The sequence below is a fragment of the Nocardia sp. NPDC005825 genome (genome assembly GCF_040630175.1).
Lineage (GTDB): Bacteria > Actinomycetota > Actinomycetes > Mycobacteriales > Mycobacteriaceae > Nocardia.
Genome location: NZ_JBEXXC010000012.1, coordinates 1 through 225,390 on the forward strand (window position 1 = coordinate 1; position 225,390 = coordinate 225,390).

Consider the following 225,390-nt stretch of genomic DNA (forward strand, 5'->3'; position numbering starts at 1 on the left):
TGGTACTGCACTCGACAGGGTGTGGGAGAGTAGGACACCGCCGGAACATCATTCGCGAAGGCCCCCAGCATCTGCTGGGGGCCTTTGGCGTATCTCGATCAAATCGATACGTGCCCAAGAACTTCCAGCGCCGAATATCCACTATGCGCTACTTTTGGCCGAATCCAGTGACGTCCCGAGCCCTCACCGCAGCGGGCTGGACCCCTTCCCGTCGTATCGACATCACCGACTGGACCGACCAGCTGGAAGCCGAGGGCTTCCATGTCCCCCGCCACGCTGCGAACATCCTTCAAAGTTTCGGCAGACTGACGCTTCAACCCCCGGAGCTCCCCGGAGCCCTCTGGTCCGCGACCCCGCTGTTCTTCGACCCGGTCGACGTAGCCAACGGCATGTACGACCGCTACGCCGATTTCGAACGCGCCCTGGGCCACCGCATGACCCCCCTGGCCGCCAACACCGCCGGCACCACCTTCCTCCTGATGCTCGACGACGGCCGCATCGTCTCCGACGGCGTCCTCTCCCTCGACCTCGTAGCCCCGACTTTCCCGCAGGCCCTCGAGGTCATCATCCGCCGCCACATCACTCCCACCTCGATCCTCTCCTACCACCGCCCGCGCCCCCGCTTCACTTCCGAGTGGATGCACGCGGGCTAGCCACACCCCGAGTGCGCGAAGTTCGAATCTCACCCTCCGCCAAGCCCTTCCGTCACTACCTTCGTGCGGATGGTGGGGATACTGAAGATCGACGCGGCCGCGATGCGAGCGGCCGCGGATTGGCTGGACCGCGCGGCCCAGGACCTCGTGGACGACCTGACCGCACACATGCGGCTGGTCCGCTCATTCCTGGGCGGCGACTGGCAAGGTGACGCCGCGGCCTCACACGAGACCCCGTGGACCGATTGGGAATCCGGCGCCCACCGGATTCTCACCTCCTTCGCCACCGACGCTTCCCTCCTCCGCCGGGTAGCCGCGGAACACACCCACACCGACCACTACCGAGCGGAGGCGGTCACCCAAGCTGGCTCGGGTCTTGACCTGCCCGAGGTGGTCTAGTGGCGGACTATCGGGTCGACCTGGGTGGTCTGCAACAACTGATCGACGGCACAGCCAAACTGGAATCCTCGATCGAGGCCCGAATAGCCGCGATCGAAAAGTGCGTCGCCGACCTCCACATGGACTGGTCCGGCGAAGCCGCCACGGCCCACCGCGCCGCCCATGACGACCGGGTAGCCGCAGCCGCCCTCCTGCGCGAGGCCCTGCGCGCCCTCCGTGAGAAACTCTCCGCCGCCCACACGGCCTACGGAACGGTGGGATCCACCAACGCGTCCATGTGGCCATGAGCCCACCTCCCACGGTCCCGCTGATCGTCTGCCGCTCAGGCGAATACAGCTCCGCCGGAGAGGTTTTCGGGACCCTCAACTCCGACGCGATCGAAACCCACTCCGGCCTGCTCACCGTCCTCCGCGCGAACGTCGGCATGGCCGGCAGCGACACCATCGGCCAAGAATGGTCCGCCGCCTACGACCAAGCCGCGAACTCGGCCCTGCAAGCCTCCGCCCAACTGGCCGCCGCCGCGGCACAAGTCCGAGACCTGATCGTGGTCGGTGCCTACAACCACCAGGCAGGGGAGTCCGCGGCCGACCACAACGAGGTGGAACCCCCTCCACCACCCGCCCTGACCCCGCAGTCCTGTCTCCCCGACGAGGCTCCTTCCGCGGCCGGCGACGGCATCCCCGAACCCTTCGGCTGGTCGATCATCAAGGACGCCGTCGGCGCGATGTGGCCCAACGGCCACCAGTCCGAACTCCTTGCCGCCCAGTCCGCCTGGTCCACCACGGCCACGAACTTCCACACCCTGGCCGACACGATCCCGAAGGCCATCGACCTCCTCGCCAACCAGCAGTCCGAGGAAATCCCGGCAGCCATCGAGGCCGCCCGCTCCCGCCAATCAGACCTGACCGACCTCGCCGCTATCAGCACCGAGATCGGCACCGCCTGTGGCGACTACGCCCACCACCTCGACGAGGCCCACCACCAAATCCTCGAAGAACTGAAAGACCTGGGCCTCGAAACCGCCGCGGTAGAAGTCGGCTTGGCGTTGTTGGCTCCAGTCACCGCGGGCCTGTCCGAATACATCGGCAATACCGCCTGGGCCGCCCGCGTAGCCGTCAAAGCAGCCCGCATTGCGTCGATCATCGCCGGCTTGGCCACCAAGGCAAGGGAATCCGCGCGTGTCGTCGGCATCCTGGCCGACCGAGTCCGAGCCCTCGCGGCCAAGGTCGCGAAGTGGGTCCAGGAGGCCGCAGCGAGACTGGCAGTCTTCGGCCGCCGAACAGGTTCCGTCCCTAAACTCAAAACCACCCCGATGAACCCCCTCTACAAAGGCGAAAGCCTCCCCGGAAACCCAATCTGGCCAGGCCAATCCGTCCGTTACCTCACCCCCGAGGAACGCCACGACTTCCAACTCTTCATCCGAGACGGCAAGCTCTACGACGCCCGAGGCACCCTCTTCGACACCACCACCTCGACCACAGCATTCCACGACGGAAGAGCCATCTTCGTCATGGACGAGAACGGCGCCCTCTACGCCTCGAAGTACCACGCCCCCGGCGAATTCCACCACTCCAGCTTCTTGTCCGGCGCCCCCGTAGCCGGTGCAGGCGAAATCGAGGTGGTGAACGGCGAACTCCGCCTCCTCACCGACGCCAGCGGCCACTACCGCCCCGCCCAAAAGTTCTCGACTCAGGTGATCGACCAACTCCGCACCGAAGGCCTCCGCATCGACCCCGCCGCCATTTCCCTGCGAGCCTCCAAGTAGCCCGAGAGGACCCACCATGACCGAACCCTGGCGAGCCACCGTCACCGCAGTCCTCTACCGCACCCAATTCGCCCAGTCCCTGGACGTCCCTGAAGCCCACCACACCGCCGAATGGCTGGTGCGAAACACCCTGTGGGACCTCACCATCGAAGACCACTACCGCGACCTGACCCAAGCCCTCGACTCCGGCGCCGCCCTCGACACCGTCGTCCAATCCCCGTTCTCGGAAGCCGACAAACGAACCTTCCTCACCAACGTGATCACGGCCCTGGACACCATGCGCCCCTGGCCCGCCCGCCCATACCGAGAAATCCCCATCGACCGCTGGCAAGAGTTCGTCCACCTCCCCCCGATAGCAAGAATCGACCTCCCCTGGCCCGACCTCCAGCCCCTTCTTCAAAGGCCCTTCAAAAAGCCACCCGGCTACACCCGCGAACTTCTCCTCCTCCGCCTGAACTCAGGCACCGAAATCGCCTTCATCCACCCCGGCTGGCCAAGCCACCCTGGCACCGCTCTCGTAGCCCGTAACCCGACCCCCAAACCCGAATCCGTCGTCCAAGAGCTCCTGTCGGTCACCCCTCTCGACCCCGCCAAGGTGACCCTCCTGCCCTCGACCCCGCCCTCACCTTCTACGAACCAACCCCCCTCCACCCAGAGTTCATAGGCGAACACCTCCCGGCAACACCCGTTGGCCCGACACCCCACGTCAACTACTGACCCCCACCGACCGCGCCCCTAGCAACTGACCGTCACCAACGCCCTTCTCTGCACCAGCGACTGCACCCCCCTTCGTACATACCGCTTGCTGGCATTTCTGGGCATCGAGGAGCGTGCGTGTAGGGACGCGGCGAGCTGCCGTCGCCATGACCACGCCATTGACCGTGGATGCCGGGATATGTCGGGGCCCTCCGATACTGTGATCGTCGCGGCCCGCCGGGCACCGAAGTCACCTTCGTCGCTGCCCCCACCCGCACGCCGATTTCGCGTGCCCGAGTGGGGAATACAAGGTGACACTGGTCCGGGGGAGCGCCCGTAAACTGCTCAGCGATGCGCAGACCGATCAACTCGTGGAGCAGCTGGTCGAGCAGGCCGGCCACCAGTGGGGCCAGAAGGTCGCGGCGGGCGAGGTGAGGTCATGGCTGCGCAGCCTGCCGCAATTGCTCTCCGACCTGGTCGACGGCGGGCTCGGTGATGTCGAGGTGCTGCTCGAGCACCGACTGCCCCACAGTCCCAAGCGGGTCGACGTGGTGTTGTGCGGCGTGCATCCGCGGACCGGTGCGGCCAGCTATGTGCTCGTCGAGCTGAAGCAGTGGTCCAAAGCCGAACTCATTGCCGCGGACCTGGTTTCGGTGGCGGCGTACGCGAACCCGGTTCTGCATCCGGCCGAGCAGGTACGTGCCTACTGCCAGTACCTGGTCGACGCCACGCCCGCGCTCGCCGATCGGCCGGGCAGCGTCCACGGCATCGCCTATCTGCACAACGCGCGTGCCTCGGACATTCCCTCACTGCTGAAGTATCCGGTCAATGACTACGGGCAGATGTTCACCATGGACGATCGGGGAGCCCTGGTCGATCGCCTACGCGGGTTGCTGTCCGTCGATGCGGGCCGTGACCACGCGCGTGCAGCCGCTGACGACTTCCTCGGGTTCCACCACGCGCCCAGCAAGGCGCTGCTCACCCTCGCGGCCAAGGAGATCCAGGAACGCGAGCAATTCGTGCTGCTCGACGAGCAGCGGGTCGCCTACGAGATCGTGGTGCAGGCCGTCGGCAAAGCGCGCGCCGCGCGCACCCAGACCGTCGTCGTAGTGTTGGGTGGGCCCGGATCGGGCAAGAGCGTTATCGCGCTGAGCCTGCTCGGTGAACTCGCCCGCAAGGGACGCACCGTGCATCACGCGACCGGGTCCAAGGCGTTCACGCAGACCATGCGAAAGGTGGCCGGCCTCCGCGACAAGCGGGTGCAGGACCTGTTCAAGTACTTCAACAACTACGTCGGGGCGGGGCCGCGCGATCTGGATGTGATCATCTGCGATGAGGCGCACAGGATTCGCGAGACCAGCGTGAATCGGTGGACGTCGGCGGAGCGACGAGCGCAGGCCCGGCGTCAGATCGACGAGCTCATCGACGTCGCGTGGGTGCCGGTCTTCCTGCTCGACGAGAACCAGATCGTGCGGCCCGGCGAGATGGGCTCGCTCGCCGAGATCTCCGCCGCCGCGACGGCCGCCGGCTGCGATCTCGAGGTGGTGCGGCTCGACGGCCAATTCCGGTGTGGCGGATCGGAAGTCTTCGATACCTGGGTGGCGCGGCTGCTGGGGCTTGATCAACAGCCTCCGGTCGCCTGGAGTGCGCTGACCGCCGGGAGCGACGACGAATTCCGGGTCACGAGCGCGGACTCACCCTCGGCGTTGGAAGCCTGGTTGATGACCCAACGAGACCGCGAGCAGGGGACGGCGCGCATCGCGGCCGGATATTGCTGGCGCTGGAGCGATCCGGTGGATACGCCTACCGGGCGGCGACTTGTCGACGATGTGGAGATCGGCGATTGGAAGCGGCCATGGAACGCGAAGGACGGCAAACGAGTACCCGACGCGCCGATCTCGGACTTCTGGGCCTCCGATGACCGGGGCTTCGGTCAGGTCGGCTGTGTGTACACCGCGCAGGGGTTCGAATATGACTGGGCGGGAGTCGTCTTCGGACCCGACTTCGTGCGTCGTGGCGATCGATGGGAAGCACGTCAGCAGTTCTCCCACGACCCCGCGGTGAAGCGGGCCACGGCGCTGCATTTCATGGGGCTGATCCGCAATACCTACAAGGTCCTGCTGACGCGTGGCATGCAGGGCGTCTGCGTCCACTCCACCGATCCCGAGACCCAAGAGTTCTTGGAGCGAATGGCCAAGTGAAGCGGGCTGGTTCAGGGCTGGTGAAGTTCGGTGTACTTCACCGCCCGGCCCTTCACCACAGCCGCCGGGTAACGCTCCTCGTTTCTGCGCACATTCGCTTCGACCGCGGCGTCGAGGTCGACTCCGAGCACATCCGCCAGGCGCAACAGATAAATGAAAACATCCGCGATCTCCTCCTCCACCCGCGCGCGCTGGCCGGGGTCCTGACAGATGTCCGAGCTCTCCTGTTCGGTCAGCCATTGGAACAACTCCGAGAGCTCACCGACTTCCCCGGTCAACGCCATCACCAGGTTCTTGGGCGTATGGAATCGCTCCCATTCGCGGCGGGCGGCGAAATCGGCGACCAGCAGCTGGAGGCGTTGGATGGTCATGTCTTGTGTGTAGCAGGATCCCGTCCGCTGGGGCGAACGGGGCTACGTGAACCTTTCCCGCCGAGTTCGCTGACCTCGATCGGCCGCTCGGCCCGGCGGGAGAGCTGGCCTGGCGCTTCAGCTTGCTCGGTATGTCGATATCTGTTGCGACACGCCGCAATTCGGAAGACTCCGTGACAAAGGGGCGGGCGCGAGCTACATCTCGCAGCCACCGCTTGGTGTTGTCGAAGGTGTGGCCACCGACGATCAGGACGGCGGTCTCCTAGTCGTTTGCCATGCGAACAAGCGCTGGGCGCGCTCCGGGTCAGAGTCGCCGATGGGTGAGCGTGTTTCGGCTCATCCAGACCGGTTCACTACCGGATTCTGCACTCCCACACGTAATCCCGTGCACGGCTGCGGGCCACCATGATCTGGCGTGCCGCTAGTTCCGTGTCGTCGGGCAGGGCCGATTCGCGGACGATGTGCATGACGGCCGCGAAGTCCATGCCCTTGGAGCGGTGGACCGTCCCGACCTTGATGTGGGTGTCGTCAGTGGCATCGTAGTGTTCCAGCGAGATTGTTCGAAGGTCATTGCGGTCCAGTAGTTTACGGATGCGGCTTGCGTCGTTGCGGGTGGTGGCGATAACCGCGATGTCGCCCGGTGCGAAACCGCAGTCGCGGATTCGGGCCAGCAGGCGCTGTTCCGCGGCGTCGAGGGAGGAGACGGTCTCCGCGCTGGCCGATCCGCCCGGCAGCACCGTTTTGCTGTCGCGCAGGACGAATCCCGGCTCGCCGTCCAGGTCGTCAACGGTATTGAGTGCGTTCACCTCCCGAGCGAAGTTCAGCACCGCCTCGCGGTTGCGGTAGTTGATCTTGAGTTTGGCGCCACGGCCGACGATCGGAATGCCCGCGTCGCGTAGTCGCCATCCGCCCGGATACACCTGCTGCTGGCCGTCACCGACCAGCAGCAGCGGGGAGTCGGCGCTGCCGCCGGCGATCTGATGCGCGAGGCGCACCTCGACGTAGGTGAAGTCCTGTACTTCGTCGACCACGACCAGACCGTAGGGGTCATCGAGTGGGGCGACCCGCAACTCGTCCGTGGCGCGGGTGATGAGATCGTGGAAGTCGCTGTGGCCGCGTTCGGCAAGCGTTTCCTGGTAGGGCTTGAACAACTCGTTCCACACGATTTCTCGGCGCGGACCGTCCAGCTTGACGCCGTAGCGCTGCGCGCGGTCGACACGCTTGTAGGTCTGAAGGTCGGTGATGCCGCGGCCCTTGATGATCCGGTGGATCTCGTCCTTCCAATAGACGGGGCTCGGATGCAGGGGGGCCAGATGGTCTCGCGCCGGGCCGCGCCAGGCTCGACTGAACGCGTCCTCGATCAACCCTTCCTCCGGCTCGATGACGATGCCGCGTCCACGAAGAAATCCCTTCGCCCAGGCGTGCAGGCCGACGAACTGCGCGCGATCCCCCGCGTGGGGCGCGAGCTGCCGAAACCCCGACTCGTGATAGGTGGGCAAGGTCTTCACGAAGCTGGTGAACAGCATTCGGCCGGGATGATTCTTCGCGAACCGGGCCATGCGGTGGACGGCGACGATCGACTTCCCGGTTCCGGCGGGCCCACTGAACCGAGCCGGACCGCGAAAATTCTTGTGCACGAGCTCCAGCTGGTCCGGGTCCAGGAAGGTCATCCAGTCCTTGAACGGTCGTTGCAGCATCCGGGTGCGCTCGTCGCCGCGCAACTCCGCAGGCTCGAAAAGCCCGTCCTCGCCGGCCTTGCCGGGGGCCGGCGCGTCATCACTCGAGATCAGCTGGAATCGGCCGTCCCTGCCCGCCACGCTGAAAGCGATATCGCGAGCACGCTGACGCGTCAGTTGTGCTGCGCCACCGAAGAGATGACGTGGCAGCGTAGCGGGATCGAGTAGGCAGGGTTCGCCAGCTGACGACTGCCGGGCCGCCCGCTCGGTGAGGAACAGCAGCTCGATCATATGCGGCACATACCGATTCCGGTCCGCGGTGAGGTTCGCGAACACCTCCTCCGCGCGCGACTGGAGCTGCCGCAGGCTCGACCCCTCGGGAACGGCATCCGTGAAGACGAAGGCGAACGCGCCGGTCGGCCCAACGGCGAACGCCCCGACCCTGCCCGAGGGCGGAAACGGATCGGCCTCATCGATCAGCACATGCCAGCCGCTCCGCATGAGAGGCACCGAAAGCAGCAGGCGATGCGGTCCAGACAACGCCGGAAACGCGGCCAGTTGATCATTGATCCAGTACTGACGCTTCTCGAATCGCATGTCGGACATAGGTACCCCAGCTTCCGCATCGCTCGCCCGAACCGCCCCCGAGCGAATCCTCAGTATGGCTGCGGCCCCGCAGAGAAACCACTGTTCCCGTGGGGAGTGGCACGATCGGTCGGTGCGGAACTGGTGGTCCATAGACCGAAATAGTCTGTGTTACAGAATTATTGGGCGATGCGCTACCAGGACGACGGGCAAAGGGTGGAGTGGACCGCGTCCTCAACGGAAGGATCAAGGTCTGGAAACTGTTGCGTCACTGGTGGATACAGTCATATGCCTTTGTTTTCATCTGGCATGATGCTCGATCATGACTCGAACTACCGCCCTGACGATCAATGGCGCGTCGGTCCCGCTGGCCGATGATCAGATCTTCCTGGCGACCCGTGACCGTCAGCCGGAACGGATCCAGACCTACGCGGTCATGGTCAACGACACGCTCTGGCCGCCGATTCAGCTCATTACTCTCGCGACCGGGATTGCAAGTACTACGGGATCGGTGAACAACTACAACTCACATGCGGCTCTGAAGGCACTCAACGAGCTGGGCTTCGCCACTTTCGAGCGGGTCGAGTACACGGGCAGCGGGAACGTTGTCGTTCGGGAGAGCCGGAAGCGGGCTGGGCAGGCGGGGCTCGGGGTCTCAGCGGCGGGCTGACGGCCGACGAGACCCGGTTCTCGGAGTCAGCTCCGCGTGCGCCTGCGGACGTGGTCGATGCCCATCCGGGTCCTCAGTGCGGTCCCTCGGCGGGCCGTCGGCCATTGTTGTCGATGGCGGACCGTGGAGTTTAGGCCATGACCGAACGCCAGCTCGATGCGATCAAGGTGGAGGGGTTCACCTCGATTCGCTCGGCGACGATTCCGCTCGGTCGGCTCAATGTGCTGGTCGGGGCCAATGGCGCCGGGAAGAGCAACCTGGTCCACGCGTTCGAGATGCTGGGGCGGATCGTCGATGGTGAACTCGGGCTGTTCGTCGGTATGAACGGCGGGGCATCGGCGTTATCGCGCAGGCAGAGGGACACCGAGGGGATCAGGCCAGAGGTGCGCTCTGACCCCAATCGCTATGTGGCGGAATTGATTCCGGCGGCCAATGATGAACTCATCTTCGGGCAGGAATGGGTCTCGTATCAGGCCGATGGCTACGACCGGCCCTACGACAAGTCGCTCGGTCGAGGGCAGCGCGAATCACGGTTGCCGGAGTCGCAGGAATCCAATCGCATCGCTGCGCACGTCTCGCGGGTCCTCGAAGGCTGCCGGGTCTTCCACTTCCACGACACCAGTGCCACCGCACCGGTCAAACAGTTCGTCGACGTCGGCGACAACCTCGCGCTGCGCCGCGATGCCGGCAATCTGGCGGCGGTGTTGCTCGATCTCCAGGACAGCCATCCCGCCTCATATCGCCGGATCGTCGGCGGCATCTGTCAGGTCGCACCGTTCTTCCGGGATTTCGTGTTGCAGCCGGAGTCCGGTGGTCGGATTCGCCTGCGGTGGCGAGAGACCGATTCCGACGCCGTGTTCTCCGCCAACCAGATGTCGGACGGCACTCTCCGCTTCGTCTGCCTGACAACCTTGCTGCTGCACCCGCGCCTGCCGATGCTTGTGGTGCTCGACGAGCCGGAGCTGGGTCTGCACCCGTATGCCATTGTCGCGCTGGCCGGATTGCTGCGGCAGGCCTCGGTCCACAGTCAGGTCCTGATCGCCACCCAATCGGTCACCCTGATGAACCAGATGTCGCTCGAGGATCTCATCATCGTGGAGCGGCGTGGCGGCGAATCCGTGTTCACCCGTCCGGATCCGGAGGAGCTTGGGGACTGGCTACAGGACTATTCCCTCGGCGAGCTGTGGGAGAAGAACCTGATCGGCGGCCGGCCGACCGGCACGGGACGTGATGGCTGAACCACGTGGGCGACTGCACATCCTGGTCGAAGGCCAAACCGAGGAAACCGTCGTGCGGGACGTGCTGGCTCCCGATCTGGACGCCGCGGGCTGTGGGTCAGCATGTCCATCGTCAAGACCAAACGGCCCGCAGTGGGACCAGCCTTTTCGGGCGGGGTGAGTAGTTGGGCGAAACTCGCGGGTGAGATTCGGAAGCTGTTGAACAGCAGTGATCTTCGAGTCCTGACGACCATGTTGGACTACTACGGGTTGCTGGCCGACACACCCGGCATGGCGACCCGACCGGACGGCTCGCCCCACGAGCGTGTCGCCCACGTCGAGCGCTGCCTAGTCGATCATTTCGGTGATGAGCGGTTCCTACCCCACCTGATCCTGCATGAACTCGAGACAGGGGTGCTCGCCGCCGCAGACCAGCTCGCCGAACTGTACGGCGATCAGCGTCTGGCCGAGAAGCTGCGCCGCGGCATCGAGCTGGCAGGTGGCCCGGAATTGGTGAACGACGGTCCGGCGACGGCACCGTCGAAAAGACTGCTGAGTCACCTTCCTGGATACGTCAAGACCCTGGACGGCCCGCTGGCCATCGGGGAGCTGGGGGTCGCCCAGTTGCGTGGCGCATGTCCCCACGCTGATGCGTGGTTCGCGAGGCTGCTCGATCGGTGAAAAGGCGGTTTTCGGCCCGGAGACTTCCCGAACTCCAGCACCCATTCGACGGCAGACAGGCGGCCACGCCTGTATCTGCTCGGATTTCGTGTCCAGTGGCGCTGTGCCAGTATCGCGGGAAGTCTCGGAGGGGTTGCATGGATTGGCAAGGTCGGGTCGAGATCCAGCAGCTGCGGACTGTCCACGGCGGCGTCGAGCTCCGACGCGAACCTGCGTCGAGTTGGTCGAATTACCGCACCTCGCAATCACAACCTGTTAAGTACAGAGTGCTGTTAGGCAGTGCCATTCTGGTCCGCTCCTGCCCTTGCTGGATTTTCAACCATGTACCCGGATCGGCACTATTCGACTGATGCCCGTTTTCAACGGCCCTCCGTTGCCGCGGTAGCCGGCCGTCCGATCGTTTGCGGTAGCGTGCGTGCGGCCAGTAGCGTTGGCGAGAGGGACGATTCGGATAGCTGGTAGTTCAACCTGGAGGGGGAGGATGAACGAGGACGAGCGGCTCGCGGACCGTGCGGCATTGATCGATGCCGCGGTCGGTAAGGTGCGGGGACTCGCCCAGTCCAACGGTGGCTTGGTGGTCCTGGAAGTCGACGCTTACAAGATGATCACCGATCTTCGAATCGCGCCGCACGCCATGAGCAGCGACCCCGCACGGCTGGCGACGGTTATCGCAACCCTGCACCGGCAGGCGTGTGAGCATGCCGCGAACGCGGCTGAGCAGGCGTACCGCGAAGCAGTCGCGGGACCTGCGGTCTCGGCACCGGCGGCATCACCCGAGTGGGAGGATCCGGGTGAACTCGGTCCCACCCCCATTACCTTCTCGATGTGAAGGCTGAGCTGTCATGGTGGAAGCCGATCTGGCGCGCATGCGGCAGCTCGCGACAGATGTCCGACAACGCGCTGACACGATCGCGGGGAAGGCTCCGGTCGCGCAGGACAGTCGTGAGTCCGCTCGTGGTCTGAAGCAAGGTGTGACCGGTATGGAGGGCTCGCAGATCGCCATCTCCGTCGAGGAAACACTCAAGACCCTGGATACGGTGTTGAAGTATCACGTCGGTCGGTTGCGGGCTATCGCCGATCTGACGGACGCGGCAGCCAACACGTTCGAGGGTGTGGACAACACCAATGCGCGTGATATCGACAAGGCCCGACCGCGATGACGGACAAGACGGCTTTGACCGTGCCGATGGTGCTCGGCTGGAATTTGAAGCATTTGCGCGATGTTGTCGACACCTTGACGAAGGTTGGACCGGGAATCGAGGCCGAAGCGGTGTCGGCGGCGGGCCTCATCGCCAAGTCCGACGGATACTTCGTTGGTGCGGGCGGCGAAGCGGCGCGCGCTCGTGGGGCCACGGATAAGACCGACACCCTCGCGACCGTGGATGTCTATGCGGCACTTGCGAACAGGATTACCCCGATCTGCAATACCTTCCAGGTGGAGATCGCGAAGATCCAAGTGGCGGTCGCCAAGACCGCGGCCTCGAAATGGGACCTCTTCTACAAGGACGACGGTGAGGTGCTCTCCCGGAAGTCCAATTGGGAAACGGCGAAGAGCAACTGGTGGCACCCGGAGGGCGCCATCGCGGCGAAAGAGCTGGAACGGCGCATTCTGACCCAGATGTTCCGGGAGGCGCTGGACAACATCATGGTGGAGGACGCCAAGATCGCGGCCATCTCGGGAGTGTTGGAAAATCTCACGGAGTCGGTGAAACTCGGGATGGCGAATATCCCGACCGATCCGGAGCTGGCGCGCATCCTGCTCGAGAATCAGGTGAACCCGGATGAGATGGTGGTCTGGCCGAGTGGCACCGTTCTGGACATCATCCGGTCTGTCAACCCCGACTTCGTGCCCCAGGCGATGACGAAATCCGAGAGGGAAGCTCTGTCGAATTTGCTTGCGACGCACGGTGCTAAGGCGCTGATCGACTTCTACGACATCAAGTCGGAAGCGAACGATGCCGCGAAACAGAGCAAGTTCGGTGAAAGTCTCGGCCAGGGACAGACGCTCAACGACGGTCAGGGCGACGCGTTTCGTCATACCTACTGGAACGCTCTGCTCACCAGCCGGTTCGGCGAAGACTTCGCTAAGGAGTACACGACGGCGCACGAGCGAGTCGGAGGCCAGCAGGGTCCACGCGAAGCGATGGACTTGTACAACAACAGCATTGGCAGGCAGATCGGGGCGGACAACCCCCACGCATCGCCTGAGGAGTTGAGAGCCAAGGTGTCGCAGGCCATCGACGATGGGAAGCTGATCATCATCGGGCGATCGAACCCAGACGCCAGCCCGCAGATCACGTGGAGCAATCAGATCCCCGACCCGAAGATGCAGGGCCTGCCGACAGACGCGTACGTACCGCTGCCGGGGAAGAAGTGAGGACGATGCGCAAGATCCGATTCATATCGTGTGTCGCCGTGGTGGCAGCGATCCTCAGCGGCTGTTCTCTCACCGGAACTCATGCGGAGAGCAAGCCGACCTGCGATGGATTCGATCTGGCCCACAACGGCGAGGCCCTGGGGTCGGGTACGCGTCTGCGAAATGAGTTGGAGAATATCGCGACTCGCCCTGGGCCCGTTCGGTTCATCGACATCACTCGCGCCGCCGGATGGTCCGACGACTGGACCCGGATGGTCAATGTCCAGGCCGGCACCAAGGACGCCGAATTGAATTCGATCGCGCATACCACCGAGAGCTGCTGGAAAGGCCTGCCACCGGTGCCCGACGATGATCGGGCAGCGGTGAGCTACTTTCTCTTCATCAGGGATGAATCCGGAGCGAAGTCGCGGCCGGTGCAGGCTGTGCAGCAGTCTGCCGGATCCATCGGAAAGGTCTACTTCCATAACGACGAACCACTGACTGCCGAATCCGTGTTGATCGCGGGTGGCAAAGCGCTGGTCGCGCAACCGTAATCCTGGGGCCGACAAGGGGTGTGCCGGGCTCGCACACATGGTGACGCGCGAACCCGGCGACCATGTTCCGGTGGTGCTTGGGTCTTGGTGGCGAAGGGATCATCGGGGCGCGCATCCGTCCGGCGCAGCGGGCTCGTGGCATCGAGGCCGGATTGGCGTGCCGGTGTCGAACACGCGCACTTGATTTGGCCACGGCGCGACGCAATTTCGCGCGACTTGATCTCTTCGGGACCATGTGTGGTGGAGCCTTAGTTCAGTCGTTCTCGCTTACCGGCCTGTCACCCGTTCTTCGATCGCCGCCACCACGTCCGCGGGGTCGAGTTGTGTGAGCCGTTGTGCGACGAAGGTCAGGATGTCGCTGACTTTGGCGGCGCGTGCATCCGCGTTTCCGGAGAGTTCCGCTCGCTGCATCTCAGCGGGTAATACCTCGTCAATTGCGGTGTCCACTACGTCGCGGCCGCGCGGCTCGCGGATGTGAATGGAAAGGTGCAAAGAGCTCGATGTCGGCTGCGCGCGTGCGTGATGGGGTGCGTACGGGGGAAGGTACAGGCCGTCGCCGGGGCGGAGGGTCACTACCTGCTCCTGGCCGCACTCTGCCGGATCTACGGGGCCGTTCCTGCGCGATCGGGGGTCGGACGGAAGGTCGAAGACGGACCACCGCTTCTCGCCGTCGAGCTGTGCCACGAATACGTGCGCGTCGTCGCGATGGGTGAGTAGGCCTTGGCAGCCTGCCGGGCTGTAAAAGGCTGTTGCCTTCACCTCGGCGACCAGTAATTCGGTCAATGTTTTGCAGAGGTCACGGCAGGGTGGGTGCCACTCGTGCATATTGCACAGCATCAGTGTTCCACCCTGCGTGAAGACGTCACGAGTCTTGTCGGAATCGATGAATCCGTTGACCGATTGCCCTGCAACTGATCTCGGTGACGCCACGAGGCGAATGGGCACCTGCATGCCGTCCAGGAAGACCTTGAAGAACGGATGTTGAAGAAGGCTGCAGTCCACCCATGTCTCGACCTCGTCGACCGTGAGAGCACGTCGAAACTCTTCGGACACTGTGAATTGCGACGGCGCATTCCCCCACGACAGCGCTGCCGCCTGATCAGACCTAGCGAACAGTTGGCCAACGGGTGAACCTGTCGCCTCGAGGAGACGTAAATCCGTCACGGCACTCTCCCTTCATTGAAAACAGAGGGTAATCGGAGGTGCCGATGTCACCGCGTTCCTACCACGCGCGTCGATATATTTCGCGGCGCGCCTCGCGTTGAATACGGCGCGGGCGCGCATAGAATCGGGCAGTTTCGATGCCGTTTCCGTGCCGATTCTCGGGAGGATTCGTGGCCAAATCTCATGGTAAGCAACCGGAAATCCGTGAAAATCCTCTGGTCGCCGAACTGCTCGCCCGTGGCGTCGAGAACGCGAGGGTGCTGGAAGGATTCATCGGGCCTTCGAATGACGAGCGGTACGTTACGCTGTATCAGGATCTGCGCCGTCTCGGCGACTCGGTCGACATCTTGCGTGACGATATTCTCCACGCCATGGAGGTGCCGCGGTCCACCTTGGGCGCGAGTGTTCTGTGGATCAAGGACGATGCACAGATTTCCGTTCGCCGGACCGAGGCCGATACCGCACCCACCTCGGGACCCGGCAGCATGCACGAGGTGATGAAGGGCCGGCTTCGCATGCAGATGCGGACGAAACACGCGGCGGACTGCATGTCCGTGTGCATGGATTGCCTCTCGTGGTGTAGCTGCAGCATCTGCACGTCGCAGTGCAAGCCGCAATGAAGCTCGACGACGTCCGCACAGAGTTCGCGGCGATCGAGTTTCCCTTTGTCGGCGAGCAATCTCAGCCGGATCGGAATGCCGTGCTCGCGGCCCGTTCGACGATCCAGTCGGCAGTCGTAGACAACGAATTCCTCGCGGACTGCATTGCGCTGGAACTGAATTTGATCAGGGCGACCGAGTTCCCTCGCGGACTCACGCCATTCCTCACGATCCCCGATCTGGGCATCAGGTTCGAGTTCGGTTATTGGCCGCCGGGCGGTACACCTGGACCGCACGAACACACCACCTGGACCATCACGGCGGTATGCCATAACGAGCTCGAGGTTCACACTTTCGACCGCGCCGAATCGTACCGACGGCGCGAACTCGTACCGAAGAACCACTTCTCCGCAGAGGCCGGCAGGGTCGGCTACATCTACGAGCCGAGCATCCATGCTCCCATCAATACCTCCGCCGACTGGTCGGTTTCACTTCATGTCAGCAGCTCGAGGGTCAGTGAACCGACGGAGAATTGCGCCGAACTCGTGGCCGGACTCACGTCCCCCCGGCGGCGTCGCATGCCTCCATCGACGCATCCGTATGCCAGGGTGGTCGCAACGCGAGCACGAACCCAGCGGGTGCACGTGCTCGCCCGCGCGCTCGCCGGGATGAATGTCGCCGGCGTGCAGAGGCTTCTCGATGAATGCGCCGCACTCGGGTCTCACTCGACGCGGAAGCTCGCGGCGCGGACTCGTGGTCGCACAACGGCATTGGACGAACCCGGCGCGTATGTCCTGCGTCGTACTCACCCCGATTTGATGCTGAGCCGTCGGATCGTCGGCGACATGGTGGCATTGATGACCGAGACGACCGCGGGACCGGTCGAAGATCTCGCCATGGACATCGTGGCGGCTGACGCGATCGCCTACGCGGCCAAAGAACCGGTGTTCGACGCACGGGATCTTCCAGGCCGCATCACCGACGGGGAACGCATCCTGATCGCGGAGGCTCTCGAAGATTCCGGACTGTTCACAAGGGAGGCTTGATGACAATCGCGGATGCACTGCGGCAAGAAGCGAGCCCGCGCATGGCCGATGCGCTCGGCTACGAGGCGCCTTACCTCATCGAGAAGCTGATCAAGAACTGTGTTGTCGAGACCGCGGCGGAGGGCGAAGAGCTGTTCCGCGAGGTGAAGAGATATCTGCTGCTCTGCAATCTGGATCAGGACCGCGTCTGGAGCATGTACTCGCTGCGGGTCGACGAAACCTGGCACCAGTTCATCCTGTTCACCCGCCAGTACACCGAGTTCTGCCAGCGCTTTTTCGGGCGCTACGTCCCACACAGCCCGAGTAACGCCCCGGAGGTCGAATTCCCCCGGCCGACCGAGAAGACTTCGTTCGCGCAGTTCGCCACTCGGTATCAGGAGCTCTTCGCCGAACCGCTTCCCGACGTTTGGTTCGACGAGAACTCCGTGACCCTGGACCGGCGTCTGTTCAGCCGCTGGTCCGGACCGCTGACCGTGCGCGCCGCCGATGACATGGTTGAGCTGCTGGACTCGGGCGGCGAGTCGTTGTTCGCCGTCAGCGATTTGGCGCGGGATGCGCTCGAATTCATCGCGCGCACAGGCGCTTTCTACGTCCGCGAATTGCCGGGTGGCCTGCACGACGAAGAAAAGGTCGCACTCGCCTCGGCCCTCGTGGAGTGCAAGGTTCTGCGCGCAGCGTCGTAATCATCGCCCCCGACCACAGCGGTCGGGGGCGTGGAAACAGGAAAGGCAGTTCACAGGTTTCCGATCGTCCGGTGCCCGATGGCCGCGGTCAGTGCGTCCAGTTCGGCCAGGACATCGGTTGCGGCCCAGATGCGATTTCGCTTGCTCTCCGAGAGCAGCTCCAGGATGCCGGCGTCGGTCAGTCTGGCCAGCGCTCGGTAAGTGCTGGCTTCGGTGGTGCCGGTGATTCGTTGTGCGGTGTCAGCGTTGAAGATCGGGGTATCGAGCAGACCGGTCAGCAGGGTCTCGTCCGCAGAGTTCGCGCGGGGGCGGGCGAGGTCTCGCCAGCGCTGTGGCAGGTCGGAAAGGGCCATGGCGGAATCCTGCGCGGCCTCGCTGGCGTAGATGGCGCCGAACGCCAAGTACTCGACGAAGCCATCGACATTGCCGTCGCGAAAACGGTTGAGGTGCATGAAGTATCGGCCGGTATCGGCGAGCATCACCGATGCCAGAGGGACTGTCACGCGGCGGGTGAGTCCGCGGCGGCGCAGGATGGCGCTGATCAGAGCCCGCCCGATGCGGCCGTTGCCGTCGGTGAACGGGTGGATGGATTCGAACTGGGCATGTGCGATCGCGGCTGCGCGAGGATCGGCAGGTCATCCCTGTTGGCGAAGGCCAGCAGATCGGTGATCAGATCGGCGACCAGGTCGGGCGGGGGTGGGACGTGCATCGCGTTGATCGGCGTGTAATCGCCCCGCGACAGCCTGGCCGAAGGCTCGCCAGCCCGCATCGATGTGCTCGATCTTGGAGGACGCCACGGACTCGCTGCGCAGCAGGAAGTCGGCGAGCGCCGGACGGGGATGATAGTTGCGCGAAGGTGGCGGCGGTCCTTGATCGTGGAAGGGATGCTGTACCGGTTGCGGACCAGCCTGCCGTGGCGGGCCCTGCCCGAGCACTTCGGGCCCTGGCAGACGGTGTGGAAACGCCACCGCCGCTATGTCGCCGACCGTCATCCTCGGCAGTGCCGGGAGGGGCGACGGACGGGACTTGTGAGACGAACTCTCGTCGCGAAGAGCGGGCGCTCGAGCACAGGCTGCGACAGCTGGGTGCTGGTCGATGTACAGGCTCGCTTTCCCTGGTCAGTTCCTCATAGCGGCGCGTATGAAAATGACGAAGGGGCTTTCGAACAGACGTGGTTCGGAGCAAGCGGCGTCACAGGAGAAAGCGGGCCGATCGTCCCTTCTCTCGGCATTTGGGTCTTGCTGCTGAGACCTTCGAAGGTGATCGTGGATTGATGGCAAAAGTTTCGAATCTGACCGCACCGGAACGACGCCGGCTGGCCCAGAACACGCTGGACTCGCTGACGGACCGGGCGGGGCATACGTTGACGCAGGTACGGTGCGGTTGTGGTCACCGTGTGGCGGCGGTGTTCGATACACCGGCCGGCGCGGTGTATCAGTCGGCGACCGGGCCGCACGCGCATGGGTCGCGTGATTTCGTCGATGCTGCGCACAACCCCCACGGGCATGGCACCCGGTTCACGGACCTGCTTGCCGGTGATGGGTATGTCGATGACACGTTGCCCGCTTCCTGCGAGTGCGGGCCGCACACACTGTCGCGGTTCCGGCTCCAGGAAGCTGTCGCGAACCATGAGCACAAGATTCGGCTGCCCTGATCGGCCATCACAACGCCTGGTCGTCCAGCAAAACGGCGGCCGTCCACAGCGCTCCTCCCCGCGGCCCTCCATTCCGAGCTTGGAACCGGCGGTCGCTTCGGTATGACATCCGCTTGTCCCGCTCAGTTCGGGCTCAGGGCGGAGTTGAGCGTGTAGGTGCCGACGAGGTCGGCTTGCCCCAGGACGTGGCCGGTCATCGCTTGGCGTAGCTGTTTCCCGGTCACCGCCTGTCGCAGCGGCAGCCGTTCGACATCCAGGGCGCTGACGGTGAACACGTAGTGATGGATGCGCTGGTCGTTCCAGGGCGGGCAGGGGCCGTCGTAGCCGTAATGATCGTTTCCCGCACTGCTGAAGTCGTTGAGGCCGTACCGCGCGTCATGGGGCGCAGCCGGGCCGTGTGTGGACTGGAGGCTGCCTGCGGCGATCTGCCGCACGTCGGGTGGGATATCGAACAGTACCAAATGGTAGAAGTCGTTGCGCGGCAATTCCTCCGGCACCGTTCGCCCCTCGATGTTCACGTTCGAGCGGGTGCGGGGTACGTCGGGGTCGCAGCACACTACCGCGAAGGATCGTGTTCCCGGCGGCACCTCATCCCACGCCAGATGCGGGTTGCGATTGGCGCCTGCCCGGACATGGTGCCCGGTATCCGGTACGCCGTAGGCGAACGTGCCCGGAATGCGCGTATCAGCGTCGAATGAATCACTTCGGACCTTCATAACGATGCCTTCCGCTCATGCGGCCCGATAAGCCGCTGCTATTCAGGCGAATCGATTCGTGCGATACATAGATTCTGCGCTTTCGCCCCGACCCTGCCCAGAAGCGAAGGTCATCGGAGCGGTATCCCCGCCGCTAGAATGGCCATTACACCCCGTCGTCACAGACAGGCAGACCGCTCTCGGGCAGGTCTTGTTCTGGGGGCGAATCGATGACGCAGACGAGTAATCCATCGCAACAGAGTCCGGTCACCGTGGTGCTCGGCGGTGATGTGATGCTCGGTCGTGGCGTCGACCAGATCCTGCCGCATCCAGGTGATCCGCAGTTGCATGAATTCTGGGTCGAGGACGCCCGCCGGTACGTCGAGTTGGCCGAGAAGGCGAACGGGCCGATACCGCACCCGGTCGGTTTCGACTGGCCGTGGGGTGACGTCGGGCCGCTGCTCGACGAACTGGCGCCCGAGGTCCGGCTGATAAACCTCGAAACCACGATCACCCGCGACGGCGTATTCGCGCCCGCCAAGGGCATCCACTATCGGATGAACCCCGCCAATATCGCGACGCTGAAAGCGTTTCGGCCCGATGCGTGCGCGTTGGCCAACAATCACATCCTCGATTTCGGAAACCGCGGTCTGCTCGACACGCTTGACGCGCTCGACGCGGTGGGCATCCGCGCAGCCGGGGCGGGAACGAGCATCGACGCGGCTTGCAGCCCGGTGGTGGTGGAGCCGGCCTCCGGGCGGCGGGTGGTCATCGTGTCGGTCGCCAGCACCAGCAGCGGCGTCCCGCCGACGTGGGAAGCTCAGCACGATCGGCCGGGAGTGTGGCTGTTCGGTGATCCGGCGGGCCGTGTCGCCGACGATGTCGCGGCGCAGGTGGTCGCGCACAAGCATCCCGGCGATATTCTGATCGTGTCCGTGCATTGGGGCCCGAACTGGGGCTACGGGATCGGGCGAAGCGAAATCCAGTTCGCGCACCGGCTCATCGACGCCGGCGTCGATATCGTGCACGGGCATTCATCGCATCATCCTCGCCCTGTCGAGATCTACCATGGCCGACCGATTTTCTACGGTTGCGGTGATGTCATAGACGACTACGAGGGCATCTCCGGATATGGGTCCTACCGTCCCGAACTGCGGCTGCTCTGCCTGGTTTCGGTCGAGCCCGGCGGGCAGCCGACCGGAATCCGGATGTTGCCCATGCGGATTCGCCGCATACGGCTCGAACATGCATCCCGGGCCGATGCCGATTGGCTGGGTAAAACGCTCACTCGCATCAGCCGCCGGTTCCACACCCATATCGACCGTGGACCCGATGACCTGCTCGAGATCCGGTGGGGCTGATCCGCTGAGTTCGCCCGTAGACGTGCGATTTCTCGCCGGCGACTCGGCAGTCGTTCAGCTGTTCAACTCCCGCGGAATAGCCACCCGCTATTGCCGTGGCGATCGGGATAGAGCACTGTGAAAGACGTCGGTGGCGCTACCGGGCGCTGCCTTTGTGCAGAAAGGAGGTGGATCGTGTACGCACGGTCTACCACGCTTCAGGCGCAACTCTCCGCTCTGGAATCCGGGATCGCGCATGTGCGGGACGAGGTCATGCCGGGGATTGGGGAGATTCCCGGGTGTGTCGGGCTTTCGTTGCTGGTTGATCGGCATACGGGCCGGTGCATTGTGACGAGTTCGTGGGAAACCGAGGAGGCGATGAGGGCGAGCGCTGCGCCGGTGATGGCGATTCGCGATCGGGCGGCGGAGATATTCGGGGGGAGTCCGATGGTCGAGGAATGGGAGATCGCGGCCATGCATCGGGCGCATATGACGCCGGAGGGTGCGTGTGCGCGGGTCACCTGGGTGAAGACCGATCCCAGCAGGATCGACACTGCGATCGACGTGTATCGGGAGCACACGTTGCCCGGGATGGAGCAGCAGCTCGATGGATTTTGCAGTGCGAGCCTGATGGTGAACAGGTCATCGGGTCGTGCCGTCTCGTGCAGTGTGTACGACAGTGCCGAGGCGATGGAACGCAATCGGATGGCGTCGGCCGCGTTGCGGGTGGATGCTGCTCGGCAGGCGCGCGTCGAGGCTGTCGACGTTCGCGAATTCGAGCTGGCATTGGCGCATTTGCGGGTTCCCGAACTGGTGTAACCACGGGCTGGCGGAACGGCTTATCGGGGCACGGCCGCAGGGTGCGGCTGTGCCTCGGTCGGCTGGTGGCGAATTGGGCATTGATGCTTCGGTGATCGGGGTGGCCGCGGGGCAAGTTGCGTAGTGGAACACCGGTCGGTCGGAATTGTTTGGCTCCGTTGATGATTCGCGTGGGGTTCGCGAAAATCTGTCGGCGGGATGCTCTAACGTAGCGCGGTACCTGTTCGCCACGACCGTGGAGCGTTATGGCTGCCCCCTCCGACCTTCATTCCCTCGCGGTGCTCGGCGCGGCCGGGGAACGGATGGTCATCTGGCATGTGAATGTGGGCGCGGCGGTGGGGGAGTCGCGGCTATCGGGCGCTTGGGTACTGGATCGGTCGTGTACGGCGGAGATCGAGAGCCTCACGAGCGGGTATCCCGTCGCGATGGCGAAGGGCAGCGCCGCGGACGCCGCAAACGTGCGGATTGTCGATGTCGACGCGACCGTCGAAACCGTGCGTGCGGCAGTCGAATCCGCGGATGCGCGGTTCACCGAGCATCAGGACGCGGGGGGAAAGCTGACCCGGCCGCAGTGGCCGGTGATCGCGGCGGCCGGTGGCGTGCCGTTGACGCGGTATCAGGTCGATGTGGTGGACGACCACATCCGGCCGGTGCTCACTCTCGCGCGCGAGGTCGCGGAATTGGCCGATGCCTGGGCGGCATTCGAGTCGCTGCGGTTGGCTCGGCCGTTCCTGGTCGAGCTCGGCGGGCCCGAGGCGCGGTCGCTGCCGCTCGCGGTGCGGTGAGCATGGCGGGACTTTCGTTCGCCGCTATCGATGTCGAGACCGCCAACTCCGCACGGGGCAGTATCTGCGCGGTGGGAGTCACCGTCGTGCGCGACGGTCGCCGGGCCGAGGACGCGTCGTGGCTGTGCCGGCCGCCCGCGGGGCTCGACTTCTTCAACTGGCACAACATTCGCGTGCACGGGATCTCGGCGGCGATGGTCGCCGACAAACCGGAGTTCGCGCACCGGTGGCCCGAAGTGGTGAGCCTCATCGGCGACCTGCCCGTCATCGCCCACAATGCGGGGTTCGACAGCGGCGCTATCCGGGAAGCCTGCGCCCATAGTGGTATTCACCCGCCCGCCTGGACCTACAGCTGCAGCCTCGCCCTGGCCCGCCGCCACCTCGCTCTCGACAGTTATCGGCTGCCGCACGTCGCCGATGCGCTCGGCATCGACTTCACCAACCACCACGATGCGGCTGCCGATGCCGCCGCGGCCGCCGACATCGTGATCGCCCTGGCCAACCGGGCGGGCACCGACTCCCTCGCGGCCCTCGAACGCATGATCGTCGACCGGCCGCTGCGGACCGAACGGACACCTCGGCCACTGCGGACCGAGCCCGTCGCCGCCGACCGCGCGCCTCGCCGATCCTGGTTCGCCCGTGAGGAATTGGTGCTGCCGACAGTCACCGGCACCGACCCGACCCACCCGCTGTACGGCGAGACCATCGTCTTCACCGGTGATCTCGCGGCCATGACCCGCCAGCAGGCGTGGGACGCCATCGCCGCGTGCGGGGCGACTCCCGCTCGCAACGTCACCAGGCGTACGACCGGGCTCGTGATCGGTGACGGCTTCCTCGGAGCCGACGTGGCCGCTTTCACGACGAGCAAAGCGCGGCGGGTCGCCGAACTGCGGATACGCGGGCAGCGGATCGAGGTGATGGACGAGGCGGCGTTCGTCGCGAGCCTCGGCGCACGGTCCGGCCCGGCAGCGGCGGCAATCTCCGAATCCCCGGCGGCGTCCGAGCCGTTGACCGGTGGTGAACCGGCGTTGCAGGCGGTCGGTTCCGATGTCACCCGGCTATCGGCAGACGGATAAACTGCCACGGTGACCGACGAGAAACTGCTGCAGGGACCCATTCACGCCGTCCATGTCGAGCTGGGCGCCACCTTCGCTCCGTTCGGGGGGTGGGAGATGCCGGTTTCGTACGCGGGGACGGTCGGTGAGCACACCGCCGTGCGGACCACGGTCGGACTGTTCGATGTCAGTCATCTGGGCAAGGCGACGGTCAAGGGCGCGGGGGCGGCGGCCTTCGTGAACTCGGCGCTGACCAATGACCTGAACCGGATTCGGCCCGGCAAGGCGCAGTACACGCTGTGCTGCACGCCCGAGGGTGGCGTGATCGACGACCTCATCGCCTACTACGTGAGCGATGACGAGATCTTCCTGGTGCCCAATGCCGCCAACACCGCTGCCGTGGTGGCCGAGATGCAGAAGGTCGCGCCCGAGGGGATCACCATCACCGACGAGCACCGCGGGTACGCCGTGTTCGCGGTGCAGGGGCCGCGGTCGGCGGAGGTGCTGGCCAAGCTGGGGCTGCCCACCGACATGGAGTACATGGCCTACGAGGACGCCGAGTGGGACGGTCGCCCGATTCGGGTGTGCCGCACCGGGTACACCGGTGAGCACGGCTACGAGCTGCTGCCCAAGTGGGACGACGCCGAGGCCGTGTTCCGGGCGCTGACCAGCGAGGTGCAGGCGGCCGGTGGCCAGCCCGCCGGACTGGGCGCGCGTGACACGCTGCGCACCGAGATGGGTTACCCGCTGCACGGACATGAACTGTCCGTGGACATTTCGCCGCTGCAGGCGCGCACCGGCTGGGCGGTCGGCTGGAAGAAGCCGGAATTCTGGGGCAAGGAAGCCCTTGATGCCGAGAAGGCCGCCGGGCCGCGCCGAACCCTGCTGGGGCTCAGGGCGATCGACAAGGGCGTGCTGCGCCAGGGCCAGGCCGTGATGCGCGGTGACGAGAAGGTCGGCGAAACCACCTCCGGCACCTTCTCGCCCACCCTCAAGGTCGGCATCGCGCTCGCGCTGCTCGACACCGCCGCGGGCCTCGAGCCCGGCGACCAGGTCGAGGTCGACGTGCGCGGCCGTCGCCTGCGCTGCGAGGTCATCCGCCCCCCGTTCGTCGAAACCCGCACCGCCTGAGCAGGTTCACGATGTGCCGGTGACACGACCGGCCGTTCCCGCCGATTACGACGCCGTTGCGCGCGTCGTGGACGACTGGTGGGGGCGGCCGGTCGTCGCGTCGCGACACGGTTACCGTCGAATGGCGTGTGGCGCGCTGACTTTCACCCGCACCAGGTGCCGACGACCTCGTTGTCCTGTTTGCAGTCCGCGGGGGCCAGGCCGGCCGGGCGGAGCGTGGTGTACATCTGGCGGAGGGTGTCGTCGGTGACCGCGCCGTCGACGTTCTGGTCGGCGTAGATGACCATCACCACGGACTGGCCCTTGTTGCCGGGGACGGCGATGGTGTGGACGACCGAGACAGCAGGGTGGGAACAGTCGTTCGGGCCGGGGTTGGCGAGGGTGACGGTGATATGGGCGGCGGGTTTGCCCTGGACGGTGAGAGTTTCGGCGGGGGAGAGGGTGTAGGTGGAGTTGGGGCGGTCGTCGTTGGAGGCCACGACCTTGGCCCAGCTGCCGGCGACGTCCTTGGCGGCCGCCGCGGGGTCGGCCAGTTTGGAGCCGGTCACGCCCGCGAGGGCCTTGGTGTGATGGCCGTCGCAGGACTTGGGTTGCCATTCGGCCGCGCCGCTCATGACCACCCGGCCGCCGCCGCCCTCGTAGCCGACGATCGTGGTCGGGGTCGGGATGGTCCAGTCCCGGGGTGCGTCGTAGGCGGCGTTGCGGTTGATGGAGTAGGCGGTCTGCCAGCCGGGGGTCAGGGCGGCGATCTGCTGTTTCGGGGCGCTGGTTGTGGTGGTGGTCGTCGGCGCGGTGGTGTGGGTGGCGGTGTCCTGAGGGCCGTAGTTGTCCGCGGGGAGGGCCGTTCCGGGGATGGTGTGGGCGGGGACGAGTGCCGCGGCGACGAGGATGGCGACCAAGCCCAGCGCGCTTACGGCGATCAAGGCGATGACCAGGGGACGGTTCGAACGGGGCGGCTGCGCTGGCGGAGGCTCCGGATACACGTCGTCCACCCTAGCCAGCGGCCGGGCCGATAGCGGGAGGCCGAACGGTCCGCAAGGGTAGCCCGAACCGGCGTGTCGCGGGCGGCGAATTAGACTCCCGGTCATGACACTTGCCGCGCAGTTCACCCGTGTCCCGCATCCCGCGCCCGTTCCGGCGCAGCGGCGGCAGGAGATTCTCGCGGAGCCCGGGTTCGGGCGGTACTTCACCGATCACATGGTGTCGCTGGATTATGTGGACGGACAGTGGACCAATGGCAAGGTCGAGCCCTACGGGCCGATGGCCATGGACCCGGCCACCATGGTGTTCCACTACGGCCAGGCCATCTTCGAGGGTCTCAAGGCGTACCGGCAGGCCGACGGCTCCATCGCGACCTTCCGCGTCGACGCCAACGCCGCGCGTTTCCGCCGGTCGGCGGCCCGCATGGCGATGGCCGAGCTGCCCGAGGAGCTGTTCGTCGAATCGATCCGCCAGCTGCTCGAGGTGGACGGCGACTGGGTGCCCGCCGCGGGCGGCGAGGACGCGCTGTACCTGCGGCCGTTCATGTTCTCCACCGAGGTCGGCCTGGGCGTGAAGCCCGCCTCCGCCTACAAGTACCTGCTGCTCGGCGGCCCGGCCGGCGCGTACTTCCCGCGCGGGCTGAAGCCGGTCAAGGTGTGGCTGTCCACCGAGTTCGTGCGCGCCGCTCCCGGCGGCACCGGCGAGGCCAAGGTGGCGGGCAACTACGCCGCCTCGCTGCTCGCCCAGCAGCAGGCCTCGGAGAAGGGCTGCGACCAGGTGGTGTGGCTGGACGCGTGCGAGCACCGCTACGTCGAGGAGATGGGCACCAACAACCTGTTCTTCGTCTTCGGCAGCGGCTCCGACGCGCGGCTGGTGACCCCGGAACTGTCCGGCTCGCTGCTGCCCGGCATCACCCGCGACTCCCTGATCACCCTGGCCGCCGACTCCGGCTACAAGGTGGAGGAGCGCAAGATCTCCGTGGAGGAATGGCGCAAGGGCGTCGAATCCGGTGAGATCACCGAGGTTTTCGGCTGCGGCACCGCGGCCGTCGTGATCCCGGTCGGCTCGGTCCGCTCCGCCGAGGGCGAATTCACCATCGGCACCGGCGAACCCGGCGAGGTCACCATGGCCCTGCGCGACACCCTGACCGGTATCCAGCGCGGCACCTTCGCCGACAGCCACGGCTGGCTCCGCACCATGGCATAAGCCTCCCGAAAGCGAAAACGCCCGCCCCGAACCAGTTTCGGGGCGGGCGTTGCCGTTTGCCGGCGGGGTCAGCTGGGCATGAACATGTGCCACTGTTCGAGGGTCTGGGGGCGCATCACGTAGTTGTGGTCGCGGATATGGGACAGGGAGGCGCTGGGCTCCTCCGAGTACCAGTGGCCCGGGAAGACCGTCGGGTTGGACTTCAGGTCCGCGAGGTAGCGGAGGCTGCGGAACATGGCGTCGGAGTCGCCGCCGGGGAAGTCGGTGCGGCCGCAGCCGTCGACGAAGAGGGTGTCGCCGGCGATGAGGCGGTCCTCGAAGAGGAAGCACTGGCTGCCGGGAGTGTGGCCCGGGGTGTGCAGGAGTTCGATCTCGAAGCCGCCGACCGCGACCTTGTCGCCGTGCGCGTGGCCGGTGAGCTCGGAGGGGGCGATGCCGGTGACATTGGCCACCCACGGCAGTTCCTCGGCATTGACGTGGACGGCCACGTCGGTCTTCTCCAGCAGTTCCTTCACGCCGCGCAGGGTGAATCCCATCATCGAGCCGCCGACGTGGTCGGGGTGGTGGTGGGTGGCCAGAACCCCGGTGAGCCGCATGTCGTCCGCCTCGGCGATCTCCACCAGCTGGGCCGCCTCGTAGGCGGGGTCGACGACCACGCATTCGCCGGTATCGCGATCACCGATCAGGTAGGCGAAGTTGCGCATCTGGGTGGCGATCGGGTCGCCCACGGCCCAGTCGCGGCCGGAGAGCAACTGGCGGAAGTACAAACGGTCGTCGGAGGACATGCCTGACAGCGTAATTGCGGGTGGTGCGTCCGCCCGAACCCGGACCGGCAACGGGTCGGCGGCGATCCGGAAGACGTGGCCGGTCGCGCGAACAGGCCACACGCTGCTACCGGATCAGCGTGCGGCCATTGCGGTCGAGTTGGTACCCGCGCCCGATCGATCGTCGGCGCGGACGGCGGTCAGCGCAGGATCGGCTCGATCTCGTTCGCGGCCTCGGCGCCGTAGGCCTCGCGCAGGCGCTTCATGGCGACGTCGTGGTCCAGGGTCCAGTCCTGCGGCCCAACGGTTTCCAGCACGTGCACCGCCACCAGCGAACCCAGCTGGGCCGAGCGCTCCAGGGACAGGCCCGCGGAACGGCCGGTCAGGAAGCCCGCGCGGAAGCCGTCGCCGACGCCGGTCGGGTCTTCCTTGGCCATGTCGGGGACCACGTCCACGAACAGCTCGGAGCCGTCGCGGTCGACGATCTTGGCGCCCTTCGAGCCCAGCGTGGTGATGCGGATGCCCACACGCTCAGCGACGTCGGCCTCGGACAGGCCGGTCTTCTGGAGCAGGATGCCCCACTCGTACTCGTTGGTGAACAGGTAGTCGGCACCGTCGATCAGGCGCAGGATGGTCTCGCCGTCGAGGAAGGCCAGCTGCTGGGAGGGGTCGGCGGCGAAGGGGATTCCGGCGGCGCGGCACTGATCGGTGTGGGCCAGCATGGCTTCCGGATCGTCGGCGCCGATCAGCACCAGCTCCAGTTCGCGGCCGGCGGCCAGTTCGGTGATGTCGATCTCGCGGGCCTCGGCCATCGCGCCGGGGTAGAAGGACGCGATCTGCGCCATGGTCTCGTCGGTGGTGCAGACGAAGCGCGCGGTGTGCGCGGTCGCGGACACCCGCACCGCGGAGCAGTCGACGCCGTTGTCCTCCAGCCACTTCCGGTAGTCGCCCCAGTCCTGGCCGACCGCGCCCACCAGCAGCGGGGTGCGGCCCAGCACGCCCATGGCGTAGCTGATATTGCCCGCGACGCCGCCCTTGCGGATCACCAGATCATCGACGAGGAAGCTGAGCGAAACATGCTGCAGCTGATCCGCCAGCAGCACATCGGAGAACTTGCCCGGAAAGCGCATGAGGTGATCGGTCGCGATGGACGCGGACACGGCGATGGTCACGGGTGGATCCTTCGAGTGGGGGAGGCGGCCGACAGTGGTCCGCACCTACGAAAATAACCGGACACGCGACAGCGCGGAACATCCTGGGAGATGTTCCGCGCTGCGCGGTGCTAACTCGGGAGCTAGCTCAGTTGAAGCTGTCGCCGCAGGCGCAGGAGCCGGTGGCGTTCGGGTTGTCGATGGTGAAACCCTGCTTCTCGATGGTGTCGACGAAGTCGATCGAGGCGCCCTGGATGTAGGGAGCGCTCATGCGGTCGACCGCGAGCTTCACGCCGTTGAACTCCACGACCAGGTCGCCGTCGAGGGTGCGGTCGTCGAAGAAGAGCTGGTAGCGCAGGCCCGCGCAGCCACCGGGCTGAACCGCGATGCGAAGGGCGAGGTCGTCGCGGCCTTCCTGGTCCAGCAGCGCCTTCGCCTTGAGGGCGGCGGCCTCGGTCAGAGTCGCACCATGGGTGGTGGTCTCGTTCTCAACAGTCATGAACTCTCCTAAGGGACCCATTTGTGGTGGCGTGTGGGCCAGCCCGTGAGGGTATGGCTCGAAGCCTGTCAACACCCGTCGGCGGGCGACTATTCCCTATCCTACGCGGCGCTTATCCAGCGGAACGGTCAGGCTGCGTCGTCGCTGACAAATAGCTCCGGGGGTGTGCCGAGGTGACAACTGATTTCGGGTGGCGAGGGTAACTCGCCGGGGACGTCCAGAATCGGGTCGGCTCTCAACCGCAGGCCCGCACGCAGGTCGGCAAACGGCTCTCAGCTGGGCGCTGAAGTTTCGGGGAGGCGGGATTGTTAGCCTGGTCGGCGTGAAGTTCCTGCGCCGTGGCGAGTCCACCCCCACCTCCGACAGCTCCAGCACCGACGCCGGTGCCGCGGTGGCGGACACGACCGTCACCGCTGGCAAGGGCCGTCCGACCCCGACGCGCCGCGAGGCGCAGGGCCGCCGCCGCGGTCCGGTCGCGCCCGCGCCCAAGACCGCCAAGGAGGCCCGGGCCCGCCGCAAGGCGCTGCGCGGCACCAAGGAGGAACGCAAGGCGTCCTCGGCCGAGCGCCGCGCCGACGTCAACAACCGCCGCGCCCGCATGCTCGCCGGTGACGAGCAGTACCTGCTCCCGCGCGACAAGGGCCCGGTCAAGAAGTACGTGCGTGACATCGTCGACGCCCGCCGCAACCTGCTCGGCCTGTTCATGCCGCTGGCGCTGGTGCTGATCCTGAGCATGATCCTCTCGCCCGCGCTGCAGGCGATCGTGACGCTGGCCATGCTGGTGATGATGCTGTTCATGATCATCGAGGGCGTGGTGCTCGGTCGGATCGTGAGCAAGCGGGTCCGGGAGCGCTTCCCGGACAGCGCCGATTCCTCGTTCTCGCTGGGCTGGTACGCCTTCGTGCGCGCCTCGCAGGTGCGGCGCATGCGCGCGCCGAAGCCGCAGGTGAGCCCGGGCGACGCGATCTAGCGGTCAGCTGATCCGCCGGTAGGCCGAGATCGCCTGGAGCTCGAGCGCCATTCGGTCGCGGTCGCGATCGACCGCGGCGCTCGATCCCGCGAACTCCCAGCCGCGCTCGCGGTGGAAGGGGACGGCTCGGCCCGCCCCCGCGAACAGGGCGGCGATACGGGTGAACCGGGCGGTGACGCGTCGGAATCCGTCTCGGGTGCGAGTGCTGTCGGTCGCCGCGTGTCCGTGGCCGGAGATGATGGCGGTCATGCGCGTGCCTCTTCCTCGTCGATGGCTTCGGTGGTGTCTGCGGCCATGAGGCCGAAAGTCAGGGTGGCCAGGGCCGTGATGGCGGTTCCGGCGGTGGCGATTGCGGACAGTGCATCCATGGCAGTAAGTTTTCAGTAGGGAACTTTCTGCCAACAGTGGCTGCTCTGACATAGTTCGCAAATATCCGGCCAGATGGGATCGCGACATGCTCTCCAAGGTCGCCGTCGTACTCAACGACAACCTCGCCATGTTCGAATTCGGTGTGGTCTGTGAGGTTTTCGGGCTCGACCGGACCGCGCAGGGTCTGCCCCTCTTCGACTTCCGGGTCTGCGGGCTCGAACCCGGGAAACCGCTGAAGTCCAGCTCACCGGGAATCCACGTCACCCCCGACTACGGGCTCGAGGAACTGCGCGACGCGGATCTGGTTGCCATCCCGGCCTTTCCGATCCGCGACGGCAAGGCGAAGATCGACGCCCGGGTCATCGACGCCGTGCGCGACGCCGCCGCGGCCGGGGCCACCGTGCTGACCGTGTGCTCGGGCGCGTTCCTGGCGGGCGCGGCCGGACTCCTCGACGGGCGCAAATGCACCACCCACTGGAGTTACGTCGACCTGCTGGCCGAACAGTTCCCACTCGCCACCGTCGACCCGGACGTGCTGTTCGTCGACGAGGGCAATCTCATCACCAGCGCGGGCACCGCCGCGGGCATCGACGCCTGCCTGCACCTGGTGCGCCGCGAACTGGGCAGCAGCGTCGCCAATGCCATCGCCCGGCGCATGGTGGTGCCGCCGCAGCGCGACGGCGGACAGCGGCAGTTCATCGAGCGGCCGGTCGTGGCTTGCGAATCCGAGGGGCTCAGCGAGATTCTGCACTGGATGGGCGAGCATCTGGACCTGCCGCATTCGGTGGAATCGCTGGCGTCGCGCGGTTCCATGTCGACGCGCACCTTCGCGCGGCGCTTCGCCGCCGAGACCGGGACCACACCGGTGAAATGGCTGACCGGGCAGCGGGTGCTGCTGGCCAAACAGCTCCTGGAATACACCGACCTGGACCTCGAATCACTGTCCCACCGTTGCGGATTCGGGTCGGGGGCGCTGTTGCGGCACCACTTCCAGCGGTTGGTGGGGATCGCGCCCGTGGAGTATCGGCGGCGGTTCGGAGCCAGGATCTCCTGAGCGGGCTCGGGCCGTTACGATGCGCACTCATGCGGTGGGCAGTGATGATCGCGGCGGTGCCGCTGGCGGTGGCGGCTGTGTCGGCGACGGCGGGATGCACGGATCCGCGCACCGCGGTGGGGGAGTGCATCGTCGGCGGGTCGACGAGTAACCACGACAAGATGGTGGCCTGCTCCAAGCAGCACGACGGCAAGATCATCGCCAGCGTGGCGCACGGCTCGGACTGCCCGCAGGGGACCGATTGGTCGTACACGGCCAAGGACCTGAAGGTGCAGTGCGTGCACAACGAGAAGAACTACTGACTCCCGCGCACGGGATGGCCGTGCCTACTCGGCCGGAGCACCGGCACAGTTGATACCGTGCTGACGTGTCGCACACTGCTCAGACAACCGATCGGCCGCTGCGGACCCTGGTGCTCGGTGGCGCCCGGTCCGGCAAGTCGGCCTTCGCGGAACAGCTCGTCGCGTCGGAGGCGGTGCGGTACGTGGCCACCGCCGCGGTCGACCCCGCCGACGCCGACTTCGCCGAACGCATTGCGGCGCACCGGGCCCGGCGGCCCGCGAGCTGGACCATCGTGGAGGGCGACCCGATCGCCGCGCTGGGCGAGCCCGCCGCCGCCACCCTCGTCGACGACCTCGGCACCTGGCTGACCGGGCGCATCGACGCCCGCGCCGCCTGGGAATCGCCGCGCGGCACCGTCGGCCCGGACATCGACGCGCTCGTCACCGCTGTCTCCGGCTACGCGCAGCGGTTGATCATCGTCAGCCCCGAGGTGGGGCTCGGCGTCATTCCCGCCACCGCCTCCGGGCGGCTGTTCCGTGACGAGATCGGGACGCTGAACCAGCGCCTCGCCGAGGTGTGCGACGAGGTCTTCCTCGTGGTCGCGGGACAGCCGGTGCGGGTCAAGCCCGACCGCGCGGTCGTCTCCGCCGCGGCGCTGTCGAATGCGGCCGGTGTGGATTCATCGCTCACGGTGGTGACTTCGATCGATGCCTCCGATGGCGGAGCGGATCAGGTTGCGGTGGCGTCGGTTTCGGCGGCCGCCGTGGCGCAGGCCGTCGCTGACAGCGGATCGGGCCGACCGGACGGCTCGGGTATCGACCTCGAAAGTGGAACCGCCGGTGCCGAACTCGGCTCGGCGACCGCCGATGCCGCGGCTGCCGCCGCCGGGGCGGGCGTCGCGTCCACCGACGGCGAGACGGGTGCGGAGCCGCTGGCCGACGGCGCGCAGAGTGCCCCGGTGCTGACCAAGCCCGCCCGCATCTCGTTCGGTCCCGTGACCGGACCGGATCCGCTGGTGTGGGCCGCCGCCGAGGACCGGCAGGCGCAATTGACCAAGCCCGCAGGGGCATTGGGCCGACTGGAGAAGCTGGCCAACTGGGTCGCCGCGTGCCAGGGCGTATGCCCGCCCAAGCAGTTCGAGCGCGCCCGCGTCGTGGTGTTCGCCGGAGATCACGGTGTGGCGCAGCACGGTGTGTCGGCCTACCCGAGCGAGGTTACCGGGCAGATGGTCGCCAACTTCCTGCACGGCGGCGCGGCGGTGAACGTGCTGGCGCGCTTGGCCGATGCCAGCGTGCGCGTGGCCGACATCGCCGTCGACGGCGACACCGCGCCGGAGATCTCGCGGCACAAGGTGCGGCGCTCCAGCGGCTCCATCGACCGCGAGGACGCGCTCACCGAGGCCGAGGTGCAGGCGGCGCTCGCGGCCGGCGCGAGCATCGCCGACGAGGAAATCGATTCCGGCGCGGACCTTCTCATCGCCGGCGACATGGGCATCGGCAACACCACGCCCGCCACCGTGCTGATCGCGGCCATCACCGACACCGAGCCCGTGGTGGCGGTCGGCCGCGGCACCGGCGTCGACGACGCGGGCTGGATCCGCAAGACCGCCGCCATCCGCGACGCCATGTGGCGCGCCCGCCCCGTCCTCAAGGACCCGGTCGCCCTGCTGCGCACCGCTTCCGGCGCGGACCTGACCGCCATGGCGGGCTTCCTGGCCCGCGCCGCGGCCCGCCGCACCCCGGTCATCCTCGACGGCGTCGTGGTGACCGCCGCCGCCCTGGTCGCCGACCAGCTCGCCCCCGGCGCCCGCGCCTGGTGGATCGCGGGCCACCGCTCCAGCGAGCCGTCCCACACCATCGCCCTCAAGCGTCTCGACCTCGAGCCGCTCGTCGACATGAACATGCGCCTGGGCGAAGGCTCCGGCGCGGTCGCCGCTCTCCCGCTCCTGCGCGCCGCCGTCGCCACCCTCGGTGAGATGGCCACCTTCGCCGAAGCCGGAGTCAGCACCGCCGACGCCGACGCGGAAGCCGCTGAGGCCTGATCGGTGAGCGGGCTTCGGCTGGCGGTGTCCTGGCTGACGGTGCTGCCGGTTCGAGGGCCGGATGAAGTCGACCGGTCGGTCGCCGCGCGGGCGATAGCGTGGGCCCCGGTGGTCGGGGTGCTGCTCGGCGGCGGCGCGGCCGGATTGCTCTGGGGGCTGGGGGAACTCGGTGCTTCCGGGCTGCTGGCGGGTTTCGTCGTGGTGGCCGGGCTCGCGTCGATCACGCGGGGGATGCATGTCGACGGGCTGGCCGACACCATGGATGGGCTCGGGAGCTATGGGCCGCCGGAGCGGGCCCGCGAGATCATGAAGAGTGGCGGGGCCGGACCGTTCGGGGTGGCGGCATTGGTGTTCGCTGTTGCGATTCAGGCGGTTTCGCTGGGGGTGCTGGCCGAGCAGGGGCGGTGGGCGGCGGTTGTCGTGGCTGTTGCCGTCGGGCGGGTCGCGGTGGTGCTGGCGTGTCGGCGGGGGATCGAGGCGGCGCCGGGGGCCGGGTTCGGCGCGTTGGTGGCGGGGACGCAGGCGCCGGTGGTGGGGGTCGGGTGGGGTGTGATCGCCTGTGGGGCAGCGGTGTTCGCGACCGGGAATGTGTGGCAGGGGCCGGCGGCGGTGGTTTTGGGGCTGGTGGGGGCCATGGTGCTGGTGCGGCATTGCGTGCGGCGATTCGGGGGGTTGAACGGCGATGTGCTCGGCGCCGCACTGGAATTGAGTGTCACTGTGGCCGCGGCGGTGCTGTCGCTCGGTCGCTGAGACTGGGCCGTAAACGCGTCCTGGCCTTGGCGGGGTTGGGATTCGGACACTTGTATAACAGTTCGTGCTCTGTTCACGATCCGACCGACCCGTGGCCGCGAATACCTTCTGATCGCATCCACCCGGCCGGAAACGGAGTCGCGAAATGCTCGGAATTCTGTTGCAGCTGGGGGTATTGGCACTCTTCGCGGGCATCGCGGTGGGAATCTTCGTGCTGGGGGACCGGGTGCGCCCGCGGTCCTGGCGGCACGGCGACGATTCCGGCGCGGGCTCCATGACCTTGGACATGGTCAATATGTTCTTCGCCGCGATCGTGGCGTTCGTGGTGGTGATCCTGTGGCAGCAGTACGACACCTCGCACGCGCACACGGTGGCCGAGGGCAAGGCGCTGGTGAATGTCTACGAGAGCGCCAACGGCATGCCCGAACAGGACCGCAAGCAGATTCAGGCCCTGGTGACCGCCTACACCAAGCAGGTGATCGGCGACGAGTGGAAGGTGATGGACGAGCAGCGCCGCCTGAGCCCGGCCGCGCAGTCCACCCTGGACGATCTGCGCGAGGCCGTGGACGCCGCGCCCGCCACCGATCCGGACGCCAAGGCCACCCAGGACAAGGCGGCCACCGCGGTCGAGGCGATCACCGACGCCCGCTACGACCGCGGGCTGGATGCAGGGTACCGACTGCCCGGATTCCTTTACGTGGCCCTGTGGTTCGCGACCGGCATGCTGTTGTTCGGCACCGTGTTCTCCGGTGTCGTGGTCACCAAGCGCAGCATCCTGATGACCGGTCTGTTCGGTCTGGTGATCGGCGCGGTCATCGTGGCCGTCTATCAGCTCGATCGGCCCTTCTCCGGCGGCAATCACGTCGCCAAGGACGCCTACGAACTCGCGCTCGCGCGCTTCCAGCACATCGCCGCGGAAACGCCGTCCAGTGGCGGCAGTCCCCGCTGATCGTCGCGACCGCGTAACCCGCTCGGCTTCTCGGAGGCACCCGTGAACGGAAACCGCAGAACAGCACGAGGATTCGCGGCGGTGACCGCGGTGCCGGTGGCCGCGGCGCTGCTCGCCCTCCATCCCGATGTCGCCGCCGCCGACCCGGGGCTGCCGTCGATCGGGGAGATCATCAGCGGCAGCGCGGGCGGAGGACCCGATCCCGGTGACACCGCCGCGCCGATCGAGGCGCCCACAGGCAGCGCACTCGGATTGGGCACCGGCAGTAGCTATTCCGGCAATCAGGGCCAGCCGGGCGGCCGGGTCGTCACCGGCAACCCCGCGGGCCAGAGTCCGATGACCGCCTTGGATCTCGGCAGCAGCAGCCCGGATATCCCACGCGAAACGAATACGGGGGCATCGGATCTCGTGCCACCCGAACCGCCCGCGACCCCGATCGCCATCCCCAACACTCTCGGTGGTCTCCTCGGCCTCGACTCCGGCAGCGTTCTCACCGCCTGCGCGGGCAGCGCCGTGGTCGGCAGTGCCGCACTGGGTCTGGGCATCCTCACCGGCAGCGGCATGGGTTCGGGCCTGATCGGCCCCGGCTTCATCCCCGGCTCCAGCGGACTGGTCGGCCCGGGTTCGGCCGGGGCGGGCAGCGTGGTGGTCGGCAGCGCCGCCACCGGCAGCGCCCTGCTGACCTGCATGCTGTTGCTGCCCGTCCCGATGGCGCCGGAACCCGGTATCCCCCTGCTGATCCCGCCGGCCGCGCCCGCGGTGGTCCCCGCCGCCGCGCCCGTCGTGGCCCCGCTACCCGCGGCGGTCCCGCCCGCCCCGGCGCCGATCCCGCCGCCGCCTCGGCAGCCGGTCGAAGTCGCCGCGCCGGAACCGCCGCCACCGGCGGCCAGCTTGACCGCACTCCAGGTCATGACGGTCATGATCATCACCATCATCGCGGGTGCGCGCGCCCGCCTCGCCCGCGGCCACCACGCGCCCGCCGACTGACGACGGGCGCGCCCGGGTCAGGACAGCTTCTCCAGCTTCGGGACCTCCCACTTCCCGTTCAGCACGCTGTCCTTCGGCGCGTACAGCCGCAGCGTGAGGGAGAACCGCCCGGACTCCGGGATCGGCAGCCAGTGCCCGGTCGGCACCTCCGACCCGGGATCGGCGTTCTGCACCGCGATCGTGATGGTGCCGTCCTCAGCGGGGGAGAGCGGGACCAGATGCCCGACCGAGTAGATGCGCGCGGGGTTCTGCACCAGGTAGGACTCGCCGTCATAGGCGGTGAGTGACCAGAACGCCCCCACCGGCGGCTGCTGGTCCTGGGCGAAGGTGACCCGGAATCGGCTGTCGCCGTCCGCATTCGCGTCGATCGTCGGATACACCGCGTCCCGGGGCAGATTCGCGCCCAGGCCGAGCGCGGCGATCTGCGCGCGCAGCGGATAGTCGGTGCCGTACGCGCCGACCTCCAGATTGAAGAGCCACCCGTTCTGGTACTGCGACTTGGGATCCCGGTACTCGGTGAGCGCGCGGCGGCCGTCGGCGAGGCCCGCGTTGAGCACGTCCGCGGGCACCGTGGCCGCCCCGCCGGGCGTGATGCCGATGCTGGCGAAGCGCTTCATGGCGTCGACGTCGTCCTCGTGAGCCGGATTGACCGCCATGACCGTGCACATGCGCGCGAAGAACGTGGGCCCGTCCATGGCCCCCACCATCTGTGCGGGCGCGCCGCCACCCGCGGCCAAGGCACCAGGGCCGCCCTGCATCTCACCGGAGTTCCAGGCGCTGAGTGGGGCCAGCTTCAACTGGTGCTGGAGCGCCCGCACACGCTCGATGTCGCCCTCGCCCTTGTATTCGATGCGGCCGAGCAGCCAGGTGGTGCCGGTCGGCATGGCCAGCTGGGTCATGCCCTCGGGCACCGTTCCCTTCCAGCCGGGACCGGTGACGAGATAGGTGTAGGGCGGCTGCTGTGGCGCGTTCTTGACGCGCGGATTGGTGCTGGCGGGATCGTGCACCGTATTGGTCCAGGCGTCGAGGAACTGCATGAGCCAGTACCGGCCCTCGATCGCGGGCACCTGCAACACCATCGGTTCGGGCCGCAGATCCAGCCAGGCCTGCGAGTACAGGGTGTCGAGGTTGAGCCGCACCACCTGCCGCACCTCGGGGGTGGGCGGATTCTGGTGCACGAATTGGTTTGCCGGGCCCCCGGTTTCGCGGGTGACGTCCATCAGGACCAGCGGGTAGCCGAACACGTAGGCGTCGGCGGCGATGTCCTTGGCGTCGTTGGAGGCCGAGGTGGTGGTACCGGATCCATTGTCCGAGGTGCCGCAGGCGGTTAGTCCGAGGGCGGCCGCAGCGCCCATACCGAGCGTCCGGGCGCCCAGTTCGAGCATCCGGCGACGCGAGAGAGGTGCGAAGGGGTGGCTCATGGCCAGCACCGTACTGCGGCGACGCGGGCCCGGAGCGCCCTCACGGGCGTGGCGCTCCGGTGTGTCGCGTGCGGGTCAGAGGTTGACCGGGTAGGTCGGCTCCTGGATCTCGGGCTTGATCCGGTTCTCCACGAAGATGCCGTGCCAGATCATGAACACGATGAGCGTCCACAGGCGGCGGCTGTGGTCGACGGGACCGGTGCGGTGCGCCTCCAGCATGGCCAGGATGGCCTGCTTGTTCAGCAGGTGGTCGGTGCCCGACTCGGTGATCTGGGCGCGCGCCCAGTCGTAGAGCTCCGGGCCGCGCAGCCAGTGCCGCAGTGGCACCGGGAAGCCCAGCTTGGCCCGGTTGAGCACGTGCGGCGGCACGATGTCGGTGAGCGCCCGGCGCAGCGCGTACTTGGTGGTCTCCTTGGTGATCTTCTGGTCCACCGGGATCTTCTCGGCGACCTTGAACACCTCGGGGTCCAGGAACGGGACACGCAGTTCCAGCGAGTTGGCCATGGTCATCTTGTCGGCCTTGACCAGGATGTCGCCGCGCAGCCAGGTGAACAGGTCCAGGTGCTGCATGCGCGCCACCGGGTCCCAGTGGTAGCCCTGCATGGCGTAGATCGGGGCGGTGACGTCCTGATGCGTCCACTCGGGCCGAAACTCGCGCAGCACCGACCGCAGCTGGGCGTCGTTGAAGCTGCGGGCGTTGCCGTAGTAGCGCTCCTCCAGGGTGAGCGAGCCGCGGTGCAGCAGGCTCTTGCCGCGGGTGCCCTCCGGGATCCGGTCCGACACCTTGCCCGCCAGCTTGCGCAGCGGCTTGGGCAGGTAGTCGAAGGGCTTGAGCGACAGCGGTTCCCGGTAGATCGTGTAGCCGCCGAACAGCTCGTCGGAGCCCTCGCCCGAGAGCACCACCTTGACGTGCTTGCGGGCCTCCTTGGCCACGAAATACAGCGGCACCAGCGCCGGGTCCGCGACGGGTTCGTCGAGGTACCAGACGATTTCGGGAATCGAGGCCGCGTACTCCTCGGGGGAGACCATGCGGATGTAGTGCTTGGCGCCGATGGCCTCGGCGGTCTCGGCGGCCACATCGGCCTCCGAGTAGCCCTGCCGCTCGAACGCCGAGGTGAAGGTCAGCAGGTTCGGGTTGTGGCGGATGGCCAGCGCGGCGATGGCGGTGGAGTCGATGCCGCCGGACAGGAACGCGCCGACGGTGACGTCCGCGCGCATGTGCTTGGCGACGGAGTCCTCGAGCGCCTCGGCGATCTCCTTGTAGCGCTTGGCCTCCGAGCCGGCCGCGAACTTCTGCACCCGGAACTGCGGGTTGAAGTAGCGCGTCACCTGCGGGGTGCGGCCGGGCTCGATCCAGGCGTAGCAGCCCGACTCCAGGCGGCGGATGTCCTTGTGCAGGGTCTCGGCCTCGGGCACGTACTGCAGCACCGTGTAGTGCTCGAGCGCGCGCGGGTCCAGGGCGTCGGTCAGCTCCAGCTCGGCGAGCAGGCCCAGCAGGCTCTTCTTCTCGCTGGAGAAGGCCGTGCCGCCCGCGCCGGTGGCGATGAACAGCGGCTTGATGCCGAACGGGTCGCGGGCCAGGAACAGCTTGTTCAGCTCGGTGTCCCAGATCGCGAAGGCGAACATGCCGCGCAGCCGGCTCGCGGCCTTGGCGCCCCAGTAGTGGAAGGCGGCCACGATGGCCTCGCCGTCGCCCTCGGTGTGGAACATCGGCTGGTCGCCGAACTCGGCCTCGTGGGCTTCCTTCAGCTCGGCGCGCAGCTCCAGATAGTTGTAGATCTCGCCGTTGAAGGTCATGGCGTAGCGCTCGGGGTTCTCCGGGGGACCCCAGCGCAGCGGCTGGTGCGAGTGCTCGATATCGATGATCGACAGGCGGTTGAAGCCGAAGATCATGCGCTCGTCGTTCCAGGTGCCCCGCTCGTCCGGGCCGCGGTGGCGCTGGCAGTGCAGCGCCTCGTACACCTGTGCAGCGGTGGTCTCGACCGTCCGCCCGTCCGGAGTAGTAGCTGTGCTAGCTGTCAGAAATCCGAGCAGACCACACACTGCGCCGAGAACCTCTTTCCGGAGTCATAAGGATTGGGGCGTACCCGCACGGGCACGCTGCACGCGAAACCTACTGCCCGAGTATGCCTGACTCGGCCCGATCACGCTCAGACCCTATCCAACACATCGAAGTTCGCAGCCCGCCTCGGTCTGGACTGACGGAGCGGGGGAGCGAAGCGGAGGAGCGGAGGAGGGAAGACCGAGGTAACAGGGCTGCGAACAGCCGTAGCGGAGCGAAGGCAAATGGGGTGCAGCGTGTCGGACAGGACCCCGTCGCAACGGGGGCCCATTGTTGGTCTACGCTGCGTAGTACTTGGGAAACTCTCAGGGTCGGTTGTGCGTTCGCGTGTACCCTTCCCCGAGCTCCCGAACTGTGCTGATTATGTGTCGTCCGGCGGAAGGGAGCCCGGGCGGCGCGGTGTCGGAATGACGACCAGGAAGGCGTTGAGCGTGGCGCACAAGGCGAGCGAGGCGATAGGGGCACGACCCGCCCAGGGTCGGCGGGGCCGCATCCTTCGGCGGGCCGGGCTGGCGGTGTCCTTGGGGATGACCGCGATGCTCGTCTCCGGCTGCTCGATCGACAACGTTTGGCTTCGATTCGGCTGGCCCTCGGGCATCACGCCGCAGGCCACCAGGATGCGCGAGCTGTGGACCTGGTCCGTGCTCGCCGCGCTGGCGATGGGTGTGCTGGTCTGGGGTCTGACCTTCTGGACCATCGCGTTCCACCGCAAGAAGGCGAACTCCCCGGAGTTCCCGCGGCAGACCGGTTACAACGTGCCGCTGGAGCTGAGCTACACGGCGATCCCGTTCGTGATCATCGCCGTGCTGTTCTACTTCACCGTCGTCGTGCAGAACTACGTGCACGAGAAGGTCGAGAACCCGGACGTCGTGGTCGACGTGACGGCGTTCCAGTGGAACTGGAAGTTCGGCTACCAGAAGGTCGACCTGAAGGACGGCTCGCCGGTCTGGGACGGTGTCGACACCGAGCGCCAGGACATGAACGAGGACATCAAGGATCGCTACAAGGAAGCGACCAAGGATGGCCACCCGCAGCCGGGCCCGAACAACGGCCTGCCCGCGAACGACATCTCCTACCTGCACTACGACAAGGTCGAGACCGTTGGTACCTCCAACGAGATCCCCGTCCTGGTGCTGCCCTCGGGCAAGAACATCGAGTTCCAGCTGGCCGCGGCCGACGTCATCCACTCGTTCTGGGTGCCGGAGTTCCTGTTCAAGCGCGACGTGATGCCGAACCCGAAGCAGAACAACTCGGACAACGTCTTCCAGATCACCAAGATCGAGAAGGAAGGCGCGTTCGTCGGCCGTTGCGCCGAGATGTGCGGCACCTTCCACTCGATGATGAACTTCGAGATCCGGGTCGTCTCGCCGGACGACTTCAAGAAGTACATGGACGCGCGGATCAAGGACCACAAGACCAACGGCGAGGCGCTCTCCGCGATCGGTCAGTCGCCGGTGGCGACCTCCACCAAGCCGTTCAACACCGACCGCAAGGCGCGCGGCAACGAGCTCGCCGACGCCAAGTGAGGATGAACTGACATGAAGGTCGAAGCTCGCATCTTCGAACTGCTCACGGTCTTCTTCGTGATCGTGGCCGTGATCTACGGCTACTTCACCGGCCAGTCCCGCACCGGAGTCGAGTGGGCGGGCACCACCGCCATCGTGCTGACCGGCGGCCTGGCGCTGATCGTGGCCACCTACTTCCGCTTCGTCGCCCGTCGTCTGGACCTGCGTCCCGAGGACTACGAGGAGGCCGAGATCGTGGACGGCGCCGGCGACCTGGGCTTCTTCTCGCCCGGCTCGTTCTGGCCCATCCTGCTGGCCGCCGCGGGTTCCATCACCGCGCTGGGCCTGGCGTTCTTCCAGTTCTGGCTGATCGGCATCGGCGTCGTCTGCGTCCTGGGCGCGGTCGCCGGTCTGGTCTTCGAGTACCACCTGGGCCCGGAAAAGCACTGATCCGGAGCACAACTCGAAGCGCCCCATCCGAATCCGGATGGGGCGCTTCGCTGTTCGGGGGGAGCTGTTCGGAGGTGTTCAGATGCCGAGCGCGTGCTTGAGGCGGGTGGTGCGCGGCGCCATCGACGCCAGACCCAGCAGGGCGCGCGGGAACCGCGGTGGCAGCTGGGACGGGCGGGTGCGGATGGCGGTCTCGATCCAGCGGGCGGCCTCGGCCGGATCGATGGTCCCGTATTCGGCGTGCGCGCGAGCGCTGGCGGTGCCGGCGAAGATCGGATATTGGACCGTGGAGACGTGGATGCCGCGCGGGGAGAGCTCGGCGTCGGCGCACTGGCCGAAGGTGGTCCAGGCGGCCTGGGCGGAGGCGTAGGAGGCGAAGTTCGGGGCGGCTCCGGTCTCCGGGCTCCACGGGCCGACGTTCACCACGTGGCCGGAGCCGCCGGCGAGCATGGCGGGGAGCAGGCCCAGGGTCAGGCGCAGCGGGCCGAAGTAGTAGGCGGCCATCATGCGCTGGTAGTCGCGGAACCGGTCCAGCGATTGCAGGACCGGGCGGCGGCTGGGCCGGCCGGTGTTGTTGACCAGCACGTCGACGGTGTCGAATTCGGTGAGCAGCCATTCGACCAGCTGGTCGACATCGCCGAGGGCGGCGAGGTCGCAGCGGTACCAGTGGGCGCGGCCCCCGGATTCGATGATGGTGGCGCATTCCTCGACCAGCTGGGAGCCGTCACGGGCGACCAGGATGACCTCGGCGCCGTGAAAACCGAGTAGTCGGGCCGTTTCTCGGCCGATCTCGGAGGTGGCGTCGGTGATGACCACGCGTTTGCCCTCGAGCGGGCGCTCGCCCTCGGGATCACCGGCGGTACGGGGGCGGCGGGCAGCACGGAATTCGATCATGGGACAGGCAACCTTCATCTGAGGATTGAGCATGAACCATGCACCGATACCCCGCCGACAGTATCGATACCGCCGCGCCTCCCGGCTGCTAACCGATAGCTGGCAGTGCGGCGGAACACATTCTATTCGGTCGGGTCATAACGCCGGGCGCGTTCGGCGACACAGATCTCGTCGATTCCGGACACGATGTCCCGCAACAGTTCCGAGGGCAGCGCCGCCGGGCGCAGCCGGCAGGTGAAGGTGATGAAGCCGTGGTCCTCGTTATCGAGTTCGCGCAGGTAACGCGAGCGCACGCCGTAGGTCATGGCCGAGATCACGGTGAAGCAGCCGGTGCGCTCACGGTGCCCGGAGAACAGGTCGTGCAGGCCGTGGAACACCCGCGCGTAGTTGGACATGGGCGCGAAAAGCGAGATGCGGTAGGCCGGTCCGCGCTCCGAGGAGCTGATCACGGTGTCGGCCAGGTACTCCGCGTCGCGCAGGGTCAGCACCTTCGGAGCGAACATGAGCGCGCCGGCCGCGGCATTGCGGACCGGCATGCCGGCGCGGCCGCCCGCCGAGGCGGCGATGGCGCCCAGCGACTTCCGGGCGCGCGCGCCGACCTCACGCCGGGCGCGCAGCGACAGATTGGGGGTGGTGGGGTGCAGGCTCGACCACTGGCCGAAACGGACCGTGCCCAGCTGCACGGTGCCGGTGCCGACCGGGCGCGCGACCTTCAGCGGCGCGGTGTCGATCCAGCGGCCCACCTGCAGCATGGAGTCGCCCGGCGACTGGATCTCGCGGTAGGAGTGCTCCACCCAGGTGTCGAAGTCCAGGAAGCGGTGCGCGTCGGTGGTGAGCCAGGTGCGGTCCTTGTCCACGCCCGTCACCTCGAGGGTGAGCGCGGTGATGATGCCGGTGCGCCCGCCGCCGCCCAGGATCTTGCGGAAGCGTTCCGCGTGGTGGGTGCGCCCGCAGGTGCCGAAACGCCCGTCCTGATCGACGTATTCGAGTTCGACGACATTGTCGGAGAACATGCCGAAGCGATGCGACGCCGCCGACAGCCCGCCCACCGCCGCGAATCCGCCCGCCGTGATGTCGCGATGGTCGCCCACGATGGGCAGCCCGAGCCCGTGCGCGCCCAGGGTGCGATCGATGTCGGACAGCCGTGCCCCCGCCTGCACGCGCACAGTCCTGGCATCGGCGTCGACAACCTGCACGCGGTTCATCTTCCGCATGCTCAGGGTGGCGCCCTGCACGGGCAGTCCGAACTCCTCGTCCGGACGTTCCCCACCCCGGATGATCAGCGGTTTCGTCGAACGACGTGAATCCCGAACGGTCCGAACCACATCCGCGGTGTCGCGGGGCAGAAACTCGTCGGGGTGGGTGGAGACGGGCGTGCTCATGGCGCTACAGCTAACCACAACCGCGCGAATTGCGCTCGCGCGTAGAGTCCGGCCTATGAGTTTCCTGGGTGGGGTTTTCGGGTCGCCGCGAAATCGGTTCGGCAAGAAGATCTTGGAGCAGGTGCGGGGGTACGACGCGGTGGAGTTCGCGCAGTTCGACGCGGAGGCGTTCGAGATCGCGTGCCGGCTGACCAACGGGTACGCCGCGACGCTGCGGCTGGAGACGTTGTACCGCCGGTTCGCCGGGAAGATCAGCGCCGAGTTGTTCGAGGTCGTCGACAGCATGCTGCTGCCCTCCGACGCCCGGGAGAGCTGGGACGAGGTGTCACCGAAGCTGCGGCCGGTGGTGCGGCGGGCCGGATACGGGGCGGTGCGGGTCGCCGAGGCCGACGGCCAGGACATGGTGCTCACCCGGCCCGCGCTGCCGTATCTGTCCGAATTGGTGGTGATCGATCTGCCCAGCACCGTGCAATTCGTGACCCGGCAGGATCTTTCGCGCTGGGGCGTGGACGACGAGCAGGTGTACGCGGTCGCGCACGCCAATCTGACCGAGCTGGCCATGAGCACGCTGACCGCCTTCGATCCGGGGCAGGGGGTGCGGGTGCTGGACTTCGCCGACGACGACGGCGAGAACTACGTCGGTTCCCTACCCCTGGTGGCGGGCTGGCTGGCGGGGGTGCGGACCCGAACCGGCAGTACGCCACTGTTCTTCCTGCCCGGCCATCTGGGCATGCTGGTGGTGCTGGGGGCGACGCCGGAGGCGCTGCCGCAGCTGCTGACCCTGGCGGCCGAGCGGCACGAGGCCGCGCTGCGCCCGCTGTCGGCGGTGCCCTACACCGTCGACGGCAACGGCGACCTGATGCCGCTGCGAGTGGACGAGGACCATCCGGCCTACGCGGAGATCCGGCACGCGCAGGCGCAACTCGCGGTCGGCGCGTACCGGTCGCAGACCGAGAAGCTGCGCGCCGAGGACGATCGCGAGGGCGCGATCATGGAACTGCTGCACGTGCGCGCGCCCGACGGCAGCGAATACACCATGACCTCCTGGACCGACGGCGCCACGAATCTGCTGCCCGCCGCGGACTTCATCTGCTTCGTCACCGGCGAGGGTGACGTCTTCCGGGTGGCCTGGGACGACGTGTCCGGGCTGGTGCCACTGGAACTCGCCGGCGAGTACGACCCGCCGCGCTTCCGGGTCCACGACCATCCGCCCGCCGAGGTCATGACCCAACTGCGGGCGCTCGCTCGCTGATTCGGGCACAACGGTCCGGCCGGGCGGGATCGCGGCGGCGCGTCGCCGGTGTGGCGGGATTTCTTCACAACTGTGTCATCTGGGTCGGCTAGGGTCGCGGCGTGGACAGGGCGCAGCTGACAGCGGATATGGCGGCCGGAGCGAGACCGGAGTTCCTCTTCTTCTGGGGGCACACCCGCACCCCCGGGCACGAGGTCGGCAAGTGGGTGCTCAGCCAGTGGTGGCCCGTCGACTTCACCGTGGACGGCCAGACCTACTCCAGCGCCGAACATTTCATGATGGCCGAGAAGGCCCGTCTGTTCGGTGACGAGGACATGCGCACCCGCATCCTCGCCAGTGACACCCCCGCGGACGCGAAACGCCTGGGCCGCGCCATCTCCGGTTTCGACCAGGACACCTGGGAAGCCCACCGCTTCGACATCGTGTTGCGCGGCAGCATCGCCAAATTCGGCCAGCACGACGCGCTCCGGGACTTCCTGCTCGCTACCACCGAGAAGGTGCTGGTGGAAGCCGCACCGCGCGACACCATCTGGGGCATCGGGCTGGGCGCGGAGAATCCCGACGCCGCCGACCCGACGCTGTGGCGCGGCGAGAACCTCCTCGGCTTCGCGCTCATGGACGCCCGCGACGCGCTAGCTCCCGCCCGCCAGCTCTGACGCGGCGCCCACGCGCCGCTCGTAGAGCGCGATCACGGCCTCGACCTGCGGTGTGCGCGGGGCGTTCTCGGCCAGCCAGGCGATGCGGGTGCCGGTGAGCTCGAGCTCGGCGGCCGTGAGATCGGGTTTGGTGAGCGCGATCTCGCACAGTGCCCGGACCGTTCCGGCGGCCCGCTGGAGGGTCTCGTCGCTGGAGGCGGCGGGCTGAGGGTCGGGCGGCGGGGAGCTGCCGAAGTCGATGCGGGTCTGGTCGGATAGCGTCGGCACGGCGTCGGCCGGGACGGTTCCGAAGAGCTGCGCGCCGTCGCTGTAGCTGCCGTCGCGAGTTCGGAACGGCAGCAAGTTGCTCAGCCCGAGCATTGCCGAAAGCACCGTCAACGAAAACCCCACCGGCAGCGGCAGAGCTGCCTGCGCCCAGACCGCGGCGAAGATGCCCGCGGAGATCAGGTTCGCGAGCGGACCCGCGGCAACGGTCAGCCGCCGGCCGCGTGGGCTCGGTTGCACCGACCAGTGCACCCGTCCGCCCGGATAGAGACCCAGCCGCACCGTCACCGAACCGAATTCGAAGCGCAGACCACCGGCGCCGCGCCGCGTTCCGATGCACACGATCAGGGGATACGCGCCGAAAAGTCGTCCTACCGCCAAGTGTCCGAGTTCGTGAATCAGGACGGCCAGCATCAGCGCGCCGTAGTAGTACCAGGGGAACAGCGCCATCAGCGGATGGTCGCGCCAGTAGATCGCCGTGAACCCGGCCGATACGGCGGCCACCGCGGCTACCGCCGCACCCTCGGTCACCTGCTTGCCTCCCACACGCACGGCGGGATAGTAGCCGTGATCTCCGGACTCCGCTGATCTCGGTCCGGATGAGGGAGGATCGGGGCATGGAGACGGTGAGCGGTCGTGAGGTGTATTCGAATCGGTGGATCACGCTGCGGGAGGATGTGGTCCGGCAGGCCGATGGGGAGGAGTCGATCTACGCCTTCATCCGGAAGTCGGACTTCGCGATCGTGATTCCGTGGGACGGGGAGCGGTTCCATCTGGTGGAGCAGTTCCGGTATCCGTTGCAGCGGCGGTGCTGGGAGTTCCCGGGTGGGGCGGTGGCGGGGGAGAGCGATCTGGTCGAGGTGGCCCGGCAGGAGCTGCGGGAGGAGACCGGGTTGCGGGCGGGGACGTTGACGGTGCTGGGGAAGGTGGCTCCGGCTCCGGCCACCAGTACGCATTACGGGACGGTGGTGCTGGCGACCGAGCTGACCGAGGGGCCGCACGAGCGGGAGCCGTCGGAGATGGACATGGAGTCGGGGTGGTTCACCCGCGACGAGTTCGAGGACCTGATCCGGACGGGGGCGATCGTGGACGCGCAGACCGTTGCCGCGTATTCGCTTCTGCTGCTGCACGAGAAGACGAGCGGGCGTCCAGTCGTATAGACGGTTCATCACGTTCGAAAGCGGAAGATCCGCCGAAAGTGGATCCCGGTGGCCCTTGCGGCGTGACGCGGGCGGCGTTCAATGGTCGTCGCGGTCCACGCCGGGAAGGGCTGGGGGAATGGTCATGGATCGTCTTGGTGCACTCCGTGATACGAAGAAGTGATCCTATGTCGGTAAGAACTCCCACGGCCGTACTGGCGGCCGTGCTGGTGACGGCGCCACTGGTGACGGGTCTGGCCGCGGCCCAGGCCGCACCGCCGACCACTCCGGTGGCCGGCCCGGTCGCCGCCCGCCACGACGACCAGGGCTCGGACCGCGACGGCGGCGGCGATCAGGGCGACGCCTGGTTCATCCACCACTGCAAGCAACACCACGAATGGTGGCAGCCGCGCTGTATGCGTGATCGCAACGATATGTGGCACCGCGGCGACCCGCCGTCGACGGGCAGCTGGTAGCGCTCACCAGGCGAGCCGCGCGTACTCCTCGCTACCCCACACGTGGCCCCAGAAAGTGCCGGTCGGTCCGTCGGCGGGCAGGGTCGCCAGATACACGCTGGGTTCCGCGCCTTGTTCGGGGGTGCGGAAACCGCTGTGGCCGTTTAGATCCGTGGCGGTGTAGCCGGGGTTGGCGGCGTTCACCTTGATCGGGGTGTCCTTCAGTTCCTGCGCGTAGAGGACCGTCACCATGTTCACGGTGGTCTTGGACGCGGTATAGGGGATCGCGGAGGGCATCTTCGACAGCGGGCTGTCCGGATCCGTGCGCGCGGTGAGGGAGCCGACTTCGCTGGACACGTTGACGATTCGCGCGGCCTCCGCGCGCCGCAGCAGCGGCAGTAGCGCGTTGGTGACCGCGATCAGGCCGAAGACGTTGGTGTCGTACACCTGTCGCAGGGTGGCCAGGGTGCCCGAGGACGCCGTGCCGTCGCCTTCCAGGCCGCCGGTGATGGCCGCGTTGTTGACCAGCACGTCGAGCCTGCCGAACTCGGACTCGATGCGGGTGGCGGCGCGGGCGACGGAATCCTCGTCGGCGACGTCGATCTGAATGAAGTGGGCGTCCGCGCCCTCGGCCCGCAGCTTGTCCGCGGCGGCCTGTCCGAGTCCGGGATCGCGCGCGCCGATCAGGACGGTCATGCCGCGTGCGGCCAGCTGCCGGGCGGTCTCGTAGCCGATGCCCTTGTTGGCTCCGGTGATGAATGCTGTTCTGCTCATGTGAAAAGCTTCGCGCGGCAGCGGATTCCGCGGGAGGACCGGTTTGTACCACCCTGGACGGGAATACCGGCCCACACTGGAGTCATGGCTGACCGTAGCGAGCTCGCGGCCTTTCTCAAGGCCCGGCGCAACCGGCTCACACCCACCGACGTCGGACTGCCCCTGGGGCTGAACCGTCGCGCGCCCGGCCTGCGGCGTCAGGAGGTGGCGCAGCTGGCCGGGATCTCGGTGGACTACTACATCCGCATGGAGCAGGCGCGCGGGGCGAAACCCTCGCGGCAGGTGCTGGCGGCGATCGGCCGCGCGCTCATGCTGACCGTCGACGAACGCGAATACCTGTTCCGGATCGCGGGGGAGGCGCCGCCGGTGGTGGCGGGGCCGAACAAGACGGTGCCGCAGTCGGTCCGGACCATTCTCGACGCGCTCGCCACCCCGGCCTACGTGGTGGACGCCACCTACGAGGTGCTCGCCTGGAACCGGGCCGCGACCCCGTTCGTCGGCGATCTCGACACCGTGCCCGGCCACGAGCGCAATATGATCCGCTGGATGTTCCGGGAGGCCGTCGACCACCCGCAGTGGGCCGAGGCCGACACCCGCGACTTCGCCCGCGCCCTCATCGCCGACCTGCGCGCGGCCTACGCCCGCTACCCGGGGCATCCGGCACTCGCCGCACTGGTCACCGAATTGCTGGGCACCTCACCACGTTTCGCCGACATGTGGGGCGCGCACGACGTGGAGGTGCGCCGCACCCACCGCAAACGCATCCGTCATCCGGAACTGGGTCCGCTGGATTTCCAGTGCCAGGTGCTGCACATCTCCGACACCGATCAGCGGGTGATCGTCTACTGCGCGACCCCGCACAGCCGCACGGCGGGCGTCTTCCAGTCCCTGGCCGCTGCGACCGACCGCTGAAAAGTTGCCAACAATCGTTGGCCAACAACTGTTGACATAGGGCTGACCGGGTCGTACCGTCTAATTCAACAGACGTTGGCCAACAAGTGTTGGCAGAGATTCGGGAGTTGTCATGAACGCAGTGCCCGCCACCGCCCAGGTCGTCATCGTGGGTGCCGGTCCCGCCGGCATGACCGCCGGAATCGCGCTCGCCGACGCGGGCGTGGACGTGGTGCTGCTCGATCGGCTCGCCGAAGGGGCCAACACCTCGCGGGCGGTGGTGGTGCACGCTCGCACGTTGGAGGTGCTCGAGGAGTTCGGGGTCACCGAGCGGCTGCTGGAGCAGGGGCTCGTGGTGCCGAACTTCGTCATGCGAGACGGCGACCGGACGCTGGCCCGCGTCTCCTTCACGGGGCTGCCCACCGAACACCCCTACACCGTCATGCTCGGTCAGGAATCGACCGAGGCGATCCTGCTGGCGCGGCTGGAGAAGTCGGGCGCGCAGGTGGTCCGGCACGCCGAGGTCACCGGGCTCACCCAGGACGCGGACGGCGTCACCGTCGACTTCACCGATGCCGACGGCGTCGCGAATTCCGTTCGCGCGGACTGGGTCATCGGGGCGGACGGCATGCACAGCAAGGTGCGGGAAGCGGCCGGCATCGGCTTCACCGGCGCCACCTACCCCGAATCCTTCGTGCTCGCCGACGTCCGCATGACCTGGCCGGAGCCGCGTGACGAAGTCTGCCTGCAACTCTCGCCCGAGGGTGTCACCGTCATCGCCCCGCTGCCGGACGCGCGGCCCGACCGCTTCCGCATCGTCGCCACCGTCGCCGAAGCGCCTGAGCACCAGGACCTCGCCTACGTGCAGGGCCTGGTCGACGCCCGCCGCCCGGGCGCCCACGCGAAGGTCGAGGAGATCGTCTGGAGCTCACGCTTCCGCGTCCACCACCGCGTCGCCGACCACTACCGCGCGGGCCGCATCCTGCTGGCGGGCGACGCCGCCCACGTCCACAGCCCGGCGGGTGGTCAGGGCATGAACACCGGTATCCAGGACGCGGTCGTCCTCGGCCGCCTGCTGGCCGCCGTGGTCGCGGGCGCCCCCGCCTCGCTGCTCGACGACTACGAGACGACCCGCCGCCCGGTGGCTCTCGGCGTCGTCGCCTTCACCGACCGGGTCACCCGCATGGCCACCCTCCGCGCCCGCCCCGCCCGCATGATCCGCAACCTGGTGATCAGCACCCTCGCCCGCATCCCCGCCTTCCGTCACAAGCTGGCCTTCCAGCTCTCGGAACTCGCGAATCGCTGACGTTCGCAACCTGATTCGACGGCCCGCACCGACCCGGTGCGGGCCGTCTTGCGGCGGCGGCGCGGGTGTCAGCTGCGCAGCGAGGCCGTGACGGTGTCGGCGGCGGCGATGGTGGCGGCGGCCAGGTCGCCGAGGCCCGCGGCGGAGAGATTGGTGTCGGGGCAGGCGACGATGGAGGCGATGACGGGGCCGTCGGGGGAGAAGATGGGGGCGGCTACGGACACGACGGCGTTCTGGTCGCCGAGTTCGTCGGGCAGGTAGTCGATGGTGATCAGGTCGGCGATCATGGCGCTGAGGCGGTGACGCAGAGGGTCGGTGACGGGGGAATGGCGTAGGGCGCCCAGGGCTTCCAGCATCGGGGCGGAGTCGTCGGCCAGGCGTTCGACGGAATATCCGCGGGTGGCGATGGCGTCGAGGACGGCCGCGAGGCGGTCGCGGTGGGCCGGGTCGGCGGCGGCGAGCCAGGCGGCGCGCTCGGGTTCGGGCGCCCAGGCGACGAATTCGCGGCAGACGGGCGGGGCGAACGGCATGCGGCGGGCCGGGCGGATCCAGGGGGCGGAAGGGGTGCCCAGGACCTCGGTGATGACGATCGTGTCCGGGGCGGCGTCCGGTTTGGCGGCGGCGCGGGAGCCGCTCTGGAATTCGCGTTCGGCGAGGAAGACCGGCACGCCGGCGTCGGCGGCCAGGGTGTGCATCGCGCCGAGGGCGAGGCTGCGGACCGGGAAGGCGGTGTCGGCGCGGCGGGCCACGGCGAGCAGGCCCAGGCCGAGGCTGTAGTTGCCCTCGGGGTCGCGGACGGTCCAGGCGTCGGCGCACAGCTGGGTGAGCACGGCGTGCGCGGTGGCGCGTGACATGCCGGTGGCGCGGACGATGGCCGCCAGGGACAGGCGCTCGCCGGAATGCCGGGACAGCAGTTCGATCGCCTGCACGACGCGGTGGGTCGGGGGTGACACGCAGGGTTCGGTCACCGTCGCGGGGGTGGAAGCCACTGGAGCGGTGGTGGATTCAGGCAACTCGATTCCTGCAGGTGTCGGTCCCGCGGTGCGGGAGGGGCGCGCGGAAATCGTATCGGTCGGTGTATCGGTCATGTACAGCGGCGACCCCGGCCGGGCCGGTCCAGGCGGTGGCGCGGGCCGAGTCCGGTAGTGGCGTCGGCCGATTCCGGTGATGACGGTGCGCGCCAATTCGGGCGCGGGTATTGACCGTCGCCCGGTACCGACTTATCGTCGGTGTCACATTATCGAACAATAGCGTCGAATATTCGACACCGCAAGGGTTGGCAAGAACCCGACCGGTTCGACAGACGCGGCGAATGGGACGAGAGATGCGCACGGGATATGAGCTGTCGCACCTGAACGCCTTGGAGGCGGAATCGGTGCACATCATTCGGGAGGTGGCGGCCACCTTCGAGCGGCCGGTGCTGTTGTTCTCCGGTGGCAAGGACTCGGCGGTCATGCTGGAACTGGCGCGGCGGGCGTTCTGGCCCGCGCCGCTGCCGTTCGCCCTGCTGCACATCGACACCGGGCGCAATTTCGACGAGGTCATCGACTTCCGGGATCGCACGGCGGCGCGACTGGGCGCCCAGCTGCTGGTCGGCAAGGTGCAGGACGATATCGACGCGGGCCGGGTCACCGAGCGGCCGGGCGAGACCCGCAACCGGCTGCAGACCGCCACCCTGCTGCGCAGCATCCGCGAGCACCGCTTCGACGCGGTCTTCGGCGGGGCGCGGCGCGACGAGGAGAAGGCGCGCGCCAAGGAGCGGGTGTTCAGCTTCCGCGACGAGTACGGCGCGTGGGATCCGCGCGCGCAGCGGCCGGAGGTGTGGAACCTCTACAACGGGCGGCATCGGAAGGGCGAGCACATTCGCGTGTTCCCGCTGTCCAACTGGACCGAGCTCGACATCTGGGAGTACATCGACCAGGCCGAGGTGGAACTGCCGTCGCTGTACTACGCGCACCGCCGCACCGTGGTCGAGCGCGATGGAATGCTGCTGGCGGAGAACCGATTCCTGGAATTCGGCGCGGACGAGCGGCGATTCGAGGCGACCGTCCGGTTCCGCACCCTCGGTGACGCGGACTGCACGGGCTGCGTGGAATCGGGCGCCTCCAACCCGGTCGAGGTGATCGCCGAGACCGCGACCACCCGCCTCACCGAGCGCGGCGCCACCCGCGCCGACGACCGGATCTCCGAGTCCGGCATGGAAGATCGCAAGCGAGAGGGCTACTTCTGATGCGCCGCAACCTGTTACGGATCGCCACCGCCGGCAGTGTGGACGACGGCAAGTCGACCCTCATCGGGCGGCTGCTGTTCGACTCCAAGAGCCTGTTCAGCGATCAGCTCGACGCCATCGAGCGCGCCAGCCTCTCGCGCGGCGGCGACGGGCCCGACCTGTCCCTGGTCACCGACGGCCTGCGCGCCGAGCGCGAGCAGGGCATCACCATCGACGTCGCCTACCGCTACTTCACCACGCCGCGACGCAAGTTCATCATCGCCGACACCCCCGGGCACGTGCAGTACACCCGGAACATGGTGACCGGCGCGTCCACCGCGGACCTGGCGCTGATCCTGGTCGACGCGCGCAAGGGCGTCTCCGAGCAGACTCGCCGCCACGCCTTCCTGTCCTCGCTGCTGGGCGTCGGGCACCTGGTGTTGTGCGTGAACAAGATGGACCTGGTCGACTGGTCCGAGCAGCGATTCGAGGAGATCCGTTCGGAATTCGCGGATTTCGCCACCAAACTCGATGTCGGCGACCTCAGCTTCGTGCCGGTGTCGGCGCTGCACGGCGACAATGTGGTGGACGCCTCCGAGCACACCGCGAGCTGGTATCCGGGGCCGCCGCTGCTGCGGCACCTGGAGGAAGTGCACGTCGCCTCCGACCGCAACCTGATCGACAACCGGTTGCCGGTGCAGTACGTGATCCGGCCGCACGGGGAGAGCCAGCGCAGTTACGCGGGCACCGTCGCGGGCGGCATCTTCAAGCCGGGCGACCAGGTCGTGGTGCTGCCGTCGGGCCGCACCAGCCACGTCAACCAGATCTGGGGTCCCGGCGGCGGCAAGGTGGACGAGGCGTTCACCGGCATGGCGGTCTCGCTCACCCTCGACGACGAAATCGATATCGGCCGTGGCGATATGCTCGCCCGGCCCGGCAACCAGCCGCACACCGATCGGGAACTCGACGCCATGGTGTGCTGGTTCTCCGACGACACCGAACTGCGCGCGGGCACCTCGTACTCGATCCGGACCGCCACCCAGACCTCCAAGGTCGAGGTGACCGACCTGGACTACCGGCTCGACGTCAACACCCTGCACCGGCAGACCGACGCGGAAGCGCTGGGGCTCAACGACATCGGGCGGCTCACGCTGAAGAGCCGGCAGGCGCTGCTGTTCGACCCCTACCGCGAGAACCGGGCCACCGGCAGCTTCATCCTCATCGACGAATCCACCAACCAGACCGTGGCCGCGGGCATGATCACCGGACGCTCCACGGGCGCGCCGAAGGTCGGGCACAAGGCCTCGAACGTGGTGTGGCACAGCTCCGCCGTGGAGCGCGGGCAGCGGCTCAGCACCGGCGCGACCGTGTGGCTGACCGGACTCTCGGGCTCCGGGAAGTCCACCATCGCAGTGGAACTGGAGCGGCAGCTCATCGCTTCCGGGCAGCCCGCCTATCTGCTCGACGGCGACAATCTGCGGCACGGGCTGAACAAGAACCTCGGCTTCACCGATGAGGACCGCCGCGAGAACATCCGCCGCGTGTCCGAGGTGGCGGCGCTGTTCGCCGACGCGGGCGTGGTCGCCATCGTCTCGCTGATCAGTCCCTTCCGCGCCGAACGCCGCGAGGCGCGGAAACTGCACGACGCCAAGCAGCTTCCGTTCCGGGAGATCTTCGTCGACACGCCCCTGGAAGAGTGCGAGCTGCGGGACCCGAAGGGCCTGTACCAGAAGGCCCGCGCCGGGGAACTGCCCGAATTCACCGGTGTCAGCTCGCCGTACGAGCGGCCGGAATTCGCCGACCTCACCATCACCCCCTCGGACGGGACGCCGGCCGAGATCGCCCATCGAATTCGAGAGACACTAGGGATCGCTGACAGCTGATGACAGACAACGACAAGGCCGAACAGCCGCTCACGGAACCGTTCCTGGCGGCCGTCGCGGAGGCCGAGAAGCTCATCGCCGGTGCGGATTTCATCCGCGACCCGCACGACCTGGCCGAAGGATACGACTATTTGCAGGCCGGCATCGCCGCGGTGCTGCAATTGTCGCGGGCGCACGGCACCTCGCACCCGTACCTGGTCACCGCGACCGGGCCCTATACCAAGATGGGCCTGGATAATCCGGACACGCTGTACTACAGCGCCAATATCGAGCCGGGTGCGGAATACCTGCTCACCGGCGTGCGCGGCAGCACCGTCGACCTGAGTTTCCAGGTCCTCAAGGGTGATTACACCGCCTCCGATGTGCCCAACGGCGACGACGCGTTCGACGACCGGCGGCTGGAGATCAATCCGGACGGTAGCTACCAGCTGCGTTTCGGGCCGCCCAAGGAGAATCCGGAGCCGAACTACTTCGTGCTCGCCGAGGGCGCGTCCATGCTGGCCGTGCGCGAGGTGTACAGCGACTGGAACACGGAGCGCAAGGGCACCATTCGCATCGAGCGGGTCGACACCATCGGCACCGCGCCGGTCGAAGCGGGTGTGGAACAGCTGCGCAAGCGGTACCGGGCGGCCGGGCGCATGCTGCTGACCCGCGTGCACACCTGGTTCAACTTCCCGAAGTGGTTCTACCTGAACCTGCCGGTCAACACGTTGACCGAACCGCGGCTCACCCCGGGCGGGCTCAGCACCCAGTACTCCTCGGTCGGGCACTTCGAGCTCGAGGACGACCAGGCGCTCATCATCACCGTGCCGAAATCCGATGCGCCGTACCAGGGATTCCAGCTGGGCAGCCGCTGGTACATCTCCCTCGACTACGTCAACCACCAGACCTCGCTGAATCACCGGCAGGCGCAGGTGGATCCGGACGGGATGATCCGCATGGTCGTGTCGGCGCGGAATCCGGGCGTCGCCAACTGGATCGAGACCACCGGGCGCAAGCTCGGCATTCTCCAGTTCCGCTGGCAGCGGGTGTCGCGGACCATGACGCCCGAGGACGGGCCGACCATCGAACTGGTGCCGTTCGACAAAGTGGCGGAACGTCTGCCGCACCATGAACTGAATCGAATCGACGAGGCCGGATGGCGTGAGCGGATCGCCGCACGCCAGCGCGCCTTCGCGGAAAGGATGCTGGGATGAGCCGTCTGAAGACCGGACTGCTGGACGGCAAGGTCGTCGTGGTCAGCGGAATCGGACCCGGTCTGGGCCGTTCCATCGCGCTGGAGGCGGCGGCCGCCGGGGCCAAGGTCGTGCTGGCCGCGCGGACGGAGTCCAAGCTGAAGGAGGTCGCGGAGGAGATCGCGGCCGAGGGCGGCGCGGAAACCCTGTGCGTGCCCACCGATATCACCGATGAGGCGACCGTCGAGAACCTCGCCAAGCAGACCCTCGAGACGTTCGGCCGGGTGGACGCGCTGGTGAACAACGCGTTCAAGGTGCCGTCGATGAAGCCGCTGGCGCGCACCGACTTCGCGCAGATCCGCGAGAGCGTGGACCTGACCGTGCTCGGCAATCTGCGCATGACGCAGGCGTTCACGCCCGGGCTGGCCGAGACCAAGGGGTCGATCGTCATGGTCAACTCCATGGTTTTGCGGCACAGTGAGCCCCGCTACGGCAGCTACAAGATCGCCAAGGCGGCGCTGCTGGCCATGTCCCAGACCCTGGCGACCGAGCTGGGGGAGAAGGGCATTCGCGTCAACAGCGTGCTGCCCGGCTACATCTGGACCGACCAGCTGAAGTGGTATTTCGCGGAGATCGCCAAGAAGTACGGCATCACCGAGGAGCAGGTCTACCAGCAGACCGCGTCCAAGTCCGACCTGAAGCGGCTGCCGCTGCCCGACGAGATCGCGCAGACCATCGTCTACCTGATGTCGCCGTTCGCGAACGCAGTCACCGGGCAGACCATCGACGTCAACTGCGGCGAATACCACGTCTGAGCAAGGAGTTTCATCACCATGACCGGACGTACCAACGTCGGCACCGTCGAGGACCTGCACGCCTCGGCCACCAAGGTCTGCGGGCTCACCGACTTCGGGTCCGACGACCATCACGAGGCGCTGGGCGTGCTGCTGGATTCGTACCAGCGCGACGCCGGGCTCACCGAGATCGGCTCCAAGATGAGCCGCTACTTCCTGCGCGGCGCGCTCGTCGCCCGCGCGCTGAGCGAAGCCAGCTGGAAGGCGAACCCCGGGTATACCGAAACCAAGGTTACCCGGCCGATTTTCGTCACCGGCCTGCCCCGCACCGGCACCACCGCCCTGCACCGCCTGCTCGCCGCCGACCCGCAGCACCAGGCCCTGGAAATGTGGCTCGCCGACTTCCCGCAGCCGCGGCCGCCCCGCGACACCTGGGCCGACAACCCCGTCTACCAGGCCGTCGACAAGGGCTTCGCCCAGCACCGGATCGAGAATCCGGAATTCATGGGCGTGCACTACATGACCGCCGCCGAGGTGGAGGAGTGCTGGCAGCTGCTGCGCCAGACGGTGAAATCCATCTCCTACGAATCGCTGGCCTATCTGCCGACGTATTCGGAGTGGCTGCGCAAGCAGGACTGGACCGACGCCTACACCCGGCACAAGCAGAACCTGCAGCTGATCGGGATGGGTGACGAACGGCGCTGGGTTCTCAAGAACCCCAGCCATTTGTTCGCCCTGGACGCGCTGATGAAGGTGTACCCCGACGCGCTGATCATCCAGACCCACCGCGACCCGGTCACCATCGTCGGCTCCTCGTGCAGTCTGTCCGAGCAGGCGACCGCAGGCTGGTCCACCACCTTCGTGGGCGAGAAGATCGGTTCGTCCCAGCTGGAACTGTGGTCGCGCGGCCTGCGTGAGTTCAATGCCGCGCGCGCCCGCTACAACCCGGATCAGTTCCTGGACATCGAATTCGACGAACTGCGCGCGGACCCCTTCGCCACCGTCGAGAAGATCTACTCGAAGTTCGGGTTGGATTACACCGACTCGGCGCGCTCCTCCATGACCGCGCTCGACGAGGAGAGCAAGTCCGGCGACCGCAAACCGGTCCACAAGTACTCGCTCGCCGACTACGGCCTCACCGAAGACCAGGTCCGAGCCGAATTCGAGCTCTGACAGTGCACTAGCCGGTGGCCGGACGCATTCCCGCGTCCGGCCACCGCCCATTTCGCCCCCCGGGCCTCAACGCCGCACGCGCAGCGTCCGCTCGTAATCCTCGAACCGCGCCTTGGCGATCACCGAACGGTCCGGGGTGCGCAGCACGATTCCCTCCGGCTTCCCGCCGCCCGCCTCGTCGAGAGCGCTGCGGGTCCGTGGCAGACGCTCGGCCAGAAACTCCCGTGCCTTCTCCAGATCACGAGGCAATTCGCCGGCATCGACGGTGAACAGCCGCGGGGTGACGTCCACTCCGTCGCGAGCGGCGACAGCCAGCAGTTCGTCCTCTGCCAGGAACGACTGACTGCCCGCTTCCCGCCACGCGGACAGTTCCGCCACCGGCCGGGCGAGCAGCGTCTCGTAATCTTCGATCACGACCACGTCGAACAGCCGGAAGCCAACCGCCTGGTGTCCGGTGTACTGCTTACTGGCCGCGGTGACCTTCCCGCCGAACAGCTCGACATAGTGAACCCGAACGCAATCGGTGACCGGTGCCAGTCGATCAGCGAACTCCCGCAGCGCGGCCACGATGCCCTGCGCGGGGTTCCCGATCAGATCACCCTTGGCGTACAGCAACTCCTCCCGGCTCCCCAACAGCCAGGTCCCGTCCGGCAAACTCACGATGCGCGCATTGCTTCCATCGATCTTCTCGGTCCCGATGACCGGCCCACCGAACTCGGTGACCACCTCGGTAAGCCGCCCCCGCTCGCCGAGCTGATGGTAGGTCTGGATCGACGGATACTTGGTGAGACTGTTGACCGCCTCCAAATTCGCCGTGCGCACATCGAAATTCATCGCGCCAGTCTCTCCAGCCCGCCCCACCTCGTCCAGCGATTTTCGGCGCCGCTGTGCGAGGCGGGGTGTGCGTCTGGCCGAGCCCGGTTGGGCGGGCATTGCACGAGCTGATCCCGGTTGGCAGTATGGGCCCGGTATGCCACAACCATTCGACACCGTTAGGGACAGCCTTGACGGCCTGTCCGTGGGCGACGCACTCGGTGCCCAATTCTTCGTGCCCGGCAGCTCGGTTCCCGACCTGCTCGCCGGACGACCGCCCGCCGGACCCTGGCCTTGGACCGACGACACCGAAATGGCCTGCTCGGTGTATTCCGAGATCCGTTCGCGAGGCAGCATCGACCATGATGCCCTCGCGACTGCTTTCGCCGACCGCTGTGAGCCCTATCGGGGCTACGGCGCCGGCACAGTCGTTGTGCTGCACCAGATCCGAGACGGGCGACCCTGGGCCGACGCTGCCGGGGACGCATTCGACGGACGTGGTTCCTGGGGCAACGGCGCGGCGATGCGTGTGGCCCCGCTCGGTGCTCACTACGCCGGGAACCCGGACCGAGCCGCCGCTGAAGCCGCGCGGTCGGCCGAGGTCACGCACCGCCATCCCGAGGCGATCCTCGGCGCCATGGCTGTGGCCGTCGCGGCCAGCCACGTCGCGGCGACCCGCGAAACCGGCTGCACACCAACCGAACTGTTCGACGCGGTTGACCCGTATCTGATCGACGGACACACCGCCGCGGGTATCCGACGAGCCCGAGAACTACTGGGACGCAGCGTCGCCGAAGCCGCCTACGAACTCGGCAACGGTGCGCGAGTCAGCGCCCAGGACACCGTTCCGTTCACCCTCTGGGCCGCGGCCACCTACCTGCTCGACTACCCGGCCGCTATCACCGCCTGCATCGAAGCGGGCGGAGACGCGGACACCACGGCCGCCATCGTCGGCGGCATAGTGGCAGCGCACACCGGTATCGGGAACCGCGGCGGCCTCAGAGGAGTACCGCAAGAATGGCTTTCCGCCAGAGAGCCTCTTCCACGATGGGTGATCCGCTGAGTCGGTCAGCGGAATGTACGGAAACCTACGTACCCTGGGCGATTTCGGGGCCGGGGACTGATTGGCCATCCGCATGTGTGTGCAGTTCAGGGGCGGGTGGGAGCGGTTCAGGTCGGGTCCACTTGATGCGCGGTGGATGTGCTGCGCCCACGTCTTCGGTGAGTTGACGCCGGAGTTCGATTGCCAACGTTTGCAAGGTTTTTGCCTCCGTCGGCGACAAGGGCTCGGCGCTCACCGTGCACGGTGCCGTGAAGTCCTTGAAGGCGATCTCGGCGAGAGCATTGCGCAGGCGCATATACAGTTCCTGCGCGGCAGGCGTCAGGAACATTCCGCCGGCACCCTCGCCGAAGTACCAGTTCCGGAACGCGTCGTTGTATACGCGCAGGTCATCGCGGGTCGGAGTAGGAATGTGCGGCGGCCAGTACCGCGGGAAGTACCCGGTCAGCTGGAAAAGCGACTGATAGCGCTCGATCCGCCTGTTCTGGATTGCTTGATCGTAGGTGTGCTCCAAGGTCAGCCGCATGTTCAACCGGGTTGTCAGATACGTGATGAAACCTCCGATCAGAGACCCAAGGATGGCCCCTACGAGACCTACGACCACGGTCATCACGGATACCTCCGCTCACTGACGGAATGATGTCGCAGTAGCATCGTCGCCCCACACGGGTCGGCCCGTGACGATTTCCGCCATCCCCGGAGGCATCCACCCACAAGGGACTTGACTTGCTCTCCTTCTGGCTCCGCCACGGTTGTCGGCGAAGGTCACGTACGGCCATGCTTGCCGGATGCCGATTTCGACGACGAAGCGTTCGCGCAGGAGGGTGGGGGCATCGTCGCGGGTCATGGCTGATTCTCGGTGATCGTGAGGTTGGTCGGGTCCACGATGTCGGACCACCGAATCGGGGAGCGCATCCGGGTCCTATCTGCTGGGCGAGCCGGCTAGCCGGTATGCCATGGAGGTGAAGCCTGCCAGGCGGAAGTCACCGGCGGCGAACAGGCGGCTGCCGAGGTGGTTGGTGACGAAGGCGATCGACAGGCCGAGGTCGGGGAACGCGAGTCCGCCTGAGCCGCCGGTGCCGTAGTGGCCCAGCCCGGGGGTGGGCATCGTGTTCAGCGGGCGGTGGTAGCCGAGCCAATGGCTCGGCGACACATTCAGGATGTAGTCGCGGCCGGCGCCGCGCGGCATTCGCGCGATATGGGCGGTGGCTTCCGGTGTGAGGAACGGGGTTCCGTCGATGACGCCGTTGTTCGCCAGAGCGGCATACATTTTCGCGAGCGCGCGGGCGGTGAACACGCCGTTCCAGCCCGGCTGGACGACATCATGCACGGCCGGGTGATTCTGCCAGCGCAGCAGGCCTTCCGGGATGCTGTCCACCAGACCGTTCAGGTGCCTGCTGTGGCGGGCTCGCGCCGCGAAGGTCTCGAAGTCGAATCCGGCGACGCGGATCGTGGGGGACAGGGGTGCGATCCGGTGCCGGTGCTCGGGTGGGACCCGGAACCAGAAGTCCTCTGTACCCAGTGGTTTCGCGAGTTCGGTCCGTACGAGGTCGGGGAAAGCGACCCCCGTGACTCGCTGGGCGAGTTCGGTGACCAGCGGTCCGAACGTGACGGTGTGGTAGCCCTGCGACCGCAGGCGGCGGGGGTCCGGGCGGGCGGATGCGAGCGCGGCGGCCATGGTGTCGTGATCGAGGAATGCGTCGCCCGTGATCAGTCCGCGGACACGGTGCAGTCCGGCCCGGTGATTCAGCAGATCGCGGACGGTGATGAATTCCTTTCCCGCAGCGGCGAACTCGGGCCAGTATTCCGCCACCGGGCGGTCGTAGTCGAGCAGTCCCCGATCGGCGAGCCGGTGAATGACGGTCGCCGCGACGCCTTTGCCCGTCGAATACGACATCGCCATCGTGTCGCGCCGCCAGGGGCGGCCGGGTTCGGCGACGCCGGTCCAGATGTCGAGCACGGGCCTGCCGTGCTGGAAGACCGCCAGCGCTCCGCCTCCGGATCGGCGAGAACGGAAGGTTCGGAAGAATTTCTCGGCCAGCGGTACGAATCGAGACTCGATCACCATCGACGTCTCACGATCGGCGTGCACCTCAATCACGGCAACAACTCCCTTGTTCGTGTCCGTGAGGCAATGGTGCACTCATGCGCCGTATCTGACAAGCCTCCTGTCAGATACGGAGTGACGGCTCGACTACCATCGCACCGTGGCTGTGGGACGGACCTATGGTGGGATGAGCGCCGACGAGCGTCGCGCCGATCGCCGGGTGCGGCTCGTCCGGGCCGCCCGTGAGCTGCTCGAATCCGGGGAGACCGCGCAGGTGACGGTGACCGCCGTGTGCCGGCGATCCAAGTTGACCGAGCGGTATTTCTACGAGAGCTTCACCGACCGGGACGCACTGCTCGGCGGCGTGTACGACGACTTCGCCGACGAATACATCCGCGTGGTGACCGCGAGGATGGCATCCGCCGGCGACCTGACCGAGCGGATCCACGCATCGGTGACCGTCGCGCCGGAGCTGGCCGAGACCTACCCCGGCATGCGGCACGTCCTGGGCCGCGACGCCGACGAAAGCGAAGCCGCCCGCGCCCGCGCCCACATCGCCCGCAAGATCCTCGACCTGTATCTGGCCAACCGGGCAATCCTGTTCCGCGACATGGACATCGACCCGCTCGACGCGGAACTGGTCATCCGGATCATGGTCGGCGGCGGCCTGGACCTGGCCTTCGCCTACTGCCAGGGCAAATTCGACGTCTCCGCCATCGAACTCGCCACTCGCACAGCCAAACTCCTGGAACCGCTCACCAAATCCCTGAGCTCCGGCCGGCGTTGATTCGGGCCGGCCGCCTACGGAACGGGGACCATTTCCGGATGCAGCAGGGTGGTCGGGGCCTGCGCGAGATCGTTGTAGCGGCCGAGCGCCGTATCGAAGAAGGTACGCAGGTAGCCGCGCTGCAGATCGAGTGAGTCGTGCGGGTCGATGGTGCCGACCATCGCGGTGACGAAATCGGCGGGCAGGATGCCGGCGGAAGCCAGGACAGGGGCGAGCAGCTGGTTGTCGCAGAACGAGTGATGCTGCGAGCCGTCGAGCCGGAATTCCAGTTTCGGCCCGCGATCGGCGGCCCAGAACTGCTGCCAGCTGGGGTCCTGGGCGCGCCCGTGATCGGTACCGCCGATCAGGACGAACGGGCGGTCCAATCCGTCGGTGAGCACCGAACCCCACAGCGAGCCATCCAGATCCACCCCGGCGGCGACGCGCCGATCATCATGCATCACCTGCGCCGCGGTCGCGCCACCGAGCGAATGCCCGAACATCGCGATCCTCGACAGATCGAGTATCCCGGTGAGATTCGCGGGCAGTGGATGCCCGTCGGCATCCGGGTCGGCGCCGGAACCGAGGTCGGCCAGCCGGTCCAGAACGAATCGTGTGTCGGCGACCCGGACGTCCATCGCCTGTCCGATCCGCGACTTGATCCGGTCGGGGTCCGTGGTCTCGGGCAGCACGCTCTTCTCGAGCCGGCCGCCGGGGAATTCGACCGCCAGCGATTCATAGGTGTGGCTCATGGCGACCACGACGAATCCGTGACTGGCGAGATCCTCGGCCTGCGCGGTACTGGCTTCCCGGGGCATGCTCAGCCCGGGCGAGAACAACACGACCGGTCGCCGCCCACCGGCGCTGTCCGCGGCCGCGTCGACCCGACCATGGCTGGGCGCGAACGCCCACGTCCCCGCGACAGGCGGACCGACCTCGGCCAGGCTGTCCGCGTAGGCCCGGGCGACCTGCTCGGAGAACCAGGGCCGCAACGGCATTGCCGCTCGATCGGCGGCGGGATACCAGATGCTGACCATCAACTCGCGCGCACGATCCGGGACATACGGATCGTGACGAGACGGATCGACCAGATGCAGATCCACGACGCCGATCGCATCGGCGCCGGTCGGCTCGGGCAGGGTGACGACCACCGATTCCTGTTGTGACGGCACCGGTTCGGCTCCGGCAGCGACGTCAACTGCGGACCACACCAGCAGCCCGGTCAACACGCACCGAAATATCCTGCCCAACAATATAATTCCCTCCCTGGCCTTGGCGTACTCGCCTTCGCGCAGCTCAGCCTAGCCGGGTTCCCCGCGGAGATGACGGACCCGCCGGCACGTGCGCGCCACCCGAGAAATGGCGAGTGAGCTACTCGCCGGTCTAGGCGCTGCCGGAGTTGAGGAACCGATCCAAGGGGCCGCAGCCGCTGGGCTGGGCGGGCGAGACGGGGGTGGTTCCCGCGGGTGCGGCCAGCACGTCGACGGCGAACGTCTGGGTGGTGTGGCCGTCGTTGGCGGTGAGAACGTGGTGACCTGCCGTCGAGGGGACCCAGTTCATTTTCGCGGTGTTGGCGACGGAATCGACATTGGCGACCGGCCTCGCCAAGCTGCCGCCGATGCACTGGCCCTCGTCGTAGAACATCACCCACGGCTGCCCGGCGGTCTCCCGGGTCGTCGCGACCAGTCCGTAGGACGATCCGACGTAATAGGTTTGACCGGTGGGGTAGATCGCGAGCGTGTGAACGGCGGCGGATGCGGCGGGTGCGCTGGTAGTGACAGCGGCAACCGTTGCGGCCAGTCCTGTTATGCCCCAGCCGATTCGGCGTCCGAGGCGAGTCTGTGTGGTCATCGTTCTCCTGGCTCTGGCTCCCCGGGATCTGGGGTCGCCGAACGCTACCGTTCGAACCGGATGACTCGCGTTCATTTCAGTATCTGGGTCTGCCCCGACTTTCAGGGGCGTCGGCACATGGTATCGCCCGGTGTCGTCGCCGAATGTCGGTGGTACCGAGTACAACTCGACAAGCACGGATGAATTGTCGAACGAAGGACACGGGGTGGTGGGCGCTGCTTCCAGTGGTTTCGGGTGCAGTCGCTGTCGGCTGCTGGTGCTAGGTTTTTGGCCGTGAGCTTCGAGCCGGCCGGTGGTGTCGAGCAGCGCGAGTCCGATTCCCCTTATGTGGAGCGGGTCTATCGGGCTGGGTCGGGCGCGGGGGCGGTTGCTTCGCGGATGCGGTCGGTGGCCAATTCGAATTGGGAGCTCGTCGTCTGGCGTGATGGTGGGGAGACGCACGTTTCGGTTCGCGGGCCGGAGACCGGTCCCACGGTGCTCGAGCTGGGTGCGGGGGCGGGCGAGACGCTCGGGATCATCTTCCGGCATGGTGCTTTTCTGGCGCCGATGCCGATGTCGGCGCTGGTGGACACGGCGGTGTCGAGTCCGCACGCCACGGCGCGCTCGTTCGTGCTGCAGGGCGAGGAGTGGGAGATTCCGGCCTACGACAACGCCGACGTTTTTGTGGACCGTCTGGTCCGGGCCGGACTGCTGGTGCGTGATCCGCTGGTCACCGATGTGCTGCGCGGTGATGCGACCACGTTGGTCACTCCGCGGTCGGTGCAGCGGCGGGTGGCGGCGGCGACCGGGCTGACGCAGGGAGCGATCCGGCAGATCGAGCGGGCAAGGCAGGCCGTGCTACTGCTGCAGCAGGGGATGCCGGCGATCGAGGTCGCGCAGCGGGCGGGTTACCACGATCAGCCGCATCTTGCGCGTTCGCTGACCCGGTTCATCGGTCGCACCGCTTCCCAGCTGCGGAGCGTCGACGATGACGAGATGCTGTCGCTTCTGTACAAGACCGAGGTCGAGGTGCGTCCCTAGGTTCGTGGTGTCGCCGGGAACACCGGCACACCGAACAGCTTTGGAGGCACGAAATGGCACTCACGCAGATCTACGTCAACCTGCCGGTCACCGACCTGGAGGCGAGCACGAAGGTGTACACGGCGATGGGAGGCACGATCAACCCGGACTTCACCGGGGATACCTCCGCCCAGGTCGTCTTCGCCGACGCGGTCGTGGTGCAGCTGATGACGCGCGAGACGTTCGCGACCTTCACCAAGCGAGACATCGCCGATGGTCCGATCGAGGTGATCAACGCGCTGGCTGCCGGATCGCGTGAAGAAGTCGACCGTCTCGCCGACGCGGCGCTGGCCGCGGGGGCCACCGAACCGCGGGAGGTCCAGGACTTGGGCTGGCTGTACAACCGGGCGATCGATGACCCGGACGGCCACTGCTGGGAGCTCCTGGCCTACGACGCGGGTGCTCCGAGCGAGGACGCCACGACCCTCGAGGGCTGACATCGGTGATGCCCGGTCACGGGCCTCAATTGCCGCAAACCGGATTCTCTCGATCGCGTCATAGTCGCCCGAGGCTTGACAGGTGACGCATAGTGGGGAAATCTACTGAACGTGTTCAGTGAACATGTTCAGTCTCGGGTCGAGGCGCGGGACGCGACGCGGCGGAAGGTGTTGGCGGCGGCTGAAAGGCTGTTCCGTGCACAGGGTTTCGCCGCGACGACGGTTCGGCAGATTGCCGCGGACGCCGGGGTCAGTGCGGGGTCGGTAATGGCGGTCGGGGACAAGGATGCCTTGCTGGTCGCGGTGTTCGACGAATGGATCGGGGCGGTTCATCGGGCTCGTGGCGAGGGTGGTGAACTGCCCGATTCGCCCGGCGAGGCCGTCATGGCGTTGTTCGAACCGTTCATCGTGTACTTCGCGCAGGATCCCGGGCTGTCTCGCGAGTACAGCTCGATCATCGTCCGTGGCACGCACGAATCGGCGATCTTCGCCGAGCTCGCGCTGGCGTTGGTCGCCGAAATCGAGAACGTGCTCGCGGGAACCGGATTGGATCGGGCGGAAGCCGCGCGGCGGGCGCGGATCGTGTACTTCGCCTATCTGGGCATCGTGATGACCGCGGGAAACCAGGCCGCCGTCGGCGGGTCGCCACTCGAACAACTGCGTGAGGTCATCAGCTTCGCGCTGAGCGGGACCGCGGACGGAAATCACTGACCGCGTATCGAATACGCGGTCCGGGTCGAACAGGGGAGAAACCGATGAAAATCGTCGTAGTAGGCGCCGGATATGCGGGAACCATCGCAGCGAACCGGTTGGCCAGGAGGGTGCGGGACGCGGAGATCACCGTGGTCAATCCGCGCGCGGAGTTCGTCGAGCGAGTTCGGTTGCACGAACAGATAGCCGGAACCGGAAGTGCGGCGACGCCTTTGACGGCGATGCTGCGGGACGGAATCACCCTGTGTGTCGGCGCGGTCGACAAAATCGGTGACGGCGTCCTCACCATGGGTGATGGTGGCGAACTCGGGTTCGACTACGCGGTGCTGGCGGTCGGCAGCACCGCGGTGGCGCCGGCGGGCGCGGTCCCGGTGGGCACCTGGGAGGGGGCGCGGCAGGCACGAAACCAGCTGGGACAGTTGACCGAGGGCAGCACGGTGACGGTTGTCGGCGGTGGATTGACGGGGATCGAGACCGCGAGCGAGATCGCCGCGGCATACCCGGGCCTGCGGGTCCGCCTGGTGGGCGCGGCCATCGGCGCGAGCTTGTCCCCGGGTGCGCAGCAGCGCGTGCTCGACGCCCTCGAACGGCTGGGGGTGGACCTCGTACGCGATACCGTCGTCGACGTGGACGCCGGTGGCGGTTCGATCACTCTCGGATCGGGTGGGTTGCTGGCATCGGAGCTCACGCTGTGGGCGATTGTGTCGGGTGTGCCCGACCTGGCGGCACGCAGCGGCCTGCCGGTGACCCGCGACGGTCGTGCGGTGGTCGACGAGTTCCTGCGCAGCGCAGGTGATCCGAGGATCTTCGTCGTCGGCGATTGCGCGGCTGTGCCGAACGCCCGATTCGCCTGTGCGACCGCCACACCGCAGGGTGCGCACGCGGCCACGACGCTGGCGCGGTTGATCGAGGGCCGGGCGCCGAAGCGCTTCTCCATGGGCTACACCGGCCAAGCGCTCAGCCTTGGGCGTCGAGACGGGGTCGTGCAAGCCTCGCGCCGCGACGACACTCCGCGCCGACTCCATGTCTCCGGACGCCTGGCCGCGTTCAGCAAGGAATTGATCAATCGGTACGCGAAATACGGCTCGCGCACAGCCCATTACGCTTGGCTGCCGGGTGCTGCGACGCGGTGAGAACGCGGTGACCGGTGCTCAGAAATCCGGTGCGGCGCTGCCGGTGTGCGGTTCGCGCCAGGGGGCCAGCAGGAGTTCGCAGGCTCGGTGGACGTCGGAGACGGCTTGGGGGGTGGTGAGGCGGCCGGCGATGGTCCAGGTGAGGATGCCGTAGGTGCACTGTTCGAGGAGGCGGGCCAGCCGGCGGTCCTCGTCGGTCGGGGCGGTGATGCCGGCGGCGGACAGGATGCGTTCGGGCATGACGTGGTCGGTTTCGAGGGCGGCTGCCACGGCGGCGTTCTGGGTCGGGTCGGCGGCGCGGAGGGCGTGGCCTTCGGCGCGGACCGCGTTCATCGAGACGATCATGGCGCGGGCCAGGTGGGGGTGGCGGAGGAGCTCGTCGACGGCGGCGGCCAGGAATTCGGCGGCGCCCGTGATCGGGTCGCCGGGAACGGCTGGGGGGTGGGGTAGTTCGCGGACCGCGCCGTCGAGGACGCCCGCGAACAGGTGGTGCTTGGAGGGGTAGTAGCGGTAGAGGGTGCCGAGCGCGACGCCCGCGGAGTGGGCCACCTCCGACATCTGGACACGTTCGAGACCGTGTTCGGCGCCGAGGCGGGCCGCGGAGCGGAGGATGGCGCGCTGGCGCTCCAGCTGCCGGGCCGTCGAGACGCGGCCGGGGGCCCGGGAGTCCTGGATGCGCGGCATGAATCCACCTTCTGTCGGAAAACTAGAATTCACTCTAGTTTTTCGGCGCGGAAGTTTGTAGAACTGGAAGGGTACCGAGTTCGATCTCACAGGTGAGGAAACAGCTATGAGCGGTGTGGACCCGCAGCGTTACGGGCCGTGGGCGGTCATCACCGGGGGATCGGAGGGGGTGGGGCGGGCGTTCGCGCTCGACTTGGCGGCGTCCGGGATCGGGCTGCTGCTGGTGGCTCGGCGGGCCGAACCCCTCGAGGCCACGGCCGCGGACTGCCGGGAGCTCGGGGTCGAGGTGCGGACCCTCGCGACCGATCTGACCGACCCCGCCGCCGTGGCGCGGATCGTGGCCGCGGTCGCGGACGTGGAGGTCGGGCTGCTGGTGCTCAATGCCGGGGCCAATACCCACAGCGCGCCGTTCGTCGACGGGGACCTCACCGCGTTCCAGCAGGTCATCGATCTGAACATCACCGCACCGCTCGGGCTGATCCACCACTTCGGGGCGCGGATGAAAACCCGTGGGCGGGGCGGGATCCTGATGGTCGGGTCGCTCGCGGGATATCTGGGGTCGCAGCATCACACCGTGTACGGCGGGGTGAAGGCGTTCGGGCGGATCTTCGCCGAAAGCCTGTGGCTCGAACTCGGCGAGTACGGGGTCGACGTCCTGGAACTGGTGCTCGGCGTGACGCGGACACCCGCCATGGAACGGGTCGGCCTCAACTTCGACGTGCCCGGCATGACGGTGTCCGAACCCGATGACGTGGCGCGCGAAGGACTTTCGAACCTCGGGCACGGGCCGGTCCACATCATGTCCGGCAACGAGGCCGGGGCCGCGCAGCGCAACGACCCGAATCGGGCGACCGCCGTGCTGCGCGCCGATCGCGGAATGCGCCGGCTCATGGGACTGCCCGAGCGGGTGGCGCGATGACCGTGCGGCTCGGACTGTCCACACCCATCGTCGTGCAGGTGCCGGGGATCGCGTCACCGTGGGAGGCCACGGCCGGGGCGGAGGAACTCACCCGGATCGCCAGGGCCGCAGACGAACTCGGGTTCGACCACCTCACCTGCGCCGACCACGTCGGGGTGCCCGCCGCGGCGGCCGCCGTGCGCGGTGCGACCTACTGGGATCCCCTCGCGACGCTGTCCTACCTGGCCGCGCACACCAGCCGGATCCGGCTCGCCACCTCGGTGCTCGTGCTCGGCTACCACCATCCGCTGGCGCTGGCCAAGAGCTACGGGACCCTCGACCGGCTGAGCAACGGCCGCGTCGTGCTCGGCGTCGGAGTCGGTTCTCTCGCGGAGGAGTTCGCGCTGCTCGGCGCGGCCTGGGAGGACCGGGGCGCACTCGCCGACGCGGCCCTGGCCCGACTGAAACGGGCCTGGGGCCGCCGGGAAGCCGAGGACTTCGTCATCGAACCCCATGCGATCGACCACGCCGTGCCGATCTGGGTCGGCGGCCGCACCCGCCGGTCCCTGCGCCGGGCGGTGACACTCGGCAGCGGGTGGGTGCCGTTCGGGCTGAAGGCCGAGCAGATCGCCGACCTGCTCGCCACCGTCACCGTCCCCGAGGGCTTCGACATCGTGCTCTCACCCGGCGCCCCGCTGGATCCGCAAGGCGACGAAGCGGATTCGCTGCGCAGGCTCACGGCATTGCGCGACGCGGGCGCCACCCACCTGACCTGCACCGTGCGCGCCACCGACGCCGGACACTACTGCGAGCAACTCGCCGCTCTCCGCGAGCTCGTCGACCGCCATCTCCTGTAGCGGAAGGACACCCATGACCGACGAACGTCTCACCGCCCTCGAAGCCCGGCTGCTGCGCCTCGAGGACGAGCTCGCCATCACCCGGCTGATCGCCTCCTACGGCCCGCTCGTGGACGCCGGGGTCGCCGACGAGGTCGCCGAATTGTGGACCGAGGACGGCGAATACGACGTCGAGGGCTGGCACATGCGCAGCCGCGACGACGTGCGCGCCATGGTCGACTCGACCGCGCATCAATCACTGATCGCGGCCGGATCGGCGCATTTCCTGGGCCCGGCGGCGGTCACCCTGAACGGCGACACCGCCGAAGCCGTGTGCGAGTCCCTGCTGATCCGCCACCGCGACGGCGAGTTCTTCGTCTGGCGCGCCGGGGCCAACCATTTCCGGCTCGCCCGCACCCCGCGAGGCTGGCGGATCACCAGCCGCGTCACCCGTGTTCTGGACGGTTCCGACACGGCTCGTGGACTGCTCCGCGCGCCCTGGACCGGCGCGAATATCACTTCCGAATAGAAATGAGGGTCCCCTAACGACAGGGCCGCTTCATCCAGTTATGGTTAGCGTCACCTAACGCCGATCCTGGGCGTTTCGTTGGAAGGACTGACATGAACGGACGAGCGAGCGGTACCCCGGGCCGCAAGACCCTGCTGCGGGTGTCCGCGCTGGGTGCCGCGCTGGTCGTGGCGGCGGCGTGCAGCAGCACGAAGTCGGACTCCGACGACGTCAAGGCCCTCGACGGCAACCATTACGCCCAGGTCAACATCGCCTCCAACAAGGCCTCCGACAAGGCGCAGTTCACCGACCCCAACTTCATCAACGCCTGGGGCATCGCGGACCGGCCCAAGGGCGCGGGCGGCCACTTCTGGGTCGGCGCGGGCGGCTACTCCTTCCAGTTCGTCGGTGACGTCACCAAGTCCCCGGACGCCAAGTACCAGAAGATGTTCCAGGACCCGCTCAAGCTGGTCACCATCCCCGGCGCGGACTCCATCCCGGACGACGACGGCGACGAGGGCGAGGGCAAGACCACCGGCGTCGTCTTCAACCCCGCGCCCATCACCTCCGACATCTTCCTGGTGAAGGACCAGCCCGTCAGCTACGACGGCAAGGACGAGAAGCTCACCGGCTCCGCGCGATTCATCTTCGCCACCGACTCCGGCAAGATCTCCGGCTGGACCGAGCTGGGCGCGGGCGGCGCGATCGTGCGCCACGACGGCCCGGCCGTGCTCGAATACGACGGCACCGCCCAGGGCATGAACTTCAAGGGCATCGCCCTCGACCCGTCCGGCACCAAGCTGCTGGCCGCCGACTTCGGCAAGGACCCGCAGGTCCGCACCTTCGACAAGGACTGGAAGCTGGTGCCCACCACCGGTTTCGCCAACCCCTTCGCCACCGGTGACGCCGTCGACCCGGCCGATGCCACCAAGGGCAAGAAGATCAAGGTCGGCGACCCGGCCCCGTTCAATGTCGCCACCATCGGCGACCGCGTGTTCGTCACCTACGCCATCACCGGCTCCGAGGGCGGTGACCCGAACAAGCTCAAGGTCGGCGAAGAGGACTCCCTCGACAAGGACCAGGAGAAGAAGGAAGGCAACAAGGCCAAGAAGGGCCAGGTCGCCGAATTCGACAAGACCGGCAAGCTGGTTCGCACCATCGACGCCGACGGCCGCCTCAACGCGCCGTGGGCCGTCGTCGTCGCCCCGCAGGGCTTCGGACCGCTCTCCGGCAAGCTGCTGATCGGCAACTTCGCCGGCGCCGGCCACATCCTCGCCCTCGACGACCAGTCCGGCAAGTTCGTCGACTACCTGCGCGACGCCGACGGCAAGCCCGCCGAGATCGACGGCCTGTGGGGTCTGATGTTCGGCAACGGTGAGAGCCTCGGCGACGCCGACGCGCTGTACTTCACCGCCGGGCCGAACTCCGAGAAGGAAGGCCTCTTCGGCAGCCTGCGGCTGAAGTAAGCCCCGAAACCTACGGGCCCCGAGCTGAACTCAGCTCGGGGCCCGAGCTTTGTCCGGGTCTCAGTGCGCGCCGTGGCGGAGGCCGTAGATGGCGAGGCGGACCCGGTTGGGGGAGCCGGTCTTCGCCATCAGGTTGGTGACGTGGGTTTTGACAGTGGTGACACCCAGGACCAGGCGTGCGGCTATCTCGGCATTGGACAGGCCCTCGGTGAGCAGGGCCAGCACATCCGCCTCACGACGGGTCAGCGTGAACAGCTCGGGGGGCGTGCCGAGTTCGCCGTCGGCGCGCGCGGCCACCGCCGATTCGACCAAGCGGTGCAGGACCTCCGGGGAGAACGGGCGCTCGCCGATCGCGGCGCGGCGGATGCCGTCGAGCAGGTCGGCGGGAGCGGCGTCCTTGACCAGGAATCCGCAGACTCCGGCTTCCAGCGCCGGATACAGGTGATCGTCGTCGTCGAAGGTGGTCAGGGCCAGCACCCGGGCGGACGGGCGGGCGGCCAGAATGCGTTCGGTCGCGCGGATTCCGTCCAGGCCGGGCATGCGCAAGTCCATCAGGATGACGTCGGGTGTGGTGTCCGCGGCCAGCCGCACGGCGTCCGAACCGCCGGAGGCCTCGCCGATCACCTCCAGGTCGTCGGCGGTGTGGCACAGCATGCGCAGGCCCGCGCGGACCAATTGCTGATCATCGACGATGAGTACGCGGATCGTCATGCGGCCGCGCCGATGCGCCGGGGTAGGCGGGCGGTGATCCGCCAGCCGGAACCGTTCGGTCCGGCGTCGAACAGGCCGTCGAGCAGCTCGACGCGTTCGCGCAGCCCGATCAGGCCGACCCCGCCGGGCAGCCGGGACGGGGCCGGTCGTGGAGAGCCGTTGTCCCGCAAGGTGAAATCGAGGTCGCCGGTCCTGTCGACGGAGATGGTCAACCACACGCTGGTCTCCGGTCCGGCATGCTTGACGGCATTCGACAGCCCTTCCTGGGTCAGGCGCAGCACGGTCAGTGCGCGTAGCGCGTCCACCACCGTGATGTCCTCGGACACAGTCGCGGTCACGGCCAGGCCGCCACGGCGGGCGCGTTCGACGGTCGCGGTGAGCGCGGCGGGCAGGTCCGCCGGGGCCAGGAAGGATGCGCCGTCACTCGCCGGATCGCGCAGGATCGTCACCAATTTCCGCAGATCGGTGAGGGTTTGCTTGCCGGAGGCGTGGATGTCGTCGAGGACCTCGAGGAGTACGGGCGGCGCGTCGGGCACCGCGTGGCGGGCGACTCCGACCCGCAGCACGGTCGAGGAGACGTGATGGGCGATCAGGTCGTGGAGCTCGCGGGCGATGGCGGTCCGCTCGGTCTCCCGGGCTGCGGCGATCTCGCCCTCCCGGCGCTGCTCGAGCACGTCCGCCTCCCGGGCGGACTGTTCGGCGCGGGCCCACGCCGCGCGCAGCAGACCGCCGATGAACAGCGGCAACACGGCCATCGCCACCGCGCGATACAGCATCACCGCTGTTCCGCCGACCGGATGCAGCAGGTAAGCGGCCCCCAAGGCGACCGCGGCCAGCCACGAGCGCCAGCCGCCACGGCGAGCGGTCAGCTCCGAGAGGGCGAAAGCCGCCGCGACCTTCGCGACAATCGGTCCGGTATGGCCGAATTCGAAGCCGAGGACCAGCAGCCCGGTCGTCAGCAAGGAGGCCACCATCGGGCGACGCACCCCGAGAGCTGTCGCCAGCACCGCGAGCAGGCCTGTCGCCCAGTCGAAGACAGTCGGCTGATCCCCGAGCAGCAGCAGACAACCGGCTGCCGACACCGCCAGCACGGCGAGGCGGACCGGCAGCATGCGCTCGCCGAGCAGCGATTCGGCACTTCGGGTGACGCCGGAGGAACCAACCACGTTCCCATGATGGCCCACGCGCGGGGCGCGCCGATTCCTCCGCAGGGAGGAGATCGTTCTCCGACCCCGGGCCGTTCGGAGAGGCCCGAGGTCGGATCCCTCGCGCCGGTTCGGCGGCGAGGGTGAAAGGCATGAGCCTCAACGACAATCCGACAAACGACGCCACGAAGACGGGCACGTCCGATGATCCGGCGGCGCAGTCACCACGCGGTGCCAGCCGCCGTCGGGTCCTGGGCGCGGTGGCCGGGGGACTGGTGGCCGGCGCGGCCGCGGGGGTCGCGAGCGGAGTCGCGCTCGCGGCCGACGCGAATCCGCCACACCTGCGGCCCTCGGCGCGACGGTTCGAGAACAAGGTCGTCGTGATCACCGGAGCGACCTCCGGGATCGGCGCCGCCGCGGCCCGCCTGTTCGCCGCCGAGGGCGCGCGCGTCGCGTTCTGCGGACGCCGCGTCGACCGGGGCCGCGCCGTCGAGCGCGAGATCCGCTCGGCGGGAGGCGAAGCCACCTACATCCACGCCGACGTGCTGATCGAATCCGACGTCCGCGACTTCGTCGACGCCGCCGTGCAGCGCTACGGCGGACTCGATGTCGCGTTCAACAATGCGGGCATCACCATCCAGAAGCCCCTGCACGAGTACTCCGCCGACGAGTTCGACCGCGTCGTGAACACCAACCTGCGCGGCAGCTTCCTGGCCATGAAATACGAAATCCCGCACCTGATTCGGCGCGGCGGCGGAACGATCGTGGTCACCGCGTCGAGCAATGCGCTGGCCACCGATTCCGGCCGCGCCGCCTACACGGCGAGCAAACGAGGTCTCGTCGGCCTGGTCCAATCCGCGGCACTGGACTACGCGGGTAACGGGATTCGCGTCAACGCCCTGGTCCCGGGCACCACGGACACCGACCTCGTCCGCACTGCGAGCCCGATCGGCCACCTACCCGACGACGCGTACCGGGTCGCCATGAAGCAGTGGGCGGCATCGAATGTCCCCGGCCTGGGCAGGCTCGCCACGCCGGAGGAGATCGCGGCCTTCGCGCTGACCCTGGCCTCGCCCGAGTTCCCCTATCTCACGGGTGCGCAACTGGTGATCGACGGCGGAAAGACAGCGCACGCTTGATGCTGTCCTGCTCATACCCCCAGCGCGGTGAGCAGCACCAGGACGACGGTGACGACGGCCCACAAGCCGTGACCGCCGACCACCAGCACCGGGAAGTGCCGTTCGGCGGGTTCCCGGCCGGGGATCGACACCGGGGCCGGTTCCGCGGCGACGGTGCGCGATTCCCGGTAGATCGGGATCCAGCGCAGCAGCATCACGACTCCGAGCGCCGCCACCGGGACCAGGAACCCGAAAGCGACCCAGGCCAGGGCGTCGGAATCGGTGACGAGGTAGATGATCCACAACACCAGCCCGATCACGGCCAGCAGGAAGTGGCCGAAGATGACGGGCGGGGGCAGGTGACTGGTACGCGGTTCGCGCACACCGCCTTTGGCGATCCAGGTGCCGAGCAGAAAGAAGCCGCCCGCCGCGGTGAACAGCCAGGTGATCAATGCCGCGATGGCCATGACGAACTCCTGTCGAATGCGAAGGGATGGGGATTCAGCGGCGGAAACCCTCCGCCTGGGTGGTCTCGTCGGCGACCCGGACGCCGTAGCGGTAGGCGAGCTTCCCGCCGAGATAACCGGAAACAGACAATGTCGCCAGCGCGACGAGCGACAGCACCAGCGGGCCGATCGGCACCGGGCCGTCCGGGGTGCCCCGCCACCAGAAATCCAGCGCGAACGCCACGGTCACCGCCAGATTCAGGCTCAGGTGCGTCAATCCGATGCGGAAGGCCGGGGTTCCGGCCGGAATGGCCAGGAAGTCCAGGAAGCCGATGGTCGCCGCGGCCAGCGCGCCCAGCACGCCGATGGCGATCAGCCACCGCGCGCCGTACGCCAGCGCGTCCGCATCCCCCGCCACATGGGAGGCCAGGTCGAAGACCACACTCGCCACCCACGCCCCGATGGGCACGGTGACCAGAATCGGATGAAACGGATGGCCGTAGGGACCGGCCAGCAGCGCACTCACGGGATGTTTCGCCCGCTGTGGATCAGCGGTCATCACAACCTCCCAACCAGGTCGAGCAGGACTACCTGCCGCATACCCGTTCCCGCTCGGACATCACTCCCGCCGCTATCGTGGGTCGCGTGACCAGCGCTTCCGTGTCCGAGCCGACCCTGACCGCAGTCCTGGCCGACTTGGCGGCCCTGGAAGACCCCAAGGCCCGCGCCGTCAACGAGCGACACGGTGACGACCACGGCGTCAACCTCACGAAGCTGCGCGCTCTCGCCAAGCGCCTCGGCCCCCACGAGGAGCTGGCTCGCCAACTCTGGGAGTCCGACGACAGCGCCGCCAAACTCCTGGCGATCCTCATCTCGCGCCCCAAGCAGTACGACCGCACCGACCTCGACGCGATGCTCCGTGCGGCCCGCACCCCGAAGGTCCACGACTGGCTCGTCGGCAACCTCGTGAAGAAGAACCCGCACGCCGAGGAACTGCGCCTGGCCTGGATGCACGACCCCGACCCGGTCGTCGCGAGCGCCGGATGGGCCCTCACCGCCGAACGCGTCACCAAACGGCCCCGGGGCCTGGACCTCCCGGCCCTCCTCGACGTCATCGAAGCCGAGATGAGGACCGCCCCGGACCGTCTCCAATGGGCGATGAACACCTGCCTGGCCCAGATCGGCATCGCCCACCCGGACCTGCGCGCCCGCGCCGTCGACATCGGTGAACGCCTGGAGGTCCTGAAGGACTACCCGACCCCGCCCAACTGCACGTCGCCGTACGCCCCGACCTGGATCGCCGAAATGGTCCGCCGCCAACAGGAGTAGCCGAGTTCACCGACATCGCGGTGCCGGACAACAACATCCGCACGGATCATGCGCAAGGACTCGGACTAGCGCCGGGTGCCACGAGCGGGGTCAGTTCACGCCTTTGTTGACGAAGAAGAACGACGCGACCGCGCCGACGGCGATGACCGCGCCGTAGTGGCCGGGGGAGACGGCGTACGCGTAGGTGGACGCGGCGAGGATGGCACCGGCGGCCAGGAACAGCCATCGCTTCACTGTGGCTCCGCGCCCGGTCAGACGGCGAGTAGTCGCACGGTGGTACCGGCGGCCGGCGGGGTCACCATGGTGTCGAGGGCGCTGCCGTTGCCCGCGTACTTCGAGCGGTACGCCGCGTCGACCGCGGCGTTCGTCGCGGCATCGATTGTCGGCCGCAAGGTTACGTCCACTGCGGCCCCGCCCGCCTCGATGTGCAACCGGTCCGCCAAAGCGTGCCGATACCACACGGCGGCGGGTCCCAGAGCGGCACGGATATAGACGTCATCACCGACCCGCACGCCCCAGATCGGAATCGCGTTCCGGAGGGTGCCGTCCGGACGGTAGGTGCTGATGTGGAGCTCGTCCGCCCCGCCCAGCTCGTCGATCTGCTCCGTGGTCAATGCCATGGTGGTCTCCTCCGGCTGTCGTCGACCTGCATTGCATCCATCAAACACCCTGGTGAGAAGACTGCGCCGCATTTGGCTGGGTCCGCGATCCGCTAGTCCATGGCCTTGCCGACGAACCAGAGGGTGAGGACCGCGCCGATGGCGATGACGGCGCCGTAGTGGCCGGGGGAGAGGGCGTAGGTGTAGGTGGATGCGGCGAGGATGACCGCGGCGGTGATGAAGAGCAGACGCTTCACGGTGGACTCCACTGGGCGGGATTCCACCGTAGGAGGGGCGGGGGCGGGCGCACCAGGGCAGCGGCGGCGTGGTGGCGGTGAGGGGGCCGCGAGGGGAGGAAACAGGCAGGGGAGCGATGAGTTTCGGGCGGGGGCGCCGTCGTATCAGGTGAGCGCGCGACACATTCGACTACTGATCGGCAAGGAGCACACTGATGCGCAAGGTGACGGCGGGACTGTTCATTTCGCTCGACGGAATCGTGGCGGAGCCCCAGGACTGGCACTTCCCGTACTTCAATGACGAGATGGGGGAAGCGGTTTCGGCTCAGGTCGGCGGGGCGGACACCCTGGTGTTCGGGCGGGCCACCTATGAAGGGTTCGCGGGAGCATGGCCCGAGCGGGAGGCCGCGGGCGGCGAGGACGCCGGATTCGCGAAGGCGCTCGGCGATATGCGGAAAGTCGTGGTCTCGCACCAGGAGCTGGAATTCACGTGGCGGAACTCCGAGCAGCTGCGCGGTGACCTGGTCGAGGGCGTCGCGGCGCTCAAGGCCGAAGCGGGCGGGGACATCGCGATGAGCGGATCGCCGTCGGTGGTGGTGCAGCTGCTGGCCGCCGGACTCGTGGATGAGCTGCATCTGCTGGTGCATCCGGTGGCGCTGCGCAACGGCGGGGTGCGGCTGTTCGACGAGGGGAATTCGGTTCCGCTGCGGTTGATCTCGGCCACGCCGTTCAAGACCGGGGTGGTGCACATGGTGTACGGGCCCGCCGAGGAGCCCGCCCCCGCGGGGTACGCGGAGGCGGCGGGTCTCATCTCCTGATCACCCACCGACGCGAAAGCCGGTCCCGGGAACCGAACCCGGGACCGGCTTTTCGGCGTCGGGAAGCCTACTTGCCGTAGGAGCCACCGGCCGAGCCGCTGGCCACCAGGCACAGCGGGTTGTTGACCATCAGCATCTGCGCCGAACCCGACGACGAACCGGTGAGCCCGGAATCGAGGGCGGGCGTGTTCGGCGGGGTCGCGGCGGGATCGCCCGAACCGCCCAGCCGCATGGACCGGCCGTCGGAATTCGGATCCGCCGGGGCGCCCAGCAGATCCAGCACCGTCGGGGTGATGTCGGCCAGCGCGTAGCCGTTGTTCTGGGCGCCCGCGGTGAAGTCGGGGCCGCGCGCGATCACGAAACTCGCTGTCTCGTAGGCGCTCTGACCGCCGTGCCCGCCCTCGGGCTTGTGGCCGTGATCGGTGGTCACCAGGATCGTCCAGCGCTCGTCGGCGTGCGTGCGGGCCCGGTCGTCCACCGCCTTGGTGATATTGCCGACCAGCGTGTCCACCCGGCCGATGGCGTCGCGGTAGGCCTGCGGCCAGACCCCGCGCAGCGTGTGGCCGACGATATCGACCTGATCGAGGTGGGTGAAGGTGAAATCGGCGCCGTCGTCGGTGATCGAGGACACCACCTTCGACGCCGCGACCGAATCCGCCGTCGTCTCACAGACTCCCGCGCCCGTCGGGTCGACCTGCGTCACCGACACCTTGTCCGCCGCCGGACTTCCGGTCCGCGCGATCATGCCGATCTTGTCCCAGGTGCCCAGCGATGCCGTCGCCAGACTCGGCTTGTAGCGCTCCAACTGCGTGAACACCGTCGGGTACTGCGCGAACGGCGCGGGGTTGCAGGTGGCGTCGTTGTCCTTGATGCCGTGCTTGGTGTCCCATACGCCGGTCAGCGCCGTCGCCCAGGAGACGCAGGACATGGTGGTGTGCGGGGCGATCGAGGTCCGGGCCAGGGTGCCCTGCGCGGCGAGCAGACCCAGGTTCGGCGCGTTCGCCGCCTGCACCTCGCTCCACAGCGTGCCGTCGATGCCGATCACCACGACCTTGTTCACCACGGGAGCGGCCGTCGCCGGGGCGGCCGACGCCAGCGGGAGTGCGGCCAGCGCGACGGCGGCCACCCATGCACGAGTTCCAGACATGCGCGGCAGGTTAGCGGGGGTTCGGCACTTCCGCAGCAAATTCGGACAATTGACCAGAATCGTCCCACTGGGTGCGACCGCGAGCGACCTCAGCCCTGGCCCGAGCGGGCGTTCGCCGAGCGCGACTGCCTGCGCCGCGCCCGCTCCTTCTCGATGCCGTCGAAACGCAGCTGCAAGCCGTCCAGAAACGCCGACAGCGCCAATTCGAAACTCTCCGCGTCGATTTCATCGGCCTTGGCTCGCAGCAGGTGGGCCTGCTCCAAATGCGGGTAGCGGTCCCGGTAGACCTGCACGTCGTCGACGAAACCGCGCGAGAAGGACCCCATCGTCGCGCCCATGACCAGGTAGCGGGTGGCCGCGCCGATCATGGTCGCGTCGCGCGGCGGCCAGCCCGCGGACACCAGCCCGCCGTGGACGGCGTCCGCGGTGCGCAGGTTCTCGTCGCGGGTGCCGGGGCCCGCGGCCAGGTAGGCGACGAAATTGGGATGGCGGACCAGTGCGTCGCGGTAGGAATGCGCCCACTCGGTGATGCCGGTCCGCCAGCCCCGGTCGAAGGCCGAAGCGTCGACCCGGGACATGAGCATGCCGCCGATGTCGTCGAGGACGGCGTCCTTGGTGGGGTAGTGGGTGTAGAGGGATGCGGCCTGCACGCCCAGTTCGGCGGCCAGTTTCCGCATGGAGAGCTCGGCGAGGCCGTCGCGGTCGATCAGGGTCAGGGCCGCGTCGCGAATGCGTTCGCGGCTCAGCAGCGGCACTTTCGGTCTGGCCATGCGGCTCACCTCCCTGGGGTCGGGCCGGGTGCGCGCCGGCGGACGTCGAACTTATCACCCGTCCTTGATTAACCGAACACTGTTAGGATAGCGTCGAGTCATAAACCTAACACCGTTTGGTTAGGAGCTATCGCAACCATGGACTTCGAACTCGGCGAAGCGCAGCGCGAGCTGCGCGACCTGGCCCGCGCCTGGGTCGACAAAGAGGTCGTCCCGCACGCTGCCGCCTGGGACCGGGCCGAATCGGTGGACACCGCCATCGTCGGCAAACTCGGCGACATGGGCTTCCTCGGCATCGAGATCCCCGAGGAGTACGGCGGCTCCGGCGGCACCGCCCTGGACTACTGCCTGCTGCTCGAGGAACTCGGCCGCGGCGACAGCTCGGTGCGCGGCATCGTGTCGGTATCACTGGGCCTGGTCTCGAAGTCGATCAAGACCTACGGGACCGAGGCGCAGAAACGGGAATGGCTGCCGCGCCTGTGCGCCGGGCAGGCGCTGGGCTGCTTCGGCCTCACCGAACCTGGCACCGGCTCCGACGCGGGCAGCCTGATCACCAAAGCCGTTGCCGACGGCGATGATTGGCTGCTGTCCGGCACCAAGATCTTCATCACCAACGGCACCTGGGCCGATGTCGCCATCATCTTCGCGCGCACCGGCGGACCCGGCCCCAAGGGCGTGACCGCGTTCCTGGTGCCCACCGACGCACCCGGTTTCACCCGCACCGAGATCAAGGGCAAGCTCGGGCTGCGCGGCCAGGCCACCGCCGAACTGGTCCTCGACCAGGTCCGGGTGCCCGACGCCAACCGGCTCGGCGAGCTCGGCCAGGGCTTCAAGATCGCCATGGCCGCCCTCGACAAGGGCCGTATGGGCGTGGCCGCCGGTTGCGTGGGCGTCGCGCGCGGCTGCCTCGAGGAAGCGGTGAAGTACGCCGGGCAGCGCGAGCAGTTCGGCAAGCCGATCGCCGCGTATCAGCTGGTCCAGGAACTCATCTCGGACATCGCCGTCGATGTGGAGGCGGCACGGCTGCTCACCTGGCGGGTCGCGGACCTGGTGGAGAAGGGCAAGCCGTTCGGCACCGAGGCCTCGGTCGCCAAACTCTTCGCCAGCGAGGCCGCGGTGAAGGCCGCCAACAATGCCATCCAGGTGTTCGGCGGCTACGGCTACATCGACGAGTACCCGGTCGCGAAGTATCTGCGCGACGCGCGTGTCCTCACCCTCTACGAGGGCACCAGCCAGATCCAGAAACTGCTCATCGGCCGCGCCCTCACCGGCGTGAACGCCTTCAACTGACCGCTCACCCAGGGAGATAACCGAGATGTCGAAAGTCGCAGTCGTCACCGGCGCCGCCCGCGGAATCGGCGCGGGCACCGCGGCCCGCCTGGCCGCCGACGGATTCGCCGTCGCCGTCGTCGATCTCGACGAAGCCGCCGGTAAGGACGCCGTGGACGCCATCGCCGCCGCGGGCGGGACCGCGATCGCGGTGGGCTGCAACGTCACCGACGAAACCCAGGTCGCCGCCGCGTTCGAACGCATCGCCACGGAACTGGGCTCGGTGGACGTGCTGGTCAACAACGCCGGCGTGCTGCGCGACAACCTGCTGTTCAAAATGTCGGTCGACGACTGGGATCTGGTCATGTCCGTGCACCTCAAGGGCACGTTCCTGTGCACCCGCGAGGCGCAGAAGTACATGGTGAAGCAGCAGTCCGGCAAGATCGTGAACACCTCCAGCGTGTCCGCGCTCGGCGCCCGCGGGCAGGCCAACTACTCGGCCGCCAAGATGGGCATCCAGGGCCTGACCCGCACGCTCGCCATGGAATTGGGGCCGTTCGGCATCAATGTCAACGCTGTCGCGCCGGGGTTCATCGTCACCGAGATGACCGACGCGACCGCCGCGCGGGTCGGCGTCTCGCCCGAGGAGTTCCGCGCCGAGGCCGCCAAGATCACCCCGCTGCGTCGCGTCGGCGCACCCGCCGACATCGCCAACGTGGTGTCGTTCCTGGTCTCCGACGACGCCTCGTTCGTCACCGGCCAGACCATCTACGTCGACGGCGGCCGTCGCCTCTAACGCGAGAGAGATTTCCCATGCAGAGAACAGTTTTCGACAAAGACCACGACGCCTTCCGGGAGACCGTGCGCGCCTTCATCGAATCGGAGGTCGTGCCGGTCTACGAGGAGTGGTACGCCGCCGGGATCGCGCCCCGCGACTTCTATTACAAGCTGGGCGAACTCGGCGTCTTCGGCATCGAGGTGCCCGAGGAGTACGGCGGCGCGGGCATCGAATCGTTCAAATTCCAGGCCATTCTGATGGAGGAGTGCGCGCGGGCGGCGGTGTCGTTCGGCGGGTCCGGGGTGCACGTGGGCCTGTGCCTGCCCTACATCAAGAACCTGGCCACCGCGGAGCAGAAGCAGCGCTGGCTGCCCGGATTCGTCACCGGCGAGATCATGTTCGCCATCGCCATGACCGAACCCGGCACCGGCTCCGACCTCGCCGGAATGCGCACCACGGCAAAGCTTTCCGAGGACGGCACGCACTACGTGCTGAACGGGTCCAAGACCTTCATCACCGGTGGCGTGCTCGCCGACCGGGTGATCGTCTGCGCCCGCACCGCCGCGCCCGCCGAGAACGATCGCCGCCACGGCATCTCGCTGTTCGTGGTGGACACCAAGTCCGCCGGGTACAGCGTCGGCCGCAAGCTCGACAAACTGGGCCTGAAGGTCTCCGACACCGCCGAACTCAACTTCACCGACGTGCACGTGCCGGTCGAGGATCTGCTCGGCGAGGAGCACAAGGGCTTCTCCTACCTCGGCCAGAACCTCCCCCAGGAGCGGCTGTCCATCGCCGTCGGCGCGTACGCGCAGGCCAAGGCGGCCATCCGGTTCGCCAAGGACTACACCCAGCAGCGCAATGTCTTCGGGCAGCCGGTCGCCAGCTTCCAGAACACCAAGTTCGAGCTCGCCGCCTGCCAGGCCGAGGTGGACGCCGCCGAAGCCGTGGTCGACCGCGCGCTGGAAGCCCTCGACGAAGGCGCCCTGACCGCCGCCGACGCCGCGTCGGCCAAGCTGTTCTGCACCGAGGTCGCCCACCGGGTCATCGACCGCTGCCTGCAGTTGCACGGCGGCTACGGGTTCATCAACGAGTACCCGGTCGCCCGCCTCTACGCCGACAACCGGGTCAACCGGATCTACGGCGGCACCAGTGAAGTCATGAAGATGATCATCGCGAAGGACATGGGGCTGTAGATGAACGCGACCCTGTCGCTGGCCAGCATCCTCGCCGAACCGGCGTGGCGGCGGCCCGACCAGCTCGCCCTCATCGAGGGCGAACAGCGCATCACCTTCCGCGAACTGTGGCGGCAGGCGCGCGAACAGGCCGGGGCCCTCATCGAACTCGGGGTGCGGCCGGGGGACCGGGTCGCGCTCATGGGACCCAACACCGCCGACTTCCCGCGCGCGTACTTCGCCATCCTGGCGGCGGGCGCGACCGTGGTGCCGGTGCATCTGCTGCTCACCGCCGACGAGGCCGAATACGTGCTGCGCGACAGCGGGGCCACGGTGATGCTGTGCCATCCGATGGTCGAGGCCGTCGGCAAGGAGGCGGCGAGCCGGGCCGGAATCCCCTGCGTGAACCCGAAAGAACTGTCCGGGGAGGCGATCCCGGCGTTCGTGGCCCGCGGCCCGCTCGACACCGCTGTCGTGTTCTACACCAGCGGCACCACCGGCCGCCCCAAGGGCGCGGAACTCAGCCATCTCAATATGGTCATGTGCGCGACGGTCAACGCCTTCGACGCCAACGAGGTGAAACGGGAGGACATCGCGCTGGGCGCGCTGCCGCTGTTCCACGTGTTCGGGCAGACCGTGTCCATGAACTCGCACTGGCGGCTCGGCGCGACCCTGGTCCTGATGCCGAGATTCGATGCGGCACAGGCCATCGAGCTCATGGTCGCCGAGAACGTCAACACCTTCCACGGCGTGCCCACCATGTATCACGGACTGCTCGAGGCCGCGGCGACCGCGACCACGCTGCCGGAGCTGCGGCTGTGCATCAGCGGCGGCGCGGCCATGCCGCCGGTCATCATCGAAGAGTTCGAGAAGGTGTTCGGCGCGCACATCCTCGAGGGCTACGGGCTGTCCGAAACCTCGCCCACCGCAACGGTGAACCAGCCGCTGCTCGGCCCCGAGACCGGCACCGTCGGGCACCCGGTGTGGGGCGTCGACGTCGAGATCGCCGACGCCGATGCGCGTGACAGCATCGACCTGCAACCCGCCGGAACCATTGGCGAGGTCGTGATCCGCGGCCACAATGTGTTCGGCGGCTACACCGGACGACCCGACGCCACCGCGGAAGTCATGGTGGACGGCTGGTTCCGCACCGGCGACCTCGGCGTCAAGGACGAGCACGGTTACCTGCGGATCGTTGACCGGATCAAGGAGATGATCATCCGCGGCGGGTTCAACGTGTACCCGACCGAGGTCGAGGCCGCCCTGCTGCGGCATCCGAACATCTCCCAGATCGCGGTGATCGGGGTGCCGGACGAGAACTACGGCGAGGAGATCCTCGCGGTCGTCGTGCCGTCGGGACCGCTCACCGCCGAGGACGTCATCGAGTACGCGAAAGAGCATGTGGCCCGGTACAAGTACCCGCGCCGCGTCGAGTTCGTGACCGAGCTGCCGATGGGGCCGACCCACAAGATCCTCAAACGCGAATTGAAGCAGCGATACCTCTGAAGGGCAGGACCATGATCGACTTCGGCGACCTCGACGCACTGCGGGACGCCGCCGGAACCGAACTCGGTGTCAGCGACTGGATCACCGTCGACCAGCGCCGCATCGACACCTTCGCCGACGCCACCGACGACCACCAGTGGATCCACGTCGACGCCGCCCGCGCCGCCGCCGGACCCTACGGCCGCACCATCGCCCACGGGTTCCTCACCCTGTCGCTGGTGGTGCCGCTGACCGCGCGGATCATGACCGTCAGCGCGGCGAACATGGCGATCAACTATGGGCTCAACAAGGTTCGCTTCATCAATCCGGTGCTGGTGGACAGCCGCATTCGCGGACGGCTCACCCTCGACACCGTCACCGACATTCCCGGCGGTGTGCAGGCCGTGCGCACCATGACCGTCGAGATCGAGGGCGCGGACAAGCCCGCCTGCGTCGCCGAGAGCATCGCCCGCTACCTCGCCTGAGCCCCTCGCGCGCCGAAGGCCCGCCGATCGAATCGATCAGCGGGCCTTCGAGTTTGCGTGACCGGCCTACTTCGCGCCCGGCCCGAACGGCTGCGCCGACAGCGGCGCGGAATCCGGGGTCAGGGTGGCCACCACCGAGATTCCGGCAGCCCGGAAATTCGTCAGCGCCCGCGCGATGTGATCGGCGGAGGTGATCAGGATGGCGGCGTGCGCGCCGATGACGTCCATCAGATGCGCCGAGAAGGCGGCGTTCTGGACCGTCGAATTCGCCTTGGTCTCGGTGTGGATGCGATTGCGGTCGATGCCGCGCTCGACCAGCCAGTCGGCCATGGCATCGGCCTCGGTGACGCCGTTCTGCGGATTGCCGCCGGTCACGATGACCGGGGCTTGCGGCGACAGCAGCGCCGAGACGTAGCCGGCGGAGAGGCGGGCCATGAGCTCCGGGCGCATCTGGCCGTCGGGGAGCAGGCCGTAGCCGAGCACCACGATCGCGGTGTCCGGGGTGAACAGCGCGGGCAGATCCAGGCCCGGCAGATCCATGCCCGGAATATTGATGGACTTGACCGCGTCGAAGGTCGCCGGCAGGTCCTGGGAGAGACCGAAGACCGGATCGACCTGCGGCGGCTGGTCCGCCGAGTCGCCCGGTAGTAGCCGGGTCTCCGAGGCGGCCTGTTGCGGCGCCTCCCACTCGGCCGACGGCTGGGTCCCCGAGTCCGCGAGCGGCGGGGCGGGTGCATCGGCGGGCGGCGGGTTCACCGCCTCGGCGTGCGCCGGGGTCGACACGGCCGCCAGGGCGACGACCGTCGCTCCGGGCAGTAGCGCCTGTAAGGTTTTGGTGCGCATGGTGTTCGGTGTCTGCCGATGATGTCGGCCGGGCGGGGTGCGCCGCAGCTGCGGAACAACCCACTGCCATTGACCCGCGGACGAGGCGCGGCGGTGTCTGCCTGATTCGAGCATCGCAACCCCCTAGGTAGCCGGGATGTGACTACCGGTCGGTTCACAATCTACCGATTCATGATCGCGTGGGATCGCGCCGCGCGGAGGGGAATTGGTGAAATCTACATTCACATTTCGCGCCAGACCCCGATTTCCGGGGGTGACCGGGCTCACACGTGAGGCGATGTCACACCTGTGCGGGCCACGTCGTCAACCTCATGAAGCCAACGAACACCCCACCAGAAAAGAGAGAACGATGACCCGCTTCGCCCTGTACGAGAACGAGATCGCCGCCAAGTTCAGCAAGCGCATCGTCACCGCCGCCCGCGTGATCGACGACTCCAGCCTGCCCAAGGCCACCCAGGAACTGGTCAAGATCCGCGCCTCGCAGATCAACAACTGCGGCATGTGCCTGGACATGCACACCAAAGACGCCGCCCACGCCGGCGAGACCCCGGTCCGCCTGGCCATGATCGCGGCCTGGCGCGAATCCACCGTCTTCACCGACCCCGAGCGCGCCGCCCTGGCCCTCACCGAAGAGGGCACCCGCCTGGCCGACACCTCCTCCGCCATCTCCGACGACACCTGGGCCCAGGTCCGCAAGCACTACGACGACGACCAGATCGGCGCCCTGATCTCCCTCATCGCCACCATCAACGCCTGGAACCGCCTCAACGTCATCTCCGGGCAACTGGGCGGCGAATACACCCCCGGCCAGTGGTGACCGCCCACCCGCCGCGGAAATTCGATACCGATTTCCGCGGCGGGCGGTTACTGTCCTTGTCGCCACCGACGCCCTGGCGCGCAGGACGTGGGGTGGTCCAGCCGGTGTGATGGCAGAAGCAGCGGGTTCGAATCCCGCCACTGGCGCAAGAAGTTTCCGCTAGACCGTCAACAGATCCGCGATGGCGACTGCCTCGGGCAGGGTCCAAGTCGCAGCCTCCGCGGTGAGCAACTGTTCCCACGACGGTGCTCCGGCCTGTGCGCGGGCCGCGGCATCGGAGCGGACTTTCAGCGCGAGCATGCCGATCCGCAGGAGCACAGGGATATTGAGATGGCGAGCGGCAACCGCGGTTTCACCGGCGATGGTTGCCGCCGCGGTCTTCGACAAGCTGACCGCTCCGGCTACCGAGTGCGCGGCGAGCAGCATCTCCGTGCGTTTGGCCCCTCCGGAGGTCGTCAGGCGTGCGGTGCCCGTAGAACGGTAGGCCCCGAGGTGTGAGTGGGTTCGCACGACTATGTCGGTCGCGACCATCCCCAGCCCAGGTGTCAATATCCCGGAGCGAAGGTTCAACCCGTCGCCGGAATTCGTGCCTGCGTACGCGTCATTGGCGAACTTCCGCAAGTCGGGATTCGGCATATCGCAGAGAAGCGTCCATCCGGGCAGCGGAAGGTTCATCGGGGTGACAAAGTCGGCGACCCAGTGCTTCAGCAACAGCGCGACCGCGAGATGCGGCTCGGGCGCCCGCACAAACGGTAGACCGGAGCGAGTCGCCGTCACGCGTTCGACCATCCGTTGACCGTCATCCCACCACGTCCCTTCGAAGGTTCCGGTGCGGACTTGGTTGAGGGCGTTGAAGAACCGGCCGATGTCGTGGCCAGCGGACCGGACGCGATGGGCCGGACCGCCGAATCTAGGACCGGTGTAATCGATCGGAAGTCGGGCGGCCTCCCTCTCCCACCGGCGCAGCAGGTCGCTCTTCTTCAGTAAGGACAGGCCATCGAGAACCGAAGCGTCTACGTAGTTGTCGTAGAGGTTGCCGAACGCGCCGACGAGCCCCGCGATGCCGACCATCACCAGGTCGCCTCGTTCCCACGAAATCCGTTGGGCTGCCCGCCATCCATCGAGCTGTTCCAGCGCGATCGGGTCGAGGATGTCAGCCAGTTCGGGCTCTCCCCACCCCTCGACTGCGCGACGATCCCGATGACGGGCTGTGAGTTCGGAATAGGTGAGGCTCGTCGGAGCGCTCGCGAAACGCTCTCTCGCCGCGGGGTCGATGGGCTTGTCCGAAAGTGCTGATGCGGCGATCAATTCGATGTCGTCGAGGTCGCGTGTGAGTGCGTCCAAGTTGCCGATGTAGTCGTCATCGATCGGCGAGCTCCGGTCATCGGAGTTGTCGCCGGCAGTGCTCACGCGGCGTCCTCGAGGTCGTCCGCGAGGCTGGAGACGCCCTGGGCAAGGCTCTCGACGGTCTTCTTCTCGCTCTCGAGGTCTTCGAGTTCGGTAAGCAAGGCCTGGAGTTCATCACTCTCGGGCCCGGTGACCCGCTCCTTCAGCCGGTCGGCGACGCCCCGGAAGCGGGCGACGCGATCCTCGGCCGCAAGGCGCTGACTCCGCTCCGCGTTCAACTCCGCCTGCTTGGTCTCGAGCTGCGCACGAAGACGGTCGATCCGCTCGGCGAGGACGGTGACGGTCTTGCCAAGGTTCGTGACTCGCTCGCGGAGGCTGACAATGACTGCCTTCGCCGCCTCCTCGTTGCCATCGATATCGCGAAGGACAAGTTGGGTCACGACGTGGAGCCGGATGGCGTCGGCCGCGATGCGCGCTGCCGTGAACCCGGAGGCTTTGCCGGCGAGCGAGAATGCCCCGGCTCCCACCGCGCCGCTGACGCCCGTGATGATGGCGGCGCCACCGGCCATTCCGAGGCCACCGGCGGCAATGGAGCCGCCGCCGATTGCGGCCAGGCCCGCGGAAGTCGCCACCGCGCCCGAATAGCCGAGAACAAGCGCTCCGTACGCTCCTGCGATTGCTGGTGCGGCGAGGCCGCCGGTCAAGACCCCGAGCCCGAGCCCGGCCCCGGCCAGGAGCGCGTACTTGCTCCAGTTACTCGCCTTGGACAGCTTCTTGATCGCGTCCTTGTACGCGGTTTCCACAGCATGGAGGTCTTCAGGATGGAGCTGATTCGTCGATCCATGAGCGGCGACGAGAGCTTCGGCGCGTACTGCCTTCTCCCATTTGCCCTCCACCCACGGCTCGAAGCCGTACAGATCGATGAGCAGAAGCAGAGCTCGTGACCTCCGCGTCACGACCGAGAAGATCTCTGGCCCAGCGGATTCGAGTGCCTCGAGATTCGGCGACTCGCCTTCCAGCAGGATCCGGTCGACAACCTCGGTGACAGCGGGGGACCAATCGTCCGCGTTCCGCTGCGCGATGGCCGCAACGGCCCGTTCGCGGAAGGCATTGCGGATTTCGCGCTTGGCCGGCAGGTACTTGCCCTTCGATGCGGCGATGTCGCGCTGCATCATCCGGTATTGCCACACCGTGAGGACGAAGTCCTCATCGGGAGACAGCTCGAGCTTCTTCTGCACCTGCACCGCGTCCATGCGCTCGACATTAGCGATCGAGCCTGCCAGGAAGTAGCGGTTCCGAGCCACCAGTCGCGGCTCGAATCCCTCGGCCGGTGCACGAGGATTCGGGGAGCCCCTCAGTCTGTGAAGGCGGCGCGGTGGGCCTCGCACCATGCCACGAAGGTGCGCGGCGGGCGGCCCAGCAACTCGGTGACCGTGTCGGTGCGGGCGTCGGCGCGGTTTGCTCGGAGGAGGGCGAAGCCTTCGACGATGGCGGCGGCCAGGGCTGGGGGAGCGCCTCGGGGGTATCGGGCGGCGACTGCTTCCTCCGGGGTGGTGGTCTCGCGAATCTTGATGTCTCGGTGCAGGGTTCGGGCGAGGATCGCCACCTGCTCGGCGGCGGTCAGGGGTTCGGGGCCGGTGAGGTGGTAGGCCTGGTTGGTGTGGCCTGGCTCGGTCAGGCAGCGGGCCGCGACCTCGGCGATGTCGGCCGGGTCGATGGGGGTGAAACGGCCGGGGCCCGAGGGGTCGAGGATCGGGTCGCCGGAGCGGAGGTTGGGGATCCACTCCAGGGCGTTGGACATGTAGCCACCGGGGCGGAGGATCGTGGCGGGAATTCCGGTGTCGCGCACCAGGTTCTCGCGGTCGCGGTGCCAGGTGCCCATGGCGGGGAGGGGGTCGATCAGGACGTGGGCCGAGGAGATGAGGACTATTCGCTGGACTTCCGCTCGCTCGGCGGCGCGTAGCAGGGTGCGGGTGTGGTCGAGGCCGATGCCGGGGACCAGGAGGAACAGGGCGGTGACTCCGGACATGGCGCGGTCGACGCTCGTGGGGTCGTCGAGGTCACCGAGTGCGGCCTCGGCGCGGGCGGGGAGGCGGGCCGGATCACGCACCAGCGCGCGGAAATCGGTGTCGTGCGAGTCGAGGATTCGGGTGAGTTCGCGGCCGATGTTCCCGGTCGCTCCGGTCAGCAGTAGCATGAGATCTCCAGATCGTTAGCCGTCTATCGAAAAACATTAGACGGCTAACGATTGAGCGTCAATGACCGACCGCACCCGTATGGAGGCTCCGTGACCGAGTTCCTGGATCTGCACGGCCGCACCTCGAAAGTCCTGCGCGCCCTGGCCGATCGCGATATGCGCCGCCTCGGGCTGCACCTGGGGCAGAACCATGTGCTGGCCGCGCTGTGGGAACAGGACGGGCGCACCCCGGGGGAATTGGCGACCGCGCTGAACGTCACCACACCGACCGTGGTCAAGATGGCCACCCGTATGGCCGCCGCCGGACTGCTCACCCGCCGCCGCGACGACAAGGACAACCGCCTGGTCCGGCTCTGGCTCACCGACCACGGCCGCGAACTGCGCGAACCCGTCGAAGCCGACCGGAAGGCGCTGTCGGACAAGGTCACCGCCGACCTCACCGCCGACGAACGCGAACACCTGATGTCCGCGCTCGCCAAGATCCACCGCGCCGCCGCCGACCTGCTCGGCGAACCACTAGAGTTGGGCACATGATTACCGCGATCGTGTTGATCTCCGCCGAACCGGATCGGATTCCGGAGACCGCGCAGGAACTGGCCGACATCAAGGGGGTGACCGAGGTCTATTCGTGCGCGGGGGATGTGGACCTGATCGCCAAGGTCCGGGTCCGCGACCACGAGGAGATCGCCGACGTCGTCACCGGGCACATCAACAAGACGCCCGGCGTGCTGCGCACCGCCACCCACATCGCGTTCAAGTCCTACTCGCGCGCGGACGTGGAAGCCGGATTCTCGATCGGCGAATAGCCGCCCGGATCAGCGGGTCAGCACCGACGCGCCCAGCGCGCGGCCGCTCTGACCCGGTTCGATCACGTGCGTGACACCGCCCTTGCAGCCCGGCAGCAGATAGACGCTGGCCGGCAGTCCGGTCGCATTGGCGACGTGGAGCCGATGCGGCCAGTGGTGGACGGTCACGCAATCGGACGGGACGCCGTAGCTGCGCCCGTCCACCGACAGCGCGTCGGGATCGGTGGACTCGGCCCGGGCCGAGGGATGAGCGGCGCTCACCGAGACTCCGAGGCCCAGAAGCGCGACCACCAGGCCGGGTAGCACCACCGCATATCGCATAGCGGAACTGTAACGCCGCCGCGGGCGGCCCAACGACCCCGCGACGTCGCTGGCCCCGAACTCCCAGGACACTCTGAGCAATCCGCCCAGGGAAAGGCAGGAACCCATGTTCGTGAAAGTCTGCGGACTGACCACCGAAGAACAGATCGACTGGGCCGTCGACCTCGGCTACACCGCCATCGGCGTGGTCGGCACCGCCAAGAGCAAGCGGTACGTCGAACCCGCGCGGGCCCGCGAACTCGCCGCCTACGCGCGCGGCCGGATCGAATCGTTCGTGGTCGCCTTCGACAAGAGCGAAGTCGACGAGGTGATCGACGACTTCGACATCATCCAGCTCTACCACTGGACCGACCTGCCGAACCTGGCCTACTGCTCGGCCGAGCGGCCCGAACCCGGCCAGAGCTGCCGGTACTTCTTCTACGACGCCAGCCACGGCTCCGGCGTCTTCGCCGAATTCCCCGACTGGCTCGAGCAAGCGCCCGGTCAGGTGGTGCTGGCGGGCGGGCTGACCCCCGACAATGTCGCCGAGGTCATCGCCACCCACCGGCCCTTCGGCGTCGACGTGTCCAGCTCCCTCGAAACCGCGCCCGGCATCAAGAGTTTCGATGCCATGCGCCGGTTCATCGAGGCCACGAAAGCCGGCTAGTCCGCGCCCAGCTCGTTGGAGACGGTCACCCAGCGCTCCAGCAGTGCGGTGGCCGCACCCGAATCCACCGTCTCCGCCACCCGCTTCAGGGCCTCGGCCAGCTTGCCGTGCAGATCGGCGTGCACATCGTCGGCGGTCAGGTCGAACGCGACCAGCGCGGCCGCCGAGTTCAACAGCACCGCGTCCCGCACCGGACCCGGCTCCCCGGCGAACATCGCCCGCGCGATCGCCGCGTTCAGCGTCGCGTCGCCGCCCTTCAGCGCCGACGGATCCACCCGCTCGATGCCGAGAGTCGTTGGGTCGATGGTGGTTTCGTGCAGCTTGCCGCCCGCCACCACCCACACGTCGGAGGTATCGGCGGTGGTGATCTCGTCCAGGCCGTCATTGCCGCGCACCACCAGGGCCGAGGCCCCGCGCTCGGCGAACACGCCCGCGATCACCGGCACCAGCTCCCGGAACGCGCAGCCGATCAGGCCCGCGCCCGGCTGCGCCGGATTGGTCAGCGGGCCCAGGATATTGAAGACCGTCGGAATCCCGATCTCACCGCGCGCCTGCGAGGCGAACCGCAGCGAGGGATGGAACACCGGCGCGAAACAGAAACCGATCCCGGTCCGCCGCACACACTGCTCGACCGACTCCGGGCCCAGGGCGATCTTCACGCCCAGCGCCTCCAGCACATCCGCGCCGCCGCTCTTGGAGGAGGCCGCGCGATTGCCGTGCTTGATCACCGGAACCCCGGAGGCCGCCACCACGATCGAGGACATGGTCGAAATGTTCACGCTGCCCGAACGATCGCCGCCGGTGCCGACGATGTCCACCGCCGCGCCGTCGTGGCGCACCCGGCGCGCGTGCGAGAGCATGCCCCCGGCCAGACCGTTCAACTCCGACGGGGTCGGGCCCTTCATCTTCAGGGCCACACCGAAGGCCGCGATCTGCGCCGAGGTGGCGTTATCGGTGAAGATCTCGTTCATCGCCCACGCGGCCTCGTCCGAGGACAGGTCGTTGCCGTCGGTGAGGATGCCGAGAACTTCTCGCCAGCTGCGCGCGCTCATTGCCTTCTCTTCCCGTTGCCGGATGCCCGGACACCAGTGTGGTTCGGAGGCAAGCCTAGTGCCGCCAACCCGACTCCCGGGACTCTCCGGGTGCTTCGTCCCCGAACCCCCGACTATCGGGGCCGCTCGGCGGGTTGCAGGGCGTCCCAGCCCAGAGCGTCGCCGTCGTGACGCTGGGCCAGGCCCGCCATCCGGGAACGCTCCTGGGAGCAGTGCACGGCGTCGAGGATCTGCACGCGCTGCAGGACCAGCTTCGCGGGGTCCGCGGCGGAGACCGAGGCGGTTTCATAGCCGCCCTGCGCGGCAATGACTTGCACCGCATTCACCTGGGCGGCGGGCAGGCGCAAATGGTGCCTGAGCACCACCGGCTGATCCGCCGTCCAGTCCAAGGCCTTCCCGAGGGCCGCCGAGCACGCCTCCGCGTCATCGAAACTCGATGCCACCACCACCAGATCCGGGCGCGCCGGATCCAGTTGTGTCGCACCGCCGCGCCCTCGCCACCGCCGCCACCACGACTTCACGCCGACTCCCTCTCACGGGCCCCGAAATGGGCCTCAGCTTCCTCTTACCTGCGCAATCTAGGCTCTGCGGGGACACGCCGGGTACCCGGCGAGAGCCACGCTCGCCCTGGGCTTTCCGACACGTACGACAAAGTTTCGTACCCGCCTACGCCTGTCGTACTACGACAAGTCATACTTACCGGCGTGACGACCGCAGTAGGGACCCCAGGATCGGCCATTACCCAGCGTGTGCATTCGCTGAACCGGCCCAACATGGTCAGCGTCGGTACCATCATCTGGCTGTCGAGCGAGCTGATGTTCTTCGCCGGCCTGTTCGCCATGTACTTCGTTGCTCGTGCCCAGGCGCACGGCGTCTGGCCGCCGGAGCCGACCGAGCTGAACCTGAAGCTGGCCGTGCCGGTGACCACGGTGCTGGTGCTGTCCTCCTTCACCTGCCAGATGGGCGTTTTCGCCGCGGAGAAGGGCGACGTGTTCGGCCTGCGCCGCTGGTACCTGCTCACCTTCATCATGGGCGCGATCTTCGTGGGCGGCCAGGGCTACGAGTACACCAACCTCGTCAAAGAGGGCACCACGATCTCCAGCTCGGTGTACGGCTCGGTGTTCTACATCACCACCGGCTTCCACGGTCTGCACGTCATCGGCGGTCTCATCGCGTTCATCTTCCTGCTGGTGCGCACCAAGCTCAGCAAGTTCACCCCGGCGCAGGCCACCGCGGCGATCGTCGTGTCGTACTACTGGCACTTCGTCGACATCGTCTGGATCGGCCTCTTCGCGACGATCTACTTCGTCCGCTAACAAGCGGACACGCCGAGCACAGCCCGCCATCGGCAACCCAAACTTGTACAAGTCGGTTCCGTCTACTCCAAAGGGACACAGATGAGTTCATCTCCCCCGTCAGCGCCAGATCCCGAGGGGATCGGCCAGGCCACCAAGACCCGCAAGCAGCGCCGCATTCGCCGGAAGCTGGCCGGCGGGCTGGTCCTCCTGATGGGCCTCGTCGGAGCCGGCTTCGCGGCATCGGCCCTGACCCCGCAGGCTCAGGTGGCGACCGCGCACGAGGATCAGTCCGCGCTGATCCGCGAGGGCAAGCAGATCTACGACACCTCCTGCGTCACCTGCCACGGTGTCAACCTGCAGGGCGTCCCGGATCGCGGCCCCAGCCTGATCGGCGTCGGTGAGGCCGCGGTCTACTTCCAGGTCTCCTCCGGCCGCATGCCCGCCGCCCGCAACGAGGCGCAGATCGTGCGCAAGCCGGCGAAGTTCGACGCGCACCAGACCGACGCGATCAGCGCCTACGTCCAGGCCAACGGCGGCGGCCCGACCGTCGTGCGCGACGCCAACGGCGAGGTCGCCCAAGAATCCCTCATCGAGGGCCGCGACCTCGGCCGCGGTGGCGAGCTGTTCCGCCTGAACTGCGCCTCCTGCCACAACTTCACCGGCAAGGGCGGCGCGCTGTCCTCCGGCAAGTTCGCGCCCCCGCTGGAAGAAGCCAGCGAGCAGCAGATCTACCTGGCCATGCTGACCGGCCCGCAGAACATGCCCAAGTTCTCCGACCGGCAGCTGACGCCGGACGAGAAGAAGGACATCGTCGCGTACATCAAGGACCGCATGGAGACCAAGTCCGAGGGCGGCTACGGCCTCGGTGGCTTCGGTCCCGCGACCGAGGGCCTGGCGATCTGGGTCGTCGGCATCGTGGCCCTGGTCGGCTCCGCGATGTGGATCGGTTCCCGGTCATGAGTGAACAGGAGCGAAACAGCATGGGGGACAACCCCACCGAACCCACCGACGAGCAGCTCGACGCCATGTCGCGGGACGAGCTGGTCAAGCTCGGCACCGAGCTCGACGGCGTCGACGTCGCCTACCGCGCCCCCCGCTGGCCGGTCGAGGGCACCCGGGCCGAGAAGCGCGCCGAGCGTCGCGTGGCCCTGTGGTTCGGCATCTCCGCGCTCGCGGGTGCCGCTCTGATCGGCGTCTTCCTGTTCTGGCCCTGGGAGTACAAGGGCCGCAACCAGGACGGCAACGGGATGTACACCCTCACCACCCCGCTCTACGGCCTCACCCTCGGCATCGCCGTGCTGGCCGTCGGTGTGGCGATCGTGCTGATCCGCAAGCACTTCATCCCCGCCGAGATCTCCATCCAGGACCGCCACGACGGCCCGTCCTCGGAGGTCAACCGGCGCACCCTGGTCGCGCAGCTGCAGGACGCCGCCGAAACCTCCACCCTGGGCCGCCGCAAGCTCATCACCCGCACCGCGGGTCTGGGCGCGGGCCTGGTCGGTGTCGGCGCGCTGTTCCTGTTCGTCGGCGGCATGATCAAGAACCCGTGGGCCAAGCGCGACAAGGCTCCGCTGTGGGTCTCGGGCTGGACCCCGGACTACCCCGGCGAGACCGTCTACCTGCGCCGCGACACCGGCCGCCCCGAGGACATCGTCCTGGTCAAGCCGGAGGACCTCGACGGCGGCGCCATGGAAACCGTCTTCCCCTGGAAGGAATCCTGGCGCGGAGACGAGCACGCGACCCTGCAGTCGCTGCGCGGCATCCGCAACGCGGTCATGCTGATCCGTCTGCGCCCGCACGACGCCCAGACCGCGATCAAGCGCAAGGGCCAGGAGAGCTTCAACTACGGCGACTACTTCGCCTACTCGAAGATCTGCACTCACCTCGGCTGCCCCACCTCACTGTTCGAGCAGCAGACCAACCGGATCCTGTGCCCCTGCCACCAGTCGCAGTTCTCCGCGACCGAGTGGGGTAAGCCGGTCTTCGGTCCCGCCGCCCGCGCGTTGCCGCAGCTGCCGATCACCGTCAATGCCGATGGCTACCTGGTCGCCGCCGGCGACTTCATTGAGCCGCTCGGCCCGGCCTTCTGGGAGCGTCGTTCATGAGCCCTAGCAAAGCGGCCGTCCAGGCCAACGAAATGGACGAGCGCTACCACATGGCTGCGTTCGCCAAGCGATCGATCAACAAGGTCTTCCCGACCCACTGGTCGTTCCTGCTCGGTGAGATCGCGCTGTACGCGTTCATCATCCTGCTGCTGTCGGGTATCTACCTGACGCTGTACTTCGACCCGTCCATGAGCGAGACCGTCTACCAGGGCGCCTACCAGCCCCTGCGCGGTGTCACCATGTCGCGGGCCTACGAGACCGCGCTGAACATCTCCTTCGAGGTGCGCGGCGGTCTGTTCGTGCGCCAGGTGCACCACTGGGCGGCGCTGCTGTTCGCGGCGTCGATCATCATCCACCTGTTCCGCATCTTCTTCACCGGCGCGTTCCGCAAGCCGCGTGAGGCCAACTGGGTGATCGGCTCGCTGCTGCTCATCCTGGCCATGTTCGAGGGCTTCTTCGGCTACTCGATCCCCGACGACCTGCTGTCGGGCACCGGTCTGCGCGCCGCCTTCGGTGGTATCACCATGGGTGTGCCGGTCATCGGCACCTGGATGCACTGGCTGATCTTCGGCGGTGACTTCCCGGGCACCATCATCATCCCGCGTCTGTACATCGCGCACGTGCTGCTGCTGCCGGGCATCATCCTGGCGCTCATCGCCGCGCACGTCGCGCTGGTCTGGTACCAGAAGCACACCCAGTTCCCCGGACCGGGCCGCACCGAGAAGAACGTCGTCGGCGCTCGCATCATCCCGGTGTTCGCCGCCGACCAGGGCGCGTTCTTCGCGCTCACCCTCGGCATCGTCGCGATCATGGGTGGCGTCTTCCAGATCAACCCGATCTGGAACCTGGGTCCCTACAACCCGTCTCAGGTCTCCGCGGGTTCGCAGCCGGACTTCTACATGATGTGGACCGACGGCATGGCGCGTCTCATGCCGCCGTGGGAGCTGTACCTGGGTCGCTACACGATCCCGGCGCCGTTCTGGGTCGCCCTGATCATGGGTCTGGTGTTCACCGTGCTGATCGCCTACCCGTGGATCGAGAAGCGCCTCACCGGCGACACCGCTCGCCACAACCTGCTGCAGCGTCCGCGCGACGTGCCGGTCCGCACCGCCATCGGTGCCATGGCCATCGCGTTCTACATGGTGCTGACCCTGGCGTGTGTCAACGACATCCTGTCGCTGAAGTTCGACATCTCGCTGAACGCCACCACCTGGTTCTTCCGCATCGCGCTGCTGCTGGCCCCGCCGCTGGCGTACTTCGTGGCCTACCGCTTCTGCATCGGCCTGCAGCGGTCCGACCGCGCGGTGCTCGAGCACGGCATCGAGACCGGTGTCATCAAGCGGCTGCCGCACGGTGAGTACATCGAGGTCCACCAGCCCCTCGGCCCGGTCGACTCGCACGGCCACCCGATCCCGCTGGAGTACCAGGGCGCCCCGGTGCCCAAGAAGATGGCCAAGCTCGGTTCCGCCGGCAAGCCCGGCACCGGCTCGTTCATGCGCCCCGACCCCGCGTCGGAGCAGGCGGAGAACGTCGCCATCGCCCACGAGGAAGAGCACAAGATGCTCTCCGTGCTGGAAGCGGCCCAGAACGCCGCCTCCGGCAAGCAGACCGATCACTGATCGGATCGTCACCAGGGAAGGCCCCGAGTCGAATTCGACTCGGGGCCTTCCCCGTTCCTGGCTCGGCACCCGATGTCCACCGCCGCGTTCTCCTGCTCGATGGTCCGGTCGAGGCGACGATCCCGTTCGACGTTCTGGAGCAGGCCTAGCGGCCCGATCTGTCGAGCGCGGGTGGCTCGTCCGTCGTGACGATGCGCGCGGCGGCCTCGGCGCGGTCGACCCAGTCGAGCCAGGGGCCCGCGCCGAGGCGGGGTTCGCCGTAGCCGTCGGTGGTGCGGACGATGCGGGTGCCGGGCTGTTCGAGCCAGCGGACCAGCAGGCCCGCCTCCTCGGGGAGGGCACCGCGCAACGGGGGGAAGGCGGGGGTGTCGCCGGAGTCCGGGAGCGGTTGGGGGAGGACGGTTTCGGCGGCCGCCGCGAGGCGGTCGACGACGGCCATGGGGGAGATGCCGCGGACCGCCGTGCCCGCGGCGGCCAGGCGGGCGTGGCGGATGATCGCGAACTGCCAGCCACCGGCGCCGTCGGGGTGGGCGGCGATCAGCTCGGGGATGGCGGCCAGGGCGGTGAGGCGCTGGGTGCGGCGCAGGGCGCGGACCACCGCGACCGTGCGATCCCGGAGGCGGGCTGCGGCCTCGAAATGCTCTGCGGTGGACAAGGTTTCGAGCCTTGCTGCGATGGCGTGCAGCAGTGCGTCGTCCACGCCTGTGAACAGGGCGCGGATGGCGGCGGGCGTCGGTTCGTACTCCTCTATATATAGGGGGCTGTTCTCGGTGGCCGCGGGACAACCGCCGACGACGGCGGGCTGGCAATCGTGGCGGCCTGTCCGCGGGATGCGGGTGGTGCAGGTGCGCAGGCCCGACTGCTCGGCGAGGGTGGCCGCGATCTCCTGGGCGTCGGTGCGGGAGGTGAACGGGCCCAGCGCATCCCGGGTGGGGGTACGCGAGACGGCGAAGCGGGGGAAGGGCTCGTCGGTGAGGGTCAGCCACCACGCGCGCTGCGGGAACTTCGAGCGGCGGTTGTAGGGCGGGGTGTGGGCGATCAGCAGCCGCAGCTCACGCACGCCCGCCTCCAGGCCGTGCGCGCACTCGACATGATCGACGCGAGTGGCCAGCTGCACCATCTCGCGCATGCGCGGGCGGGTGTCGGAACCGGTGAAGTAGTTGCGGACGCGGCGGCGCAGATTCACCGCCGTCCCTATATAGAGGACTTCGTCGGACGGGCCGCGGAACAGGTACACGCCCGGGGTCGCTGGAAGGTCCGCGGCCATCACGCGTTTCGCGCGCTGGCGGCGGGTCACCTCCGGGAGATAGTCGAGCAGCTCGGTGAGACTGTGCACGCCCTGATTGCCGACCCGGGCGATGAGCGCGTGCAGCACGTCCACCGTCGCCTTGGCATCGTCGAGGGCGCGGTGCGTCGGCCGGGTCTCCGCGCCGAGCAGCTGCGCCAGGTACCAGAGCTTGGCCGAGGGCGCCTCGTCCTTGGGCAGCACGCGGCGGGCCAGCTGGACGGTGCACACGTGTTGGAAGGCGGGCCACGGCAATTCGCACTTCGCGGCGGCGGCCTTCAGGAAGCCCAGATCGAAGCGGGCGTTGTGGGCGACCAGCACCGCGCCGCGCGCGAACTCCAGGAACCCCGGCAGCACCTGCTCGATCCGGGGCGCGTCGATCACCATGGCGGTCGTGATGCCGGTGATCTGCACGATCTGCGGCGGGATGGCGCAGCCGGGATTGACCAGGGTCGCGAACTCGCCGAGTACCTCACCGCCGCGCACCTTGACCGCGCCGATCTCGGTGATCGCGTCGCCCTCGGGGCTGGTTCCGGTGGTCTCCAGGTCCACGATCACGAACGTTGTGTCGTAGAGCGGGGTTTCGAGCTCATCGAAGGCCAGCTGTCCGGACACGAGGGGCAAGCCTAGGCGCAGGGTCCGACAACTCCGCCCGAAGTTGATCTTTCTAGGCGAGCTGGGGAAATGCTCGAAAATACGATGACGATTCTCGAGATGAAATCCCCGAATTGAGCGAATATGCGCTTTTGTGACCAGGGTCACAGTTATTCACAAAATGGATCAATTTTGTGGGGGAGGGCGGTTGGTCCGGATTCGCGTGTGGCGAGTGCTGGCCCGGTGTCCCGCGCCCGGGCGCGCCGGGTGTCGGTCCGGGAATCCCCCAGGTCGCGGGCCATGGCGCTGACCTGTAGTTATGCGGAATTCGCCAAGGTCGGAGGGGCCTCGGTCAGGTGCTTGCTACCGGCGGGTAGCTCTCAGGACGCTCTCAGAAAAATGGCCGCTGTTATCGTTTCGTGATTGCTGTGACGTTTGTCGCACCGAAATGCCGGTGCGCAACAATTTTGAGTCACGTACCGGCGACCTCGGCTTTACAAAGCACCGTTATGTCCTCGTAATCTTCCTGAGACCTCGCGGAGTCCGACGCACCACCGGGTGCGGCGTCGCGGGGCAGATTGGAAGTACCTCACCATGGCGACCACCACCGTCAAGCGACAGGTCCGGGGCATGCAGCGCACTGCGCGTCGCGCCGCCGCGGCCGGCGCCGTCGGCGCTGCCACGCTGAGCGCGCTGCTGCTGCCCGCTACGCCCGCGGCCGCCCAGCCGGTCAACACCCCCGTCGGCGTCATCGACGTGCCCGACGCCATCCAGCTCCCCGCCGGGATCCCGGGCCTGCCCGAGTCCCTGCCGCTCCCGGCCTTGCCCGGCATCGAGGTCCCGGGCGTCCCGGCGCCCGGCCCGCAGCGCAGCTTCCGTCAGGCCGCGGTCGACGCCGCCATGAGCCGCGTCGGCGACCCCTACGTGTACGGCGCCGCGGGCCCGAACGCCTTCGACTGCTCGGGTCTGGTCCAGTGGTCCTACGCCCAGGCTGGCGTCAACCTGCCGCGCACCAGCTACGAGCAGGCCGGCGCGGGCAGCCCGGTCTCCTACGACGCCCTCGAGCCGGGCGACGTGGTGTCGTTCTACGGCGGCGGCCACTCCGGCATCTACATCGGCGACGGCAATGTCGTGCACGCGTCGACCTCCGGTCAGCCCGTCAAGGTCGCCCCGATTTCGTCGATGCCGTTCTCGGGCGCCACGCGTATCTGATCCCTTGCTCTACCGGGGGATTCGTCCCCCAGCCGACCGCGGGCGGACGACCCGCGGGGGGAACGGCGACCGTAATGCTTCCGTGGCCTGCTGGACATAAGCGGTCGCCGTTTCGTAATCTTACCGAGACCTTCTGACCGGCTCGGGGTAAGAGAACGGGACGACACCAGCGGTGGCAGCGCAGCAGCGACATCAGCGGACACACAGTGAGCGGACCAGGCGACTGGTAGGAGGAGCCTTCACGGTCGGGGCCCTCATGGTCGGCACCTACGGCGGCTATGGCTTCGCCGGCGCCGATCCGGTGGCCGCACCGGCTTCCGCGGGCGACGCGGTGCAGAAGCTCATCGACCTCTCCCGGCAGTCCGAGCAGATGAATCAGCAGGCGCTCGACGCCCAGGCCGATCTCGACGCCAAGTCCGCCACCGCGGACGCCGCCGACCAGCGCGCCGCCGACGCGGCCGCCACGCTGGACGCCGCCAAGGCCGAGATCCGCCGCTACCAACCGGTCATCGAACGCGCCGCGACCTCCGCACTGCTCGGCAGCCGCACCAACCGGATCACCTCGCTACTGGTCAGCAATTCGCCGCAGCAGCTGCTCGACCAGATGTCCATCGTGGACCTGGTGGGCGCGCGCACCAATGATCAACTGGCCCAGTATCAGAAGGCCACCAACGCGGCCGCCGCCGCCGAATCCGGCGCCCGCGCCGCCGCCGACTCCGCCCGCGCCGCCAGCGCCGCCGCCGACCGGGTCCGCACCGACCTGGAGGCCAAACGCGCTGCGCTGCAAGGCTCGATGGCCCAGGTCATCGCCGCGTGGGGGCAGCTCTCGGCCGGTGACAAGTCCGCGCTGGCGGGTTCGATGTTCCCGCCCGGCTTCGATCGCGACAGCCTGCTCAAGGGTCTGGTCCCGGGTTCGGGCACCAGCGCGCTGGCCGCGGGCCTGACCCGCGTCGGCGATCCGTACGTCTGGGGCGCCACCGGACCGGACCAGTTCGACTGCTCCGGCCTGGTGCAGTGGGCCTTCCGTCAGGTCGGCAAGAGCGTGCCGCGCACCTCGCAGCAGCAAGCCGGATACGGCACGCCGGTCGACCAGAAGGACCTGCAGCCCGGTGATGTGGTCTTCTTCTACTCGGACATCTCGCATGTGGGCATCTACGCAGGCAACGGGTTGATGCTGCACGCGTCGACTTTCGGCGTTCCCGTCCAGGTCGCGCCGCTGGCTTCGACCCCGTTCCATTCGGCTCGTCGGTACTGAACGAGAGGCGGCGATGAGCGCTCTGCGGCAGGTCCGCGGCTGGCTGTCGGCGAAGCGGCGGTTCCAGTTCGTGCTCACCCTGGTCATGGTCAGCGCCCTGACCGGCGCGTGCGGGGCGCTGCTCATGCTGCCGAACTCGGTGCTGCCGACGCTGCGCGCCGTGGTGCCGGGGCAGGTCGCGAGCCAGGCCACCGATCCGCAGGTGCCGCTGGTGAAGCGGTCCATGGACGCCTACGGGAAGGTGGTCGCCGAACCGGTGCCGACCGGATCGGGCCGGACCGGCATCGTGCTCGGCCATCCGGGCCAGCGCGCCGACCTCGATGTGCTGGCGAGCGAACTCGCGGCATCCACCGCGGCGGTCTCCGCGCTGTGGGGCCAGGACTGGAACCGGGCGCCGGTCGTGGTGGTCGCCTCCAGCCCTTCGGAATTCGCGGCGCTGACCCGGGCCACCGGTGACGTGCCCGCCGAGGTCGCCGCTTCCACCGTCGCCGACCCGTACCGGCCCGGCACGCAATTGACCGGGCAGCGCGTGGTTTTCGGGCCCGACGCCGGACGCCGCCTGGGCGCGGACGGCCTGCGTTCGGTGCTGCGCCACGAACTCACCCACATGGCCAGCCGCGCGGTGACCGTCGACGGTTCGCCGATGTGGATGCTCGAGGGTTTCGCCGAGTATTCGGCGCACCGCGGCATGCGCCACTCCATCACCCAGATCGCCCCGACCCTCACCGCCCGCGCCCGCGCCGGTGACCTGCCCGCCGACCTTCCCGCCGACGCGATGTTCGAACCGTCCAGCGGCAAGGCCTCGCTCGCCTATGAACAGGGCTGGTCCGCCTGCGCTTTCATCGCCGACCGCTACGGCGATCAGGCCCTGGTCGACCTGTACCGGCAGCTGGCCTCCGGACCGAAGGACCGGGCCGCCGTGGAGGCCGTGCTGCGCGACGCGCTCGGCACCACCTACACCGACCTGGTCGGCGGCTGGCGCGCCTGGCTCACCAGCCGCACGACCGAGGGCGCGTAAAGCCGCCTGATCCGCGGGTGCAGTAGGTTTGTGGCATGGGGCGAACTCTGCTGGTTACCAATGATTTCCCGCCGCGACCCGGCGGGATTCAGTCGTATCTGCACGCGCTCGCCCTGCAGCTGCCCGCCGACGAGCTGGTGGTGTACGCGCCGCGCTGGAAGGGCGACAGCCACTGGAAGTTCGACGCGCAGCAGCCGTTCCAGGTGGTCCGGCATCCCACCACGTTGATGCTGCCGACGCCGCTGGTCGCGCGCCGGGCCCGGAAACTCCTGCGCGACGAGCAGTGCGATCGGGTGTGGTTCGGGGCGGCCGCGCCGCTGGCGTTGATGTCGCCGGTGCTGCGCAAGGCCGGGGCCGAACGGATTCTCGCGTCCACCCACGGCCACGAAGTGGGCTGGTCCATGCTGCCCGGCGCGCGGCAGGCGTTGCGCGTCATCGGCGATCACACCGATGTCGTCACCTATGTCAGCAAGTACACGCGGCGGCGGTTCGCGGCGGCGTTCGGCGCGCAGTCGGCGCTCGAATACCTGCCGCCCGCCGTGGACTCCGAGGTGTTCAAGCCGGATCCGGCCGCGCGCGCCGAACTGCGGGCGCGCTACGGGCTGGGGGACCGGCCGACCATCCTGTGCCTGTCGCGGCTGGTGCCGCGCAAGGGTCAGGATTCGCTGATCGCGGCCATGCCCGACATCCGCAAGCGGGTCAAGGGCGCGGTGCTGGTGATCGCGGGCGGCGGACCCTACGAGCAGAAGCTGCGCGAACTGGTCGCGGCCCTGGGCGTTTCCGACAGTGTGGTGTTCACCGGCCGGGTGCCGTCGCAGGAGCTGGCCGCCCACCACACCATCGCCGACGTGTTCGCCATGCCCTGCCGGACCCGCGGCGCGGGCCTGGACGTCGAGGGCTTGGGCATCGTGTTCCTGGAGGCCTCGGCCACGGGAGTGCCGGTGATCGCGGGCAATTCGGGCGGTGCGCCGGAGACCGTGCGGGAGGGCGAGACCGGCCGGGTGGTCAACGGCCGCAAGCTGGAGTCGCTCGCCGACGCCATCGTCGACATCCTCTCCGACCGCGACGCCGCGGCCGCCATGGGCGCGGCGGGCCGCGCCTGGGTGCAGCAGCAGTGGCGCTGGGACCTCATGGGTCAGCGACTACAGCAGCTGCTGGATCCCAACCAGGCGGCGTTGGGAGCTACCCGCTGAGACCGCACCCGAAGGTTCGCGGCCGTCTCGATTCTGGACTGACGGAGCGGGGGAGCGAAGCGGAGGAGCGGAGGAGGGAAGAATCGAGACTTCGGGGCCGCGAACCCGCCCGGAGCGAAGCGTAGGGCAAGATAAGCACCGTGAGCAGTATCCAGGTTGCCGATATGACCTTCATCGCCGCGCCGGGCGAGGCCGTGGCCGAGATCTTGGCCGATCGCGGGCGGTGGCGTCAGTGGTGGCCGGACCTGCAATTGGACGTGCGGGAAGATCGGGGCGACAAGGGAATCCGCTGGACCGTCAGCGGGGGCGCCGAGGGCACCATGGAACTCTGGCTCGAGCCGATGCTGGACGGCGTCCTCATGCATTACTTCATGCACGCCGAACCGCGCGGCGGCGTCGCCGGTATGTCCGGACGTGACCTGCTGGCGCTCAACCGCACCCGCCGGGTCGCGGGCAAGGTCATGTCGTTCGAGATCAAGGCCCGCCTGGAGGCGGGGCGCAAGGCCGGGGTCGCGCCCGCGGCCGCTCACTAGAAAGGAAGCGTTGCCGCCCATGGCCGATCGAACTCAGCGGTCGATCGTGATCGACGCCCCCTCGGACCGAGTGATGGCCGTCATCGCCGACCTGGAGTCGTATCCGGAATGGGTCTCCGCGGCCCGCTCGGTCGAGGTCCTCGACAAACTACCCGACGGCCTGGCCCGCACCGCGCGCTTCGTGCTGGACGCCGGGGTCGTCAAGGACACCTACACCCTGGCCTACACCTGGCGGCCCGACGGCCGCGCGGTCAGCTGGAGCCTGGTCTCCGGGGAACTGCAGAAGGCGCAGGACGGCACCTACGAACTGATCGCCCTGCCCGACGGCACCACCCAGGTGGTCTACGAGCTGACCGTCGACCTGAACATTCCGATGATCGGCATGTTCAAACGCAAGGCGGAGAAGGTCATCACCGACACCGCCCTCAAGGAACTCAAGAAACGGGTCGAAGGCTGACCGCCGGCGGTACCGAACGCCCGACCCGCCCCGCCGCCCGAGTCGAGCTGTTCATCGGCAAGGGCGGCGTCGGAAAGACCACCCTCGCCTGCGCGACCGCGATCGCCTACGCGCGGACCGGGCGGCGGGTGCTGCTGGCCTCCCTCGATCAGGCGCACTCCCTGGGCGACGCGTTCGGTTACCGGCTGCGGCACGGTGCGAAACCGGCGGTGGCCAGCGTGCCGCTGCCCGTGTTCGCCACGGCCGCACCGGATCTCGCGAGCGACCCCGAGGCCACCGATCCGGGGCTGCCGGTGGTGGGGTCCGCCGCCGCGCCGGCGCTCGATGTCATCGAGGTGGATTCGCTGGCGCTGCTGGAGGATCGGTTCCGGCAGGTGCTGATGATGGCCTCCGGCGCCGGACACGAGCACGGATTCGATCTGGGCGCACTGGATCCCGCCGAGCTGACCGGGCTGCCCGGGGTGCAGGAACTGCTGGCGCTGCTGGAGATCACGCAGTTCGCGAAGGACCAGCGGTGGGACGTCATCGTGCTGGACTGCCCGCCCTCGGCGGACATGCTGCGCATCGTGACCACCCCCGACACCCTGCTCGGCTATCTGGAACGGGTGTGGCCCGCGCACTCTCGCACCATGGAGGCCATCGGCGCCGACTTCCGCAAGGCGGTGCTGGCGGTGACCGTCGAACAGATCGTGGAGGCGGTGACCGAAGCCCGTGACCTGCTGGCGGATCGGACCCGCACCGGCGCGCGCCTGGTGACCGTCGCCGAACAGGTGGCGGTGGCCGAATCCGCGCGGGTGCGCTCGGCCGCCGCGCTGCTGGGCCTGCGCCTGGACGCGGTCCTGGTCAACAAGGTGCTGCCGGAGATGCCCGAACCGCATCCGGCCCTGCCGCCGCATCCGGCGGTGCAGTGGTACTTCAACCGGCGCGGTGAGCAACTCGATGTGGTGACCGAGCTGCGCAAGCGGCTGCGCGGGCTTCCGGTGCAGGTGGTGGGGCATGCCGGGACCGAACCGGTGGGGTTGGGCTCACTGGCCGCACTGTCCTACGCGGTGGACGCGAGTGGTAACTGGGTGGGATGGCGTCCGGTCCCTATGCTTGGCACAGATGCGGACGGGGCGCCGCCCGTCGCCGCCGAACCGGTGGTCCGGCTCGAGTCCGGGGCGGGGGTGGCTTCGGTGTTCGCGATGCGCATGCATCTGCCGGTGGTCGACGCGTCGACGCTGCGGCTGGGACGAGTGGAGGACGATTTGATCGTGGGAGCGGACGGGGTCCGGCGGCGATTGCGGCTGGCCCCGGTATTGCGGCGGTGCACGGTCGACGCCGCCGAACTCGACGGCGACCACCTGGTGATCCGCTTCCGGCCCGACCCGCAGGTCTGGCCGAAATGACGACCACGCACCACCCCCGCCCCGGCCACCCGGAGGAGAACCTCGGCGAATTCGCCGAGGAGCTACGGCTGCTCGCCGAAGCCCTGCTCGAACGCGTGGAACCGGTGCTGCGCCGCACCGCCTCCGACGGCCGCACCGAATGGTCCAGTTGCAGTTGGTGCCCGGTGTGCGCGGCCGCCGCGATCGTGCGCGGCGAACACCACGACGTGGTGGCCGCCATCGCCGAACACGGCACCGCCATCGTGACCGTGCTGCGCGAGGCGCTCGCGGGGGTGCCGGTGGACCCGGTGATCCCGCCCGACCTGGATCCGGAATCGCCGGAATATCAAGCCTGGCACCGGTATTCGCACGGGGCCGGAACCGAGTCCGGCGCAGGCGATCGGCCGTTCGCCGACGCCTACGCGAACGCCCGCGGCGAACACGACGAAGACCATGGGCCGACCGCGGGGCCCGAATCCACCGCGAGCGCAGCCGAATCCGCCGGCCATCACGGCGCTGCCGCGAACCTCGCGGCGGTGTTCGCGCGGTTCGTCGCGGGTGCGCAGGGCCGTGCGGCGGCTCGTGCCCGGGCCCACCACGACGACGAGTCCGACGATTCGATGGGGCAGGGCCCCGGCGCGGCGCGGCGCCCCGAGGACCCGGACCCCGTGTCGGGCACGGGCTTTCGCGCCACGAACGGCGCGGACGATCGAGCCGACTCCGCCGCGCAACCGTTCGGGCCGCCGGTGGCACGCCCCGCCGACGACCCCGGCCGACCGGCGACCTCCGGCGATCCGGCCGCGGGACCGTCCGGCCGTGAGGCCTCCGCGTCCGGCCGCGCCGCGCAGTCCGGGCGGCGGCCCACACGGGGCAAGTATGTGCCCATCGACGTAACCATCAAGGCATGACGGGCGGTGTGGATGTGCCGTTGACCGTGGGTATCGATGTGGGCGGCACCAATATTCGGGCGTCGGTGGTCGACGGTGCCGGCGAGGTCCTCGACACCGTCACCGCGCCGACCCCGCATTCGGCGCGTGCCCTCGAGGACGGCCTCGCCCGCGCGGTGCGCGAACTGCGCGGGCGCCACGCCATCGGCGCGGTCGGGCTGGCGGTGGCGGGCTTCGTCGACGAGGACCGCGCCACCGTGCGTTTCGCCCCGCATCTGCCCTGGGAGGACGCCCCGGTCGCGCAGCGGCTCACCGATCGGCTCGGCCTGCCGGTGATCCTGGAGCATGACGCGAATGCCGCGCTGTGGGCCGAATACCGGTTCGGTGCGGCGGCGGGCGGCCGCAATGTGGTGCTGGTGGCCATCGGCACCGGCATCGGCGCGGCTCTCTTGATCAACGGCCAGCTGTATCGCGGAAGCTACGGTGTCGCGCCGGAACTCGGGCATCTGCAGGTGGTCCCGAACGGCCGGGCCTGCGCGTGCGGCAAGCGCGGCTGCTGGGAACGGTATTGCAGCGGAACCGCTCTGGTGGACACCGCCCTGGAACTGCTGGCCACCGATCCGCAGCGCTCCACGGTGCTGGCGCGGGAGGCGGGCCGCGACCCGGGCTCGCTGACCGGTCGCCGGGTGGCGGGCGCGGCCCAGGACGGCGACCCGGTCGCCCTCGAGGTGATGGCGGACTTCGCGCGCTGGCTCGGCCTGGGCCTGGCGTTCGTGAGCGACATCTTCGACCCGGACCTGATCGTGGTGGCGGGCGGCGTCAGCAGTTCGGCCCCGCTGTTCCTCGACGAGGCCCGCGAGCACTACGCCGGTTCCATCACCGGCGCCCGCCACCGCCGCCTGGCCCGCATCCGCACCGCCCAATTGGGTGAGGCCGCGGGCATGATCGGCGCGGCGGAACTGGCGCGCGCGGCGGTGCTCGCCGACTCGAACGCCGTGCCGGTCGCCCCCGCGCGACGCTGAGCGCGGGACCTGCTCACCGACTTGGGTATTCCGAAGCATGGGACTTTGGTCCCGGGATCAGAGAAACGGGTCACCACGGTTGGTTGCCGAGTTGTCTCAGCGGTAGGGTAGGCAAGCGAGTGGTGGTGCCCGCAATGAGGCCGGTCCCGGGTATCGAAAACAGGGGAAAGGACGCGATGTTCTACTGGCTGCTGAAGTTCGTCTTGGTGGGGCCGCTGATGCATCTCATCAACCGGCCCGAGGTCGAGGGCGTCGAGAACATTCCGCCGAAGGGTGCGGCCATTCTGGCCGGCAACCATCTGTCGTTCACCGACTGGTTGTTCACCCCGCTGATGAGTCCTCGCCGGATCACCTACCTGGCCAAGGCCGAATACTTCACCACCCCCGGTCTCAAGGGTCGGCTGCAGAAGTTCTTCTTCTCCGGCACCGGCCAGTACCCCATCGATCGTTCCGGTGCGGACGCCGCCGAGTCGGCGCTCAACACCGCGCGCAAGCTGCTCGGTGAGGGCCGCCTGGTCGGCCTGTACCCCGAGGGCACTCGTTCGCCCGACGGCCGCCTCTACAAGGGCAAGACCGGTGTGGCACGCCTCGCCCTGGAGACCGGAGTGCCGGTGATCCCGGTCGCCCTGATCGGCACCGACGAGGTGTGCCCGCCCGGTCCGTTCCGCTGGCGGCCGCGCAAGGTGACCGTGAAGTTCGGTGCGCCCATCGACTTCTCGCGCTACGAGGGCATGGGCGGCAACCGCTTCGTCGAGCGCGCCGTCACCGACGAGATCATGTACGAGCTGATGCGGATGGGCGACCAGGAGTACGTGGACGTCTACGCCGCGAGCCTGAAGAAGGGCGTGCCCTCGGGCAGCCGCCCCGACGCCGACCGCGTCCCGGAGACCCTGGCGAGCTAGTCCCCGTCGGATGGAACCGGAAAGGCCCCGGGAGACCAAGTCTCCCGGGGCCTTTCGCATGCCCGGTGTCGCGGCTCAGACCGCTCTGATTCGCCGGTGGGCTTCGATGGCCTCGAATTTGGCCAGGTTGTGGCGGGCGTCGGCCAGCGCGTCGTGCGCGTCCTTCGGCACCGGCGGCAGCGGCGGCCGGCCGTGCTGGTCCCAGTGCTGGCGCAGCTCGTTGGTGTAGCGGGGCAGCGCGTTGGGCAGGTCCACCATGGAACCCCACAACTGGCACAGCGCGACGTGGTCGTAGGCGCCGACCCAGGCCCACAGCTCAGGTTCCACGCCGGCGCGCGGGACCAGGAACTTGTAGAGGTCGTCGCGGATGCGCTGGCGGGAACGCCACAGCGGCGAGGATGGCGCCGGTAGCTTCGGCAGCACATTGCGGCGGACGAACGGCCCGGCCTTCTCGGGGTCGAATTCGGTGGAGACCGCGTAGAACTCGCGTCCGTCCTCACAGACCACCGCGATGGAGACGAGGTCGATGACAGTGCCGTCCTCGATGAATTCCGAATCGTAAAAGTACCGCAATGAGATGGGTCTCTCCTCAGCTCGGGTCCGGGATGCTTCCGGGCAATCCGGTCCCAGCCTAAGCGGCCGCGCCACGCGGCTCGAGCGCGGTGTGAGCAAATCAAGCCCTGGGGGTAGTCCGGTTCATCCAGAGCAATCCGTATTCTGAACACGTGAACTGGACCGTCGACGTACCGATCGATCGCCTGCCGGAACTTCCTCCGCTGCCTGACGAGCTTCGTCGGCGTCTCGACGAGGCGCTCGCCCGACCCGCCCTACAGCAGCCGTCCTGGGATCCCGAGCAGGCCGAGAAGATGCGCACCGTCCTCGAGAGCGTGCCGCCGATCTGCGTGCCCGCCGAGGTCGAGGAACTGCGCCTACGCTTAGCCGAGGTAGCGCGCGGCGAGGCCTTCCTCATGCAGGGTGGTGACTGCGCGGAGACCTTCGCCGACAACACCGAACCCCACATCCGCGGCAATATCCGCACCCTGCTGCAAATGGCGGTGGTGCTCACCTACGGCGCGAGCCTGCCCGTGGTGAAGGTGGCCCGCATCGCGGGCCAGTACGCCAAACCCCGTTCCGCCGACGTCGATTCGCTGGGCCTCAAGTCCTACCGCGGCGACATGGTGAACTCGCTGGTCGCCGACGCCGGGCTGCGCGAGCACGACCCGTCGCGCCTGGTCCGCGCCTACGCCAACGCCTCCGCGGCGATGAACCTGGTGCGTTCGCTGACCTCGGCCGGCATGGCCGATCTGCACAAGGTGCACGACTGGAACCGCGAGTTCGTGGCGCAGTCCCCGGCCGGGGCCCGCTACGAGCAGATGGCCACCGAGATCGACCGCGCGCTGGCGTTCATGAAGGCCTGCCGGGTCAACGACCCGAACCTGTCCAGCGCCCGCCTCTACGCCAGCCACGAGGCGCTGGTGCTCGACTACGAGCGGGCCATGCTGCGCCTGAGCGAGCACCCCGTGACCGGCGAGCCGGTGCTCTACGACCTGTCGGCGCACTTCCTGTGGATCGGTGAGCGCACCCGGCAGCTCGACGGCGCGCACGTCGGGTTCGCCGAGCTGATCGCCAACCCGATCGGCCTCAAGATCGGCCCGAGCACCACGCCGCAGCAGGCCGTGGAGTACGTCGAGCGCCTGGACCCCAACAACGAGCCCGGCCGCCTGACCATCGTGGCCCGCATGGGCAACCAGAAGGTCCGCGACGTGCTGCCCCCGATCATCGAGAAGGTGCAGGCCACCGGCCACCAGGTGATCTGGCAGTGCGACCCCATGCACGGCAACACCCACGAGGCGTCCACCGGCTACAAGACCCGCCACTTCGACCGCATCGTCGACGAGGTGCAGGGCTTCTTCGAGGTGCACCACGCGCTGGGCACCCACCCGGGCGGCCTGCACATCGAGCTCACCGGTGAGAACGTCACCGAATGCCTCGGCGGCGCGCAGGACATCTCGGACCTCAACCTGGAGGAGCGCTACGAGACCGCGTGCGACCCCCGCCTGAACACCCAGCAGTCCCTCGAACTGGCCTTCCTGGTCGCGGAGATGCTGCGCTAGCAGACGGAGAGACACGAGAGGAGCCCGGACCGCGAAAGCGGTTCGGGCTCCTTCGTTTTCCGAGCTCTATGAGTGCTGCGCTACGGGGGTTACGGAATCGCGACGATCGTTACCGTGGAACCGGGTTCGACCGCGTCGCCGGGGGCGGTGCTCTGCGAGATGACGATCGAGCCGTCGTTGCTGGCCAGCTGCCGCACGGTGACCGAGAGCCCCATCTGCTGCAGTTTGCCGCGCGCGGTGCCGACATTGGCGCCCAGCAGGTTCGGCATGTCGAGGGCGCTGTTGAGGATCAGGACCACGCCGGAGCCGGATTCGGCACTGGTGCCCGCGGCCGGATCGGTGCCGATCACCTGGCCGGACTTGATCTTCGGGTCGAACTGCTCGCGGGTGGAGCCGACGGTGAGTCCAGCCTTCTGCAGGGCGATCTTGGCCTCCTCCTGCGTCTTGCCGCGCAGGTCCGGCACCTTGACCGGCAGGGATCCCTTGCTGCGGTAGACCTTCACCTGGCCGTTGGCCGGGAGGACGGTGCCGGGGGCCGGATCCACCTTGGCGAGTGAGCCTTTCGGCGCGGAGCTGCCCACCTCACCGGCGTCCACGGGGGTGAGCCCGGCGTCGCGGATGGCCTTGTTGACCGAGCTGACGTCCTGGCCGGCGCTCACATCGGGAACCTTCGGCTTGCCGCTGGACACCAACACCGCGACCAGGGAGCCCTTGGTGACGCGGGTGCCGGCGGGCGGGTCGGTGCCGACCACATTGCCGACCGGGATCATGTCGGAGGGCTTGTTGCGGGTCTCGGTCTCGAAGCCCGCGGCCTGCAGCGTGGAGACCGCGCGCTGGGTGTCCATGCCGGCGATGGTGGGCACCGGCGAATAGCGTCCGACGCCCAGCCACCAGCCGCCGATGCCCAGCAGCACCGCCAGCGCGACCACGATGCTGAGCCACACCACGACCCGGCGCCGCGACTTGCCGCGATCCTCGATCAGATCCGAGCCGGGGTGCTGGGTGCCCGGCGGCGGGGCGTAGTCGTTCTGCCGGTACTCGGCGGGGATCTCGCGCGCCGCGGTCATGACCCGGGTGTGCTGGGGCTGCTGCGGCGGCGCGAACACGGTCGGCGGGTCGGCCGGGAGCCGCGTGGTGGCATCGGCCTGGAACCGGGTGGTCTGGTCCGCCGCGCCCGGAATCGGCCGTGACGGGGGATGCACGGGGCCGCGCGGGGCGGGTGTGGGCCCGACCCGGTACTTGGCGCTGAGGTGCTCGGCGGATTCGGTCGGCGCGGGCACCCGATAGTCGGGCAGTTGCAGTTCGCGGGCGACGCGGCGCAGTTCGTCGGCCATCTCGGTGGCGTTGGAGAACCGGTGCATGGGTTCGCGGGCGGTGGCGTGGGCGACCAGCTCGTCGATCTCGGCGGGTACGCCGCCGATCAGGCGGCCGGGCGCGGGCACGTCCTTCTCGACCCGCTGCAGTGCGATCGAGAGCGAGTTGTCGCCGGTGAACGGGGTTCGGCCGGTGAGCATTTCGAAGATCAGGATGCCCGCGGAGTACACGTCGCTGCGGGCGTCGGCGCTGCCGCTGGTGACCTGTTCGGGGGAGAGATAGGCGGCGGTGCCGAGAATGACGCTGTCGGAGGTGATCTTGGCCTCGGCGACCGCGCGCACCAGACCGAAGTCGGCGATCTTCACCTCGCCGGAGTCGGAGATGAGCACGTTCTCCGGCTTGATGTCGCGGTGCACCAGCCCGGCCGCGTGGGCCACGCCGATGGCGTAGAGCACGGGTTCGGCGACGGCGCGCACCGCGTGCGGGGGCATGGGGCCGCGTTCGCGCAGCAGTTCGCGCAGGGTGCCGCCCTCGACCAGTTCCATGATGAGGAACGGGTGGTCACCGTCCACGCCCTGGTCGTAGACCGCTACCAGGGAAGGGTGTTTGAGCTTGGCCACCGCTCTCGCCTCGAGTTCGAAGCGGGTGAGGAATTGCGGGTCGGAGGCGAACTTCGGGTCCATCACCTTGATGGCGACCGGTCGGTCCAACCGGGTGTCCACCCCCCGGAACACCATGGACATACCGCCACGCGCGATCGGCGCGTCGATGCGGTAGCGCCCTTCCAGCATCTGGCCGATCAACTGCGACCCTTCCGATTTTCGTCAATGCCGCCCAGCGCGGCTCACCCGATGGTAGCCGCGTCGGGGTGTGTTGCGACTGTGGCGACGCGAGAGACTACCGTGGTCGGCGTGAGTGCCTTTCCTTGCAGCGAAGACGTCCTGCCGGATTCGGTGACCCTGATCCCGCTGCCCGACGTGGCCGAGCAGCTGGGCATGGTGGTGACCCGGGTCCATCAGATGCTGCGTGACCATCAGATCATCGCGGTCCGCAGGGACGGTATCGCCGGTGTCCCGAAGGAGTTCTTCGACTCCACCGGCGCCGTCGCCAAGCACCTGACCCCGCTGATCACGGTCATGCGTGACGGCAAGTACACCGACGAGGAAATCCTCGAGTGGATCTACACCGAGGACGAAACCCTGCCCGGCCGTCCCATCGACGCCATCCACGGGCCGCTGGCCCGCGAAGTGATCCGCCGCGCCGCCGCGGACCCCTTCTGACATAGCCCGACCGCGGACGCGGTCAGTTCCCGAGGGGACTGGCCGCGACGAATTCGCGTGCCGCGACCCGGAGCCGGCGGTGCCGGGGGACGACCGCGCGGCCGCTGAAGACCGCGTAGTCGGCGTGTTCGATCTCGTCGAGGATGCCGCCGTAGAGCGTGGCCGCCGTCCGGATGGCCGGGCGCACGCGCGGGGCCAGTAGTTCGATGCCCGGGGTGGCGCGACGGTAGACACCCCGGTTGACCGCGATCAGGTGCGCGAGCGCACGCCGCACCCGCGGCTCGGTGCGGCCGGATTCGCGGCAGTGGAACAGCAATTCGTCGTCCACGCCGAAGGCCGCCAGTTCGTCGGCGGGCAGGTACACCCGGCCGCGGCCCAGGTCCTCGCCGACATCGCGCAGGAAGTTGGTGAGCTGGAAGGCTTCCCCGAGCGCGGCCGCGGCCGGTTCGGCCTCGGCGACCGGGACGACGGTGCCCAGCACCGGCAGCAGCTGCAGCCCGATGGCGGCCGCCGAGCCGCGCATGTAGTCCTCGAGCTCGCCCATGGTGGGGTATCGGTCGCGGTATTGGGGCGCGCCCGGAATGTCCATGCGCATGGAGTCGAGGAACACCCAGAAGTGTTCGGCGGCAATCGAGTACCGGCGGATGGTGTCGGAGACCGCGAGCAGCACCCGCTGTTCGTGGCTGTCGCCGGGTCCGGTGGGCGCGTCGGCCAGCCGGGCCCGCAGTTCGTGTTCGATCCGGTCGAGCCGGGCCGCGGATTCGGCGGCGCGGCTGGGCGCGTCGCTCGCGTCGACGATGTCGTCGACCAGGCGGGCGAAGGCGTACAGCGCGTGCACGGCCGGTCTTCGCTCGGGCTCCAGCAGCCGGGTCGCGAGGAAGTAGGTGCGTCCGTGGGCGGCGGCGATGCGGCGGCAGTCGCGGTAGGCGCGGTCCAGCATCACGCGGGGCTGGGCGCGGGCGCGCCGCCGAGCTGATCGGAATGCGGGCGTCCGGCGCGCAGTTTCAGTGGATCCACCTTGCACAGCGAGACCGCCGCCACCACGGCGGCGACGATCGCGAGGGTGCCGTGCACGTAGTCGGACACGGGCGCGCCGTCGGGCTGGAAGATCAGCATGAGCCAGGTGCACAGCCCGACCAGGACCTGCAATGTCCGGGTGGAGAGCGCGAAGCCCGCGGCCAGGGCCAGCGGCCACGAGTAGTACCAGGGCAGCGCGGCGGGGGACAGGGTCACGATGGCCACGAACGCGACCAGAATGCCGAGCACGGCCTCCTTCTCGCTGTTCTTGAACCGCCACCAGGCCCACACCAGGATGGCGACCATGGCGATCGCGCACAGCATGCGCGTCCACGGCAGCACCGTGTCCATCGGCAGCGGCGTCACCCAGGTGACGACGTGGGCCATGATGGTCGGCAGCGAGAGCCAGTTGATGATCTTCTTCGAGCCCGACAGCGCGGTGAGCCAGCCGATCTGGTGATCGCGCAGCCCGGTGGCGAAGGTGGCGACGGCGAACACGGCCGCGAACACCGCCACGCCGAGCGCGCCGATCTTGGCGAAGGTGCGCAGCGGATGCGGCAGTTCGCCCTCGTGCTGGGCGGCGCGGCGTTCGCGTTCGTGAATCATCCAGATCCACACCAGGAATGGCAGCGCCACGCCCGCGGTGGCCTTCACCGCCACGCCGATGGCGACCACCACGATGCCCGCGGCGTGATGGTGTTCGAGCACCAGCGCGATGCCCGCGGCCATCAGGCCGACCATGAGCATCTCGTTGTGCACGCCGCCGATGAGGTGGACGAGCACCAGCGGGTTGAGCACGGCCAGCCACAGCGCGGTGGTCGGTTTGCCGCCCAGGTGCTTGGTCAGGTGCGGGACCGCCCACACCATGAGCGCCAGCCCGGGCAGCATGACCAGCCGCAGCGCGATCGTTCCGGCCACCACGTTGTCGCCGGTGATGGTGGTGATGGCGCGTCCGATGAGCAGGAAGACCGGCCCGTAGGGCGCGGTGGTGGTGGTCCAGACCGGGCTGACATTGTCGAGCAGGACCGCGGCGTTGGCCTTCAACTCCACCGGCCCGTACAGGTACGGGTTGATGTTGTCGCGCAGCATCGCGCCCTGCGCCAGATAGGAGTAGGCGTCGCGGCTGAACATGGGGACCGCGAACAGCAGCGGGAAGGTCCAGACGCCGACGATGCCGCGCAGTTCGTTGAGGGTGACCGAGGCGCCGGGCTGACCGCCGATCACGATGCGGCCCAGCCGGACCCACGCGGTGATCATCGCGATCACGCCGAGCCACACGAACATCGACGACAGCACCAGGCCGTGCCCGAACCGCAGCCATGACAGGTGCATGGCCTCGAGCAGCGGGTCGCTGCGTCGCACGCCGCCCGCGCCGAAGCCGCCGAAGGTGATCAGCAGGGCGCCGAAGAAGCCGAGTGTCGCCGCGTGTCCCTCGGGGGTGCGGGCGAAGTCGGCGGCGTGGCGGACCCGGGTCTGCCAGCTCGTCCGGGCGCTCGGAGACGGAGCCTCCGGGTCGGCGGCGTCCGGGGTGCTCGGGGCGCCGGCGGGGCGGGTGGCGACAGCGCCGGTGTCGGGGGTGGCTGCGTCCATATCGGGGGTCGGCATAGGCGGTCGTTCCCCCCGGAAAGGTCAGCGGCGGCAGCCGCGTTGGTTCAGGACGCGGTCAGTCTAGTGCGTGTGCGCGGACGCCACCGCCCCGGTGTCGGCGGATCCGATACCGGCATGTCGTACGTCACCCGTGATGCGTGCCGCCGCCAGTCTGCCCGAAAGCAGCACGGTCGGCACGCCGACGCCGGGCACGGTGCCCGAGCCTGCGAGAACGACATTCGCGCGACCGGCCACCAGGTTCCGGGTCCGGAACGGACCGGTCTGCCGGAACAGGTGCGCGGCCGAGAACGGGGTGCCCGCGAGCATGCCCTTGGCCCGCCAGGTGCGCGGGGTGTCGAGGTGGTCGACCCGGAAGTACCGCGAAATGCCTTGGTAGCCGCGCGCTTCCAGCACCTGGAGCAGTTCGCGCAGGTAGTGCGGGCCGAGCTCGTCCCAGGCCAGCGGCGCGGCATCCAGATTCGGGCAGGGGGCGAGCAGCGAGAGCGGTTCGTAGCGGACCGTGTCGCGCAGGTGGCCCGCGGCGTCGATGTGCTGTTCGGGGCGGTCGATGTAGAGGGCCGGATCGGTGAGGGCGGGCCGGGTGAGCAGCAGCGACGGGTCGCTCATCAGCGCGCCGCGGCCGCGCCGGGCGGCGATCTCGGCGAAGGTCCGGTCCCATTCCGCGCCGAAGTCGATGGTGTGATGCGCCTGCACCGGCCAGGCGGCCGCCACCTCCGCCGGAATGGTGCCGTGCGCGACCACCGCGGACGGGGAGGCCCGCAGTCCGCGGCGATGCCGCAGCCCGAACCGGGTCAGCGACCCGATGTCGGCGGTCACCACCAGGGCGTCGCAGTCGACGACGCGGCCGTCGGCGGTGTGCACGGCGGTGGCGCGGCGGCCCGTGTAGTCGACGCCGATCACCTCGGCGTTCAGTTCGAGGGTCCCGCCGGCGGCGGTGAACGCGCGGCCCAGCGCCGCGGCGATGGCCCGCATGCCGCCCTCGGGGTAGGTGACGCCCAGGCAGGTGTCCATGTACGGGATCGCGCCGTACACGCCGAGCGCCTTCTTCGGAGCCATGCCCGCGAACAGCGCCTGGAAGCTGAACAGCCGGGCGACTTCCGGATCCCGGATCACGCGACCGACCTTGGGGCCGAGCCGCCCGAACGCGCCGAGCCGTACCAGCCGCGCCAGTGCGGTCCGCTTCTCCGGAATTCGCACCATGTCCAGCGGCGACTCGAAGTTGGTGTCCATGAACTGCCGGAACTCGGCCTCGTACACGCCTTTCAGCCAGCCGCGCAGCCGCCGGTAACGGCGGGCCGTGGCGGGGCCGCGCACCCGCGCGACCTCGTCGGCCATGCGCTCCTCGTCGGAGTAGACGCCGATCTGGGTGCCGTCGGCGAAGCGCGCCCGGTAGGCCGGCGCCATGTCGAGGATCGTCAGGCCGACCGACTCCCGGGTGTGCCCGACCACGCCGAGCGCCTCGTCGATGAGTTCGGGCAGGGTGAGAATCGTTGCCCCGGAGTCGATCTCGTAGTCCGGTCCGCTGTAGGACCCGACCCGTCCGCCGGGGCGGTCGTCGCGTTCGAGCACGGTCACCTGCCGTCCGGCCGCCAGCAGGTGCAGCGCCGCGGCCAGCCCGGACAGTCCCGCGCCGACCACGACCACCCGATCGGTCGGTCCCGCAACCGTTTTCATGCCACCCTCCTGCGGCCTGTGCTGCCTGTCGGATCCGGCGTCAGTAGTGCCGTGCGGTGGCCGACAGCGCCATGCCGCGCAGCTGCCGGGCCGCGTCCGGTGTCACGGTGCTGGCGTCCAGCGCGGTCAGGGCCTGCTCGGTGAGCGAGGCGATGCGCTGCTCGACGGCGTCGACCGCGCCGAGGTCGGTGAGGGCCGTGCGCAATTCGGCGACCTGCTCGGCGCTGAGGTCGGTGCCGAGGCTGGTGCGGATGAGCGCGGCGGTGGCGGGCGCGGTGGCGTCGGCGCGTTGCAGGGCCTCGGCGATGAGCACGGTGTGCTTGCCCTCGCGCAGGTCGTCGCCGGACGGCTTGCCGGTGACCGCCGGATCGCCGAACACGCCGAGCAGGTCGTCGCGCAGCTGGAAGGCGATGCCGATGTCGGTGCCGAATTCGCGGTAGGCGGCGATCACGTCGGGGGAGGCCCCGGCCAGTGCCGCGCCCATGTGCAGCGGGCGCTCGATGGTGTAGGCGGCGGTCTTGAACCGGTTGATCCGCAGCGCGGCCTCCACCGACTCGTCGCCCGCGGACTCGCCGTGGATGTCGAGCAGCTGCCCGCCCAGCACCTCGGTGCGCATGGCCGCCCAGACCGGGGCGAAGCGGGCGGCGGCGTCGGCGGGCAGCCCGGCGTCGCGGGTCATGTCGTCGGCCCAGGCCAGGGCCAGGTCGCCGATGAGGACGGCGACGCTCACGCCGTAGTGGTCGGCGTCACCGGTCCAGTGCTGATCCTGGTGCCGCTGTTCGTAATCCACGTGCACGGTCGGGAAGCCGCGCCGGGTGCGCGAGGAGTCGATGATGTCGTCGTGGATGAGCGCGCACGCCTGCACCAGTTCCAATGCCGAGCAGGCGGTGAGCACCGCGTCGGCGTCCGGGTCCTCGGGGCTGCGGCCCGCGCCCAGCCAGCCGGTCCAGGCGAAGGCGGGGCGGGTGCGCTTGCCGCCGCGAATGACGAAGTCCTCCAGGGCGGCGGCCGCGTCCACGAAGACCGGGCCGAGGGGTTCGACGATCGGTTCGCGGGTGCGGAAGAAGGCGGTGAGACGGTCCTCCACGGCGGCGACGAGTGATCCCGCGCCGACCGGGTGGCGGGTCGGGGTACCGGGTCCGGCGGACAGGGGAGCCTCCTTGGTGAGTGCGCGGCGCGGCGCGAACGCGATTCCCCCGGTGATCGGTCCCGGTGTGCGTGCGACGATGGCGAACGCCCCCGATGACCGGCCCGATCGCGCGGGCCTCAGGTCCGCGCGCGGGGTTCGCCCCGACTCTACCGACCACCGGGTCGCGGCCGGGAATCGGTCGGGCCCGGTCCGGTCCCACCTGCTGGGATAGGCACAGGTCGGGGTCCGGGGCCCGGCTGCGGGCCCGTAAAATACTGGCGTGAGTTTCGACAATGTACGGGGATATTCGACCCCTGGCCGAGTTTCCCGCACGCCTCATGTGTCCGGAACTCGCTCCGTGGTGCAGCAGCTGGGCCCACGCCCGGACGGGTCGGTTCCGTTCTCGGTCGAGTTCAATCCGCCACGTGACGCCGCCGGCGAGGCCCGCCTGTGGCGGGCCGCCCGCGAGTTCGAGCGGCTGCATCCGGCGTTCGTGTCCATGACCTACGGCGCGGGCGGCTCCACCCGCGACCGCACCATCCGGGTCACCGGCGAGCTGGCGCGCGAGACCACCTTGCTGACCGTCGCCCACCTGACCGCGGTGGACCACTCGGTCGCCGAACTGCGCTCCATCGTCGGCGCGTACGCCGACTCGGGCATCCGCAATCTGCTGGTGCTGCGCGGCGATCCGCCGGGCGACGTGCTCGGCGAGTGGCTCAAGCACCCCGAGGGCGTCGAGTACGCCGAGGAACTGGTCCGCATCGTGCGCGACCTGGGCGACTTCCACGTGGGTGTCGCCTCGTTCCCGCAGGGTCACCCGCGTTCCACCGACCTCGACGACGACACCCGCTTCCTGGTGTCGAAACTGCGCGCGGGCGCGGAGTATTCGATCACCCAGATGTTCTTCGACGTGGATCACTATCTGCGCCTGCGGGATCGGGCCATCGCGGCCGATCCGATCGAGGGTGCGAAGCCGATCATTCCCGAGCTCATGCCGGTCACCTCGCTGCGCACGGTCGAGCGCGCGGAGGAGCTGTCGGGCCGTCCGCTCCCGGCGAAGGTGATCGAGCGGCTGCGCAAGGCCGCGGGCACCGGGCCGGAGGAGGATCGCGCGGCGGTCCGGGCCGAGGGCATCCAGATCGCCACGGAGATGGCGCAACGCCTGATCTCCGAGGGCGCGCCCTGCCTGCATTTCATCACCCTGAATTTCGCCAAGGCCACCAGCGAAGTGCTGGCGAATCTGGGCTATTCGGTCTCGGCCGCTCCGGCCAACGCCTGAACGGACCGGTTCACACCGCGAATCGGCTCCGGCATGCCGGAGTAAATCACCGGAATGCACTGGTCAGCGGAGTACCGTCCCCTCACGACTCGTGACCTCGAGGGGAGCCCTTCATGTCCGTGTTCCACCACTTCGTCCGGGTGGCCGGCGCTGTCAGCGCCTGCGCCGTGCTCGCCGCCGCCGGACCGGCAACCCTGGCGGGACCCGCCGCCGCTGCCCCGGCACCAGCCGACACCGGCGCCGCCGCGCTGAGTCCGGAGGCCGCCGCCGCGCTGGCCGCCATCACCGCGGTGAACGAGACCACCGGCCGCGCCGACGCCACCGCCCGTCCCGACGCCGCGGCGCGCCCCGACACCACCGGCCGGTCCGATGCCGCCGGTCCGTCGGCCGCTCCGACGGACTGGCTGTCGGCCTACGGTCAGGCTGTCGAAGGACTCCAGACCTTGGGCATCAAGCCCTTCCTGTACCCGACCGCCGCGCCGTTCTGTCTCGGCGGCACCACCCTGGGCCTGGCCCCCGCCATGGCGGGCAGCATCCCGGGCCCGTGGCCGCACTACGCGATCTCCATTCCCGGCCTGGATCTTTCGGCTGTCAAGGGGGGCCAGGCCATGTTCGCCTTCGTGCCCTACGGCATCGCCCCCGACGGCGCGGACACCTCCGGCATGCAGGTCGCCTGGTTCAACACCACCACCGGCCGCGGCGGCCTGGTGCCGATGGGCCCGCTGAACCAGGTGCTCAGTGCCATGATCCCGCCGCAGGTCCCGAACGAGTTGCGGCCCATGGTCGAACAGGCCGTGCACGACTACTTCACCGCGGCCCTGCCGGTCGGCGGCGTCCGCGCGGTGCCGGTGAACACCGGGTCGGGCACGGTGCTGGCGGCCATGTTCGGCACGGTCCGCAATGGCGACACCACCTGCTTCTTCCTGCCGACCATCGGGATGACGCCGGTTCCCTGATCGGGACTCAGCCGACGGTCCGGCCCTTCCAGCGCAGCGCGCGAGTGCGGTGCGCGCGGTGGGACCGGGCCGACAGGGCCAGGTAGGCGGCGACCGAGAACGGGTGTGCCAGTGCCGCAACGGCATCCGTGGCGGCGACCGGCCCGCCGTTCTCGGTGGCGCGGGCCAGCAGGCGGGCGGTGACGGCGGCGGCATAACCGAGCAGCCCCATCCGGCGGACCCGTCCGCGCCCGCACACCGCCGCGATGGGCGGCGCCCAGAAGGCCAGCGCCGCAATCGAACCGATCGCGAGACTGCCCGCGGGCCCGCCGTAGGCCGACCACAGCCAGCGGGTGTAGCCCTCGTTCACCTCGGCCGCGTCCCGGTACATCCGGGTCTCGGCCAGCGGCCCGGCCGCGACCAGTGCGGTGGACCGCCCCGCGCGCCGCAGCTCGCGGGCGATGGCCAGATCCTCGGTGACGCTGTCCGCGACCGCGGCGTGCCCGCCGACGGCCCGGTAGGCGGCGGCGTCGAAGACCAGGAACTGCCCGCACGCCACGGCCATCGACGGCCGCCGGGTCCGATTCGCCACGGCGACCGGCAGCGTCGAGGCCCACGACCAGCACAGCAGCGGCTGGACGAGGCGTTCGGCGGGGGAGACCGCGAGCTGGCGGGGCCACGGGCAGAGCAGATCGGTTCGGGCCGACCGCAGTTCCCGGACCGCGGCCGACAGCGCGCCGGGCGCGAGCCGCACGTCGGCGTCGAGGAAGACCAGTACGCCGTCGGCGGTGTCGGCGAGTGCGGCCAGCCGGGCGCAGGCCGCGGTCTTGCCGGTCCAGCCGGGCGCCGGATCGGTGTCGTTGCGGGAGAGCAGGAATCGATGGTCGCCGCGGATGGCCGCGCGCGCCGCCGCGAAGGTGTCGTCGGTCGAGCAGTCGTCGAGGACCAGGACCCGCAGGCGCGGCAGATCGGGCTGGGCGCGCAGATCCGCGATGAGCGCGGGCAGCCGGTCGGCCTCGTCGCGGGCCGGGATGCAGACGGTGACCGGTTCGATGACGGTGGGCCCGCCACGCCGCAGCCGGGGGACGGTGAGGCGATTGGCGAGGGCCACCGATGCGCCGAAGGCGGCGACGGCGCTCGCGGCCGTCACCGCCTTCGGGGCGAATGTCATGGGGTCGGTGCTAACGCGTGTTGGTGCGGTCCGGGCGCAGCCAGCGCGCGGCGCGCACGTAGGCCGGCGGATCGGGGTTGCGGGTCATGTACGCCAGTACCGCGACCACGGCCGCCACCGCGAGGGTGATGCCGCCGACGATGCCCGCCCATCCGGCGAAGGACCGCGTGTTCGGGTCGGCGTAGCCGACTTCGGCGCGCAGCGTGCTGACATCGCCGGGCGGCAGCTTCCAGGTGACCACCGAGTCGCCCTCGCGGGTGCCGTTGGTGGTGGCGACGCGCGCCGGGAAGGCGACGGTCAGCTGCACGTCGGAGCCCTGCGGCGGCAGCGACTTCAGGTCCACCCGGCCGGTGAGGGTGACCAGGTCGCCGGTGCGGGCGAAGAGCAGGTTGAACATGCCGGAGGTCTGGTCGGACAGGCCGCCGAGCTGCTGCACCTCACCGAAGGTGAGGTCGTCGAAGTACACCTGGCTGCCGACGTAGCCGTCCTGGGCGTAGGAGTCCACCCGCACCTTGCCGGACAGGCCGTCGGGGGTCTTGAGCTGCGGGCCCTTGTCCTTCTCGTGCTGTGGCACGGCCGCGGCGACGATGCGCCCGGACACCCGGTCGTTGGAGGACACGCCCATCGATACCTGCACCCGCAGGCATCCGGTCAACAGGACCGCCAGCCCCGCGAACAGGACCACGGCCACGGTCCGTACCCATCGCCGCGATCGTCGCCGGGGTGGGGCGGATTCGAGTGTTCCCTCTGCTGTCGACATGTTCGGACTCGGCTGCACGGCTCACATCGTGCCATGCGTCCCGGGCCACAGCGTGATTCGACGGGCCCTCAGCCCCCGAACCAGCGGAATCCCCAGCACCCCGAGCCCGCAGAACCCGTACACCGCCGACACCGGCAGCCCCAGGAACACCGCGTGCGCCAGCGTCGACCCCAGCCACGTCCACCCGAACACGGCCACCGGAACCACCCGCGCCGCACCCGAACCCGCGGCCGTCCGATCCCACCACTCCAGCAGTCCCGCCATCACCGCGGCCACCGCGAACCAGCCGGCGTAGTTGCTGACCGGAATCTCGCCCAGCCCCGGCAGCCCGGGAATTGACGACCGCCACGTCCACTGCCCATCGGCCACCATCTGCGGATCCAGGAACAGATCCCATCCGACCGCCCCCGCTGCGGTCAGCGAAACCCGCCCGGCCACCCCCGTCGTCAGCATCCCGGCCACCACCCACACCGGATACAACCCGCCCGTCCAGGCCAGAGGCACCACCACCGGCACCCCCAGTACCTCAGGCCCCAACCGCCCACTCGCGTAGTCGTAACCACCGAACGGAATCCCGGAAGCCGTCCCCACCACCTCGGCCACCAACCCCACCCCGGAGACGATCGCCAGCACCCCGGCCGCCCACCGCACCCCGCGCGTGACCGCCGCGTGTGTCAAAGCCGCACCGGCGGAGAGCAATACGACCGCCACCGTCACCCGATCCCGCCCGACCCCGTGCGCCAGCGGATACGAGATCTGCACCAGCACCAGCAACACCGCGGGCACCGCCGAGACAGCCACGGCCCGCCGCTCGGCCGAGGTCCCCGGCCACCCGGTCACGGTCATCCGACGGCCTGCCACACGTCGCGCAGCAGACCAGGCGCGGTCGCCATCACCGTGGGCAGTCCGGCTTCGCTCCGGCGGGGCGGTGTCGGCAGACTCGCGGTGGGTTTCGTGGCGGGGGCCCGATAGGGCGGGGTCGGTCATCGGCGGAAGAGGCGGGGGCGGAGGTCTCGCTGCACGAGGCGGGCGGCGCTGCGGCCGCTGGCGCCGGAGACGCCGCCACCGGGGTGGGTGGAGGCGCCGGTGAGGTAGAGGCCGGGGGCGCCGGGGACACGCTGGCCGGCGAGTTCGGGCAGTGGGCGCCACATGAACATCTGGTCGATGGACATCTCGACGTGCATGACATTGCCGCCGAGCAGGCCCATCTCGCGTTCGAGGTCGGCGGGGGTCTGGATGTGGCGCTGGGTGATCGAGGCGGCGAATCCCGGTGCGAGGGCATCGACTTCGGCGATGATGCGGTCGGCCTCGGTCTCGGCGTGCGCGGACCAGTCACTGCCGTCGGCCAGATCGTAGGGATGCCACTGCGACCACAGGGTGACCTGGTGTTCGCCCTCGGGGGCGATGGTCGGGTCCAGGGCGCTGAAGGTCATGGCCAGTACGACCGGGCGCGGGGGCAGGTCGCCCGCGAGGGCCGCGCCGTGGGCGCGACGCAGCTCGCGGCGGTCGGTGACGAGTAGTTGCAGCCCGTGCGCGGATTCGGCGGTCTCGGCCCCGGGATAGCGGGGGAGTTCGCTGATCGCGGCGCGCACCACCATGCCGATGCCGGGTCCCACCCGGATACGGCGTCGCCAGTCGGCGATCGTCGCGGTGTCGAATCCGCCCTGTTCCAGCAGGTTCAGGGTGGTGAGGATGTGGCTGCCCGCGATCACGGTGTCCGCGGACAGGTTTCGCCCGCTCGCGGTGCGCACCTCCCACCGGTCGCCGCGGCGGGTCAGGGCGGTCACCGCGTCGCCGGGGGAGACGACGCCGCCGTCGGATTCCAGCCGCGCCACCAGGGCCGCGCTCAGCGCGCCGCTGCCGCCGACCGCGCGCCCGGGCGGCATGGTGTGCATGAGCGCCGCGAACCCCACCATGGGCGCGGATCCGGGTTCGGACATGGGCGGCCCGGACTGCGCGCCGAACCAGGCCAGCGCCGCCTTCAGTCGTTCGCTGTCGAACAGGCTGTCCAGCAGCGCATCTCCGGTCTGCATCATCTCCCGGGACAGGGCCCCTCCGCTGGCGCGCCCGGTGGCCCCGGCCGCCTCGCGGGGATCCATGCCCCAGAACGACTTCAGCAGGTGCCCGCCGGTCGGGGTGCCCGAGAACGCCCGCATCACCCGTGCGCTGCGCGGACCCCACACGGTCGCGAACCGCCGGTACGCGTCGGCGTCACGCTGCCCGCAGGCGGCGGCGATGGACGCGCAGGTCCGGTCCAGATCCCGGTGGAACACGATGGGCGCCAGCCCGTTCCCGGCGGGCGCGGGCGCGAAAGCCCAGGGGTCGCAGTCGATGTAGCGCAGCCCGAACCGGGCCAGCTCCAGCTCCTCGATGATCCCGGTGTGCCGGATCATGATGTGCGCCGAGGACCCCCGGTCGACCAGATGCCCGGGGAACCGTTCGACAGTGGAGACGGCCCCGCCGAGCACGGTGTCGCGTTCGAGCACCTCGACCCGATGCCCGGCCTTGGCCAGGTAGCAGGCCGCGACCAGCGCGTTGTGCCCCGATCCGACGACTACGACTGTGCGGGAACCATTGTCGCGTCCGCTCACAGGGGCAGCCGCCGCCCGAGCACCGCGAACCGCCGGGTGTCGCCGGAGAAGATGAAGTGCCGCACCACATCCCCGAACCCCTGGCGCCGGTAGAGCCGCCAGGCCCGGTTGGCCTCGCGGTCCACCTCGGGGGTGGACAGCAGCACGGTGCGCTCGGGCCGGTTCTGCAGCAGCCGGGTGAGCAGGATCTCGCCGAGCCCGCGGCCCTGCGCGGCGGGGTGCACGTGCAGTTCGGTGAGCTCGAAGTAGTCCGAAAGCAGTTCCCGCGCGCCCGATTCGGGCCAGCCGGTACGCCGCATGCCGCTGTACACCTGCTGATGCCACCACTGGTGCGGAGCACCGTGATAGCCGTAGGCGATGGCCACGATGGGCGCGGTGCGCAGGTCCAGTCGTCCGTCGTCGTCGGGCAGCACCGCGGCGACGGCCTGCCAGCCGGGGCGGGTGGTGTGCTCGGTCCACATGGGTGCGCGCTGATGTTCGGTGCCGCGCGGATAGTCCATCGCCGCGACGTAGACCGCCAGGGCGTCGTGCAGCCGGTGCCGCAGGGTCGCGGCCGACAGATCGACCACGACGGGTGCCGGCGTCGGTTTGGGGGTGACTGCGGTCATCGGCTGGACGCAACTCTCGTTGGCGCGGACGGATGGATCGACAGTAGCGCCACGGTGGGCGCCTCAACTTGTCGGTGGGTCTCTCTATATTCAAACCCAACAGAAACCTTCGAATGCCTGTTCGATCATCGGGTTGGGTGAAATGCCTGATCGGGACGCGTTGTCCTTATAGATGTGATTCGGGTGTGCGAGTGGGGAGGTACGCGAAATGACCGGGAAAACTGAACGTCCGGGCCACCCGGGCCGCGCCGGCGACCTGCTGCGCAAGGCCGACGGGCTGCTGTCGGAGGCACGGGGAGAACGCGATCCGGCGGAGCGTTTCCGCATCGCCTACCTGGCCGCGCTACGCGGGGCGGGCGCTGTACTGGCGCTGACGGGGGCCGACCGGGCGCCCCGGGCGCGCTCGCGCAACGCCTGGGTCCTGATGCAGCGCGCGGCACCGGAATTCGTCATGTGGACGGACTACTTCACCGGCCAGTCCGAGACCCGCGCGGCGCTCGAAGCGGGCCTGTCCCGGCCCGTCGACGACCACCGCGCCGACGAGTTCGCTTCGCGGGTAGGCGCATTCCTGCACGACGTGGCGGATCTGCTGGCCGCCGCGTCGCGGCTTCGGCCCAGTTCAGGGTGGGTGAACGGAATGCTGGCGTGAGTATCGGCGAGTAGGTGGTCCGGTTCTGATCGAACTCGTATTATTGGTGGCAGATAGCCGCCAAGGTCGGCTACCCGTCGTCTACCCGGAGGCGACAGCCACCACCTAGTGCCGGGGGAGGTACCGTGCCACTCTCCGAGCACGAGCAGCGCATGCTCGAACAGATCGAGAGCGCGCTCTATGCTGAGGATCCGAAGTTCGCCTCGACTGTTCGGGGTGGACGGTTACGTTCTGCCACCGGTCGGCGCAGACTCCAGGCGGCGGCCTTGTTCGCCCTCGGCCTGTTTCTACTGGTGGCCGGCATCGCCGCTCCGTTCAAGCCCGGCGGCTTCCCGATCATCAGTCTCGTCGGCTTCATCGTCATGTTCGGCGCGGGTGTGCTGTTGCTGATCGGTGGCCCCCGTATGGGTGGTTCGGCCGGTCGGGCCTCGGACGCTCATCCCAGCCAGGGCGGCGCTCCCGGCGCCGGCCGCGGCAAGCCCCGCAAGCAGGGCGGGTTCTCCGCGCGGATGGAGGACCGGTTCCGCAAGAGGTTCGAACAGGACAGTTGACCGGGCTACCGTGCGGCCGACGGCTTTCGGACCGGCACGGTAGCGGACCGCGATCGACCAACTGAAGATCTTCACGACACGCCGTGACGCCACACCGATTTGAGGTGTGGCGTCACGGCGTTTCTGGCTGGTCGGGGATCGGCGTGTCGGGTGTCGGCCACGATTCCCCACACCTCCCCACGGGGGTGCCCCACCCCGCCCCACATGTGCCGGAAATGCGCGCTATCTGCGGGTTTGCTGGCGGTTGTCGGGTACCCGCCGGCGCGCGTCGCGCGTGTCGGGGGAACTGCGCGAAATCTTCCCCACCATCGTGATAGCTGGTGTGACCTGCGAAGTTCGCCAAGCGGGGACCGAGATCACCGGCGCTTTCGATTGAAAGTGGGGGAAAGTGGGGTAATGTGGAGCCCGCACTACAGGAGGCCGAACAGTCGAGAGGGTGATCCGGCAGGAGGTGTCGAGACGTGTTTCTCGGGACCTATACCCCTCGATTGGACGACAAAGGGCGACTGACGTTGCCTGCGAAGTTCCGGGACGAGCTGGCGGGAGGGTTGATGGTCACGAAGGGACAGGACCACAGCCTTGCCGTTTATCCCAAGGACGAGTTCACCGCGCTCGCGCGGAGAGCCGCGGCCGCGTCCCGATCGAACCCGCAGGCCCGAGCATTCGTCCGGGCCTTGGCGGCTTCCAGCGATGAGCAACGTCCGGACGCACAGGGCCGGATCATGCTGTCGGCAGAGCATCGCCGCTACGCGAATCTCTCCAAGGATTGCGTGGTGATCGGCTCGGTCGACTTCCTCGAGATATGGGACAAGACGGCGTGGGATTCCTACCTCGCCGAGCACGAGGAGGACTACTCGCAGGCCAGAGACGAGTCGCTGGGCGAGATCTTCTAGCCCGAGTGAGGCGAGTGCCCTGCGGCCTCTGCCCGACGCCGACCCTGACGTACTTCCCCAACGCCAGGTGCGGTGCTTCGGTCAGAGACCACGGGGCATTCGCCCTAATTCGAAGGTCGTTTGTGAAAAAGGCCACCGTCGCGCGCTGTCCGATGTGGCCATGCGAATGAACGTGAGGCAGTGAATTCCGGGAGGTCCTAGGTGAACCAGAGCAATGACGGCCCCCGCCATGTTCCGGTTCTCTTGCATCGCGCCGACCAAATCCTCGGTCCCGCACTGCATTCCGAGGGCGCCGTCTATCTGGACTGCACGCTCGGTCTCGGCGGTCACGCCGAGCACTTCCTGCGGACCTACCCCAATATCAGACTCGTCGGCCTGGATCGAGACACCGCCGCGCTGAAGCTGGCGGGGGAGCGACTAGCGCCGTTCCGGGACCGGATCACCCTGGTGCACACCAGATATGACGGGATCCCCGCCGCGCTCGAACAGGCCGGTCTGCCCGAAAAGGGTTCGGTCAGCGCCATTCTCATGGATCTGGGCGTGTCCTCGATGCAGCTGGACGAGGCCGATCGCGGGTTCGCCTACTCGGTGGACGCGCCGCTGGACATGCGGATGGACTCCAGCACCGGCCCCACCGCGGCCGACGTGCTCAATACCTACAGCCATGGCGAACTGGCCCGGGTGCTGAAAACCTATGGCGAGGAACGGTTCGCGGGCAAGATCGCCTCGGAGATCCTGCGGCGCCGCCAGCGCACCCCGTTCACCACGAGCGCCCAGCTGGTGGAGCTGCTCTACGACACCATCCCGGCCGCGGCCCGGCGCACGGGCGGGCATCCCGCCAAGCGCACCTTCCAGGCCTTGCGGGTGGAGGTGAACCGCGAGCTGGAATCGCTGGAGGCGGCGCTGCCCGCCGCGCTGGACGCGCTGGCTCCGGGCGGCCGCATCGTGGTGATGAGCTATCAGTCCCTCGAGGACCGGGTGGTGAAGGTGGAGCTGGCCAAGCGGTCGGCCTCGCGCACTCCGCTGGATCTGCCGGTCGAATTGCCCGGCATGGGACCGGAATTCAAGATCCTGACCCGCGGTGCGGAGAAGGCGACCGAGCAGGAGATCGAGGAGAACCCGCGAGCCGCTCCGGTGCGCATGCGGGCGGCGGAACGTATCGCAGGGGAGGACCGGGCATGAGTGGTCAGGCGCGGCGGCGGCAGCGGAGCGTAACCATGGAGCGCTCCGGTCATGCCCCAGAACGGCACAGCATGAACCAGAGACGACGCGAGGGGGCGCGACAGCGCCGGGGCGGCGGGCGGTTCCGAGCCGCGACCCGAGAGATCGGAGCCGCGCTATGACGATCAAGACGCAGGTGAGCCGGGGGGCCCGCCGGGTGCAGGCCGCCGAGCGGGTCAAATCGGGTGCGGCGCAACGGGCCTACGCCCGGCGCCGCAATCGCGAGGGCGGCGTGGAGCTGCCCGGGATGCGCCGCGGCCGGCGCAGTGAATCCATCCCACGCGGTCGGATGTCCTTCGTGGCCACCATCATCGCGCTGCTGGGCTGCGGTCTGGCCCTGACGCTGTTGCTCACCACCCGCGCCACCGAGGACAGCTACCAGCTCGGCGATCAGCGCCGCGCCAATCAGAAGCTGTCCGACGAGCGGGACGCGCTGCAGCGCGAGGTGGCCGCGGCCGACTCGGCGCCCGAATTGGCCCAGCGCGCCGCCGAACTCGGCATGATCCCGGCCAAGGACCCGGCCCGCCTGATCATCGCCCCCGACGGTCAGGTGACCGTGGTCGGCAATCCGCAGCCCGCGCAGGGCGCTCCGGCTCCGGCGCTGAACACCACCCCGGCCGCGGCCCCGCCCAAGCAGTCGCAGCCGCAGCAGGGTGAGCGCGTCGTCCCGGTGACCACCACCCCGGCGGCGCCGCCCACGACGGCCCCGGCCCCGCCGACCACCTCGGCCGCGAATCCCGTTCCGGCGTCCCCGCTTCCGACGCCGCAGAACCCGGCGGTCCAGGCGAACGGCGTGCCGCGATGATCGAATCTTCGACGACGACCACGATGTCCGTGAATGGGGTTGGTCGATGAGCCCTACCCGCGCGGGGCGCGGGCGTGATTCCGGCCGGGGCCGTTCCGATTCCGGCCGGGGGCGCGCCGCCGTCGCACGGGCGAAGTCCGGGTCGGGCCGCGCGGGTTCGGGTCCGGGCCGGCAGTTCAGACCACGGCCGGCTCCGGGACTGGATTCGAGTACGCGGTTCCGGTTCGGGGTGGGCCGGCTGGTGATGCTGGTGGCGATCGTCGTGGCCGCCATCCAATTGCTGTGGGTGCAGAGCATTTCCGCGCCGAAGCTCTCCTCGGAGGCGGCCAGTCAGCGGACCGTGAAGCTGGCCGATCCCGCCACCCGCGGGCCGATCACCGACCGCTACGGGAAGTCGCTGGCGTTCACCATCGCCGCCAAGGCGTTGACCTTCCAGCCGGTGCGGGTCCGCAAGGATCTGGCCGACGAGCGCGAGAAGCAGCCGAAGACCGCTCCGGATCCGGACGACCGGCTCGCCGCCATCGCCAAATACCTGCACGAGAAGCTGGGTAAGGACGCTCCCCAGAAGGACATCCTGGCCAAGCTGAAGAGTGACGAGCCGTTCGTCTATCTGGTGCGCAATGTGGATCCGCGGGTCGCCGCCGACATCACGCTGAAGTTCCCGGAGGTCGGGCTCGAACGCCAGGACATGCGCGAGTACCCGGGTGGCGCGCTGGCCGCCAATGTGATCGGCGCGACCGGCTGGGACGGCCACGGGCAGATCGGCCTGGAGTCCTCGATGGACGCGCTGCTGGCCGGTTCGGACGGCTCGATGACCTACGACCGCGGCTCCGACGGCGCGGTGATCCCGGGTTCGTGGCGTGACCGCCAGCCCGCGGTGAACGGTTTCGGCGTGGAGCTGACCCTGGACTCGGATCTGCAGTACTACGTGCAGCAGCAGGTGCAGCAGGCCAAGGATCTGTCGGGCGCGAGCGCGGCCTCGGCGGTGGTGCTGGACGTGCACACCGGCCAGGTGCTGGCCATGGCCAATGACAACACCTTCAATCCCGCGATGGGGCCGCGCTTCTGGTCCACCACCGATCTGGGCAATCCGTCGGTACAGGAGGTGTACGAGCCCGGCTCGGTGAACAAGATCGTCACCGCGGCGTCGGCCATCGAGTACGGCCTCACCAACCCCGATGAGGTGCTCCAGGTTCCGGGCAGCATCTTCATGGGCGGGGTCACCGTGCACGACGCCTGGGACCACGGCGTCGCCCCCTATACGACCACCGGCGTCTTCGGGAAGTCCTCGAACGTGGGCACCCTGATGCTGGCGCAGCGGGTCGGCGAGGACCGCTACTTCGACATGCTCAAGAAGTTCGGCCTGGGTCAGCGCACCGGCGTCGGCCTGCCCGGCGAGAGCAGCGGCGTGGTGCCCTCGCGTGACCAGTGGTCGGGTTCCACCTTCGCCAACCTGCCCATCGGCCAGGGTCTTTCGATGACGACCCTGCAGATGACGGGGATGTACCAGGCCATCGCCAACAATGGCGTGCGGATTCCGCCGCGCATCGTGAAGGCCAAGATCGCCCCGGACGGCGCGCGCACCGAGGAGGAGCCGCCGGAGGGCGTGAAGGTGGTGAGCCCGCAGACCGCCAAGACCCTGCAGCAGATGTTCCAGGCCGTGGTGCAGAAGGATCCGCGCGGCATCCAGTCCGGCACCGGCAGCCCGGCCTCGATCGAGGGCTATCAGATCGCCGGCAAGACCGGCACCGCGCAGCAGATCGATCCCAAGTGCCGCTGCTACTCCAGCGATCGCTACTGGATCACCTTCGCGGGCATGGCCCCCGCCGACAATCCGCGCTACGTGATCGGCATGATGCTCGACGCGCCCGTGCGCAGCTCGGACGGCAGCGGTGGCGGATCGGCCGCACCCCTGTTCCACAGCATCGCGTCGTGGCTGCTGCAGCGGGACCGGATCCCGCCGTCACCGCCCGCCAAACAGCTGATTCTGCAGGCGAGTTAGAGCAGGGAACGGATGGTCGTCACGCACGCCGCCGCCGATACCACTACCGGCGGGCGACCGAACTGCGCCGTGCCGATCGCACGGCAATCGAACACAGGTAACCTGACACGTCGATCCGGTCGTCCGGATCTTTTCTTCATATGAAACCCGCCCGTGAGAGGAGCTTCGTGCCCGCGCAGTCGCTACCACGTAGTGGTGATGGGGCACCGTCGCAGGTGTTCCGGCCCGCCGCACCGGCGGCGACCAGCTTGCGCACGGTCTCGGAGCTGACGGGCGCGACGCCCGCCGGGTCCGCGGCAGGTTTGCGGGACATCCAGGTCACGGGTATCGAGCAGCGGTCGAACGCGGTACTGCCGGGCGATCTTTTCGCCGGTCTGGCCGGTGGGCATTCCCATGGCGCGCGCTACGCCGCGGACGCGGTGGAGCGCGGCGCGGTCGCGGTCCTCACCGATCCGGCGGGTGCGGAGCTGATCGGCGAGATCACCGTCCCCGTGCTGGTGCACGACGCGCCGCGCACGATTCTCGGCGAGTTGTCCTCGGCCCTTTACGGTGATCCGTCTCGCAAACTGCGCATCATCGGTATCACCGGCACCTCCGGCAAGACCACCACCTCGTATCTGGTGGAGGCCGGGCTCGCCGCGTCCGGGCTGCGCACCGCGCTGATCGGCACCATCGAGACCCGCATCGGCGGGGTCCGGGTGCCCTCGGCGCTCACCACCCCCGAGGCCCCGCAGCTGCACGCCATGTTCGCGGTCATGGTCGAGCAGGGCGTGGACGCGGTGGTGATGGAGGTGTCGAGTCACGCGCTGGCGCTGGGCCGGGTGGACGGGGTGAGCTTCGCGGTCGGCGCGTTCACCAACCTGTCCCAGGACCACCTCGATTTCCACGCCGACTTCGAGGACTACTTCGCGGCCAAGCGCCGCCTGTTCATTCCCGACGGCCCGGACACCGCCGCCGCGTCGCGCCCCTCGGTGGCCGCGCGCACCGCGGTGATCTGCGTGGACGACGAGTGGGGGCAGCGCCTGGCGGGCGACGTATCGGACTGCCTGGCAGCCGAATCCGGTGATACCACCGGCCGCCTGCGCACGGTGGCGACCCGCGCGGGCGCGCCCGCCGATTGGACCGCGGGCGCGGCGACCGCCGGGACCGGCGGCACCCAGGAATTCACCGCGGCGGGGCCGGGCGTCAATGTGGATGTGCGGCTGCGGCTTCCGGGCGCGTACAACATCGCCAACGGGCTGCTGGCGGTCGCGGTCTGCGCGGCGGCGGGCGCCGATATCGAGACTTCCGCGGCGGCGCTCGGCGAGGTGGACGTGCCGGGTCGCATGCAGCGGGTGGATAGGGGTCAGGAGTTTCTGGCCGTGGTGGACTACGCGCACAAGCCGGCCGCGATCGAATCGGTCGTGGCGACCCTGCGCACGTGGTTGGCCGAACAACAGGGGACGGGACGTCTGGCGGTCGTGGTGGGCGCGGGCGGTGATCGCGATGCCGGCAAGCGGCCCCTCATGGGTGCGGCGGCGGCGCGCGGCAGCGACCTGGCCATCATTACCGACGACAATCCGCGCAGCGAGGACCCGGCCGCCATCCGCGCCGCGGTGCTCGCCGGGGCCGAACAGGTGCCGGACGCGGAACGCGGTGAGGTCCGGGAGGTCGGGGACCGGGCGGCCGCGATCCACGCCGCCGTGAACTGGGCGCGGCCCGGGGACGCGGTGCTGATCGCGGGCAAGGGACATGAGACAGGGCAGGAGATTGCAGGCGTGAAGCAGCCGTTCGACGACCGCGAGGTACTCGCGGCCGCCCTGTCGGAAAAGACGAGGGACCTGACGCATTCATGATCGAAATGACTTTGCGGGAGATCGCGGAGGTCGTGGGCGGCACGCTGCACGACGTCGCCGATCCCGAGGCGAAGGTCACCGGCTCGGCCGAATTCGACTCGCGCCGAATCGGTTCCGGTGACCTGTTCCTGGCGCTGCCGGGTGAGCGCGCCGACGGCCACGACTTCGCGGCGCGGGCCGTCGCGCAGGGCGCGGTCGCGGTGCTCGCCGCGCGGCCGGTCGGGGTGCCCGCCATCGTGGTGGAGCCCCACCCCGGGAACACCCGCGCCATCGCGCTGGCCCACGACACCGACGGCTCCGGCGCGGCGGTGCTGGACGCGCTGGCCGCATTGGCCCGCGCCAGCGTGGACCGGCTGGTGCAGGCCGGGAGCCTGACCGTGGTGGGAGTGACCGGCTCGTCCGGCAAGACCTCCACCAAGGACCTGATCGCGGCCGTGCTCGCGCCGCTGGGATCCGTTGTGGCCCCGCCCGGTTCGTTCAACAACGAGCTCGGTCACCCGTGGACGGCCCTGCGCGCCGACGCGCAGACCCGGTTCCTGGTGCTGGAGCTGTCGGCTCGCGGCCCGGGACACATCAAGGCGCTCACCGAGATCGCTCCGCCCAGCGTCGGCGTCGTGCTGAATGTCGGCACCGCGCACCTGGGCGAGTTCGGCAGCCGCGAGGTGATCGCGCAGACCAAGGGTGAACTGGTCGAGGCGCTTCCGGCCTCCGGGCTGGCGGTGCTGAACGCCGACGACCACCTGGTCGCGCAGATGGCCGCGCGCACCGCCGCCCGGGTGGTGACCGTGGGCCTGGCGTCCTCGGCCGATGTGCGCGCCGCCGACGTCGTGCTCGACGAGCAGGCGCGCGCCCGATTCACGCTGCACGCCAACGGCGAATCAGTCGACGTCCAGCTGGCCGTGTCCGGTGAGCACCAGGTCGGCAACGCCCTGTCCGCCGCCGCCGTCGCCCTCGACCAGGGCGCGGATCTCGCGACCGTCGCGGCGGCGCTGGCCGGCGCGGCCGCCGCCTCGGCCCGCCGCATGGACGTGCGCACCCGCGCCGACGGCGTCACTGTCGTCAACGACTCCTACAACGCCAACCCGGATTCGGTCCGTGCCGCCCTCAAGGCGCTGGTCACCATGTCCCGCGCCGGGGCCGAGCCGCGGCCCAGCTGGGCGGTGCTCGGCGAAATGGGTGAACTGGGCGAGGAATCCGTTCTCGAACACGACAAGATCGGCCGCCTGGTGGTGCGCCTGGACGTGGACCGGCTGATCGTCGTCGGTCAGGGTCGTCCGGTGCGCGCCATGTTCCAGGGCGCCGTGCAGGAGGGTTCGTGGGGTGAGGAAGCCATCCATGTGCCCGATATCGACTCGGCCATCGCGCTGCTCGACGAAGAACTCGAGCCGGGCGCGGTGGTGCTGGTGAAGGCATCCAAGTCCGTCGGTCTGTGGACCGTCGCCGAACACCTGATCGGTGCGGAGCAGGAGGCCGCTCGATGACCCAGATTCTCTTGTCGGCCGCGATCGCGCTGACCGTTTCGATTCTGCTCACCCCCGTGGTGATCCGCTACTTCGCCAAGCAGGGCTTCGGCCAGGAGATCCGGGTCGACGGCCCGGAAAGCCACAAGGCCAAGCGCGGCACCCCGACCATGGGTGGCGTCGCCATCATCATCGGCATGTGGGCCGGCTACCTGGGTTCGCACCTGATCTCGATGACCTACGGCGAGCCGGGCCCCTCGGCCTCGGGCCTGCTGGTCATGGGCCTGGCCACCGCGCTGGGTTTCGTCGGCTTCACCGACGACCTGATCAAGCTGCGCAAGCAGCGCAACCTGGGTCTGACCGCGGCCGGGAAGTACATCGGCCAGCTCACCTCGGCGATCGTGTTCGGCGTCCTGGCCTTGCAGTTCAAGAACATTCACGGCCTGACGCCGGGCGACAAGCGACTGTCCTACACCCGCGACATCAATACCTTGTCGATGAGCGTGATCGTCTTCCTGGCGTTCGTCTGCCTCATCGTGGTGGCCTGGTCCAACGCGGTGAACCTGACCGACGGCCTGGACGGTCTGGCCGCGGGCTCGATGAGCCTGGTGCTGGGCGCGTACATGATCATCACCTTCTGGCAGTGGCGTAACTCGTGCTCCGCGCACGCGGTGGCGGGCTGCTACCAGGTGCGTGATCCGCTGGATCTGGCGCTGGTGTGCGCGGCCGGTGGTGCGGCCTGTATCGGCTTCCTGTGGTGGAATGCCGCGCCCGCCAAGATCTTCATGGGCGACACCGGTTCGCTGATGCTGGGTGGTCTGCTCGCGGGCCTGTCCATCACCACCCGTACCGAGCTGCTGATGGTCGTCATCGGCGCGCTGTTCGTGGCCGAGACCACCTCGGTGGTGCTGCAGGTGGCGGTGTTCCGCGCGACCCGCAATCGTCTGTTCAAGATGGCACCGTTCCATCATCACTTCGAGCTGAGCGGGTGGGCCGAGACCTCGGTGATCATCCGGTTCTGGTTGCTGGCCGGTATGGCGTCGGCGATCGGACTGGGCCTGTTCTACAGCGAATACCTCTCTGCGGCAGGGTGAGACAGCAATGGCCGAACATTCTCCGAGGGTCCTGCGGTCGCCGGGACCCATGCTCGAATTCCTGCGTGGCCGTGACGTGCTGGTCGCCGGGTGGGGTGTCTCCGGGCGTTCGCTGATCGAACCGCTGCGCGATATCGGTGCGCGGCCGGTGGTCACCGACAGCGGCGCCAAGGCGCTGGCCGAGGCCGCCGAACTGGGTCTGGGCACCGCCACCAGCGCGGACCTGCTGGAACCGGATGCGCTGCGGCGCTTCGCGCTGGTCATCACCAGCCCGGGCTGGCGGCCGGATTCGCCGGTGCTGGCGTCCGCGGTGACCGAGGGCATCCCGGTGTGGGGTGACGTCGAGTTCGCGTGGTGGGTCGATCAGGCCCGTATCTACGGTCCGGTCCGCAAGTGGCTGGTGATCACCGGCACCAACGGCAAGACCACCACCACCCAGATGACGCACTCGATCCTGCGCGCCGCCGGCATCCCGTCGGTGGCCTGCGGCAATATCGGGCTGCCCATCCTGGACGCGCTGCGCCGCAATCCCGGCCCGCAGATCCTGGCCGTGGAGCTGTCCTCGTTCCAGTTGCACTGGGCCCCGTCGGTCCGCCCCGAGGCCGGGGTGGTGCTGAATGTGGCCGAGGATCACCTGGATTGGCACGGCGGCCTGGACGCCTACGCCGCCGCCAAGGCGCGTGCGCTGACCGGCCGGGTCGGCGTGGTCGGCCTCGACGATCAGGTGGCCGCGGCGCTGGCCCGGAAGTCCAAGGCGCGCCGCACCGTCGGCTTCCGCATCGGCGTGCCCGCCGACGGCGAGCTGGGCGTGGTGGACGGCAAGCTGCTCGACCGCGCCTTCACCAAGGCCGCCATCCTGGCCGAGACCAGCGATATCAGCCCGCAGGGTCCGGCCGGTGTGGCCGACGCGCTGGCCGCGGCCGCGCTCACCCGATCCATCGACGTGGCCCCGCAGTTCGTCAAGGAGGGCCTGCAGGAGCATCGGGTCGGCCCGCACCGGGCGGCCTTCGTGCGCGAGTTGTCGGGCGTGGAGTTCGTGGACGACTCCAAGGCCACCAACCCGCACGCCGCGCGTTCGTCGATCCTGGCCCACCCCAACGTGATCTGGGTGGCCGGCGGTCAGCTCAAGGGCGCCGGCGTGGAGGACCTCATCGAGGAGTGCCGCGAACACCTGGTCGCGGCCGTGCTGTTCGGGCAGGACGCGGCCGTGATCGCGGCCGCACTCGCGCGACACGCCCCCGATGTGCCGGTGGTGGAGCTGAATTCGGGGGACGATGCTCGAATGGGTGACCCCTTCACCGAGATCGAACCCGAAGCGGTGATGGCGCGCGCGGTCCGCGTGGCGGCCGGTTTCGCCCATCGCGGCGATACCGTGCTGCTGGCTCCGGCCGCGGCATCCCTGGACATGTTCGCCGACTACACGCACCGCGGTCGCAGTTTCGCGGCCGCCGTGCAGGCCCTGGACGAGAAGGACATCGGGAGATCCGAATGACGACGGCGACGCCGCGGCGGGCCGGGAACAAGGGCCCACAGCGTCTGCGAACCGGATGGTTCGTTGCGTGGCTGGCCCGCCCGCTGGCGTCGTTCCACCTGGTGGTGGCGATCGCGGTACTGCTCACCGTGCTCGGCCTGGTCATGGTGCTCTCGGCCTCCAGTGTGGAGTCCTACGCCGGTGGCGGCTCGGCCTATTCGCTGTTCTTCACCCAGGCGGTGCTGGCCGCGGTCGGCGCGGTGCTGTTCTACATCGCGCTGCGCATTCCCATGCGGGTGATGCGGCAGTTGTCGTTCCCGGTGTTCGCGCTGTCGGTGGTGATGCTGGTGCTGGTGCTGATCCCCGGCGTCGGCACCAAGGTGCAGGGCTCGCAGCGCTGGTTCGACCTGGGCGTGGTGTCGGTGCAGCCCTCGGAGATCGCGAAAGTGACGCTGGTGGTGTGGGGTTCGCACCTGCTGGCGTCGCGGCAGTCCGAGAAGGCCGGGTACAAGGACATTCTCATGCCGCTGGTGCCGGCCGGCCTGCTGGTCTGTCTGCTGGTGGTGCTCGAGCCCAACCTGTCCACCACCATCGCGCTCGGCATCGTGCTGACCTCGCTGCTGTGGTTCGGCGGGCTGCCGCTGCGCATGTTCGTCACCATCGCGGTGTCGGGTGCGGTGGCGGCCTCGATCCTCGCGCTCTCGGCCGGGTATCGCTCGGACCGCATGCGCGCCTTCTTCAATCCGGGCGACGACCCGCAGGGCATCGGCTACCAGGCCCGCCAGGCCATGTATTCCCTTGCCGACGGCGGCATCTGGGGTCGCGGCCTGGGCCAGTCGCGCGCCAAGTGGAGCTATCTGCCCAACGCGCACAACGACTTCATCTTCGCCATCATCGGCGAGGAGCTCGGCTTCCTCGGCTGCGCGCTGGTGCTCGGGCTGTTCGCCCTGTTCGTGTACACCGGCCTGCGGATCGCCTCGCGGTCGGTGGATCCGTTCATCCGGCTGCTGACCGCCTCGGCCACCACCTGGATCACCGGGCAGGCGCTGATCAATGTCGGCTACGTGGTGGGTTTGCTGCCGGTGACCGGTCTGCAGCTGCCGCTGGTCTCCGCGGGCGGCTCCTCGCTGGCCATCACCCTGTTCATGTTCGGCATCATCGCCAATGCCGCCCGGCACGAGCCCGAGGCGGTGGCGGCCCTGCACGCCGGGCAGGACGGTCGCTTCAGCCGTCTGCTGCGGCTGCCCACACCCGACATCTACTCGCCCGCCCGGGCCGCGCGCGCCCGCGCCAAGTCCAAGGCGACCGGTAAGGCCAAGCCCAAGCCGAAGGCGAACGCGAAGGTGAAGTCCGCGCCGCAGAAGCGCGCGCTACCCTCGGGGCGGGGCCGGGGCGGCTCGGCGGACTCGTCCTCGCGGCGGTCGGTAGATTCGGATTCGGCCCGGCGCACCAGCCGCTCCACGGAATCGTGGCGCAGCACCCGGGCCTGGGAGCCCAACTATCCGATGAAACACGCCAGGGAACGGGGTAATTCGAGGTGACAGTGGAGCGGCCGGACAGTGATGTGGGTACCGCGGAAGCTCACACCGATCTACCCGAGCATCTGCGGCGCGTGCACATGATCGGCATCGGCGGTGCCGGTATGTCCGGTATCGCCAGAATTCTCCTGTCGCGCGGTGGCATGGTGTCCGGTTCCGACGCCAAGGAGAGCCGCGGCGTGCTGGCTCTGCGGGCGCGCGGCGCGCAGGTGCGCATCGGCCACGACGCCTCGGCGCTGGACCTGCTGCCCGGTGGACCCACTGCGGTGGTCACCACCTACGCCGCCATCCCCAAGACCAATCCCGAACTGGTGGAAGCCCATCGGCGCGGGGTGCCGGTGCTGCTGCGCCCGGCGGTGCTGGCCTCGCTCATGCAGGGGCACAAGACGCTGCTGGTGTCGGGCACCCACGGCAAGACCTCCACCACCTCCATGCTGGTGGTGGCCCTGCAGCACTGCGGACTCGACCCGTCCTTCGCGGTCGGCGGCGAGCTCAACGAGGCGGGCACCAACGCCCACCACGGCACCGGCGGCATCTTCGTGGCCGAGGCCGACGAGAGCGACGGCTCGCTGCTGCAGTACGCGCCCGACGTCGCGGTGGTCACCAATATCGAATCCGACCACCTGGACTACTTCGGCACCGACGAGGCCTACGTGCAGGTCTTCGACGACTTCGTGGACCGGCTCGAGCAGGGCGGCCGTCTGGTGGTGTGCCTGGACGACCCGGGCTCGCTGGGCCTGGCCCAGCGTTCGGCGGCCCGGCTGGCGGAGGACTCGCGCGGGATCCAGGTGATCGGTTACGGCTCCGGCGATTTCGCGGAGTCCGGTCTGACGGTCGGCGCGCGACTGCTGTCGTGGGAGCCGCGCGATGTCGGCGGCGTCGCGGTGTTCCAGCTCTCCGACGAGTCCGCGCCGCGCACCCTGCGACTGTCGGTGCCGGGCCGGCACATGGCGCTCAACGCGCTCGGCGCGCTGCTGGCCGCTCGCGCCACCGGGGCCGATCTGGGCGAAATCATCCAGGGCCTGGAGGGTTTCGGCGGTGTGCACCGCCGCTTCCAGCTCACCGGGCGCGAGAACGGCGTGCGCGTCTTCGACGACTACGCCCACCACCCCACCGAGGTGCGCGCGGTGCTCTCCGCGGCGGCCGAACTGGTCGCGCAGGAGGCGCGCGACGGCGCCCGGTCGCGGCCCGGGAGGGTGATCGTGGTGTTCCAGCCCCACTTGTACAGCCGCACCGCCACTTTCGCGACCGAGTTCGGGGCGGCGCTGTCGCTGGCCGACGAGGTCGTGGTGCTCGACGTGTACGGCGCGCGGGAGGAGCCGCTGCCGGGCGTGAACGGCGCGCTGGTCGCGAGCGCGGTCACCAAACCCGTGCACTACCAGCCGGATATGTCGCGGGTCGGCAAGCAGGTGGGCGCGCTGGCGCGGCCCGGCGACGTGGTGATCACCATGGGCGCGGGCGATGTGACCATGCTGGGCAGCCAGATTCTGGACGGGCTGCGCGCACGACCCTCGCACGGGCGGTGAGCGCCGATGGGCTCGGGTGGGGGAGAGCTGGAGCGGTCGGTTCCGGCCGCGGACGACGCCTACGACACGGCCGCCGCCGATAGCGGCACGCACGGTACCGATTCCGCCGAACCGGCCACCGGCGACACCGGGGCCGCCGAACGCGCGGCGGCCCGCCGGGCCCGGCTCAGACGTGGCCGGGAACCGCGGGAGTCGCGGATCGCGATCGCCTGGCGGTCGCGCGGGGTGCGGATCGGGGTGCTCGCCGGTGTGGTGGCCCTGATCGCGCTCGGACTGGTCGCCTGGTTCACTCCCGTGCTGTCGGTGCGCACGGTCGAGGTCGACGGACTGGCCGCGGTGCCGGAAGAGCAGGTGCGGCAAGCCCTGCAGGTGCCCGACGGCCTGTCCATCCTGCGGCTGGACACCGATGCGCTGGCCGAACAGGTCTCCCAGTTGCCGAAGGTCCGCTCGGTGCGGGTGCAGCGGGTGTTCCCGTCCACGGTCCGCGTGACGGTCACCGAGCGAACCCCGGTGCTGTATTTCGACAGTCCCGATGGCGCCCATCTGCTCGATTGCGACAGCGTCGAATTCGCCATCGAGCCGCCGGGCCTCGGAGTGCCCAAACTGGTGACCGAGCATCCGGGCGGAACGGACCCGGTGACCAAGGCGGCGGTGGCCGTGATGGCCGCGATTCCGATTCCGCTGCGCGATCAGGTCGGCGTGGGAGCGGTTGTGGCCCGCTCGGTTTCGGATATTGCCCTGGAGTTGCGTGACGGTCGCACGGTGCTGTGGGGCGGAACCGTGGATTCCTCGCGCAAGGCCGCGGTGGTCGGGCCCCTGCTTTCCCAGCCGGGCAAGGTATTCGATGTTTCGAGTCCGAATCTGGTCACGGTAAAGTGAGCGATACCCATTGGGCCGCCGAAATTTTCGGTGGTTTGCCGGAAGGGCACCGTCGGTTCCGATCCAGGACCGGAGGGCAACCGTCCACGATACGATGCTCGGGTGGGTCGGACGAGGCGAATCACACAAGATTCTGACACTCGTTTCGGCGCGCCTGCGCCCGTAACGCGGTGGCTGCGAATACCGTTCGGCACCAGTCGGATACTTGACATAACGCTGAAGCTATGGTTGAGGGTTTATCGGACCGAGACCATTGTGTCGTTTCATGTCGAGTAACCGAAGACGACAAGCTGTTTCAGATCGAAGGAAGGCGAGAGCCCATGACGCCCCCGCACAACTACCTTGCTGTGATCAAGGTCGTCGGTATCGGCGGCGGCGGCGTGAACGCCGTCAACCGGATGATCGAGCAGGGACTCAAGGGAGTCGAGTTCATCGCGGTCAACACCGACGCGCAGGCGTTGTTGATGTCGGACGCCGATGTGAAGCTCGATGTCGGCCGTGAACTCACCCGCGGTCTCGGCGCCGGCGCCGATCCGGAGGTCGGCCGCAAGGCCGCCGAGGACCACAAGGACGAGATCGAGGAAGTCCTCAAGGGCGCCGACATGGTCTTCGTGACCGCCGGCGAGGGCGGCGGCACCGGCACCGGCGGCGCGCCCGTGGTGGCCTCCATCGCCCGCAAGCTCGGCGCGCTCACCATCGGTGTCGTCACCCGGCCGTTCTCGTTCGAGGGCAAGCGCCGCAGCAACCAGGCCGAGGCGGGCATCCAGGCCCTGCGCGAGTCCTGCGACACCCTCATCGTCATCCCCAACGACCGCCTGCTGCAGCTCGGCGACGCCGCGGTGAGCCTGATGGACGCCTTCCGCTCCGCGGACGAGGTGCTGCTCAACGGTGTTCAGGGCATCACCGACCTGATCACCACCCCGGGTCTGATCAATGTCGACTTCGCCGACGTCAAGTCGGTCATGTCCGGCGCGGGCTCGGCCCTCATGGGCATCGGCTCCGCGCGCGGCGAGGGCCGCTCGGTGAAGGCGGCCGAGGCGGCGATCAACTCGCCGCTGCTGGAAGCCAGCATGGACGGCGCGCACGGCGTGCTGCTCTCCATCGCGGGCGGTTCGGATCTGGGCCTGTTCGAGATCAACGAGGCCGCTTCGCTGGTGCAGGAGGCCGCGCACATCGAGGCCAACATCATCTTCGGAACGGTGATCGACGACTCGCTCGGCGACGAGGTCCGGGTCACGGTGATCGCCGCCGGCTTCGACGGCAGCGGGCCCGCCCGCCGCATCGAACCCGCGGTCAGCCGGTTCCCCGGCACCCAGTCGAGCACCGCGACCGCGAGCGCCAGCGCCGGAAGCGTCAGCCGCAGCACCGAATACACCCCGGCCCGCGCGGTCGAGCCCGCCCCGGCCGCGCGCCCGGAGCCCGCGCCCGTCGCGCAGCCGATCGCCGAACGCGGTCCGGCCCCGTCCTACAGCGCGCCCCGGCCCGTGGTGGACCCGACGGTGGCGAGCAACAACCGCGGCCACATCCAGCCGCCGGACACCGACGACTACGAGGTCGACGTGCCGGACTTCATGCGCCGCGGCTGACACCGGCCGCGCGCTGTCACGGAACGCGATTCGAACGCGCCCGCCCGAGAGGGTGGGCGCGTTCGTGATTCCGGCCGCAGTAGCTGTCTGATTCCGGGTTGCCCCGCGGTGGCTACTACCCTCGGTGGCATGACTTCAGCGGCACCTGTTTTCCGGACCAGACGGGTCGTGACGACGCGGGCGGGCGGATTCTCGCAAGCGCCCTACGACTCGTTCAATCTGGGCGACCACGTCGGCGATGATCCGGAGGCGGTGCGGCGCAATCGGGTTCGGCTCGCGGAGAGCATCGGGCTGACGCCGGACCGGCTGGTGTGGATGGAGCAGATCCACGGCCGCGGTGTCGAGATCGTGGACGGCCCGCGCACCGAGCCGGTGCCCGCCACCGACGCGCTGGTCACCACCCAGCGAAATCTGGCGCTGGTGGTGCTCACCGCCGACTGCGTGCCGATCCTGTTGTCCGACGACGAGGCCGGGGTGATCGCGGCCGTGCACGCGGGCCGGATCGGGGCGCGCATCGGGATCGTGCCCCGGGTGCTCGAGGCCATGGTGTCGGTCGGCGCGAAGCCGGAGCGGATCGGGGCCTTCCTCGGCCCGGCCGCCAGCGGCCGCCAGTACGAGGTGCCCGCGGCCATGCGCGCCGATGTCGAGGCGCATCTGCCGGGCAGTGCGACCACCACCGTCAAGGGCACTCCCGGCCTGGATCTGCGCGCGGGCATCCGGCGGCAGCTGGATGCGGCCGGTGTCGGCGCCGTCGCGATGGACCCGCGGTGCACCATCGAGGACAAGACCTTGTTCTCCCACCGCCGCGGCGCGCCGACAGGCCGACTCGCCGGTGTGATTTGGATGTCACCCGAGGGGGTTTCAGAATGACCGAAAGTTTCACCGCCGCAGCGGGATCCGATGCGGCGCACGTCACGTCCGGCGGAGGTCGCGTCGCCGAGCTCGAAACCGCCCTGTCGGCACTCATCGAGCGAATCGACGCAGCGTGCGTGGCCGCGGGCCGCGAGCCCGGGTCGGTGCGGCTGCTGCCGGTGACCAAGTACTTCCCCGCCTCGGATATCGAGATCCTCTATGACCTGGGCCGCCGGGAGTTCGGGGAGTCCCGCGAACAGGAGGCCGCGGGCAAGGTGGCGCAGCTGGGGCACCTGTCCCAGGTCCGTTGGGAGTTCATCGGCCGGCTCCAGCGCAACAAGGCGAAAGCCGTTGCACGCTGGGCGGATACGGTCTACTCGGTGGACAGCGAGCGGCTCGCGAGCGCGCTCGAGGCCGGTGCGCGGGCCGCGCTGGACGAGGGCGCGCGTCCGGCCCCCTTGCGGGTGCTGCTGCAGGTGTCGCTGGACGCCGATCCGGCCCGCGGCGGCGTCCGCGACGACGCGCTGCGCGCGCTCGCCGATCAGGTCGCGGCCTCGGAATCGCTGCAGCTCGCGGGCCTGATGGCGATCCCGCCGCTGGACGTGGAGCCCGACGCGGCCTTCGAGCAACTGGCCCGCATCCACTCTGTATTAACGATTGTTCACCCCGAGGCGAAAGAACTGTCGGCGGGCATGTCCGGCGACTTGGAGTCGGCCATCCGCCACGGCAGTACGTGCGTGCGTGTCGGTACTGCGCTTATGGGCGCGCGACCGATAACCTCGGCGTAGCAAAGAAACCTCACCAGTCACATTTGAAACATATGCTTGGTGACAGACGAGGACTGAGCAGGACAACACCCCAGGCCAACCGGGGCCGAAGGAAGGTCGACCAGATGAGCACGCTGCACAAGTTCAAGGCGTACTTCGGGATGGTTCCGCTCGAGGATTACGAAGACGATTACGTCGACGACCGCGGAGCCGCCCGGAGCGCCGATGAGCGTGGCCAGCGTCGTCCCCGGCCCTACGCCGAACGCGAGCGTGACTACGACCGATACGGCGAGGACCGCTACGACGACGAGCCGGCCTACGAGCCGTCGTACAAGGCCCCGTACAAGCCGGCCTACAGCGCCTCCCGCCGCGACGACTACGCCGACGAGCTGCGTGAGCGGGAGCGCGATCACCGCGAGCGCGACCGCTACGACGCCGACGCCCGCTACGACGCCCCGCGTCGCCCCACCCGCATCGACACCGCCCCGTCCAGCCGCACCCGGTCCATGGGCGGCGGTGCGAGCACCCGCGGCGCGCTGGCGATGGACACCGACGCCGAGCGGCGCATCGAGGAGCTGCGGGAGCAGGAGCGCCGCATCGAGGCGGCCCGCCGTCCCCAGATCTTCGAGGACGGAGGCACCTTGTCCAAGATCACGACGCTGCGCCCGCGCACCTACGCCGAGGCGGCCATCATCGGTGAGCGTTTCCGTGACGGCACCCCGGTGATCATGGACCTGGTCGAGATGAGCAACTCCGACGCCCGCCGCCTGGTGGACTTCGCCGCCGGTCTGGCCTTCGCTCTGCGTGGCTCGTTCGACAAGGTGGCCACCAAGGTGTTCCTGCTCTCGCCCGCCGACGTCGACGTCTCCGCCGAGGAGCGCCGCCGCATCGCCGAGAACGGCTTCTACAACCAGAAGTAGCCAGCTGCCGCTGCCGTGGGGAACGGCGGCGTCAGCCGGTGCCGGCGCACATCAGCGCCGAACACGCACGGCGGCAGCGCAATGCGCCGCGTCCAGGGGGTTGCGACCGAGGGTCGCGGGGGATCATGGGGGAGTCTTGCGGCCATGCCGCGTCAACACCGGATGTGACCGGCACGATCCGTGTTTCTGTTTTGCCGATCATGGTTTGTCAGGCAGAGTGGTGCGGTGGCCTTGTTCCAGGTGTTGAACCTCCTGCTGTTCCTCTTCTGGCTGCTGCTGATCAGCCGAGTCATCGTCGAGTTCATCCGCAGCTTCGCGCGCGACTGGCGGCCGACCGGCTTCGTCGTGGTCATCCTCGAGGTGATCTTCACGATCACCGACCCCCCGGTGAAACTTCTGAGGCGTTTGATACCCCCAGTGAATCTTGGGGGAATTCGGCTCGATCTCTCGATTATGGTCTTGCTGTTTATCGTGTTCATCCTCATGTCGATCACGGGCCAGATAGGGCAGTCGGTAGCTCAGGTGTGACAGAATGAGCCGAAAGAATGCTTGCCCAGATCTACCGCTAGATCTCCATACGAAGCGTGAAGGGATCGTTCCATGCCGCTGACCCCCGCCGATGTTCATAACGTCGCGTTCAGCAAACCGCCGATCGGGAAGCGCGGCTACAACGAGGATGAAGTCGACGCCTTCCTCGACCTGGTCGAGCAGGAGCTCTCACGCCTCATCGAGGAGAACGCGGATCTTCGCCAGCGCGTTGCCGAGCTGGACGCGGAACTGTCCGACGCCAAGAAGAACCGCGGCCCCGCGGTCCAGCCGGTGAAGGCCCCGGTCGTGCCGGAGCCCATCAAGGCCGCGCCGCCGGTGCCCCCGGCCCCGATGCCCGCCCCGGTCCCGGTCGCCCCCGTCAAGGCCGAGGCCCCCTCCGCGGACGCCAATCTGCAGGCCGCCAAGGTGCTTTCGCTGGCCCAGGAGATGGCCGACCGCCTCACCTCGGACGCGAAGACCGAAGCCGAGTCGCTGCTGGCCAACGCCAGAGGCAACTCCGAGCGCCTGGTCAGCGACGCTCGCACCCGCTCGGAGGCGATGATCGCCGACGCGCGCCAGAAGGCCGAGGCCATGCTGTCCGACGCGCAGACCCGCTCGGATTCCCAGCTGCGCCAGGCCAAGGAGAAGGCCGACGCCCTGCAGGCCGACGCCGAGCGCAAGCACACCGAGATCATGGCCACCATCACCCAGCAGCGCAGCGTGCTGGAGAGCCGCATCGAGCAGCTCAAGACCTTCGAGCGCGAGTACCGCGTGCGCCTGAAGTCCTACCTGGAATCGCAGCTGGAGGAGCTGGAGAACCGCGGCTCCGCGGTCCCGGTCGACGGCGGCGAATTCGGCCAGGATGCCTCCGGCAACGGCGCACTCCTCAAGGGCAGCAAGTAAAGTCGTAACCACGGCCTGCGATGCCATATCGCACGGGACCCGATCCCGGGCGGCACGGCATCGTCGCCAACCTTTCGACGCGACCTCCGGTGGCCTCCGCCGCCGAAGACACACGAGGGGATGGTGCACTTGCTCGCAGTGACGCTCGGCCTCGCCGCGGTCGGTTTCGGACTGCTGGTGACCGCACTGACCACCGGTTCGGTGATCTGGGCATGGGGCTGCATCATCGTGTGCGTGATCGGCGCGGTGCTGCTGCTCGTCAGTGCGTTGTCGCTGCGGACCGATGACGAGGACACCTCCTCGCCACCACCGGGCGGACGGCACGCCAGGCATTAGCGGCTCACACGATTCGCGACGGGGCGGGTCCGGGGAATAACCCCTGGACCCGCCCCGCTAGTATGGAGACAGCAATACGGCGTCGATCCGGCCATCACCGGGGAGCCTTCGGAAGAACGGCGGGACCTGCTCCGAGCGGGGATCGCCCACTAGAACCGAACGGGTGAGCCCGTCACAGCTCGCAACGAGAGGCTCGGTCTCGCAAGGGTTTTCACAGCTCCTGCGGTCCGGGCAAGCGGGGTGGTACCGCGGTTACGGCGCGCCGAGCGCCGGGATCGTCCCCGTGCCCACGACGCAGGCACGAGGAGACGAGAGGCCGCCATGGCGGACGACAGCAGCACCCGAAGCGCATACCCCCGCGCGGACCTGAGCCGGACCACCGGGCAGGTCTCCTTCCCCGAGCTGGAGCAGCGGGTCCTGGACTACTGGGCCGCCGACGACACCTTCCGTGCCAGCATCGAGAACCGTTCCGAGGCAGAGGAATTCGTCTTCTACGACGGCCCGCCCTTCGCCAATGGGTTGCCGCACTACGGTCATCTGCTGACCGGATACGTGAAGGATTTGATCCCGCGTTTCCAAACGATGCGCGGTAAGAAGGTCGAACGGCGTTTCGGCTGGGATACTCACGGGCTGCCCGCGGAAATCGAAGCGGAGAAGCAGCTCGGTATCACGGACAAATCACAGATCGATGCCATGGGTCTCGCGGAATTCAACGCCGCGTGTAAATCTTCGGTCTTGCGCTATACGAACGAATGGCGTAACTACGTCACCCGCCAGGCGCGCTGGGTCGACTTCGACAACGACTACAAAACCCTCGACCTCGACTTCATGGAGTCGGTCATGTGGGCGTTCAAGTCGCTGTACGACAAGGGCCTGATCTATCAGGGCTTCCGGGTGCTGCCCTACAGCTGGTACGAGCAGACCCCGCTGTCCAACCAGGAGGCGCGTCTCGACGACTCCTACCGGATGCGCCAGGACCCGGCGGTCACCGTCGACATGGTGCTGCAGGTGCCGGCCGACCACCCGCTGCACATCCTCGACGGCGCCAACGCGCTGATCTGGACCACCACGCCGTGGACGCTGCCGTCCAACCTCGCCATCGCCGTGCACCCCGACGTCACCTACGCCCATGTGCAGGGCAAGGACGGCAAGCGGTATGTGGTTGCCGCCGAGCGGGTGTCGCACTACACCCGCGAGTTCGGCGAGGAGCCGCAGGTGCTGTCCGAGCACTCGGGCGCCGCGCTCGAGGGCCTGAACTACCTGCCGCCCTTCGACTTCTTCCGCGGCCACCCCCGCGCGCACCGCGTGCTCAACGCCGACTACGTCACCACCGACTCCGGCACCGGCATCGTGCACCTGGCCCCCGCCTTCGGTGAGGAGGACATGGATGTCGCCTCCGCCAACGGGATCGACATCGTGCAGCCCCTCGACGCGGGCGGCAAGTTCACCTCCATGGTGCCGCCGTACGAGGGCCTGATGGTCTTCGACGCCAACCCGGTCATCATCAAGGACCTCAAGGCCGCCGGAAAGCTGTTGCGGCACGAGACCATCGAGCACTCCTACCCGCACAGCTGGCGCTCGGGCCAGCCGCTGATCTACATGGCGGTGCCGTCCTGGTTCGTGGCGGTCACCAAGTTCCGCGACCGCATGGTGGAGCTCAACAAGGAGATCACCTGGGTCCCGGAGCACATCCGCGACGGCCAGTTCGGCAAGTGGCTCGAGAACGCGCGCGACTGGAACATCAGCCGTAACCGCTACTGGGGCGCGCCGATCCCGGTGTGGGTCTCCGACGACCCGGCCTACCCGCGCGTGGACGTGTACGGCTCGCTCGACGCCCTCGAGCGGGACTTCGGCGTGCGCCCGGACGACCTGCACCGGCCCATGATCGACGAGCTGGTGCGGCCGAATCCCGATGACCCGACCGGGAAGTCGATGATGCGGCGCACCCCCGAGGTCCTCGACTGCTGGTTCGAGTCGGGTTCCATGCCCTACGCGCAGGTGCACTACCCGTTCGAGAACAAGGAGTGGTTCGAGGGCACCTCGACGGAGTCGATCGACGGCGCCGCCGTCGCGGCTCCGCACAGCCCCGGCGATTTCATCGTCGAGTACAACGGCCAGACCCGCGGCTGGTTCTACAACCTGCACGTGCTCTCGACCGCGCTGTTCGACCGCCCGGCGTTCAAGTCCGTTGTGGCGCACGGCATCGTGCTCGGCGACGACGGCCTCAAGATGTCGAAGTCCAAGGGCAACTACCCCGACGTCAACGAGGTCTTCGACCGTGACGGCTCCGACGCCATGCGCTGGTTCCTCATGGCGTCCCCGGTGCTGCGCGGCGGCAACCTGATCGTCACCGAGCGCGGTATCCGCGAGGGGGTCAGCCAGGCGCTGCGCCCGCTGTGGAACGCGTGGACCTTCCTGCAGCTGTACGCCTCGCAGCCCGGCACCTGGCGCACCGACTCGGAGAACGTGCTCGACCGGTACATCCTGGCCAAGCTGGCGGCGACCCGCGACGTCATGACCGACGCGCTCGAGGTCTACGACATCGCCACCGCCTGCGACGAGCTGCGCACCTTCGCCGACGCGCTCACCAATTGGTATGTGCGCCGGTCGCGTTCGCGCTTCTGGGAGGAGGACCGCGACGCCATCGACACCCTGCACACCGTGCTCGAGGTGACGACCCGGCTCGCGGCCCCGCTGCTGCCGCTCATCTCCGAGGTGATCTACCGCGGTCTCACCGGTGAGCGTTCGGTGCACCTGGCCGACTGGCCCGCCGCCGACGCCCTGCCGCACGACGCCGAACTGGTGTCGGCCATGGACGAGGTCCGCACCGCCTGCTCCACGGTGCTGAGCCTGCGCAAGGCCCAGAACCTGCGGGTGCGCCTGCCGCTCTCGGAGGTCACCGTGGCCGCCGCCGACGCGGAACGCCTGCGCCCCTTCGTGGATCTGATCGCCGACGAGGTCAATGTCAAGAAGGTCGACCTCACCGCCGACGTGGCCGCCCACGGCCGCTTCGAACTGGTCGTGAACGCCCGTGCCGCCGGTCCGCGCATCGGCAAGGACGTCCAGACGGTGATCAAGGCCGTCAAGGCGGGGGAGTGGACCGAGGCCGCCGACGGCACCGTGACCGCCGCCGGCATCGCCCTGCTCCCCGAGGAATACACCCAGCGCCTGGTCGCCGCCGAGCCCGAATCCACCGCCGCCCTGCCCGGCAATGCCGGTCTGGTGGTGCTGAATTCGGTGGTCACCGAGGAACTCGAGGCCGAGGGCTGGGCCCGCGACCTCATCCGCGACCTCCAGGAAACCCGCAAGTCTCTCGGACTGGACGTCTCCGACCGCATCACCGTGGTCCTCGACGTCCCCGCCGACCGCCTCGCCTGGGCCGAAACCCACCGCGACCTGATCGCGGGCGAGATCCTCGCCACCACACTGACTTTCGGCGCGACCCCCGCGGACGCTTCCGAGATCGTCGGCGGCGTCAAGGTCTCGATCACCAAGGCCTGACCGAACTCACCCGACAGCGGCGCGGACCTCCGGGTCCGCGCCGCCGTCGTACCGGTCGGGTCTCGTGTCGTGCCCATCCATGGCATCTCTGGCACCGAATGATTAACATGTTGGACATGAGTACACACAGCCTGCGCGACCTGCGGATGCAACTCGGGGCGATCGTGCGCGGTGTGGCCACCACCGGTGAGGAAGCGATCATCACCGACAGTGGCAGCGAGGTCGCGGTCATCATCTCGATGGCCGACTACGAGCGGCTGCACGAGCACGCCGACCTGGTCGATGCCCTGCGTCTGCGCAGTATGCGCGATGAGGACTTCTCGACCATGTCGATGGCCGAGATGCTCGATGCCCTTGGGGTGGACCCCGCCGACGTACTCGCCTCGTGATGGCCGGGATGCGGATCGAGTTCCACCCCGATGTCCTGAAACAGCTGCAGCGCTTGCCCCGCGAGGCCTTCGGCACAGCGTTGCGCACGATCATCGACCTAGGGCAGGAACCACGTCCATCGGGCGTCAAGAAGCTCGCAGGCAGCGAGGCCGATTGGCGAGTTCGCTTCGGTCAGTACCGAATCGTCTACAGCATCGACGACAAAGCCGGTGTGGTCACGATTTTCACCGTTGCCAAGCGCTCCGACGCCTACCGGTAGGACGCAGGTCACAGTGGTGACCGGGTCCTGGATGGAATCGGTGACCTAACCGGCCGGTTGGATCGGTGCGAAGGTCGCAACCAACCTTGCCGGTACGGTTCCTCCTCGCGAGCCACAGGAGCAGTCGATGACCACCATCACCACCCCCGCCGCTGTCGTCGTAACCCCCGCCGCCATGCCGTCGGTGCACCGGCGCGCGCTGATCACCTGGCTGGCCGTATACCCGACCATCACCCTCGCGCTGGCCCTGCTCGGTCCCGAGATGGGCGGGCTGCCGGTGTTCGTGAAGACGCTGATCCTGACCGTGATCGTGGTGCCGGTGGCGGTGTATCTGCTGGTGCCGATGCTGATGAAGGCGAATCAGCGGCTGACGGTTCGGGCGCGGCGCTGAGCCGGTCGCTGCGAGAGGCTCCAGCAAACATGGAGCGCCTCCCTGGTTGGGGAGGCGCTCTTTTTGTTATGTCTGGCCTAGATCGACTGACCAGGAGTTTCTTTGGTGGAGGCGCCGTCGGCTCGAGACACGCCAGCCCTGGTTCCCTTGTGGCTGCTGTTGCGGGTGCGATAGAACGGCTATCGACTAGCTAACCGATCTCGTTCACAGCAGTTCCTGCGGCACCACCGGATGAAGGGGCGCGCTCATGGCTCGAAGATCGTTTCGCCGTTTCGCTGCACTGGTCACCAGTGCCACGGCGGTGGTCGTGGCCGCCGCGCTCGGGGCGGGACTCGCCCAGGCCGACACCGGGTCGGCGGCCTCGGGCTCCGGGTCCGGATCCTCCTCCGGCAGCGGGACCGGGTCGTTCTCCGGAAGTGCCAGCGGCTCGGCGCAATTGCCGATCGCGAGCCCGCGGGCCATGGCCGCGCTGGCGCTGGCCGGCACCCAGACCGGTAAGCCCTACCAGTGGGGCGGTACCGGTCCGGATGCCTGGGACTGCTCTGGTTTGGTGCAGTGGGCCTTCCGCAGTGTCGGCATCAATCTGCCGCGCACCACCTGGCAGCAGGCCGAGGTCGGCCTCGAGGTGCCGTTCGGGGCGCTGCAGCCCGGGGATGTGCTGATCCTCAACGATGACGCCTCCCACGAAGGGATCTACGCGGGCGGCGGCAACGTCTTGAACGCGTACAACTGGGGTGTGCCCGTCGGACTGACGCCCTTGAGCGAGTTCGACATCTACACCATTCGCCGATTCTTCTGAATCGTCTCAGTCGACAATCAGTTCCACGGGGATGTTGCCCCGGGTGGCCTTGGAGTACGGGCACACCTGGTGGGCGGCCTCGACCAGCGCGTGGCCCTGCTCGTTCTGCAGCTCCTCGGGCAGTTCCACGTGCAGCACCACGGAGATGCCGAAGCCGGTCTCGTCGTCCTTGTTCAGGGTGACGTCGGCGGTCACCGAGGTGTCGCCGAGCTTCACGCCCTGGCTGCGGGCCACCGCCTGCAGCGCGCCGGCGAAGCAGGCCGAGTAGCCCATGGCGAAGAGCTGCTCGGGGTTGGTGCCGTCACCGCTGCCGCCCGCCTCCTTGGGCTGGGCGAGCTTGAGGTCGAGGTAGCCGTCGGAGCTGACCGAGCGGCCCTCGCGGCCGACGGAGGTGGCGGATGAGGTGAAGAGTGCGGGCATTGATATCTCCTAGACAGACTTGTCTGTTCACGTCCGAGTCCCAGGGTAGACAGATCTGTCTGCTATCGTCAATACATAGCCCCGATCAGGGAGAAGGAGAGCAGGTCAAGCCATGAGCGAAGCCCGCGAGCGCCTGCTGGACACCGCCACCCGGCTGTTCTACGCCGAGGGGATCCACACGGTCGGCATCGACCGGATCATCGCCGAGGCCGGGATCGCGAAGGCCACCTTCTACCGGCACTTCAAGACCAAGGAAGATCTGGTCGTCGCCTACCTGGTCCGCGAATACGGCCGTCAGCGCGAGACTTTGGAGGAAATCCCCGGTTCGGGCGCCGAGTCCATCGTCGGCATCTTCGAGCGGCTCGGTGAGCTCAGCCGCGGCCCGGGGTTCCGGGGCTGCCCGTTTCTCAATGCCGCCGTGGAGTTCCCGAACTCCGACCACGCCGTGCGCAAGGTCGTCGACGAGTACCGCGCCTGGTTCCGCGACCTGATGGCCGAGCGGCTGCGCGCCGCCGGCCACCCGCAGGTCGAGGACGCCGCCCGCGCGCTGCTGCTGACCCGCGACGGTGTGACCATCAGCGGGGGAGTGGGCGACGCGGAGACGGTCCGGGTGGGCATCCGGACCGCCTTGTCGCAGTGGGGTATTCGCTAGACCCCGACCGACTCCTCCATCTCCTCCTCGGCGGCGTCGCCCGCGGCGGGCTCGGGCGCGGCGTGCTTCGGCGAGGCCTGCCGCCGCTCGGCGAGGCTGGCGGCGGCCATCAGCGCCACGCCCGCGGCCAGCCACAGCACCAGGCTCGCCATCCGGCTGCCCAGTCCGATGCCGTCGAAGTAGAGCAGGCTGCGCGCGCCCTCCACGAATCCCGCGCCGTTCCAGAACCGGTGCAGCGTGCCGAAGAAGTCGTTCTGCAGCCACGGGCTGTAGACGCCGCCGGAGCTGGTGAAGTTCAGCATCACGAACAGCACCATCATGGCCAGGGTGGTCCAGCGCTTCAGGAAGGTGTGCAGGCCGATGCCGATGCTCAGGATGCCCGCCGAGTACAGCCACGACATGCCCCAGATCGCGCCCAGGTCGTGGTCGACGATGTGGAAGACCGGGCCCGCGAGCGCCAGGCCGATCAGGCTCACCAGCAGTGAGGTGATCAGGCCGATGATTCCGCGCTGCCACAGCGGCAGGCCCGCGCCCGCCGCGCTGATGGCGGCCACGCTGCCGTAGGAGCCGATGCTCAGCGCGACCAGCAGGAAGAAGATGCCCTGCGCGGTGGGGTCGCCGGAGCTGGGGGTGGTGACGTCGGTGACGGTGAGCGGCGTGTTCTGCAATCCGGCGACCTGCCCGAACACGGCCTCGGCGGCCATGGCGGTGGTGTCGGATCCGGCCTTGGCGACGAGCAGTTCGGGCTGGTGCGGGTCGGGCACGTACGCCCCGGCCAGCTCGCGGTGGCGCAGCTTGTCGACGGCGTCGTCGCGGGTGGGCACGGTGATCACGTCGAGGGCGTTGCCGCCCTTGTCCTTCAGGGACTGGGCCAGCACTTTGACCTGCGCGTTGTCGCCGACCACGGCCACCGCGAGGTGGTTGGGCTCGGGCTGGTGGAACGCGCCCAGGTAGGCCAGGCCCATGCCGAGGCACATGAGCAGCGGGGTGAGCAGGTGCACGGCGACGTGCCGGATCTGGTGGGTGGCCATGAAGTCTTCTCCAATAGTTGGTAAATACAACCAAGCGAGGTTGTAGTCTACAACTATGAAGAGTGAATCCGCATTCCCCGGCCGCGCCGATGCGATCGAGGTCATACAGCGCGAGCTCACCGCCTTCGCCCGTCGCGCCCGCGGCCGGGCCAGTGAACTCCACCCGGAACTGTCGCTGGTGGCCTCCAGCATCCTGGACCTGGTGATCGAGCGGAACGGCTGCCTGGCCGCCGATCTGGCCGGGCACTTCCACCTCGACAAGTCCACGGTCAGCCGCCAGGTGGCAGCCCTCGAACGCGACGGTTACCTGGAACGCGAAGTGGATCCGACGAACCGCCGCAACCTGGTGCTGCACGCCACCGCCGAGGGCCGCCGGGTGGCGCGCGCGGCGGCCCGCAGCCGCGCCACCGCCTTCACCGAACGCTTCCGGGACTGGGACGACGCCGATGTGGAGCGGCTGGCGGGATACCTGGTGCGCTACAACGCCGCCGACGCGGGCTAGGCCCGAACCCGGCCCGGTCCAGTCGGTTCCGTCGGAGCGCTCAGTTGGTTCCGTCCGAGCGTGCCGTCTCGGGCGCCCATTCCTCGTCGGGCAGGCCCATGCCCTTGGCGAGCACCGGCCACGAGGAGCGCAGCGCGTCCTGCCAGTACCCCCAGGAGTGCGTGCCCGCCTGGGTGATGTCGAAGGTCGCGGGAATGCTCATGTCCCGCAGCCGCGCCCGCAGATTCCGCGCGCACCAGTCGCTGGCCGCCTCCAGGATGCCGCCCACCAGGATCTGCTGCGGCAGACCGCCGTCGGCCGGGCCCAGGCTGCGCACATCGGCCACATTGTCGTGCTTGCCGGGCAGACCGCTGCCGTTGGACACGTAGATCTCCATGCCGCGCAGGGCTTCCGCGTGCACGTAGGGGTCGTTGGCGGCCCACTCCGGATCGTCCATCGGCCCGTACATGTTCACCGGATTGCCGCCGCCGATGGTGATCACCAGGTTCGCGAACTTCTGCCCGACCGGATCGGAGATCTGCGCGCAGCCGCTGTAGGCGGCGACCGCCCGATAGAGGCCCGGCGCGGCGATGGCCAGCTGCAGCACCGAGGTGCCCGACATGGACATGCCCGCGATGGCGTGCGTGCCGTCGGTGTCGAGCGCCGCGTCCACCAGCGGCGGGAGTTCCTCGGTGAGGAAGGTCTTCCACATGGGCTGGCCCAGTTTGGGATCGGCGGTGCGCCAGTCCGTGTAGTAGGTGAACGCGCCGCCGATGGGCATCACCACGTTCACGTTCTTGTCCATGAAGAACTGGGTGGCGTCGGTATTGCGCTTCCAGGTCGCGGTGTCCTGGCCGCCGCCCGCGCCGTTGAGCATGTACAGCACCGGCCGCGGCCGCGAGGGATCGGCGGGCCGCTGCACCTCCACGGTGATGTCGGCGTCCATGGCGGCCGAGTGCACCAGCAGGGTGAGGTTGCGCGTGTCGTGGATCTCGAAGCTCTCGATCGACGATCCGTCCTCGGACATCGTTGTCGCCGCGAGTGCGGCGCTGCCGGTTATCGGATCGGGAGGGGCGGCGAAAGCCGGGCCCGCGGGCACGACCGTGGTGAACGTAGTGACAAGAGAACAACTTGCCGCCGCGAGCAGTGCTGCCCGAGTGCCCAATCCGCCTAGCAAAACCGACCTTCGATCCACAGGGTGTCCCGACCCATGCGCATGATCGCCGACTCGTGCCCCAATGTTTCAGGTTTCGACAATATCGGGGTCGGCGTGCTTGTGGCACACGGCACTTGTGCGCCGGGCTATGCGGATCCGCTGTGGTTCAGCGCGTGTCGCGGTTCTCCTACTCGGCGACCAGGCCGCGCAGCAGCGGACCGTACTCCGGGTGCGCCAGCGCGGAGGCGAACTGCGCGGTCAGGTAGTCGGCCGGATTGCCGGTGTCGTACCAGCGACCCCGGATCACCTGGCCGTACACCGGGTTCTCGGCGGCGAAGATATTGATGGCGTCGGTCAGGTACACCTCGCCGGTGCGGTGGGTGTACCAGTGGTCGACCTGGCGGCGCAGCTCGGCGATGATGCCGGGCGTGACCACGTAGCCGCCGATCGCGGCGAACTCCGACGGCGCGTCGGCCGGCTTGGGCTTCTCCTTGAGGCCGCTGATCCGCATCAGGCCGTTGCCCTCGGTCTCCTCGACCACCGGCACGCCGTAGCGCGAGGATTCGGCCGGGTCCATCGGCATCAGGGCCAGCACCGGCGCGCCGGTCTTGGCGTAGGCGTCGACGAGCTGCTGGGCGCGCGGCACCTCGGCGACGAAGACGTCGTCGGGCCACAGCACCAGCATGGGCTCGTCGCCCAGGTGGCGGGCGGCGTTCAGCACCGGCGTGCCGTTGCCGTAGGGGCCGTGCTGGTCCAGGTAGGTGATGTGGCCGGCGCGGGCCAGCTCGCCGACCTCCTCGACCGCGTCGGCGTAAGCGGTCTTGCCGTCGGCGCGCAGCTGCGCGACCAGCGCCGGGTTGGGGCGGAAGTGGTCCTGGATCAACGACTTTCCACCGCTGACCACGATGGTGATGTCGGTGATGCCGGAGGCCACGAGTTCGCGGACGGTGTGCTCGATGACCGGCTTGTCGCCCACCGGGAGCATTTCCTTCGGGATCGCCTTGGTCAACGGCAGCAGGCGCGAGCCGATGCCCGCAGCGGGAATCACGGCCTTGCGAATCGTCATGGACGAATTCTCACACAGGTTCCTGCTCGTACCTGTCGGTAGCCGCTTGTAGATTTCCCTCTGTGACCACCTCCGCCGGCCCCGCGAACCCGGGCATCGTGCCTGGTGAGGCCGGTTGTGCTGGGGCGGCGGTGGCGGGCGGCGGGCCGGTGGGGGCCGTGGCGGATTCACGGCAACCCCTCAGCCCCGCCGGAGGCCGGGGCCAGCGGCGCTGGGTGCTGCACATCGATATGGACGCCTTCTTCGCCTCGGTCGAACAGCTCACCCGGCCGACCCTGCGCGGGCGGCCGGTGCTGGTCGGCGGCATGGGCGGGCGCGGCGTGGTGGCCGGGGCCAGTTACGAGGCGCGGGTGTTCGGCGCGCGGTCGGCCATGCCCATGCATCAGGCGCGACGGCTGGTCGGCGCGTCGGCGGTGGTGATACCACCGCGCGGCGCGGTGTACGGGGAACTCAGCGGGCAGGTGTTCGAGGCGTTGCGGTCGCGGATCCCGGTGCTGGAGACGCTGTCGTTCGACGAGGCGTTCGGGGAACCGGCGGAGTTGGCGGGGGCGACGCCGGAGCGGGTGCTCGAATTCTGCGAGGAGCTGCGGACTGCGGTGCGCGAGCGCACCGGGCTCGTGGCCTCGGTCGGCGCGGGCAGCGGCAAGCAGCTCGCCAAGATCGCCTCCGGCCTGGCCAAACCCGATGGGGTGCGGGTGATTCCGGCGGTCGAGCAGGACGGCTTCCTGTCCGCGCTGCCGGTGCGCAAGCTGTGGGGGATCGGGCCGGTGGCCGAGAGTCGTTTGCGCTCCTTGGGAATCGAGACGGTGGGGGCGCTGGCGGCGCTGCCGGAATCGGAGGCGGCCTCGATCCTGGGCGGCAACATCGGGGTGGCGCTGCACCGGCTGGCCCGCGGTATCGACGACCGCCCGGTTGCCGAACGCGCCGAGGCCAAGCAGATCAGCGCCGAAACCACCTACGAGACCGACATTCTCACCCTCGCCCAACTGCGCCCGGCCATCGACGCCATGGCGGCCTCGGCGCACCGGCGGCTGAGCGCGGACGGGCGTGCGGCGCGCACGGTGGTGCTCAAGCTGAAGAAGACCGATATGAGCATCGTGACCCGATCCTCCACGCTGCCCTACGCCACCGAGGACCTGGTCACCCTGACCGCCGCCGCGCAGCGCTCGGCCCTGGACCCGGTCGAGATCGGTCCGATTCGCCTGGTGGGCGTGGGTTTCGCCGGGCTGTCGGAGATCCGGCAGGAATCGCTGTTCCCGGAACTGGATCAGACGGTGGCCGCCGACGCGGTCGCCGAGGAGCCCACGCTGGCCGTGACCGGCGGCCCGGATCCGCTGGTACCGCCCGCAACTCGCTCCTTCGCGATCGGAACCTGGTATCCGGGACTGGATGTCGAGCACCCGGAATTCGGCCACGGCTGGGTGCAGGGCGCGGGGCATGGGGTGGTGACGGTCCGCTTCGAGACCCGTTCCACCGGGCCGGGTCCCACCCGCACCTTCGCCGCCGCGGATCCGGCTCTCACCAGGGCGGATCCATTGGGCAGCCTGCGCTGAACGCGTTAAGACCCGAATGCGTGAATTATGAGGATTCGGCCTGAATCTGCCGCGCCACCGCCCTCGGAGGCGGTTTCCGCGACCGGGCGTTGGTAGTGTCGCCAGTCGGGCAGCGCCGCCGCGGTGTAGCTGTCACTTGTCGAACGGACCTACTCGAACGCAAAGGACGAGCAGTTGAAGCTTCAGAAGACTGGACGTATCGCGGTCGCCACCCTGGCTGTCGTGACCGTACTCGGGCTGTCGGCGTGTGGCAGCGGTGACAAGAAGGAGACCAAGCCCACCAAGGCGACCACCTCCAAGGTCACCGGCGCGCAGAACAACTACCCGGCGGCTCCGTCCGTGGCGGAACTGAATGCCGAGCTGCAGAAGGCACTGGATCCGAGCATCCCGGACGCGCAGAAGCTGGACATGATGCAGGGTGCCCAGGCCGACCCGGCCCTGCCCGGCCGCCTGGCGGAGGCCTACCGGCAGAACAACGCCACCATCACCGTCACCAACGTGACCGACCTCGGCAACGGCACCATCACCGCCGACGCCCAGTTCGCCGTCAACGGTGGCGCGCCGCAGCAGGCCGTCGTGCCGTTCGTGGCCGAGGACGGCAAGTGGAAGGTTCAGAAGGACTGGGTCTGCAACGCCCTCTCGCTGGTCAACCAGACCTCCCCGGCCTGCGGCTAGTCGTCTCGAGCGGACCCGGCATCCCCTAGTGGAATGCCGGGTTCGTCCTCTTCTTGGCGGTCGATGATGAGGACCGCTTAGGATCTGCGGTCGTGACGGACGTGTTGGAGAAGGCGGGGCCGGATGCCGCCGGGAGTGCTGGTGCCGAACCCGAGAGACGGACTCGAGGGGGCTGGGCGCGCCCTGTCGCCCTGATCGCCGGCTTGATCGCGGTGCTCGCGGCGCTGGCGGTGCCGTTCCTGCCGGTGCGTGTGGACCACACCACTCTGACCTGGCCGCAGGGCAATTCGACGCAGAGCATCGAAGCCCCGCTGATCACCTACGCGCCGCAGAGCTTCGACGCCGCCATTCCCTGCGCCGCCGTGGCCCAGCTGGGCGCGAAGGGCGGCACCCTGGCCGCCACCGGACCCAATGGCGCGCCGGACCTCGAGAAGTACGGATTCGTGGCCCGCGTCACCGCGGCGACCACCGCCGACGGCGTCACCACGCCCGGCAAGCTGGAAGCGATCCTGCACCACAAGACGCTGCTCAGCGTGCCCGTGGACCAGCTGGGCGCGGGCTGCGCGCTCACCGTGCACTCGGACTTCACCGCCTCCACCGCGACACTGAGCGGGTCCTCGGTCGAGCCGGTCACCCTCGACGGTGACTACCGGCCGCAGCTGGTCGGGATCTTCAGCGATCTGACCGTCTCCGACGGCGCGAAGGTCACCGCGGCGGTGGACAGCCGCTTCACCTCCACCCCGGGCCCGCTCAAGCGGATCGCCATCTGGACGGCCATCGTCGGCACCCTCGTCGCGCTGGGCGCCCTGTACCGGCTGGACCGCCTCGACGGCCGCCGCAGCCGCCGTTTCCTGCCCAAGCACTGGTGGACCTTCCAGCCGGTCGACGCCGTGGTGCTGGGCACGCTGGTGCTGTGGCACTTCATCGGCGCCACCACCTCCGACGACGGCTACCAGTTCGGCATGGGCCGCGCGTCCCTGCACGCCGGATACATGGCCAACTACTTCGGCTACTTCGGCGTCCCCGAAACCCCGGTCGGCACACCGTATTACGACCTGATCGGCCATATGGCGCAGGTCAGCCCGGCGAGCGTGTGGATGCGCCTGCCCGCGCTGGCGGCGGGCATGCTGATCTGGCTGGTGCTCAGCCGCGAGGTGATCCCGCGCCTGGGCGCGCGGGTGCCCCGCGACCGGATCGCGGTGTGGACCGGGGCGCTGGGCTTCCTGGCCGTGTGGCTGGCCTACAACAACGGCCTGCGGCCGGAGCCGCTGGTGGCTCTCGGTGTGCTGCTCACCTGGGTGTCGGTGGAGCGGGCCATCGCGACCGGGCGGTTGCTGCCCTACGGCATCGCCGTCACCATCGGCGCGTTCACCTGTACGGTCGGCCCGTCCGGCATCATCTGTTTCGCTCCGCTGCTGGCGGGCATCCGGCCGATCTGGCGGATTCTCAACCGGCGCGCAACGGCATTGGGTAAGCCGACCCCGCCCGACGCGAGCGCGCTCACCATTCTGAAGGCCCGCTTCGGCGCGTACCTCGCGCTGGCCGCTCCGGTGGCCGCGGCCGGCGCCGTGGTGCTGGCGGTCATGTTCTGCGATCAGCCACTGGCCTCGATGTTCGAGATGAGCCGGGTGCACACCGCGGTCGGCCCGGATGTGCACTGGGACGGCGAATACATTCGCTACCAGTACCTCTTCATGCCCACCATCGACGGTTCGCTGGCACGGCGCTTCGGCATGTTCGTGTTCTGGATCGGCCTGGCGGTGTGTGCTGCGGTGCTGCTGCGCAAGGGCGGCCGCATCCCGTTCACCGCCTCGGGTCCCGCCCGGCGCGTGCTGGGCACCGGCGTCGGCGTCATCCTGCTGATGATGCTGACCCCCACCAAGTGGACCCACCACAACGGCATCTACGCCGGACTGGCCGGTGTCGTCGCGGTGCTCACCGCGGTCGCGGTCGGCCCCCGGGTGATGCGTTCGCCGCGCAATCGGGCGCTGTTCGCCGCGGTGGTGGCGTTCGCGCTGGCCGCGGCGTTCGCCAGCATCAACGGCTGGTGGTACGTGTCGAACTGGTCGATCTCCTGGAACGACAAGCCGGTGGTGCTGGCCGGGTTCCTGGTGTCCAAGATCTTCCTGGGCATCGCGCTGGCGCTGCTCGCGCTCGCCGGCTGGTTCCACGTGCGCGCGCCCGAAAAGCCGGGCCCGCACCGGATCTCGAAGCTGGGCTGGCGTTTCGTCGCCATCCCGCCGCTGACCGTGGCGGCCGCGTTCATGGTCGTGTTCGAGGTGGCCATGCTCGCCAAGGGCGCGGTCGTGCAGTACCCGGCGTACTCGCTGGCCCGCTCGAATATCGATGCGGTGTTGGGCAAGCCGTGCGGCCTGGCCCGCGACGTGCGGGTCGAGGAGCAGCCCAACGCGGGCATGCTGCCGCCGCTGACCGGCGACGCGCACAGCGCCTTCGGCGCCGAGGCCACCGGCTTCTCGCCCAAGGGCGTCGCCACCGATCTGCGTCCCGACGACGACCTCGACACCGGCGGCAGCGTCGCCAGCGCGGTCAGCGGGCGCAGCAGCGGCACCGCCGACGGAACCACCACCGCGCCACTGCCTTTCGGCCTCGACGCGAGCACCCCGGTGCTGGGCAGCTACAACAGTTCCGAAGCGATCTCCACGCTGACCACCGGCTGGTACACCCTGCCCGCGGCCAAGGATCGCTCCGGCATCATCGCGATCGCCGCCGCGGGCCGCATCCGCTCGGTCGACCAGGACGGCATCGTGACCCCCGGCCAGTCGGTCGAGGTCGAATACGGTGTGCCCGGCGCCGACGGTGTGCCCGTCGCGCAGGGCCGGGTGACGCCGATCGATATCGGTCCCGCCCCGACCTGGCGCAATCTGCGGACGCCGCTGAGCGAGATCCCGGCCGCCGCCACCGCGATTCGCGTGGTCGCCACCGATCGCGACAGCGACCCCAAGCAGTGGGTGGCGCTCACCCCGCCGCGCATCCCGCACACGGTGACGCTGCAGGAGTACGTCGGCAGCTCCAAGCCGGTGCTGCTGGATTGGGAAGTGGGCCTGCAGTTCCCGTGCCAGCGGCCCTTCGATCACCTCGACGGCATCGCCGAGGTGCCCGAGTACCGCATCCTGCCCGACCGCGGCGGCGCGGCCATGACCACGCTGTGGCAGAGCCACGACGGCGGCGGCGCGCTGGGCTGGAGCTCGATGCTGTTGCGCCCGGTCACCATCGCCACCTTCCTGGACAACGACCCGCGCCGGGACTGGGGCGAGCTGCAGCGGTTCGAGCGGATCGACAGTTCCGCGCAGACCGCCAAGCCGTCGGTGACCGTCGAGAGTCACACGGGAATGTGGAATCCCGGGCCGATCAATGTGACCGGCTGGCAGTAGCCTCGGCCATCACGCAGTGACCGCGAACCGCCCCCGCTTCCGATCGGAAGCGGGGGCGGTGTCGTTCTGGGGGCTCAGCCCTGCATGGCCGCCATGCGCTCGGCCATCTCCTCCGGATCACGTCCTCGACGTGCAGGGCGAGGGTCCAGCCGTGCAGGGCGAGGGTCCAGCGGTGACCCACAGGGCCGCGCCTAGGGGCCCGCGGCTCCGCGAAGTTTCCGCACCTGGGCCGCCGTCATGGCGCTGAGCTGCTGCGGATCGGGTTCCTTGGCGTCGGAGTAGGCGATCTGCACGACCGTCGAGCCCACCAGCGTGATGCTCACGTCGGTGTAGAGGGTGAGGCCTTCGCTGGTGGTCCGGACCTGGAACGCGGTCGATCCGTCGCCGGCCTGCGGCTGGTTCAACCCACCCAGCCGGAATTCGACCTTGGTGTTGTCGGCATCGGTGCCGGAGTACTTCGTGCACCCGGTCAGCAGCGACTGGACGGCGGAGAAGGCCTGGGCCGCGCCGCCGTTCGCATAGGACGCCGCGTCGATGTCGACGCTGGCGAAGTTCATGCCGCCGAACTGGGCCGCCGCGCGCGCCGCCGCGCCCGGCGCCTGCACCGCGATGGCTTCCAGCACCTTCGCGCACGGCGCGGGATCGGTCTTCGCGCCCGCGCCGCCCGACGCGCCGGGCGGCGGGTCGTCCAGGGCGGTGAACCCCGCGGGCAGGGCCGTCAGATCCAGCAGATCCGAGCGCAGTGTGTACTCGTCGAGAACCGGTGCGCCGCCGGGCGACTGCGTGGGCTGCACGGCCGGGCCCAGGCTGGGTAGCGGGGCGCCGGAGTCCTTGCTGTTCCCGCAGGCGGTGGCGGTCAGCGCCAGCGCGCCCGCCAGCAATGCCAGCCGTGTCAGGCTCCCCACTGCACCTCCGTGCGCAGCGTCTGGCGCAGGGTCACCGCGCTGCGCGGGTCGCGATAGGTCTGGTTGCCGCCGACTTCGACCTGGCCGGAAACCGGCAGCGGCAGGCCCAGATCCACGGCGATGGTGCCGGTGCCGTGCATCAGGTAGTCGACGATCTCGAGCTGGCCCGCCTCGTTGGGCAGATGCCACACCGCGGACTTCGGGCTCTGCACCACGTTCAGTTCGATGGTCAGCTCGTTGCCCTCGCGGGCGGTGAGAGTGCAGGTGGTCACCTGCTCGAGCGGGACGCTTCCGGAAACCTGTTGCCGCACGGTCCATACCGCGCCCACGCCGACGGCCTCGGTCGGGAAGGCGATGGACTGGTACACGGCCTGATAGAACGACTGCTCCAGCGCGGCGCGCGCGGCGTCGGAGGTGGCCGGTTTGGGGGCCAGCTTGAGCGCGGTGATCGCGCCCAGCTCGCTCACGTCGAAACCGACGTGGGAGCCGTCGGCGTGGGTCAGCGCCGCGGCCAGGGCCGGGTCGGGGGAGGTGACATTGCCGACGGTCAGTTCGACGCCGTCGGCCCCGGCCTGCGCGGTCAGCGGAATGGTGACCGCGGGCGGGGAGATGTCGCGCTGCGCCTGCTGATTGATCTGCTGTTCGATGTGGTGCTCGGTGCTCAGCGTCACCTGCTGGCTGGTGCCCGGCTCCAGGGTGCGGCGCAGCGGGGAGCGGGGTTCGGCGCCGGGGTTGACGACGGTGGTGGTCACGGCCTCGATGGGCATGGTGACCTCTTTGTTGATGCCCACCGGCTCGGTGCCGTCGCCTTCGGCCGTGGTCTCCGAGGGGTCGCTGCAGCCGACGCCGAAGGCGGTCAGCGTGACCGCGAGGACCAGCATCAGCACCCCGGAACGGTGGCCGCGGGCGCTTCCGCGGCGAGGCGGTCGCGGGGCTCCGGAACAGGGTGCGGTGGCGTTCGCCGAGCTGGGGGAGGAAGACAACACCGTCACGTCGAACAGGTTACGACGGGTTCCTGAAAAACAGCTGGGATCCTGTGCGGCCGCCGTTTCGGTCCGCCGGGGCGGGGCCCGGGTCGGCCCGCGCGGCGGTTCGGAGCCGCCCGGCCCGGACCGTTCGGAGTCCCCGGGTGCGGATAAGGAATGATGTCAGGGTGAGTACCGACCGGCCGCGCGAAACGGGCGCTGAGGAACCAGACAAGTCGCCAGGGGATACCGTTCCCGCGATCGATGCCGAGGCTTCCCCCGCCGGCGCACCCGCCGAGTCGGACGGCGCTCCCGCCGAGACCGCGTCGCAGCCGCTGCGCCTGCGCAATCTGCTGGTGCTCGCCGCCGTGGTGCTCGGTCTGGATCTGCTGACCAAGACGATCGTGGTGTCCACCATGACCCCCGGCAGGCCGATCCATCTGATCGGCGACTGGGCGCGACTGTCCCTGGTTCGCAACCCGGGCGCGGCGTTCTCCATGGCCACCGGCATGACCTGGCTGCTGACCCTGATCGCCGCGGCCGTGGTGATCGGCGTGATCCGGATCGGTCGCACCCTGCGCTCGCTGCCGTGGGCCATCGGCCTGGGCCTGGTGCTGGGCGGTGCGCTCGGCAACCTCATCGATCGCCTGTTCCGCGCGCCCGGCCCGCTGCAGGGTCACGTGGTGGACTTCGTGGCGGTCGGCTGGTGGCCGGTGTTCAATGTGGCCGATTCGGCCATCGTGTGCGGCGCGATCCTGCTGGTGGCGTTGACGGTGTTCGGTTTCGAACCCGACGGCACCCGCATGCACCGCGCGCCCGCGACGACCGCGGAGGGGAAGGCGGCATGAGGGAGACCCGCAGCATGCCCGTGCCCGACGGCCTGGACGGCATGCGTGTCGACGCCGGGCTCTCGCGGCTGCTGGGCCTGTCCCGCACCGCGGTGGCGGCCATGACCGAGGACGGCTCGGTGCAGCTCGACGGCGTCGCGGCCGGAAAGTCGGATCGGCTCACCGCCGGCGCGTGGCTGGAGGTCGAATTCCCCGAGCCCAAGCGCGAACTCACCGTCGAGGCGACTCCCGTCGAGGGCATGAAGATCCTCTACGCCGACGACGACATCGTGGCCGTGGACAAGCCGGTCGGCGTGGCCGCGCACACCGGTGTCGGGTGGACCGGGCCCACCGTGGTCGGCGGTCTGGCCGCGATGGGCTACCGCATCTCCACCTCGGGCGCCCACGAGCGCCAGGGCATCGTGCACCGTCTCGACGTCGGCACCTCCGGCGTGATGGTGGTCGCGCAGTCCGAGCACGCCTACACCCAGCTCAAGCGCGCCTTCAAGTACCGCACCGTCGAGAAGCGCTATCACGCTCTGGTGCAAGGCCATCCGGATCCGTCGAGCGGCACCATCGACGCACCGATCGGCCGGGCACGCGGCAACGACTGGAAGTTCGCGGTCACCGCCGACGGCCGCCCGTCGGTCACCCACTACGACACGGTCGAGGCCTTCCAGGCCGCCAGCCTGCTCGACATCCACCTGGAGACCGGCCGCACCCACCAGATCCGCGTCCATTTCTCGGCCGTGCGCCACCCCTGCTGCGGTGACCTCACCTACGGCGCGGACCCGCGCCTGGCCGAACGCCTGGGCCTCGAACGGCAGTGGCTGCACGCCCGCCAGCTGGGCTTCAACCATCCCGCCGACGGCCGCTGGGTCGAGATCACCAGCGAATACCCCGCCGACCTGGAACACGCGCTCGACGTCCTGCGTCAGCACTGATCGGAGCTCCGAGTGGATGCACCGCGGCCGCGCGGCGTGGCGGGCTCGACCCTGCGCGGCGCCGGGATCGCCACGGCGGCGGTGCTTCTCGTCGTCCTGATCCTCGTCCTGGGCTGGGCGAACCCGCCGCGGCCGGGGATCATCGCGACCGATCGGCTGGGTCCGGAAAGCGGTGAGCCGGTAGCCGATTACCTGACCCGCGCCGGGAAGTCCTTGGCGGGCGGCGACTCCGGAGACCACTGGGCCCTGCTGTCCTTCACCGAGGGCGTCACCGCCGATCGCCTCCCCGAATTCAGTGCGGGCCTGCGCATCTCGGAGGTCGATTACCACGTGTGGGTGGACCGGGTCGCGACACCTATCATCGCGATCGGCGTGCCATCGGGCGAGGGCGTGGCGGTCGCCTCGGTGAAATCCGCCGCCGCCCAGATGGAATCGACCCCCACCTTCGACACCCGCTCCACGCAGGTGAAGGACCTCGTCGCCGCCCGGCTGCGCGCCGACTGCGCGTGCGTCGTGGGCGTCGTCGTCCACGGCTCTCTCGCCCAGCTGCGAACCGTGGCCACCCGTCCCGGAATCCGCGCTGTCGAAGCGCTACCGGCCGACGCTTCCGCCGCCGTCTTCGCCGTCTCGCCGCTCCTGCCCGAGCAACGTGAGGCGGCGGTCCCGGGCCCCGACGATGGCCCCGTCCCCGCCGGCTGACCGGTTCCTGGACGCTCGACTTTGCAGAATCTTCATCAACTAAATCTGCTCGCTCCGTCCGAATCGATTGATAGCCAGGAGTATGCTCTTACCTGGCGTCGTTCCACATGACGTCCTGTCCGGTCAGGTCGATGCGGTAGCTCTCGGCCGGCCACAATGCGCGTTCCGATCGGGATGTCGCATGTGCTTCACAAGGTTTACTACTTCACCAAAGAGCCAATCGGGTGTCGCAGAGCCGATTCGGCGTGCGACGCGATCGCGGTCAGGTCCGGTAGCTCGGCAACGCAGCCTGGTAGACGCGGACATCACACAAGCTCGTGGTAAGGAAGCAAAATGTCCAGAAAGATCATGAAAACCGTAGCGGCGACAGTATTTGCGGCGCCCTTGCTGGTCTTGGCCGCACCCGCGGCCAGCGCCGACGCCACCGCTCCGGCGCCTCCGGCGACCTCCGCCACGCCGATCGACGGATCGTTCGGATCAGCTGCGTGGTGTTTCAACCTCGGTAGCGTCATCTGGTGCATCTGAGTGCTCCTGTGACAGCGCCATCCCTCGGTGCGCGAACTGCCAGCGGGTTGCCCCGTGTGGATCGGTCAGCGCCACCCCGACGGCCGAGTGGATGGTGAAGCGGTACAGGTGCCATGGTGCGGGACCCGCACTCTGGGCGCTGTAGGGGGCGGTGACCTCGTCTCCCGATCGTTCCGCGGGCCATCCGCCCGCGCGGTAGACAGCCGTGACGCGATCGAGTTCGGCCGCGTCCGTGACTCGGTGTGCCTCCCCGGAGAGGACCAGGTCCACTCCGGGGAGGCGGAGTGAGAGCGTGCAGTTCGGGTTCGAGGCCAGGTTCCGGGACTTCCTGGTGGCGGCGCCACTGGTGAAGTAGAGATGGCCGTCGGATTCCACGCAGCCGATTCCGGCGGAGCTGGGCTTGCCGGAAGCGCTTACCGTGCCGAGGAATTCGGCCGTCTCGGGGAGGCCGATCGCCATGTCGAGGGCTTTGCGGACACGGTCCCAGGGCAGGTCGGCCTGGCCGTAGATATTGAGATCCTCGGCGGAGACGGGGGCGGGCAGCATCAGGCGTCCTCCAGGGGGCGGAGTTGGGCGATGGCGCGCGTGTCCTGGCCGACGGTGAACCAGAGGGTGAGCGCGTCGGGGGCGGGTACGGCGTGGATGTCGAGGGGTTCGCCGAAGCGGATCGGCTTGTTGTATTCGAGGATGTAGCGGTGCGGGCCGCGGGTGAGTTCGGGTGTGCCGGACGCGAATTCGTGGACGACATGCCAGTACGCGGTGTTGGTGATGTGCCGGAAGTGGTCGGTGTCGGTGCGCCGCAGGGAGTATCGGGTGCCGTCGGCCCCGGGCGCGGGGGCATCGAGCCATTGACGCCAGCGCAGGCGACGGTCGTCGGTGGTGGAGGCCATGAGGTCGAAGAAGTCATCGGTGAGACGGGAAGGGCTCATCGTCGCCTTGTTCATGTGAATCCAGAAGCCCTCGGTGTCGACCAGGCCGCCGGTGTCGGAGTCGATACGCACGCGCATGGCGCACCAGCGCGGGGAGACGCCGGAGCACCAGCGGCGCACGCGTAGCCGGGTGGGCCAGGTGATCGGTCGCAGCACGTCGATGACGGTGCGCCGCACGATCCAGTGCGGGTGGGATTCGAGCGCGCCGATATGCGCGAGGTGGTCGACTCCGGCGTCCTGCAGGTGGCGGGCGACGCCGTCGATGCGCAGGTGCTGGTTCTCGTCCATGTCGACGGTGCTCAGGCGGCGGTTGACGTCGAAGATGTGGCCGGACCCGGGTACGGGGGCCAGGGGCGTGGTCAGTGGGGCGGCCCGGTCGGAATGGCCGGCGAGCTGGTTCTTCATCGGCAGAACCTCCGGATCTGGCATCCGAGTGGCGGGAGGGAGTGCACGGAACGACAGCGGCGGCGACACTGCACCGGAGTGATTCCGAGGGTAGTCCAGAACCCGGGAAGACCGCGGATGCCCGGGTCGGCGTGGCCCCGGGGTGGGTAACGTCGTGGTGGATCGGATACGCGTGGCGGATCGATGCCGACGGCATCGGAGGCGGAAGAGGCGAATGCGGATGGAATTGACGCCGGAGCAGGCTGATCGGGCGCTGGGCGTGCTGGTGGGGACCGCGGCGGGGGATGCGCTGGGTGCCGGGTACGAGTTCACCCATCCCGGTCCCGACGTGGAGATCCGGATGAAGGGCGGCGGGGCGTTCCGTTGGGCGCCGGGGGAGTGGACCGACGACACCGCCATGGCGATCGCGGTGGCCCGCGCGGCGGCGGTGGCGGGCGACCTGTCCGGTCCGGAAGGGCTGGACGCGGTGGCCGCCGAATTCGTGGCGTGGTGGGACTCCAAGCCCGTCGATATCGGGAACCAGACCCGGCAGGTGCTCGAGCACCGCGATCGGACCGGCCGGGCCATGCAGTTGCGCGCGCACGATCTGCCGGGGCTCACGGCGGGCAACGGGTCGCTCATGCGCACCGCCCCGGTCGCCCTCGCCTATCTCGACGATGCCGAGAAGTGCGGCAAGGCAGCCAAACTGGTGAGCTCCCTGACCCACTACGACATGCAGGCCATGCAGGCGTGCAAACTCTGGACCCTCGCCATTCGCCATGCCGTGCTGTTCGGCACCTACGACGGCCTGCGGGAGGCGCTGTCGCAGGTGGACACCGGCTTCTGGGAACCGTTGCTGGACAAGGCCGAAACTGGAGTCCCGGCCGACTTCGCCAAGAACGGCTGGGTGGTGCACGCCCTGCAGACCGCGTGGTGGGCGATCACCCACGCCGAAACCCTGCCGGCCGCACTGGAACTGGCGGTCCGCGCGGGCGGCGACACCGACACCACCGCGGCCATCGCGGGCGGCCTGCTCGGGGCCCGCTGGGGCGCGTCGGCCGTGCCCGCGGAGTGGCGGGAGATCATCCACGGCTACCCCGGCTACCGGGCCGACGATCTGGACACGCTCACCCGGCGGATCGTCGCGCGCTGACGCGGGTCTCAGTCCGGGATGCGGACGACGCCGTCGAGGTAGCGGCGGCAGCGGCCGGTCAGGCGGACGCGGTCGCCGGTCAGCGTGCAGCGCAGGGAGCCGCCGCGGCGGGAGAGCTGGCGGGCGGTGAGGCTGGTGCGGCCCAGTTCGCGGCTCCACAGCGGGGTGAGCTGGGCGTGCGCGGAGCCGGTGACCGGGTCTTCGGGAATGCCCTGGCCGGGGGCGAAGACGCGGGAGACGAAATCCACCTCGGTGCCTTCGGCGGTGAGGATGGCGGCGCGTTTCAGGTCGGGGAAGGCGGCGAAGTTCGGGCGGGATTCGCGCACTTCGTGTTCGGCGGTGACGACCAGCACCACGTCGGTGCCCTCGAAGGCGCGCAGCGGCCGCACGCCCAGCGCCTCGGCGAGCCGGTGCGGAAGTTCCTCCTGCGCATCGATTTCCACCGACGCCACCGACGGCAGGTCCAGCACCAGGTCGTCGCGGTCGCGGTCGACGCGCAACCAGCCGCTGCGGGTGTAGAAGTGCACCCGGTCCGCGCCGGGGTGCATGTCGTCGAGGATCTGGGCGGCGGTGGCCATGGTGGCGTGCCCGCACAGGTCGACCTCCACGGTGGGGGTGAACCAGCGCAGGTGGAAGGCGGGCGAGTTGTCCGGCGGCACACCCGCTTCCACGGGTAGCGCGGAGGTGTAGAAGGCGGTCTCGGCGAGGTTGTTCTCCTCGGCCAGCCGCTGCAGCAGCTCGTCGGGCAGCCACGACAGCAGCGGCATGACCGCCGCGGGGTTGCCGGAGAACGGCGCGTCGGCGAATGCGTCGAGCTGATGCAGCAAGACCTCCATGTGGCACAAGGTACCTGCGATTTCGATCGCTGCCCAGGACGGCCGACCACCCGGCGAGCCAAACCATGCGACCAGTTTGGAAACGTCGGAGCGGCGGCGCACCGTGGGGTGCGCCGCCGCTCCGGAACATCGTGCGATTCAGTCGTTTTCGTCCACGACCGCCGGTGCGTTGTGCGGGGTGTCGCCGAGATACCTGGCGCTGAGCCACCACGCCACCTCGACCAGCACCACACCGATCGCGCCGCACACCACCGCCGAGGTGGTCAGCGCGACATTGGACGGATCCAGCTTGAAGAAGTGCCGGGTGAACGGCACCGCGAACAGGATCAGGTATCCCGCAACGGAACCCGCGACCAGCAGGATCTTCCACCAGTTCCACGGCCGGGCCACGATGGCCAGCACCCACACCGCGATGATCAGCAGCGTGATCAGCGCCGTCGTGCCCGCCTGCACCTTCGCGGTGTCCCCGGCGTCGGGTCCCCGGTAGGCGATCAGGTAGGAGATGAAGGTCATCACGCCGATCACCACGCCGGACGGGATCGCCAAACGCATGACGCGGCCGACGAATCCGGTACGGGCGCGTTCGTTGTTGGGCGCGAGCGACAGGATGAAGGCCGGGATGCCGATGGTGAACCAGGCGGCGATCGTCACGTGGCGCGGCAGGAACGGGTAGCCGATCGCCTTGTAGTGGAAGATCTGCGACCCGATGCCCGCGATGCCGACCAGGAACGCCAGCACCACCGAGTAGACGGTCTTGGTGAGGAACAGGTTGGAGACCCGCTCGATATTGCCGATCACCCGGCGGCCCTCGGCCACCACGTACGGCAGGGTCGCGAACTTGTTGTCCAGCAGCACGATCTGCGCCACCGAGCGGGTGGCGGGGCTGCCCGAGCCCATGGCTACGCCGATGTCGGCGTCCTTGAGGGCGAGCACGTCGTTGACGCCGTCGCCGGTCATGGCGACGGTGTGCCCGCGCGACTGCAGCGCTCCGACCATGGCGCGCTTCTGGTCCGGGCGGACCCGGCCGAAGACGGTCTTCTCGTCGAGCACGTCCGCGAGTTCGTTCTGGTCGGTCGGCAGCGTGCGCGCGTCGACCGGATCGTCGCCGCCGCTCAGCCCGAGCGAGGACGCGACCGCGCCCACCGACACCGCGTTGTCGCCGGAGATGACCTTGGTCGAAACATGCTGGGAGGCGAAGTATTCGAGGGTGCCCTTGGCGTCGGGGCGCACCTTCTGCTCCAGCACCACCAGCGCCGCCGGAGTGACCTGGCCGGGCGCGTCGGGCGCGTCGACCGGGCGGTCGCTGCGGGCCAGCAGCAGCACGCGCAGGCCCTTGGCCCCGATCTCCTGTGCGGTGGCGGCGATCTCGGTGTCCGGGTCCAGCAGCACGTCGGGCGCGCCCATCAGCCAGTTGCCGTGCTCGCCGTAGGACATGCCGCTCCACTTCTTGGCGGAGGAGAACGGCGCGAGACCGGTGGACTGCCAGCCGGGGGCGTCCGGCAGGGCTTCCTTGATGGCGAGGACGGACGCGTTGGGGCGCGGGTCGTCGGCGGCGAGGGCGGCCAGCACGCGGCGCAACTCCTCGGGGGCCTGGCCGTCGTTCGCCGGGTCCACCGCCTGTCCGGCGTCGTCGACCGGCCGGATCTCGGCCAGCCGCATGCCGTTCTCGGTGAGCGTGCCGGTCTTGTCGGCGCACACCACGTCCACCCGGGCCAGGCCCTCGATGGCGGGCAGCTCCTGCACCAGGCACTTGCGCGCGCCGAGCCGGACCACGCCGACGGCGAAGGCGATGGAGGTCATCAGCACCAGGCCCTCGGGCACCATCGGCACCAGGGCGGCGACCATGCCGTTGACCGCGGGCCGCCAGGATTCCTTGGAGGAGAACAGCTGGTTGTAGATGGACAGCAGACCCGCCGGGATCAGCAGGTAGGTAATGACTTTCAGGATGGTGTCGATACCGCTGCGCAGCTCGGACTTGACCAGGGTGAACTTGCTGGCCTCGTCGGCGAGTTTGGCGGCGTAGGCGTCCTTGCCGACCTTGGTGGCCCGGTACGCGCCGCTGCCGGACACCACGAAGCTGCCCGACATGATCTGCGCGCCACGGGTTTTGTCGATCGGGTCGGCCTCACCGGTGAGCAGCGACTCGTCGACCTCGAGGAGTTCGGTCTCGATCACCTCGCCGTCGACGACGATCTGGTCGCCGGGGCCGAGTTCGATGATGTCGTCGAGCACGACCTCCTGCGGCGTGACCGCGGTGGCCTGCCCGTCGCGCCGCACCATCGGTTTGGCCTGTCCGACGATGGCCAGCTTGTCGAGGGTGTTCTTGGCCCGGATCTCCTGGATGATGCCCACCGCGCTGTTGGCGATGATCAGCAGGCCGAACATGCCGTCGATGATCGATCCGGTGGCCAGCACCAGGATGAACAGCACGCCGAGGATGGCGTTGATCCGGGTGAAGACGTTCGCCCTGACGATGTCCTTGACCGACCGGCTGGCCCGTTCCGGCACGTCATTGGTCAGCCCGTCCCGCCGCCGCTGCTCCACCTCGGCGGAGGTGAGCCCCAGCGCGGGTGGGCTCGGCGGACTCGCTGCCTGCGCGGTGATCGACATGCCGACCAGGCTAGCCCTTCCGCGCCGTTAACCCAGGTGTAGCTGAATTCAGCGGTGTCGAGAATGTGCGCTGTGCCAGGTCACGGGCAAATCCGACAAATCGGACATCGGGAAAAGGACTTGTTGCGCACGCTAACGTAATCGAGTGGCCGAAGGACATCAGCATCCGAAGTCCCCCGCCCCGCACCCGGCCGCGGGTGCCGCGACGGTGACGGCCGAGCGCGGGTGGCGTGGCCGATTCGCGCGCCACGGCGGCGAGCGGGACGCCGGGATCGCGTTCGGGATCGGCGCGTACTTCCTGTGGGGTCTGTTTCCCGCGTTCTTCGGTTTGCTGTCCTTCGCGAGCGCGGGGGAGGTGCTGGCCGAGCGGATCCTGTGGACCCTGGTCGTCGCGCTGCTGGCGCTGCTGGTCGCCGGGCGGCTCGGGGAACTGCGGCGGATCGACGCGCGGACCTGGCGGCTGGCGGCGGTGGCCTCGGCCGCCATCTCACTGAACTGGGGCACCTATGTGTACGGGGTCATCTCGCATCACGTGGTGGAGTGCGCGCTCGGCTATTTCATCAACCCGCTGGTGACGGTGGCGTTCGGCGTCCTCATCTTCCGCGAGAAGCTGCGCGCCCCGCAGTGGGTGGCGCTCGGGCTGGGCGCGACCGCGGTGATCGTGCTGACCGTCGACTACGGGCGGCCGCCGTGGATCGCCTTGATCCTGGCCTGCTCGTTCGCCACCTACGGTCTGGTCAAGAAGGTGATCCGGCTGGACGCGCTGCCCGGGTTGGCGGCGGAGGGGCTGGCGGCCGCGCCGTTCGCGTTGATCGCCGTCATCGTCATCGCGCTCACCGGCAACGCGACCTTCGGCTCCGCGGCCGGGCACACCGGGCTGCTCATGCTGACCGGTCCGGTGACCCTGGTCCCGCTGGTGCTGTTCGCCCTGGCCGCGCCGCGAGTCCCGTTGTCCACCATGGGAATCCTGCAGTACCTGACGCCAGCGCTCCAGCTGACCTGGGGTGTGGCCGTCGGCCACGAACCGATGCCCGCCTCCCGCTGGGCGGGCTTCGCGCTGATCTGGCTGGCGCTGGCCATCTTCACCGCCGACGCCCTGCGCCGCTCGCGCCGCGCCGCGAAGACCTCCGCCTAGCCCGGAACCGCACACCCCCTCATGCGGTGTGCGGTTCCGGGCGGCCGGGTCAGGGTTGGCGGGCGCCCTGGGCCTTGCCGGCGAACTCGTTGGTGTAGGTGGCGTCCAGGTCGATGCGGTCCTTGACGGGCGCCACATTGCGGGAGTACTGGCCGAGGATGCGCAGGACGTTCTCCGCGCCTTCGCGTTTCATCAGGCCGTCACCGTTGAACATGCTGATCGAGTCGGTGATGGACTTGACGTACAGCTTCGGATCGCCGCCCGCGTACTGGGCGGGCATCTCGGCGGCGATCTCCTCGGGGGAGTGGGTCTTGATCCAGCGCAGCGTCTCCACGAACGCGTTCGCGAGCTGCTGCACGATCTCCGGATGCGCCTGCACGGTCTCGCACCGCATGTACAGCGACGCGGCCGGATACAGTCCGCCGAGCGCCGCCCGGGTGCCCTGCTCGTTGCGCATGTCCACCAGCACCCGGGCGTCCCCGGAGGAGACCATCTTGGCGACGGTCGGATCGGTGGTCATGCCCGCGTCGATGCCGTCGTGGTTCATGCCCGCGATGAAGGTCTGTCCCGCACCGACTTTCACCCGCGTGTAGTCGGAGGTCCCCAGCCCGGCCTGCCCGGCCAGCGCCTGGGTGAGGAAGTCGGTGGACGACCCCAGCGACGTGACACCCAGATTCCGGCCCTTGAAGTCCGCCGGCGACTTGATCGCGGCGGCGTCGTCCTCGGACACCAGCTCCACCTCGCCGGGCACGTCCGCGAACTGCACCACCGTCTTCAGGCACTGGTCCTTGGCCTGCAGGTCGATGGTGTGGTCGTAGAAGCCGACCACGGCCTGCACGTCACCGGTGAGCAGCGCGGTCTCGGCGTTCGCGCCGGACTGCTCACCCAGCAGCTGCACGTCGAGGTCGTTGGCCCGGAAGAAGCCGAGCCGCTCGGTCAGCATGGCGGGCAGGTAGATGACCTTCTCCAGGCCGCCCACCATGATGGTGATCTGCGGCCGCCCGTTCGCGGTCGGAATGGTGCGGGAGTCGCGGCAGCCGGTCGCCAGCAGCAGCGAGCCGACGGCGAGCAGGATCACGGCGATATGCTTGCGGTACTTCATGGCTCAGATCCCGTGTCCCGAACCGGCCTGCGACGGACGCCATTTCAGCAGCCGGTTCTCCGCGAGTCCGATCAGCCATTCGGCGACCAGCGCCACCACGGTGATGATGATCATGCCCGCGTAGATGCCCGCCGCGTCGAACGTGCCCTGGGCGTTGCTGATCAGCAGGCCCAGACCCTTGCTGGCGCCGGCGTACTCGCCGACCACCGCGCCGATCAGCGCGAAACCGAACGCCGTGTGCAGCGACGACAGGATCCAGGTGGTGGCGCTGGGCAGCACGATCGAGCCCAGCACCTGACGGCGGCTCGCGCCCAGGATGCGGGCATTGTCGATCACATTGCCGTCGACCTCACGCGCGCCGGTGAAGGCGTTGAAGAACACCGCGAAGAACACCAGCACCACCACCGTGGCCACCTTGGACTGCAATCCCAGCCCGAACCAGATGATGAACAGCGAGGCCAGCACGATGCGCGGGACCGCGTTGAGCGCCTTGATGAACGGGGCCAGCACATCGGCCCAGTAGCGGGAGCGGCCCAGCAGCACGCCCAGCACGATGCCCGCGATGGTGCCGATGGCGAAGCCCAGCACCGCCTCCTGCACGGTGGTGTACAGCTGCAGCCAGATCGAACCGAACTGGGTTCCCTCGGTGAACCATTCGACCAGGCGGTCCCAGATCAGCGACGGCTTGGAGTAGAAGAACGGGTCGATCCAGTAGGTGGCGGTGAGCTGCCAGGAACCCAGCCACACGGCCACGATCAGGGCGCGCAGACCCCAGGTGCGGATCGTGTTCCGGCGGGCCTGCGAGCGGACCCGCGCGAGGATCTGCTCCTCGGTCTCCACCTCGAATTCCGGTGCGGTGGCGGTCTTGTCCATGACATCGAGCGTCGATGCGTCAAGCGACACGGGCCGCTCCCTTCGTGCGAGCCGCCTCGACCTGATCGCGCAGCGTTTCCCAGATCTCCTTGTAGAGGTCGCGGAACTCCTCGGTGAGCCGCACCTCCTCGACATCGCGCGGCCGGTCCAGCGTGACCTCGAAATCGCCGCACACCGTCGCGGGACTTGCGGTCATGACGACGACCCGATCGGCGAGGGCGATGGCCTCTTCCAGGTCGTGGGTCACGAAAATGACCGCCGCCCGGCCCTTCTCCCGGCCCCCGGCGTCCTTCCGGGCGTCGGAGCCGTCCGAGCCCGACCACACGCGCAGCAGTTCGTCCTGCATGAGCTGGCGGGTCTGCACGTCCAGGGCGCTGAACGGCTCGTCCATGAGGATGATCTCGGGGTCGTTGACCAGGGTCTGGGCCAGCGCCACCCGCTTGCGCATACCGCCGGACAGCTGATGCGGGTAGTAGTTCTCGAACCCGCCGAGCCCGACCGTGCGCACCCAGCGGGCCGCCCGCTCGCGCGCCTCGGACTTGCCGACGCCCCGGAACTTCGGGCCCAGCGCCACGTTCTCGAGCACCGACTTCCACGGCAGCACCGCGTCCTGCTGGAACATGTAGCCGACGCCGTCCGGGATGCCGCGGACATCCTTGCCGCGCACCAGGGTTCGACCGGCCGAGGCCGGCTCCAAGCCCGACACGAGCGACAGCGTGGTCGACTTGCCGCAGCCGGTGGGGCCGACGACGGCGACGAACTCACCCGCGGCGACGGTGAAGTTCAGGTCGCGCACCGCGGTGTGGATGCCGCCGTTGTTGCCGGGGAACCGCTTGGTCGCGCCGCGCAATTCGATCAGGGGTGCCGGCTCGATCGGTGGCGTCGTGCCACCGCGCTCCGTGGTCGTTGTGCTCATTACCGCTCCGTTCCAGTGCCGCCGCTGCGGCGTCGAAGCGAAGCTACGTGTGCCGGGTCACACTCCACCCGGTTGTGCGCGCAAGTCACACAAGCAGCGATTCGACCGTTTTGCGCATTCTGCTCAGGCGTTTGCGGAGGGTTGTCTACACTGGCGTCGTGTTATCGCCTGGCCCGCGTTCCGTCCGGCTCCGGACGCAGATCCTGCTGTTGCAGATCGCGGTGGTGGGTCTGACCGTCGGCCTGGCCTTCGGCGTCTTCGCCTACGTCAGCGGCGACCGCCTCTCGGGCGAATACGGGCAGCGCGCCTTGGCCATCGCCCGCACCGTCGCCTCCGACCCGCAGGTCCGCGCCGACGTCGCACACTACGCGGACAGCCCGCTTCCGACCGGCCCGGGCCTGAGGGCGGAACTCGCCGACGGAGAACTCGAGCGGATCGCCGACAGCGCCCGGCTGCGCACCGATGCGTTGTTCGTCGTGATCACCGACGACGCGGGCATCCGCCTGGCCCACCCCGACCGCGCCCGCCTCGGCGAGATGGTCAGCACCGATCCCTCCCGCGCCCTGGGCGGCGGCGAGGTCGTGATCCAGGAACACGGCACCCTCGGCGAATCGGTCCGGGCGAAAGTTCCGGTCCTGCAACCGGATCCGCAGGGCTCGCCGCCAGGCGCGCAGTCGGGTCCCGGTCGCGTCGTGGGCGAGGTGAGTGTCGGCATCTCGACCGCGGCCGTGCACGATCAGCTGCTGCGGGATCTGCGCCGGGCCGGTCTGCTGGTCGGCGGCGCGCTGCTGGCGGGTATCGCCGGCTCGGTGTTGCTGGCCCGTCGCTGGCACGGCCTGACCCTCGGCCTCGAACCCGCCGATCTGGCCGACCTGGTTCGTGAGCAGGACGCCGTCCTGCACGGCATCGGCGAGGGCGTGGTCGCCGCCGACGCGAAATCCCGGATCACCGTCGTCAACGACGAGGCCCGCCGTCTGCTCGGCATCGATCCCGCGCCCGGCAGCGGAATCGACTCCATCGGCCTGACTCCCCGTGTCCTGCAAGCCTTCCGCGCCGCCGACGGCAACCCGGTCCAGGCCGCCGTCGGCGACCGCATCGTGGTCGTCACCGCCCGCACCGTCACTCGCGACACCCGCGCGCTCGGCGCGGTCCTGTCCGTCCGCGACCGCACCGACGTCGAATCCCTCACCCGCCAGCTCGACGCCGTCTCCACCATGAGCACCGTCCTGCGCGCCCAGCGCCACGAATTCGCTAACCGCCTCCACCTCCTCTACGGCCTCCTCCACACCGGCCGCCCCGGCGAGGCCGCCCGCTACCTCGAGGAGTTGCTGGGATCGGGACCGCTCGGCACCACGTTGCCGGGCATCGACACCATCAGAGACCCCTACCTGCAAGCCTTCCTGGCCGCCAAGGCCGCCCACGCCCGCGAACAGGGCGTCCAGCTCCGCCTCGGCCCCAACACCTGGGTCGACGCGAATCTCGCCGCCCCCGTGGACGTCACGACGGTGCTCGGCAATCTCGTCGACAACGCCATCGACGCGGCGGGCGGCGCCCCGGCCCCCGGCGGCGAACCGGTGGTGGAGGTCGAGCTGGTGCGCGACGGCGACACCTTGCACCTCGCGGTGGCCGACAGCGGGGCAGGCGTACCGTCCGAGCTCGCGGATTCGATTTTCGCCGAAGGGGTCTCGACCAAATCCGGTGGCGGACCCGGCGGGCGCGGCCTGGGCCTGGCACTCGCGCGCCAGGTGGCGCGCGCCCGCGGCGGCGAGGTACTGCTCGGAGACCCCGGTGGGTCAGGCGAGGATCCAGTGGACGAGGAGTCCCGGCTGCGGGGAGCGGAGTTCATCGCCCGCATGCCGGGCGTACTGACCGAGGAGGAGCCGGCGTGGGCCGAGGAGAACTGACCGTCCTGGTGGTCGACGACGACTTCCGCGTCGCGAACCTGCACGCCGGAATCGTCTCCGCACTCCCCGGATTCGCGGTCGGAGCCACCGTGAACTCGATCGCCGCCGCGCGCGCCGCACTGGCCGAGGGCCCGTTCGAGCTGGCGCTGGTGGACGTCTACCTGCCCGACGGCTCCGGCGTCGACCTGGTCCGCGAGCTCACCTGCGACGCCATGATGCTCACCGCCGCAACGGAATCGGCCACGGTGCGGGCCGCACTGTCGGCCGGCGCCCTCGGCTATCTGGTGAAGCCGTTCGATCACGCGGCGCTCGCCACCCGGCTGGCCGGTTACGCGCGCTATCGGCGACTGCTCTCGGGCCCGGAGGTGACCGCCGCCGATGTCGATGCCGCGCTGGCGGCCCTGCGCCCCGCGACGTCCCCGGCCGGCGTGTCGGCCGCGTCGGCGGCCGCCTCGCCGACGAAAGATCTGGTGCTGCAAGCGGTCCGCGACGCCGACGCCGCCATGTCGGCGGCTCAGGTGGCGGCCGCCATCGGCATCTCCCGCGCCACCGCGCAACGCTATCTGGCGAACCTGGTCGGTGCCGGTGACCTGCGAATGCAGCTGCGCTACGGCAGTACCGGCCGCCCGGAACAGGAGTACTCCGCGCCCCGGCGCGCATGACCGTCCGGGCGCGGCATGCTCGTGTGAGGGTCGCCACACCGCCCTTGGCGAATTCTCGGGCACCTGGTTACCGTCGAATCAGTGGCGGTGCTCCTGTCGGCCGACTTGTACCGGTCCAGGGTCGGGATCGCCACGAACACAGGAGAATTCCTATCACTATCCAGTTCAATCACACCATTGTCGCGTGCACGGACAATCGGGTTTCCGCCGAATTCTGGGCGGATATCCTCGGGATGGAGGTGGGCAAGCCGTACGGGCCGTTCATTCCGATTTCCGTCGGGAACGGTGTCACCTTCGACTTCGCCAATCTGCCACCGGGTTTCGAGGGTCAACCGCAGCCGCAGCATTACGCGTTCCTGGTCTCCGAGGACGAGTTCGACGCGGCGTACGCCAAGATCAAGCGGTACGGCATGACGTACTGGGCCGATCCGCGGCAGCAGGGCGTCAACGAGATCAACCACAATGACGGGGGCCGGGGGATCTATTTCCTCGATCCCGTCGGCCACTTCATGGAATTGATCACCGTCCCCTACGGCGGCTGGCCGCAGGCGGAATAACCGCTACGGAGCGACCGCGGTGCCCAGGGAGAACGCCACCCAGGGCTTGGGGCCCTGCTGGTAGTACCGGTCGATATCGCGGATCTCGAAACCCGCGGCTTCGATCAGTCCGGGGATATCGCGGTTGAGATGGCAGCCACCGGCGATCTTCTGCTCGAGGGGGTCCAGCCGGTGCTGCCATTTCCGGACACCCGGATCCGGCGCCAGGCCGTGCTCGACGAAATGGAAAGTGCCGCCGGACACCAGCACTCGGCGCACCTCGGTGAGCGCGGCGTCGACATCGGGAATCGTGCACAGCGTCCACGTCGACAGCGCGGAATCGAAACTGTTGTCGGCGAACGGCAGTGCCTGCCCGTCCAGCCCGGCGCGTTCCACCGGAATCGTCGACGCGGCCACTCGTCCGGCGGCCATTCGCCAGCCGAGATCGGCGGGCTCGACCGCGCTCACCGACTTCACGGTCTCCGGATAGAACGGCACATTGCGCCCGGATCCGAAGCCGATCTCGACGACCCGGCCCTGGAGTCCGGCGCAGACCCGCCGGCGTTCGCCGTTCATGTTCTTCGCGCCGCAGCACAGGTCGACCAGCCGGGGCACGACTCGATCCTCGTAGAATCCCACGACACCACTCTCGCAATCGGTTGGCTCGTCCGCCACTCTTTCGGTTCATACGGGCGAATCGGGCGGTCGGTTCAGTGGCCGGGCGGGAAGCGCTGGGTCAGCCAGCCGGTCACGGTGGTCAGCACCTGCGGGTCGATGGTGGTCTCGATCCGGGCGTACTCGTCCGGCGTGCCCTTGTCGGCGGGCTGCATCAGGTGATTGAGACCGTCGAACACGGTCACGGTCGCGTCCGGATCCGCGGCCAGCAGCGTCCGCGCCGGGCCCTCGTTCTGGGCCGCGGGCACCTGGAGATCCTTGCTGCCGTAGAACGCCAGCACCGGAACCCGCAGCGCCGACAGCGCCGGGGCCGGGTCGTAGCAGACCAGGGCCGCCATGTACGGCGACACCACCTCGTCCATGGCCTCCTCGGAGAGCCGTTCGTCCGCGGGGAGGGTGTCATTGTGCTGGCGCACATAGTCCTTGGCGGCCACCAGATCGCCCTTGCACAGCACCGATGACAGCGTCGAGGTGAATCCGACCTGCTTGCCGACCTGCTCCGGCGTCGCTCCCTGCGCGGTCAGGATCAGCCGATTCTGTTCCAGCAGCACCTCGGAACCGGGCACCGCCGGGCCCGCCATCATGATCACGAAGGCGACTCCGCTGTCGGGTCGCCGCGCGTACAGCGGTGCGAGATACCCGCCCTCGCTGTGCCCGAGCAGCCCGATCCGCCGGGCGTCGATATCGGAACGGCCGCGCAGGAAGGTCATTCCGGCGGCGATGTCGTCGGTGAGATCGCTGTAGGTCGCGCTGTTCAGCCGCCCACCGGTCTGGCCGACACCGCGCTTGTCGGTCCGCAACACCGCGTACCCCGCTCGGGTGAGGGTGTCGGCGAGCAGCAGGAACGGCTTGTGGCCCAGCAGTTCCTCATCGCGGTCGTTGGCTCCGCTGCCGTTGATCAGCAGCACCGCCGGGAACGGCCCGCCCGACTGCGGCTCGGTCAGGGTTCCCGCGATCGTGATGTCACCGCTGCGATAGCTGACATCCTCGGATTTGTACGGGAATGGGGGCTTCGGTTCCTGCGGTCGCGGCGGCCCCTCGACCTTGCCGTGGGTCAGGGTCAGCGGGAACGACTGCCCGGACTGGGTGAACTGCCCCTTGATGCTGTCGGCGCCCTTGTCGTAGACGCCCTGGAACGACGGCTTGCCCGGAATCTTGGTGATCGTCCAGGTCACGGCGTCCGCGCCGGTCCGCACGTCGCTCAACGGCCCGTCCACCACGCCCTGCGTCGGAATGTCGATGGTGGCCGTGCCGTCCGCGGTGAAGCTGACGCCCACCGCCAGCGGCTGATCGGGCACTTCGATCGTGCCGTGCCAGTCCCCGGTCAGCGGGACCGGCGGGGCGCTCTCCTGTTTCGACGACGAACATCCGGCGACCAGCGCGGCGATCACGACCAGCGCCGCCGCAACCATCGACCACGGCTTCCGCATGCGCTTCAGCCTACCGATACCCCACCGTCACCCCGCTGATCTCGGTAAACCTCGCGTCGATAACGCCGAGGTCACTACCCGGCCATCCTGGATAACCACTGGGCCAACGACAGTAACTCTCGCGGTGTCGTCATTGCCCTCGGTGACTGGTCACTCGTACCGTGGATTCCGTGAGCAATGACGCTACGGGGCTCGTCGACCTGCCCGCCACGGTGGGTGGTTACGCGGCCGCCGAATTCGGCCCGCTGGTTCGCACTTTCGCCCGCATGGTCGGCGGTCACCCGGGCGCCGGGGGCGCGCTCACGGTGCACCTGCGCGGGGCGCCGCTGGTGCGGATCTGGACGGGGGAGGCCGCGCCGGGCCGGGCCTGGGACGCCGATACCGGGGCCATCGTCTTCTCCGCCACCAAGGGCATCGCGGCCACCGTCATCCACCGGCTCGCCGACCGCGGCCTCCTCGACTACGACGCCCCCGTCGCCCACTACTGGCCGGAATTCGCGGCCAACGGCAAGGGGCGAATCACGGTGCGGCAGTTGCTGTCCCATCGCGCCGGACTCTACGGGCTGCCCGAGATCGCGCGCGGCCTCGACGACGTGCTCGACCACCGCATGATGGAAGACCAGCTGGCCGCCGCGAAACCCGATCACCTGCTGGGCGTCCCGACCTATCACGCGCTCACCTTCGGCTGGCTGCTCGCCGGGCTGGCCCGCGCGGTCACCGGGCGCGGCATGGCCGAACTGATCCGCACCGAGGTCGCCGAACCGCTGGGCGCGGAGGGCATCCACCTGGGCCTGCCCCCGGCGGGATCGCCGACCAGCGCCGCGGTGCTGAGCGGCAACAAGCTGTCGGCCGTCGGCGCCAACTACGTCTCGCTGGTGCTGGGCCGCGCGTACTCATTGCCCGGCGCGGTCGGCGCGGCGGCGCGGGCGCTGTTCCTGCCCGGCCTCGATCAACTGCTCGAGGGCGAGGACCCGCCGATCCTGCACACCGAACTGGGCGCGGGCAACGGCGTCTGCACCGCCACCGGACTGGCCACCGTGTACGGGGCGCTCGCCAACGAGGGCATGCACGAAGGCCGCCGGTTCCTGTCGCCGGAGACCATCGCGGCCATGCGGCAGGTGGAGACCTATCGGCTCGACCACGCGCTGTTCTACATCCCGATGATGTGGCACATGGGCTATCACTCGCTGCCGGTGCCGGGGGCGCTCGCCGGCTTCGGGCACATCGGATTGGGCGGGTCCTTCGGCTGGGCGGAACCCCGGCTGGGCCTGTCGGTCGGATTCGTCCACAATCGGCTCGGAATCGGGGCCATGAGCCTGGACCAGATCGCGTCGGCATGGGTGCTGCCGCTGGCGGTGCGGGGCGCCAACGCGGCGCGCCGCACCACGACCCTCGCCCGGCCCGCCGCCGCCTGAACCCGATGCCAGCGAGCGGCTCCGGGTGACCTCTGCCACGACACGCAGGGCCCGCCACGCCGATCATCGGAGGCGCCCCCGCGTGGCTGCGGAACTCGTCGGTGGGGCCGCATAGTATGTCCGGGTGTCAGCCTCGTCGGGATCATTCGTCCATCTCCACAACCACACCGAGTACTCGATGCTCGACGGCGCGGCGAAGATCACGCCCCTGTTCAAAGAGGCGACCCGGCTGGGAATGACCGCCGTCGGCATGTCCGACCACGGCAATATGTACGGCGCCTCGGAGTTCTACAACTCCGCCAAGAAGCAGGGCATCAAGCCGATCATCGGCATCGAGGCCTACATCGCGCCCGAGTCCCGGTTCAACACCAAGCGCGTGCTGTGGGGCGACCCGTCGCAGAAGGGCGACGACGTCTCCGGTTCGGGTTCCTACACCCACATGACCATGGTCGCGGAGAACGCGACCGGTCTGCGCAACCTGTTCAAGCTGTCCAGCCTCGCCTCCATCGAAGGCCAGCTGGGCAAGTGGGCGCGGATGGACGCCGACATCATCGCCGAGCACGCCGAGGGCATCATCGCCACCACCGGCTGCCCGTCCGGTGAGGTGCAGACCCGCCTGCGCCTGGGCCACGAGCGCGAGGCCCTCGAGGCCGCCGCCAAGTGGCAGGAGATCTTCGGCCCCGAGAACTTCTTCCTCGAGATCATGGATCACGGCCTGTCCATCGAACGCCGGGTGCGCGAGGGCTTGCTGAACGTCGGCAAGCAGCTGGGCATCCCGCCGCTGGCCACCAACGACTGCCACTACGTGCACGAGCACGACTCGGGCAATCACGAAGCGCTGCTGTGCATTCAGACCGGCAAGACGCTCTCGGACCCGACCCGCTTCAAGTTCGACGGCTCCGGCTACTACCTCAAGTCCGCCGAGGAGATGCGGGCGATCTGGGACGCGGAGGTCCCCGGCGCGTGCGACAACACGGTCCTCATCGGCGAGCGCGTCCAGTCCTACGACGACGTCTGGGCGCACCGCGACCGGATGCCGATCTTCCCGGTGCCCGAGGGTGAGACCCAGGGCAGCTGGCTGCGCAAGGAAGTCATGCGCGGCCTGGACCGGCGCTTCCCGAACGGCGTTCCGCCGGAGTACATCACGCGCGCCGACTACGAGATCGGCGTCGTCAACGAAATGGGCTTCCCCGCCTACTTCCTCATCGTCGCCGACCTCATCACCTACGCCCGCTCGGTCGGCATCAATGTCGGCCCGGGCCGTGGTTCGGCGGCCGGCTCGCTGGTCGCCTACGCCATGGGCATCACGAACATCGACCCGATTCCGCACGGTCTGCTGTTCGAGCGCTTCCTCAACCCCGAGCGCGTGTCCATGCCCGATATCGATATCGACTTCGACGATCGCCGCCGCGGTGAGATGGTCCGCTACGCCACCGACAAGTGGGGCAGCGACCGCGTCGCCCAGGTGATCACCTTCGGTACGATTAAAACCAAAGCGGCGCTGAAGGACTCGGCCCGCGTGCAGTTCGGCCAGCCCGGCTTCGCGATCGCCGACCAGATCTCCAAGGCGCTGCCGCCGCCGATCATGGCCAAGGACATTCCGCTCTCGGGCATCATGGACCCGGAGCACGAGCGGTACAAGGAAGCCGCCGAGGTCCGCGAGCTCATCAACACCAATCCGGACGTCAACAAGATCTACGAGACCGCGCGCGGTCTCGAAGGTCTGATCCGCAACGCCGGTGTGCACGCCTGCGCCGTGATCATGTCGTCCGAGCCGCTGACGGACGCGATCCCGGTGTGGAAGCGCGCCCAGGACGGCGCGATCATCACCGGCTGGGACTACCCGTCGTGTGAGGCCATCGGCCTGCTGAAGATGGACTTCCTGGGGCTGCGCAACCTGACGGTCATCGGTGACTGCCTGGTCAACATGAAGGCCAACCGCGGCATCGACCTGGACCTCGACACCCTGCCGCTGGAAGACGCCGCCACCTACGAATTGCTCGCGCGCGGTGACACTCTCGGCGTGTTCCAGCTCGATGGTGGCGCCATGCGAGATCTGCTGCGCCGTATGCAGCCCACCGGCTTCGAGGACATCGTCGCCGTGCTCGCGCTGTATCGCCCCGGCCCCATGGGCATGAACGCGCACAACGACTACGCCGACCGCAAGAACGGGCGGCAAGAGGTCAAGCCGATTCACCCCGAATTGGAAGAGCCGCTGAAGGACATCCTGCGTGATACCTACGGCCTGATCGTGTATCAGGAGCAGATCATGCAGATCGCGCAGAAGGTCGCCGGCTACTCGCTGGGTCGAGCAGACATTCTGCGTCGCGCCATGGGTAAGAAGAAGGCCGAGATCCTGGAAGCCGAGTTCGAGGGCTTCGAGGAGGGCATGGTGGCCAACGGCTTCTCCAAGCCCGCGGTGAAGGCGTTGTGGGACACCATCCTCCCGTTCGCCGGGTACGCGTTCAACAAGTCGCACGCCGCCGGCTACGGCCTGGTGTCGTTCTGGACCGCCTACCTCAAGGCCAACTATCCCGCCGAGTACATGGCCGGTCTGCTCACCTCCGTCGGTGACGACAAGGACAAGGCCGCGGTCTATCTGGCCGACTGCCGCCGCCTGGGCATCCAGGTGCTGCCGCCCGACGTCAACGAGTCCGAACTCGAATTCGCCTCGGTGGGCAATGACATTCGCTTCGGCATGGGCGCGGTCCGCAATGTCGGCGCGAACGTGGTGGCCTCGATCATCGCGGCGCGCAAGGAGAAGTCGAAGTTCACCGACTTCTCCGACTACCTGAACAAGATCGACGCCATCGCCTGCACCAAGAAGGTCACCGAATCCCTCATCAAGGCAGGCGCTTTCGACTCGCTCGGGCATCCGCGCAAGGGCCTGCTGCTGGTGCACTCCGACGCCATCGACGCCTGCATGTCGACCAAGAAGGCGGAGGCCATCGGCCAGTTCGACCTCTTCGGCGGCCTGGACGAGGGCGACGACTCGATCGCGAGCGTCTTCAATGTGAAGGTCCCCGACGACGAATGGGAGACCAAGCACAAGCTCGCCCTGGAGCGGGAGATGCTGGGCCTCTACGTGTCCGGGCATCCGCTCAATGGCGTCGAGCACGTGCTGACCGCGCAGTCGGACACCAATATCCCGGCCATCCTCGAAGGCGACATCAAGGACGGCTCGCAGGTCACCATCGGCGGCATCTTCGCCAATGTCACCCGCCGCGTGAACAAGAACGGCCTGCCCTGGGCCTCGGCGCAGCTCGAGGACCTGACCGGTGGCATCGAGGTGCTGTTCTTCCCGCAGTCCTATTCGGTGTACGGCATGGACGTCACCGAGGACGCCATCGTGCTGGTGAAGGCCCGCGTCAACGCCCGCGACGACCGGGTCTCGCTGATCGCCAACGACCTTGTGGTGCCGGACCTTTCCTCGATCGGCGTCGACAAGCCGCTGCAGGTGGTCATCCCGACCCGCCTGTGCACCCCCGACAAGATCGGCGAACTCAAGCGCGTCCTGTCTCGCCACCCAGGCACCGCGGACGTGCACATCAAGCACGTCGGCTCCCGCGACCGCACCACCAAGCTGAAGGTCGCCGACAACCTGCGCGTCTCGCCGTCCTCGGCGCTCATGGGAGACCTCAAGGCCCTGCTGGGCCCGGGTTGCCTCGCGAGCTGACAGGCCACGGGCCGGGGATTGCCCACCCCTTGTTGCCCTGTGTGTCCCTCGCGTCAGCGAGGGACACACGAGATTGTCAGCGGCGGACGGAACCGGCGATCCAGCGCAGGGCCGCGATCACGGCCGCGCCGAGCACCGCGGCCTGTGCGGACCCGGTGATCAGGGCGAGGGCCAGGGCGACCACCACGCCGGCGAACAAGGCTTCGAGCTTGTAGACCGGCCACGCCGTCCCGGCGATGTCCACGGCGGCGACGCGCGCGACCGCGCGTTCGGTGTCCGTAGGGTGAACCACTGCCATATGGTCAGGGTAGACGTCGAACCAAAGTTCGGGCAACCGAAACTTTCTGTCGGGAACAACACACGAGTCCGGGCCGTTGCTGGTCGTATGCCACTTCACGGAGAGTACGAACCCAGCACGTCCGATTGGGCACGCGAGCAGGCCGAGAAGTACGAGAACTCCGGAGGCGCCACGGGCACCACCCTGCAGGGTGTGCCGGTCATCCTGCTGACCACCCGCGGCAACAAGTCCGGCAAGCTGCGCAAGACCCCGCTCATGCGCGTCGAGCACGACGGCGAGTACGCGGTGGTCGCCTCGCTGGGCGGCGCGCCCAAGCATCCGGTCTGGTACTGGAACATCAAGGCCGACCCGCACGTGGAACTGCGCGACCGCGACGTGGTCAAGGACTACGACGCGCGCGAGGTCACCGGCGACGAGAAGGCGGTGTGGTGGAAGCGGGCCGCCGAGGTCTGGCCCGATTACGACGCCTATCAGAAGAAGACGGACCGCGAGATCCCGCTGTTCGTCCTCACCCCGCGCGCCTGACACGCCGTCCCGATCCCGGAGGCGGCCCCCGAAATGGGCGCTGCCTCCACCGGGTCGCATGCGCCCGGCTAGCATGTTCGGATGTCTGATCCGCTTGCTGTAGCAGAGAAAGTGTCCGGTCCGCTGCCCGAATTGACGGCGGACGAGATCGACGCGGCTGCCAAGCGAATTTCGAACATTATCGAGCCGACGCCGCTGCAGCGGATTCCGCGGCTGTCGGCGCTGACCGGCGCGGAGGTCTACCTCAAGCGTGAGGACCTCACCGCCGTCCGGTCCTACAAGCTGCGCGGCGCCTACAACCTGATGGCGCAGCTCACCGACGACGAGAAGGCCGCCGGCGTGGTCACCGCCAGCGCCGGAAACCACGCGCAGGGCGTGGCTTTCGCGTGCAAGGCGATGGGCGTGCGCGGACGCATCTACGTGCCGCGCACCACCCCGAAGCAGAAGCGCGACCGGATCCGAGTGCACGGCGCGGAATTCGTGGAACTCATCGCGGTCGGCGACACCTACGACGCGGCCGCCGCGGCCGCCGCCGACGATGTGACCCGCACCGGGGCCACCATGGTCCCGCCCTTCGACGATCCGCGCACCGCGGCCGGGCAGGGCACCATCGCCGCCGAATTCCTCGAACAGCTCGGCCGCGCACCGGATCTGGTGATCGTGCCGGTGGGTGGCGGCGGCTGCCTGGCCGGGGTCGGCACCTATCTGCGCGAGCGGTCGCCGCAGACCGCGATCCTGGGTGTGGAGCCCACGGGCGCGGCGTCCATGACCGCCGCGCTGGTGGCGGGCGGCCCGGTCACGCTGCCCGAGATCGATCCGTTCGTGGACGGCGCGGCCGTGCGCCGGATCGGCGCGGTGCCCTACACCGCGGTGTCGCGCTTCGGCGGCCTGGTCCGTTCACACGCCTCGCTGCCTTTACTGACCAGCACCGAAACCGAGTCCGGCGCGGGCACTTTCCGCATGATGCACGTGGACGAGGGCGCGATCTGCACGGCCATGCTGGAGCTGTACCAGAACGAGGGCGTGGTGGCCGAGCCGGCGGGCGCGCTGTCGGTGGCGGCGCTGCGCGAGATCGACGTGGCGCCGGGCTCGACGGTGGTGTGCCTGCTGTCGGGCGGCAACAACGACATCTCCCGCTACGGCGAGGTGATCGAGCGCTCGCTGGTGCATCAGGGCCTGAAACACTATTTCCTGGTGGACTTCCCGCAGGAGCCCGGTGCGCTGCGCCGCTTCCTCGACGAGGTGCTCGGGCCCGACGACGACATCACCCTGTTCGAGTACGTCAAGCGCAACAACCGGGAGACCGGGGCCGCGCTGGTCGGTATCGAACTGGGCAGCCCGGACTGCCTGGAGCCGCTGATCGCGCGGCTGGAGGCCTCGCCGATCCAGGGCCAGCGGCTGGACCCGAACTCGCCGGCGTACCGGTACCTGACCTGATCCGGTGACCCGTGTGATCCGACCCCTCGTTCGGATCACACGGGACCGTTTGCCCCCGTGGGGTTCTCAGGCGTGCAGCAGGTAACCCGCTGCCGAGCCGTGGATGATGCGCGGATCGCCCAGTTTGCGGTTCAGCTTCGTGATCACCTCGCCCACGCCGGTCCCGGCGCCGGATTCGCCACAGGCGGTGGCGATGTCGGCCGGGCTGACCAGGGTGCCCGCACGCTCGGCGAGCAGTTCCAGCGCGCAGAACTCGCGCATCGTCATGCTCAGCAGCACGCCGTGGCGGCGGACGCGGCGCCGCAGGCGATCGACCACCAGGTCCCCGATGGTGAGCGGAGGCGTCGGCTGTGACCGCGGCGGTGGGGACATGGGCTCACGGTGCCACGCCGATCGTGAACGATTCATGACCGATCGCGCGCCGCACCCGGGCGTGTTAACGGCGCTGGTGCGGGTACTTGTGGGGGCACGCGCGGGGTTAACGGGCGCGCGGCGGGGCCGCGATTATTCGAGTAGTTCGCTACGCGGGAAACCGGACGGTCAGAACGGGAGGCTGGCGTTCATGAAACGACTCGTGGTGTGTTGCGACGGCACGTGGCAGGCCGAATCGAGCTCGGCGGTGTCCAATATCGTGAAGATCGCCGAGACGGTCCGGCTGACCGGGACGGATGCGGACGGGAACCGCGTCGGCCAGCGCATCAACTATGTCCCCGGCCCGGGCTCCCGCGGCTTCATGTCCGACAAGCTCATGGGCGGCGCCTTCGGGCTGGGCCTGGAAGCCAACCTGTCGGCCGCCTATTGGCAGCTGGCCCTGAACTGGGAACCCGGCGACGAGATCTACATCTTCGGCTTCAGTCGCGGCGCGTACACCGCCCGCAGCCTGGCCGGGATGATCAACCGGCTCGGCATCCTGACCTACCAGGCCATGATCGGCGGCCAGTACCCCAAGGCCTTGAAGATCTACCGGACGCGCAAGCAGCATGCCGACGATCCGGACCCGCCCGAATGGGCGGAGTTCCGCGCCCGGAACTCCCACCCCGAGGCCCCGACCATCAACTTCCTGGGCGTCTTCGACACGGTGGGTGCGATGGGCGTCCCCGGCATCACCGCGCGCCTGCACCGCTTCCACGATGTGCGGCTCTCACGCATCGTGTTGTGCGCGCGGCAGGCGCTGGCCATCGACGAGCGTCGGCGCGCCTTCTCACCCTGTCTGTGGGAGGTCCCCGACGATCAGCGCGAGCTCTACGCCGACCGGCCCGACCGGGTGAAGCAGGTCTGGTTCGAGGGCGTGCACTGCGATATCGGCGGCGGCTACGCCGACTGCGGCCTGTCCGACATCACGCTGCGCTGGATGATCGCCGAAGCCGAGGCCGAGGGCCTGGACTTCGACCACGATCGACTCGACGACCTGTTGCGCGACTGCCCGTTCGACGCCCCGCACCTGCACGACTCGCTGAGCCCGGGCTTCCGGATCCTCAATGTCGCCCGCATGGCCACCACCTGGCGCAGCCCGCGCTTCTACTGGGACTCGTGGCGCAAACTGCTGCAGCCCGGCGACCAGGACAGCTTCCTGGCCTCCACCGTCGAGGAGCGAAAAGGCTACCGCCCGAACAATATTCGGCGCTGGTGCGAGCACCGACCCGGTCCCGTCCCGCCGGAGTTGATCGAGTCGGTCGACCTGGTTCCGCTGCCCCGGCATCCGGTGAGCATCGACGAGGGGAGCGGGTCGGCGGAATCCGCGGCTTGATAATGGGCTGCCGGACCGGCGTGACGGCGCTATCCTCCTCGAATCGGCGGGCTCCGGGAGGAGGTGCGCGGACGGTGGACGCAACCGAGCTGGCCGCGGGGTCGGTCTTCGCCGGATACGTCATCGAGCGCCGGCTCGGCGCGGGCGGGATGGGCACGGTCTACCTGGCCCGGCACCGGGCGCTGGACATGCCCGTCGCGCTGAAACTGCTCACCCCCATGAAGACCGGCACCGCGGGCACCGCCCAGTTCCGCCGCGAGGCGCAGCTGGTGGCCAATCTGCAACACCCGAACATCGTGGACGTCAAGGACTTCGGCGACGCGGACGGCACGCTCTGGATGGCCATGCAGTACGTTCCCGGCGGCGACCTGGCCGACCTCATCGAGGCCAACCCGTACGGCATCGACCCCGACCGCGCGGTCCGCATGGTCGTCGACGTCGCCGCCGCCCTCGACTACGCGCACGCCCACCAGGTCATCCACCGGGACGTCAAGCCCGCCAATATCTTCCGCACCACCGGCACCGCGGGCGCGGACTGGGTCCTGATCGGCGACTTCGGCATCGCCCGCAGCCTCGCCACCGAGGAGACCCGGACCGCCACCGGCCGCTGGGCCTTCTCCCAGCCCTACGCCCCACCCGAGCAGTGCGCGGGCCGCACCGTCGGCCCGCCCGCCGACGTCCACGCCCTGGCCGTCACCCTCTACCAGCTCACCACCGGCCACCTCCCGCGCGAGATCCCGATCCCCGCAACGGATCCGAGCCTCCCCGGCCTGCTCGGCGTGGTGCTCGCCAAGGCCACCGCCTGGCAACCGGCCGACCGCTACCCCGGCTGCGGCGACTTCGCCGCCGCGGCGAAAGCCGCCCTACGCCTGCGCAATACCGACCGGCCACCCCTGGCGTTCGCCCCGGACGCCCCCGACCGCGCGGACGTACTCGACACCGCCCCTACCGAATCGAGCTCGGACCGCCTCGAATCGACGCCGGCGCAGCTCGACGACGCCGACATCGCTCGCCTGCTGGCCGCGGATTCGGCGGAGACCGTGGACGCCGGTACCGGCCCGAATGCCGATAGGCCACAGGGCGAGAACGGCACCGGGTCCCCGGGCGAGGACACCGCCCTACCGACGGATCTCGCAACGGACGATGCCACCCGCACCCGCGTGCGCGACCCGGCCGACGAGGATCCGGACGAGCCCTGGGGCGGCGATGGCGAGACGGCGAACCCCGAAGCGAGCGCGCTCGGGTACCGTTCGCGCCGATCGGCCTGGTGGCGCATCGCCGCCACCGCAGTGGTCGGCGCGGTGGCGGGCGCCGCGGTGATCGCCGGTGTGCTGGGCTGGGATTCGGACTCGGCCCGCCCCGAACCCACCGCGCCCTCCGCCCCCATCACCGCCCGCTGCCAGTACACGGCCACCGTGCCCCAGACCCCCGACCGCCCCGTCATCGTCCCCGCGACCGCGGACGGTGGCCGCCGCTGCGTGCTCTCCACCAAGGACGCCGCCCAGGGCCCGCTGGCCGGCGTCACGACTCTGCAAGCCGCCCTGCGCGTCTGCTATCGAGCCGAAATCAACGACCCCGACGGCATTTACGGTCCCGACACCAAGCGTGCCGTCCTCGCCGCCCAGGACCGCCACACCGTCACCAAGGACGGCGTCTTCGGTCCCCAAACCTCCGCCGCCATGATCTGGCCCACCACCGCTAGCGACGGCACCCCCCAACCACCCTGCCGCACAGTCGGTATCTGAGCGCGGCGGGTGTCAGCGCACCAGCAGGGCGACCGGGAGGCGGGCGAAGAGTTTCTCGAGGCGGGCGCGGCCGGAGAAGGTGTGGCCGGTGAGGCGGTCGGTCCAGTGGCCCTGGGGGAGGTCGAGGACCGTGTCGGCCCAGCCGCCGGCCTCGTCGAGGCGGATGCTGTGGCGGGTGACGGCGACGATGATCTCGGGGGTTTCGCCGGTGCGGCCGCGGGCGTAGGAGAGCAGGTGGTGGTCGCGGTCGCCGGAGGCGAAGAGGGGGGTGTAGGTGCCGCCGACGAAGCAGTCGGGGCGTTCGCGGCGCAGCCACAGCGCGTAGGCGGCGATCCACATCTTGACCGCGCCGGTGGGGTCGAGATCGGGGGTGCCGGTGAGGGATTGGAGCAGCAGGGAGCGGTGGGTGAAGTCGACCGGGCGGCGGTTGTCGGGGTCGACGAGGGAGTCCTCCCACAGTTCGCAGCCCTGGTAGATGTCGGGGATGCCGGGGCCGCACAGCTGCAGCAGCTTCTGGGCCAGGGAGTCGGTCCAGGCGTGGATGGCGAGATCGTTGACGAATTCCCCGAGTTCCGCGCCGACCGGTCCGTCGATGACGGCGTCGATCCAGCGGTGCACCGCCGTCTCGAACTCGATATCGGGTTCCTCCCACGAGGATCGGGTGCCCGCCTCGCGGACCGCCTTCTCCGCGAACTGGTGCAGCCGTTCCCGCAGCCCGGTCACGCTCGCGGCGGGCCGCCCGTCGGCGGGCCACACGCCGAACATGTTCTGCAGCAGGAACAGCGTGGTCGCACCGTCGGGGCCGGGCGCGATCTCCTCCCAGGTGCTGACCGAGCGCGCCCAGATGTCGGGCACCTGCGACAGCATGCCGATGCGGGCGCGCACGTCCTCCCCGCGCTTGGTGTCGTGGGTGGACAGGGCGGTCATGGTCGCGGGCCAGCGGGCCGCGCGTTCGGCGTTGGCGAGATGGAATTCGATGGGGGAGCAGCCGAACCGGGCCGGGTCGGCGCCCATCTCCTGCAGCGACACCAGCCGGGCGGCGCGGTAGAACATGGTGTCCTCCACCGCTTTCGCGCTCATCGCCCCGCCCACCTGGTGGAAACGGGTGGCGGCCTCGCCGCCCACGGCGAGCGCGGTCACCAGCACCTGCAGCGGCGCGGTGAGTTCGGCATTGCGGCGCGTCACCTCCGCGACCACCGCGCCGACCATCCCGGCCAGCGGCGCGTAGTCGGTGCGGTACACCGGCATGAACGACAGCACCTCGATGGCGGCGTTGGTGAGCGCCATGGTGTCGAACACGTCGGCGCGGGCGTCGCGTTTGACCGCCGCCACCAGCCGCCGCACCTCCGGCACCAGCATGGTCTCGGCGACGGCGCGGCGAATCCGGTGCTCCTGCTCGGTGAACCAGGCCCGGTCGCTGCCGTGCCCGGTGAACTGCCGCGACAGGTCGGTGAGCTGCTTCTCGCCGTCCGGGTCGATGAGCACCCCGCCGATGTCGGCGAGCGCGTCGTAGCCGGTGGTGCCGTCGATGGGCAGGGTGGCGTCGAGGGGCTCACGGTTGGAGAGCACCTTCTCCACCAGCAGCAGCCGCTGCGGCCCGATCAGCCGCCGCAATCGCCGCAGGTACTGCGCGGGTTCGGCCAGCCCGTCGGGATGATCCACGCGCACACCGTCGATCAGGTCGTGCTCGCACCAGGCGGCCAGTTCGCGGTGGGTGGCCTCGAAGACCGCCGGGTCCTCCTGGCGCAGCGCGGCCAGCCCGCCGACGGTGAAGTAGCGCCGGTACCCGCACAGCCCGGATTTCCAGTTGACCAGCCGATAGTGCTGTTTGTCGTGGATGCGCAGCGCGTTCTCGCCGTCGGTGCCCGGCGCGATGGGGAAGCGCATATCGTGCAGCGCCAGCATGGGTTCGGGCCCGGACCGGTCCACGGTCAGCGCGGCCGGATCGTTCTCCCCGGCCAGCACCGGCAGCGCGATCCGCCCGCCCGCGCCGTTGCCGGAGGTCCAGTCGATGTCGAACCAGGTGGCGTAGGGGGAGTCCCGGCCGTCCCGCAGCACCTCCCACCACCACTGGTTCTGCCGCGGATCGGCCACCGACACGTGGTTGGGCACCAGGTCGATGATGAGTCCCATACCGCGGCTGCGCACCTCGTCGGCGAGTGCCTTGAGCCCGGTCGGCCCGCCCAGCCCCGCCGACACCGTGGTCGGGTCGGTGACGTCGTAGCCGTGGGCGGAGCCGCGGGCCGCGCTCATGACGGGCGACAGGTACAGGTGTGAAATGCCCAGCTGTTGCAGGTATTCGGCGATACCGCGCGCGTCGGCGAAGGTGAGCGCGTCGGGCCGCAGCTGCAGGCGGTAGGTGCTGCGCACGGGCATCTGGCGGGCGATGGGGCCGGTGGTGTGTTCGGGCGAGCTGGTCATGTCGCTACCGATCATGCCGTACGGCGCAGGACGACGAGACAGCGTGCGGGCACTTGCACCGTGGCCGACGCGCCGTGCGGGTCGCTGCCTGCCGGTTCGCCGGTCGGGGTGGAGCAGTCCAGCGCCACCGTCCAGGCCTGGCCGTGCCGGGCATCGGGCAGGGTGAAGTCGAGGGCCTCGTCGTGGGCGTTGAAGCACAGCAGGAACGAGTCGTCGGTGACGCGCTGCCCGCGCGGGCCCGGTTCGCCGATGCCGTCGCCGTTGAGGAACACCGCGAGCGAGCGCGCGAAACCGGTCTCCCAGTGGGCGTCGGTCATGGCCGCGCCGCCGGGGGTGAACCAGGCGATGTCACCGAGCCCGTCCGGCGCGGGCGCGGGATCGAAGAAGCGCCGCCGCCGGAACACCGGGTGCGCGGCGCGCAGCGCGACGGTGCGCCTGGTGAATTCGAGCAGCTCGGCCTCGGTGTCCATGCGGGTCCAGTCCATCCACGACAGCGGTGAATCCTGACAGTAGACATTGTTGTTGCCGTGCTGGGTGCGGCCGAACTCGTCGCCGTGCAACAACATCGGGGTGCCCTGCGAGAGCATCAGGGTGGCGAGCAGATTGCGGCGCTGCCGGGCCCGCAGGGCCAGGATCTCCGGGTCGTCGGTGGGGCCTTCGACGCCGCAGTTCCAGGAGCGATTGTAGGTTTCGCCGTCCTGGTTGCCCTCGCCGTTGGCGGCATTGTGTTTCTCGTTGTAGGACACCAGGTCCGTGAGGGTGAAGCCGTCGTGCGCGGTGACGAAGTTGATGCTCGCGCTGGGGCGGCGGCCGGTGGCCTCGTACAGGTCCGAGGAGCCGGTGAGCCGGGATGCGAACTCGCCCAGGGTGGCCGGTTGTCCGCGCCAGTAATCCCGCACGGTGTCACGGTATTTGCCGTTCCATTCGGTCCACGCGACGGGGAAGTTGCCGACCTGGTAGCCGCCCTCCCCGACATCCCAGGGTTCGGCGATCAGCTTGACCTGACTCACCACCGGATCCTGATGCACCAGGTCGAAGAAGGTGGAAAGCCGGTCCACGTCGTGCAATTCGCGCGCCAGGGTGGCGGCCAGGTCGAAACGGAAGCCGTCCACGTGCATGTCGAGCACCCAGTACCGCAGCGAATCCATGATCAGCTGCAACGCGTGCGGATGCCGCATGTTGAAGCTGTTGCCGGTGCCGGTGTAGTCCATGTAGTGCTGCGGATCACCGTCCACCAGACGGTAGTACGCGGCATTGTCGAGGCCGCGGAAACTGAGGGTCGGCCCGAACTCGTTGCCCTCGGCGGTGTGGTTGTAGACCACGTCGAGGATCACCTCGATGCCCGCGGCGTGGAAGGCGCGCACCATGGCCTTGAATTCGAGGACCGCGGCGGCGGGGGAGGCGCCCGCGGCGTAGCTCCGGTGCGGTGCGAAGTAGCCGAAACTGTTGTAGCCCCAGTAGTTCCGCAGGCCCCGGTCCAGCAGGATGCGGTCGTCGAGGAACTGGTGGACCGGCATGAGTTCCACGGCGGTGACGCCGAGCCCACGCAGGTGGTCGATGATCGCGGGATGCGCCATGCCCGCGAAGGTGCCGCGCAGCTCCGGCGGCACCTCGGGGTGGGTGACGGTCATGCCCTTCACGTGCGCCTCGTAGATGACCGTCTCGTGGTACGGCCGTTTCGGCGCGCGGTCGTCGGCCCAGTCGAACCAGGGGTTGATCACCACTCCGGTCATGGTGTGCCCGAGCGAGTTCTGCCCGTAGTTGTAGGGCGCGACGGCGGTGCCGAAGTCGCCCTCGAACGCCTTGCCGTACGGGTCGAGCAGCAGTTTGCTCGGATCGCAGCGCAGGCCCTCGGCCGGGTCGAAGGGGCCGTGCACCCGGAATCCGTAGCGCTGCCCGGGGCCGATCCCGGGCAGGTAGGCGTGCCAGACGTACCCGTCGATCTCCTCGAGCTCGATCCGGGTCTCCCGGTGCTCGGCGTCGATGAGACACAGCTCCACCCGTCGGGCCACCTCGGAGAAGACCGAGAAGTTCGTCCCGGCGCCGTCGTAGGTCGCGCCCAGGGGGTAGGCGGTCCCGGGCCAGACACCGAGCCCGGTGGTGCCGGGAGTCGCGGGAGCCATACCCGGAACCCTATCGGCCGGGGTCGGCCGCCGATCGCCGTGCCCGCCGCCAGGTCCGGCCGAGGGACGAGCAGGTCCCCCTGCGCGCTTGCCGGGTCGCGTGGCGGTTCTGGTAACTTGAACGCCGTTCAAGCCCGCTCCTCGAAGGACCACCTGTGGCATTGACCGACCCCCTGACGGCATCGGCCGCGCTGTCGCCCGCCGAGATCGCCGCCCTCGACGCCGCCCACGTGTGGCATCCCTACGGCGGCTTCCCGGCCGGCACCGAACCCCTGGTGGTGGCCTCGGCCTCGGGCACCCGGCTCACCCTGGCCGACGGCCGGGAACTGGTGGACGGCATGAGTTCCTGGTGGGCGGCCGTGCACGGGTATCAGCACCCGGTGCTGGACGCGGCGCTGCTGGCGCAGTCGCGCAAGATGAGTCACGTCATGTTCGGCGGGCTCACCCACGAACCCGCCGTGCGGTTGTCGCGGCTACTGGTCGAGCTCACCCCCGAGGGCCTGGACAAGGTGTTCCTCTGCGACTCCGGTTCGGTGTCGGTCGAGGTCGCGGTGAAGATGTGCCTGCAGTACCAGCGCGCGCTGGGCCGGCCCGGCAAGCACCGGCTGATGACCTGGCGCGGCGGCTACCACGGCGACACGTTCACCCCCATGAGCGTGTGCGACCCCGAGGGCGGCATGCACTCGCTGTGGTCGGACGTACTGGTCCCGCAGATCTTCGCGAGCGCGCCCCCCGCGGACTTCCGGCCGGAGTACGTCGCCGAACTGGAACGGACCATCGCCGAGCACGCCCACGAATTGGCCGCCGTCATCGTGGAACCCGTGGTGCAGGGCGCGGGCGGCATGCGCTTCCACGACCCGCGCTACCTGACCGAACTGCGCCGCCTCTGCGACGAGCACGACGTCCTGCTGGTCTTCGACGAGATCGCTACCGGATTCGGCCGCACCGGAACCCTTTTCGCCGCCGACCAGGCCGGCGTCCGCCCCGACGTGATGTGCGTCGGCAAGGCCATCACCGGCGGCTACCTGACCCTGGCCGCCGCCCTGACCACCGCGGAGATCGCCGAGACCATCAGCCGCTCGCACGGTGGTCTCATGCACGGTCCGACCTTCATGGGCAACCCCCTCGCCTGCGCGGTGGCGGTCGCCTCGATCGAACTGCTGCTCTCGCGCGACTGGCAGGGCGAGGTCACCCGGATCGAGGCCGAGCTGAACTCCGGTCTGGCCCCGGCGCGGGACCTGCCCGGCGTCGCCGACGTGCGGGTGCGCGGTGCCATCGGGGTGATCGAGCTCGACCACCCGGTGGACATGCGCGCGGCGACGCACGCCGCCGTCGACGCGGGAGCCTGGCTGCGGCCTTTCCGCAACCTGGTCTATGCCATGCCCCCGTTCATCAGCACCTCGGAGGACGTCCGCCGGATCACCGCCGCCATGCTCGCGGCTGCCGCGGCCTGATCCTGGACTACCGCCGGGATGCCGAATTCCTAGCGGTTGGCCCGTTTCTCGCGTGCTTTGTCTGCATTGTCGCTGTCTGACAGGACTTCCCAGACCTTGAACACGCAGTGATAGTCATCGGACCAGCCACGTGCGATCAGCATGAAGGTGTCGCCGTCGCGCAGAATCGTGCGGCGGCTGATCAACTTCGGATGATCGGGAATGAATTTCGAGACGAGGTCAGGGACCTTCGCGAGCGCTTGTTCGCGGGTTCCCACCACCTCGGTGAGGATCTTCGGACTCCAGGTCTTGGAGTCGCCGAAGCCGGTCGTCTGCTCGACCACTATTGCCCATCGTGGCATCGCGCAGCCTCCTTACGATCCTCCAGCATAGCGCCGTCCACCGACACCCATGGCCTCCTGAACGGCGTTCAAGTATGCTTCCGAGCTGTGACTGCCGATCCCTTGAGCTGGCTCGACACCCGCGCCGCCGAACGCGTCGACGCGGGGCTGCGCCGTGAACTGCGACCCCGCACCTCCGACGCGGCGAGCATCGACCTGGCCTCCAACGACTACCTCGGGCTCGTCCGCCACCCCGAGGTCGTCGAGGGATCGGTCGCCTCGGTGCGCTACTGGGGCACCGGCTCCACCGGCTCGCGACTGGTCACCGGGACCACCGTCGAACACGAGCAGCTCGAGCGCGAACTCGCCGAATTCGTGGGCGCGGAAGCCGGATTGGTGTTCGCCTCCGGCTACGCCGCCAACCTCGGCGTGGTCACCGCGCTGGCCGGGCGTGGGGCACTGGTGGTTTCGGATGAGGGCAGTCACGCCTCCCTGGTGGACGCCTGCCGCTTGTCCCGGGCGCGGGTGGAGATCGCGGCGCACAAGGATCCCGCCGCCGTGGATCGGCTGCTCTCGCAGCGCACCGAGGAACGCGCGCTGGTGCTCACCGATTCGGTGTTCAGCGCCGACGGCGACCTCGCGCCGCTGACCGAACTGCATCGCGTCACCCGGGCCAACGGCGCGGTCCTCATCGTGGACGAGGCGCACGGACTGGGCGTGCGCGGCGACGGCGGCCGCGGCCTGGTGCACGAGTGCGGGCTGGCCGGGGAACCCGACCTGATCATCACCGCGACCCTCTCCAAAGCCTTTGCCGCGCAGGGCGGTGTGGTGCTGGCCAGTGAGCGGGTGCGCGCGCATCTGATCGACGCGGCCCGCACCTTCATCTTCGACACCGGCCTGGCTCCGGCCGCCGTCGGCGCGGCCCGCGCGGCGCTGGGGCTGCTGCGCCGCGAGCCCGAGATGGCCCAGCGGGTGCTCGACCGCGCCGCCGACCTGGCCCGCATCGCCGGCGTCGGGCACCCGGAGTCCGCGGTCGTCTCCGTCGTGCTCGGCGAGGCGCAGGTCGCCTACGACGCCGCCCAGGCCTGCCGGGCGCGCGGCCTCAGCGTCGGCTGCTTCCGGCCGCCGTCGGTGCCCGAGGGCACCTCGCGCCTGCGCTTGACCGCGCGCGCCGATCTCACCGAGGCCGAATTGGCCACCATCGCCACCGTTCTCGGCGAGGTGCTGGCCGAAGCCCGTGGGCGGGAGGTCGTTTCGGTATGACCGCGAACCTGCTGTTCATCACCGGCACCTCGACCGATGTCGGCAAGACCATCGTGACCGCCGCGCTGGCGGCGACCGCCCGCGCCGCCGGAACCGAGGTCGCGGTGGTCAAGCCCGCGCAGACCGGCATGGCCCCCGGCGAGCCCGGCGACCTGGCCGACATCACCCGGCTCAGCGGCGTGACCCGCACCCTCGAATTCGCCCGCTACCCCGACCCGCTGGCCCCCGACACCGCCGCGCGCCGCTGCGGTCAGCCGCTGCTCACCCTGGCCGAGACGGTCGCCGGGATCGAGTCCTGCGCCGACGCCGACCTGATCCTGGTCGAGGGCGCGGGCGGGCTGCTGGTGCGCATGGGCGAGTTCACCCTGCTGGACCTGGCCCAGAAGATGAGCGCCCCGGTCCTGCTGGTGGCCGCCGCCGGGCTGGGCACCCTCAATCACAGTGAGCTCACCACCCGCGCGCTGGCCGCGGTCGGTGTCGGCTGCGCGGGCCTGGTCATCGGATCCTGGCCCGCCGCACCCGATCTCGCCTCCGAGTGCAATCGCACCGACCTGCCCGCCGTCACCGGCGTCGACCTGGTCGGTTCGCTGCCCGCGGGTGCCGGGGCCTGGGAGCGGCCCGAGTTCACCGCGGCCGCGCCGGGGTGGTTCGACACGGACTGGGCCGATCGGTATCTGCGGCCCTGACCGGTAGCCGCCCGCCCTAACGAATTCCTCACGGGCGTTCTGCCACGGTGACGGCATGAGCGCGCCGGGAGTCGTGGCCGGATGACCGGTATGGATGCTGTAATGGCGCAGGTGCGGGTACTCGTGGTCGAGGACGACAGCAACCTGGGCGACGAGGTCGCCGCGGGTCTGCGGGCGGCGGGATTCGCGGTGGATCTGGCCCGCGACTACGCCGACGCCGACCTGAAGACCGCCGTCAACAGCTACGACTGCCTGGTCGTCGACCGGGGACTGCCCGACGGGGACGGGCTCGAGCTGGTACGCGCGCAACGCGAGGCCGGGCGGCGCACTCCGGTTGTCGTGCTCACCGCCCGCGACGCGCTCGCCGACCGGCTCGACGGATTCGCGCAGGGCGCGGACGACTACGTCGTGAAGCCCTTCGCCATGGACGAGCTCGCCGCCCGGGTGGGCGCGCTGTGCCGCCGCCGCGAACTGCCCGCGCCGACCCGCACCGTCGTCGGCACCCTGATCGTGGACCGCCCGCGCCGCCGCGTCCACCGCGCGGGCACGCTGCTCACCCTGACGCCCAAGGAGTTCGGCGTGCTCGAACTCCTCGCCGCCCGCGCCGGTTCCGTCGTGACCCGCGCCGAACTCATCGAATGCTGCTGGGACGAAATGGCCGAGCCCGCCTCCAATGTCGTCGATGTCGTCATCGCCCAGCTGCGCCGCAAACTCGGCGCGCCGCCGCTCATCGACACCGTCCGCGGCGCCGGTTTCACCATCGCGCCATGAGTATCCGGCGGCGACTCGCGTCCTGGCGCGGACCGGGAACACCGACCTCACCGGGCCGGTTGCGCCGAACCCGGTGGCTGCTGACCGGGCTGTTCACCGCCTTGACCGCGCTGTGCCTGGTCGTGCTCGCGTCGATCGCCGCCTCCATCGACGCGCACTCCCGCGTACACGACCTCGACGCCGGGGTCGATCGGGTCGTGACCGGGGTGGCGCGGGAGGTGTACTGGAACGAGGACGGCAGCGTCGATCTGGAGACGGTGCGCGGGGACGAGGATCTGGTCGGGGGCGTCGATGCCGTCACCATCCTGGTCCGGCAGCCCGACAACACTTGGCGGGAACTGTTCGTGCACAAGCGCTCCGGGCTGCCCGCCGACCTGACCGGACCGGCGCGGCGGGCCGCCGCCGCCGAGGAGACGCAGTGGCACACCGCCACCGATCGCGACGGGCAGCCGGTGCGGCTCGCGGTGGCTCCCGCCTGGGACAACGACGCCACCGTCGGGGCCGTCGTCGTCGCGGGCGGTGATCCGGAACCCGGCGCCCGCGACCATCGCCGGCTGGTGGTGGCGTTGTGGAGCGGCGGACTCGCCCTGGTGGCGTTGGCGGCGCTGGCCGGGCATCTGCTGTCGGGGGCGAGCATGCGCCCGGCGGTGCGGATGCTCGACGAGCAGGAACGGTTCCTGTCGGAGGCGTCGCACGAGTTGCGCACACCGCTGGCCACCCTGCGCCTCTATCTCGATGCGGCGCTGCGGGATCCGGCCGACGCCCGCCGCGCCGTCACCGACGCGCGCTCGCTCACCGATCGCATGGGCCGCATGGTCGCCGGGCTGCTGGCCCGCACCCGCGCGGAAACCGGTGCGGGCGAACTGGATCGGCAGCGGCTGTTCCTGGATCAACTGGTGGAGGGCGTGGTCGCCGACTGCGGCGGCGAGATCGGACTGAGCACCGAACCCACCGCGGTGTGGGCAGACCCGGAGCTGCTGGCCCTGGCCGTGCGCAATCTCGTCGACAACGCGCTGGTGCACGGCGGCCCGCCCGTGCTGGTCCGGGTCGCCGCGGGGCAGGTGACCGTGCGCGATCACGGGCGCGGGCTCGATCCCGCGCTCACCGACCCGTTCCGGCGCGGCGCGGTCGGGGCGGGCGGGCGGCACGGCATCGGGCTGTCGCTGGTGCAGTGGGTGGCCGCGGTCCATTCCGGTTCGGTGACACTGGTTCCCGCGCCCGGCGGCGGCACCCTGGCCACCCTCACCCTGCCGGTCGCGCCGGACGACGCGGGTACGGATACACCGGGGCTGTCGTGATCTTGGTCACATCGAGCGTAGGGTGGCGCCCGTGCCTTCCACTCGAGTCGAGAAGTTCGTCGGCGCTCCGCGTCCCAGTGTCTTCCGCGCCCTCCTGGACGCGCATTCGGTCCGGACCTGGATGGTGCCCGACGGAATGACCAGCCGCATCCACGAATTCGATGCCCGCGTCGGCGGGCGGTTCCGCATCTCGCTGACCTACGACCTGCCCACCGAGGCCGGCAAGACGAGCCCGCACACCGACACCTTCCACGGGGTCTTCGCGCACGTCGTCCCCGACCGCGAGGTGGTGCAGACCATCGAATTCGAAACCGACAACCCCGAGCTGACCGGCGAGATGACGGTCACCTACCTGCTCGACGACGCGCCCGGCGGCACCCGCGTCATCGCCCAGCACGACAATCTGCCGCCCGGATTGTCCCCGGAGGACAACGAGGTCGGCTTCCGCACGGCCCTGACCAATCTCGCCGTTCTCGCCGAACGCGCCGAAGGTCACTGACCCGCCGCCGCTTCACGCGCAGGTGAAGTGTGCGATACCAGCAGATGACGCGCAGTACAAGGCTGGATGACGAGCCGGAAATTCGTACAGTAGATTGATGGCCCTGCCGGGTTTCCCGCATCCGTCCGGCGCCGCCGACTACGACGATCGGCGTCGGCGTGCCCGCCTGCGGTCCACCCGGCTCGGCGCGCGCTGGGGCCGCTTCCGGCGGGCCCGGCTGCTGGCCCTGCGACTGGGCCTGGTTCCGCTGGTCGCGCTGGGCGCGTTCGTCGAGTACATCGGCCTGGACGTGCTCCCCGAACAGGATCGGCTGGCCCGCACCGAGCCATCCGTGCTGCCCATCGCCGCGCCCGCGGAACTGCAGGCCACCGACACCGCCGTCTTCGATCTGGTCGGGCTGGGCGTCCTCGACGCCGGGGACACCGCGCGGGCGCTGCCGTCGCTGTCGCGGCTCGGGTCGGTGTGGGCGGTCCGCTACGACAACACCGGTATCGACACCAAGGTGATCGCGGATCTCATCGTGAAGGTCACCGACGCGGCCAAGGTGCCGAACGTGGTGCTGGCCGGGCACAGCATGGGCGGGGTCATCGCGCTCGAGATCGCCAAACACCTGCACGAGGACGGCGACGGCAAACGGGTGCGGGCGGTGATCCTGGACTGCACGCCGGTGGATCTGAACGCGGTGCGGCCCGAGAGCCGCGACCAGGGCGAGGAGATGTTGCGCTGGATGGGCTGGGTGCCCGGGGCGCGGGAGAGCCGCATGCTGCGGCTGGTCGTGGAAGTGTATGCGCGCCATGACCGTTTCGTCGGCGGGCGCTACGTGATCCGCGGCGGCGAGTTCCGGCGCGCGGTCGACGACGTGCTGCGGTCCAAGATCCTCAATACCGACGCCGCCAGCAACGGTCTGATCGAGGCGCAGTTCAAGGCCATCGTGGCGGGCGGCGCGGTGGACGACCTGCGGGCGCTGGCCAAACCCGCGGCGGGCAAACCACGCCCGGCGATCGTGTTCATCCGGCCGCACGACCCGTACGACGATCCGGTGGTGGACGTGGAGTACTCGCACCAGGTGCTCATCGACCGGGTCGGCGGGGTGCGCGGGACCCTGCTGGTGGTGACCACGCGAACCACGGGGCACGCCAATCCGATCGAGCGGCCGCAGGAGTACAACACCGTGATCGAACAACAGGTGGTGCCGTTCGTGCGGCAGCTGTGGCGGGACCAGTCCGGAGCCGCCGCGGTGGGCCACTGAACGGGTCCGCGCCGGTGGGTCGGCGCGGACCGGTCAACGCTCGGCGTGGCCCGCCTAGCGCACCGCGTCGTCGGCGGCGGGGCGAATGCCCGAGGCGGGCACCAGGTTCCAGCGCTCCAGCTGCGCCCGCACCTGTTCGGCGGCGTCGATGTTCAACGGCCCGCTGGTCCACAGCGCGTACGGCAGGTTCAGGAACCGGCCCTGCGTGACCGCCCGCAGATTCTGGATGCCCGGCTTGCCGCGCAGCAGGTCCACCTTCTGCTGGAAGGTCTGCGGCGGATAGTCGACGAACACGATGGCGTCCGGGTCGGCCGCCGCCAGCCGCTCCCACGACACCGCCGTCCAGGTGTCGGCCACATCGGACAGCGCGTTGCGCGCGCCCGCCGCCTCCAGGATCGCCTGCGGCGCACCGTATTGCCCGCTGGAGAAGACGGTGTCGGAGGCGCTGTCGAACAGGAACACCGTCGGCCGCCGCTCCGGCTGCGGCGCGGCCAGCAGCGTGGACAGTCGGCGATCCAGATCCCCGGTGACCCGGGCCGCCTGGTCGGCGCGTCCGGTGATCGCGCCCAGCGCCGTCAGATCCGTGCGCAACGCGGTCCAGGCGTCCACGACACCCCGCTCGCCGCCGGGTCGACGGCAGCTCTCGGTCAGCACGTACGGGGCGACCCCGGCCGCCCGCAACGACTCCGGCGTCAGATTCGCCGACTCCGAGTACCCGTAGTTCCAGCCCGCCACCATCACGTCGGGGCGCTGGGCCAGCACCGTCTCCCGGGAGGGATAGTCCGGGGCAACGGAATTGAGCCGATCCACGCCGTCCCCGTAATGCTTGCGCAGCGTGTCCGCGTCCCGCTTCAGGCTCGACACGGCCGCCGTCTGGTCCTGCGCCCCCAGGGCCAGCACCATGGAGATCAGATTCCCGTCATTGACGAACATGCGTTGCGCGGGCGACGGGAACTGCTGCTCCACACCGCAGTTGCGCACCGCCAGATTCCCGGTCGCCGCCTGGGGCGACCCGCACGCGGTGAGGGCGACGGCGACCGCTGCCACGGCCAGCATCGGCCGCGCCGCGGCGATCGCCGCCGTCCCGCGCCGCGTCCGACTCATGCGGGCGGACCCGGCCGCGGGGGACGTGTCGATCCGGAATGCCGGGATCTTGTTCACGAGTTGGCCTTTCGTCCGGTGATCACGAGGTGGGTGCCGCCCGAGTCCGGATCCGGAACCCGGCGTGCCAGCACGCCGAACACCTCGTCGAGCACGTCGGGCCGCAGGGCGACGCCCGGCGGTTCGAGGGCGTGGGCCCGGCCGTCGTCGAGGACCAGGATCCGGTCGCAGAAGCGGTCCGCGAGGGTCAGGTCGTGCAGGCTCATCACCACGGTCCGCGCCAATTCCCGGGTCAGCGCCAAGAGTTCGAGCTGATGGGTGATGTCGAGGTGGTTGGTCGGCTCGTCCAGCAGCAGCACCGGCGTGTCCTGGGCCAGCGCCCGCGCCAGCAGCACCCGCTGCCGTTCCCCGCCGGACAATCGCCCCACCGCGCGCCCCTCGAACCCGGCCAGATCGACCCGCGCCAGCGCGTGCTCGACCGCCGCGCGCTCGTCCGGTCCGCCCGCACCCCACGGCGGCAGGTACGGCGTGCGCCCGAGCGTCACCAGCTCGCCCACCAGCAGATCGGCGGGCGGCGTCTCGTCCTGCCCCACCACGCTCACCAGGCGGGCCCGCTCGCGCGCCGAAACCCGATGCACCGCACGCCCGTCCACGGTCACCGCACCCGCTGTCGGCGCGATCAACCCCGCCAGGGTGCGCAACAAGGTGGTCTTGCCCGCCCCGTTGGGCCCGACGATCCCGACCGTCTCGCCGGGCAGCACCTCGAAATCGACGTCCGTGACGACTGTGTGCCGCCCCGCGGCGCACGCCATTCCGGCGACCCGCACCGCGCCCGCGTCCGGATGCCGACCGGGGCGTTGCCTGCCGCCGGTCCGCCACCGGCCGAGCCGATTGCGGATGGAGCCCTCGCGGTCGATCGTCATGCCGCACCGAACCGGTAGGTACGGCGGCCCATCAGCAGCAGGAAGGCGGGCGCGCCGATCAGGCCGGTGAGGACTCCGACCGGGATCTCGGTGGGGCGCACCAGGACCCGGGTGGCCGCGTCGGCGATGACCAGGAACGTCGCGCCGCAGAGGGCGCTCGCGGGCAGCAGGGCGCGGTGGCGCGGGCCGACCAGCAGGCGGGCGGCGTGGGGGACCACCAGGCCGACGAAGCCGATGCCGCCGGAGACGGCCACGAGAACGCCGACCAGCACCGCCAGCAGGACGAACAGCGCGATGCGCAACTCGCGCACCGGAACTCCGATGGAGGCGGCGGTGTCCGAGCCCAGGTTGAGCGCGTCGAGCCAGTTGGCGGCGAGCAGCAGCGCGGTCAGGCAGGCCGCGACCACGCAGCCGGGCAACAGGATTCGGGTCCAGTCCGCGCCGGAGAGGCTGCCCAGCAGCCAGAACAGCACCGATTGGGCGGCCGAGGGATCGCTGCTGCGGAAGATCAGGTAGCTGCTGAAGGCGGCGAAGGCCGAGCCCAGCACGGTGCCGGTGAGCACGAGACGCAGTGGCGTGAGGCCGCCTTGGGCCAGCGCGATGAGGAACACCGCGGCCGCCGCGGCGAAGGCCCCGGCGAGCGCGCCCGCCGACAGCGCCCAGAGCCCGGCCCCGGCGAACATCCCGGAGGTGATGACCGCCGCCGCGCCGACGCCCGCGCCGGAGGAGACGCCCAGCAGGTAGGGGTCGGCGAGCGGATTGCGGACCAGGGTCTGCATGGCCGCGCCGGCGACCGCCAGGCCCGCGCCGACGATGGCGGCGAGAACGGTTCGCGGCACCCGCAATTGCCACACGATGGTGTCGAGCCCGAGATCTGCGTGGATGGTGCCGGTGAGACGGTCGCGCAGGACGGCGAGCACCTCGCGGACCGGAATCGTCTCCGCGCCGAAGGCCGTCGCGACGATCATGGCCACGACCAGCAGCGCCCCCATGACGGGCAGGGCGAGCGAAGTCCGCGCGCGGCTCATCGCGGTAGCTCCTCGGGCATGACGCGGCCTCTCCAGAGTGTTGCGCGGCGGGGGAGGTCTGACTCGCACCGGATCCGGTGCTCACAGTGGCGCGACCGCTCCGGTTTCCCACCGGATTCCCGCACCCGCCGATACTGACGAGGGGAACCCTACCGTCCGGAACCTTTGTCGGTTCCGACTGGTCGGTTCATCGAGGTACCCAGCCCTGATTCGCCCGCGCCCGAACCCGATTCGTCGATGCTCGCGCCCGCCGTTCGCCGGAGCCCGCGCAAGTCATTCACCGGTGCCCTCGGAGGTCAGCGGATCCGCGAACCGAGCAGATGCCGCACGCCGCTCACGAACAGCTGCAATCCGAAGTCGAATCGCGCGGTGGCGTCGGGCATGTCGTAGAGCGGCGAGTTCTCCTCGGTGAGTGCGCCCGCGGAGTCCATCTGGATGCGCGACTGCTCGTCCACCGTCTGCCCGAGCACGTAGTACAGCAGCGTGTAGGCGGCCAGTTCGGCCTCCTCGCGCGTCATGCCCGCGCGAATCGCGGCGCTGGCCAGCCGTTCCCGGCCCTTGCTGGTGGTGAGGCGGGACGCGTAGGTGGCCGAGACCAGTTCGGCCCCGTCGCGGTAGGCGAGCAGGCTCTCGCGCAGCCGGTGCGCGAGTTCGGTCATCTGCTTGGACCATTCCTCGGCCCGGACCGGTTCGTCCATGGGCGCGAGAATGCGGTCGGCGACCGCGCCGAGCAACGCCTGTTTGTTGGGGAAGTGCCAGTACAGCGCGCCGGGCTGGACGTGCAGCGAGGTGGCCAGGCGGCGCATGGTGAGATCCGCCAGTCCGTACTGGTCGAGGATGGCGATGGCCCCGTCGACCACGTCCGTGCGATGGAGTTGCACTGAAGAATCCGACCCTCTCGTGTTCCGGCTCACGTTCCGGGCTGCTAGCCTACCCTGAACACCGTTCAAGTTGCTCGGTCACACGGCCGGACGAAGGGATTCCCGCGGACATGACCCAGGTAGCCGTCACCACCGAAGCCGGTACCAACGCAGGCGATGACATTCTCGCCATCGCTCGCGAGCAGGTGCTCGAGCGCGGCGTCGGCCTGACCCAGGAGCAGACCCTCGCGGTCCTGCGGCTCGGCGACGAGCGGCTCGAGGAGCTGCTCGGCCTGGCGCACGACGTCCGCATGAAGTGGTGCGGCCCCGAGGTCGAGGTCGAGGGCATCATCTCGCTCAAGACCGGCGGCTGCCCCGAGGACTGCCACTTCTGTTCGCAGTCCGGCCTTTTCCAGTCGCCCGTGCGCGCCGCCTGGCTCGACATCCCCTCGCTGGTGGAGGCGGCCAAGCAGACCGCCAAGACCGGCGCCACCGAGTTCTGCATCGTGGCCGCGGTGCGCGGTCCGGACGAGCGCCTGATGGCGCAGGTCGCCGCGGGCGTCGAGGCCATCCGCAACGAGGTCGACATCCAGGTCGCCTGCTCGCTGGGCATGCTGAACCAGGAGCAGGTGGACCAGCTGGCCGCCATGGGCGTGCACCGCTACAACCACAACCTGGAGACCGCGCGCTCGCACTTCCCGAACGTGGTCACCACCCACACCTACGACGAGCGCTGGGAGACCCTGCGCATGGTGCGCGAGGCCGGCATGGAGGTCTGCTGCGGCGGCATCCTCGGCATGGGCGAATCCCTGGAGCAGCGTGCGGAATTCGCGGCCGACCTGGCCTCGCTGGAGCCCGACGAGGTGCCGCTGAACTTCCTCAACCCGCGCCCGGGCACCCCGTTCGGTGACCTCGAAGTGCTCCCGGCCGCCGACGCGCTGCGTGCCGTCGCCGCCTTCCGTCTCGCCATGCCGCGCACCATCCTGCGTTTCGCCGGCGGCCGCGAGATCACCCTCGGCGACCTGGGCGCCAAGCAGGGCATTCTGGGCGGCATCAACGCCGTCATCGTCGGCAACTACCTGACCACCCTGGGTCGTCCGGCCGAGTCCGACATCGATCTGCTGGGCGAACTCAAGATGCCGATCAAGGCGCTCAACGAAACGCTCTGAGCGAAATCCACTGAGAGAAAAAGGGGGTTCGGGGCCAATGCCCCGAACCCGTCTCGTACGGTAGGGGTGCGGGGGTTTGCATTCCCCTGGACCTGATCTGCCCGCCGAGTTCGATACGCGAAGGATCCATCGAGGTGGTCGTGGACATCGAGGAGCGCTACAACCCTTTCACGGGCAAGCGAGTCGTGCCGGGGCTGGACGATCCGGTACCCCCCGCGGCGGCCCTGGGCCTGGAGCCGCCGCGCTTCTGTGAACAATGCGGACGCCGCATGATCGTGCAGGTCAGCCCCGACGGCTGGTGGGCCAAGTGCTCGCGCCACGGGGTGCTCGACTCCACGAGCCTGGAACACCGCTAGTGGCAGCCACATTCGCCGCCGAGCCGGGCGGACTACGCGTCGAGGTATTGATGCGGGAAGTGCGTGCGGCGGCGGCGGTGTGTGCCATGCTCGCCGCGGTGAGCGCCCTGGCCGGGGTGGCGTGGGCGTATCTCGCTCCGGCGGAACAACTGCTGGTGGTCGAACCCGATCGCGGCACCGCGCTGACCGGTGAGAGCCTGCACCGTTTCGACGCGCTCGCCATCTTCGTGCTGATCGGCATCGTGCTCGGCGTGCTCGGCACGGTCGCGGCCTGGCGCTGGCGGCGGGTGCGGGGCCCGGTTCTGCTGACCGGCATCATTCTCGGTTCGGCGCTCGGCGCGTTCCTCACCAAGGTGGTCGGCGAGGCGGTGGCCGAGCAGCGCCATGTCCGCCCGAGCAATCCGCCGATCCACACCATCGTGGAATTCGCGCCCTCCGTGGAGGGTTGGGCCGCCCTCATCGCGCAGCCCCTGGCCGCCGCGGTGGTGATCCTGCTGCTGGCGGCGCTGAGCACCTCCGACGATCTGGGCACCGGCGAATACCTACCCTTCGGCGGCGCGCGCCCCGACCCGGTGATCGTCGCCCCGTCCCAGTACGGCTCCGCCATCCTCTACGGTCCCTACCCCGGCAATTCCGCTGCGCCGCAACCCCATGCCCCCCGCGGGCCGGTGGTCCCGTTCGAAGCCCCCGAGCCCGACGCGCCCCGCTGACCCGAATCCGGCAATAATCGCTGGACCACGCGTGTTGTACCCCCTACCGTGTTCGCGACCACGGATTCGCACCACCCAGGGGGACCCCATGAAGACCGCACCGCCGGGTAAACCCGCGTCGGCCGACGCCGCCGCCCCGGCCGAGCGCCCGGACCTCACCGCCTGGCGTCACCGCCACGAACTCCGCAGATCCAATGCGTCCCAGCCGATCCCGAGCGCCCGCCGCTACCGGCGCACCGCCAAGCACCGGGATCGTTCCCGGGACGACTAGCCGATCATTTGCCGCCGCCGCCCGAGCATGCCGAGAACGTGCTGCTGCCCGACTGGCAGGCGAAGCGCCGCACGGCGTCCTGGTTGCGCCGGATGAATGCCTCGGGCGAGTTGATGTCGATGATGGCGATGGTGACGGTGCGGGCCCATTGCCCGCGATGCGCTGGTAGCCCGATCAGCAGACGGTGCCGCGGCTCGCGGCTGTCGCCTCGAGAATCGTTCGCAGCAGCGGGAAGTCGATGGCTTCGGGCTTGCGGAAGCGCAGGCACCCTTTGCCCATGTCCTTGGTGTCGAGCTGTTCGGCGAAGGCCTCGCGGATGTCGCCGCGCATGAGATAGAAGGAGATGTACTGCTTCTGGCTGGCGAACGCGATCTCGGCGATACCGTCGCGCTCGTAGACCGGCATACCGAAATCCATGTCCTCGTGGAATCCGATGAGGGTGTCCCGGCACAGTTCGCGCAGCCGGGTCAGGGCCGGTCGCCGGTCCTCGGCCAGCTCACCCAGGTAGTCGTCGACGGTGTTCGCAGTACTCCGTGGCATGCTCCCAGCGTATGCCGACAGTTAGCTGAACGGGGCGGCCGCCAGCGTGGCGCGGGTGATCGTTCTCAATGCACGTCCCCTCCGGCAATCGGGCACCCGGCGGAGATGGTGGCGCTGCCCGTCTTGCACGCGAGGCTCCGCACATATGCTCCGGCCCGCTGGGTGAAGGCTTCCAGCGAGTTGTTGTCCATGATCTGGACGGTGACCGACTGCGAGTCGCTGCCCTGCTGCACGGTGATGGTGTTCGGCCCAGCCGTCTGCGGGACCCACAGGATCTTCAGCTCCCCGGGTTCGATCGTGCCCGATGTCGGCGTCGGCAGGGCGGCGGCGATCGTCTTCCCGTTGACGCTGAGGGTGATCGGGGTGGTCATGTCGTAGGCGTACCCGATGACCTGGCACTGTTGCGCCGTCGCCCGGCAGGCCAGCAGGTCCGGACCGCCACCCACCCAGAGTGAGACGTGGCCTGTCGCGGCCGTGGCCGTTCCGGTCGAGAGTTGGACCGCCGCGGCCGCCAGCGCGGCCCCCACGGCGGCGTAGCGACTGGTCTTCTTGGTGTTCATGGCCGAGAAGTATTTTTGAATAACCCTTGTTTCACAAGGACTTTCGGGGACCCAGGTTTTCGGGGGATCGCGCACCCGTCCGCGGTGCGATGCCGGGTGTAGTGTCCGCTGAAGCCCGGATGACACACCAGGGGGAGCCATGCGGATACAGACCGATCATCCGATCGTCGATGCCGTGCTCGACCGGCACCGCGACCAGGTCGGCGCGTCGTTCCCCGCCTACCGCAATCACGTTCTGCGCGGCCTGAACTACCAGCGACTGCTGTTGGGGGAGCCGGTCCCCGATGTCGCGGCGCTGGCGTGGGCCGTGCACGACCTCGGCATCTGGACGGCCGGGACCTGGGATTATCTCGACCCCTCCGCCGATCTGGTCACCGCGCACGCCGCCGATTTCGGTATCACCGATGTTGGCACCGCGCGCCGCCTGGTCCTCGACCATCACCGGCTCCGCGCCGTCGACGACCGCCTCGTCGAGACCTTCCGCGTCGCCGACCGGATCGACGCCAGCCGCGGCCTGGTCCGGCGTCCGCTCACCCGCGCCGACGTCGAATCCGTTGTGGCCCAACTCCCGTACGAGGGCTTCCACGCCTTCCTGGCGCGTCGGGGTGTGGCGTACGCCGTCACTCACCCGCTGCGCCCGTTGCCCATGCTGCGCTGGTAGCCGATCAGCCGATGGTGGCGGGGTTATCGGGAGGCGAGATAGCCCAGGGCCGTGAGGATTTCGTGGACTCGATCGGCATCGCGGCGGTGGACGGCGATGTCGAGATCACTGTGCGGGCAGGCGTGGTGCAGGGCCAGGACATCGGCGGCTCGCATGGGATGCAGCCTAGGGCCGGCGGCTCAGTTGTAGTCGGTGACGAAGCCGAAGGTGAAGTGGTGTCCCTTGGCATTGCACGTGATCGCGCCGCGGAACCCGCTGCCGGTGCAGGTCGTGCCCGCGTAGGTGATGGTGGCGTCGGGACCGTAGGGCGAGTTCGAGCCGGGGGTGGGGCCGCCGCCGGTGAGCGCCGGGCTGCCCGAGCGGCCGTGCACGCCGATCGGGCCCAGCGCGGGATGAGCGGGCAGGAACGCCGCGTCGATGGTCAGGTTGGTGACCGGCAGGCCGTACCAGCGCAGGTCGATATTGGTCGCGTCGCAGCCGACGTCGCCGGTCGGCTTGATGGCGCAGCTGGCCAGGTTGGAGTAGCTGAAATAGACCGTGTCGCCGACGAGATAGGCGTTCGGATCGGCCACCACCGTCTCGGCGGACGCGACCGCGGATCCCGAGATCGACACGGCGGCCGCGGTCAGGGCGGCCCCGGCGAGGGCGGTTCCGATGCGCACGGATGCGGACATGGAACTCCTTCGATAGTGATCTTGGATGTTCATTCCACTATCGGGCGCAGCGCTTTTCGGGTTACCCGCCGCCGTTGCCACCAAAAATGGGGGCCTCAGGCGGGCGGGCGGAAGGCCGCGAACTCGTCGGTGACGCGGATCTCGGAGTCGGTGAAGCGATAGACCGCGGCGGGGCGGCCGCCGGCCCGGCCGGGGGAGGCGGTCTCGCCGGTCGGCGTGATCACCTTCCGGCGGGTCAGGACGCGCTGCAGGTTGGTGGTGTCGACGTCGTATCCCAGTGCCGCGCAGTAGATTTCGCGCAGCGTGGACATGGTGAAGGTGGCGGGCGCCAGCGCGAAGGCGATATTGGTGTAGGAGAGCTTGGCGGCCAGCCGGTTTCGCGCGTGCCGCACGACGGTGCCGTGGTCGAAGGACATGGTCGGCAGGTTCGAGACCGGATGCCAGCGGGTGTCGGGCGGCAGCACCGGTTCGGCGGTCAACGGCACCAGGCCCAGGTACGCCGAGGCGATGCGCCGGTCGCCGGGCACCCGGTCGGGATCGCTGAACACCCACACCTGTTCCAGATGGGTCAGCTCGCGCACATCGACCTTCTCGGCGAGCTGGCGCGCGGCCGAGGCGTCGAGGTCCTCGCCGTCGCGCAGGCGGCCGCCGGGAAGTGACCAGGTGTCCTTGGCGGGTTCGAGGGCGCGCTCCCACAACAGGACCGCGAGTTCGGTGCGCTGGCCGGGCGGGCACCGATCCGTGACCGCGCTGCGCCGGTCCCTAGCGCTCTCACCTGCACCGATGGTTTCCGGGAAGCGACGAACCTGGAACACGGCGGTGAGCGTTTCGTGGATGGTGCTACGATGGGCCACGTTTTCGATTCTAAGTCGAAAACCGTGTGGATGCGAATCGGCGAAGTTGCCGGGCGCATGAGAGAAGGAGCCATGCCATGGCTGCAGCAGTGGGCACGCTGACCGAGCGCATCGCCGACGGGCCGTCGGGGTACACCGGTGTGGAAGCCACCCCGGACTGGGCGGCGGAGATCAAGCGGCTGGCGCGCGAGCGCAATGCCACCATCCTGGCGCACAATTATCAGCTGCCGGAGATCCAGGACATCGCCGACCATGTGGGCGACTCCCTGGCCCTGTCCCGGATCGCCGCGGAGGCGCCCGAGGACACCATCGTCTTCTGCGGTGTGCACTTCATGGCCGAGACCGCCAAGATCCTCAGCCCGGAGAAGACGGTCCTCATCCCGGACGAGCGGGCGGGCTGCTCGCTGGCCGACTCCATCACCGCCGACGAACTGCGCGCCTGGAAGGCCGAGTACCCGGACGCGCTGGTGGTCTCCTACGTGAACACCACCGCCGCGGTGAAGGCCCTGACCGACATCTGCTGCACCTCCTCCAACGCCGTCGACGTGGTCGCCTCCATCGACCCCGACCGCGAGGTGCTGTTCCTGCCGGACCAGTTCCTGGGCGCGCACGTCAAGCGCGTGACCGGCCGCGAGAACATGCACATCTGGATGGGCGAGTGCCACGTGCACGCGGGCATCAACGGCGACGAGCTCAACGAGCAGGCGCGCACACACCCCGACGCCGAGCTGTTCGTGCACCCCGAATGCGGTTGCGCCACTTCGGCTCTGTACCTGGCGGGCGCGGGTGAGTTCCCGGCCGACCGCGTGCACATCCTGTCCACCGGCGGCATGATCGACGCCGCCAAGGCGGCGAAGTCCAGTCAGGTGCTGGTCGCCACCGAGGTCGGCATGCTGCACCAGCTGCGCAAGGCCGCCCCCGGCATCGACTTCCAGGCCGTCAACGACCGCGCGTCCTGCAAGTACATGAAGATGATCACCCCCGCCGCCCTGCTCCGCTGCCTGGTGGAGAACCGCGACGAGGTCCACGTCGATCCCGAAACCGCCGCCCTGGCCCGCAATTCGGTGCAGCGCATGATCGAGATCGGCAACCCGGGCGGCGGCGAGTAGCCACGCCCGCCCCGTCGGGGGAGGGATGAGCAAGTGAACACATCGATTTCGGTCACCTGGGAAGCCGAGGCCGACCTCGTCGTGGTGGGTGGTGGCGTGGCCGGGCTGACCGCCGCGCGCACCGCCTCCCGGCACGGGCTGCGGGTGCTGACCCTGAGCAAGGGCGGACCCACCGACACCTCGACCCAGTACGCGCAGGGCGGGATCGCGGTGGTCGCGCCGCACGGGGATTCGGTGGAATCCCATGTGCACGACACCGTGGTCGCCGGCGCCGGACTGTGTGATGTCGAGGCGGTGCGGTCCATCGTCGAGGGCGGTCAGCAGGCGGTCGACGCGCTGACCGACCTGGGCGCGGTCTTCGACCTGGGCCGCGACGGCGAGGTGTCGCGCACCCGCGAGGGCGGGCACAGCACCCGCCGCATCATCCACGCGGGCGGCGACGCCACCGGCGCCGAGGTGCAGCGCGCCCTGAACACCGCCGGACTGCCGGTGATCTTCGGGGCCGCCGTCCTCGACATCGTCACCGGACCCGAGGGCGTACGCGGTGTGATCGCGCTGTCGGACAAGGGCTTCGGCATCGTGCACACGCCCGCGGTCCTGCTCGCCACCGGCGGCCTCGGCCAGCTCTACGCGTGCAGCACCAATCCCGCGGGCGCGACCGCTGACGGCATCGCGCTGGCGCTGCGGGCCGGGGCGCTGGTCTCGGATCTGGAGTTCCTGCAGTTCCATCCGACCGTGCTGTTCACCCCCGGCGGTCTCGGCCGCCGCCCGCTGATCAGCGAGGCGGTGCGCGGCGAGGGCGCGATCCTGGTCGACTCCCGGGGCGATTCGGTGACCGCGGGCGTGCACCCGCTCGGCGACCTGGCCCCGCGCGATGTGGTGGCCAAGGCCATCGCGGCCCGCATGCACGAGCTCGGCGACGACCACGTGTACCTCGACGCCCGCGCGCTCGAGGGTTTCCCGCAACGTTTTCCGACCATCACGGCCTCGTGCCGGGCGGCGGGCATCGACCCGACCACCGACCTGATCCCGGTCGCGCCGGCCGCCCACTACCAGTGCGGCGGCATCCTCACCGACACCTCCGGCCGCACCACGGTGCCCGGCCTGTACGCCGCCGGTGAGGTGGCCCGCACCGGACTGCACGGCGCGAATCGCCTGGCCTCCAACAGTCTGCTCGAGGGCCTGGTGGTCGGTGAGCGCGCGGGTGTGGCCGCCGCGGAACGCCAGGGCATGTCGGCCCCGATCTCCGAGGTCGGCCCGCTGCGGTTCCAGCGCGCGGACCGGAAACTGTTGCAGGAGCTGATGACCGAACGCGCCGGGGTGGTCCGCGACGGCGACGGGCTGCGCGCCGCCATCCTGCGCCTGGTCGGCCTGGTCTCCGACAACGAGGCTCCCGACATCACCGTCGAATGGGCGCTGAACCGCGGTGCGGTGGACGAGGCCGACGGGTCCGGCGACCCGGCGCGCGTGGATCGGGCGGGCGTGCCCGCCGACGCGGCCGCGGCCTTCCTTCGCGACCTGGAGGATTCGGCCCTCACCCTCACCGCCCGCGCGCTGCTGGTCGCCGCGGCGGCCCGCACCGAGAGCCGCGGCTGCCACACCCGTTCGGACTATCCGGACCCGCGGGAGGAGCTGCGCCGCAGCACCACCGTGCGGCTGGGTTCCGACGGCCGCCCGAAGCTGGTCACCGAGGACGCGGAGGCGGCGCCCGCGTGGGGCCGCGCTGTGATCCCCGCCGCGTCGTGAGCGGCGTCAGAGAACAAGGAGTGCTGTCATGACCCTCGATGCCGGACTCGATCGCGACGAACTGGTCGCGTTGATCCGCACCGCCCTCGACGAGGATCTGCGGTACGGCCCGGACATCACCACCCTGGCCACGGTGCCCGCGGACGCGGTGGCCAAGGCGGGCATGGCTTCCCGGCAGCCGGGCACCGTCGCCGGGCTGGACGTCGGGCTGCTGGTGCTCGACGAGGTGCTGGGGGCGGGCAACTACGAGGTGACCGGGCGCGTGCCCGACGGCACCCGGGTGCAGCCGGGTGACACCGTGCTGAGCCTGGTCGCGCCGACGCGCGGGTTGCTCACCGCCGAACGCACGCTGCTGAATCTGGTGTGCCACCTGTCCGGCATCGCCACCGCGACCGCCCAGTGGGTGGACGCCGTCGAGGGCACCGAATGCCGGATCCGCGACAGCCGCAAGACATTGCCGGGCCTGCGCGCCCTGCAGAAGTACGCGGTGCGGGTCGGCGGCGGCGTGAACCACCGCATGGGTCTCGGCGACGCCGCGCTGATCAAGGACAACCACGTGGTGGCCGCGGGCTCGGTGGTCGCCGCGCTGCGCGCCGTGCGGGAGCTGGACCCGGACATCGAGTGCGAGGTCGAGGTGGACAGCCTCGAACAGCTCGACGCCGTGCTTGCCGAGGACGTGGAACTGGTGCTGCTGGACAACTTCCCGCTGTGGGCCACCCAGGCGGCGGTGCAGCGCCGCAACACCCGGTCGCCGCGCACCAAACTCGAGTCCTCGGGCGGGCTTTCACTGGACATGGCGGCCGATTACGCGGGCACCGGCGTCGACTACCTGGCCGTGGGCGCGCTCACCCACTCGGTCCGGGTGCTCGATCTCGGACTGGACATGTAGGCGGAAACCGTTGCGTCGATGCGGCCCCGGGGTGCCATTCGCCCGGGGCCGCGTCGCTGCTCGGAGCCGGTTCAGGCCCGGGGAATGGGCGGGTCGACGAGCCAGCCGATGCCCCCGCAGCCGGTGCACAGGATGGCCGAACCCGCCTCGGAATAGCCTGCGGCCCCGGTGCCTTCGCACCATCCGCAGTACCGCCAGCCCCGATTCGGGTGGACGGTGTCGAGCAGGATATTGAGAAACCCTTGGATCGCCATGCAGAGTGGATCCCCTCGCTGGGCAGCAAACGACCCAAGAATGCGGGACGGCTCCGGGCAATGTCCAGCAAAAGCCAGGGGGGCTTTACAGACCGAATTCCCGTGGGTCCAACCGCAGCACCTGACATGCCTCGCGAATCACCGTGGCCGCGTGTGCTCCGAGTTCGCCATCGGTTCGCCCCACCGTCAATCCGATGCGCAGCACAGCGGCCGCCTGGTCGGGATACTCGGTGGCCTTGGCGATCTGGGCCATCACGTAGGCGTGGCCGAACGCCGGATCCATGATGAGCCGGGCGCAGTTGTCCTCGAACCGGTTTCGCAGGTCCTCGGCGGGCCGGCGGCCGAGAATCTCGTGCGCCCCGACCATCTGCGCGACCCGCATCCGCGCCGCCGGATCGATGCGGCCGTCGGTCGCGGACAACACCGCGCACATGCCCAGCGCCGCATCGCGGAAGGCATCGCCCCACTGCTCGTCGAGCCCGCCCGGCAACCCGGTGAGATGCGGTGCGGGCCGCGCGTCGGGGGATCCGACGGGCGCGGCGGCGACCGGATCGGTGCGCGGGGCAGCCGGGGAGACCAGCCGATTCGAGAACGCCATGACACACACTCCGAAGAAATGGCCGAACCCGTGGACCTCCCCGAGTCCGGGCCCGGATCGTGCGAACAACACGGACGACAGTAACAGTCCGCCGTGGCGGGGCCCGCAGAAATTCTCCGAATACTCGCGCACAGCAACCGCGTTCGGCGCGCCTGTGATCATCGGGCGCGCTGCGTGCGGGGGCCGGACGGTCAGGCGGACAGTTCGCGTTCGAGCGGCGTGCGGAAGCGGGGGATCGGGCGGACCTCGCCGTACCAGCCGCGCAGCCGGTCGGCCTCGGCAGCGATGGCGCGTTCGGCGTCGGCGCCGACATCGTCGAGCAGCCGCCAGGCGATGTCGCCGTCCGGTCGCTGCGCCCAGCCGCCGACGATGCGGCCGTCCCACCACACCGACGGGCCGATATTGCCGTTGCGGTCGAACAGGGCGGGCTGATGCGGCCCCAGATACCAGTCGCGCGATTGCCAGCCCATCGGCGTGGGATCCAGCGCGGGCAGCAGGGCCGCCCACGGTTCCGGGGCGGGCGTGGGCTCCAGATCGTCGGCCAGCACCAGGCCGGTCTCACCGCCCAGGTCCACTTCGACGGTGTCCACCAGCGCCAGCGCCTTGCGGACCTCGCCCAGCGTCCAGCCTGTCCACCATTTGAGATCGCTCACCGGCGCGGGACCGAAGGCGCGCAACCACTTCCGGACCAGCTCGGCGCGAGCCTCCTCGACCGGCATGACCGCGATCCCGTCGGGCAGCCAGGATTCGATGGGCGCCCAGGTGTATTGGCTGCTGGACCAGGTTCCATTGGGCCGCCCGCGCACGATCCGGCCCTCGCAGCCGAGCGTGACCAGTACCCAGGTGGTGATATTGGTGGGCTTGGAGTACGGCTTGCCCGGCGCGGTGTCCACCTGGGTCCGCAGCTCGGGCACCTCCTTGCTCAGCTGCGCTCCCGTCGCCGCGCCGCGGGCCAGCAAGGCGTCGTGTGTCTTCTGCTCGACCGCGTTCCACCACTTCACGACATTGCCGGGCACCGCACCGGACTGTTCGAGATAGCGTCCGTAGGTCTTGCGCTGCTTGTGCGCCAGCGCGTCGGCGACCGCCGCCTGCAGGACGGGCACCAGATCGATGGGCGCGACGAACATGGTGCGCCGCATGGCCAGCATGCGCAGCAGGGTCCGGTCGTCGTAGAGCGATTTCTCCACGTGGCCGGTCTCCAGGTCCGCCGAGCGCGCCGCGACGGACAGGTACACGGTGGCCGGGTCGGTGGCGTGCAGGACGACCAGGGACCGCACGATCGACTCGACCGTGTCGCCGCGCTGCGCCGCCGCCAGCCGGTGCCGCACCCCGAGTCGAGCCCGCCGCTCCGCGGCATCCATCGAACGCATGGTCGAATCCTAGCCGCCGGCAGCCTGATTCGGGCACACCCCGCCACATCCGTTCCGGCGCGCCGACCGGCCCGGCGTGGGTTCCCGACCGGACCGCCCCGACATGCGACGATGCCGGACGTGCGTGCTCATCGGCGAGGGTTGCGGGTAATCGGTGCGGTCGCGGGCGTGGTGGCGGCGGTCATGGTCGGGCTACCGGGAATCGCGGGCGCGGCCGACGACGGCGTGTCCGTGCGGCCGATCAGTCTCACCGTCGACGGCGAGACCGCCACCGGCCGCGTCTACGAACCCGAGGGCGGGGCTCGGGCGCTCATCGTGGCGGTGCACGGCCACGACGGCAGCGCGAGCGACTTCCCCGACTACATGGCCTCGATCGTCAAGAACACCGGCGCCGCCCTGGTCACCATGGACCAGCGCTCCGACTCCGGTGTGTGGCGCACGGGGGAGTGGAACGTGTGGGCGGGCTGGCGCGACACCGTCGCCGCCACCCAGTGGTATCGCGGCGAACACCCCGGCCTCGGACCCACCGTGCTGTGGGGCTGGAGCCAGGGCGGCGTCACCAGCGGCCTGGCCGCCGCCTACGCCCCGCCCGGCACCTACGACTACTGGGTCGACACCTTCGGCCACGCCGGGGATCTCACCGCCTGGCTGGAGGCCAGCCTGGCCGGCAAGCAACTGCGGC

The 225,390-nt window shown here is 69.0% G+C and carries 226 protein-coding genes, 4 pseudogenes and 1 riboswitch (1 of these 231 only partly in view); of the genes and pseudogenes, 145 read left to right on the forward strand and 85 right to left on the reverse strand.

Annotated features, from left to right (window positions below; all coding sequences use genetic code 11):
• Positions 1-167 precede the first annotated feature (167 nt).
• The 6 genes from ABZ382_RS27795 (at position 168) to ABZ382_RS27820 (ending at position 5,714) form a co-directional block, all read left to right on the forward strand.
• Complete coding sequence (locus ABZ382_RS27795; protein ID WP_357094683.1) at positions 168-653, forward strand: SUKH-3 domain-containing protein; 486 nt, start codon at positions 168-170, stop codon at positions 651-653.
• A gap of 69 nt (positions 654-722) precedes the next feature.
• A complete protein-coding gene (locus ABZ382_RS27800) occupies positions 723-1,052 on the forward strand; it encodes a WXG100 family type VII secretion target (RefSeq protein ID WP_357094685.1) in 330 nt (109 codons plus the stop codon).
• Positions 1,052-1,339, forward strand: a complete 288-nt coding sequence (locus ABZ382_RS27805; protein WP_357094687.1) for a WXG100 family type VII secretion target — start codon at positions 1,052-1,054, stop codon at positions 1,337-1,339. The genes ABZ382_RS27800 and ABZ382_RS27805 overlap by 1 nt, the downstream gene beginning before the upstream one ends.
• Positions 1,336-2,817, forward strand: a complete 1,482-nt coding sequence (locus tag ABZ382_RS27810; protein WP_357094690.1) for a hypothetical protein — start codon at positions 1,336-1,338, stop codon at positions 2,815-2,817. The genes ABZ382_RS27805 and ABZ382_RS27810 overlap by 4 nt, the downstream gene beginning before the upstream one ends.
• Before the next feature lie 16 nt (positions 2,818-2,833).
• Positions 2,834-3,481: a hypothetical protein gene (locus ABZ382_RS27815; protein WP_357094693.1), complete on the forward strand. Its 648-nt coding sequence runs from the start codon at positions 2,834-2,836 to the stop codon at positions 3,479-3,481.
• Positions 3,482-3,824: 343 nt separating this feature from the next.
• A complete protein-coding gene (locus tag ABZ382_RS27820) occupies positions 3,825-5,714 on the forward strand; it encodes a DUF2075 domain-containing protein (protein ID WP_357094696.1) in 1,890 nt (629 codons plus the stop codon).
• Positions 5,715-5,725: 11 nt separating this feature from the next.
• Here the strand turns inward: ABZ382_RS27820 and ABZ382_RS27825 are convergent, their stop codons facing one another.
• Together ABZ382_RS27825 and ABZ382_RS27830 are read right to left on the reverse strand one after the other, a co-directional pair.
• Positions 5,726-6,085 carry a nucleotide pyrophosphohydrolase gene (locus ABZ382_RS27825; RefSeq protein WP_357094699.1) on the reverse strand — a complete coding sequence of 120 codons (360 nt, stop codon included), beginning with the start codon at positions 6,083-6,085 and terminating at the stop codon, positions 5,726-5,728.
• A gap of 353 nt (positions 6,086-6,438) precedes the next feature.
• Positions 6,439-8,367, reverse strand: a complete 1,929-nt coding sequence (locus ABZ382_RS27830; RefSeq protein ID WP_357094700.1) for a UvrD-helicase domain-containing protein — start codon at positions 8,365-8,367, stop codon at positions 6,439-6,441.
• Positions 8,368-8,668: 301 nt separating this feature from the next.
• On the opposite strand from ABZ382_RS27830, the gene ABZ382_RS27835 reads away from it, so the two are divergent.
• From ABZ382_RS27835 to ABZ382_RS27865, 7 genes are all read left to right on the forward strand, one after another.
• A complete protein-coding gene (locus ABZ382_RS27835) occupies positions 8,669-9,016 on the forward strand; it encodes a hypothetical protein (protein WP_357094703.1) in 348 nt (115 codons plus the stop codon).
• Between the two features lie 137 nt (positions 9,017-9,153).
• On the forward strand, positions 9,154-10,254 hold the full coding sequence (locus ABZ382_RS27840; protein ID WP_357094706.1) for an AAA family ATPase: 1,101 nt from the start codon (positions 9,154-9,156) through the stop codon (positions 10,252-10,254).
• A 102-nt stretch (positions 10,255-10,356) separates the two neighbouring features.
• Positions 10,357-10,914, forward strand: a complete 558-nt coding sequence (locus tag ABZ382_RS27845; RefSeq protein ID WP_357094709.1) for a DUF4276 family protein — start codon at positions 10,357-10,359, stop codon at positions 10,912-10,914.
• 481 nt (positions 10,915-11,395) lie between these two features.
• On the forward strand, positions 11,396-11,743 hold the full coding sequence (locus ABZ382_RS27850) for a YbaB/EbfC family nucleoid-associated protein (RefSeq protein WP_357094711.1): 348 nt from the start codon (positions 11,396-11,398) through the stop codon (positions 11,741-11,743).
• Between the two features lie 13 nt (positions 11,744-11,756).
• On the forward strand, positions 11,757-12,074 hold the full coding sequence (locus ABZ382_RS27855; protein WP_357094714.1) for a type VII secretion target: 318 nt from the start codon (positions 11,757-11,759) through the stop codon (positions 12,072-12,074).
• Complete coding sequence (locus tag ABZ382_RS27860; protein WP_357094717.1) at positions 12,071-13,291, forward strand: hypothetical protein; 1,221 nt, start codon at positions 12,071-12,073, stop codon at positions 13,289-13,291. The genes ABZ382_RS27855 and ABZ382_RS27860 overlap by 4 nt, the downstream gene beginning before the upstream one ends.
• Before the next feature lie 5 nt (positions 13,292-13,296).
• The gene (locus ABZ382_RS27865; protein ID WP_357094720.1) at positions 13,297-13,824 is read left to right on the forward strand and encodes a hypothetical protein; all 528 of its coding nucleotides are present in this window, start codon (positions 13,297-13,299) and stop codon (positions 13,822-13,824) included.
• 267 nt (positions 13,825-14,091) lie between these two features.
• Here the strand turns inward: ABZ382_RS27865 and ABZ382_RS27870 are convergent, their stop codons facing one another.
• Complete coding sequence (locus tag ABZ382_RS27870) at positions 14,092-14,988, reverse strand: cupin domain-containing protein (protein WP_357094723.1); 897 nt, start codon at positions 14,986-14,988, stop codon at positions 14,092-14,094.
• Positions 14,989-15,158: 170 nt separating this feature from the next.
• Here ABZ382_RS27870 and ABZ382_RS27875 point away from each other — a divergent pair, with 170 nt between their 5' ends.
• The 3 genes from ABZ382_RS27875 to ABZ382_RS27885 are packed head-to-tail and all read left to right on the forward strand — an operon-like array spanning position 15,159 to position 17,316.
• Positions 15,159-15,608 carry a hypothetical protein gene (locus ABZ382_RS27875; protein ID WP_357094726.1) on the forward strand — a complete coding sequence of 150 codons (450 nt, stop codon included), beginning with the start codon at positions 15,159-15,161 and terminating at the stop codon, positions 15,606-15,608.
• Entirely contained in the window at positions 15,605-16,633 is a 1,029-nt protein-coding gene (locus ABZ382_RS27880) for a hypothetical protein (RefSeq protein WP_357094729.1), read from the forward strand. The genes ABZ382_RS27875 and ABZ382_RS27880 overlap by 4 nt, the downstream gene beginning before the upstream one ends.
• Positions 16,633-17,316 carry a hypothetical protein gene (locus ABZ382_RS27885; protein ID WP_357094732.1) on the forward strand — a complete coding sequence of 228 codons (684 nt, stop codon included), beginning with the start codon at positions 16,633-16,635 and terminating at the stop codon, positions 17,314-17,316. Before ABZ382_RS27880 ends, ABZ382_RS27885 begins: the two co-directional genes overlap by 1 nt.
• Positions 17,317-17,366: 50 nt before the next feature.
• Here ABZ382_RS27885 and ABZ382_RS27890 read toward each other — a convergent pair.
• Positions 17,367-18,143, reverse strand: a pseudogene (locus ABZ382_RS27890) (Fic family protein); the annotation flags it as partial.
• 12 nt (positions 18,144-18,155) lie between these two features.
• Between ABZ382_RS27890 and ABZ382_RS27895 the strand changes: the two are divergent.
• A pseudogene (locus ABZ382_RS27895) lies at positions 18,156-18,293 on the forward strand (transposase); the annotation flags it as partial.
• Positions 18,294-18,589: 296 nt separating this feature from the next.
• Positions 18,590-18,970, forward strand: a complete 381-nt coding sequence (locus tag ABZ382_RS27900; RefSeq protein ID WP_357094734.1) for a hypothetical protein — start codon at positions 18,590-18,592, stop codon at positions 18,968-18,970.
• A 122-nt stretch (positions 18,971-19,092) separates the two neighbouring features.
• Here ABZ382_RS27900 and ABZ382_RS27905 read toward each other — a convergent pair whose 3' ends face one another.
• Positions 19,093-19,686, reverse strand: a complete 594-nt coding sequence (locus ABZ382_RS27905; RefSeq protein ID WP_357094737.1) for a YbhB/YbcL family Raf kinase inhibitor-like protein — start codon at positions 19,684-19,686, stop codon at positions 19,093-19,095.
• A gap of 209 nt (positions 19,687-19,895) precedes the next feature.
• Between ABZ382_RS27905 and ABZ382_RS27910 the strand changes: the two genes are divergently transcribed.
• The 5 genes from ABZ382_RS27910 (at position 19,896) to gcvT (ending at position 24,795) form a co-directional block, all read left to right on the forward strand.
• Positions 19,896-21,026: a CapA family protein gene (locus tag ABZ382_RS27910; RefSeq protein WP_357094740.1), complete on the forward strand. Its 1,131-nt coding sequence runs from the start codon at positions 19,896-19,898 to the stop codon at positions 21,024-21,026.
• Between the two features lie 174 nt (positions 21,027-21,200).
• The gene (locus ABZ382_RS27915; protein ID WP_357094743.1) at positions 21,201-21,824 is read left to right on the forward strand and encodes a hypothetical protein; all 624 of its coding nucleotides are present in this window, start codon (positions 21,201-21,203) and stop codon (positions 21,822-21,824) included.
• Between the two features lie 245 nt (positions 21,825-22,069).
• The gene (locus ABZ382_RS27920; RefSeq protein ID WP_357094745.1) at positions 22,070-22,609 is read left to right on the forward strand and encodes a hypothetical protein; all 540 of its coding nucleotides are present in this window, start codon (positions 22,070-22,072) and stop codon (positions 22,607-22,609) included.
• Between the two features lie 2 nt (positions 22,610-22,611).
• Positions 22,612-23,685 (forward strand): exonuclease domain-containing protein, encoded by a 1,074-nt coding sequence (locus ABZ382_RS27925; protein WP_357094747.1) that lies wholly within the window; start codon positions 22,612-22,614, stop codon positions 23,683-23,685.
• Positions 23,686-23,694: 9 nt separating this feature from the next.
• Positions 23,695-24,795, forward strand: coding sequence for a glycine cleavage system aminomethyltransferase GcvT (gene gcvT, locus ABZ382_RS27930; RefSeq protein ID WP_357094749.1), 1,101 nt, complete (start codon positions 23,695-23,697; stop codon positions 24,793-24,795).
• Positions 24,796-24,938: 143 nt separating this feature from the next.
• Here the strand turns inward: gcvT and ABZ382_RS27935 are convergent, their stop codons facing one another.
• Positions 24,939-25,718 (reverse strand): hypothetical protein, encoded by a 780-nt coding sequence (locus ABZ382_RS27935; protein WP_357094752.1) that lies wholly within the window; start codon positions 25,716-25,718, stop codon positions 24,939-24,941.
• 163 nt (positions 25,719-25,881) lie between these two features.
• On the opposite strand from ABZ382_RS27935, the gene ABZ382_RS27940 reads away from it, so the two are divergent.
• Positions 25,882-26,982 carry a branched-chain amino acid aminotransferase gene (locus tag ABZ382_RS27940; RefSeq protein ID WP_357094755.1) on the forward strand — a complete coding sequence of 367 codons (1,101 nt, stop codon included), beginning with the start codon at positions 25,882-25,884 and terminating at the stop codon, positions 26,980-26,982.
• Between the two features lie 68 nt (positions 26,983-27,050).
• On the opposite strand, the gene ABZ382_RS27945 is transcribed toward ABZ382_RS27940, so the two are convergent.
• The 3 genes from ABZ382_RS27945 to ABZ382_RS27955 form a co-directional block, all read right to left on the reverse strand.
• Entirely contained in the window at positions 27,051-27,767 is a 717-nt protein-coding gene (locus ABZ382_RS27945) for an MBL fold metallo-hydrolase (protein ID WP_357094758.1), read from the reverse strand.
• 179 nt (positions 27,768-27,946) lie between these two features.
• Entirely contained in the window at positions 27,947-28,918 is a 972-nt protein-coding gene (locus tag ABZ382_RS27950) for a carbohydrate kinase family protein (protein WP_357094760.1), read from the reverse strand.
• A 127-nt stretch (positions 28,919-29,045) separates the two neighbouring features.
• Positions 29,046-29,396, reverse strand: a complete 351-nt coding sequence (locus ABZ382_RS27955; RefSeq protein ID WP_040815950.1) for an iron-sulfur cluster assembly accessory protein — start codon at positions 29,394-29,396, stop codon at positions 29,046-29,048.
• 322 nt (positions 29,397-29,718) lie between these two features.
• On the opposite strand from ABZ382_RS27955, the gene ABZ382_RS27960 reads away from it, so the two are divergent.
• Entirely contained in the window at positions 29,719-30,366 is a 648-nt protein-coding gene (locus ABZ382_RS27960) for a DUF3043 domain-containing protein (protein WP_357094764.1), read from the forward strand.
• A 3-nt stretch (positions 30,367-30,369) separates the two neighbouring features.
• Here ABZ382_RS27960 and ABZ382_RS27965 read toward each other — a convergent pair whose 3' ends face one another.
• Together ABZ382_RS27965 and ABZ382_RS27970 are read right to left on the reverse strand one after the other, a co-directional pair.
• A complete protein-coding gene (locus tag ABZ382_RS27965; protein WP_357094767.1) occupies positions 30,370-30,615 on the reverse strand; it encodes a hypothetical protein in 246 nt (81 codons plus the stop codon).
• Positions 30,612-30,734, reverse strand: coding sequence for a hypothetical protein (locus ABZ382_RS27970; protein WP_357094769.1), 123 nt, complete (start codon positions 30,732-30,734; stop codon positions 30,612-30,614). The genes ABZ382_RS27965 and ABZ382_RS27970 overlap by 4 nt, the downstream gene beginning before the upstream one ends.
• Positions 30,735-30,820: 86 nt before the next feature.
• On the opposite strand from ABZ382_RS27970, the gene ABZ382_RS27975 reads away from it, so the two are divergent.
• The 6 genes from ABZ382_RS27975 to ABZ382_RS28000 all read left to right on the forward strand — a co-directional run bounded on the left by ABZ382_RS27975 (position 30,821) and on the right by ABZ382_RS28000 (position 36,798).
• The gene (locus tag ABZ382_RS27975) at positions 30,821-31,789 is read left to right on the forward strand and encodes a helix-turn-helix domain-containing protein (protein ID WP_357094772.1); all 969 of its coding nucleotides are present in this window, start codon (positions 30,821-30,823) and stop codon (positions 31,787-31,789) included.
• Positions 31,790-31,818: 29 nt separating this feature from the next.
• Entirely contained in the window at positions 31,819-32,091 is a 273-nt protein-coding gene (locus ABZ382_RS27980; RefSeq protein ID WP_357094774.1) for a hypothetical protein, read from the forward strand.
• A 65-nt stretch (positions 32,092-32,156) separates the two neighbouring features.
• Complete coding sequence (gene cobT, locus ABZ382_RS27985) at positions 32,157-34,112, forward strand: nicotinate-nucleotide--dimethylbenzimidazole phosphoribosyltransferase (RefSeq protein WP_357094777.1); 1,956 nt, start codon at positions 32,157-32,159, stop codon at positions 34,110-34,112.
• A gap of 3 nt (positions 34,113-34,115) precedes the next feature.
• The gene (locus ABZ382_RS27990; RefSeq protein WP_357094779.1) at positions 34,116-34,862 is read left to right on the forward strand and encodes an adenosylcobinamide-GDP ribazoletransferase; all 747 of its coding nucleotides are present in this window, start codon (positions 34,116-34,118) and stop codon (positions 34,860-34,862) included.
• A gap of 145 nt (positions 34,863-35,007) precedes the next feature.
• Positions 35,008-35,811, forward strand: coding sequence for a DUF4239 domain-containing protein (locus ABZ382_RS27995; protein WP_357094782.1), 804 nt, complete (start codon positions 35,008-35,010; stop codon positions 35,809-35,811).
• Between the two features lie 81 nt (positions 35,812-35,892).
• Positions 35,893-36,798, forward strand: coding sequence for a hypothetical protein (locus tag ABZ382_RS28000; RefSeq protein WP_357094784.1), 906 nt, complete (start codon positions 35,893-35,895; stop codon positions 36,796-36,798).
• A gap of 17 nt (positions 36,799-36,815) precedes the next feature.
• On the opposite strand, the gene ABZ382_RS28005 is transcribed toward ABZ382_RS28000, so the two are convergent.
• Positions 36,816-38,219 carry a DUF1254 domain-containing protein gene (locus tag ABZ382_RS28005; RefSeq protein ID WP_357094787.1) on the reverse strand — a complete coding sequence of 468 codons (1,404 nt, stop codon included), beginning with the start codon at positions 38,217-38,219 and terminating at the stop codon, positions 36,816-36,818.
• Between the two features lie 75 nt (positions 38,220-38,294).
• Complete coding sequence (gene asnB / locus ABZ382_RS28010; protein ID WP_357094789.1) at positions 38,295-40,262, reverse strand: asparagine synthase (glutamine-hydrolyzing); 1,968 nt, start codon at positions 40,260-40,262, stop codon at positions 38,295-38,297.
• Between the two features lie 546 nt (positions 40,263-40,808).
• Between asnB and ABZ382_RS28015 the strand changes: the two genes are divergently transcribed.
• Positions 40,809-41,807, forward strand: coding sequence for a cytochrome c oxidase subunit II (locus tag ABZ382_RS28015; RefSeq protein ID WP_357095242.1), 999 nt, complete (start codon positions 40,809-40,811; stop codon positions 41,805-41,807).
• 12 nt (positions 41,808-41,819) lie between these two features.
• Positions 41,820-42,236, forward strand: coding sequence for a cytochrome c oxidase subunit 4 (locus ABZ382_RS28020; protein ID WP_357094791.1), 417 nt, complete (start codon positions 41,820-41,822; stop codon positions 42,234-42,236).
• 78 nt (positions 42,237-42,314) lie between these two features.
• Here the strand turns inward: ABZ382_RS28020 and ABZ382_RS28025 are convergent, their stop codons facing one another.
• Positions 42,315-43,130: an SDR family NAD(P)-dependent oxidoreductase gene (locus tag ABZ382_RS28025; RefSeq protein ID WP_357094794.1), complete on the reverse strand. Its 816-nt coding sequence runs from the start codon at positions 43,128-43,130 to the stop codon at positions 42,315-42,317.
• Between the two features lie 122 nt (positions 43,131-43,252).
• Positions 43,253-44,512 carry an FAD-dependent oxidoreductase gene (locus ABZ382_RS28030; protein WP_357094796.1) on the reverse strand — a complete coding sequence of 420 codons (1,260 nt, stop codon included), beginning with the start codon at positions 44,510-44,512 and terminating at the stop codon, positions 43,253-43,255.
• A gap of 55 nt (positions 44,513-44,567) precedes the next feature.
• Here ABZ382_RS28030 and ABZ382_RS28035 point away from each other — a divergent pair, with 55 nt between their 5' ends.
• Both ABZ382_RS28035 and ABZ382_RS28040 read left to right on the forward strand, forming a co-directional pair.
• On the forward strand, positions 44,568-45,764 hold the full coding sequence (locus ABZ382_RS28035) for a hypothetical protein (RefSeq protein WP_357094799.1): 1,197 nt from the start codon (positions 44,568-44,570) through the stop codon (positions 45,762-45,764).
• 101 nt (positions 45,765-45,865) lie between these two features.
• Entirely contained in the window at positions 45,866-46,420 is a 555-nt protein-coding gene (locus tag ABZ382_RS28040; RefSeq protein ID WP_357094802.1) for an NADAR family protein, read from the forward strand.
• Here the strand turns inward: ABZ382_RS28040 and ABZ382_RS28045 are convergent.
• On the reverse strand, positions 46,397-47,236 hold the full coding sequence (locus tag ABZ382_RS28045; RefSeq protein ID WP_357094805.1) for a M50 family metallopeptidase: 840 nt from the start codon (positions 47,234-47,236) through the stop codon (positions 46,397-46,399). The two genes, ABZ382_RS28040 and ABZ382_RS28045, sit on opposite strands and share 24 nt — an antisense overlap.
• Before the next feature lie 65 nt (positions 47,237-47,301).
• Between ABZ382_RS28045 and ABZ382_RS28050 the strand changes: the two genes are divergently transcribed.
• A complete protein-coding gene (locus ABZ382_RS28050; protein ID WP_357094807.1) occupies positions 47,302-47,844 on the forward strand; it encodes an NUDIX hydrolase in 543 nt (180 codons plus the stop codon).
• 167 nt (positions 47,845-48,011) lie between these two features.
• A complete protein-coding gene (locus ABZ382_RS28055; protein WP_357094809.1) occupies positions 48,012-48,299 on the forward strand; it encodes a hypothetical protein in 288 nt (95 codons plus the stop codon).
• Positions 48,300-48,302: 3 nt separating this feature from the next.
• Here ABZ382_RS28055 and ABZ382_RS28060 read toward each other — a convergent pair whose 3' ends face one another.
• Positions 48,303-49,052, reverse strand: a complete 750-nt coding sequence (locus tag ABZ382_RS28060) for an SDR family oxidoreductase (protein WP_357094811.1) — start codon at positions 49,050-49,052, stop codon at positions 48,303-48,305.
• Positions 49,053-49,136: 84 nt separating this feature from the next.
• Between ABZ382_RS28060 and ABZ382_RS28065 the strand changes: the two genes are divergently transcribed.
• Entirely contained in the window at positions 49,137-49,964 is an 828-nt protein-coding gene (locus tag ABZ382_RS28065; RefSeq protein ID WP_357094813.1) for a helix-turn-helix transcriptional regulator, read from the forward strand.
• A gap of 112 nt (positions 49,965-50,076) precedes the next feature.
• The gene (locus ABZ382_RS28070) at positions 50,077-51,249 is read left to right on the forward strand and encodes an FAD-dependent monooxygenase (RefSeq protein ID WP_357094816.1); all 1,173 of its coding nucleotides are present in this window, start codon (positions 50,077-50,079) and stop codon (positions 51,247-51,249) included.
• 68 nt (positions 51,250-51,317) lie between these two features.
• Here the strand turns inward: ABZ382_RS28070 and ABZ382_RS28075 are convergent, their stop codons facing one another.
• On the reverse strand, positions 51,318-52,238 hold the full coding sequence (locus ABZ382_RS28075) for a helix-turn-helix domain-containing protein (RefSeq protein WP_357094819.1): 921 nt from the start codon (positions 52,236-52,238) through the stop codon (positions 51,318-51,320).
• A gap of 335 nt (positions 52,239-52,573) precedes the next feature.
• On the opposite strand from ABZ382_RS28075, the gene cysD reads away from it, so the two are divergent.
• The 5 genes from cysD to ABZ382_RS28100 are packed head-to-tail and all read left to right on the forward strand — an operon-like array spanning position 52,574 to position 58,483.
• Entirely contained in the window at positions 52,574-53,479 is a 906-nt protein-coding gene (cysD, locus tag ABZ382_RS28080; protein WP_357094822.1) for a sulfate adenylyltransferase subunit CysD, read from the forward strand.
• Positions 53,479-55,341, forward strand: coding sequence for an adenylyl-sulfate kinase (gene cysC, locus ABZ382_RS28085; RefSeq protein ID WP_357094825.1), 1,863 nt, complete (start codon positions 53,479-53,481; stop codon positions 55,339-55,341). The genes cysD and cysC overlap by 1 nt, the downstream gene beginning before the upstream one ends.
• Positions 55,341-56,537 carry a hypothetical protein gene (locus tag ABZ382_RS28090; protein ID WP_357094827.1) on the forward strand — a complete coding sequence of 399 codons (1,197 nt, stop codon included), beginning with the start codon at positions 55,341-55,343 and terminating at the stop codon, positions 56,535-56,537. The genes cysC and ABZ382_RS28090 overlap by 1 nt, the downstream gene beginning before the upstream one ends.
• Entirely contained in the window at positions 56,534-57,331 is a 798-nt protein-coding gene (locus tag ABZ382_RS28095; RefSeq protein WP_357094830.1) for an SDR family oxidoreductase, read from the forward strand. Before ABZ382_RS28090 ends, ABZ382_RS28095 begins: the two co-directional genes overlap by 4 nt.
• A gap of 12 nt (positions 57,332-57,343) precedes the next feature.
• Entirely contained in the window at positions 57,344-58,483 is a 1,140-nt protein-coding gene (locus ABZ382_RS28100; protein WP_357095245.1) for a sulfotransferase, read from the forward strand.
• A 66-nt stretch (positions 58,484-58,549) separates the two neighbouring features.
• On the opposite strand, the gene ABZ382_RS28105 is transcribed toward ABZ382_RS28100, so the two are convergent.
• Positions 58,550-59,416 (reverse strand): RNA ligase family protein, encoded by an 867-nt coding sequence (locus tag ABZ382_RS28105; protein WP_357094833.1) that lies wholly within the window; start codon positions 59,414-59,416, stop codon positions 58,550-58,552.
• A gap of 37 nt (positions 59,417-59,453) precedes the next feature.
• Here ABZ382_RS28105 and ABZ382_RS28110 point away from each other — a divergent pair, with 37 nt between their 5' ends.
• Positions 59,454-60,359 (forward strand): ADP-ribosylglycohydrolase family protein, encoded by a 906-nt coding sequence (locus ABZ382_RS28110; protein ID WP_357094836.1) that lies wholly within the window; start codon positions 59,454-59,456, stop codon positions 60,357-60,359.
• Positions 60,360-60,384: 25 nt separating this feature from the next.
• On the opposite strand, the gene ABZ382_RS28115 is transcribed toward ABZ382_RS28110, so the two are convergent.
• A complete protein-coding gene (locus tag ABZ382_RS28115) occupies positions 60,385-60,966 on the reverse strand; it encodes a hypothetical protein (RefSeq protein WP_357094838.1) in 582 nt (193 codons plus the stop codon).
• A gap of 312 nt (positions 60,967-61,278) precedes the next feature.
• Positions 61,279-62,457, reverse strand: a complete 1,179-nt coding sequence (locus tag ABZ382_RS28120) for a serine hydrolase domain-containing protein (protein ID WP_357094841.1) — start codon at positions 62,455-62,457, stop codon at positions 61,279-61,281.
• A gap of 106 nt (positions 62,458-62,563) precedes the next feature.
• Between ABZ382_RS28120 and ABZ382_RS28125 the strand changes: the two genes are divergently transcribed.
• On the forward strand, positions 62,564-63,190 hold the full coding sequence (locus ABZ382_RS28125; RefSeq protein ID WP_357094844.1) for a hypothetical protein: 627 nt from the start codon (positions 62,564-62,566) through the stop codon (positions 63,188-63,190).
• Between the two features lie 14 nt (positions 63,191-63,204).
• On the opposite strand, the gene ABZ382_RS28130 is transcribed toward ABZ382_RS28125, so the two are convergent.
• Together ABZ382_RS28130 and ABZ382_RS28135 are read right to left on the reverse strand one after the other, a co-directional pair.
• On the reverse strand, positions 63,205-64,398 hold the full coding sequence (locus ABZ382_RS28130; protein ID WP_357094847.1) for an alpha/beta fold hydrolase: 1,194 nt from the start codon (positions 64,396-64,398) through the stop codon (positions 63,205-63,207).
• 154 nt (positions 64,399-64,552) lie between these two features.
• Positions 64,553-65,020, reverse strand: coding sequence for a hypothetical protein (locus tag ABZ382_RS28135; RefSeq protein WP_357094849.1), 468 nt, complete (start codon positions 65,018-65,020; stop codon positions 64,553-64,555).
• A 273-nt stretch (positions 65,021-65,293) separates the two neighbouring features.
• On the opposite strand from ABZ382_RS28135, the gene ABZ382_RS28140 reads away from it, so the two are divergent.
• From ABZ382_RS28140 to ABZ382_RS28160, 5 genes and pseudogenes are all read left to right on the forward strand, one after another.
• Positions 65,294-66,040: a helix-turn-helix domain-containing protein gene (locus ABZ382_RS28140; RefSeq protein ID WP_357094851.1), complete on the forward strand. Its 747-nt coding sequence runs from the start codon at positions 65,294-65,296 to the stop codon at positions 66,038-66,040.
• Between the two features lie 53 nt (positions 66,041-66,093).
• Positions 66,094-66,516 (forward strand): VOC family protein, encoded by a 423-nt coding sequence (locus ABZ382_RS28145; protein WP_357094854.1) that lies wholly within the window; start codon positions 66,094-66,096, stop codon positions 66,514-66,516.
• Positions 66,517-66,684: 168 nt separating this feature from the next.
• Positions 66,685-66,774, forward strand: a pseudogene (locus ABZ382_RS28150) (TetR family transcriptional regulator); the annotation flags it as partial.
• Positions 66,775-66,783: 9 nt separating this feature from the next.
• Positions 66,784-67,227: a TetR/AcrR family transcriptional regulator gene (locus ABZ382_RS28155; RefSeq protein ID WP_357095284.1), complete on the forward strand. Its 444-nt coding sequence runs from the start codon at positions 66,784-66,786 to the stop codon at positions 67,225-67,227.
• A 44-nt stretch (positions 67,228-67,271) separates the two neighbouring features.
• The gene (locus tag ABZ382_RS28160) at positions 67,272-68,360 is read left to right on the forward strand and encodes an FAD-dependent oxidoreductase (RefSeq protein WP_357094857.1); all 1,089 of its coding nucleotides are present in this window, start codon (positions 67,272-67,274) and stop codon (positions 68,358-68,360) included.
• Positions 68,361-68,378: 18 nt separating this feature from the next.
• Here ABZ382_RS28160 and ABZ382_RS28165 read toward each other — a convergent pair whose 3' ends face one another.
• Positions 68,379-69,044, reverse strand: coding sequence for a TetR family transcriptional regulator (locus ABZ382_RS28165; protein WP_357094859.1), 666 nt, complete (start codon positions 69,042-69,044; stop codon positions 68,379-68,381).
• Positions 69,045-69,150: 106 nt separating this feature from the next.
• Between ABZ382_RS28165 and ABZ382_RS28170 the strand changes: the two genes are divergently transcribed.
• The 4 genes from ABZ382_RS28170 to ABZ382_RS28185 all read left to right on the forward strand — a co-directional run bounded on the left by ABZ382_RS28170 (position 69,151) and on the right by ABZ382_RS28185 (position 72,752).
• On the forward strand, positions 69,151-69,963 hold the full coding sequence (locus ABZ382_RS28170; protein WP_357094862.1) for an SDR family NAD(P)-dependent oxidoreductase: 813 nt from the start codon (positions 69,151-69,153) through the stop codon (positions 69,961-69,963).
• Between the two features lie 2 nt (positions 69,964-69,965).
• Positions 69,966-70,799 carry a TIGR03619 family F420-dependent LLM class oxidoreductase gene (locus ABZ382_RS28175; protein WP_357095248.1) on the forward strand — a complete coding sequence of 278 codons (834 nt, stop codon included), beginning with the start codon at positions 69,966-69,968 and terminating at the stop codon, positions 70,797-70,799.
• A 13-nt stretch (positions 70,800-70,812) separates the two neighbouring features.
• Positions 70,813-71,307, forward strand: coding sequence for a nuclear transport factor 2 family protein (locus ABZ382_RS28180; RefSeq protein ID WP_357094865.1), 495 nt, complete (start codon positions 70,813-70,815; stop codon positions 71,305-71,307).
• Between the two features lie 92 nt (positions 71,308-71,399).
• Positions 71,400-72,752, forward strand: a complete 1,353-nt coding sequence (locus ABZ382_RS28185) for a TIGR03118 family protein (protein WP_357094868.1) — start codon at positions 71,400-71,402, stop codon at positions 72,750-72,752.
• Between the two features lie 60 nt (positions 72,753-72,812).
• Here the strand turns inward: ABZ382_RS28185 and ABZ382_RS28190 are convergent, their stop codons facing one another.
• The gene (locus tag ABZ382_RS28190) at positions 72,813-73,463 is read right to left on the reverse strand and encodes a response regulator transcription factor (protein WP_357094871.1); all 651 of its coding nucleotides are present in this window, start codon (positions 73,461-73,463) and stop codon (positions 72,813-72,815) included.
• Positions 73,460-74,629 (reverse strand): histidine kinase, encoded by a 1,170-nt coding sequence (locus ABZ382_RS28195; RefSeq protein WP_357094874.1) that lies wholly within the window; start codon positions 74,627-74,629, stop codon positions 73,460-73,462. The genes ABZ382_RS28190 and ABZ382_RS28195 overlap by 4 nt, the downstream gene beginning before the upstream one ends.
• Before the next feature lie 131 nt (positions 74,630-74,760).
• Between ABZ382_RS28195 and ABZ382_RS28200 the strand changes: the two genes are divergently transcribed.
• On the forward strand, positions 74,761-75,747 hold the full coding sequence (locus ABZ382_RS28200; RefSeq protein WP_357094877.1) for an SDR family NAD(P)-dependent oxidoreductase: 987 nt from the start codon (positions 74,761-74,763) through the stop codon (positions 75,745-75,747).
• An 11-nt stretch (positions 75,748-75,758) separates the two neighbouring features.
• Here ABZ382_RS28200 and ABZ382_RS28205 read toward each other — a convergent pair whose 3' ends face one another.
• Positions 75,759-76,193, reverse strand: coding sequence for a hypothetical protein (locus tag ABZ382_RS28205; protein ID WP_357094880.1), 435 nt, complete (start codon positions 76,191-76,193; stop codon positions 75,759-75,761).
• Between the two features lie 34 nt (positions 76,194-76,227).
• Positions 76,228-76,731 (reverse strand): DUF2231 domain-containing protein, encoded by a 504-nt coding sequence (locus ABZ382_RS28210; protein WP_357094882.1) that lies wholly within the window; start codon positions 76,729-76,731, stop codon positions 76,228-76,230.
• An 86-nt stretch (positions 76,732-76,817) separates the two neighbouring features.
• Between ABZ382_RS28210 and ABZ382_RS28215 the strand changes: the two genes are divergently transcribed.
• A complete protein-coding gene (locus ABZ382_RS28215) occupies positions 76,818-77,501 on the forward strand; it encodes a DNA alkylation repair protein (protein WP_357094885.1) in 684 nt (227 codons plus the stop codon).
• 90 nt (positions 77,502-77,591) lie between these two features.
• Here ABZ382_RS28215 and ABZ382_RS28220 read toward each other — a convergent pair whose 3' ends face one another.
• From ABZ382_RS28220 to ABZ382_RS28230, 3 genes are all read right to left on the reverse strand, one after another.
• Complete coding sequence (locus ABZ382_RS28220) at positions 77,592-77,735, reverse strand: hypothetical protein (protein ID WP_357094888.1); 144 nt, start codon at positions 77,733-77,735, stop codon at positions 77,592-77,594.
• 17 nt (positions 77,736-77,752) lie between these two features.
• Complete coding sequence (locus tag ABZ382_RS28225) at positions 77,753-78,121, reverse strand: DUF2255 family protein (RefSeq protein ID WP_357094891.1); 369 nt, start codon at positions 78,119-78,121, stop codon at positions 77,753-77,755.
• A 92-nt stretch (positions 78,122-78,213) separates the two neighbouring features.
• The gene (locus ABZ382_RS28230; RefSeq protein ID WP_357094894.1) at positions 78,214-78,357 is read right to left on the reverse strand and encodes a hypothetical protein; all 144 of its coding nucleotides are present in this window, start codon (positions 78,355-78,357) and stop codon (positions 78,214-78,216) included.
• 194 nt (positions 78,358-78,551) lie between these two features.
• Between ABZ382_RS28230 and ABZ382_RS28235 the strand changes: the two genes are divergently transcribed.
• The gene (locus ABZ382_RS28235) at positions 78,552-79,154 is read left to right on the forward strand and encodes a dihydrofolate reductase family protein (protein ID WP_357094897.1); all 603 of its coding nucleotides are present in this window, start codon (positions 78,552-78,554) and stop codon (positions 79,152-79,154) included.
• A 67-nt stretch (positions 79,155-79,221) separates the two neighbouring features.
• Here ABZ382_RS28235 and ABZ382_RS28240 read toward each other — a convergent pair whose 3' ends face one another.
• Both ABZ382_RS28240 and ABZ382_RS28245 read right to left on the reverse strand, forming a co-directional pair.
• The gene (locus ABZ382_RS28240) at positions 79,222-80,301 is read right to left on the reverse strand and encodes an alkaline phosphatase family protein (protein ID WP_357094900.1); all 1,080 of its coding nucleotides are present in this window, start codon (positions 80,299-80,301) and stop codon (positions 79,222-79,224) included.
• Between the two features lie 89 nt (positions 80,302-80,390).
• Positions 80,391-81,071 (reverse strand): TetR/AcrR family transcriptional regulator C-terminal domain-containing protein, encoded by a 681-nt coding sequence (locus ABZ382_RS28245; protein ID WP_357094903.1) that lies wholly within the window; start codon positions 81,069-81,071, stop codon positions 80,391-80,393.
• A 138-nt stretch (positions 81,072-81,209) separates the two neighbouring features.
• Here ABZ382_RS28245 and ABZ382_RS28250 point away from each other — a divergent pair, with 138 nt between their 5' ends.
• From ABZ382_RS28250 to ABZ382_RS28270, 5 genes are read left to right on the forward strand one after another with little or no spacing between them, the layout of a single operon-like run.
• Positions 81,210-82,361 (forward strand): acyl-CoA dehydrogenase family protein, encoded by a 1,152-nt coding sequence (locus ABZ382_RS28250; protein WP_357094904.1) that lies wholly within the window; start codon positions 81,210-81,212, stop codon positions 82,359-82,361.
• A gap of 16 nt (positions 82,362-82,377) precedes the next feature.
• Positions 82,378-83,136, forward strand: a complete 759-nt coding sequence (fabG, locus tag ABZ382_RS28255) for a 3-oxoacyl-ACP reductase FabG (protein WP_357095250.1) — start codon at positions 82,378-82,380, stop codon at positions 83,134-83,136.
• A 17-nt stretch (positions 83,137-83,153) separates the two neighbouring features.
• Positions 83,154-84,311 carry an acyl-CoA dehydrogenase family protein gene (locus tag ABZ382_RS28260; RefSeq protein WP_357094907.1) on the forward strand — a complete coding sequence of 386 codons (1,158 nt, stop codon included), beginning with the start codon at positions 83,154-83,156 and terminating at the stop codon, positions 84,309-84,311.
• Complete coding sequence (locus ABZ382_RS28265; RefSeq protein WP_357094910.1) at positions 84,312-85,796, forward strand: long-chain fatty acid--CoA ligase; 1,485 nt, start codon at positions 84,312-84,314, stop codon at positions 85,794-85,796.
• Between the two features lie 11 nt (positions 85,797-85,807).
• Positions 85,808-86,260: a MaoC family dehydratase gene (locus ABZ382_RS28270; protein ID WP_357094913.1), complete on the forward strand. Its 453-nt coding sequence runs from the start codon at positions 85,808-85,810 to the stop codon at positions 86,258-86,260.
• Between the two features lie 66 nt (positions 86,261-86,326).
• On the opposite strand, the gene ABZ382_RS28275 is transcribed toward ABZ382_RS28270, so the two are convergent.
• Positions 86,327-87,103 (reverse strand): YdcF family protein, encoded by a 777-nt coding sequence (locus ABZ382_RS28275; RefSeq protein ID WP_357094916.1) that lies wholly within the window; start codon positions 87,101-87,103, stop codon positions 86,327-86,329.
• Positions 87,104-87,452: 349 nt separating this feature from the next.
• On the opposite strand from ABZ382_RS28275, the gene ABZ382_RS28280 reads away from it, so the two are divergent.
• Positions 87,453-87,920 (forward strand): carboxymuconolactone decarboxylase family protein, encoded by a 468-nt coding sequence (locus tag ABZ382_RS28280; protein ID WP_357094919.1) that lies wholly within the window; start codon positions 87,453-87,455, stop codon positions 87,918-87,920.
• Positions 87,921-88,079: 159 nt separating this feature from the next.
• Here the strand turns inward: ABZ382_RS28280 and ABZ382_RS28285 are convergent, their stop codons facing one another.
• The 3 genes from ABZ382_RS28285 to ABZ382_RS28295 all read right to left on the reverse strand — a co-directional run bounded on the left by ABZ382_RS28285 (position 88,080) and on the right by ABZ382_RS28295 (position 91,464).
• Positions 88,080-89,330, reverse strand: a complete 1,251-nt coding sequence (locus tag ABZ382_RS28285; RefSeq protein WP_357094922.1) for a hypothetical protein — start codon at positions 89,328-89,330, stop codon at positions 88,080-88,082.
• Positions 89,327-90,520 carry a hypothetical protein gene (locus tag ABZ382_RS28290; RefSeq protein WP_357094924.1) on the reverse strand — a complete coding sequence of 398 codons (1,194 nt, stop codon included), beginning with the start codon at positions 90,518-90,520 and terminating at the stop codon, positions 89,327-89,329. Before ABZ382_RS28290 ends, ABZ382_RS28285 begins: the two co-directional genes overlap by 4 nt.
• A gap of 101 nt (positions 90,521-90,621) precedes the next feature.
• Complete coding sequence (locus tag ABZ382_RS28295; protein WP_357094926.1) at positions 90,622-91,464, reverse strand: NAD(P)H-binding protein; 843 nt, start codon at positions 91,462-91,464, stop codon at positions 90,622-90,624.
• A 90-nt stretch (positions 91,465-91,554) separates the two neighbouring features.
• On the opposite strand from ABZ382_RS28295, the gene ABZ382_RS28300 reads away from it, so the two are divergent.
• A complete protein-coding gene (locus ABZ382_RS28300; protein WP_357094928.1) occupies positions 91,555-91,998 on the forward strand; it encodes a MarR family transcriptional regulator in 444 nt (147 codons plus the stop codon).
• Positions 91,995-92,270 (forward strand): Lrp/AsnC ligand binding domain-containing protein, encoded by a 276-nt coding sequence (locus ABZ382_RS28305; protein ID WP_213560441.1) that lies wholly within the window; start codon positions 91,995-91,997, stop codon positions 92,268-92,270. The genes ABZ382_RS28300 and ABZ382_RS28305 overlap by 4 nt, the downstream gene beginning before the upstream one ends.
• 9 nt (positions 92,271-92,279) lie before the next feature.
• Here the strand turns inward: ABZ382_RS28305 and ABZ382_RS28310 are convergent, their stop codons facing one another.
• Positions 92,280-92,591 (reverse strand): hypothetical protein, encoded by a 312-nt coding sequence (locus tag ABZ382_RS28310; RefSeq protein WP_357094931.1) that lies wholly within the window; start codon positions 92,589-92,591, stop codon positions 92,280-92,282.
• 106 nt (positions 92,592-92,697) lie between these two features.
• On the opposite strand from ABZ382_RS28310, the gene ABZ382_RS28315 reads away from it, so the two are divergent.
• Positions 92,698-93,237, forward strand: a complete 540-nt coding sequence (locus ABZ382_RS28315; protein ID WP_357094933.1) for a hypothetical protein — start codon at positions 92,698-92,700, stop codon at positions 93,235-93,237.
• Here the strand turns inward: ABZ382_RS28315 and trpD are convergent.
• Positions 93,234-94,289, reverse strand: a complete 1,056-nt coding sequence (trpD, locus tag ABZ382_RS28320; RefSeq protein ID WP_357094935.1) for an anthranilate phosphoribosyltransferase — start codon at positions 94,287-94,289, stop codon at positions 93,234-93,236. The genes ABZ382_RS28315 and trpD overlap by 4 nt on opposite strands.
• Positions 94,290-94,402: 113 nt before the next feature.
• Positions 94,403-94,810: a hypothetical protein gene (locus ABZ382_RS28325; protein ID WP_357094938.1), complete on the reverse strand. Its 408-nt coding sequence runs from the start codon at positions 94,808-94,810 to the stop codon at positions 94,403-94,405.
• Positions 94,811-94,993: 183 nt separating this feature from the next.
• Between ABZ382_RS28325 and ABZ382_RS28330 the strand changes: the two genes are divergently transcribed.
• The 4 genes from ABZ382_RS28330 to ABZ382_RS28345 all read left to right on the forward strand — a co-directional run bounded on the left by ABZ382_RS28330 (position 94,994) and on the right by ABZ382_RS28345 (position 99,311).
• Positions 94,994-95,605, forward strand: a complete 612-nt coding sequence (locus ABZ382_RS28330) for a heme-copper oxidase subunit III (RefSeq protein WP_357094941.1) — start codon at positions 94,994-94,996, stop codon at positions 95,603-95,605.
• 81 nt (positions 95,606-95,686) lie between these two features.
• On the forward strand, positions 95,687-96,547 hold the full coding sequence (locus ABZ382_RS28335) for a cytochrome c (RefSeq protein WP_357094943.1): 861 nt from the start codon (positions 95,687-95,689) through the stop codon (positions 96,545-96,547).
• A complete protein-coding gene (locus ABZ382_RS28340; protein WP_357094946.1) occupies positions 96,544-97,692 on the forward strand; it encodes a ubiquinol-cytochrome c reductase iron-sulfur subunit in 1,149 nt (382 codons plus the stop codon). Before ABZ382_RS28335 ends, ABZ382_RS28340 begins: the two co-directional genes overlap by 4 nt.
• Positions 97,689-99,311, forward strand: a complete 1,623-nt coding sequence (locus ABZ382_RS28345; RefSeq protein WP_357094949.1) for a cytochrome bc complex cytochrome b subunit — start codon at positions 97,689-97,691, stop codon at positions 99,309-99,311. The genes ABZ382_RS28340 and ABZ382_RS28345 overlap by 4 nt, the downstream gene beginning before the upstream one ends.
• Before the next feature lie 145 nt (positions 99,312-99,456).
• Here the strand turns inward: ABZ382_RS28345 and ABZ382_RS28350 are convergent, their stop codons facing one another.
• Positions 99,457-101,211, reverse strand: a complete 1,755-nt coding sequence (locus tag ABZ382_RS28350) for a DEDD exonuclease domain-containing protein (protein ID WP_357094952.1) — start codon at positions 101,209-101,211, stop codon at positions 99,457-99,459.
• Between the two features lie 573 nt (positions 101,212-101,784).
• On the opposite strand from ABZ382_RS28350, the gene ABZ382_RS28355 reads away from it, so the two are divergent.
• The 10 genes from ABZ382_RS28355 (at position 101,785) to ABZ382_RS28400 (ending at position 111,036) form a co-directional block, all read left to right on the forward strand.
• The gene (locus ABZ382_RS28355) at positions 101,785-102,402 is read left to right on the forward strand and encodes a C40 family peptidase (protein ID WP_357094955.1); all 618 of its coding nucleotides are present in this window, start codon (positions 101,785-101,787) and stop codon (positions 102,400-102,402) included.
• Positions 102,403-102,658: 256 nt separating this feature from the next.
• A complete protein-coding gene (locus ABZ382_RS28360) occupies positions 102,659-103,657 on the forward strand; it encodes an NlpC/P60 family protein (protein WP_357094957.1) in 999 nt (332 codons plus the stop codon).
• Between the two features lie 13 nt (positions 103,658-103,670).
• Positions 103,671-104,675: a hypothetical protein gene (locus ABZ382_RS28365; RefSeq protein ID WP_357094959.1), complete on the forward strand. Its 1,005-nt coding sequence runs from the start codon at positions 103,671-103,673 to the stop codon at positions 104,673-104,675.
• A gap of 35 nt (positions 104,676-104,710) precedes the next feature.
• Entirely contained in the window at positions 104,711-105,868 is a 1,158-nt protein-coding gene (locus ABZ382_RS28370) for a glycosyltransferase family 4 protein (RefSeq protein ID WP_357094961.1), read from the forward strand.
• A 140-nt stretch (positions 105,869-106,008) separates the two neighbouring features.
• Complete coding sequence (locus ABZ382_RS28375; RefSeq protein WP_357094963.1) at positions 106,009-106,401, forward strand: polyketide cyclase / dehydrase and lipid transport; 393 nt, start codon at positions 106,009-106,011, stop codon at positions 106,399-106,401.
• 19 nt (positions 106,402-106,420) lie between these two features.
• A complete protein-coding gene (locus tag ABZ382_RS28380; protein WP_357094964.1) occupies positions 106,421-106,858 on the forward strand; it encodes an SRPBCC family protein in 438 nt (145 codons plus the stop codon).
• Between the two features lie 47 nt (positions 106,859-106,905).
• Positions 106,906-108,246, forward strand: a complete 1,341-nt coding sequence (locus ABZ382_RS28385; protein ID WP_357095253.1) for an ArsA-related P-loop ATPase — start codon at positions 106,906-106,908, stop codon at positions 108,244-108,246.
• Positions 108,243-109,133 (forward strand): hypothetical protein, encoded by an 891-nt coding sequence (locus ABZ382_RS28390; RefSeq protein ID WP_357094967.1) that lies wholly within the window; start codon positions 108,243-108,245, stop codon positions 109,131-109,133. Before ABZ382_RS28385 ends, ABZ382_RS28390 begins: the two co-directional genes overlap by 4 nt.
• Entirely contained in the window at positions 109,130-110,134 is a 1,005-nt protein-coding gene (locus tag ABZ382_RS28395; protein ID WP_357094969.1) for an ROK family glucokinase, read from the forward strand. Before ABZ382_RS28390 ends, ABZ382_RS28395 begins: the two co-directional genes overlap by 4 nt.
• Before the next feature lie 176 nt (positions 110,135-110,310).
• A complete protein-coding gene (locus tag ABZ382_RS28400) occupies positions 110,311-111,036 on the forward strand; it encodes a lysophospholipid acyltransferase family protein (protein ID WP_357094972.1) in 726 nt (241 codons plus the stop codon).
• A gap of 75 nt (positions 111,037-111,111) precedes the next feature.
• Here ABZ382_RS28400 and ABZ382_RS28405 read toward each other — a convergent pair whose 3' ends face one another.
• Entirely contained in the window at positions 111,112-111,609 is a 498-nt protein-coding gene (locus tag ABZ382_RS28405) for a polyadenylate-specific 3'-exoribonuclease AS (protein WP_357094975.1), read from the reverse strand.
• A gap of 152 nt (positions 111,610-111,761) precedes the next feature.
• Between ABZ382_RS28405 and ABZ382_RS28410 the strand changes: the two genes are divergently transcribed.
• A complete protein-coding gene (locus tag ABZ382_RS28410; RefSeq protein WP_357094978.1) occupies positions 111,762-113,150 on the forward strand; it encodes a class II 3-deoxy-7-phosphoheptulonate synthase in 1,389 nt (462 codons plus the stop codon).
• Positions 113,151-113,239: 89 nt separating this feature from the next.
• Here the strand turns inward: ABZ382_RS28410 and pknB are convergent, their stop codons facing one another.
• Positions 113,240-115,267: a Stk1 family PASTA domain-containing Ser/Thr kinase gene (pknB, locus tag ABZ382_RS28415; protein ID WP_357094981.1), complete on the reverse strand. Its 2,028-nt coding sequence runs from the start codon at positions 115,265-115,267 to the stop codon at positions 113,240-113,242.
• Between the two features lie 108 nt (positions 115,268-115,375).
• Here pknB and ABZ382_RS28420 point away from each other — a divergent pair, with 108 nt between their 5' ends.
• Positions 115,376-115,744 carry an Rv2175c family DNA-binding protein gene (locus ABZ382_RS28420; protein WP_357094984.1) on the forward strand — a complete coding sequence of 123 codons (369 nt, stop codon included), beginning with the start codon at positions 115,376-115,378 and terminating at the stop codon, positions 115,742-115,744.
• 22 nt (positions 115,745-115,766) lie between these two features.
• On the opposite strand, the gene ABZ382_RS28425 is transcribed toward ABZ382_RS28420, so the two are convergent.
• From ABZ382_RS28425 to ABZ382_RS28440, 4 genes are all read right to left on the reverse strand, one after another.
• Entirely contained in the window at positions 115,767-116,684 is a 918-nt protein-coding gene (locus tag ABZ382_RS28425; RefSeq protein ID WP_357094988.1) for a phytoene/squalene synthase family protein, read from the reverse strand.
• Entirely contained in the window at positions 116,684-118,366 is a 1,683-nt protein-coding gene (locus ABZ382_RS28430; protein WP_357094991.1) for an alpha-(1->6)-mannopyranosyltransferase A, read from the reverse strand. Before ABZ382_RS28430 ends, ABZ382_RS28425 begins: the two co-directional genes overlap by 1 nt.
• A 63-nt stretch (positions 118,367-118,429) precedes the next feature.
• Complete coding sequence (crtI, locus tag ABZ382_RS28435) at positions 118,430-120,043, reverse strand: phytoene desaturase family protein (RefSeq protein WP_357094993.1); 1,614 nt, start codon at positions 120,041-120,043, stop codon at positions 118,430-118,432.
• Between the two features lie 40 nt (positions 120,044-120,083).
• Positions 120,084-121,130 (reverse strand): polyprenyl synthetase family protein, encoded by a 1,047-nt coding sequence (locus ABZ382_RS28440; protein WP_357094996.1) that lies wholly within the window; start codon positions 121,128-121,130, stop codon positions 120,084-120,086.
• Positions 121,131-121,452: 322 nt separating this feature from the next.
• Between ABZ382_RS28440 and ABZ382_RS28445 the strand changes: the two genes are divergently transcribed.
• Together ABZ382_RS28445 and ABZ382_RS28450 are read left to right on the forward strand one after the other, a co-directional pair.
• Positions 121,453-122,451 carry a methylenetetrahydrofolate reductase gene (locus tag ABZ382_RS28445; protein WP_357094999.1) on the forward strand — a complete coding sequence of 333 codons (999 nt, stop codon included), beginning with the start codon at positions 121,453-121,455 and terminating at the stop codon, positions 122,449-122,451.
• 113 nt (positions 122,452-122,564) lie between these two features.
• Entirely contained in the window at positions 122,565-123,407 is an 843-nt protein-coding gene (locus ABZ382_RS28450; RefSeq protein WP_357095002.1) for a hypothetical protein, read from the forward strand.
• Positions 123,408-123,414: 7 nt separating this feature from the next.
• Here ABZ382_RS28450 and ABZ382_RS28455 read toward each other — a convergent pair whose 3' ends face one another.
• The 5 genes from ABZ382_RS28455 to ABZ382_RS28475 form a co-directional block, all read right to left on the reverse strand.
• Positions 123,415-124,557 (reverse strand): glycosyltransferase, encoded by a 1,143-nt coding sequence (locus tag ABZ382_RS28455; protein WP_357095006.1) that lies wholly within the window; start codon positions 124,555-124,557, stop codon positions 123,415-123,417.
• A 10-nt stretch (positions 124,558-124,567) separates the two neighbouring features.
• Entirely contained in the window at positions 124,568-125,317 is a 750-nt protein-coding gene (locus ABZ382_RS28460) for a DUF3153 domain-containing protein (RefSeq protein WP_357095008.1), read from the reverse strand.
• A gap of 21 nt (positions 125,318-125,338) precedes the next feature.
• Positions 125,339-126,163: a carotenoid biosynthesis protein gene (locus ABZ382_RS28465; protein WP_357095012.1), complete on the reverse strand. Its 825-nt coding sequence runs from the start codon at positions 126,161-126,163 to the stop codon at positions 125,339-125,341.
• A gap of 137 nt (positions 126,164-126,300) precedes the next feature.
• Positions 126,301-127,908, reverse strand: a complete 1,608-nt coding sequence (locus tag ABZ382_RS28470) for an NAD(P)/FAD-dependent oxidoreductase (protein ID WP_357095015.1) — start codon at positions 127,906-127,908, stop codon at positions 126,301-126,303.
• On the reverse strand, positions 127,905-128,516 hold the full coding sequence (locus tag ABZ382_RS28475; RefSeq protein ID WP_357095017.1) for a GNAT family N-acetyltransferase: 612 nt from the start codon (positions 128,514-128,516) through the stop codon (positions 127,905-127,907). Before ABZ382_RS28475 ends, ABZ382_RS28470 begins: the two co-directional genes overlap by 4 nt.
• Positions 128,517-128,724: 208 nt before the next feature.
• On the opposite strand from ABZ382_RS28475, the gene ABZ382_RS28480 reads away from it, so the two are divergent.
• From ABZ382_RS28480 to ABZ382_RS28600, 25 genes are all read left to right on the forward strand, one after another.
• Entirely contained in the window at positions 128,725-129,165 is a 441-nt protein-coding gene (locus ABZ382_RS28480) for an SAV_6107 family HEPN domain-containing protein (protein ID WP_357095020.1), read from the forward strand.
• A gap of 125 nt (positions 129,166-129,290) precedes the next feature.
• The gene (locus ABZ382_RS28485) at positions 129,291-129,716 is read left to right on the forward strand and encodes a DUF3040 domain-containing protein (protein ID WP_357095023.1); all 426 of its coding nucleotides are present in this window, start codon (positions 129,291-129,293) and stop codon (positions 129,714-129,716) included.
• Positions 129,717-130,177: 461 nt separating this feature from the next.
• Positions 130,178-130,609, forward strand: a complete 432-nt coding sequence (mraZ, locus tag ABZ382_RS28490) for a division/cell wall cluster transcriptional repressor MraZ (RefSeq protein WP_213560465.1) — start codon at positions 130,178-130,180, stop codon at positions 130,607-130,609.
• Positions 130,610-130,810: 201 nt separating this feature from the next.
• On the forward strand, positions 130,811-131,791 hold the full coding sequence (rsmH, locus tag ABZ382_RS28495; protein WP_357095027.1) for a 16S rRNA (cytosine(1402)-N(4))-methyltransferase RsmH: 981 nt from the start codon (positions 130,811-130,813) through the stop codon (positions 131,789-131,791).
• A gap of 157 nt (positions 131,792-131,948) precedes the next feature.
• On the forward strand, positions 131,949-132,635 hold the full coding sequence (locus ABZ382_RS28500) for a hypothetical protein (RefSeq protein WP_357095030.1): 687 nt from the start codon (positions 131,949-131,951) through the stop codon (positions 132,633-132,635).
• A gap of 244 nt (positions 132,636-132,879) precedes the next feature.
• Complete coding sequence (locus ABZ382_RS28505; RefSeq protein ID WP_357095256.1) at positions 132,880-134,637, forward strand: penicillin-binding protein 2; 1,758 nt, start codon at positions 132,880-132,882, stop codon at positions 134,635-134,637.
• Positions 134,638-134,804: 167 nt separating this feature from the next.
• A complete protein-coding gene (locus tag ABZ382_RS28510; protein WP_357095032.1) occupies positions 134,805-136,472 on the forward strand; it encodes a UDP-N-acetylmuramoyl-L-alanyl-D-glutamate--2,6-diaminopimelate ligase in 1,668 nt (555 codons plus the stop codon).
• Positions 136,469-137,953: a UDP-N-acetylmuramoyl-tripeptide--D-alanyl-D-alanine ligase gene (murF, locus tag ABZ382_RS28515; RefSeq protein ID WP_357095035.1), complete on the forward strand. Its 1,485-nt coding sequence runs from the start codon at positions 136,469-136,471 to the stop codon at positions 137,951-137,953. Before ABZ382_RS28510 ends, murF begins: the two co-directional genes overlap by 4 nt.
• Positions 137,950-139,026 (forward strand): phospho-N-acetylmuramoyl-pentapeptide-transferase, encoded by a 1,077-nt coding sequence (mraY, locus tag ABZ382_RS28520; RefSeq protein ID WP_213560470.1) that lies wholly within the window; start codon positions 137,950-137,952, stop codon positions 139,024-139,026. The genes murF and mraY overlap by 4 nt, the downstream gene beginning before the upstream one ends.
• Before the next feature lie 49 nt (positions 139,027-139,075).
• Positions 139,076-140,518, forward strand: a complete 1,443-nt coding sequence (murD, locus tag ABZ382_RS28525; protein WP_357095259.1) for a UDP-N-acetylmuramoyl-L-alanine--D-glutamate ligase — start codon at positions 139,076-139,078, stop codon at positions 140,516-140,518.
• Entirely contained in the window at positions 140,515-142,038 is a 1,524-nt protein-coding gene (gene ftsW / locus ABZ382_RS28530) for a putative lipid II flippase FtsW (RefSeq protein WP_357095038.1), read from the forward strand. The genes murD and ftsW overlap by 4 nt, the downstream gene beginning before the upstream one ends.
• Before the next feature lie 77 nt (positions 142,039-142,115).
• Positions 142,116-143,561 (forward strand): UDP-N-acetylmuramate--L-alanine ligase, encoded by a 1,446-nt coding sequence (gene murC / locus ABZ382_RS28535; protein WP_357095262.1) that lies wholly within the window; start codon positions 142,116-142,118, stop codon positions 143,559-143,561.
• Positions 143,562-143,567: 6 nt separating this feature from the next.
• Complete coding sequence (locus ABZ382_RS28540; protein WP_357095040.1) at positions 143,568-144,440, forward strand: FtsQ-type POTRA domain-containing protein; 873 nt, start codon at positions 143,568-143,570, stop codon at positions 144,438-144,440.
• 320 nt (positions 144,441-144,760) lie between these two features.
• Positions 144,761-146,026, forward strand: coding sequence for a cell division protein FtsZ (gene ftsZ, locus ABZ382_RS28545; protein ID WP_357095043.1), 1,266 nt, complete (start codon positions 144,761-144,763; stop codon positions 146,024-146,026).
• Between the two features lie 129 nt (positions 146,027-146,155).
• Positions 146,156-146,896: a peptidoglycan editing factor PgeF gene (gene pgeF / locus ABZ382_RS28550; RefSeq protein ID WP_357095046.1), complete on the forward strand. Its 741-nt coding sequence runs from the start codon at positions 146,156-146,158 to the stop codon at positions 146,894-146,896.
• Positions 146,893-147,666 carry a YggS family pyridoxal phosphate-dependent enzyme gene (locus ABZ382_RS28555; protein WP_357095049.1) on the forward strand — a complete coding sequence of 258 codons (774 nt, stop codon included), beginning with the start codon at positions 146,893-146,895 and terminating at the stop codon, positions 147,664-147,666. Before pgeF ends, ABZ382_RS28555 begins: the two co-directional genes overlap by 4 nt.
• Before the next feature lie 104 nt (positions 147,667-147,770).
• Positions 147,771-148,565 carry a cell division protein SepF gene (gene sepF, locus ABZ382_RS28560; protein WP_357095052.1) on the forward strand — a complete coding sequence of 265 codons (795 nt, stop codon included), beginning with the start codon at positions 147,771-147,773 and terminating at the stop codon, positions 148,563-148,565.
• Between the two features lie 225 nt (positions 148,566-148,790).
• The gene (locus ABZ382_RS28565; protein ID WP_213560475.1) at positions 148,791-149,093 is read left to right on the forward strand and encodes a YggT family protein; all 303 of its coding nucleotides are present in this window, start codon (positions 148,791-148,793) and stop codon (positions 149,091-149,093) included.
• Positions 149,094-149,165: 72 nt separating this feature from the next.
• Complete coding sequence (locus ABZ382_RS28570) at positions 149,166-149,996, forward strand: DivIVA domain-containing protein (protein ID WP_357095055.1); 831 nt, start codon at positions 149,166-149,168, stop codon at positions 149,994-149,996.
• Between the two features lie 129 nt (positions 149,997-150,125).
• Positions 150,126-150,332: a hypothetical protein gene (locus ABZ382_RS28575; protein ID WP_357095265.1), complete on the forward strand. Its 207-nt coding sequence runs from the start codon at positions 150,126-150,128 to the stop codon at positions 150,330-150,332.
• A 321-nt stretch (positions 150,333-150,653) separates the two neighbouring features.
• Positions 150,654-153,833: an isoleucine--tRNA ligase gene (gene ileS / locus ABZ382_RS28580; RefSeq protein ID WP_357095057.1), complete on the forward strand. Its 3,180-nt coding sequence runs from the start codon at positions 150,654-150,656 to the stop codon at positions 153,831-153,833.
• Positions 153,834-153,949: 116 nt separating this feature from the next.
• The gene (locus tag ABZ382_RS28585) at positions 153,950-154,222 is read left to right on the forward strand and encodes a type II toxin-antitoxin system Phd/YefM family antitoxin (protein ID WP_357095060.1); all 273 of its coding nucleotides are present in this window, start codon (positions 153,950-153,952) and stop codon (positions 154,220-154,222) included.
• 8 nt (positions 154,223-154,230) lie between these two features.
• Complete coding sequence (locus ABZ382_RS28590) at positions 154,231-154,482, forward strand: type II toxin-antitoxin system RelE/ParE family toxin (RefSeq protein WP_357095063.1); 252 nt, start codon at positions 154,231-154,233, stop codon at positions 154,480-154,482.
• Positions 154,483-154,609: 127 nt separating this feature from the next.
• A complete protein-coding gene (locus ABZ382_RS28595; RefSeq protein ID WP_357095066.1) occupies positions 154,610-154,873 on the forward strand; it encodes a hypothetical protein in 264 nt (87 codons plus the stop codon).
• Positions 154,874-155,120: 247 nt separating this feature from the next.
• Positions 155,121-155,672 (forward strand): NlpC/P60 family protein, encoded by a 552-nt coding sequence (locus ABZ382_RS28600; protein ID WP_357095069.1) that lies wholly within the window; start codon positions 155,121-155,123, stop codon positions 155,670-155,672.
• Between the two features lie 6 nt (positions 155,673-155,678).
• On the opposite strand, the gene ABZ382_RS28605 is transcribed toward ABZ382_RS28600, so the two are convergent.
• Positions 155,679-156,092 carry an organic hydroperoxide resistance protein gene (locus ABZ382_RS28605; RefSeq protein WP_357095072.1) on the reverse strand — a complete coding sequence of 138 codons (414 nt, stop codon included), beginning with the start codon at positions 156,090-156,092 and terminating at the stop codon, positions 155,679-155,681.
• 112 nt (positions 156,093-156,204) lie between these two features.
• On the opposite strand from ABZ382_RS28605, the gene ABZ382_RS28610 reads away from it, so the two are divergent.
• The gene (locus ABZ382_RS28610; RefSeq protein ID WP_357095075.1) at positions 156,205-156,744 is read left to right on the forward strand and encodes a TetR/AcrR family transcriptional regulator; all 540 of its coding nucleotides are present in this window, start codon (positions 156,205-156,207) and stop codon (positions 156,742-156,744) included.
• Here ABZ382_RS28610 and ABZ382_RS28615 read toward each other — a convergent pair.
• The gene (locus ABZ382_RS28615; protein WP_357095078.1) at positions 156,741-157,775 is read right to left on the reverse strand and encodes a hypothetical protein; all 1,035 of its coding nucleotides are present in this window, start codon (positions 157,773-157,775) and stop codon (positions 156,741-156,743) included. The two genes, ABZ382_RS28610 and ABZ382_RS28615, sit on opposite strands and share 4 nt — an antisense overlap.
• A 55-nt stretch (positions 157,776-157,830) precedes the next feature.
• Between ABZ382_RS28615 and ABZ382_RS28620 the strand changes: the two genes are divergently transcribed.
• On the forward strand, positions 157,831-158,277 hold the full coding sequence (locus ABZ382_RS28620) for a MarR family transcriptional regulator (protein ID WP_357095079.1): 447 nt from the start codon (positions 157,831-157,833) through the stop codon (positions 158,275-158,277).
• A gap of 40 nt (positions 158,278-158,317) precedes the next feature.
• Here the strand turns inward: ABZ382_RS28620 and ABZ382_RS28625 are convergent, their stop codons facing one another.
• Together ABZ382_RS28625 and ABZ382_RS28630 are read right to left on the reverse strand one after the other, a co-directional pair.
• The gene (locus ABZ382_RS28625) at positions 158,318-159,283 is read right to left on the reverse strand and encodes an alpha/beta hydrolase family protein (protein ID WP_357095082.1); all 966 of its coding nucleotides are present in this window, start codon (positions 159,281-159,283) and stop codon (positions 158,318-158,320) included.
• 316 nt (positions 159,284-159,599) lie between these two features.
• Positions 159,600-160,478, reverse strand: a complete 879-nt coding sequence (locus tag ABZ382_RS28630; protein ID WP_357095085.1) for a UTP--glucose-1-phosphate uridylyltransferase — start codon at positions 160,476-160,478, stop codon at positions 159,600-159,602.
• A 158-nt stretch (positions 160,479-160,636) separates the two neighbouring features.
• Here ABZ382_RS28630 and ABZ382_RS28635 point away from each other — a divergent pair, with 158 nt between their 5' ends.
• From ABZ382_RS28635 to ABZ382_RS28645, 3 genes are all read left to right on the forward strand, one after another.
• A complete protein-coding gene (locus ABZ382_RS28635) occupies positions 160,637-162,031 on the forward strand; it encodes a DNA polymerase IV (protein ID WP_357095268.1) in 1,395 nt (464 codons plus the stop codon).
• A gap of 174 nt (positions 162,032-162,205) precedes the next feature.
• On the forward strand, positions 162,206-162,706 hold the full coding sequence (locus ABZ382_RS28640) for a hypothetical protein (RefSeq protein WP_357095087.1): 501 nt from the start codon (positions 162,206-162,208) through the stop codon (positions 162,704-162,706).
• Positions 162,707-162,798: 92 nt separating this feature from the next.
• On the forward strand, positions 162,799-166,098 hold the full coding sequence (locus ABZ382_RS28645; protein WP_357095090.1) for an arabinosyltransferase domain-containing protein: 3,300 nt from the start codon (positions 162,799-162,801) through the stop codon (positions 166,096-166,098).
• 191 nt (positions 166,099-166,289) lie between these two features.
• Here ABZ382_RS28645 and ABZ382_RS28650 read toward each other — a convergent pair whose 3' ends face one another.
• Both ABZ382_RS28650 and ABZ382_RS28655 read right to left on the reverse strand, forming a co-directional pair.
• Positions 166,290-167,003, reverse strand: a complete 714-nt coding sequence (locus tag ABZ382_RS28650; protein WP_357095093.1) for a hypothetical protein — start codon at positions 167,001-167,003, stop codon at positions 166,290-166,292.
• A gap of 139 nt (positions 167,004-167,142) precedes the next feature.
• Positions 167,143-167,199: pseudogene (locus ABZ382_RS28655) on the reverse strand (hypothetical protein); the annotation flags it as partial.
• A 957-nt stretch (positions 167,200-168,156) separates the two neighbouring features.
• Between ABZ382_RS28655 and lspA the strand changes: the two are divergent.
• Genes lspA through ABZ382_RS28670 form a run of 3 tightly spaced genes read left to right on the forward strand, consistent with a single transcriptional unit; the run spans position 168,157 to position 170,438 of the window.
• A complete protein-coding gene (gene lspA / locus ABZ382_RS28660; protein ID WP_357095095.1) occupies positions 168,157-168,816 on the forward strand; it encodes a signal peptidase II in 660 nt (219 codons plus the stop codon).
• Positions 168,813-169,739, forward strand: coding sequence for an RluA family pseudouridine synthase (locus tag ABZ382_RS28665; protein WP_357095098.1), 927 nt, complete (start codon positions 168,813-168,815; stop codon positions 169,737-169,739). The genes lspA and ABZ382_RS28665 overlap by 4 nt, the downstream gene beginning before the upstream one ends.
• Before the next feature lie 12 nt (positions 169,740-169,751).
• On the forward strand, positions 169,752-170,438 hold the full coding sequence (locus ABZ382_RS28670; protein ID WP_357095100.1) for a hypothetical protein: 687 nt from the start codon (positions 169,752-169,754) through the stop codon (positions 170,436-170,438).
• 305 nt (positions 170,439-170,743) lie between these two features.
• Here the strand turns inward: ABZ382_RS28670 and ABZ382_RS28675 are convergent, their stop codons facing one another.
• From ABZ382_RS28675 to ABZ382_RS28685, 3 genes are read right to left on the reverse strand one after another with little or no spacing between them, the layout of a single operon-like run.
• Positions 170,744-170,935 carry a hypothetical protein gene (locus ABZ382_RS28675; protein WP_357095103.1) on the reverse strand — a complete coding sequence of 64 codons (192 nt, stop codon included), beginning with the start codon at positions 170,933-170,935 and terminating at the stop codon, positions 170,744-170,746.
• The gene (locus ABZ382_RS28680; RefSeq protein ID WP_357095106.1) at positions 170,916-171,509 is read right to left on the reverse strand and encodes a pyridoxamine 5'-phosphate oxidase family protein; all 594 of its coding nucleotides are present in this window, start codon (positions 171,507-171,509) and stop codon (positions 170,916-170,918) included. The genes ABZ382_RS28675 and ABZ382_RS28680 overlap by 20 nt, the downstream gene beginning before the upstream one ends.
• Entirely contained in the window at positions 171,509-172,297 is a 789-nt protein-coding gene (locus tag ABZ382_RS28685) for an acyl-ACP thioesterase domain-containing protein (RefSeq protein ID WP_357095108.1), read from the reverse strand. Before ABZ382_RS28685 ends, ABZ382_RS28680 begins: the two co-directional genes overlap by 1 nt.
• Positions 172,298-172,517: 220 nt before the next feature.
• On the opposite strand from ABZ382_RS28685, the gene ABZ382_RS28690 reads away from it, so the two are divergent.
• Complete coding sequence (locus ABZ382_RS28690; protein WP_357095270.1) at positions 172,518-173,429, forward strand: ADP-ribosylglycohydrolase family protein; 912 nt, start codon at positions 172,518-172,520, stop codon at positions 173,427-173,429.
• Between the two features lie 8 nt (positions 173,430-173,437).
• Here the strand turns inward: ABZ382_RS28690 and ABZ382_RS28695 are convergent, their stop codons facing one another.
• Both ABZ382_RS28695 and ABZ382_RS28700 read right to left on the reverse strand, forming a co-directional pair.
• Positions 173,438-174,265, reverse strand: coding sequence for a PhzF family phenazine biosynthesis protein (locus ABZ382_RS28695; protein ID WP_357095111.1), 828 nt, complete (start codon positions 174,263-174,265; stop codon positions 173,438-173,440).
• 138 nt (positions 174,266-174,403) lie between these two features.
• Positions 174,404-176,875, reverse strand: coding sequence for a cation-translocating P-type ATPase (locus tag ABZ382_RS28700; protein ID WP_357095113.1), 2,472 nt, complete (start codon positions 176,873-176,875; stop codon positions 174,404-174,406).
• Between the two features lie 208 nt (positions 176,876-177,083).
• Between ABZ382_RS28700 and rarD the strand changes: the two genes are divergently transcribed.
• Positions 177,084-178,010: an EamA family transporter RarD gene (rarD, locus tag ABZ382_RS28705; RefSeq protein ID WP_357095272.1), complete on the forward strand. Its 927-nt coding sequence runs from the start codon at positions 177,084-177,086 to the stop codon at positions 178,008-178,010.
• Positions 178,011-178,059: 49 nt separating this feature from the next.
• On the opposite strand, the gene ABZ382_RS28710 is transcribed toward rarD, so the two are convergent.
• From ABZ382_RS28710 to ABZ382_RS28720, 3 genes are read right to left on the reverse strand one after another with little or no spacing between them, the layout of a single operon-like run.
• A complete protein-coding gene (locus tag ABZ382_RS28710) occupies positions 178,060-179,112 on the reverse strand; it encodes an ABC transporter substrate-binding protein (RefSeq protein ID WP_357095116.1) in 1,053 nt (350 codons plus the stop codon).
• A 3-nt stretch (positions 179,113-179,115) separates the two neighbouring features.
• Entirely contained in the window at positions 179,116-180,015 is a 900-nt protein-coding gene (locus tag ABZ382_RS28715; protein WP_357095119.1) for an ABC transporter permease, read from the reverse strand.
• Entirely contained in the window at positions 180,005-180,901 is an 897-nt protein-coding gene (locus ABZ382_RS28720) for an ABC transporter ATP-binding protein (protein WP_357095121.1), read from the reverse strand. Before ABZ382_RS28720 ends, ABZ382_RS28715 begins: the two co-directional genes overlap by 11 nt.
• Before the next feature lie 158 nt (positions 180,902-181,059).
• Between ABZ382_RS28720 and ABZ382_RS28725 the strand changes: the two genes are divergently transcribed.
• The 3 genes from ABZ382_RS28725 to ABZ382_RS28735 all read left to right on the forward strand — a co-directional run bounded on the left by ABZ382_RS28725 (position 181,060) and on the right by ABZ382_RS28735 (position 184,024).
• The gene (locus tag ABZ382_RS28725; RefSeq protein WP_357095124.1) at positions 181,060-182,805 is read left to right on the forward strand and encodes a sensor histidine kinase; all 1,746 of its coding nucleotides are present in this window, start codon (positions 181,060-181,062) and stop codon (positions 182,803-182,805) included.
• On the forward strand, positions 182,787-183,467 hold the full coding sequence (locus ABZ382_RS28730; RefSeq protein ID WP_357095127.1) for a response regulator: 681 nt from the start codon (positions 182,787-182,789) through the stop codon (positions 183,465-183,467). The genes ABZ382_RS28725 and ABZ382_RS28730 overlap by 19 nt, the downstream gene beginning before the upstream one ends.
• A 152-nt stretch (positions 183,468-183,619) precedes the next feature.
• On the forward strand, positions 183,620-184,024 hold the full coding sequence (locus ABZ382_RS28735) for a VOC family protein (protein WP_357095275.1): 405 nt from the start codon (positions 183,620-183,622) through the stop codon (positions 184,022-184,024).
• Positions 184,025-184,027: 3 nt separating this feature from the next.
• On the opposite strand, the gene ABZ382_RS28740 is transcribed toward ABZ382_RS28735, so the two are convergent.
• Both ABZ382_RS28740 and ABZ382_RS28745 read right to left on the reverse strand, forming a co-directional pair.
• A complete protein-coding gene (locus ABZ382_RS28740) occupies positions 184,028-184,642 on the reverse strand; it encodes a class I SAM-dependent methyltransferase (RefSeq protein WP_357095129.1) in 615 nt (204 codons plus the stop codon).
• 71 nt (positions 184,643-184,713) lie between these two features.
• Positions 184,714-186,108: an alpha/beta fold hydrolase gene (locus ABZ382_RS28745; protein WP_357095132.1), complete on the reverse strand. Its 1,395-nt coding sequence runs from the start codon at positions 186,106-186,108 to the stop codon at positions 184,714-184,716.
• Positions 186,109-186,278: 170 nt separating this feature from the next.
• Between ABZ382_RS28745 and ABZ382_RS28750 the strand changes: the two genes are divergently transcribed.
• Both ABZ382_RS28750 and dnaE read left to right on the forward strand, forming a co-directional pair.
• Positions 186,279-187,523 (forward strand): serine hydrolase domain-containing protein, encoded by a 1,245-nt coding sequence (locus ABZ382_RS28750; protein WP_357095135.1) that lies wholly within the window; start codon positions 186,279-186,281, stop codon positions 187,521-187,523.
• 124 nt (positions 187,524-187,647) lie between these two features.
• Positions 187,648-191,199 (forward strand): DNA polymerase III subunit alpha, encoded by a 3,552-nt coding sequence (gene dnaE / locus ABZ382_RS28755; RefSeq protein ID WP_357095137.1) that lies wholly within the window; start codon positions 187,648-187,650, stop codon positions 191,197-191,199.
• A 76-nt stretch (positions 191,200-191,275) separates the two neighbouring features.
• Here dnaE and ABZ382_RS28760 read toward each other — a convergent pair whose 3' ends face one another.
• Positions 191,276-191,497: a hypothetical protein gene (locus ABZ382_RS28760; protein ID WP_357095140.1), complete on the reverse strand. Its 222-nt coding sequence runs from the start codon at positions 191,495-191,497 to the stop codon at positions 191,276-191,278.
• An 87-nt stretch (positions 191,498-191,584) separates the two neighbouring features.
• Between ABZ382_RS28760 and ABZ382_RS28765 the strand changes: the two genes are divergently transcribed.
• Together ABZ382_RS28765 and ilvA are read left to right on the forward strand one after the other, a co-directional pair.
• Entirely contained in the window at positions 191,585-192,022 is a 438-nt protein-coding gene (locus tag ABZ382_RS28765) for a nitroreductase family deazaflavin-dependent oxidoreductase (protein ID WP_357095143.1), read from the forward strand.
• An 81-nt stretch (positions 192,023-192,103) separates the two neighbouring features.
• On the forward strand, positions 192,104-193,459 hold the full coding sequence (gene ilvA, locus ABZ382_RS28770) for a threonine ammonia-lyase IlvA (RefSeq protein ID WP_357095145.1): 1,356 nt from the start codon (positions 192,104-192,106) through the stop codon (positions 193,457-193,459).
• Between the two features lie 66 nt (positions 193,460-193,525).
• On the opposite strand, the gene ABZ382_RS28775 is transcribed toward ilvA, so the two are convergent.
• Positions 193,526-193,831, reverse strand: a complete 306-nt coding sequence (locus ABZ382_RS28775) for a helix-turn-helix domain-containing protein (protein WP_357095148.1) — start codon at positions 193,829-193,831, stop codon at positions 193,526-193,528.
• A 190-nt stretch (positions 193,832-194,021) separates the two neighbouring features.
• On the opposite strand from ABZ382_RS28775, the gene ABZ382_RS28780 reads away from it, so the two are divergent.
• A complete protein-coding gene (locus ABZ382_RS28780; protein ID WP_357095150.1) occupies positions 194,022-195,206 on the forward strand; it encodes a DUF2235 domain-containing protein in 1,185 nt (394 codons plus the stop codon).
• A gap of 74 nt (positions 195,207-195,280) precedes the next feature.
• The gene (locus ABZ382_RS28785) at positions 195,281-196,951 is read left to right on the forward strand and encodes a serine/threonine-protein kinase (protein WP_357095152.1); all 1,671 of its coding nucleotides are present in this window, start codon (positions 195,281-195,283) and stop codon (positions 196,949-196,951) included.
• A 12-nt stretch (positions 196,952-196,963) separates the two neighbouring features.
• Here the strand turns inward: ABZ382_RS28785 and treY are convergent, their stop codons facing one another.
• On the reverse strand, positions 196,964-199,327 hold the full coding sequence (gene treY, locus ABZ382_RS28790; RefSeq protein WP_357095279.1) for a malto-oligosyltrehalose synthase: 2,364 nt from the start codon (positions 199,325-199,327) through the stop codon (positions 196,964-196,966).
• 56 nt (positions 199,328-199,383) lie between these two features.
• Entirely contained in the window at positions 199,384-201,495 is a 2,112-nt protein-coding gene (gene glgX / locus ABZ382_RS28795; protein WP_357095155.1) for a glycogen debranching protein GlgX, read from the reverse strand.
• 155 nt (positions 201,496-201,650) lie between these two features.
• Here glgX and ABZ382_RS28800 point away from each other — a divergent pair, with 155 nt between their 5' ends.
• A complete protein-coding gene (locus ABZ382_RS28800; RefSeq protein WP_357095157.1) occupies positions 201,651-202,949 on the forward strand; it encodes an adenosylmethionine--8-amino-7-oxononanoate transaminase in 1,299 nt (432 codons plus the stop codon).
• Positions 202,950-202,978: 29 nt separating this feature from the next.
• Here ABZ382_RS28800 and ABZ382_RS28805 read toward each other — a convergent pair whose 3' ends face one another.
• The gene (locus ABZ382_RS28805) at positions 202,979-203,272 is read right to left on the reverse strand and encodes a hypothetical protein (RefSeq protein WP_357095160.1); all 294 of its coding nucleotides are present in this window, start codon (positions 203,270-203,272) and stop codon (positions 202,979-202,981) included.
• Positions 203,273-203,377: 105 nt separating this feature from the next.
• Here ABZ382_RS28805 and ABZ382_RS28810 point away from each other — a divergent pair, with 105 nt between their 5' ends.
• The 6 genes from ABZ382_RS28810 to ABZ382_RS28835 all read left to right on the forward strand — a co-directional run bounded on the left by ABZ382_RS28810 (position 203,378) and on the right by ABZ382_RS28835 (position 209,035).
• Positions 203,378-204,532 (forward strand): 8-amino-7-oxononanoate synthase, encoded by a 1,155-nt coding sequence (locus ABZ382_RS28810; protein WP_357095162.1) that lies wholly within the window; start codon positions 203,378-203,380, stop codon positions 204,530-204,532.
• Positions 204,529-205,218 (forward strand): dethiobiotin synthase, encoded by a 690-nt coding sequence (gene bioD / locus ABZ382_RS28815; RefSeq protein WP_357095165.1) that lies wholly within the window; start codon positions 204,529-204,531, stop codon positions 205,216-205,218. The genes ABZ382_RS28810 and bioD overlap by 4 nt, the downstream gene beginning before the upstream one ends.
• Before the next feature lie 81 nt (positions 205,219-205,299).
• Positions 205,300-205,989 carry a response regulator transcription factor gene (locus ABZ382_RS28820; protein ID WP_357095167.1) on the forward strand — a complete coding sequence of 230 codons (690 nt, stop codon included), beginning with the start codon at positions 205,300-205,302 and terminating at the stop codon, positions 205,987-205,989.
• The gene (locus ABZ382_RS28825; RefSeq protein WP_357095169.1) at positions 205,986-207,287 is read left to right on the forward strand and encodes a HAMP domain-containing sensor histidine kinase; all 1,302 of its coding nucleotides are present in this window, start codon (positions 205,986-205,988) and stop codon (positions 207,285-207,287) included. The genes ABZ382_RS28820 and ABZ382_RS28825 overlap by 4 nt, the downstream gene beginning before the upstream one ends.
• Before the next feature lie 31 nt (positions 207,288-207,318).
• Complete coding sequence (locus tag ABZ382_RS28830) at positions 207,319-207,786, forward strand: SRPBCC domain-containing protein (protein ID WP_357095172.1); 468 nt, start codon at positions 207,319-207,321, stop codon at positions 207,784-207,786.
• Between the two features lie 97 nt (positions 207,787-207,883).
• A complete protein-coding gene (locus ABZ382_RS28835; protein ID WP_357095174.1) occupies positions 207,884-209,035 on the forward strand; it encodes an alpha/beta hydrolase in 1,152 nt (383 codons plus the stop codon).
• A gap of 54 nt (positions 209,036-209,089) precedes the next feature.
• On the opposite strand, the gene ABZ382_RS28840 is transcribed toward ABZ382_RS28835, so the two are convergent.
• From ABZ382_RS28840 to ABZ382_RS28855, 4 genes are all read right to left on the reverse strand, one after another.
• Positions 209,090-210,091: an ABC transporter substrate-binding protein gene (locus ABZ382_RS28840; protein ID WP_357095282.1), complete on the reverse strand. Its 1,002-nt coding sequence runs from the start codon at positions 210,089-210,091 to the stop codon at positions 209,090-209,092.
• Positions 210,092-210,192: 101 nt separating this feature from the next.
• Positions 210,193-211,059, reverse strand: a complete 867-nt coding sequence (locus ABZ382_RS28845; protein WP_357095177.1) for an ABC transporter ATP-binding protein — start codon at positions 211,057-211,059, stop codon at positions 210,193-210,195.
• On the reverse strand, positions 211,056-212,087 hold the full coding sequence (locus tag ABZ382_RS28850) for an iron ABC transporter permease (protein ID WP_357095179.1): 1,032 nt from the start codon (positions 212,085-212,087) through the stop codon (positions 211,056-211,058). Before ABZ382_RS28850 ends, ABZ382_RS28845 begins: the two co-directional genes overlap by 4 nt.
• Before the next feature lie 33 nt (positions 212,088-212,120).
• A riboswitch (cobalamin riboswitch) is annotated at positions 212,121-212,254 on the reverse strand.
• Between the two features lie 129 nt (positions 212,255-212,383).
• Positions 212,384-212,968 carry a TetR/AcrR family transcriptional regulator C-terminal domain-containing protein gene (locus ABZ382_RS28855; protein WP_357095181.1) on the reverse strand — a complete coding sequence of 195 codons (585 nt, stop codon included), beginning with the start codon at positions 212,966-212,968 and terminating at the stop codon, positions 212,384-212,386.
• A 110-nt stretch (positions 212,969-213,078) separates the two neighbouring features.
• Between ABZ382_RS28855 and bioB the strand changes: the two genes are divergently transcribed.
• The 4 genes from bioB to ABZ382_RS28875 all read left to right on the forward strand — a co-directional run bounded on the left by bioB (position 213,079) and on the right by ABZ382_RS28875 (position 215,453).
• A complete protein-coding gene (gene bioB / locus ABZ382_RS28860) occupies positions 213,079-214,116 on the forward strand; it encodes a biotin synthase BioB (protein ID WP_357095183.1) in 1,038 nt (345 codons plus the stop codon).
• Between the two features lie 140 nt (positions 214,117-214,256).
• Positions 214,257-214,472, forward strand: coding sequence for a hypothetical protein (locus ABZ382_RS28865; RefSeq protein ID WP_213561023.1), 216 nt, complete (start codon positions 214,257-214,259; stop codon positions 214,470-214,472).
• Positions 214,472-215,182: a DUF2567 domain-containing protein gene (locus ABZ382_RS28870; protein ID WP_357095187.1), complete on the forward strand. Its 711-nt coding sequence runs from the start codon at positions 214,472-214,474 to the stop codon at positions 215,180-215,182. Before ABZ382_RS28865 ends, ABZ382_RS28870 begins: the two co-directional genes overlap by 1 nt.
• An 88-nt stretch (positions 215,183-215,270) precedes the next feature.
• The gene (locus tag ABZ382_RS28875) at positions 215,271-215,453 is read left to right on the forward strand and encodes a hypothetical protein (protein ID WP_357095189.1); all 183 of its coding nucleotides are present in this window, start codon (positions 215,271-215,273) and stop codon (positions 215,451-215,453) included.
• A gap of 174 nt (positions 215,454-215,627) precedes the next feature.
• On the opposite strand, the gene ABZ382_RS28880 is transcribed toward ABZ382_RS28875, so the two are convergent.
• Together ABZ382_RS28880 and ABZ382_RS28885 are read right to left on the reverse strand one after the other, a co-directional pair.
• Positions 215,628-215,993 carry a DUF1801 domain-containing protein gene (locus tag ABZ382_RS28880; protein ID WP_357095192.1) on the reverse strand — a complete coding sequence of 122 codons (366 nt, stop codon included), beginning with the start codon at positions 215,991-215,993 and terminating at the stop codon, positions 215,628-215,630.
• Positions 215,994-216,058: 65 nt separating this feature from the next.
• Positions 216,059-216,553, reverse strand: a complete 495-nt coding sequence (locus ABZ382_RS28885; RefSeq protein ID WP_357095195.1) for a hypothetical protein — start codon at positions 216,551-216,553, stop codon at positions 216,059-216,061.
• A gap of 139 nt (positions 216,554-216,692) precedes the next feature.
• Between ABZ382_RS28885 and ABZ382_RS28890 the strand changes: the two genes are divergently transcribed.
• A complete protein-coding gene (locus ABZ382_RS28890) occupies positions 216,693-217,214 on the forward strand; it encodes a hypothetical protein (protein ID WP_357095197.1) in 522 nt (173 codons plus the stop codon).
• Positions 217,215-217,237: 23 nt separating this feature from the next.
• On the opposite strand, the gene ABZ382_RS28895 is transcribed toward ABZ382_RS28890, so the two are convergent.
• From ABZ382_RS28895 to ABZ382_RS28905, 3 genes are all read right to left on the reverse strand, one after another.
• Entirely contained in the window at positions 217,238-217,369 is a 132-nt protein-coding gene (locus ABZ382_RS28895; protein WP_357095200.1) for a hypothetical protein, read from the reverse strand.
• A 24-nt stretch (positions 217,370-217,393) separates the two neighbouring features.
• On the reverse strand, positions 217,394-217,888 hold the full coding sequence (locus tag ABZ382_RS28900) for a hypothetical protein (RefSeq protein WP_357095203.1): 495 nt from the start codon (positions 217,886-217,888) through the stop codon (positions 217,394-217,396).
• A gap of 95 nt (positions 217,889-217,983) precedes the next feature.
• On the reverse strand, positions 217,984-218,742 hold the full coding sequence (locus ABZ382_RS28905; protein WP_357095205.1) for an NUDIX domain-containing protein: 759 nt from the start codon (positions 218,740-218,742) through the stop codon (positions 217,984-217,986).
• Between the two features lie 77 nt (positions 218,743-218,819).
• On the opposite strand from ABZ382_RS28905, the gene nadA reads away from it, so the two are divergent.
• From nadA to nadC, 3 genes are read left to right on the forward strand one after another with little or no spacing between them, the layout of a single operon-like run.
• Positions 218,820-219,851, forward strand: coding sequence for a quinolinate synthase NadA (gene nadA, locus ABZ382_RS28910; protein ID WP_357095208.1), 1,032 nt, complete (start codon positions 218,820-218,822; stop codon positions 219,849-219,851).
• Between the two features lie 33 nt (positions 219,852-219,884).
• On the forward strand, positions 219,885-221,597 hold the full coding sequence (locus ABZ382_RS28915) for an L-aspartate oxidase (RefSeq protein WP_357095210.1): 1,713 nt from the start codon (positions 219,885-219,887) through the stop codon (positions 221,595-221,597).
• A gap of 28 nt (positions 221,598-221,625) precedes the next feature.
• Complete coding sequence (gene nadC / locus ABZ382_RS28920; RefSeq protein ID WP_357095213.1) at positions 221,626-222,486, forward strand: carboxylating nicotinate-nucleotide diphosphorylase; 861 nt, start codon at positions 221,626-221,628, stop codon at positions 222,484-222,486.
• Positions 222,487-222,557: 71 nt separating this feature from the next.
• Here nadC and ABZ382_RS28925 read toward each other — a convergent pair whose 3' ends face one another.
• The 3 genes from ABZ382_RS28925 to ABZ382_RS28935 all read right to left on the reverse strand — a co-directional run bounded on the left by ABZ382_RS28925 (position 222,558) and on the right by ABZ382_RS28935 (position 224,708).
• Positions 222,558-222,740 (reverse strand): hypothetical protein, encoded by a 183-nt coding sequence (locus tag ABZ382_RS28925; RefSeq protein WP_357095216.1) that lies wholly within the window; start codon positions 222,738-222,740, stop codon positions 222,558-222,560.
• Between the two features lie 85 nt (positions 222,741-222,825).
• The gene (locus ABZ382_RS28930) at positions 222,826-223,338 is read right to left on the reverse strand and encodes a TerB family tellurite resistance protein (protein WP_357095219.1); all 513 of its coding nucleotides are present in this window, start codon (positions 223,336-223,338) and stop codon (positions 222,826-222,828) included.
• A gap of 191 nt (positions 223,339-223,529) precedes the next feature.
• On the reverse strand, positions 223,530-224,708 hold the full coding sequence (locus ABZ382_RS28935) for a winged helix DNA-binding domain-containing protein (RefSeq protein ID WP_357095222.1): 1,179 nt from the start codon (positions 224,706-224,708) through the stop codon (positions 223,530-223,532).
• A 120-nt stretch (positions 224,709-224,828) separates the two neighbouring features.
• Here ABZ382_RS28935 and ABZ382_RS28940 point away from each other — a divergent pair, with 120 nt between their 5' ends.
• A protein-coding gene (locus ABZ382_RS28940) for a prolyl oligopeptidase family serine peptidase (RefSeq protein WP_357095225.1) crosses the window boundary here: on the forward strand, positions 224,829-225,390 show its 5' portion. It continues 413 nt past the right edge of the window; the window shows 562 of its 975 coding nt (coding positions 1-562); the start codon lies at positions 224,829-224,831; the stop codon falls past the right edge of the window.

Bases quoted from the DNA above. Each gene is read 5' to 3' on its own strand.
- ABZ382_RS27920 (WP_357094745.1), top strand. From the start codon at position 22,070: ATGGCTGCCCCCTCCGACCTTCATTCCCTCGCGGTGCTCGGCGCGGCC.
- ABZ382_RS28595 (WP_357095066.1), top strand. From the start codon at position 154,610: ATGACCACCATCACCACCCCCGCCGCTGTCGTCGTAACCCCCGCCGCC.
- ABZ382_RS28600 (WP_357095069.1), top strand. From the start codon at position 155,121: ATGGCTCGAAGATCGTTTCGCCGTTTCGCTGCACTGGTCACCAGTGCC.
- ABZ382_RS27940 (WP_357094755.1), top strand. From the start codon at position 25,882: ATGACACTTGCCGCGCAGTTCACCCGTGTCCCGCATCCCGCGCCCGTT.
- ABZ382_RS27825 (WP_357094699.1), bottom strand. From the start codon at position 6,085: ATGACCATCCAACGCCTCCAGCTGCTGGTCGCCGATTTCGCCGCCCGC.
- ABZ382_RS28780 (WP_357095150.1), top strand. From the start codon at position 194,022: ATGAAACGACTCGTGGTGTGTTGCGACGGCACGTGGCAGGCCGAATCG.
- ABZ382_RS27810 (WP_357094690.1), top strand. From the start codon at position 1,336: ATGAGCCCACCTCCCACGGTCCCGCTGATCGTCTGCCGCTCAGGCGAA.
- ABZ382_RS28880 (WP_357095192.1), bottom strand. From the start codon at position 215,993: ATGCCACGGAGTACTGCGAACACCGTCGACGACTACCTGGGTGAGCTG.
- ABZ382_RS28930 (WP_357095219.1), bottom strand. From the start codon at position 223,338: ATGGCGTTCTCGAATCGGCTGGTCTCCCCGGCTGCCCCGCGCACCGAT.
- mraY (WP_213560470.1), top strand. From the start codon at position 137,950: ATGACCCAGATTCTCTTGTCGGCCGCGATCGCGCTGACCGTTTCGATT.
- ABZ382_RS27900 (WP_357094734.1), top strand. From the start codon at position 18,590: ATGGCAAAAGTTTCGAATCTGACCGCACCGGAACGACGCCGGCTGGCC.
- ABZ382_RS27905 (WP_357094737.1), bottom strand. From the start codon at position 19,686: ATGAAGGTCCGAAGTGATTCATTCGACGCTGATACGCGCATTCCGGGC.
- ABZ382_RS28680 (WP_357095106.1), bottom strand. From the start codon at position 171,509: ATGCTGCCCGCCCCCGTCTCCGCCGAGGATCTCAATATCTACGGCCAG.
- ABZ382_RS28360 (WP_357094957.1), top strand. From the start codon at position 102,659: ATGGTCGGCACCTACGGCGGCTATGGCTTCGCCGGCGCCGATCCGGTG.
- ABZ382_RS28005 (WP_357094787.1), bottom strand. From the start codon at position 38,219: ATGAGCCACCCCTTCGCACCTCTCTCGCGTCGCCGGATGCTCGAACTG.
- ABZ382_RS28925 (WP_357095216.1), bottom strand. From the start codon at position 222,740: ATGGCGATCCAAGGGTTTCTCAATATCCTGCTCGACACCGTCCACCCG.
- ABZ382_RS27980 (WP_357094774.1), top strand. From the start codon at position 31,819: ATGCGGTGGGCAGTGATGATCGCGGCGGTGCCGCTGGCGGTGGCGGCT.
- ABZ382_RS28450 (WP_357095002.1), top strand. From the start codon at position 122,565: ATGTCCGTGTTCCACCACTTCGTCCGGGTGGCCGGCGCTGTCAGCGCC.
- ABZ382_RS27835 (WP_357094703.1), top strand. From the start codon at position 8,669: ATGACTCGAACTACCGCCCTGACGATCAATGGCGCGTCGGTCCCGCTG.
- ABZ382_RS28465 (WP_357095012.1), bottom strand. From the start codon at position 126,163: ATGACCGTGACCGGGTGGCCGGGGACCTCGGCCGAGCGGCGGGCCGTG.
- ABZ382_RS28190 (WP_357094871.1), bottom strand. From the start codon at position 73,463: ATGACGATCCGCGTACTCATCGTCGATGATCAGCAATTGGTCCGCGCG.
- ABZ382_RS28095 (WP_357094830.1), top strand. From the start codon at position 56,534: ATGAGCCGTCTGAAGACCGGACTGCTGGACGGCAAGGTCGTCGTGGTC.
- ABZ382_RS28225 (WP_357094891.1), bottom strand. From the start codon at position 78,121: ATGGCATTGACCACGGAGCAGATCGACGAGCTGGGCGGGGCGGACGAG.
- ABZ382_RS27975 (WP_357094772.1), top strand. From the start codon at position 30,821: ATGCTCTCCAAGGTCGCCGTCGTACTCAACGACAACCTCGCCATGTTC.
- ABZ382_RS28840 (WP_357095282.1), bottom strand. From the start codon at position 210,091: ATGCTGGCCGTGGCAGCGGTCGCCGTCGCCCTCACCGCGTGCGGGTCG.
- ABZ382_RS28015 (WP_357095242.1), top strand. From the start codon at position 40,809: ATGACCGCGATGCTCGTCTCCGGCTGCTCGATCGACAACGTTTGGCTT.
- ABZ382_RS28630 (WP_357095085.1), bottom strand. From the start codon at position 160,478: ATGACGATTCGCAAGGCCGTGATTCCCGCTGCGGGCATCGGCTCGCGC.
- cysC (WP_357094825.1), top strand. From the start codon at position 53,479: ATGCGCCGCAACCTGTTACGGATCGCCACCGCCGGCAGTGTGGACGAC.
- ABZ382_RS28820 (WP_357095167.1), top strand. From the start codon at position 205,300: ATGACCGGTATGGATGCTGTAATGGCGCAGGTGCGGGTACTCGTGGTC.
- ABZ382_RS28245 (WP_357094903.1), bottom strand. From the start codon at position 81,071: ATGGCCAGACCGAAAGTGCCGCTGCTGAGCCGCGAACGCATTCGCGAC.
- ABZ382_RS28210 (WP_357094882.1), bottom strand. From the start codon at position 76,731: ATGACCGCTGATCCACAGCGGGCGAAACATCCCGTGAGTGCGCTGCTG.
- ABZ382_RS28620 (WP_357095079.1), top strand. From the start codon at position 157,831: ATGAAGAGTGAATCCGCATTCCCCGGCCGCGCCGATGCGATCGAGGTC.
- ABZ382_RS28850 (WP_357095179.1), bottom strand. From the start codon at position 212,087: ATGAGCCGCGCGCGGACTTCGCTCGCCCTGCCCGTCATGGGGGCGCTG.
- ABZ382_RS28305 (WP_213560441.1), top strand. From the start codon at position 91,995: ATGATTACCGCGATCGTGTTGATCTCCGCCGAACCGGATCGGATTCCG.
- nadA (WP_357095208.1), top strand. From the start codon at position 218,820: ATGGCTGCAGCAGTGGGCACGCTGACCGAGCGCATCGCCGACGGGCCG.
- ABZ382_RS28240 (WP_357094900.1), bottom strand. From the start codon at position 80,301: ATGTCTGGAACTCGTGCATGGGTGGCCGCCGTCGCGCTGGCCGCACTC.
- ABZ382_RS28590 (WP_357095063.1), top strand. From the start codon at position 154,231: ATGCGGATCGAGTTCCACCCCGATGTCCTGAAACAGCTGCAGCGCTTG.
- ABZ382_RS28555 (WP_357095049.1), top strand. From the start codon at position 146,893: ATGACCGAAAGTTTCACCGCCGCAGCGGGATCCGATGCGGCGCACGTC.
- ABZ382_RS28825 (WP_357095169.1), top strand. From the start codon at position 205,986: ATGAGTATCCGGCGGCGACTCGCGTCCTGGCGCGGACCGGGAACACCG.
- ABZ382_RS28135 (WP_357094849.1), bottom strand. From the start codon at position 65,020: ATGACCACACAGACTCGCCTCGGACGCCGAATCGGCTGGGGCATAACA.
- ftsW (WP_357095038.1), top strand. From the start codon at position 140,515: ATGACGACGGCGACGCCGCGGCGGGCCGGGAACAAGGGCCCACAGCGT.
- ABZ382_RS28275 (WP_357094916.1), bottom strand. From the start codon at position 87,103: ATGCGCACCAAAACCTTACAGGCGCTACTGCCCGGAGCGACGGTCGTC.
- ABZ382_RS28390 (WP_357094967.1), top strand. From the start codon at position 108,243: ATGACGACCACGCACCACCCCCGCCCCGGCCACCCGGAGGAGAACCTC.
- ABZ382_RS28145 (WP_357094854.1), top strand. From the start codon at position 66,094: ATGGCACTCACGCAGATCTACGTCAACCTGCCGGTCACCGACCTGGAG.
- ABZ382_RS28035 (WP_357094799.1), top strand. From the start codon at position 44,568: ATGAGTTTCCTGGGTGGGGTTTTCGGGTCGCCGCGAAATCGGTTCGGC.
- ABZ382_RS28205 (WP_357094880.1), bottom strand. From the start codon at position 76,193: ATGGCCATCGCGGCATTGATCACCTGGCTGTTCACCGCGGCGGGCGGC.
- ABZ382_RS28835 (WP_357095174.1), top strand. From the start codon at position 207,884: ATGGCCCTGCCGGGTTTCCCGCATCCGTCCGGCGCCGCCGACTACGAC.
- ABZ382_RS28615 (WP_357095078.1), bottom strand. From the start codon at position 157,775: ATGGCCACCCACCAGATCCGGCACGTCGCCGTGCACCTGCTCACCCCG.
- ABZ382_RS27995 (WP_357094782.1), top strand. From the start codon at position 35,008: ATGCTCGGAATTCTGTTGCAGCTGGGGGTATTGGCACTCTTCGCGGGC.
- ABZ382_RS27910 (WP_357094740.1), top strand. From the start codon at position 19,896: ATGACGCAGACGAGTAATCCATCGCAACAGAGTCCGGTCACCGTGGTG.
- ABZ382_RS28185 (WP_357094868.1), top strand. From the start codon at position 71,400: ATGAACGGACGAGCGAGCGGTACCCCGGGCCGCAAGACCCTGCTGCGG.
- ABZ382_RS28295 (WP_357094926.1), bottom strand. From the start codon at position 91,464: ATGCTACTGCTGACCGGAGCGACCGGGAACATCGGCCGCGAACTCACC.
- ABZ382_RS28250 (WP_357094904.1), top strand. From the start codon at position 81,210: ATGGACTTCGAACTCGGCGAAGCGCAGCGCGAGCTGCGCGACCTGGCC.
- ABZ382_RS28115 (WP_357094838.1), bottom strand. From the start codon at position 60,966: ATGACCGTGGTCGTAGGTCTCGTAGGGGCCATCCTTGGGTCTCTGATC.
- ABZ382_RS28845 (WP_357095177.1), bottom strand. From the start codon at position 211,059: ATGACGATCGACCGCGAGGGCTCCATCCGCAATCGGCTCGGCCGGTGG.
- ABZ382_RS27815 (WP_357094693.1), top strand. From the start codon at position 2,834: ATGACCGAACCCTGGCGAGCCACCGTCACCGCAGTCCTCTACCGCACC.
- ABZ382_RS28060 (WP_357094811.1), bottom strand. From the start codon at position 49,052: ATGAGCAGAACAGCATTCATCACCGGAGCCAACAAGGGCATCGGCTAC.
- ABZ382_RS28475 (WP_357095017.1), bottom strand. From the start codon at position 128,516: ATGACCGCAGTCACCCCCAAACCGACGCCGGCACCCGTCGTGGTCGAT.
- ABZ382_RS27855 (WP_357094714.1), top strand. From the start codon at position 11,757: ATGGTGGAAGCCGATCTGGCGCGCATGCGGCAGCTCGCGACAGATGTC.
- trpD (WP_357094935.1), bottom strand. From the start codon at position 94,289: ATGAGCGCGCGCAGCTGGCGAGAAGTTCTCGGCATCCTCACCGACGGC.
- ABZ382_RS28480 (WP_357095020.1), top strand. From the start codon at position 128,725: ATGACCGGGAAAACTGAACGTCCGGGCCACCCGGGCCGCGCCGGCGAC.
- ABZ382_RS28610 (WP_357095075.1), top strand. From the start codon at position 156,205: ATGAGCGAAGCCCGCGAGCGCCTGCTGGACACCGCCACCCGGCTGTTC.
- ABZ382_RS28155 (WP_357095284.1), top strand. From the start codon at position 66,784: ATGGCGGTCGGGGACAAGGATGCCTTGCTGGTCGCGGTGTTCGACGAA.
- ABZ382_RS28290 (WP_357094924.1), bottom strand. From the start codon at position 90,520: ATGGACGCGGTGCAGGTGCAGAAGAAGCTCGAGCTGTCTCCCGATGAG.
- murF (WP_357095035.1), top strand. From the start codon at position 136,469: ATGATCGAAATGACTTTGCGGGAGATCGCGGAGGTCGTGGGCGGCACG.
- ABZ382_RS28685 (WP_357095108.1), bottom strand. From the start codon at position 172,297: ATGAAGAACCAGCTCGCCGGCCATTCCGACCGGGCCGCCCCACTGACC.
- ABZ382_RS28280 (WP_357094919.1), top strand. From the start codon at position 87,453: ATGACCCGCTTCGCCCTGTACGAGAACGAGATCGCCGCCAAGTTCAGC.
- ABZ382_RS28710 (WP_357095116.1), bottom strand. From the start codon at position 179,112: ATGAAGTACCGCAAGCATATCGCCGTGATCCTGCTCGCCGTCGGCTCG.
- ABZ382_RS28500 (WP_357095030.1), top strand. From the start codon at position 131,949: ATGACGATCAAGACGCAGGTGAGCCGGGGGGCCCGCCGGGTGCAGGCC.
- murD (WP_357095259.1), top strand. From the start codon at position 139,076: ATGCTCGAATTCCTGCGTGGCCGTGACGTGCTGGTCGCCGGGTGGGGT.
- ABZ382_RS28935 (WP_357095222.1), bottom strand. From the start codon at position 224,708: ATGCGTTCGATGGATGCCGCGGAGCGGCGGGCTCGACTCGGGGTGCGG.
- ABZ382_RS28200 (WP_357094877.1), top strand. From the start codon at position 74,761: ATGAGCCTCAACGACAATCCGACAAACGACGCCACGAAGACGGGCACG.
- ABZ382_RS28895 (WP_357095200.1), bottom strand. From the start codon at position 217,369: ATGCGAGCCGCCGATGTCCTGGCCCTGCACCACGCCTGCCCGCACAGT.
- ABZ382_RS27945 (WP_357094758.1), bottom strand. From the start codon at position 27,767: ATGTCCTCCGACGACCGTTTGTACTTCCGCCAGTTGCTCTCCGGCCGC.
- ABZ382_RS28260 (WP_357094907.1), top strand. From the start codon at position 83,154: ATGCAGAGAACAGTTTTCGACAAAGACCACGACGCCTTCCGGGAGACC.
- ABZ382_RS28170 (WP_357094862.1), top strand. From the start codon at position 69,151: ATGAGCGGTGTGGACCCGCAGCGTTACGGGCCGTGGGCGGTCATCACC.
- ABZ382_RS27925 (WP_357094747.1), top strand. From the start codon at position 22,612: ATGGCGGGACTTTCGTTCGCCGCTATCGATGTCGAGACCGCCAACTCC.
- murC (WP_357095262.1), top strand. From the start codon at position 142,116: ATGATCGGCATCGGCGGTGCCGGTATGTCCGGTATCGCCAGAATTCTC.
- ABZ382_RS28775 (WP_357095148.1), bottom strand. From the start codon at position 193,831: ATGTCCCCACCGCCGCGGTCACAGCCGACGCCTCCGCTCACCATCGGG.
- ABZ382_RS27865 (WP_357094720.1), top strand. From the start codon at position 13,297: ATGCGCAAGATCCGATTCATATCGTGTGTCGCCGTGGTGGCAGCGATC.
- ABZ382_RS27860 (WP_357094717.1), top strand. From the start codon at position 12,071: ATGACGGACAAGACGGCTTTGACCGTGCCGATGGTGCTCGGCTGGAAT.
- ABZ382_RS28875 (WP_357095189.1), top strand. From the start codon at position 215,271: ATGAAGACCGCACCGCCGGGTAAACCCGCGTCGGCCGACGCCGCCGCC.
- ABZ382_RS28695 (WP_357095111.1), bottom strand. From the start codon at position 174,265: ATGGAGGTCTTGCTGCATCAGCTCGACGCATTCGCCGACGCGCCGTTC.
- ABZ382_RS28315 (WP_357094933.1), top strand. From the start codon at position 92,698: ATGTTCGTGAAAGTCTGCGGACTGACCACCGAAGAACAGATCGACTGG.
- ABZ382_RS28395 (WP_357094969.1), top strand. From the start codon at position 109,130: ATGACGGGCGGTGTGGATGTGCCGTTGACCGTGGGTATCGATGTGGGC.
- ABZ382_RS28020 (WP_357094791.1), top strand. From the start codon at position 41,820: ATGAAGGTCGAAGCTCGCATCTTCGAACTGCTCACGGTCTTCTTCGTG.
- ABZ382_RS28460 (WP_357095008.1), bottom strand. From the start codon at position 125,317: ATGTCGACAGCAGAGGGAACACTCGAATCCGCCCCACCCCGGCGACGA.
- ABZ382_RS28455 (WP_357095006.1), bottom strand. From the start codon at position 124,557: ATGACATTCGCCCCGAAGGCGGTGACGGCCGCGAGCGCCGTCGCCGCC.
- ABZ382_RS27880 (WP_357094729.1), top strand. From the start codon at position 15,605: ATGAAGCTCGACGACGTCCGCACAGAGTTCGCGGCGATCGAGTTTCCC.
- ABZ382_RS28425 (WP_357094988.1), bottom strand. From the start codon at position 116,684: ATGCTGGACCGCGCCTACCGCGACTGCCGCCGCATCGCCGCCGCCCAC.
- ABZ382_RS28700 (WP_357095113.1), bottom strand. From the start codon at position 176,875: ATGTCGATCACCGCGCAGGCAGCGAGTCCGCCGAGCCCACCCGCGCTG.
- ABZ382_RS28355 (WP_357094955.1), top strand. From the start codon at position 101,785: ATGGCGACCACCACCGTCAAGCGACAGGTCCGGGGCATGCAGCGCACT.
- ABZ382_RS27840 (WP_357094706.1), top strand. From the start codon at position 9,154: ATGACCGAACGCCAGCTCGATGCGATCAAGGTGGAGGGGTTCACCTCG.
- ABZ382_RS28335 (WP_357094943.1), top strand. From the start codon at position 95,687: ATGAGTTCATCTCCCCCGTCAGCGCCAGATCCCGAGGGGATCGGCCAG.
- ABZ382_RS28270 (WP_357094913.1), top strand. From the start codon at position 85,808: ATGATCGACTTCGGCGACCTCGACGCACTGCGGGACGCCGCCGGAACC.
- bioD (WP_357095165.1), top strand. From the start codon at position 204,529: ATGACCGCGAACCTGCTGTTCATCACCGGCACCTCGACCGATGTCGGC.
- ABZ382_RS28110 (WP_357094836.1), top strand. From the start codon at position 59,454: ATGCCACAACCATTCGACACCGTTAGGGACAGCCTTGACGGCCTGTCC.
- ABZ382_RS28380 (WP_357094964.1), top strand. From the start codon at position 106,421: ATGGCCGATCGAACTCAGCGGTCGATCGTGATCGACGCCCCCTCGGAC.
- bioB (WP_357095183.1), top strand. From the start codon at position 213,079: ATGACCCAGGTAGCCGTCACCACCGAAGCCGGTACCAACGCAGGCGAT.
- ABZ382_RS28030 (WP_357094796.1), bottom strand. From the start codon at position 44,512: ATGAGCACGCCCGTCTCCACCCACCCCGACGAGTTTCTGCCCCGCGAC.
- ABZ382_RS28745 (WP_357095132.1), bottom strand. From the start codon at position 186,108: ATGCGGAAGCCGTGGTCGATGGTTGCGGCGGCGCTGGTCGTGATCGCC.
- ABZ382_RS28400 (WP_357094972.1), top strand. From the start codon at position 110,311: ATGTTCTACTGGCTGCTGAAGTTCGTCTTGGTGGGGCCGCTGATGCAT.
- ABZ382_RS28265 (WP_357094910.1), top strand. From the start codon at position 84,312: ATGAACGCGACCCTGTCGCTGGCCAGCATCCTCGCCGAACCGGCGTGG.
- ABZ382_RS28340 (WP_357094946.1), top strand. From the start codon at position 96,544: ATGAGTGAACAGGAGCGAAACAGCATGGGGGACAACCCCACCGAACCC.
- ABZ382_RS28570 (WP_357095055.1), top strand. From the start codon at position 149,166: ATGCCGCTGACCCCCGCCGATGTTCATAACGTCGCGTTCAGCAAACCG.
- ABZ382_RS27800 (WP_357094685.1), top strand. From the start codon at position 723: ATGGTGGGGATACTGAAGATCGACGCGGCCGCGATGCGAGCGGCCGCG.
- nadC (WP_357095213.1), top strand. From the start codon at position 221,626: ATGACCCTCGATGCCGGACTCGATCGCGACGAACTGGTCGCGTTGATC.
- ABZ382_RS28365 (WP_357094959.1), top strand. From the start codon at position 103,671: ATGAGCGCTCTGCGGCAGGTCCGCGGCTGGCTGTCGGCGAAGCGGCGG.
- ABZ382_RS28235 (WP_357094897.1), top strand. From the start codon at position 78,552: ATGCGCAAGGTGACGGCGGGACTGTTCATTTCGCTCGACGGAATCGTG.
- ABZ382_RS28055 (WP_357094809.1), top strand. From the start codon at position 48,012: ATGTCGGTAAGAACTCCCACGGCCGTACTGGCGGCCGTGCTGGTGACG.
- ABZ382_RS28430 (WP_357094991.1), bottom strand. From the start codon at position 118,366: ATGCCGACCCCCGATATGGACGCAGCCACCCCCGACACCGGCGCTGTC.
- ilvA (WP_357095145.1), top strand. From the start codon at position 192,104: ATGTCTGATCCGCTTGCTGTAGCAGAGAAAGTGTCCGGTCCGCTGCCC.
- ABZ382_RS28025 (WP_357094794.1), bottom strand. From the start codon at position 43,130: ATGATCGAATTCCGTGCTGCCCGCCGCCCCCGTACCGCCGGTGATCCC.
- ABZ382_RS28885 (WP_357095195.1), bottom strand. From the start codon at position 216,553: ATGAACACCAAGAAGACCAGTCGCTACGCCGCCGTGGGGGCCGCGCTG.
- ABZ382_RS28370 (WP_357094961.1), top strand. From the start codon at position 104,711: ATGGGGCGAACTCTGCTGGTTACCAATGATTTCCCGCCGCGACCCGGC.
- ABZ382_RS28050 (WP_357094807.1), top strand. From the start codon at position 47,302: ATGGAGACGGTGAGCGGTCGTGAGGTGTATTCGAATCGGTGGATCACG.
- ABZ382_RS28180 (WP_357094865.1), top strand. From the start codon at position 70,813: ATGACCGACGAACGTCTCACCGCCCTCGAAGCCCGGCTGCTGCGCCTC.
- ABZ382_RS28345 (WP_357094949.1), top strand. From the start codon at position 97,689: ATGAGCCCTAGCAAAGCGGCCGTCCAGGCCAACGAAATGGACGAGCGC.
- ABZ382_RS27965 (WP_357094767.1), bottom strand. From the start codon at position 30,615: ATGACCGCCATCATCTCCGGCCACGGACACGCGGCGACCGACAGCACT.
- ABZ382_RS28090 (WP_357094827.1), top strand. From the start codon at position 55,341: ATGACAGACAACGACAAGGCCGAACAGCCGCTCACGGAACCGTTCCTG.
- ABZ382_RS28065 (WP_357094813.1), top strand. From the start codon at position 49,137: ATGGCTGACCGTAGCGAGCTCGCGGCCTTTCTCAAGGCCCGGCGCAAC.
- ABZ382_RS28765 (WP_357095143.1), top strand. From the start codon at position 191,585: ATGCCACTTCACGGAGAGTACGAACCCAGCACGTCCGATTGGGCACGC.
- cysD (WP_357094822.1), top strand. From the start codon at position 52,574: ATGCGCACGGGATATGAGCTGTCGCACCTGAACGCCTTGGAGGCGGAA.
- ftsZ (WP_357095043.1), top strand. From the start codon at position 144,761: ATGACGCCCCCGCACAACTACCTTGCTGTGATCAAGGTCGTCGGTATC.
- ileS (WP_357095057.1), top strand. From the start codon at position 150,654: ATGGCGGACGACAGCAGCACCCGAAGCGCATACCCCCGCGCGGACCTG.
- ABZ382_RS28625 (WP_357095082.1), bottom strand. From the start codon at position 159,283: ATGTCCGAGGACGGATCGTCGATCGAGAGCTTCGAGATCCACGACACG.
- ABZ382_RS28105 (WP_357094833.1), bottom strand. From the start codon at position 59,416: ATGCCCGCCCAACCGGGCTCGGCCAGACGCACACCCCGCCTCGCACAG.
- ABZ382_RS27830 (WP_357094700.1), bottom strand. From the start codon at position 8,367: ATGTCCGACATGCGATTCGAGAAGCGTCAGTACTGGATCAATGATCAA.
- ABZ382_RS28165 (WP_357094859.1), bottom strand. From the start codon at position 69,044: ATGCCGCGCATCCAGGACTCCCGGGCCCCCGGCCGCGTCTCGACGGCC.
- ABZ382_RS28585 (WP_357095060.1), top strand. From the start codon at position 153,950: ATGAGTACACACAGCCTGCGCGACCTGCGGATGCAACTCGGGGCGATC.
- ABZ382_RS28605 (WP_357095072.1), bottom strand. From the start codon at position 156,092: ATGCCCGCACTCTTCACCTCATCCGCCACCTCCGTCGGCCGCGAGGGC.
- ABZ382_RS28720 (WP_357095121.1), bottom strand. From the start codon at position 180,901: ATGAGCACAACGACCACGGAGCGCGGTGGCACGACGCCACCGATCGAG.
- ABZ382_RS27885 (WP_357094732.1), top strand. From the start codon at position 16,633: ATGACAATCGCGGATGCACTGCGGCAAGAAGCGAGCCCGCGCATGGCC.
- sepF (WP_357095052.1), top strand. From the start codon at position 147,771: ATGAGCACGCTGCACAAGTTCAAGGCGTACTTCGGGATGGTTCCGCTC.
- ABZ382_RS28505 (WP_357095256.1), top strand. From the start codon at position 132,880: ATGCTGGTGGCGATCGTCGTGGCCGCCATCCAATTGCTGTGGGTGCAG.
- ABZ382_RS28665 (WP_357095098.1), top strand. From the start codon at position 168,813: ATGAGGGAGACCCGCAGCATGCCCGTGCCCGACGGCCTGGACGGCATG.
- ABZ382_RS27955 (WP_040815950.1), bottom strand. From the start codon at position 29,396: ATGACTGTTGAGAACGAGACCACCACCCATGGTGCGACTCTGACCGAG.
- ABZ382_RS28310 (WP_357094931.1), bottom strand. From the start codon at position 92,591: ATGCGATATGCGGTGGTGCTACCCGGCCTGGTGGTCGCGCTTCTGGGC.
- ABZ382_RS27850 (WP_357094711.1), top strand. From the start codon at position 11,396: ATGAACGAGGACGAGCGGCTCGCGGACCGTGCGGCATTGATCGATGCC.
- crtI (WP_357094993.1), bottom strand. From the start codon at position 120,043: ATGAAAACGGTTGCGGGACCGACCGATCGGGTGGTCGTGGTCGGCGCG.
- ABZ382_RS28070 (WP_357094816.1), top strand. From the start codon at position 50,077: ATGAACGCAGTGCCCGCCACCGCCCAGGTCGTCATCGTGGGTGCCGGT.
- ABZ382_RS28160 (WP_357094857.1), top strand. From the start codon at position 67,272: ATGAAAATCGTCGTAGTAGGCGCCGGATATGCGGGAACCATCGCAGCG.
- ABZ382_RS28540 (WP_357095040.1), top strand. From the start codon at position 143,568: ATGGGCTCGGGTGGGGGAGAGCTGGAGCGGTCGGTTCCGGCCGCGGAC.
- treY (WP_357095279.1), bottom strand. From the start codon at position 199,327: ATGCCCGTGCGCAGCACCTACCGCCTGCAGCTGCGGCCCGACGCGCTC.
- ABZ382_RS28760 (WP_357095140.1), bottom strand. From the start codon at position 191,497: ATGGCAGTGGTTCACCCTACGGACACCGAACGCGCGGTCGCGCGCGTC.
- ABZ382_RS27970 (WP_357094769.1), bottom strand. From the start codon at position 30,734: ATGGATGCACTGTCCGCAATCGCCACCGCCGGAACCGCCATCACGGCC.
- pgeF (WP_357095046.1), top strand. From the start codon at position 146,156: ATGACTTCAGCGGCACCTGTTTTCCGGACCAGACGGGTCGTGACGACG.
- ABZ382_RS27845 (WP_357094709.1), top strand. From the start codon at position 10,357: ATGTCCATCGTCAAGACCAAACGGCCCGCAGTGGGACCAGCCTTTTCG.
- ABZ382_RS28890 (WP_357095197.1), top strand. From the start codon at position 216,693: ATGCGGATACAGACCGATCATCCGATCGTCGATGCCGTGCTCGACCGG.
- glgX (WP_357095155.1), bottom strand. From the start codon at position 201,495: ATGGCTCCCGCGACTCCCGGCACCACCGGGCTCGGTGTCTGGCCCGGG.
- ABZ382_RS28900 (WP_357095203.1), bottom strand. From the start codon at position 217,888: ATGTCCGCATCCGTGCGCATCGGAACCGCCCTCGCCGGGGCCGCCCTG.
- ABZ382_RS28690 (WP_357095270.1), top strand. From the start codon at position 172,518: ATGGAATTGACGCCGGAGCAGGCTGATCGGGCGCTGGGCGTGCTGGTG.